Origin of the sequence: Actinomadura oligospora ATCC 43269, from assembly GCF_000518265.1 — a bacterium.
Taxonomy (GTDB): Bacteria; Actinomycetota; Actinomycetes; order Streptosporangiales; family Streptosporangiaceae; genus Spirillospora; species Spirillospora oligospora.
In genome coordinates this window covers 168,777-398,286 of the sequence record NZ_JADG01000008.1, presented here as the reverse complement: position 1 = coordinate 398,286, position 229,510 = coordinate 168,777, and the positions used below count along the sequence as shown (strand labels likewise).

Sequence of the window (229,510 nt, the reverse complement as noted above, 5' to 3'; positions counted from 1 at the left end):
GTGAGAGCGAGAGCTCCCGCCGGACTCGTCCGGTCACCCGGAGGCTCCAGCCCGGGTCGCGAGCGGTCTGCGTGACGCCGGCCGCGAGCGCGGTGCGGTTCACCGGGAGTCGCTGCGGGCCGACGCCCGGACGTCGCGGAGCGAGCAAGGCCAGGCGCGCCAAGGGCGAGACCGCCTCACCGACGGTGAACAGGGCCACCGCACCCGATGCGGCGAAGACCGAGAGGAGGAAGGAGCGGCGGTCGAGGCCGTCGTCGGGTTTGCGCATCACGGTTCGGCGCGCTTTGGTCCACTCGTTCACGATGTGGATGATCAGCGCGCCGATGACGACGTAGGCCGTCCAGTAGTGGGCGACCGTGAAGAAGAACGGGAAGGGGTACCAGTAGGCGATGTCCAGGACACCCGTGACCAGCTGGAACAGGGCTCCGCCGACCAGGAGGAGCACCAGGGCGCGTTCGAGCGCGTGGGCGGCCGACCGGAACGGCGGCCATTGGAGAAGCCTCGGGTAGACCGTCCAGAGCTTGGCCAGCAGAAGCGGCACCGTCGCCAGTCCGCCGATGACGTGGACGCCCTGGGTGACGCGGTACAGGTTGATCGGCCGGGGCGGCCAGTGCAGCCAGACCGGCGGATGCTGCATGAAGTGGCTGATCAGGCCGGTGATGAACGTCGTCCCGAACGAGACGCCGAGTGCCATGCCCAGCCACGCCGCGATCCGCTCGTCGTGGAACCGGCTGGTGAAGCGCGAACCGACCGCCGTGGCGAGATGGCCGACCTGTTCGTTCACCTGCCGGATCGAACCGACACGTGGTCGGTGGCCCCTTGCCCGGGCCGCGGACGACACGACCGCGGAGGACACGGCGGCGGACGACACGGCAGCCGACGACACGGCGGCCGAGGGCACGGCGGCGGAGGTGTGGCTCTCCGGTGCGCCGCCGGGCTTCCAGACGAAGCGCAGGCGCCCGGTCCGTGGTCCCGGGCCGTTGGGACCCGGGCGGGACGGACTCATGGAGTCAGGGCGACGAAACATCGGGTTGCCTCTTCCCAGTGTTCGGACACGACCAGGCCGCTTGGGGGGAGGTCGTCGGCGGCCACCTGGGCCCAGGGGAACCAGGGGCCGACGGTCGGGCCGCTGCGCAGGCGGACGCGTTCGCGCCGGGAGACGGATCCCGGGGCGTTCACTTCGGCGAGGATCCGGCCGCCGGGGGCGAGGAGCAGGACCAGGCGGCGGAGCAGTGTGGACGGATCGCCGCCGATGCCGATGTTGCCGTCCGCGAGCAGGATCGTCCGCCAGAGTCCCGCGCCGGGGATCTGCTCGAACACGTCCCCGACCAACGCGGGGCCTCCGGCGGCCACGGTCATCGCGACCGCGGTCGGCGCGTTGTCGATGCCGACGGCGAGCACGCCGCGTTCGGTGAGCGCGACGGTCAGCCTGCCCGGCCCTGAACCGACGTCCAGGACGGGCCCCTCGGAACGCGACAACAGGCCCTCGTCGCCCGGACGCAGCCGCAGCCAGTCGGTCACCGGCAGCGGACGCCGCGCGCCGGTCATGTCCTCGATGTGGACGGACGCGGCTCCCCGTTCGCCGAGCGCCTGCTCGTCCAGCGCCCTCTCGTACAACTCACCGATCACCGACGGCCACCGCCCCCGGCTCGCTCTGTTGAGGACGGGCGTTGGCTGCGGGGTTCGTGGCGGGCGCTTCGGAGTTCCCGGCGGGGGCTTCGGACGTGGGTTCGCTGGTCCGGCGGAGGGTGGTGAGGGTCCGGTAGGCGGTGGCGAAATGTGTTGCGGGAGCTCGCGCGGCCACCTGGGCGGCGTCGTCGTGGGTGTCCACGTCGGTGAGCTCGGGGAGGTGGGCGACGGTCAGGGCGGCCTCGGCCAGGCGGCACAGCTGGAAGTGGCCGGTGTCCGGACGGGACATGGGGACGCCTCGCAGGAGGGACGCGTTCGGGGTGCGGAGGCCGAGGAGCCAGAAGCCGCCGTCGGACGCCCGTCCGAAGACGGCGTCGTGCGTCGTCAGCGCGGCGGCGGCGCTGACCAGGAGGGACGGCGTCAGCTGGGGGGTGTCCATGCCGACCAGGAACGACGGGCGGCCTTGGTGGGCGTCGTCGAAGGCGTTGGCGAGGCGTTCGTCCAGGCCGTCGCCGCGTTGCGGGATGACGTCGAAGCCGTCCGGGAGCCATGGGCCGGGCGTTCCGGCGAGGGCCAGGACGCGGCGGACGACCGGGGTCGCGGCCACGGCTTCGAGGGTGTCCTTCAGGGCGGCCTCGGCCAGGGCGGCGGCCTGGTGCGGTGTGAACGGCGGGGTCAGGCGCGTCTTGACGCGGCCCGGCACCGGCTCCTTCGCGATGACGATCAGATCGGCGGCGAACGGGGTGGGGGTGGTCGTCATACGGCACCGACCGTGGTCAGGACGTCGCGCATGTCGTGGACGGCCCGGATCGTCCCGCGGAGGGTGCCGGTGACCTTGGAGCGGCCGGTCCTCGGCCGGTAGGGGACGTCCAGTTCGGTGATGTGCCAGTTCGCGCGGGCGGCCTTGAGGACCATCTCCAGGGGGTAGCCGAAGCGGCGGTCGGTCAGGGCGAGGTCGAGCAGGTCGGCTCGGCGGGCGGCGCGCATCGGGCCCAGGTCGTGGAGGGACGTGCGGGCGCGGCGGTTCAGCTCGCGGGCCAGGACCCGGTTGGCGACGCGGGCGTGCGGCGGCCAGGAGCGCCATCCGGTCGGGCGTCGCCGTCCCAGGACGAGTGCCGGCCGATCCGGGAAGTCGCCATGAAGCGGACCGGCCGGAGGAGCATCGGCAGTCGAAGGTGAGGGCTCGGGAGGGGCGAGGGCGGCGACCAGGAGGGGGAGGTCCTGGGGGTCCAGGGAGGCATCGGCGTCCATGAGGCAGACGGTGTCGGCCGTGGCGGCGAGGAGGCCGACGTGGCAGGCCTCGCCGAAGCCTCGGCGAGGGGCGTGCACGACCCGGGCGCCGTGGCGGGCGGCGACTTCCGCGGACGCGTCGGTGGAGGCGTTGTCCACCACGATCGGGACGTAGCCGGACGGCATGCGGTCCAGCACCCAGGGCAGGGCTTCGGCCTCGTTCAGGCACGGCAGGATCACGTCGACGGTCGTCATGCGGTCACCGCCGCGAACTCGGCCATGCCGTCCTCGAAGGCGACCTCGGCGGTGAAGCCGAGGTCGGCGGCGGCGCGGTGGGGGCTGGCGACGATGTGGCGGACGTCGCCCAGCCGGTACGCCCCGGTGACCACGGGCCGCGGGCCGCCGCACGCGGCCGACAGGGCCTGGGCCAGGTCGCCGATGCTGCGGGGTCGGCCGCTCGCGATGTTGTAGGCGGCGAAGGGCGCGTAGGACGGATGCTCCAGTGCCAGGACGTTCGCGCGGGCCACATCCCGGACGTGGACGAAGTCGCGCCGCTGGAGGCCGTCCTCGAAGACCTTGGGTGCCTCTCCGCGTAGCAGGGCCGAACGGAAGAGCGCCGCGACGCCCGCATAGGGAGTGTCGCGGGGCATCCGCGGGCCGTAGACGTTGTGGTAGCGGAGGGCGACGACCGAGCCGCCCGTCATGCGCGCCCACGAGGCGGCCAGGTGCTCCTGGGCGAGTTTGGTGTCGGCGTATACGTTGCGCGGATCGGCGGGCGCGCTTTCGTCGATCGTCCCGGGAGTCAACGGCTGGGCGCAGCGGGGGCAGGCCGGTTCGAAGGCTCCCGACGCCAAGGCCGATTCGGCTCGCGGGCGTGGCCGCACCGGGCCGTGCACCGCGCACGCGTACGAGCCCTCCCCATAGACGACCATGGACGACGCCAAAACCAGCTTCCGCACGCCCGCGCGAGCCATCTCCGCCAGCAGGACGGATGTCCCCAGAACGTTGACGGACGCGTAGTCGGGAAGGTCGTACACGTCCACGCCCAGTCCGACCATCGCGGCCTGGTGGCACACGGCGTCCACGCCCTGGAGCGCGCGGGCGACCGTCGCCGCGTCCCGCACATCGCCGGACGCGCCCCCGCCGCCGTCCGCCAACGTGGCCGTGTCCAAGGGCAGGACTTCGTGGCCGGACACTTCCAGCGCGTCGGCGATGTGCGAACCGATGAAGCCCGCCGAACCTGTGAGCAGCACTCGCATGACCCGAACGTAGATCGCGGCCGCAGCCGGCAGCTCGAATGCGCGCCGGACGTATGAACCTCGTAAGAACTTCTGAACCTCTGATAGAACTTCGCCCGGACGGGGGAAGCGTCTCGCTCGGGCGGGGGATCCTCCCAGCTCGCGGCATCAATACGTTTTCGGTCATGGCGTTCTGGATCGGACTCGTCGCAGGGTCCACGCTGATCATCGGGTTCCTGGCCTTCGGGGCCAGACGGTTGCTGAACACGCGGTTCTCGCTGGTCAGGACGGTGCTGGCCGCGATCGTCGGCGAGACCGTGGCGAGTCCCATCCTCAAGGCGCTGATGCGCGGGCTGGATCCGGACCGTCCGAACGTCGCGTCGGCGGCCTGGTTCGTCGTGCTCGGCTGGGCGTGCGCGCTGCTCATCGCGATGATCGTGCTGGTGGTGTGGGAGGCGTTCGTCCCGACCGGGACGATCCCGTCCCCGTTTCTGTGGGTGCGGTCCCTACGCGCACGAGCCGCACGCACGCGCCGCTACTGGCAGATCACCTGGATCTTCATCCGGGCAGGGCTCGGGCCGTATCTGCGTGGACGGACACGTCCGGAGGGTGAGTCCCGGTCGCGGCTGGCGCATTCGCTCGCCGCCGCGCTCGACCGTGGCGGGGTCACGTTCGTGAAGCTCGGGCAGGTGTTGTCGACACGCCGGGACGTCCTGCCGGAGGAGTTCGTCGCCGAGCTGGGACGCCTACGCGACCGGGCCGCGCCGGTCCCGTGGGAGCGCATCGAGCGGGTGCTGCGGGACGAACTGGGCGCGCCGGTCGAGGAGGTGTTCGCGGAGTTCGAGCGCGAGCCACTGGCCGCCGCGTCGGTCGCGCAGGTCCACACGGCCCGGTTGCGGACGGGTGAGGAGGTCGTGGTCAAGGTGCAGCGCCCAGGCGTCCGGACGGTCGTGGAGCGTGACCTCGACATCGTTAGGCGACTGGCCCGGACGCTCGACGCACGCGCCGGATGGGGACGCGCCCTCGGCATCGTCGAGCTGGCAGAAGGATTCGCGACCGCACTGCGCGAAGAACTCGATTTCCGCATCGAGACACGGAACATGGCCGCCGTCGCGTCCGCCCACCGAAACACCTCCGGCCAAGCCCATAACCCGCACACGAACAACGGCCGGGTGCGCATCCCGCGCCCGCACGAGGACCTGTGCAGTGCGCGCGTCCTCGTCATGGAACGCCTCCACGGCGTTCCCCTGAGCCAGGCGGGCCCGGCCCTCGCGGATCGCGGCCTCGACCAGGCGGAACTCGCCCGCGACCTGCTGGACGAGATGCTCCGCCAGATCATGCTCGACGGGGTGTTCCACGCCGATCCGCATCCCGGGAACCTCCTCCTGCTCGACGACGGCCGCCTCGGGATGATCGACTTCGGCTCGGTCGGACGGCTCGACTCCGGCCTGCGCGCCTCGCTCGGCCGGATCCTCCTCGCCGTGAACCGGGCGGACCCGATCGCGCTGACCGACGCGCTGCTGGAGGTGACGGCCCGTCCGGACGAGCTGGACGAGCAGGCCCTCGAGCGGGCCCTCGGCGCGTTCATGGCGCGGCACCTCGCCGCCGGGCAGACCCCGGACGCGGCGATGTTCACCGAGCTGTTCCGGGTGATGACGCGGTTCGCGCTGGCCGTCCCGGCGGAGTTCGCGGCGGTGTTCCGGGCGCTCGGCACGCTGGAGGGCGGGCTGACCGAGCTCGCGCCCGGCTTCGACATGGTCGGCGAGGCGCGCGCGTTCGGCGCCTCCCACCTGGGCGAACGGCTGCGCCCCGAGTCCCTGCGCGACGCCGCGGCGGGCGAGCTGGCGGCGATGCTGCCGACGCTGCGCCGCATCCCCCGCCGCCTCGACCGGATCACCTCGGCGATCGAGGGCGGACGGCTCACGGTGAACGTCCGGCTCTTCGCGGACGAGCGGGACCGCGCCACCGTCACCGGTCTCCTGCACCAGTTCCTGCTGACGTTGCTGGCGTCCACGGCCGGGGTCATGGCCGTCCTGCTGCTCGGCCTCAAGCACGGGCCGACCATGACCGATTCGGTCGGCCTGTACCAGTTCCTCGGCTACGGGATGCTCGTGGTCTGCTCAGTGCTCGCCCTGCGCGTCCTCGTCGGCGTCTTCCGTCCCGGAACACGCCACCGGTGAACCGGGCACCTCAGAGCGCGTCGATGCGGCGAAGGCGTCGCGCGGCGAAGAACCCGAACGGCACCGGCGCCCAGAACGTGACGGCCCGGAACAGCAGGACGCCCTGCACGGCGGCGGCCCCGGCGACTCCGGTGGCCACCAGCGCGCCGATCAGGGCGGCCTCGTTCGCGCCCGTCCCGGCGGGCAGCGGCACCGCGGTTCCCGCGGCCGAGCCGACGAGGTAGACGAGCAGCAGCGTCCCGGCGTGCCGGAACCCGGGACCGCCCGGCGACGCGATCACGCTGACCGTGAAGGCAGTCCCGAGCGCGAGCGGGGTGCCGAGCGTCGCGAGGAGCAGCGCCGCGCAGGCCCTTGGCCGGTGGCGGAGCTCGGTGGCCTGGTGGACGGCGTCCGCGACGGCCCGCCGGGCACGTCGCCGCAGGCGCGCGAGGCGTCCGTCCGGGGCGGAGCGGCGGCGCACGTAGAACGTCGCGGTCGTCGCGCCGAGCACCGCGACGGCGAGGCCCGTGGGCGCGCCGTCCGGCATCCGGACGTGCCGCAGCTGCGAGCCGAGCGCGGACGGGTTCGGCAGGTGGCCCGCGCCGAGCGCGAAGAACAGGCCGAGGCTGGAGATCCCGCCCGCGAGCCGGGTGAGGCCGACGACCGCGACCGCCTCCGCGCCGGAATGGCCGCGCCGCGTGAGGTAGCGGCTGAGGACGGCGAGGCTGCCGAGCCCGGCCGGGACGAGCCGGCTCGCCGCCGCCGCAGCGATCTGCACGGCGAACGTCTCGCCCTTGGCCAGCGGACGCCCGGACGCGGACCGCAGCGCCTTCGCCGTGCACGCGTAGTGCGTGACGGTGAGGAACACCAGCAGCGGGACGACGGCCCACGGCACTCCGTCCAGGCCGCCGAGCGCGTCGCGCCCCCAGCCTCCGAGGAGGTCGAGGGCGTCGTCGTCGGCGTAGGGCGCGTCGGCGGAGACCGCGGCGACCGCGCACGCGGCGGCCGTCGCGAGCAGCAGGCACCAGGGCCACATCCAGAGCGCGGCCGTCCGGACGCCCGAACGCCGCCACTCGTCGATGTCGATGTCGATCTCCGCACCGGCGGCCAGGCCGACGCCGGCGGGAACCTCGGCTCTCGTCATGAGGCCGATGGTAAGCACACGACGGTTATGGGTGCGTTATGCGCGAGTCACTCCTGAGCGTCCTGTTTTGTTCGCCTTGAGGTCAGCGCCCCGAACAGACACCCCGCCGCGGCCACGAGAAGCCACCCGCCCAGCACGTCCGTGGGCCAGTGAACGCCCAGGTAGATCCGGGTGAGTCCCACCAGAACGGCCCACACGGCGGCGACCGTCACGACCACGGCGCGCGCCGTCCCGCGCATCACCGACAGCGCCGCGCCCACGAGCAGCAACGCCGCCGCCGCCGAAGTCGTCGTATGCCCGGACGGAAACGACATCCCGGTCGGATGCCCGACCCAGTCCCCCATCGGCGGCCGGGGTCGTCCGACCCAGTTCATCACTCCCGCCCGGACGAGCTGCAACGCCACGAGCAGCAGCAATGCCGCCAGAGCCCCCCAGATCCGCCGCACCACCTCCACCGCCCCCGACGCGATCCCGGGAAACGCCCGCGCGCCCACCAGCGCCCCCGCCACCAACGCCACCAGATACGGAACGGTTCCGGACCCGGTGTCGGTGATCGCCACCGCGATCGTCCGCGCGACGTCCGGCCGATGCCCCACCGACCAGTCATGCAACCCGAGGTCACCGGGCAGCGGGCGTCCGTCGCGCATCGCGACCAGCATCGCGAGCACGGCGAACAGGACCGCCGCCACGCCCCCCGCCACCGCCCACCGCATCCACCCCGAAGTCGAGCGTCCGCGAACATCGTGCGCATCTGCCATGACTCCGGAGTAGCCGACGAAAGCGCCGTCCCGCACCTCCAACACGCGGGGACGGCGCAGGGCGTCGCGGAGATCAGTAGCTCTTCAGGACCAGAGAGTTGACGATCTCGCCGAAGTCCTGGAAGTCGATGACCTCGTCGGCGTCGCCGGAGTCGGCGGCCTGCTGGGCCTCGACGCGGGCCTTGTTGGTGAGGGCGAGCTCCTGGTTGGCCGTGACGTAGCCGCGGAGCTCCCGCTCGTACGCCGTGAAGGCCGCCTCGTGGTCGCCGCGGGCCTCCTTCAGCTCACCGGCCAGGACGTACGCGCCGACCATCGCCATGGACGTGCCCTGCCCCGACAGCGGCGAGCCGCAGTACCCCGCGTCCCCGAGCAGGACGACCCGCCCGGACGACCACGAGTCCATGTGGACCTGCGCCATCGCGTCGAAGTGGAAGTCCGGGGCGTCCCTCATCGTCTCCAGCAGGCGCGGCAGCTCCCAGCCGCCGCCCTCGAGCCGCTCGGCGAGCAGCCGCTGCTGCGCGGCGGTGTCGCGGTAGTCGTAGGCGATCGGCTCGGCCGCCTCGAAGCCCAGGTAGACGCGGACCTCCCGGTTGTCGCGGACGCTCATCACGCCGCCGCCCCACGAGCTGCCCGGGACCTGGTGGAAGACCTGCCACTCGTCCAGCCCGAGGAGGTTCGGCGCCGTCCAGACGCCGAGGTAGGTGCCGAGGTGGGTGATGAACCGGTCCTCCGGCCCGAAGACCAGCCGCCGGGTGTTGGAGTGCAGGCCGTCCGCGCCGACGACCAGGTCGAAGTCGCGCTGGACGCCGGACGCGAAGTACACGCGCACCCCGTCCGCGCCCTGCTCCAGGCCCGCGATCGAGTCGCCGTACAGGTACTCGACCGAGTCCCCGGCGGCCCCGCTCAGGATCTGGGACAGGTCGTCACGCAGGATCTCGACGTCCGGACTGTCCAGGTCGCCGCCGGTGATGGTGCGCTCCTCGCTGCGGAACAGCTCCTTGCCGTCGGCGTCCACCATCGACATCCCGCGCATCGCCACCCGCGCCGCGCGGATCTCGTCCAGCACGCCCATCCGGTTCGCGACCTCCAGCGCGGGGCCGCGCACGTCGATCGCCTGCCCGCCCGGACGCGGACCGTCCGAGATCTCCACGACGGTGACGTCGAAGCCGTGCCGGGTCAGCCAGTAGGCCAGGGCCGGGCCGCCGACGCTCGCACCCGAGATCAGTACGGTGGTGTTCTCCATGGTCCCGCTCCATCCGCTCGTTTCGCTTGCGTGACCACACGGTCGCCGGGCGCGCTGACCGGACGCTGACCGATCGCGCACCGTCCGGCCACAACGCCCCATCGGCGGCGGGACCGGCCGGGCGGCGGACGTGACACGCCCGGACCTCCGACGAATCGTCGGTGCGGACGGAGTTTTTTCGCGTTCTTCAGCACCCCGCGATGACCCACCGAACGCGGTGTTCACGCACGTCACAGGCGTCGACGCGGATCCCCGGCGGGGAGGTTCCGGGGCGTTGTGCTGCGCGGCGTTCCGAATCCGGCCTATCGTGGATCGGTCTCCGCCGGTGCCTCGCACCGAGGGTCCGGCACCGGCCCGGCGCGCTTACCCAGCGCCCGTGGCCGCCTCCGGAGACAGGCGGGACCACGCTCTCAACAGGTCAGGACGAAGGTCTCGCGGCGCGTTGCCCGGTCACGCACCGGAGGTGAACGATCGCGATGCGTCTCCGCTCTCACAGTGTGGTGATCCAGTGACACTCGGCACAACGGCATCCGCTCCCCGCCCATCCGGCGCTCGCCCAACGACTCCGCGTCCAATGAGTTTCCGCCGACCGGTTCCTCGTCCACCGGTTCCTCGTCCATCGGCTGTGCGCCGATTCGCCCGCGTCCGTCCCGGCTGCGGGTCGTGACCGGCGTGATGCAGCTCCTCGGCGACGAGCTCGTCCTCACCGGCGGACGGCCCGAGGGGCAGGCCGTGCGGCGCACGGTCCGCGAGCGCGCGGCGAAGCTGATCGACGACGAGACGCTGCTCGACGACGTCGAGCTGATGGGCGCCGAGGCCATCGCGAACGCCGTGCTGCACGGCACCGGGCCGATCCGGGTCCGGATCACGTCCGACGGGCGGCGGCTGCGGGTCGCGGTCCGCGACGGCGGCCCCGCGCGGCAGGACGACCCGCACGGCACCGACCGCATCGACCACGGCCGCGGCCTCACGGTCATCGACGTGCTCGCCTCCGAATGGGGCCTGGAGCAGTCGTCCACGGGCACGCATCTATGGTTCGACGTCGACCTCCCCGGCCCGCGCTGACCCCACTTTCGGCCTGCGTGCCGCGGACCGGCTGACGCCCGTCCGTCCCGGGTGGCCGAGGCTCAGGGGCGGGGGATGTTGCGGAGGTTGCTGCGCGCGAGGTCGAGCATCTTGCCGACGCCGCCGTTGAGGACGGTCCGTCCCGCGGCGAGCGCGAAGCCCTTGACCTGGGCGCCGGTGATCCGGGGCGGGATGGACAGCGCGTTCGGGTCGGTGAGCAGATGCACCAGGAACGGCCCGTCGGTGGCGAACGCGTCCGTCAGGGCCGCCCGGACGCGTCCAGGGTCCTCGACGCGTTCCGCCTCGATGCCTACCGCGCGCGCGATACCCGCGTAGTCGACCTCGCCGTTGTCGGTGCCGTGCGCGGGCAGGCCGTCCACGAGCATCTCAAGCTCGACCATGCTGAGCGACCCGTTGTCGAACAGGACGATCTTCACCGGCAGCCGGTGCTGCCGGATCGTGATCAGGTCGCCGAGCAGCATGCTCAGCCCGCCGTCCCCGGACACCGAGATCACCTGCCGGCCCGGGTAGGCGAACTGCGCGCCGATCGCGTGCGGCATCGCGTTCGCCATCGAACCGTGCAGGAACGACCCGATGATGCGGCGGCGCCCGTTCGGGGTGAGGTAGCGCGCGGCCCACACGTTGCACATGCCGGTGTCCACGGTGAAGACCGCGTCCTCGGCGGCGACGTCGTCCAGCACGGACGCGGCGTACTCGGGATGGATCGGGGTGTGGTGCTCGATGTCGCGGGTGTAGGCGTCGACGACCTTCTCCAGCGAACGGGTGTGTTTGCGCAGCATCCCGTCCAGGTACGACACATCGGTCTTCTGCCTGACCTTGCCGCTGAGCTGCCGCAACGTCTCCCCGACGTCCCCGTGGACGGCCAGCTCCAGCGGTGTCCGGCGGCCGAGCCGCGACGCGTCGACGTCGATCTGGACGGTCCGCTTCCCCGGCAGGAACTGGTCGTACGGGAAGTCCGTGCCGAGCAGCAGGACCAGGTCGGCCTCGCGCATCGCGTCGTAGCAGGCGCCGTAGCCGAGCAGCCCGCTCATCCCCACGTCGAACGGGTTGTCGTACTGGATCCACTCCTTGCCGCGCAGCGAGTGCCCGATCGGCGACAGCACCTTCCGGGCCAGGCCCATCACCTCGTCGTGCGCGCCCCGCACGCCGTCCCCGCAGAACAGCATCACCCTCTCCGCGCGGTTCAGCAGGCTCGCGAGCTGGTCGACCTGGTCGGCGGGCGGATGCAGGACGCCCTGCTGGACGAGCAGGTCCGATTGCCCGACCGGGGCCGCGACGACCCGGTCGGCGACGTCGCCGGGCAGCGCGAGCACGGAGACGCCGCCGAGCCCGACCGCGTGCTGGACCGCCGTCCGGACGATCCGGGGCATCTGCTCGGGACCGCTCACCAGCTCCCGGTAGACGCTGCACTCGGCGAACACGCGCTCCGGATGGGTCTCCTGGAAGAACCCCATCCCGATCTGCGCGCTCGGGATCTGGGAGGCGATCGCGAGCACGGGCGCTCCCGTGCGCTGCGCGTCGTACAGGCCGTTGATCAGGTGCGTGTTGCCCGGTCCGCAGCTGCCCGCGCAGACCGCGAGACGCCCGGTGAGCTGCGCCTCGGCGGCTGCCGCGAACGCCCCGGCCTCCTCGTTGCGGACGTGCGCCCACTCGATCCCGTCCGCCCGCCGGACGGCGTCCACGACCGGGTTCAGGCTGTCCCCGACCACTCCGTAGACGCGCCGGACGCCCACCTGCCGCAGGATCTCGATGAGCTGCTCGGCGACCGTCGCCATGTCCGCGCCTCCCCCGAAACGAAACGATCATCTTTGGCCAGGATCCCCGGACACCGGCAGAGCCAACCCTCACAACCTCCCCGAACGCGAACGGGCCGGCCCTCGCATCGCGGGTAGGAGGGTCTCCATGGGGGAATTCCGGATGCGGCGCGCGTACGACGCGCCCGAGGCGGCGGACGGCGCGCGCGTGCTGGTGGACCGGCTGTGGCCGCGTGGCCTGTCCAAGGAGCACGCCGAGCTGACCGAGTGGGACAAGCAGGTCGCCCCGTCGGACGAACTGCGCAAGTGGTACGGCCACGACCCGGCGAAGAAGGCCGAGTTCGCCGACCGCTACCGCGCCGAACTGGACGACCCGGAACGCGTCGAGATCGTCCACCACCTGCGCGAACTCGCCGAGAGCGGGCCGGTCACGCTGCTCACCGCGACGAAGGAGATCGAGGAGAGCCACCTCCCCGTCCTCCGCCGCCGCCTCCTCGGCTGAGGCCGCGCCCCCACTCCTTGTCGGCCTCCGCCTCGTGTCGTGCCGATCAACTGGCACAGCATGGGCGGTTCAGGGCGAGAGGTGGTTCAAAACCTAGGAGTACGGTTTTGAACCACCTCTCGCCCTGAACCGTCATAGTCGTGACTTCGGGGCTGAGCACGACATGGGAGACACCTTGACCAGGCCGAACGACTCTTCCGCGCCCGGCTGCCTTCTCTGGCCCGCCGTGGTCATCGCGCTGCCGTTCCGGCTTGCCTGGGAGCTGCTCAACCTGCTCGGGCGCGGGATCGGATGGGTGCTGGTCCAGTTCGGCCGGTATGTCCTGCGCCCGATCGGCATCGCGCTCCACTTCCTGCTGGTCAAGCCCCTGATCTGGCTGTGGAAGACGCTGCTGCTCCCCCCGCTGCGGCTACTCGGCGCGTTCCTCGCCTGGATCGGACGCGGCCTCTGGGCGGGTCTGGCCTGGTTCGGCCGGTACGTACTGCTCCCGATCGCGACCGCGATCGCGTGGGTGCTGAACATCCTGATCGTCGTGCCGCTGACGTTCCTGTGGCGCCACGTGCTCGCCCCGATCGGACGCGGCCTGGCCTGGATCTGGGAGAACGCCCTGTTCCCGGTGCTGAGCCGGGCCTGGTGGATCGCCGGACGGGTGCTGTACTACACGCTGGTCGTCCCGCTGAAGTACCTCGTCGCGCTGCCCGTCCGGTGGGTCTGGGTGAACGTGGCGCGCCCGGTCGGACGCGGGATCCGCGCGGTCTGGGACGCGACGCTCGGCCCGGTCTTCCGCTGGCTGAACCAGATCTTCTCCACCCCGGGACGCTGACCACCCAGCCGGATCTGAGTAGGAGAGCGGATACGCGGCCCCCGGACGACCCGCGAGGATCGATCACGGCGCGGAAACCACGGGGGCATCCGCGCCACACTTCTGTCACCGGCTCAACAGGCGTTTGGTGACCTCGCGTGCGGCGGTCTCCTCATCCCCGTCCCTGACCGGAACCCACAGCCGCCGGACGGTCCCGTCGGCCAGTTCGCCCCGCCACCACCCCTCCTTCTCGGCCCAGAACTCCGCGAGCAGCCGCATCTGGTCGTCCCTGACCGCATAGGTGCCGTCACGAGTGCGCCACAGAGTGACCACCCTCATGCGCCCTCCTGTCAGCACCCGGAGCCGGACTCCCCAAGCATGCGCCGCGACACCCTCCGTGCGGGCGGGAATTCAGTGACCTCCCGTTCCCACCGCCTGACCACCCCGCCATTCCCCGCCGCCCGGCCGCCCCGGCCGGGTCGGGATCATCGGACCATCATCGTTCACCGACCGGGGCAAGGCCGGTCAAAATGGCGGTGAGGGCTCGCTCGAATCGGGCCTCGTGATCGGACGGGGTGCCGAGGCCGTCCGCCACCGCCTGCGCGACGCGCGGGTGTTTCCCCAGGTCAGGAAGCTCGGGCTCGTCGCCGGTGGGCACCTCGGCGAGGACGTGGCCGACCGTGAACGTGGCGACCGTGTTGAGCAGCCCGAGGGATTCGAGGGGCGTCAGGCCGATATCGGCCAGCGCCGCGAGCGCCTCCTCGAGGAGGTCGAGACCACCCGGCGTGCTCATCGGCCGTGACGCCAGCAGCGGGACGACGCGCGGGTGCGCGAGCAGCTCGCGACGCAACGAGCGGGCGAAGTCGACGATCCAGTCGAGGCTGCCGGGCACGGGGCGTGGACGCGCCCCGGCGATCACGCGTTCGACGAGCCCATCCAGCAGAGCGTCCTTGTTCGGGACGTAGTGGTACAGCGTCATCGCCTCGACGCCCAGCTCGGCGCCCAGGCGGCGCATGGACAGCTTGGCCGGGCCATCGCGGTCGACCAGGGCCAGCGCGGCGTCCAGGACCCGGTCCCGGGTGAGGCCGACGGGTTTACCCACAGAGTCTCCTTCCGACTTGACTCTCTTACGGCGTAAGACGCATCATAGACGCGTCCGAACGTCTTACACCGTAAGAGAGAGGGTGGACATGTCCGCCACCGATGTCGTCACCGGGTTCTTCGCCGCCGTCAACGAGCGCCGCCTCGCCGACCTGTGCCACCACATGGCCGCCGACGTGGTCGACCACAACAAGATCATCCACGGCGAGCCGGACGAGCCCGGCGCCGCGTTCGACGCGATCGCCATGCAGCTGCAGGCGTTCGGCGACTACCACTGCCGGGTCCAGCAGCTCGTCGTCTCCGGCGACACCGTCGTCGCCCGCTGCACGCACACCGGCACCCACACGGGCACGCACCCGCGCATGCCCGTCCCCACCGGCCGCTCGTTCGAGACCGAGATGATCCTCATCTTCACGCTGCGGGAGGGCCTGATCAGTGAGATCCGCGCCGTCTCCGACCGCCTCGGCCTCTTCGCCCAGCTCGGCTGGGACTGGCCCACCGTCGCATGACCTCCGCCCACACCCGCCGACCGCCGCCTCCGGGCCGCCCCGCCTCCTCGGGCACTGCGCCCCCGCTCATGGGCGGAGGGCTCCGGCTCCGCAGGTCAGCCGCGGCGGACGCGATAGCGAAGGTGCGTGACGTCCTTGCCCTGGACGGTCCTGATCGGGCCCTCCAGGTCGAGCGGGCCGTTCTCGAGCGGGCCGAAGTAGGGCACGCCGCCGCCCAGCATCACCGGGACGAGCGCCATGCCCACCTCGTCCAGCAGCCCCGCGTCGAGGCACTGCGTGGCGATCGTCCCGCCGTTCACCCCGACGTTCCCGCCGTTCGCGACCTCCTTCGCCGTCGCGACCGCCGCCTCCACGCCGCCCTCGGTGACGAACGTGAACGGCGCGGTGTCGAGGTGCGGCCAGTCCTTGGGCACCTCGTGGGTCAGCACCACCACCGGGATGTCGAACGGATGCCGCCCCTCCCACCCGTTGGTGAGGTCGAACAGCCTGCGTCCGACGACGAACGCGCCCGTCTTGGCGATCTCCTCCCGAACCACGCGCGTGCTCTCCTCGGTCATCCGGAAGGTGAGGCCCGGCAGCGCCGTCTCCCAGACGATGTCGCCGTTCTCGTACCAGCGGAACAACCGGTCGAAGCCCGTCTCGCCGGGTCCCGCGATGTATCCGTCCAGCGAGACCGACATTTCGGTGTAGACGATGCCCATCACTCGCTCCTTTCGTCGCTCGACAGGTGGACCGCCAGACCACGCCGAAGTCGTCGCCGTCCACCACGCGACACGCCCCCGATCACGTGCGGCACGTCCCCCTCAGCGCTGCCCGCCTCCGGCCCCATCCGAAACATCGAGCCCACCGGTCCGCGCAGACGGCGACGCCGTCCCGGTCACTCCGGAGATCGCCGCGGGCAGGTCCCGGACCACCGCGGGCACGTCCTGAAGAGCCTTGGGCACGTCCCGCACCACATGCGGGACGTCCTGAACCACATGAGGGACGTCCTGAAGTGTCTTCGGAACGTCCTCCACCACCTTCGAGACGTCCCGAAGCGTCCCGGGAACGTCCGCGATCGTCCGCGGAACGTCCCGCACGATCTCCGGAACGTCCTGGACCACACGCGGCAGGGTCTGCACCACCTGCGGCAGGGCCTGCACGACGTCGCGCACGACCTGCGGCACGGCGGGAGAGAGATCCGGCGGCGCGAACGGCACGGGAAGCGGCTCGGATCCTGGCGGCGTCGAAGGCCGGTCGGGCAGCACGATCCCGCTCGGCACACCCCCGGAGATCGCCGGGGCGTCCGGATACTTCGGCGTCCCACTGATCACCGCGGTGCTGTCCCCCTCCGGGGAGGACAGCGGCACGGCAGGCAACCCGTCCGTCGGGAACGGAACGTCGACACCCGAGTCGTGCGCCGGCCTGTCCGGGAGCGGCTCGGGGAGGTCGCCGTTCAGCGGGCTCGCAATGCTGTGCCCGCCGTGCCCACCCGGCGCGAGCCCGAGCCCGGTGGTCGGCGTGGACGCGGGCACCAGGAACAGCGGAACGAGCGCGGTCCCGACGGTCGCGGTGGCCGCGGCGGACGTACGCACCCCGGTGACGGCCGCCGCTCCGGTCAGCGTCGTGCGCAGGCTGGCGCGACGAGTCCGACGGGCGACCGGCGACGTCGCGTCCGGCTGCCGGGGCAGCCCCTCCGGAGTGAGCCGTCCACCGCGCGCGCGGATCTCCGCCCGGTAGGGCGCGAGCTCGGGGTCGGCGAGCGTGTGCAACACCCGCATCCGCATCCGCAACCGCTGCGGCGGAGGCGGCACGACAGGCGCCACCAGCAACGCCTCCACCCGCAACACCGGCCCACCGACGCCACCGCCCGCCACGCCCCCCGGCAACCCCCTCTCCCCCTCACCACGCCACCCACCCGCCCGCTGCCCCGAACCGAAGCCCCGCTCACGGGCGCCCTCCGCCCGGGGCCGACTGCGCCCCGCATCCGCCCACGACTCCGGCTGGTCATCCCCACCACGCTGCGGGTCCGACCACGCCCCCGACCTGACGGCCTCGTTCTGCCGCTCACCCGGCCACGGCCCACCAGAACCATCGCGTCGCGCGTCCAACCGCGACGTCAGATCCGCGGCGACGTCCTGCTTCGCACGCCGCCACACCACCGAATCGGCGGGCCCGCCCTGCTGTCCTCCTGCCCGCTGCGCCGGGTCGGCGATGCCGTCCTGCTCTTCGCCCCGCCACGCAGGGGCGACAGGGCCACCGCTCTGCGCCTCGTACTCGAGCCCCAGACCAGGCGGCGTCTCATACAGTCCGGCCGGGAATCCTCCGGTCGGAAGCGGCACGAACAGCACCCCGTCCAACTCCTGCGAAGAGTGGCGAGACGGCCCAGGCGACACGAAGGGCCGCTCATCCGCTGGCGTCCCGTAAGCCGGATAGATGGCCTGACGCACTGGATCAGCCGCCGTGTACGGAAGGCCGTTCGGCGGTGTAGCGCCGCTCACCTTGAATGGGGACGGCGGCGAAGACGGGCTCAGACCGGCGTCCAGTCCGGCCGAAGCGGCGGTATGGGCGGCGACGATCTCGGCGGCGTGACGCCAGGCGAGCGCGCAGCGGCGACGGAGCCCACGGGCCGGACGGCCGAGAACACCCTCCAGGTCGTCCGTGGTGAGGCCGTGCCGTCCGGTGAGCAGGAGCAGTTCCCGCTCGGTCGGGCCCGTGACCGCCATCAGATGGTCGAGGGCGTCGCGCACCTGCACGGGGACGGCCGGGCGCGTCCCACCGGGTGCGGCCGACCAGTCCCAGCGCGGGCGCGGGAAGGTGCGGCGACGGATCCGGGCACGGGTCGCGGCGTACAACCACGCGCCGAGCCGCTCCCGGTCACGAACGCGCGCGGCCCGCCGCGCCGCGTCCACCAGCACGTCGTGGACGATGTCGGCGGCAGGCCCTTCGCGCAGCACGGACGCGGCATAGTCGTGAAGGCGGGCGGCGTACGCGTCGTAGAGCCTGGCCTCCGCCCCTGCCCGGCGGGACGCCAGGTCGAGCAGGATCTCGCGGTCACGAACCGGGTCGGGCGCGGGCCAGAGCGGCTCGGCGGGCCACGGTTCGGCGCGCCCCCGCCGCCGGACCCGGGCGTGCCGGCCCGCCGCGTCGTCGGTTCCGCCGCCGCTGGAAAAGGTCAACTTCACAACGCCCCCCAGTGGTTGTCAGATCCACCAACGACTCCACCGTGACGTATTCCCCTTACTGATCGTGATGGTTTTCTTGTAACAGGTGGCGAATAAACCCGAAATCTGACCCAACGTATCGGCTCGACTACATAACGAAACCGGCGTCCGCGCCCCGCAGGGCACGAACGCCGGTCCAGTTCACACTCCGACCAGCCGCCAGAACGCGCAAAAGGTGCCTACGAAGCCGATGCCGCGAACTTCCGCCGCCGATCTGGCCCAGCATCCGATGCCCTGGCTCGCGCCTGGGCACCGCCCCGAAACACTCCGGAACGCCGCCCTCGACAACCTCTCGAACCCATCGGCATCATCCGGACGAGGCCACCACCGGCAACCACCCAGTTCCATCAACGGCCACTCGGCAACGCCGCCATCGGCGACCGCCCGGATCCGTCAGCGGCCACCCGGCAGGCTGCCACCGGCAGGCCCGCAAACCGTCGACCGTCGCTCGGCGATGCGGCCCCAGGTGGCCCGGGCCGAGGGACCGTGGCCCCGGGCGGCCCCGGGCCGAGGGACCGTCGGGACGGTCCCTCGGCGGGATCAACCATCGGCAGCGTCCAGATCCGTCAACGCTTATCCGGCGAGACCGCTACCGGCAGGCTTCGCAGAACCTCCGAGGTCATCCGGCGGTGCCGCCCAACGGTGACTGCCTAGACCGGTCAACCGTCATTGGGCGAGGCCGTCGTCGGCGGTCCCACCAGGGGCGTTGACGTCACTCGGCGTTGGGCGACGCGGGCGACCTCTCGGGTCCGTCGATGGTCACTCGGCGGTGTTGTTCTCGCTGGTGTCGTCCTCGCTGGTCTCCTGCTCGGCGGTACGACGCTGGGCGTCGAGGCGCTCGCGCATCGACTCGGCCAGCGTGCGCTTGGCGTCCGCGCCGTCGTTGGCCGGGCCGCGTCCGCCGCCCGGCCCTCCGCGCAGGCCTGCGCGTGAGACCTTGCGCCGCTGTCCGCCGACGCCGAGCATGTTGTTCCTGTTCTTGGCCATGGTGAGCCGCTCCCGTGATGGCAGGCGATGACTGTCCGGTCGTCGTCCGGCCCGGGCGGGAGTTCCGCAGGGGGCCGTCCGTCAGACGGCGACGCGGTGGCGGATGATCCGCTGCGGCACGGCCACGCACACGGTGGCCAGCAGGTTCTCGATCATGTCCACCAGGGTAGGCGGCGCCCTCGGACGCCCTCAAACCGTTTTCGCTCGGGCCGCCTGGGATACTCGTGGTGATGCTGTACTCACTGCTGTTCCGCCACGTCATCGCCCGGTTCATGGACGCCGAGGACATCCACCATCTGACGATGCGCGCGCTGCGGACCATCCAGGCGACGCCCGGCGTCGCGCCGCTGCTGCGCCGCACGCTCGCGCCGCGCGACCCGGCGCTGCGCGTCGCGGCGCTCGGCCTGGAGTTCCCCGGCCCGCTCGGCCTCGCCGCGGGCTTCGACAAGGACGCGGTCGCCTACGAGGCGCTCGGCGCGTTCGGCTTCGGGCATGTGGAGATCGGCACGCTGACCGGGCACGCGCAGCCGGGCAACCCGCGCCCCCGCCTGTTCCGGCTGCTCCCGGACCGGGCGGTCGTCAACCGCATGGGCTTCAACAACCTGGGCTCCGCGGACGCCGCGCGTCGCCTGCGCAGCCGCCGCAGGACGCCGGACAGCACGATCGTCGGCGTCAACATCGGCAAGACCAAGGTGGTGCCGGAGGCCGAGGCCGCCGCCGACTACGTCGTGAGCGCCGAGCGGCTCGCCCCGCTCGCCGACTACCTCGTGGTCAACGTCAGCTCGCCGAACACCCCCGGCCTGCGGAACCTCCAGGCCGTCGAGGTGCTGCGTCCGCTGCTGACCGCCGTCCGCGAGGCCGCCGACCGCGCCGCCCCGGACCGCCACGTCCCGCTCCTGGTCAAGATCGCCCCCGACCTCGCCGACGAGGACGTGGACGCCGTCGCCGACCTCGCGCTCGACCTCGGCCTGGACGGCATCATCGCCACCAACACCACGATCTCCCGCGACGGCCTCGCCAGCCCGTCCTCGCTGACCAAGGAGACCGGCGGACTGTCCGGCGCGCCGCTCAAGGCCCGGTCGCTGGAGGTCCTGCGGCGGCTGCGCGCCCGCACCGGCGACCGCCTCGTCCTGATCTCCGTCGGCGGCATCGAGACCGCCGACGACGTGTGGGAACGCATCCGCGCCGGCGCCACCCTCGTCCAGGGCTTCACCGGAATGATCTACGGCGGCCCCCTGTGGGCCTGGCGCATCCACCGCGACCTCTCCCGCCGCCTCCGCGCCAGCACCTTCCGCACCCTCACCGAAGCCCGCACCCCCAAAACCACCTGACCCAGACACGAACACCCGGCCACGGGGCCCCCAGCCGCCCCTTGCCCGGACAAAAGGCGAGGATCTCGCCGCCGACGCAACAGGGCGCCGGTGCGGTCGCGGGCCCGACCCGGCGCATCGCCGAACTGGCCGAGACGCAAACACGAGCGCACCCCATCGCCCGACACCCACATCCCGGCTCCCGCCCGCCACCGGTGACCACCTCCGCCGCCGGACTGCGTCGTTGCTCAGCTGCGTGGCGGCGCGCGCCGGACGGTTCACGGTTCGCGATGCGGGGTGGCCTAGGCGGCCGCTTGGGGGCGAATCGGCTGGTGAGGTGGCGGTTCCGGGCGGAGTGTTCTTTGCCGGGGGGTGGACGTAGCTCGACCTGGACGGCGGGAGGGTTCGGGGTATGTCGGCTCTGACGCCGTTGTCGGACAGGACGATCGCGGCACGGATGGCGGGTGTCGTCGTGCTGGCGGCGCCGGCGGTCGTGCTGCGGCTGTCGGGAACGCATCCCTCGCCGGTGCCCAGCATGATCTTCTTCGGGGCCGGGGTGCTGGGCGCGGCCATCCTGCTGATGTGGGCGTCGGAGACGGCGCGCCGGGACATGTCCGGGGCGCTCGCGCTGGCGCTGCTCGCCCTGATCGCGGTGCTTCCCGAGTACGCCGTCGACCTCTACTACGCCTACGCCGCGGGCACGAAGCCGGAGTACACGGCGTACGCGGCGGCGAACATGACGGGCGCGAACCGGCTGCTCGTGGGCGTCGGCTGGGCCCTGGTCGTCCTCGCCTTCACGCTGGGCAGCCGCCGCCTCGTCCGGAAGCGCGGCGGCTCGGCTCGGGAGGAGATCCGGCCCGTCCGGCTGCGCGGGCATCACCGGATCGAGCTCGGGTTCCTGGCGATCGCCGCGGTGGTCGCGTTCGTGCCCGCGCTGGCCGGGGAGATCGGGTGGTACGTCGCGATCGTCCTTATATACCTCTACGTCCTGTATGTCGTCCGGATCGCGCGGATCGGCACCGAGGACGAGGAGGAGCCCGTCGGCGTCCCGGCCGTCCTCGCCGCGCTGCCCACCGAGGCCCGTCGCGTGACGACCGCGGTGTTGTTCCTGCTCGGCGCGGTGGTGATCTTCGCGTGCGCGGAGCCGTTCGCCGAGTCGCTGGTGAACGCCGGGTCGACGCTCGGGATCGACCGGTTCCTGCTGGTGCAGTGGCTCGCCCCGCTGGCGTCGGAGGCGCCGGAGCTCATCGTCGCGGTGGTGTTCGCGTGGCGGCTGCGGGACTCCGACGCGATCGGGACGCTGCTGTCCAGCAAGGTCAACCAGTGGACGCTGCTGATCGGGACGCTCCCGATCGCGTTCCGGCTGGGCGGCGGCGACTGGTCGCTCCCGCTGGACGCGCGGCAGACCGAGGAGGTGCTGCTGACCGCCGCGCAGACCGTCCTCGGCCTCGCGCTACTGGTGGACCTGGAGTTCCGGCGCCGCGAGGCCGCCCTGCTGTTCGCCCTGTTCGCGGCCCAGTTCGTCCTGCCGTGGCACGGCGTGCGCCTGTTCCTGTCCGGCGTCTACCTGGCGGCCGGCTTCACCATCCTGACCCTGAAGAAGGACGACATGGTCGCGGCGCTGCGCGCGGTCGCCCGGCCGGCGGACGAGGGCCGCGGGTCAGCCGAGTGAGGCGACCTCGAAGAACCCGTCCGCGATCAACTCGGGCAGGACGGCCGCCGCGTGCGCCCGGATCTGGTCGCCGTCCATGTCCATGAGCTGCGCGATCGCGTCGAGCAGCGGGGCCAGCGGCAGCGACCCGTCGCAAACGCCGGCGAGGCCCGCCTCGGCCGTGCCGACCCCGGCGGCACGCCGCAGCCCGCCCGTCTGCCGGAGCAGGATCCGCTCGGGATGCTCGTCGCCGGGCGGCCCGATCTGCTCCTGGACTAGACCGGCCGCGGACCGCAACCGGATCTGCTCCAGGCCGTCTACTCGTCCACAGGCTGTGGAAAACTCCCGGGCGGCGACGAGGCCGTCCAGGACGGCGTTCGCGTACGCCCCGACGGGCTGGTCGACGGTGTGCCGCAGTTCCTCGATCCGGACGGCGGGACGGTTACTTCCGGCCATCCGCAACGTGATCCAGCCGAAGCCGACCGCCTCGACCTTCCGGGCGTCGAAGTAGTCCAGCCACTCCTTGTAGCGGCGGCCGTGCTCGGGCGTTCCCGCCTCCGCCGAGTCGCGCAGCCACAGTTCGGCGTACTCGGCCGGATCCTGGACGTCCCGCTGCACGACCCAGGCGTCGCAACCGGCCGCCCCGACCCACGCGCCGACCCGCTCCTGCCACGGTTCGCCCTGGATATGCAGCCAGTTCGCGAGCAGCTGGACCGTCCCGCCCTCGGTCAGCAGCGCGGGCGCCTCGGCGACCAGGCGGCTGCAGAACTCGTCGCCGTGCATGCCCGACTCGCGGTAGGTGAAGCCACTTTCGGGCGGTCCGACCACGAACGGCGGGTTGGACACGATGAGGTCGAAACGGCGGTCGCGGACGGGCTCCAGCAGCGACCCCTCGAGCAGTTCGACGCCGTCCAGCCGGGACAGCGCGAAGCTCTTCTCGGCCAGTTTCAGGGCCCGCGGATTGATGTCGGTGGCCGTGATCCGGCCGGGTTTCGGACGGACCGCGGGGTCGGCGAGATGCAAGACCTGCACCCCGCATCCGGTCCCCAGATCAAGGACGTTATCCACAGGCTTGTGGATAACGAGCCGGGCCAGACTGGTCGCCGCGCCGCCCGTGCCGACGACGTGGTCCGGCCGCGGCAGCCGCCCCTCACCGGGACGCACCTTCAGATCGGAGACCACGTACCCGAGATGCCCCGACCCCAGAACCGACTCGACCGGCTCGACGTGGAACACGGGAAACAGCTCGTCCGCCGACTCCCCGTCCAGCGTGGCGAGCCCCGCCTCCACCAGATCCCCGGCGAGGCCGGGCAGCCTGGACGCGGCGACCGGCACCTGCAGCCAGAACAGCCGGATCAGCTCGGCGAGCGTCGACCCGTCGGTGGTCGCCCGCAGCGCCGGGACGATCTCGTCCCGCGCCAGCGCCCCGCCCGCGACCGGGCCGAGCGTCTCCCGGACGCCCTCGACGGTGTATCCGGCCTCTTCGAAACGGGCTCCGAGACGCCCGAGCAGTTCACGCACCCGTCCATCCTGCCGCCCGCGCCCCCGGCGCGCCGGACCGCCCCGCCGATCATGACGGCGAGCGGCGGCGAGGACGGGTCAGCGGCCGCTGAGGAAGGCGGTGATCCCCTGGTCCAGCGCCACCGCGGCGCGCTGCCGGAAGGACGCGTCGGACAACTTGGCCGCGTCGCCCGGGTTCTGCATGTTGCCGCACTCGATGAAGATCTTCGGGACCGTGGACAGGTTGAGTCCGCCCAGGTCGTCCCGCTTGTCGATCGCCTTCTTGCCGAGGTAGGTGGAGTAGGGGATGCCCGTCCCGGAGTGGTAGGCGTCACGGACCGCCTCGCCCAGCCGCGCCGACGGCTCGACGATCTTGGTGTTGCCGCCCGCCGGGACCGGCAGCGGCTCGATGATGTGGAAGCCGTGCCCGGACCTGGCCGCGCCGTCCCCGTGGATCGAGATCGCCGCGTCCGCGTGCGCCTTGTTCCCAGTCGCCGCGCGCTCGGTCACGCACGGCCCGACGCCCGTGTCGTTCTTCCTGGTCATCACGACCTTGGCGCCCTGGGCCTGGAGCAGCTTGCGTAGCCGCTTCGACACGTCCCAGGTGAAGGCGTGCTCGGTGTACCCGGACGCGGTCTGCGTCCCGGTGGTGTCGCACTCCTTACGGCCGTTGCCGACGTCCACCTGCTTGTTGATCGCGGACGGCGCGTTGTCGTTCCCGCCGTTGTGCCCGGGGTCGATCGCGATGGTCTTGCCGCGCAGCGAACCCGTGGGAGCGGCGGGCTCCTTGCCCGGCGACGTCGCGCCCGGAGCGGCGGCCTCGCCGGACGCCTCCGGAGGCGCCGCCCGCTCCGCTCCGGCCGCCTGATCACCTGACGACCCGCTCCCGCAGGCGGTCAGCGCCCCGAGACACAGGGCCAGTCCGACCGCCACCGGGCCGCGCGCTGAATGAATGCGCACCGAGTCGTCCTCTCGTGATGCTTCCGTGACAAACGCCCCTGCCAGTTTGCACACCAGGAGGCGTTCGTCAAACGGACTCCACGAAATCGGTGTCCGTGCTCGGCCCTCCAGAACCGGCCCATGCCAAGCTGGGAAGGCATATCCGTCCACACGGACACAGAACCAAAACCTCGACGCCACGCGTCCCTTCCGGCACACGAATCACGCGCCGCCCAGGCCGCCCGAGGGCCGTCAGAAGCCGCGCGGGGTGCTCAGGAGCGCCGCGAGCGCCCGGGCCTCGTCGGCGTCCAGGCCGAGGACCACGCGCGGACGGCCCCACGGATGATCGATCGAGTGGGCCACGTAGCTGGCGACCGACTCCGACACCTGCTCGGCGAGCCCCCGCTGGTTGCGCCATTCCGACCAGGCGCGCTCGAGCTCGTTCGCCGCCCGCTGCGCACACGACACCAATTCCGGATCCCGCACGGAACTCGCCCCCCTGGGTGAACCCGATCTTTCCCGTGTCCGTTCCACGAGGCCCGCCCGGACCGTCCTCCCCTGGGGATTCGGCCCGCTTCGGCGAGGGCCCCGAATCCGCCGAACGGTCCACCCATTAACCACCGGACGGCTCGGTCCGGTCGACCGATCGCGTCAGGCTTGGCGAGCCCCTTACCCGGGGGCCACCACTTCGGGACGATGATCGACCCATCCGCTACCCACCGCTGAACGACCCACTCCGACGCCGGACGCCAAGCCCGTCACCAGCCGGAACTCCCCTCAGCGCGGGCGCGTCACACCCGGGTCTCCACCGCGCCGGATCACAGCGCCGGGACAGGCCCGGTGGACGACCGGACGACCAGGTGCGGAACGACGAGATTCTGCCGCGCGGCCCGCGCCGGATCCCCGATCCGGGTGGTGAGCAGCTCGGCGGCCACCCGGCCCATGTCGCGGCGCGGCTGGTTCACGCTGGTCAGCGAGATGTGCCGGATCGCGGCGAGATGGGTGTTGTCGTACCCGACGATCGACACCTTCTCCGGGACCGGCAGGTCCAGCTCGTCCGCCGCCGACAGCGCGCCCGTCGCGACCAGGTCGTTCGGCGCGAAGATCGCGGTGGGACGGTCGGGCCGGGCGAGCAGCGTGCGCGCCGCGCGGTACCCGCCCTCCTCGGTGAAGTCGCCGGGCTCGACGACGATCTCGTCCGCCAGGCCGTGTCGCCGCATCGCCTTCTCGTAGCCCGCGCGCCGGTACCGGGCAGTGGTGGAGCGCGCCCCCTCGATATGCGCGATCCGCCGGTGGCCGAGGTCCACCAGGTGGTCCACGGCGAGGGACGCGCCGAGTTCGTCGTCGTCCACCACGATGTCCACGCCCTGCACGTCGCGTTCGCCGACGACCACGACCGGCACCGACGACGCCGCCTCCTTCAGCGACTCCGGGACGACGCTGAGCAGCACCAGGCCGTCCACCCGCATCTCCAGGAACGCCTCGACGGCCTCGGCCTCGAACAGCGGGTCCCAGCGCCCGGAGCCGACCAGCATCCGCAGGCCCGCGCCGTGCAGCGACTCCTGGAGACCGTCCAGGAACTCGGCGAAGAACGGGTTGTGCAGGTCCGCGACGATCGCGCCGATCAGCCGGGTGCGGCCCTCGACCAGGCTCCGCGCGACCGCGTTCGGCCGGTAGCCGAGCTCCCGCGCCGCCTGGAGGACCGCCGCCCGTCTGCGTTCGCTCACGTGCGGGGAGCCGCGCATCACCAGCGACACCAGCGACTTGGACACCCCGGCGCGTTCGGCCACGTTCCGGATCGTCGGCTTGGGCGCGGGCAGGGGCAGCGTGCCCGCGCGAGGTCGCGGGACCTGCGAGCGCGGGATCTCCCTGCGCAGCGTCTCGGCGCCGCGTGGCGGGGTCGTTTCTCCGTCTGACATGGCACTCCGTCCGGGGGCCTTGCGGGTCATGCCACTCGCGGTGTTCCGGACGCACGGGCCGCCCGAACACCGTCCTCGCTCGGGAGGAGATGCCATGATGCCTCGGCTTCGCCCGAAATCGGCGCAACAGTGAGTAACGGGCAGCCGCCAATCGGAGTTCGGGGCACGCGGCCCGGGAACGTTCCCGCCGTTTCCGCCCGTCACCGGGGGGACGGCTTCCCGGGAGGCCCGGAGAAAGGGACAGGCCCGCGTGGCGGCGCGGCCGTGCCCGGACGCGGCCTCGGATACCCTTCCCGAGTGGCAGATCGTGCAGTGACCGGCGGCGGTCGGCGAGCGAACACCCGCGACCGGCGGGCCGGCGGCGCCCGTCAGGCCAGGCGCCGCCTCAGCGTGGACGAGCGCCGCGACGAACTGATCGAGGCCGCGCTCCAGCTGTTCAGCACCCGCCCGCCCGAGGACGTCTCCATCGACGACGTCGCCGCCGCGGCGGGCGCGTCCCGCGCGCTGGTCTACCACTACTTCGGCGGCAAGTACGAGCTCTACCTCGCCGCCCTCGGCAACGCCGCCCACAAGCTGTCGGTGCTGCTCGAGCCGCCCACCGAGGGCTCCCCGATCGACCGGCTCCGGGTGTCGCTGGAGCGCTACTTCGACTTCGTGGAGAGCCACGCCGCGGGCTTCACCGCCCTGCTGCGCGGCGGCCCGGCCGACCGCTCCGGCGAGGTCGGCGAGATCGTGGACGGCATCCGGCAGCTGCTGCTCGGCCGCATCCTCACCGCGATGGACGTCGAGATCCCGACGCCGATCCTGCGCATCACGCTGCGTTCCTGGATGGCCTCGGTCGAGACCGCGGGCCTCGACTGGCTGGAGAACCGGGACGTCGCCCGGTCCGAGCTCGAACGCCTCCTGGTCGACCAGCTGATCGTCCTGCTGCATGTCGCTGGCCAGCACACCGCCGACATCTCCGACCTGTACGACCGGCTCGCCGAAGCCGAGCTCGGCCCCGCCGCGGGCTGACCCCCGCCGCGCCGGACGTGCCCGGCGGGCCCAGTGCGATGAGCGTGTGCGCGTGGTGACTCTGTGGAGTCAGAGGCCGGGCATGGCGGATGTCCCGGTCGCGGGGCGAACGGGACATCCGATGATTACGGTGAGTGGCCCGGGACCGCGGTTCTCGGATGACCGTGGTGCCGGACCGTCGGCCAGGAAGCGGCTGAACTCCCGCCCGCTGCGGACGGTTCCGTTCAGCGGCCTCCTGGCCGCCCCCCTTGTTGCGCTGTACACGACCGTCCGTGCCGAGGGTTCGGCGGGACGGCGCGTCTCACTCCGAACGCTGCTGCGGGATACCCGCGAGCAGTGCTCGCACCTCCGCCTCGCGGTAGCGGCGGTGCCCCCCCAGGGTGCGGATGGACGTCAGCTTGCCGGCCTTCGCCCACCGCGTCACCGTCTTGGGGTCGACACGGAACATCGTCGCCACCTCCGCCGGCGTGAGCAGCGGCTCGGCCTCGGGTGTACGTGCTGACATGTGTGCGGCCTCTCCTCCGTGGACCGAATGACAGCGATCCTGCGATTTTGATCTCGCGCGGTCACTGATGTCCCCTATGGCCCGAAAGAGCCACTATGACATCACAACGTGTAACCTTGCCACCACTCATCGCAACAAGCAAGTACCTTTGCCACCCTGCGTAGGGATTCGTGTCGCATCAGCGTGGTCACTGGGTCACGCTCAGTGATTCTAGCGACACGTATAGTCGTATCGCGCAGGGATTCAGGAAATTTGTTCAGTTCGCCGTGCGGCGCGCCCGCACCGGCCGCCAGCGGGCGAGCAGGCGCTGGTACATCGCGACGGTCAGCTCGACCTCACCGCGCGCCATCGCGGCGAGCGCGACGCCCGTCTCGCCGACCGAGTCGTCGGCGCGGAGCGCGGCGTCGTCCAGCAGGTGGACGAGCCCGCCGTAGTCGAGCTCCACCAGCGAGCGCGGATGGAAGACGTCCAGGTGGGAGCCCAGCGCCTCCAGCCGTCCGGCGGCCGGCGCCACCGGGTCGCGCGCGTCCGCGCCGAGGCCGGCCCGGCCGACGTCGCGCTGGAGGACGGGGAGCGCGGCGACGATCCTGCGGCGCGCCTCCGCCATCGACGTGACGTAGATCAGCGTACGCGTGGCGGACGCCGTCGTCGGGCCACGTCGGGCGTGTTCACCCCGTTCGTCCGGTGAATCCCCTCCGGCGGGCGCGTCCGGTTCCGTCCCCACGGCCGGTCCGGCGCTCGCCGCGGCCCCTCCCCCGGTGCCGCGCGAGGCTAGCCCGGGTTCCCCCAGGTGGCCGTTCCCCGTCGTCCGGCCGAGCAGCAGGCAGCGCTCCGCGCGATCGAACAGGACGAACCAGGCGAGCGGAACGTGCCAGGTGGCGGTCTGAATGTGCGGACGCAGCGTCCGGCCGTTGTCCCGCCAGTGCGCGAAGGCCCGTTCGGCCCGTTCCGCCTCGTCCGGCGGGACGAACGCGGGGAGCACCGAGGTCGGCGTCTCGGCGCGGAACCGCTCGAACGCCTGCCAGGACCGCAGCCGCGTCTGCCAGGGACATATGTAGATCATGTCGTCCGTCCGCCGCACGTAGGCGTCCTGGCACTCCAGGCGGGGCGCGACCTCCGGCGGGTAACCGGCCAGCCGCCGCGCCGCGCGCCGGTGCTCGACCTCGAGGGCGTGGACCCGGCGGGGCCGCCGACGCGACTCGGCGTAGGCCGTCCACAGGGTTCGGGCCGGTTCCGGGAAGGCGGTAACCGGCTCATATACCCGTAGGTACGCGGCGTACGGAAACACCACCGCATCGTTACATGAGTCCGACCGAAATGCGGGCTCCTTGGGCCTCGCGAGACGCGCGCGTTACCTCGTTCCCGATGTTCAAGGTCCTGGTCGCGGGTCCGAAACCGCCTCGCAGGGGCCCGTGACCTTCCGCGAACACCGGCGCGCCGGAATGCCGGACGGCCCGTAGCGGGGTTCTGCCAGCGGGGTGACATCCACCACCTTTAGGCTGATCTCAAGACAGAGAGGAGGGCACTACCGTGCCTAATGTCTTCGGGTCGCCCCACAAGGGCACCGAACCCCGACACGAGCAGGTCGTCTTCTGCCAGGACGAGGCCAGCGGCCTGCGCGCGATCATCGCCATCCACTCCACGGCGCTCGGCCCGTCCCTCGGCGGGACACGCTTCTACCCCTACGCGTCGGAGGAGGCGGCCCTCACCGACGTGCTCAACCTGTCGCGCGGCATGTCCTACAAGAACGCGCTGGCGGGCCTGGACCTCGGCGGCGGCAAGGCCGTGATCATCGGTGACCCCGACACCGACAAGAACGAGGCGATGCTGCGCGCCTACGGACGTTTCGTCCAGTCGCTGCACGGCCGCTACATCACCGCCTGCGACGTGGGCACCTACAGCCCCGACATGGACATCGTCGCCCGCGAGTCCGAGTACGTCACCGGACGCACCGTCGAGCACGGCGGCGCGGGCGACTCCTCGATCCTGACCGCGTTCGGCGTGTTCCAGGGCATGCGGGCCGCGGCGCAACACGTGTGGAGCGGGCCGACCCTGCGCGGGAGGAGGGTGGGCGTGGAGGGCGTCGGCAAGGTCGGCCACCGGCTCGTCGAGCACCTCCTCGAGGACGGCGCGGAGGTCGTGATCAGCGACGTCGACGAGGCGGCCGTCGAGCGCGTGCGCGAGCGGCACCCCCAGGTCGCGGTGGCCGCCGACGGCGCCGCGCTCGTCCGCGAGCAGCTGGACGTCTACGCCCCCTGCGCCCTCGGCGGGTCCCTGTCGGACGAGACCGTCGCGGTCCTCAGCGCCAAGGTCGTCTGCGGCGCGGCCAACAACCAGCTCGCCCACCCCGGCATCGAGAAGCAGCTGGCCGACCGCGGCGTCCTCTACGCCCCCGACTACGTCGTGAACTCCGGCGGTGTGATCCAGGTCGCGGACGAGATCGGCGGCTTCGACTTCGAGCGCGCCAAGTCCCGCGCGACGAAGATCTTCGACACCACCGAGAAGATCTTCGTGCTGGCCGCCGAGGAGGGCGTGCCGCCCGCGGTGGCCGCCGACCGGCTCGCCGAGCGCAGGATGTCCGAGATCGGCCGCCTGCGCGGCATCCTGCTCTGACGCCCGTCCGCCGGGGGTTCGGCCGCCTTCGCCGGCGTCCTCCCCGGCGGCCGGAGAGCGGCTTCCGCCCCGGCGCCGCGGGCCTTCCGGGCCGCTGCGCCGGGGGCGTGTCGAGGCCTGGCCGCGGCCTCCCGACCACCGGATACACTGATGTCCTCCGCAACGAGCGTCGCCGCCACGGACTGACGATGTACCGAGCCGGGCGCAAAACGGGTACGGTTGTATCCGTGACTGACGCATGGCTCATCAGGCATCGGTTCGTGTGGTACACGCGCGCGTTGATGGGCCCACGAAAGCCCTGACCATCGAGGGGGTCGAGCCAATGGGTCGCGGCCGAGCCAAGGCCAAGCAGGTAAAGGTTGCCAGGCAGCTCAAGTACAGCAGCGGCGGCACAGACCTCGATCGCCTGCAGAAAGAGTTGGGTGTTCCGGACGACTCTCCGGCCGACGACGCCTATGACGAGCTCGCGGAGAAGTACGCCGACTACGCCGACGACTACGAGGACCAGCGCAAGAACGGCACCTCGGGTCACTGATCGGCCCTTTTGGCGAAACGCCACCGCAGGGACTTCGGTCCCGCGCGGTGGCGTTCGCGCTTCTCAGGGGCGGAGCGGCGACCGACAGGTCCGCTGGGCGGTCCGTCCTGGCGAAGGGCCGTCCTGGGGACGGGCTTTCCGGAGCAGGGCTTCCTCTCAGCGGCTCGTTCGGCGAGCGGACGGCTCGCGGGGCGGGCCGTTCTGGTGAGAAGACGACGCGCTGACAGGCCGTTCTGGTGAGCGGACGGCTCGCTGAGCGGGTCGTCCGGGAGCGACAAGCGTCACATTTTCAGTGGCCGGACGACGGCGGCGGGGCGAGGGCGGCGTACACGCCGGGCTCGGCCTCCCCGCCGATCCTGGGGCCGGGCTTCAGCGTCATGCTGCCGACGGCCTTGATCGTCGCGAGCGGCTCCCGCAGGTACCCGTTGATCGTCGCGTCGGTGCGTCCGCCGCCCATGCTCTGGTCGCCGACGCCGTACGCCTCGATCCCGGCCGCCCGGCACAGCGCGACGGCGCGCGGCAGGTGGAACAGCTGCGTCACGACGGTCGCCCGCCGCACTCCGAAGATCTTCTTGGCGCGGACGCACGAATCCCACGTGTCCAGCCCGGCGAAGTCGCGCACGATCTGGTTCTTGGGCACCCCCGCGCGCACGAGATAGTCGCGCATGGTCGTGGGCTCGTCATAGTCCTTGACCCGGTTGTCGCCGGAGACCAGCAGCACCTTCACCTTGCCCCGCCGGTACAGGTCGACCGCGAGATCGAGACGCCGCGCGAGCAGCGGCGAGGGCTGCCCGTTGGCGATCCCGGCACCGAGCACCAGGGCCACCGGTGTCTCCGGCACGTCCGCCGGGGTGTGCCGGTAGCGGGCCGTGTCGGCGTACGCCCACCCGGTGGGCAGCAGGACCGCGAACAGCCCCAGACCGCCCAGGACCAGCAGCGGCCCGGCCCGATACCGCAGCCGGGCCCTCACCTCCGCCAGAACCCGCCGACCCACCCGCACAGTCTTCCCAATGCCGGTCACACCGGGTTGGACGCCCGAAAGATCGGCAAAGTTCGCCTTTCCCGGCACCGGACGGCGGCGCGGCCGGAGGCGGCTCTCATGGCCTGCCCCCGGCGGCCCGTGTGCGGGGTGCCCCTCGGTCCCCTCGGCGTCCTGGGAGCAGGTCCCTGGCCGGGGCGGGGCGGGGGTCGGCGTCCGCCTCGATGGCCGCGATGATCTCCTCGATGTAGGCGGGCGTCCGCTCGGCCGGAAGCGCGAGGCCCCGGAGCCTCTCGAAGGCGGCCCGGTGGTCGGACGCGCGGGCGTCGCGGTCCAGGGTGGTGAGCATGGCGCCGCCGACGGCCTCGCTGGTCAGGATCGCGCGCTGGACGACCGGTCCCGGTCCCTGTCCCGAAGCGTTCGGCATTCCCACCCCTCGCTCGGTGGCCGGTGGCCGTGGAAGCACCGGAGCGCGTCGCGGCCCCCGTCCTCCCGCCCCTCTCCTGGTTCGAGTAAAACAGCGACCCGGCGGTCTGCCAAGTGGCAACCTGCGTCGTTCCTTTCTGACGACTTTCGAATTGATGACAGCCGAATGCGTGGCGGCGTTCGACGTTGTCGCGATGTGCGGTCGGAGTGCTTCTCCGGCGGGAGAGGGAGCCTCTCCGGCATCCGGAAGCACTGTGCTCACAGGCTTCCCGAGGGATCGCGTGGTCGCCGCCACTCTGCCAGGTGTCCTGTGGACAGCAAGCAGGACGCGGGCGGGCCGAACGCCACGTCTCCGCGTGGGACCAGCCAATCGGCGACCCCGCCGTTCTCCTGACGACAGATTCCTTCACGGCAATCAGCCGAAATCAGAAGCCATTACCGAACGGGGGCACAATTGCATTCGGGGGGAGATCATGTTCCCGAGCGAGAAAGGCGTCGTGACGAACATGAGCATGCAGCCCGTCGACCGGAAGGCCGGTCCGCCGCAGGTCTCCGCTCGGGCGTCGACTCCGATGCCGGCTCCCGAGGCGGCGCTGGACTCGGCCTCGAGGACCCTGTTTCCGCCGCCCGCGCCCGCCCCGCACCTCGTCCCCACTCCCGTCGCGCCTCGTCCGGTCTGGGACGGGTCGTCCGCTGCGAACCCGACTGGCGGGCCGTTCCACGCGGCGGCGCCCCGCGTCTACACCACGATGGTCGCCGGCGACATCGTCGCGTTCACCGACGCGCGCCGGGACGAGGAGATCCGGCGGCACCTGCGGCACCGCCTGTACGAAGACCTGCGGGAGGCGTTCACCATGACGCTGCTGCCCTGGGACGCCTGCTATCGGGAGGACCGGGGCGACGGGGCCCTCATCGTCGTTCCGCCGGACGCGCCGCCGCACCTCCTGCTGGACCCGCTCGCGCACCACCTCCAGGCGATGCTCCGGCGGGGCAACCGGTTCGCCAGCGACCCGGCCCGCATGAGGGTCCGGATGGCGGTCCATTCAGGGCATGTGGAGAAGGACGACCACGGCGTGGTCGGACGCGCCGTGAACCATCTGTTCCGGCTGGTGGACGCGCCCCGGTTCCGCGAGGCGGCCGCCGGGTCCGGGGCGGAGCTCAGCATGATCGCGTCGGACCTGCTGTACGACGAGGTGCTGTCCAGCCGCGGTGTCCTGTTCCCCGAGCTGTACCGGCAGGTCGAGGTCAGCTGCAAGGAGACGACGGCCCGGGGATGGATCTGGCTCTCCCCGGGAGGATGTTTCCCTGACCCGGCGGCTACCCCCGATCAGGCGTAGTCGCACGTCCCGGTGCCGGGGGTGGTCTCACCGAGGAGCCAGGACGGAACGCCGCGGTCGTTGAGGAGCCGGATCGCGGCGTCGGCGGCGTCGGCGGCGACGATCGCGACCATGCCGACGCCGAGGTTGAAGGTCTTGTCCATCTCGGACTGCGGGACGTCGCCGTGGGCGCGGAGGATCTCGAAGAGCGGCGGGACCGTCCAGGAGTCGCGGCGCAGGACGGCGTCGACGGTTCCGGGGAGGGAACGGGCCAGGTTGTTCGCCAGGCCGCCGCCGGTGATGTGGGCGAACGCGTGGACGCCGCCGTCCGTCCCGTCGATCAGGGCGAGCATGTCCCGGGCGTAGATGCGGGTGGGGGTCAGCAGCTCCTCGCCGAGGCTGCGGCCGAGCTCGTCCGGACGGGAGTCCAGCGTCAGGTCGCTGTGCGCGAGGATGTGCCTGACCAGCGAGTATCCGTTGGAGTGGATGCCGGACGAGGCCATCGCGATCACCGCGTCGCCGGGGCGGACACGGTCCGGGCCGAGCAGTTCGCCCGCCTCGACGACGCCGGTGCCGGCGCCCGCGACGTCGAACTCGTCCTCGCCCAGGAGACCCGGGTGCTCGGCGGTCTCGCCGCCGACCAGGGCCGCTCCGGCGAGCGCGCAGCCCTCGGCGATGCCGCCCACGATGTCGGCGATCCGCTCCGGGACGACCTTGCCGCAGGCGATGTAGTCGGTCATGAACAGCGGCTCGGCGCCGCAGACCGCCAGGTCGTCCAGGACCATCCCGACCAGGTCGTGCCCGATCGTGTCGTAGATCCCCAGGCGGCGCGCCAGGTCGACCTTGGTGCCGACGCCGTCGGTCGAGGTCGCCAGCAGCGGGCGGCGGTACTTCAGGAACGCCGAGGCGTCGAACAGGCCCGCGAAACCGCTCGCGTCGTCCACGACCTCCGGACGGCGCGACCGGGCCACGCGCGCCTTCATCAGCTCCACGGCGCGCTCGCCCGCCGCGATGTCGACTCCGGCCGCCTCGTACGAGGTGCTCATGATCCCCCCGGCCCGCCGCGCGGCGGGTCGTCTCCTCGGCCCGCCCTCACGCGAGCCTCCTCCACCGCCCGCAGGGATCTGCGGGCTGTCCTTGTGTCCCCGCGGCCGTCAGGTGCGGGTCGGTTCCAGCAGGTGCTTGCCTCGGGCGGCCTCCTCGACCGGGACCGGGTAGACGCCGTCGAAGCAGGCCCGGCAGAGCCGGTCCTTCTGGATCTGGGAGGCGGCGATCAGCTCATCCAGCGAGATGAAGCCGAGGGAGTCGGCGCCGATGGAGTCGCGGATGCCCTCGACGTCGAGGTTCCCGGCGATCAGCTCGGCGCGGGTGGCGAAGTCGATGCCGTAGAAGCAGGGCCAGGAGACCGGCGGGCTGGAGATCCGGACGTGGACCTCGGCGGCGCCGGCGTCGCGCAGCAGCGCCACGACCTGCCGCTGGGTGTTGCCGCGCACGATCGAGTCGTCCACGACGACCAGGCGCTTGCCCTCGATGGCCTCGCGGAGCGGGTTCAGCTTCAGCCGGATGCCGAGCTGCCGGATCGTCTGGGACGGCTGGATGAACGTCCGGCCGACGTAGGAGTTCTTGACCAGGCCCTGGCCGTAGGGGATGCCGGACGCCTCGGCGTAGCCGATCGCGGCGGGGGTGCCGGACTCGGGCGTCGGGATGACCATGTCGGCCTCGACCGGGTGCTCGGCGGCGAGGCGGCGGCCGACCTCGACCCGCGTCGCCTGGACGGACCGTCCGGCGATCGTGGTGTCGGGACGGGCCAGGTAGACGTACTCGAACAGGCAGCCCTTGGGGTTGGCCTCGGCGAACCGCTCCGTGCGGACGCCGTCCGCGTCGATCGCGATCATCTCGCCCGGCTCGATCTCGCGGACGAAACGGGCGCCGACGATGTCGAGCGCGGCCGTCTCGGACGCCACGACCCAGCCGCCGTTCCCCTCCATGGCGCCCAGGACCAGCGGGCGGATGCCCTCCGGGTCGCGGGCGGCGTACAGGGTGTGCTCGTCCATGAAGACCAGCGAGTACGCGCCCCGGGTGGCCGGGAGGATCTCGCGCGCCGCCGCCATCGGGCCGCCCTCGCGGGTCGCCAGCAGCGCGGTGAGCACCTCGGTGTCGGAGGTGGCGGTGAGCACGTCCCCGTCCAGCCGGGCGGCCAGCTCGGGGGTGTTGATCAGGTTGCCGTTGTGCGTGAGAGCCAGCCCGCCGTGCCCGGTGGAACGGAAGGTGGGCTGGGCGTTCTCCCAGGTCGGCGAGCCGGTGGTGGAGTACCGGCAGTGTCCGACCGCGATGTGTCCGCGCAGGGTGTTCAGGACGGACTCGTCGAAGACCTGGGCGACCAGGCCCATGTCCTTGAACACCACGATCCGCGAGCCGTCGCTGACCGCGATGCCCGCCGACTCCTGTCCGCGGTGTTGGAGCGCGTACAGGCCGTAGTAGGTGAGTTTGCTGACCTCCGCCCTGGCGGCCTGGTCCTGTGGGACCCAGACGCCGAACACACCGCAGGCGTCCTGCGGCGGGCGGTCGGAGGGGTCGATGTCATGGCTCAGTCGTCCATCACCGAGAGGCACGCCGGCCAGTCTAAAGGCCCGTCCGTTCTGCTCCGTTCGGTGGAGTCCTTAATCGACCTTTACCCGCCCGTCCCCTGGCCGGAGGGCCGGGCGCGCGAGTGTGGGGAGGCGACTTCAGGGGATTCAGGGGGCCGAGCCGATGACCATGCCGGGATACCAGACGCGGACGCCGCCGCGGGGCGTGCCGGAGCGGCGTGGGCTCGCGACGGCGTCCCTGGCGCTCGGGCTGGCCGGACTGCCCGGTCTGCTGCTGTGCGGGGCCGGTCTCCCGGCCGCTCTGATCGGCCTGGTTCTGGGCGTCATCGCGCTGTCGCGGGGGACGGGACGGGGTCTGGCGATCGCGGGGATCGTCTGCTCGGCGGTGACACTCGCGGTCGGGACGGTGTCGATCATCTGGCTGCTCAGCAAGGCTGCGGAATGCGCCGATACCCACCGCTATCCGGACGACTTCGCGCGTCGGCAGTGCATCGATCGCACGTTCCCGTTCGCCGAGGAGTCGCACGCCCCCTGAGGGTGATTTGTGAGATCGCCTACAGGGTGGGTGTGGGGGCGGGCAAGCGTGATGTCCGTCTCGTGTCGTGTTGTGTCGATCACTCGGCGGCCAGGGTTCGGATGGTGTGCTCGTCCAGGGCCGCGGAGTAGACGCGGACGTCGGCCATGAGTCCTGAGATGCCGGGCTTGCCGGGTTCCGCGCCCAGGGACAGCGTGCCGCCCGGTGTCACCACGGGATGTTCCAGCGGGACGGCCACGTCCAGCTTGCCGTCGAGGTAGAGGGCCATGCCCTGGGCGTGGACGACGAACGCCAGATGAGACCACGTCCCGGCGGTCAGGCGTGCGTGGCTGTCCATGTACTCCGGGCCCTTGATCGTGAAGAGCTGGACGCGGAGGCGGTCGGCGTCCGGGTGCAGCCACACGCCGAGGGCGCGGGCGTCGGCGTCCGCGACCCGTTTGAAGAGGAGCGCGCGCCACTCCCCCGTCGGGCCCTCGGTGACGCAGGCGTGGAACGCGACGGTGAAGCCGAAGACCTGGCTGAGGGCCAGTTCCGGGACGGCGGGAACGGTCGCGCGACTCCCCGTCCCGTCGAAGGCGAGTGCCTCGCCGTCGCGTCCGGGGACGATCCGGACCCCCTCGTCCAGGGTCATCGCGGGACCGCCGCCGCCCGTGGCGTCGGCCACCCGGCGTCCGTTGATGTCCTCGACCTCGAAACTCCAGCGCGCGACGAGCACGGCGCCCACCTCCACGGCGTCGGGGCAGGGCGTCCGGGCGCGGCGTCGAAGCCTCGCGTCCGGGCGTGATCGGTGCCCTCCACCGTCGCAGCGACCCGCGCCGCGGGCAAGACCCAACGATCCGACCCCAACGTTTCGACGGCGTCACTCGTTGAGGTAGGTGGGAGGGGAGTTGCTCACCTGCGTCGTGGGGAGGGGGATTTGCTGGTCGAAGTCACTGGAAGGGGAGTTGCTGGCCAAGCCGCTGGGGGCGCTGGTCTAGGTCGGCGGGGGCTGGCCTGGGTCGATGGGGGGCTGGGTCTAGGTCGGCGGGAGGGGGAGTTGGGCGGAGAGGTCGGCGCGTGACCCGCTGGCCTTGACGCGCCGGTCGCGGACGGCGTCGTCCCAGGTCAGGTCTCCCAGGGCGAGGGCGATCCAGGTGTCGGCGTCCATCTCGACCACGTTGGGCGGGGTGCCGCGGGTGTGCCGCGTGCCCTCGATCGCCTGGACGGCGGCATGCGGGGGGACGCGGATCTCGACCGACCGTCCGGGGGCGAGTTCGGCGAGCCGGTCGAGCAGCAACCGGACGGCCCCGGTCACGATCGGCCGGGCGGGCTCGATTCCCGCCGACCGGGCGGCGAGCAGTGTGTCGAGCGCTGCGCGGCGCAACGCGGGCGCCTCGTCCGGGCCGGTGTAGCCGGGCAGGCCGAGCACGGCACGCTGCTCGTCGAGCAGCTCACGGGTGAGAGGTTTGCGCGCCATGACCGCCGACGCTATCCGAAACCCCGCACGGGCCGGGTGCGGGCGACTCAGCCGCGTCATCGGTCGCCAACCGGTAGAAAGGGAGCGGTGCCGACGCGGGGGACGAATCAGGTTTCGCGGAAGTACGGGGGATTTCGCCCCCGATGGCAGAACACGGAGGGTGCGTAGATGGCGGAGGCTCTGCCCCTGCAGCCCGGCGACCCGGAACGACTCGGCGACTTCCCGATCACCGGCCGGATCGGTGTCGGCGAGCAGGGCGCGGTCTTCGTCGGCCGCGACGCTTCCGGACGGTCCGTCGCGGTGAAGCTGCTGCATGTGCGGCTGAGCGGGGAGCCCGAGGTGCGCGCCCGGTTCGTCGACGCGTTCACCGACGCCCGCCGTGTCACCGGGTTCTGCACCGCCGAGCTCCTCGCCGCGGACGTCGAGGGTGACCGTCCTTACGTGGTGTCCGATCTCGTGGACGGGCCGTCGCTGGCCGAGTTGGTCGCGGCCGAGGGACCGCGCGGGCAGGTCGTGGTCGAACGCCTCGCCGTTGGTCTCGCCGTGTCGCTGGCCGCCGCACATCGCGCGGGGGCCGTCCACCACGATCTGAAGCCGGCGAACGTCCTGCTCGCGCAGGTGGGGCCGCGCGTGACCGACCTCGGCGTGTTCACGGCCCTGGAGGCCGTGAACGCGGCCCCGGCGGCCCGGGCCGAGGACGGCCCGTCCTTCCTGGCCCCCGAGCAGCTCAGCGGGCACGGCATCGGCCCGGCCGCCGACGTGTTCGCCTGGGCGACGACCCTGCTGTTCGCGGCGACCGGCGAGCTCCCGTTCGGGGACGGCTCCCCCGCCGAGATCATGCAGCGCATCGTCTACGACGACCCGGTGACCGACGCCCTGCCCGAGTCCGTCCGCGACGTGGTCGCGGACGCGCTGGACAAGTCCCCGTCCGAACGCCCCACGGCCGCCGACCTGCTGCGCCGCATGCTGGACGGCCCTCTCGCCCCCCGCATGCCCGCCCCCCTCCGCGCCGAAGCCGAGGCCCTCGCCACAGGCGCCCCGGAATCCACGTCCGGCCCCGCCGCGTCCCTGAGCTCCAGCACCCCCGGAACCACCACACCACCCACGCCAAGCACGCCGGGCCCAAGTACAGCAAGCACACCGGCCGAACCTGCAACAGAAACACCAGACGCAGTCACACCGGGCACACCAGGCACCAGCACGCCCGGCATGCCGGGCGGAAGCACGCCAGGCCCAGGCACGCCAGGTGGGGCTGCCACATGGACGCCGGGCGGAGGAACAGCGGGTATGCCAGGCACAGGCCCGACGGGCACGCCGGGCGCAGGCACGGCAGGCACAAGCACGGGCACGGGCACGGCAGGCGTGAGCGCGCCAGGCGCACCCCGCACACCTGGCGCAGGCATGCCAGGCGGAAGCACGCCGGGCATGCTGGACGGAACTGCCGCAGGGACGCCAGGCACGAGCACGGCGGGTGCGCCGGGCACGGCAGGCGCAGGCACGGCGGGCGTGAGCGCGCCAGGCGGAGTTTCGGCGGGTACGCCAGGAAGCGCGGCGGGCACGCCGGGCGCAGGCATGCCAGGCGCAGGCATGCCGGGCGCAGGCATGCCGGGCGCAGGCATGCCGGGCGCAGGCATGCCGGGCGGAGCTGCCGCAGGGATGCCAGGCACAGGCACGGCGGGTGCGCTGGGCAGGGCGGGCGCAGGCATGCCGGGTGCGCTGGGCGGAGCTGCCGCAGGGGTGTCGGGTGGAGGCACGGCTGGCGCGGCGGGTGTGGGGGCGGCGGGTGGGGTTTCGGCGTTGGATTCGGGGGCCTGGACGCCGGCGTCTGGTGGCGGCTCAGGGGGGAGCGGGGGCGCGGCGGCGTCTGGGCATGCTTCGTCGGCCGCGCTGGGTGGCGGTTCTGCTGGTGGAGGGTTTGCGGGCTCGGCGTCCGCCCAGGGCGGAGGCTCGGGCGCTTCGCTTGACGGGGTTGCGGCGTCCTTGCCAGGTACGCGGCCTTCGGAGTCGGGGGCGGCGGGTGACGATGGGCCGAGCACGATGCTCGACCTGCCCAAGCCCTTCGCGCCTCCTGCGGACTTTGGCACAGGCCAGGGCGCGGGAAGTGGGACCTCGGACGACGGGCCCAGCACCGTCCTCGATGTGAACTCTGTTCCTGGGGCAAGCCGGGCCTCGGCGGACGATGACGGCCTTGCTGGCACTGTGCTCGACATGCGGCTCGGCGCTCCGGGCGGAACGGCGCAGCCTGCCGCCGGCGGGCCGCCGGTGCCCAGTACACCTCGTCCTGACGGGGGGTGGCAGAGCAGCCGTGCCACCGCGCGGGACCTTCCGGTGACGGGTCCATCGGCGGGTTCGGGTGGAGCGGCCTCGTCTGGAGCGCTCGTCCCAGGCGGAGGAGCATCTGGAGCGCTCGCCCCAGATGGGGGCGTGCCTGGGGCACCTCTCGCCGGTGGTGTCGGCCCCGGCACGGGCCTGCCCAATGATGCTGCGGCTGGAACGAGCATGCCGGGGACCACCGGACTGCCCGGAGCAGGGGCAGCGGGTGTGCCCGGAGCAGGTGTGCCGGGCGCGGGTCAGCCGGGTGCGGGTCTGCCTAGCACGGGCCTGCCGGGTGCGGGCATGGCTGGTGCGGACGTGGCTGGCGCGAGCGGGCCAGGAGTAGGCGCGCCGGGCGCGGGAGCGGGTGGGCCGGGTGCTGGTGGGGCTGGGGTGGGCTTGCCGGTGGGGGAGCCTTTGATTCCTGGGTTGCGGGTGGACAAGGGGTCGGAGACGGCTGTTCTGTCGTTGCCGGGGCTTCGGGCTGCCACGCCTCGGTGGCGGCGGCCGGGGAACCATGTGGTCGGGGTCGGGGTGTCGCTGGCCATCGGGGTCCTGGTGGGGGTCGCGATCATCGCGCTGGTGCTCTGGCCGCAGCTGCGTGGGGACGATGGCGGTGGTTCCGGGCAGCACGGCGCAACGGACAAGAAGCCGGTGAGCACGATTCCCGACGCGTTCGCCGGGACCTGGAAGGGGACGGCCGTGAACTCGCAGCGCGGTGAGACGTTCCCGCTGCAGGTCACGTTGCAGGCGGGGGCGAAGACGGGGACGGCGGTGTATCCGAGGGAGGGGTGCACCGGGACGCTGAACCTGACGAAGGGCACCGGATCGGAGCTCCAGCTGGCGCTGTCGGTCAGCCGTCCGTGCACGAGCGGGGACGTGAAGATCAGCCGTCAGCCGGACGGGTCGCTGAAGTACGACTGGTCCAAGCCGGGGACGGCCCTCGCCTACCGGGCCGGCCTCACCAAGGGCTGAGTGACCTGCTCAAGATCACTCAGGGGAGTTGATGTTCACCTGATTGATATGTCCTTTATGAGGCCCCTGAGGTGGAAGGTGCATTAGGGTTCCGGGGTTCGGTGACCTCGATCTTGGCCGCGGCTCATCCGACTCGCGGCAGAAGGAGCTCTCTTGCGGCCCGTCTCCCGAAGGCTGCTGCTGGCCGGCGCGATCGCGTCCTCTGTGGGCGCGGCGGCGGCGATCCCCGCGCTGGCCTCCGCCGATTCCACGCCCAAGGCTGTCCAGGTGACCGCCGCCGAGGGCTCGCCCATCGCGGGGCAGTACATCGTCACGCTCAAGGCCGGCACCTCCCCCGCCACCGCGGCGGGGCAGGTCGGCGCGTCCTCCGCCCAGGGCTTCGGCGACGCCCTCAACGGGTTCGTCGCCCGCCTCAACACCCAGCAGCTGGACAAGCTGCGTCACGACAAGCGCGTCGCGGCGATCGAGCAGGACCAGCTCGTGCACGCGACCACCACCCAGAGGTCCCCGCTCCCGTGGGGCCTGGACCGGATCGACCAGCGGAAGATGCCGCTGTCGAAGTCCTACTCCTACAAGGCGACCGGCAAGGGCGTCACCGCGTACGTCATCGACAGCGGCATCGCCTGGACCCACTCGCAGTTCGGCGGGCGCGCCAAGGTCGCGTGGGCCGCGCCGCGCTTCAAGGGCAACGGCTGGGACTACAACGGCCACGGCACGCACGTCGCGGGCATCCTCGGCTCCGCCAGGTACGGCGCGGCCAAGGGCGTGCAGCTGCGCGCGGTCCGGATCCTGGACCAGAACGGCAGCGCGCCGGTGTCCGACGTGGTCGCGGCCGTGAACTGGCTGCGCACCCACGCCGCCAAGCCCGCGGTGGCGAACATGTCGATCGGCGGCGGAAAGTCGTCGGCGCTCGACACCGCCGTCGCGAACCTGTCCAAGTCGGGGGTCTTCGTGACCGTCGCCGCGGGCAACGACAACAAGGACGCCTGCAAGTTCTCGCCGTCGGGCGCGGGCTGGGTCGAGGCCGTCGGCGCGACGACCTCGCACGACAACCGCGCGGGCTTCTCCAACTACGGCAAGTGCGTGGACATCATGGCCCCCGGCTATGGCATCACCTCCACGTGGCCGGGCGGCGGCACGCAGGTCGAGAGCGGCACGTCGATGGCGTCGCCGTACGTCGCCGGTGTCGCGGCGCTCTACCTGCAGACCCACCCGAAGGCGACCTTCCCGACCGTTCAGAAGTGGCTGTACGACAACTCCACCAAGAACGTCCTGAAGAACCTGGGGAGCGGCACGGGCAACCGGCTGGTCTACAAGGGCTCGCTGTAAGGCGCGGATCGCCGTGGACGCGGCGCCGTCCGGCGTGACCCGCCGTACGACGTGACGCGCTCACGCACGGTCATCATGGCCCGGTCCCGTTCCACGGGGCCGGGTCATCGCTCATCTCGCGGATCCGCGTGTCACGTTGCCCGCCCGGGGTCGTCCCAGCAGTCCCAGGGGTCTAATCTTTGGCGAGGCAACACCCAGTTCCTTGCAGTTTGTTGGTGTCCGGTCGGTGACTGTCCGTAATTGACGCGGCAGTCTGGCCGGACGTGCCGAGTCCCGGACGTCCTCGTCCCGGGAGCCGGGGAACCACCGCCGGACGCCCCGTCCGGCCGGGGTGAATTCGCCGGCGCCGCAGGGCGCCGCGATAGGGCGGACTCCCGCGCCCGAACCCGTCAGCTAACCCGGTAGGCCGACCAGAGGAGAGGAGAGGACGTGGAGCGCCCCACCTCCACCCGCCGCGAGCGCCGCTTCGCCCCGTCCGCCCCCCGGGCCCGGAAGGGACGCCGCGGACGGCGTGCGGCCCTCGCCGCCGCCGCGTTCGCGGTCGTCCTGCCGATGCTGTCCGGCACCGTCCCGGCGGGCGCCGCCCCCGGCGACAGCGACCGGATGGACAAGCTGAACAAGCAGATCAACCAGCTCGACAAGGAGTACGGCGGCGACCTGGCGCAGCTGAAGGACGCCCAGTGGGCGGCCAAGCAGGCCATCAAGAAGGCCGACGACCTGCGCGGGCAGCTCGAGGCGTCGCGGACGCTGGTCGCGCGGCTCGCCGCGAACCAGTACATGAGCGGCGGGCAGGACCCGGGCATCACCGTCGTCGCGGCGGGCGACCCGTCCGAGCTGCTGAACACGATGAGCCTGGCCAGCCATGTCGCGCAGAACCAGTCGGCGCGCGTCCAGCAGATCACCAAGCTGGTCGCCGACCAGGAGAAGGCGCGGCAGCAGGCGCAGGCGAAGATCACCGATCTGCAGAAGAACCTGACGGACCTGAGGTCCCGCAAGGCCCAGATCAAGAAGCTGGTCAAGAAGTACAAGCCCGAGTCGCCGAGCGTCGGCATGGGCGGCGTGACCCCGCGCATGATGCACGTCAAGCAGGTCATCGACACCGAGTTCGGCCCGTTCCCGACGATCGGCTGCTACCGCGGCGGCGCGGACGCGCAGGACCACGCCACCGGCACCGCGTGCGACTTCATGGAGTCGTCCGGCGGGTCCATGCCCACCTCCGCCCGCGTCGCCAACGGCAACGAGGTCGCCCAGTACGCCATCTCCCACGCGTCCGAGCTGGGGATCAAGTACATCATCTGGCGGCAGCGGATCTACGACATGCGCAGCCCCGGCTGGCGTGGCATGAGCAACCGCGGCGGCATCACCGCGAACCACTTCGACCACGTCCACATTTCCGTCTTCTAGGACGGATCCCCCCGGTCACACCACTGCCCCGGGGGGAGACATGTCCGGTTGCGGCCGATAGGCTCGCCGTTCGTGGCAATTTCTACTGCTCTGTGGTCTTTCGCCGTGGTCGCCGGGCTGATGACGCTCACGCCCGGCCTCGACACCGCGCTGATCCTCCGGACCGCCGCGCTCGGCCAGCGCCGCCGCGCCTGGGGCGTCGTCCTCGGCATCCAGACCGGGACGCTCGTCTGGGGCGCGTTCGCGTCGCTCGGCATCACGGCCCTCCTCACCGCCTCCCACGTCGCCTACACGACGTTGCGCTGGGTCGGCGCGGCCTACCTGCTGTGGATGGGCCTGCGCATGCTCTGGACGAGCTGGCGGCGCGTTCCGGGGGCTCTGGCCGCCGAGGAGGAGCCCGAGCCCGACCGGCTGCGGGACGGCTGGCGGCGCGGCGCGTTCACCAACCTGCTCAACCCGAAGGTCGGCGCGCTCTACATGGCGCTGCTGCCGCAGTTCATCCCGGCGGACGTCCCGCACTTCGCGTTCGGAATGGCGCTGGCGAGCATCCACGTCGCGTTCGGGATCGTCTGGTCGGCGGTGCTCGTCACGTTCGCGCACGCGCTGCGCTCCTGGCTCTCCAAGCCGTCCGCCCGCAAGGTCATGGACCGCATCACCGGCGGCGTCATCGCCGCCTTCGGCCTCCGCCTGGCCTTCGGCGAATAAGCCAAAAAGAGAAGCCCCGGACCATGGGTCCGGGGCTTCTGCATATGCGACGACCGCAACCACCGCGAGCGCGCTACCAACCGTGCGGGGGCAACGCCGAAGGCGAGCCCCCGCGCGGTTGATCGCGAAGCGATGCCGCGCTCGCACGAATTGCCGGGCCGCGCCCGAGCCGCCAGGCGAGGGCGCGGAGCCGGAAATTCAATCAACTCGCGTAGCTGGGCAGGGTGCGCTCGTGGGCCTCGCGGAGGTCGGCCAGGGAGATCGAGAAGACCTCCTGCTGGTCGCCGCCGTTGACGGTGAGCGCGTCGCCGCCGACGATGCCGAGCTGGCTCACCGGGACGCCCGCCTGCTCGCACAGCGCGGCGACGCGGGCCTCCGCGCCCGGACGGATCGCCACGACGGCCCGCGCGACCGACTCGCTGAACAGCTGGACGAACGGGTCGCCGTGCAGCGTGATCTGCGCGCCGAGGCCGCCGCGCAGGCAGGACTCGACGAGCGCCTGGGACAGGCCGCCGTCCGACAGGTCGTGCGCCGCGACGAGCAGGCCGTCGCGGGCGGCGGCGACCAGCACGGACGCCAGGGCGGCCTCGGCGGCCAGGTCCACCTTCGGCGGGAGACCGCCCAGGTGGCCGTAGACGACGTGCGCCCATTCGGACCCGCCGAACTCCTCGCGGGTCTCGCCGAGCAGGGCGAGCGTCGCGCCCTCGGTGACGAACGCCATGTTCACCCGGCGGCGGACGTCGTCGTGGACGCCGAGGACGCCGATTACCGGGGTCGGGTTGATCGCCTGGTCGCCGGTCTGGTTGTAGAACGAGACGTTCCCGCCGGTGACCGGGGTGCCGAGGTAGCGGCAGCCGTCCGCGAGGCCCGTGACGGCCTGCGCGAACTGCCACATGACGCCCGGGTCCTCCGGAGAGCCGAAGTTCAGGCAGTTGGTCACCGCGAGCGGGCGGGCGCCCGTCGCGGCCACGTTCCGGTACGCCTCGGACAGCGCGAGCTGCGCGCCCGCGTACGGGTCGAGCCGGGTGTAGCGGCCGTTGCCGTCCAGCGACAGCGCGATGCCGAGCCCGGACGCGTCGTCGATGCGGACGACGCCCGCGTCCTCCGGCATCGCCAGGACCGTGTTCCCGAGCACGTACCGGTCGTACTGCGAGGTCACCCAGGTCTTGCTGGCCAGGTTCGGGGACCCGGCGAGCCACAGCACCGTCCGGCGGATCTCGTCGCCGTTGGACGGCCGGGTCAGACGGCCCGGCGTGTCCGACTGGATCGCGGCGAGGTCGGCGGGCGGCGCGATCGGCCGCTCGTAGACCGGGCCCTCGTCGGCGGCGGTGACCGGCGGGATGTCCACGATCGTCTCGCCGCGCCAGGTCATGACGAGGCGTCCGGTGTCGGTGACCTCGCCGATGACCGTGGCGGGGATCTCGTACTTGGCGCAGATCGCGAGGAAGGCGTCGACCTTGGCGGGCTCGACGACCGCCATCATCCGCTCCTGCGACTCCGACATGAGGATCTCTTCGGCGCGCAGGCTCTGGTCGCGCAGCGGGACGGCGTCCAGGTCGACGGTCATGCCGCCGGTTCCGGCGGCGGCGAGCTCGGTCGTCGCGCAGGACACGCCCGCGGCGCCGAGGTCCTGGATGCCGACGACCAGGTCCGCCCGGAACAGCTCCAGGCAGCACTCGATCAGCAGCTTCTCCATGAAGGGGTCGCCGACCTGCACGCTCGGCCGCTTGGCCTGGGACGCGTCGTCGAAGCTCGCCGAGGCGAGCACGGACGCGCCGCCGATGCCGTCCGGGCCGGTCATGGCACCGAAGAGGATCACCTGGTTGCCGGGGCCGGGGGCCGCGGCGAGCTTGATGTCCTCGTGCTTCATCACGCCCACGCAGAGCGCGTTGACCAGCGGGTTCGCGGCGTAGCAGGCGTCGAAGACGGTCTCGCCGCCGATGTTGGGCAGGCCGAGCGAGTTGCCGTAGCCGCCGACTCCCGCGACCACGCCCGGCAGGACGCGGTGGGTGTCGGGGGCGTCGGCCGGGCCGAACCGCAGGGCGTCCATGACGGCGACGGGACGCGCGCCCATCGACATGATGTCGCGGACGATGCCGCCGACGCCGGTCGCGGCGCCCTGGTACGGCTCGACGTAGGACGGGTGGTTGTGCGACTCGACCTTGAAGGTCACCGCCCAGCCCTGGCCGACGTCGACGACACCGGCGTTCTCGCCCATGCCGACGAGCAGCGCGTCGGTCTGCGGGGCCTTCTCGCCGAACTGGCGCAGGTGCACCTTGGACGACTTGTAGGAGCAGTGCTCCGACCACATCACCGAGTAGATCGCCAGCTCGGCGGAGGTCGGGCGGCGGCCGAGGATGTCCCGGACGCGCCGGTACTCGTCCTCGGCCATGCCGAGCTCGGCCCACGGCTGCGGCTTGTCCGGCGTCCGGACCGCGATCTCGACGGTGTCGGTGCCCTGCTCGGGCTCGAACCGGCGGACCGGCGCGGGCGCGGCCTTCGGCGCCTCCGGCTGCCCCGGGCCCTGGTGGGCCTGGCCCTGCGCCATCGCGACGAGCGCGGCGGTCGGGCTGGCGGACGGGTCGTCCGAGACAGCGGGCTGCGGGCCCGTGTTCGAGCCGACGGCGGGCTGCGGGCCGGTGTTGGAACCGATCGCAGGCTGCGGCCCGGTGTTGGAGCCGATGAAGTGCTGCGGGCCCGTGTTCGGACCGACGGCGGCCTGCGGGCCGGTGTTCGAGCCGATCGCGGGCTGCGGGCCGGTGCCGGACGCGGCGAGGGGCGCGCCGGGGCCGAAGCCCGGCTGCGGGCCGGAGCCCAGGCCGCCGGTCAGCGGCGACGCGTCCAGCGCGGTGGCGGGCAGCGGGCCGGTGTTGGAGCCCGGGGCGGGCGCCGGAACGTCCTGCGGGCCGAAGCCCTGGCCGAGGGCCTGCGCGCCCGAGTCGAGACCGGAGCCGAAGGTCGGCTGCTGCGGGACGGCCTGGCCACCGGTGTTCCCGGCGGCGGCCGTGACGAACTGCGCGGCGGCCTGCGGGTCCGGGAAGATCACTGCCTGCGGGCTCGCGCCGGGGACGGGGGAGACCCGCGGGGACGCGGCCTGCGAGCCGGAGTCGGCGTGCCCCGCCGCGCCCGGCCCGGACGCGGCGGACCGAGGCCCGGACGCGCCGTGCGAAGCGGCGGCGGGCGGCTCGTCCAGACCGGGGACGGGCACGTCGGCGGCCTCGTCCAGCATCGCGCGGACGAGGTCGGGGTCCGGGGTGGCGGGGGGCGGGGGCAGCGGGGTGTCGTCCGAGGGCTCGTCCGGGACGCCGACCTGGCGGACGGCCTGCTCGGCGGGCACCCCGACGGGCAGGCCGGGGGCCTGCTCGTCGCTCGGGACGCCCGGGATCGGGCCGGTCTGCGGCGCGGCGTCGGCCTCGTCCACAACCGCCTTGAACGCCTGCGTCACCGACGGGTCGACGGGCTGGAGCTCGGGGTCGTCGGAGTCGTCCTTGAGGTCGGCGAACCACTCGAGGGTCGCCTCGTCGTGGCTCGCGCCGGACTTGTCGGGGCGCTGCTCGCTCATGCGTTGACCAGTCTCTTGACGATCGAGGTGAAGAAACCGAGGCCGTCGGCGGACGGCCCGGTGAGGGACTCCACGGCGTGTTCGGGGTGCGGCATGAGGCCGACCACGTTGCCCGCCTCGTTGGTGATGCCCGCGATGTCGTTCTGCGAGCCGTTCGGGTTGACGTCGAGGTAACGCGCCACGATCCGGCCGGAGGACTCCAGCTCGGTGATCGTGTCGTCGTCGGCGACGTACCGCCCGTCCGCGTTCTTGATCGGGATCACGACCTCCTGGCCGGAGCGGTACTCCGAGGTCCAGGCGGTGTCGGCGTTGTCCACGCGGAGCCGCTGGTCGCGGCAGACGAAGTGCAGACCGGCGTTGGGCAGCAGCGCGCCCGGCAGCAGGTGCGACTCGCACAGCACCTGGAAGCCGTTGCAGATGCCGAGCACCGGCAGGCCCGCACGCGCGGCCCCGACCAGTTCGGTCATGATCGGCGCGAACCGGGCGATGGCGCCCGCGCGCAGGTAGTCCCCGTAGGAGAATCCTCCCGGCAGCACCACCGCGTCGACCCCCTGGAGGTCGTGGTCGGCGTGCCACAGTGCGACCGGTTCGGCTCCCGCGAGCCGCACGGCCCGAGCGGCGTCACGGTCGTCGAGAGAACCTGGGAAGGTGATGACCCCAACCCGGGCAGCGTCCATCTCTTGTCATTCCTCCGAAATGAGGGCGGCCGGGACGGGCGGTTCCAGCCCTGGGCTGCAGCTCTTCGCCGCCGTTCGCTCCCGCGCGCGCGTCACAATCCCCCCGCGCGTGTCCCAATCTACCCGGCGCTGCGTGCGAGGCGGTGCTCCAGTCGTCGGATCAGCGCCTCGTCTCGCCAGGTCAGCCGCTTGTGCATCTGGACGACGGTCCCCCGGTCGGGAGCGGATTCGATGCTCAATTCGTCGACCAGGGCCCGCATGATCCTAAGTCCGCGTCCTGACTCACGCAAAGTTCCGGGGTCGAACGGACCGCCCGACGCGTCGAACGGCGCGGGCGCGTCAAAGGGCCCGGAAGCGTCGAACGGACCCGGTTCGCCGAACGGCCCGGGGCCCTCGAACGGGCCGTTCTCGTCGCGCCGTCCGGCGCCGTCGAAGAGGCTGGAGGAACCGAAGGAACTGGACGCCTCGGAGGAGGCTCCGCCGCCCGCGGACGGCTCGGGGGCCTGCCGGGAGCCGCGTCCCCAGTCGAGGATCCGCAGCAGGCAGACCCCGCCCGCGACGTGCCCGGCCACCTCGTAGTCGGTGCTGTTGCGGGCGTGCTGGACGACGTTGGTGCAGGCTTCGGACGTCGCGACGAGGATGTCGGACACGCAGTCCTCGGAGACGCCGAGCCCACGCAGCGCGTCGCCGACGACCCGTCTGACGACGGGGATGCTCAGGGCTTCGCGGGGCAACGCGAGGGAGAACTTCATGTCCACCGGGCACCTCGGTCCGTCCCCCGGGCCGTGCGCGGACTCGGCCCGGAGCGCGCTCGCTGACAACGTCTCAACTCATGTAAGGCTTCCCTGGCGAAAAGCACCGTAATCGCCAGGGTGTCAGGTCTTTACGTGACGTAAGCGTGAGACGAAGGAAAAGTCTGATCGACTAATCGGCGTCGGACGTTTGTGGAACGCGCCACATTCTCGTCCGACCCCGCTCCGGCAGTGACCGACCCCTCGCAGGCCACCGTCCGGGTGAACCGCTCCGGCCGGGCCCTCCGCGGCTTCCGGCGGAGCCGGACGGACGCGTCGGGCCCGTCCGGCCGCCGTTCAGAGACTCCAGGTCCTGCGGACGCGCGTCAGAGCGCGTGGACCTCGAAGGTCTCGATGACCGGGTTCGCCAGCATGGTCTCGGCGATCTTGCGGACCTCGTCCAGCGCGGCCTCGTCGGCCGGGCCGTCCAGTTCCAGCTCGAACCGCTTGCCCTGGCGGACGGCCGCCACGCCCTCGAAGCCCAGTTGCGGGAGCTTGCGGGCGATCGCCTGGCCCTGCGGGTCCAGGATTTCCGGCTTCAGCATGACGTCGACGACGACGCGCGCCACGACCGCCCCCCTCATTGATCTGCGCCTACCTACGAAAGTGAAGCGTACGGCACCATGGCAGGGCACATGCCGCAAGCCCCGCCCCCTGACCGCCCCCTGCCCCAGGAGCGCCCATGAACATCGAGGACTTGTCCCCGGCGGAGCTCAAGCTGTGGGAGGCGTTCCCGCGCGGTGAGGCGGTGGACCTGAGCGGCGGCGACCCGACGGTCAGCGACCAGGTCGCGCACTGGGGCCCGGACCGGACCGTCCGGGCGGAGGTGCTGGTGGCGCTGCTGCTCGGGGCGGTCGAGCCGTCCCCGGGTCAGGTGCCGGGGGTGCGGCTGTCGGGCGCGCGGATCACCGGTTCGCTGAACCTCGGGCACGCGCACGTGTCGGTCCCGCTGGCACTGACCGGATGCGTGTTCGACGAGGCGCCGCACCTGTACTGGGCGCAGATGAACAGCGTCCACCTGATGCGCTGCCGCCTGCCGGGGCTGGTCGCGTCCGGGACGCGGATCGACGGGCACCTGTGGCTGGAGGGCAGCCGCGTCCACGGCGGGCTGTGGCTGGACGGGGCGCACATCAGCGGCATCCTCAACATGTCCGGGGTGTACCTGACCAACCCGCAGGGCGACGCGCTGCTCGCCGACCGGATGCTGGTGGACGCCAACGTCTACTGCGACCGGGGGTTCACCGCGCAGGGCGAGGTGCGGCTGCCGGGCGCGCGGGTCGGCGGCCAGCTGATCTTCCGGGAGGCGCGGCTGCACAACCCGGGCGGCGTCGCGCTCTACGCGTCCCGGCTGGACGTCGCGGCGAACGTGTTCTGCGACGGCGGCTTCTCCGCGCAGGGCGAGCTGCGGATGCGCGGCGCGCGCGTCGGCGGCTACCTGTCGTTCGTCGGCGCCGAGCTGTCCCACCCCGCCGGAACGGCCCTGAACGCCGACGACCTCGGCGTCGAGACCGACGTGTACTGCTCGGACGGCTTCGCCGCGGACGGGACGGTCTCGTTCGCCGGAGCCCGCATCACCGGCCAGCTCAGCCTGCGCGGCGCGCGCCTCGGCGTGAAGGAGGGGACGGCGCTCAGCCTCCAGCGCCTCCAGGCCGAGGAGGTGCTGCTGCGCCCGACCGAGCCCATCCACGGCACCGTCGACTTCTCCTACGCCAAGATCAGCCTGTTCCGCGACGACCCGCGGACCTGGCCCGAACGCCTCCAGCTGGACGGCTTCCAGTACGACAACCTCGACCCCGCCCTCAACGCGCGGCAGCGCCTGAACTGGCTGCACCGCGACAGCGACGGGTACGCCCCGCAGCCCTACGAGCGCCTCGCCGCCGCCTACCGGACGCTCGGCCTCGACGCCGACGGACGCTCGGTCCTGCTCGCCAAGTCCCGCGACCGCCGCGCCTCCCAGGGACCGGCGCGCAAGGCGATCGGCCTGCTCCAGGAGGCCCTGGTCGGCTACGGCTACCTGCCGTTCCGCGCCGCGTCCTGGCTGATCGGGCTGATCATCTTCGGGTCGGCCTACTTCCACTTCCGGCACCCGCACGCCCTGGACACCGGCCAGAAGCCGCACTTCAACTCGTTCTGGTACACCGTCGACCTCATCCTCCCGATCGGGAACGTCGGCCTGACCACGCAGTACGCCCCGAAGGGCGTCGACCAGTGGATCGCCTACACGATCTCGATGCTCGGCCTCGTCCTCGGCTTCACCGCCGCCGCCGGCATCACCCGCGCCCTCTCCCGCGAGTGACGCCCGTCCCCCGGCGTGACCGGATTCGGACAACCTCGGACAGACGGGAACTCCGTTCGGCACCATCCACCCCAATCGTGCGTGTCGTCACGGGCGGTGATCCGTTCGTTCGTCCCTGGGGAGCGGCCTGATGCGGGATTTCAACGTGGTGACGCTCGGCGAGCCGGACTCCGGCAAGACGGTCTTCATGGCCGCCATGCACGAGATGCTGGGCACGAGGGCCGTGGACGACGCGCACCACCGGGTGTTCGTCCGGGCGCCGATGGGGACGCGGTCCAGCCTCGTCCGGACCTACGCGCGGATCGTGAACCCCGACATCGACTGGGATCCCGGCACCGACCGCAAGGTCTACCAGGAGGTCCCGTTCACCGTCGTCGCGCGCGGGCTCGACCAGACCCTCGCCGACCTGTTCCGCGTCCGGTACGTCGACTACTCGGGCGAGCGGATCACCACCGAGTGGATGGACGAGAAGCAGGAGCGTTTCGAACGGCACCTGCGGGAGGCGCACGGCGTGCTCGTCGCGCTCGACGGCGCCAAGGTCCTCTCCCTCCTCGAACGCCAGGAGCTCGGACGCCGCTACCTGCACGAGGACCTGAAGATGGTGCTCGGCGCGGTCCGCGAGACCACGGCCCGCGCGCCCGTCCACTTCATGATCACCAAGTGGGACCTGTTCGAGCGGCGCCGGATCGGGCTCGGCTTCGTCAAGGGCGAGCTGCTCAAGGCCAGCGACGACCTGGCCGGGGTGGTCGGCAGCAGGCTCCGGTCCGCCAGCCCGACCGCCACGATGCGCCTCGTCCCGGTCAGCTCCCTCGGCCGCGACTTCGTCCGCCCCGAGCAGTCCGAGGACGGCTACCTGCGGATGTTCAAGACCGGCGGCCGCGTCCGCCAGCTGAACGTGGACGTCCCGCTGCTGTCCCTGCTCCCCGACTTCTACGCCACCTACATGGACGAACTCGGCGCGGGCGGACGGAGCGGCTTCAAACGGGTGCTGCGCCGCTGGCACAAGCGCGCGGGCGAGGTGTTCCCCACGGTCGGCAGGGCCGCGGGCGACGTGACCGCCGAGCGGGTCACCGAGGGCAAGGAACTGGAGTCCTACGTCGAGCGCATCCTGCTGAAGTCCCTGGTGGACGGCCTGATGTCCCGCTTCGGCAGGCGTCCGGACCCGCAGGACGTCCGGAACGAGGTCGTCCGCGGCCTCCCGAACAACGTCCAGCTCGCCGTGCAGGCCGCCGTCCAGCACATGGCGCTGCGCCTGGAGGCGTTCGAGCAGGCCTACCCGGAGTCCGAACTCACCCTGGAGGACCTGGACGACCTCGCCCGAACCATGGAGCCCGAGTGACCGGCGGCACCGGCTGGCCCGTCCTGGTCGCCCGCGGCGTCCACACCGGCATCTCGCCGCTGCTCATGCCGCATCCGGTCATCGAGGCCGAGCAGATCGGACGCGCCATGGAGGCCGTCCAGGGCGGCACGCCCGACGGCACGACCCGCGTCGCCCGAATCTCCTGGCTCCCCGGCGACTGGACGCTCCTGTCCCGAACGTCCCCGGCCCTCGACCGGCACGGCCGCCAAGTCCGCGACCGCGGCTCAAGACCCGTCCTCGTCTCCGAGGGCCTCCTGGTCTCCGGCGTCACCAACCCCTGCACCCTGGCCCCGGACGCCCAAGCCGCCCTGGCGGACACGACGCGCCGCGCCTACCTGCAGTTCCTAAGCGACGAACGCCGCTACCCCGCGCCCGCCCCGTCCGAGCCGCTCCCCCTGCACGCAACCCGCTTCGACCACGAAACCGCCCCCGCCGAACCCGACACCCCGTGGTTCCTCCCATCCCGCTGGTTCAGGCCCTCCGCCCAGCCCTACCCAGAACCAACAACCATCCTCCTCCTAACCCTCCAAGGCACCCCCAAGCCCTGACACCGAGAAGACGGAGGACGGTCAGCTCAACGAGCCCTCACCTGACCAACCAGGTCCCGAAACGAGGACGCGTCAACGGGTAGCACAGGCCCGTCCGGATCCTTCGAATCCCGCACGGCCAGCCCCTGCGAGGCACACGGCACCGCCACCTCCACGCAGTTCGGCCCATCCGCCGAGTAGGAGCTACGTCGCCAGCCACTCCGGGCTACTTCGACGCAGTTCATCCCCTCGCCTGAGCGAGAACTCCGCCGCCAAAGAACAGCCTGGTCATCGTCCATGCCACCTGGATATCTCGCCCATTAGGCGTTGACCAGCCGACGACCAGGTGTCAGCGCAGTCAGCGGGCCCTTACCTGAACGACGATGTCCCGGAACGACGACACATCAACGGGCAGCACAGGCCCGTCCGGATTCTTGGAGTCCCGCACGGCCAGCGCCTGCGAGGCACTGGGCACAGCAACCTCGACGCAGTTCGCCCCCTCAGCCGAGTGAGAACTTCGCCGCCAGGCGCTCCGAGCCACCTCGATGCAGTTCAAGGAGTCCCCCGAGTAGGAACTGCGCTTCCAGCCAGAAATGATCACACGTCCCATATATGGCAATACTGTCATCCTGCTGAGGCTCCAGCCAGGTCCGCGATGAACTCCAGCGACTCGTCCACCCCGATCGCGCTCATGGCCAGTTGATTGAAAGCCAGCGAGTAGCGGTAGACGTGTCGGTCGTTCTCTTCGTACAGCGCGCTGGTCAGTCCGTCGAGATAGACCACGTCAGGCATGTGAGCGTCCGCGAAATCCATGATCGCGAACGTGCCGGTGACCGCCGCGTGCGCTCCCGCCTCGAAAGGAAGGACCTGGAGCATGACATTGGGCAGATTCGCCACCTCCAGCAGGGCCTCGTATTGCCTGTGCATCACCTCAGGGCCCCCGACCTGTCGACGGAGTGCCCCTTCATCGAGGATCGACCACAGCCTCAACGGTTCAGGTTCGCGATCATCCAGCACACGCTGACGAACTCGCCGAACGTCGATCCGCCGTTCGATCGCCGTCTGCGTCCCGAACTGCATCATGCCCACACGGCAGACCTCACCCGTGTACTCGTCCGTCTGCAGGAGACCGTTGATCGCGAGGCCGTCGAAACAGCGAAGCGATCGCGCCTCCGCCTCCAAGCGGATGTAGGTCGTGTAGTCGCTGTGAATCGTGTCGGCATAGGCATCCCACCAGCCGCGTTGGCGCGCGCCGCGCGCCAACGCCTGGAGCCCTTCGCGGCGTTCCGGAGGTACCTCGTAGAGGTCCAGCAGCTGTTCCAGGTCCTGTGACTTGATGCGCTGCGCGGCTCGTTCGATGCGGGACAGCTTCGCGACCGACCAGCGTCCTCCACCGCTCGAATGGAGCGCGGTCACCACCTCATCGAGATTCAGCGTCGCGCGCTCGCGAAGAAGCCGCAATTCGGACGCCAGCCGCCGGGTCCGGATCGTTGGGCGATCGGTCATGCACTCAGTGTGCACAGTCCTCCAGCAGCCGCGCAGGCAATCCATCAGACAAGCGCCCGCTCGACATGAGAATTCTCGGTTCTGATTACACGAGAACAGTCCAAGGGGCATCATGCAGGAGACATAGCTGTCCGTAGTCAAACGATCACGAAGGCGATGCCATGTGGGGTTCTGAGGGGCGGGCTGGTGCGCGGCGGACGGCGGCCGACGCGGTGGCTGGGGGCAGGTGCGTGGTGTGGGTTCTGCCGCCGGACGAGTCGTGCGCTGGACAGGCGCGGCGGCACGTCCGGGAGGTCATGTCCGAACTCGGAGTCCCGGACGGGGTGGTCGACGACGCCTGCACGGCCGTCTCGGAGATCGCGACGAACGTGTTCGTCCACGCTTACGACCGGCGGGCTCCCGCCGTCGTCAGCGCCGTCGGCCTGCCGGAGATCTACTTCTACCTCCGCAACGGTCGCAGCGAGCTGGTGACCAAGATCTTCGACACGTCCCCGTGGCGGGGGTCGCTGCTCAAGGAGTCCTGCTTCTCCGATCTCGAAGCCGAGTGCGGGCGGGGGCTCGGGATCGTGGACGCGCTCGCCCAGGAACACTGCGGCGCTTGGGGCGTCCACCGGTCGACGGCCCGGCTCGGCGGCGTCGCCGTCCCCGGCAAGGCCGTCTACTTCGCGCTGCCCTTCGCACCCGGCGTCCCCGCGCCCTTCATTCCGGAGAAGCCGATCGACTGCCGCGAAGCCGCTCGCTCACTGGAGACCGAGTTGCTTGCCCGAGGCGTCGGGCCCATCCACCGCTGCGAGGGGTGGAACATGGCCGTCCTGTCCATCCGCCCGGAGATCACCTTGTGGGCGCGGGCCGGTGGCCTGCTCCTGACGACTCCCCGCACCGGCACCGTCCGCTACCCGCTGGAGGACGTCGCCGAACTGGTCGAGGTCATCGTCCAGTGCAAGGAGGACCTCAACGCGCGATGACGTCCAGGAACACGCGCAAGCCCACCAACCGGAACCAGTGTGACGGGTAGCGTACAGAGCGTGAAATTTTTCAACGTCGCGGGCCCTTGCCTTCCCGACCAGCACTACATGCTGCCACCGGAGCCGCGCCTTCCCGAGGCCCGCGAGTTGATCGAGGAGGGCTTGTACTTCGTCCTGCACGCGCCTCGGCAGACCGGAAAGACCACGACGCTCTCCACTCTCGCCCGCCAACTGACCACCGAGGGCCGATACCTGGCCATCCACTTCTCTTGCGAGGAGGCCAGGATCACCGGGGACAACTATGCGGCTGCCGAAAGGCTCGTGCTTACGGCGATCCGCGAGGCGTGCGCCGCAAAGGATCTTCCGGCGGACTGTCTGCCACCCACGAGTTGGCCGGAGACGGAGCCCGGCTCGCGACTCCGCACCGGGTTGACCGCTTGGGCGCGGCGTTCGCCTCGGCCGCTGGTCCTGTTCTTTGACGAGATCGACGGGCTCACCGGGGCGAGTCTGGTCAGTGTTCTCAGTCAGCTTCGCAGCGGGTACACGACGAACAAGGCGGAGTTCCCGCGTTCGGTGGCGCTTTGTGGGCTGCGGGACGTCCGTGACTACAAGATGGCCTCGGGTGGAGACCCCGAAAGGACGCGGAGTACGAGCCCGTTCAACATCAAGGCCGCGTCGCTGCTACTCAGCGATTTCACTTTCGGCGAGGTCGCCGAGCTTTACGGTCAGCACAGCGAGGAGACCGGGCAGAAGTTCGAGGACGCGGCCGTCCAGCGCGCTTTCGAAGCCAGTCAGGGGCAGCCCTGGTTGGTGAACGCCTTGGCCCGGCACATCACGCGTCACATGCGGGTGCCTGTGTCCGAACCGATCACCGACGCCCACATGGACGAGGCGGTCGAGCGGCTCATCCTTGAGCGGGCCACCCACCTGGACTCGCTGGTCGATCGACTCGACGAGCCTCGGGTGCACCGGGTGATCGAGCCCATCCTGGCCGGAACGAGCCTTCCCCTGGACGAGCGGTACGACGACGACCTCTCCTTCGTCCGCGATCTCGGACTTGTGACTCGGGGGCGGCCGGTCCAGATCGCCAACCCTATTTACCAGGAGGTCGTCGTCCGGGTGCTGTCACAACGGGTGGAGGCTTCGATCAACGCCGACCCGCGTGCTTTTCTCCTCCCGGACGGACGGCTCGACATCCCCCGTCTCCTCACGGAGTTCGTCGCGTTCTGGAAGGTCAACGGGGAGATCCTGGACAAGCGCGAGACCTACCACGAGTTCGCCTGCCAGCTGGTTTTCATGGCCTTCCTCCAGCGGGTGGTGAACGGCGGCGGCTTCATCGACCGCGAGTACGCCGTCGGACGCGACCGTGTGGACATCGCCGTCCGGAAGCCGCATCTCGATGAAGACGGACGTCGGGCCGTCCAGCTCTCGGCTTTCGAACTCAAGGTCCGGACAGACAAGTCCGGTGATCAGGTCGCCAAGGGCCTCGTCCAGCTGGACGGCTACCTCGACGACCTCGGTCTCGACACCGGCACGCTCATCGTCTTCGACCGCCGCCGGAAGGCCCCGGCCATCGCGGACCGCACCGCGATCAGCCAGTCCACCACGCCGTCCGGTCGGGCCGTCACCCTCGTTCACGCCTGATCGATCGCACCGGCGCTTGACCGCTGTCCCGCCGGACGCACCTTCCCGATCTTTGCTTGATCGCCGTCCCACGGGACGGCCACTCGCCCATGCCTGATCGCCGGGCCGTGCCGGCGGTGGGGGTGGGGTTTCGGCACGTTGGGGGGTGGGGGTGTCACCTGGGGTGATTGTCGGGTGGAGGACGGCCGGGTGGGGGTATGGAAACCCGTAAGCAGGGTCTTGCGTTCTTAGGTGTGATGTCTGCCACGATGGCATGAGCGGCATTCGTCCCCTTTTACCCGGGGGATGAAGGCCACTGAGGTCGGTCGGTTCGCGGCGATCCCGGGGACCGGCCCCGAACGAGGAGTGTCATCAATGACGATCGACTCCGTGCGCGGCGCGCCGGGCACCGGCGGGCTCGCCGACTCCGAACTCGTGCAGTTGCTCACCCCGGAGGGTGAGCGCGTCGACCATCCCGACTACCCGCTGGACATCACGGTCGAGCAGGTCCGCGGGCTGTACCGCGACCTGGTCACCGTCCGGCGGATCGACCTGGAGGCCGTGGCACTCACCCGGCAGGGCGAACTCGGCATCTGGGCGTCGCTGCTCGGCCAGGAGGCCGCGCAGATCGGGTCCGGGCGGGCGCTGACCGACACCGACATGGTGTTCCCCACCTACCGGGAGCACGCCGTCGCTTACTGCCGGAACGTGCCGCCGCTCAACCTGCTGGGCCTGTTCCGGGGCGTCAACCACGGCGGTTGGGATCCCAAGGACCACGGCTTCCACCTGTACACCATCGTGATCGGCTCGCAGACGCTGCACGCGACCGGCTACGCGATGGGCATCCAGCGGGACGGCGTGCTGGGCAGCGACAAGGCCGGAGCGACCATCGCCTACTTCGGCGACGGCGCGACGTCCCAGGGTGACGTGAACGAGTCGTTCGTGTTCGCCAGCGTGTTCAACGCGCCGATCGTGTTCTTCTGCCAGAACAACCAGTGGGCGATCTCCGAGCCGCTGGAGAAGCAGTCCCGAATCCCGCTTTACAAGCGCGCGCAGGGCTTCGGGTTCCCCGGCGTCCGGGTGGACGGCAACGACGTGTTCGCCTGTCTCGCCGTCACGCAGAAGTCCCTCGCGCACGCGCGCGAAGGGCAGGGCCCGACGCTGATCGAGGCCTACACCTACCGGATGGGCGCCCACACCACGACGGACGACCCGACCCGCTACCGCCTCAAGGCCGAAGAGGAAGCCTGGAAGGCCAAGGACCCGATCGAGCGCGTCAAGAAGTACCTGGTCAAGGAGGGCGCGGCCGACGAGGCGTTCTTCGACGAGGTCGAGGCCGAGGCCAAGCGGATGGCCACCGAACTGCGCAAGGCGTGCCTCGCGCTGCCCGACCCGGAGCCCTCGGCGATCTTCGAGCACGCGTACGCCGAGCCGCACCCGATGCTGACCGAGGAGCAGGAGCAGTTCGCCGCCTACCTGGCGTCGTTCGAGGAAGAGGGGACGGCCCGATGACCGCGGAGACCATCACCCTGGCCAAGGGCATCAACGAGGGCCTGCGCAAGGCCATGGAGAACGACCCCAAGGTCGTCGTCATGGGCGAGGACGTGGGCAAGCTCGGCGGCGTGTTCCGCGTGACCGACGGCCTGCAGAAGGACTTCGGCGAGGAGCGGGTGATCGACACGCCGCTCGCCGAGTCCGGCATCGTCGGCACCGCGATCGGCCTGGCGCTGCGCGGCTACCGTCCCGTCGTGGAGATCCAGTTCGACGGGTTCGTGTTCCCGGCCGCCGACCAGATCATCACGCAGCTGTCGAAGATGCACCTGCGGTCGCTCGGCACGACACAGGTGCCGGTCGTGATCCGGATTCCGTGTGGCGGCGGCATCGGCGCGGTCGAGCACCACTCGGAGTCCCCCGAGGTGTACTTCACCCACACGGCCGGGCTGCGGGTCGTGGCGTGCTCGAACCCCGGCGACGCGTTCACGATGATCCAGCAGGCGATCTCCTCCCCCGACCCGGTGATCTTCTTCGAGCCGAAGCGGCGGTACTGGGAGAAGGCCGCGGTGGACGTCGAGTCCGCCTCGTCCGACTGGGCCCCGCTGTACGACGCCCGTGTCGTCGCCCCGGGCGAGCACGTGACCGTCCTCGCGTGGGGGCCGTCCGTGAAGACGTGCGTGGAGGCCGCCGCGGCGGCGGCCGAGGAGGGGCGCTCCCTGGAGGTCATCGACCTGCGCTCCCTGAACCCCCTCGACATCGACACGATCACCTCGTCGGTGAACCGGACGGGGCGGTGCGTGGTCGTCCACGAGGCCCCGGTGTTCAGCGGCTTCGGCGCGGAGCTCGCGGCGCGGATCACCGAGCGCTGCTTCTACCGGCTGGAGGCCCCGGTGCTGCGCGTCGGCGGGATGTCCACGCCGTACCCGCCGTCCCGGCTGGAGGACCACTACCTGCCCGACCTCGACCGCGTCCTCGACGCCGTCGACCGGACCTTCGGCTGGTGACGCTGATGACCGAGCGCAAGCAGTTCAAGCTGCCCGACGTGGGCGAGGGCCTCACCGAGGCCGAGATCGTCAGGTGGCACGTCAAGCCGGGCGACCACGTCGAGGTCAACCAGACCATCGTCGAGATCGAGACCGCCAAGGCCGTCGTCGAGCTCCCGTGCCCGTTCGAGGGGACGGTCGCGGAGCTGATGGCCGAGGAGGGCGCCACGGTCGACGTCGGCGTCCCGATCATCTCCGTCGACGTCGCCCCCGACGGCTCGGAGCCCGCTGCCGGGGCCCCCACCCCCACCCCCTCCGCCAGTGCCGCGGCGTCCGCGTCCGAGGACCTGGTGCCGCAGGCGGACGAGCCGGGCGTCGTTCAGCCGGAGCAGCCGAAGCGGCAGCCTGTCCTCGTTGGCTACGGGGTCAAGCCGGGCGCGACCAAGCGCCGTGCGCGCAAGCAGGCCTCGCCGCCGCCTCCTTCGTCCTCTCCTTCCGTTCAGGCGGCGCCCGCGGCTCCGGCCGCCCCTCCGGCGACCCGTCCGACTTCAACGGTAGGCGGCACGGGCCCGGCGACCGGAAGTTACCCACAGGTTGTGGATAACGGATTGCCGCTGGCCAAGCCGCCCGTCCGGAAGATGGCCAAGGATCTCGGCGTCGACCTCGCCACGATCACCGGGACGGGTCCGCGCGGCTCCATCACCCGCGAGGACGTCCAGCAGGCGCTGGCGGGGCCCGCGGCCGCGGCTTCCGGCGTCCAGGCGGGCGCGCCCGCTGCCGCGACCGGCGTCCGTGAGGAGCGGATCCCGGTCCGGGGCGTGCGCAAGGCCACCGCGAACGCGATGGTCGCGTCGGCGTTCAGCGCGCCGCACGTCACCGAGTTCGTGCAGGTGGACGTGACCCGGACGGTCGAGGCCGTCCGCCGGTTGCGCGAGCTTCCCGAGTTCGCGGACGTGAAAATCTCGCCCCTGCTGCTCGTCGCGAAGGCGCTGCTCACGGCGGTGGCGCGCTACCCGGTGGTCAACTCGACCTGGGTGGACGCCCCCGACGCGTCCGGTGCCCGGAACGGAACGGGCGGCGGCAGCAGCGGCGGCGGCGCGGAGATCGTCGTCAAGCACTACGTGAACCTCGGGATCGCGGCGGCCACCGAGCGCGGACTGATCGTCCCGAACGTGAAGGACGCGCACACGCTCTCACTGCCCGACCTGGCACGGGCGCTGGCGGAGCTGACGGCCACGGCCCGGGCGGGGAAGGCCACTCCGGCCGACCTGACCGGCGGGACGATCAGCATCACCAACGTGGGCGTGTTCGGCGTGGACACCGGGACGCCGATCCTCACGCCCGGCGAGTCCGCGATCCTCTGCATCGGGCAGATCCGCGACATGCCGTGGGTGCACGAGGGTGAGCTGGCCATCCGCAAGGTGACGACGCTGGCGCTGTCGTTCGACCACCGCGTCATCGACGGCGAGCTCGGCTCCAAGGTGCTCAGGGACGTCGGCGCGATGCTGGAGGACCCGCTGCACTTCCTCGCCTGGACATAACCGGCACCGACAGGAAAAACCGCGACGGCCGGGCCGGGCACCAGCCCCGACCCGGCCGTCTCGCATTCCAAGCGCCGAGCCCAGCCGCCGCCGTACCGGCCCCGATCCGTTCACCACCGCCGGACCGGCGTTGGACCGGCGGCGGGTTCCTCTGCGGCCTCTCGCGTACGCACTCACACCGGCCGTGCCCTGGCGGTGGACAACCCGCCTCGCCGGGCCAATGATCAACGAGGAGGATCGAGGGGGAGGCCGCCATCGCTCTCACACACTTCACGACAGGGGTCCTGGAACCACGCGACCGGCTCGACGCGTGGCACGAGATGTCGCAGCGCGTCCACGAAATACGCGCGCTGATCACCAGCCCGCACCGGGACGACTTCCACGCCTCGGTCTCGGCGGCATCGCTCGGGGACGTCCAGGTCTCGCGGCTCACGCACTCGCCGCTGACCACCACGCGGACGAGCAGGCTGATCCGGCAACACGACCCCGAACGCTTCATCCTCAGCCTGGTCGAACGCGGCGACGTCGCCGTGGACCACCAGGCGCGGTACGCCTTCGCCACCTCCGGCCAGCTGATCCTCATGGACAGCCACCGCCGATGGAGCGGAACCCTGACGCCCACCGGCCCGGCCGGGCCGCACGGACGACCGTCACTCATCCGGCACCTCGTCGTGGACTTCCCGCGTGGGGCGCTGCCGCTGCCGTCCAGCGTCGCGGACGACCTGGTCGCGTCGCCCTTCAACGTCCAGACGGGGATGGGCGTGATCCTGCACCACCACCTCCGGCAGGTCCTGCGCCAGGCCGACGCCTGCGGCCAGGCCGACCTGGACGTCCTGCGGGGCGTCACCCTCGACCTGGTCGGGGCCCTGCTCGCCCACCGCGTCGACGACGAGTCCGTGCTGTCCCCATCGGCCAGACGGCGGGCCCTGACCGCGCGGATCCACCGCTACATCGACGACAACCTCGCCGACCCGGACCTGTCACCACGGCGCATCGCCGACGCCCACCGGATCTCGCTGCGCTATCTGCACAAACTGTTCCAGACCCAGGAGACCACGGTCTCGGCGCACATCCGGGCGCGCCGCCTGGAGTCCTGCCGCCGCGAGCTCGCCGATCCCCGGCTGGCCCACCGGTCCGTCCAGCGCATCGCGGCACGCTGGGGTTTCCACGATCCGTCCTACTTCAGCAAGCTGTTCCGCAGGACGCACGGCCTCTCTCCCGCCGACTACCGCAACACGGTCCTGCACGCGTCCGCGTGCGCGGATCTCCCCCCACCGTGCGCTCCCGTGCCTGTCCGCACCACCGCCGATCCGCGACGGTAGTCACGTCCACAGGCCATCGGGTGGCCGAAGGCGACCACCTGTCACCGGAGAGAAGCGCCCATGCTGAAGCACGTCACGGCCGTCGCCGCCACGGCGATCGTCACGATGTCCCTCGCCGTCGGGACCGCCGACGCCCATTCCAAGATCAAGTGCAACAAGGGGGAGATCTGCACCTGGACGAAGTATGACTTCAAGGGGTCGCCGGGGTTCAGCGGCGCCCACAAGGGCGTCTGCTACCACGGTCACCCGTTCAGGTCGATGAGGAACCGCAGCAGCAAGTCGGTGCGCGTGTACTTCGACATGAGCTGCAAGGGCTCATACCAGACCGTGAAGCCCGGAGCCTTGGTCGGGAAGTTCCACCGGGGCGGCAACAGGTGGAGTTACAAGGTGCGCTGAGCCCGGTGCGGGCATCCGCAGGGTGCCCGCACCGGCGAGCGGGAAGCCGCGGGACGGGACGGGGGCGCTGGCGCGACCGGACGGGCGGACCGGGACTCGCCCGGCCGCACGAGAGGCGGCGCCGGCCCTCGGCCGGTGGGGTCAGGGCGGCGGCTGCCATTGAGGTCAGGGCGGCGGGCGGGCGGTTCGGTCAGGGCGGGGGCGGCCGGTGGTCGTCCCGGTAGATGCGGTCGCGGTCGGACGGGTCGTCGCGGCGGCGTGTCTGGACGCCGCTCATCATCAGCAGCTGCAAAGCGAAGGTGACGCCGCCGACGATGATGAGGATCACGCCGACGATGTGGATGTCGACCGGGTCCTGCATGGCGTTCGGCTGGATCGCGAACTTGAGGATCAGCCCGAGGGTGATGGTGAAGACGCTGACGCCGAGACCCATGGATGACCTCCGCCGTGCGATCCGCGGTCGTGCTCCTGCGGTATCCGTTCCCGGGGGTCATCCCACCTACTCGGAACGGTAACGAAACACCCACCGGCGGGTTCCGGGGAGCATCGTCCCGCAGACATGCGGACGGCCCCCGTCCGGATAGGCGGGTTCGAGGGGTCGTTGCAACACTGGTGATCAGTTGACTGGTGTCAGGAGCTTAGCGAGGCGCTCGGCTGGGGTTTCCCAGCCGAGTGTTTTGCGTGGGCGGGAGTTGAGTTCGGCGGCGACGGCGTCCAGGTTCTCGCGGGTGTGGACTGACAGGTCGGTGCCTTTGGGGAAGTACTGGCGGAGTAGGCCGTTGGTGTTCTCGTTCGAGCCGCGCTGCCAGGGGCTGGCGGGGTCACAGAAGTAGACGGGGATGCCGGTGGCCAGGGTGAACGCGCCGTGGGAGGCCATCTCGGCGCCCTGATCCCAGGTCAGCGACCGCGTCAGGTGGGTGGGCAGGGACTGGACCGTCTCGACCAGGGCGTCACGAACGTGTTCGGCGGTGCGGCCGTGCGGCAGGTGCAGCAGCATCACATATCGGGTGGCCCGCTCGACCAGGGTGCCGATGGCTGAGGCACTGTCCTTGCCGATGACCAGGTCGCCTTCCCAGTGCCCTGGGACGGCCCGGTCGGCGGCCTCGGCCGGGCGTTCGCTGATCATCACCATCGGGGTGGCGAACCGTGGGGTGCGTTGCTGTGTCTGGCGGCGTGGTCTGCGGCGGGCACGTCCGGTGCGCAGTGCCTGGGTCAGTTCGCGGCGCAGCTCGCCGCGGCCTTGAAGGTAGAGGGCTTGGTAGATCGTCTCGTGGACCACATGCATCTCCGGCCGGTCGGGGAAGCGGGTCCGCAGAGCCTGGCAGATCTGTTCCGGGCTCCACCGCAGGTCAAGGTGGTGCTGGATGAAGTCTCGCAGCTCAGGGCATTGCCTGATCTTGCCGGGCTTGGGGCGGGGCCGGCGGGTGTCAGCGCGGGCCTGGGCCGCGTGCGGACGATACTGCCCACCGGTCGGGTGCCGGTTGCGGCGGACTTCCCGGCTGACGGTGGACGGGCTGCGGCCCAGTTCGGCCGCGATCTGACGAAGCGAGGCGCCCTCACGCAGCCGGTCGGCGATATGGATCCGATCGTCCTCACGCAGATACCGGCAGGGACCGGTCAGGGACGCCACCTTGATGGGCGGCGCCCCCGTAGTCGTGCCGGACGGGGCGCGCCCGTTGCGCCACCGCTTCCCCGTCCGGTAGTTGATCCCGACGATCCGACAGGCTTCCCGATTGCTCACACCCTGCTGCACGAGCTGAAGGTAGACCCGCCGTTCCTCGACCAGCCTCCGACCTCCCCGGTTGATCGACCGGTCCCGGACCTCGAAATCCATCACAACCCCCGGCTAGGGCGTTGCGACGACCACTAGAACCCAAGACGTGGCGGGGGCCGTCGCTACCGGTTCCGCGGGAGGGCGGAGCGGGTCTCTACCTCATACGAGGATCAGAACGCCTCTTCGGCGAGCTCCATCACGTCGAGGTTGGTGGCCTCGGTGGCGGCGCGGTCGGAGGCGATGCGCGGCAGGACGGTCTGCGCGAAGAACTGCGCGGCCGCGACCTTGCCGGTGTAGAAGGACTTGTCGGCGTCCGAGACGTTCTCGCCGCCGAGCTTGGCGAGGGCGACCTCGGCCTGGCGGAGCAGCAGCCAGGCGATGACGACGTCGCCGGCGGCCAGCAGGAACCGGGACGAGGACAGGCCGATCTTGTAGAGCTCCTTCGGGTTCTCCATGGAGGAGATGGCCCACCCGATCATCGGGTTCAGGATGCCCTGCAGGTCGTCCAGGGCCTTGAGCAGCGCGGCGCGCTCGTTCTTGAGCCGGCCGTTGCCCGCCTCGGACTCGGCGAACGTCTTGATCTCGTCCGCGAGGACCTTCAGCGTGGCGCCCTGGTCGCGCAGGATCTTGCGGAAGAAGAAGTCCTGGCCCTGGATCGCGGTGGTGCCCTCGTAGAGGGTGTCGATCTTGGAGTCCCGGATGTACTGCTCGATCGGGTACTCCTGCAGGAAGCCCGATCCGCCGAGGGTCTGCAGCGACTCGGCGCCGAGCAGGGCGTAGGCGCGCTCGGAGCCGAAGCCCTTGACGATCGGCAGCAGCAGGTCGTTGATCTTCTCGGCGAGCTCGTCGCGCTCGCCGTTGTGCTCGGCGACCTGGACGGCGTCCTGGTAGGTCGCGGTGAGCAGGACCAGCGCGCGCATGCCCTCGGCGTACGCCTTCTGCGTGAGCAGGGAGCGGCGGACGTCCGGGTGGTGGGTGATGGTGACGCGCGGCGCGGTCTTGTCGGTCATCTGGGTGAGGTCGGCGCCCTGCACGCGCTCCTTGGCGTACTCGAGCGCGTTCAGGTACCCGGTGGAGAGCGTCGCGATGGCCTTGGTGCCGACCATCATGCGGGCGTTCTCGATGACGAGGAACATCTGCTTGATGCCCTCGTGGACGTCGCCGACCAGGGTGCCGACGGCGGGGTGCTTCTCGCCGAAGGTGAGCTCGCAGGTCGTGGAGACCTTGAGGCCCATCTTCTTCTCGACGTTGGTGACGTAGGCGCCGTTGCGCTCGCCGAGCTCACCGGTCTCCAGGTCCACGTCGTACTTGGACACAAGGAACATCGACAGGCCCTTGGTGCCGGGGCCGGCGCCCTCGGGGCGGGCGAGCACCAGGTGGAAGATGTTCTCGGCCATGTCGTGCTCGGCCGAGGTGATGAAGCGCTTGACGCCCTCGATGTGCCAGGTGCCGTCGGGCTGCTGGATCGCCTTGGTGCGGCCGGCGCCGACGTCGGATCCGGCGTCCGGCTCGGTGAGGACCATGGTGGCGCCCCAGCCGCGCTCGATCGCCATCTCGGCGAACTTCTTCTGCTCGTCGGTGCCGATCGACCAGAGGAGCTTGGCGAAGGACGGGCCGCAGCCGAACATGTGGACGGCGGGGTTGGAGCCCAGCACCATCTCGGCGACCGACCAGCAGACCGAACGCGGGGCGTTGGTGCCGCCGAGCGCCTCGGGCAGCTCCAGGCGCCACCACTCGGCGTCCATCCAGGTCTTGTAGGACTTCTTGAACGACTCCGGCATCGTCACCGTGCTGGTGGCCGGGTCGAACTTCGGCGGGTTGCGGTCGGCGTCGGTGAACGACTCGGCCAGGGGGCCCTCGGCGAGGCGGTTCACCTCGTCCAGGACGCTGCGGACGGTGTCCTCGTCCAGCTCGGCGTACGGGCCGCTGCCGAGCAGGTCCTGGCGGCCGAACACCTCGAAGAGGTTGAACTCCAGGTCCCGGAGGTTGCTCTTGTAGTGCCCCATCGACCACTCCGTGGGTTTCTCGGCGGCGGCTGGGAGGGCCCCGCAATGCGTACTGGTCAGTAACTCCACATCATGCTACCCGCTGGTAACCAGGCGCAACCCGTCCCCGCTGGGCGATTTCCTCCAACTCACCGGCGAAAGTGACTCACCTCACAGCGGAGGGCCACCGCTCCGTCACTCATCCGTGCCACGCAGCGCGCCGCGGCCCCCTGCAGGCTTCCGCACGGCCCGTCCGTGCGCGCCGACAACCCCGGAACCGGTTCTTCACAACCCCTCGGACACCCGCGGACACTCAGACGCCCGCAGACACTCGGACACCCCCAGACACTCGGACGCCCGCAGACACAAGAAATCCCCGGCCGGAAGAGGCCATGCTCCGGCCGGGGGTCCCCGCTGCGTCCGCCTACCCGGTCACGGGTACCGGTACGGCGGCACGCTGGGCAGCTTGAACTTGCCGGGGTCGTACTTGCCCGCCTGCTTGCGCGGGTCGTATGCCCCCGTAGGCGGCGTCGTCGGAAGCTGGAACGACGACCGCGGCTGCGGATTCGTCGCGGTCTCCGTATCTCCCCCGACCGTGGACGGGCCGCCGGACGCCGGGGTCTTCTTCCCGGGCGCCTTGCCGGACGGCCCGGAATTCGTGGACCCGTTCCCGGAAGCCCCCGGCCCGCCTTGTCCGGGGGTCGGATTACCGAGGCCCGGCGCTTTCCCGGACTCCCCGGAATTCCCCGCAGCGGAACCGCCCGACGGCGAAACAGCCGCCCCAGCGGGTGATTCCGAGCGCGTTCCGCCATTCACATGCGACGGCATGAGCCCCCAGACAGTGGCCGCACCGACCGCCACACCGAGAAGCGCCGTGACGATCGGCACAGGACGAGTCCTGGCCCAATGCTTCTGTGTTCTCCGCGACCTTCGCAGTCCGGGACGCTTCCTTTCACCGGACGCCGGTTCCGACGATTCATGCGGGGCCGACACGATCGTCCGCGCCGACGGAACTTCCGAAACCCCATCAGCGGCGAGACCGTCCGCGACGCGCCTCTCCGGGTCCGCCGTGCCTGTTGCGGCCCGTCCGGCCCCGAACACCGACGCATCCGGATCAACACCAGAACCCGACGGCCGACCGGGCACCGTCGACTTGGCCCCAGGCCGTCCCGCATCCGAACCTCGGCCAGACGCCCCCGAATCGGAGGCGACCTCGCGCGAGATCGCGACGGGCGTGGCGCTGGACAGCCCTGCTTCCCGTGCGGCCGGCTGCCCTGGGGCGTCCTCGCGCGAGATCGCGGCGGGCGTGGGGCTGGGCGGCGCTGCTTCCCGTGCGGCGGGGTGTTCTGGGCCGTCCTCGCCCGGCGCGGGCGGGGTGGAGAGGGTCTCGAGGGCTTCGGTCCAGCGGGACAGTTCGGCGGCGATGTCGGGTGCGGCGTCGCCGTGGGCGCGGAGGCAGGCGGTGACGAAGGCGACCACGAAAGCGTGGCGGGGCGGGTTGGGGAGGCGCTTGCCGTTGAGGTTGTCCGAGAGGGTGCTGACGGGCAGCGCGTCGGCGGGTGGACGGCCCGGGACCTCGACGGTTCCGGCGAGCCGGGTCAGGGTTCGCAGGGACGGCCGGCCCGCCCAGGCGCGGAGGCGCTGGAGCGCGTGCAGGAACTCGGCCGGGGTGGTCGCCGACCGGGGGTCGGGCCGCCTTTCGGTATCGGCGTCCAATCTGGGTCTCCTCCCGAAGTCCATCGCTCTCGGGTGATCCGTCCCGCGAGGGACAGCACATCGCATGGATCGACTTCGGACAAGGGCCTGACGCGCGAGTCGGGTGCGTCCGGATTCGTCCGGACGTGCCGGAAGTGTTGCCGGACACTCGACCGGACAGATCTGGTGAACTCATGATCCAAATCGTCCGAGTGGGCCTCACCCTGGTCGGGGCCCTGTTCCTCACCGTGCTCGGCGGTCTGGCCTACGACACGATGACGGCCCACGCGGCGCACGCCGAGGCGAGCACGCACCGCGTGCCGCCGATCTGCGTCGTCCGGCCGGGATTCGTCCAGGCGCAGAACTGCCGTCCCCCGACCTCCGTGTGGCGGCTCACCCTGCCGAGGCCCGACCGGCCGCGCTTCCAGCTCCCGAAGCCGTCGCGTGTCGTGCCGACGCCGATGCCCGCGCCCGGCCGGACGACTCCGGACGGCCACCGCACACCCTCCGCCGGACGGCCGAGGACGCTGCCCGCGCCGACAGCGAACCCGGGTCCGGTCCGTCCGGTCTCGCCGGACGGACGCGGCGTGGTCGGCGCCGACTCTTCAGGGCTTCCGCAGTCCTCTCCGTCCGGGACGCCGCAGTCCTCCTCGTCCGGGACGCCCAACTCCCCGGCTCCGGTCGCCGCGGCCGGTCCGGTCGGCGGAACCAGACGGTCAGGAGCATCCGGACGGCGCGGAAGGGGCAACCGGGGCTCGTCGTCCAACCCGCCCGCGCCGCGGCAGCCGTCCGGCGGCGAGCCGGAGAAGAAGCCGTCGGCCTTCAAGCGTGCCCGGGGCGCGAACACCCGCTTCTGGTGGGAGACCACGCTGTGGGACAACGCCCCCGCTCCCGGTTCGGGGCTCAGCCTGGACGACCCGTTCTACCGGGAGAAGGTGATCGCGCAGATCCTCGCCCAGCGTCTCCAGAAACTCAACGAAGGGGGAACGGATCTCGGGCACCCGCGCGGGATCAGCATGAGCACCCTCTTCAAGGCCCTCGTGGAAGACGGCACCGCCTACCGGAAGGCGATGCTGCGCAAGAACTACCAGAAGCTTTTGAAGAAGGCCAAGCTGAACGTCCACGACCGGCGGGTGGACTACAACCGGGCCCAGCGTTCCGGTGACCAGAAGGCCATAGAACAGGCCCGTAAAGCGCTCACCGACGCCGAGGACCACTTGAGGGCACTGGAGAGGATCGAGCGCGAATGGCTCCGGCACAACCGGGACGAGCGCAAGGCGAACAGGGGAAAGAAACCCGCGCCCAAGCCCGGCAAGCACACCAAGGGCCCCAACAAGAAGGGGAATTCCGGCAAGGGTAAGAAGGGCGGCTCGTCTCCCAAGGGGAACAGCGGCAACCCGACGAACAAGCTTCCCGGAATTCCCGGACTGCCCAACGCGCCGTTCATGCCGGGCGATCCGTTCAAGCAAGCTCCGCAGACTCCCGGACGCAAGGGACCGAACCGGCGTCCCCCGGCGCAGACCCCACCCACGCCCAACCAGCCGGGCCAGCCGGACTGGAAGCCCGCGCCGAACGCTCCGGGCCAGAAGCCAGGACAACCCAACCAGGACCCGGGGACGCACCCGGACCACTCCAAGCCCGTCCAGCCGAATCCGGCCCCGCAACCAACCCCGGCCCCTGCCCCGGCGCCCGCGCCCTCACCGGCTCCGGTACCGGACGCGCCCGCTCCCACCCCCGTGCCTCCCGTGCCGACCGACCCGGCCCCGGTGACGCCGGGCGACCCGCCCCCCGGGCAGGTCAACCCGCCGAGCCCCTACGCGCCCCCGGCCAGGCCCACGCCTTGGGAGGACACTCCGCCGCCCGGAGCGACCCCGCAGCGTCCGAAGTACCCGGACCAGCCCAACCAGCCCGCACCCGCACCCGAGCCCGAGAAGAAGCCGAAGCCGAAGAAGGGGATGCCCCGGGACTGGTGGAAGTTCTGGAAGCACCCACCGACGATTCCGTTCACACGCATCCCGCTCCCCTACATCCCCGGGTTGCCGATCCCGATTCCCGTCCCCGTCCCGGTGGCGGACGGTCAGCCCCCTCACCGCGAGCCGTCCCAGGCCCGGCCCGCTCCGCGCACGCCGAAGCCGTCACCCGCGCGGCCGGCGCCCGCGCCCGCGCCCGCGCCGAGTCAGCGGTACCACGCCAGTCCGCCCAGCAGCGGCAACAGCGTCAACCCTGACCACGACAACAGTTCGCCGAAGCCGGACGGCAACGACGGCAACCGGCTCGGCGAAGGCAGCCACCCCGGCGACAGCAGCGGCCCTCCGGACAGCGGCCCGCCGTCCACGGGCGGAGGCGGCGGCAGCCCGAGCACCGGAGGAGGAGGCGGCGGATCCGGAGACGGCTCCGGAGGGGGCGGCGGAACGGGCGGCGGCTCGCCCGACAGCAGCAGCCCCGACCCCGGCCCCGACTCCCCCGGACATCTGGACAAGCTCGACCCCGGCCCCAGCCCGTCCGGAAACGCCCCTGACCCGAGCACGAGGGTCTAGGCCCCGCCGGACGGGAGGCCCGTGCCATCCAGGCGCGGGCCTCCCGCGCGTTCCCGGGCATCGGCCCGCAACAGCCGCATGCCGGGAACAACGCCCTCACCTCGGACGTTTCGGAGAACGAGGGCTGGAATACGTCCTCCCGGACGAGGAGCGCGCCGTACCCGGCAGGCAAAGACGACGCGTCGCGAATGCCGTCGTCCACGTCCGGGAGTTTCGATCATGGCTTGGGTGCTCATCGTCGTCGCGGGTCTGCTCGAGGTCGCCATGGCCTCCTGCCTGAAGCTGAGCAAGGGCTTCAGCCAGTTCTGGCCGTCCGCCGGGTTCCTCTTCTTCGCCGTCGCGAGCTTCGGGCTGCTCAGCCTCGCCCTCAGGTCGCTCGACGTCGGCACCGCCTACGCCGTCTGGACGGGCATCGGCGCGGTCGGCACCGCGACCGTCGGCATCGTCGCGATGGGCGACAGCGCGTCCCCGATGCGTCTCGGCGCGCTCGCCCTCATCGTCATCGGCATCATCGGCCTGAACCTCGCGGGCTCCAACGCCCACTGACCTGCCGGTTCCGCGTCCCGCCGAGGATCCGCCGGGCCAGGGCCACGGAACGTCCGGACGCGGGGACAGAGTGAAGCGGGAACCTCCGGGTCGGTTCGGGCGTCGTACTCGTCGCGATGAGTGAACCCCCCGGCCTCACGCCCGCGGAGCGGCGGGTCTGGCACGCGTTCCCGACCGGCGCCGAGATCGTGTTCGGGGACGAGCGTCCCACCGGCCCCGACCCGGACCGGACCGTCCGCGCCCACGTGATCAACCAGCTGCTGCTCGGCGGCGGCGAGACGCGCGACGGGTTCGTCTCCGCCGTCCGGATCCGCGGGGCCTACGTGATCGGGCACATCGACCTGTCCGGCGGGTCCGTCCGGCACGAGCTACGCCTCAGGTTCTGCCGCCTGGTCGAGAAGCCGCTCCTCATCAACTGCCGTACCAGCGCGGTCCGGATGACCGACTGCCTGCTGCCCGGTCTCGACGCGGGTGGCCTCCATGCCGACGGCACCCTCAGCCTGTCCCGTTCGGTTCTCGAGGGCGGGATCCAGATGCCGCGCGCGCAACTGCTCGGCGGGTTCGGAATGAATGACGCGGTGGTCACCGAATCCGAGCCGGAGCGGTGGGCGGTGTTCAGCGGCGGGATGACCGTCGAGAACGGGTTCTTCGCGCGGAACGCCACGCTCACGGGCGGGGTCCGGCTGGTCGGGGCGCGGATGAACGGCGGGCTGTTCATGGAGGGCTCGACCCTCAGCAACCCAGGCCGCATCGCGCTGGACGGCGAGAACATGGTCGTCCAGGACGCCGCGGAGCTCTCCAAGGGATTCCACTCGCAGGGGACGGTCCGGCTCCGCAACGCGCGGATCAACGGGACGCTCTCGTTCGACTCGGCCGTCCTCGACTCGACCGACCCGGACCGGATGGCGCTGCACGGCAGCCACATGGTCGTGGACGAGCTGCTCATGAACCTCGCCGAGCCGATCAAGGGCAGGCTGTCGCTGTCGTACTCGCGGATCGACGTCCTGATGGACCGGCCGCGGATCTGGCCGGAGGAGATCTACCTCGACGGGCTCGTGTACCAGACGCTGCGCGGCCCGGCCACGCCGAAGGACCGGCTGCGCTGGGTGTCCCGCGACCCGCAGTTCCACCTGCAGCCGTACGAGCAGCTCGCGTCCTGGTACCACGGCATCGGCCACGACGACGTGGCGCGCCGGGTGCAGCTGGCGAAGCTGCGGGCGCGGCGGCGACGGCTCGGCCCGGTCGAGCGGGCGTGGAGCGTCGTCCTCGACTGGACGGTCGGGTTCGGGTACCGGCCGTGGCTGGCGTTCGCGTGGTTCGCGGCGCTCGTCGGCGTCGGCACCGGGGTCTTCTCGGCCGACCACCCGCATCCGATCAAGGAGAACGTGGAACTGCCGCACTTCCACGCGCTCGTCTACAGCCTCGACCTGCTCATCCCGCTGGACTCGTTCGGGCTGCAGAACTCCTACGACCCGACCGGCTGGACGCGGTGGGTGGCGTACGCGCTGATCTCGTCCGGCTGGGTGCTCGCGACCGCGCTCATCGCCGGGGTGACGCGCGTCCTGCGCCCCGAGTGAGGTGCTCTGTGTCCCGAGCGAGGCGCTCTGCCGGTCCGCGCGCACGAGTCGCGCGGACCGCGCCGATCATGTTGAGTGGGACGCGAGGGGAGAGTCCATGGGCACTTATCTGATCACCGGCGCGACCGGGGGCATCGGCGGCGCGGTCGCCGATCTGCTGCGCGACCGGGGGCACGAACTGATCCTGACCGGGCGGTCACCTGAGCGGCTGGCGGCCGTCCAGGCACGGCTGTCGGGGGGCGCGCACGCGCGCACGCAGGAGATCCGCCAGGTCAACGCGGAACGGCACGGCGCGTCCGACCCGCGTGTGGCGGGCGGCACGGGCACGGCGACCGACACGCGCGTGACGACGCTGCCGCTCGACCTCGCCGCGCCGCGCCGCCTGGAGGCCGCGCTCGCCGCCGCCGGGCTGCCCGCCCGGCTGGACGGCCTGGTCTACGCGGCCGGGGTCGCGCACCTGGACACGGTCGCCGACACCGAGACCGACGAGTGGATCGAGCACCTGTCGGTGAACCTGGTGTCGGCGGCGGAGCTGACCCGGCTGCTGCTGCCCGCGCTGCGCGCCGCCCGTGGCCACGTCGTCTACGTGAACTCCACGGCCGGGCTGCGCGCGAACCCGCGCTGGGGCGCGTACGCGGCGAGCAAGTGGGGCCTGCGCGCGCTCGCCGACTCGGTGCGCGCCGAGGAGCCGGACATCCGCGTGACCTCGTTCTTCCCGGGACGGACGGCCACGGAGATGCAGCGCCGCGTCCGCGCCCAGGAGGGCGGGGCCTACGACCCGTCCGAGTTCGCGTCGCCGGAGACGATGGCCCGCACGGTCGTCGCCGCCCTGGAGACACCCCGCGACGCCGAGATCACCGAACTCGTCGCCCGCCCCAAACGCTGACCGCTCCGTCCGGCAGGGGCCACCCGCGGGTTCACTCGCTGCGCGGCCTCCGCAGCATCCATGCTGCGAGGACGCCGCCTATGAGGCCGAAGAGGTGGCCCTGCCAGGAGATGGACGGGTCGCTCGGCAGGACGCCGACGAGCATCGTGCCGTACACGGCGACGACGCCGACGGCGAGGGCGATGTCGAGCAGGCGGCGTTCGAACAGGCCGCGGCCGATGAGGTAGCCGAAGAACCCGAAGATCAGGATGCTGGAGCCGAGGGTCAGGGCAGAGCTGGTGAACCAGACGCCGAGGCCGCCGACCACGATGATGACCAGGGACGCCGCCAGGAACTTGGCGATGCCGCGGATGGCCGCGAGGAAGCCGAGGATCAGGAACGGCACGGTGTTGGCCATCAGGTGCCCGAAGCCGACATGCAGGAACGGCGCGGTGAAGATGTCGGGCAGGTCGCCGACGTCGTGCGGGTGGATGCCGTACTGGTCGAGGCGTCCGTTCGCGACGTAGTCGACGCCCTCCAGGACCCACATGCCCGCCGTGACGAGCAGGATGAGGGTCGCCGCCGCCAGGGCTCTGGTGCCCTGCGTGGCGAGGCCCTCGTTCCGACTCTCCCGCTGGACCGGGGAGTAGCTCATGTTCCCACCCCGTCGCTCGACTGCCACCGTCCTGTCAACGATCGTCCCCCGCCCGGACGTTCCCGTCCAGGGCGGACGGCGATGTGGCGGACGTCGCGTCCGGGGCTTCCGCCGGACGTCGCGTCCGGGCGTCCGGCGGGCGGCGGGGTCGGGGCGTGGGTCAGGCGGCGGCTTCGGTGATGTCGCCGCGGACGGTGATCACGGGCAGGTGGTGCTTGACGGGGGCGTCGGCGCGGCGGCGGAGGAGGCGGCGCTCCTCGGGGGTCGTCCCGCCCCAGACGCCGTCGGGCTCGCCGACGCGCAGGGCCCACCGGAGGCAGTCGGCGACGACCGGGCAGTTGGCGCAGATGGCCTTGGCCTGGCGTTCCTGCTCGCGCAGGACGGGGGCCGCGTACCCGATGGGGAAGAACAGGTCGGGATCGGCGCCACGGCAGATGGCGTGGTCGCTCCAGTGCTCTTCTGCGGCGTTGGGGTTCGGCATGAGACTGTGCTCCCTGCGACGGCCCGGCAGGTCGCGCCGGGCGGTTCGGGATGGGGTGGTTGTCCACCCAACGTAGTACTACGAACCGTAGTACTACAAGTCGCGGCGCCGGGTTGCCTGAACCGGCCGGTAGGGCGTCCGGATAATCTGTCCGCGTGCGCCCGGCTCGAGATGTGACCTTCCGCGTTGCCACCCGCGATGACCTGCCCGAAATCGTCCGGCTGCTGGCCAACGACCCGATCGCCGCGAACCGCGAGCAGGTCGGGGGCGCAGGCGTGCCCGAGGCGTACTTCACCGCCTTCGCCGCGATCGAGCGGGACCCGAACAACTCGGTGATCGTCGCCGAGCTCGACGGCGAGATCGCGGGCTGCCTCCAGCTCACCTACATCCCCGGCCTCACCTACACCGGCGGCGAACGCGCCCAGGTCGAGGGCGTGCGGGTGGCCGCCGAGCAGCGCGGGCGGGGCATCGGCCAGCTGATGGTCGGGTGGGCGATCGAGCAGGCCCGGACGCGCGGGTGCCGGCTGGTCCAGCTGACGACCGACCGGCAGCGGCCCGAGTCCATCCGCTTCTACCAGAAAATCGGCTTTCGTCCGTCCCATATGGGGATGAAGTACCACCTGGACGCGTCCGAAACCTCCGAACCCGGCTGAGTTCGGCCGGACCCGGGTCCACCAGGGCTTTTTTCGTGATGTTCGCCATGAAAAGCTGACTAAACGGACAGTGGTACGACACCGGAGGCCCTGCCGTGACCGAGAGCCATCTGGAGATCGAGCACAAGTACGACGCCGCCGACGACTTCGCGCTGCCGGACCTGTCCGGCCTGCCCGGCGTCGCCGGCGTCCGGGACGCCGCGCCCGTCCGGCTGCACGCGGCCTACTTCGACACCGCCGACCTGCGGCTGGCCGCGCGCGGGATCACCCTGCGACGGCGGCGCGGCGGCGCGGACGCGGGCTGGCACCTCAAACTCCCCGTCCCGGCCGGACGGCTGGAGGTGCGCGCCCCGCTCGGCCGCGCCCGCTCGGTCCCCGGACGGCTCGCCGCCCTCGTCGCCGCCCACACGCGCGGCGAGCCCCTGCGGCAGGTCGCGACCCTCGACACCGACCGCCACGTGACCCTCCTCCTGGACGCGGACGGGACCCGGCTCGCCGAGGTCGCCGACGACGCGGTCGTCGGGACCGTCCTGGACGCCGGGGCCGACGCCCACGCCGCCACGAGCCGGTGGCGGGAGGTCGAGGTCGAGCTGGTGGACGGCCCGCCGAAGCTGCTGAAGGCCGCGGGCAAGCGGCTCCGCAAGGCCGGGGCGCGCGAGTCGGCGGCGACGTCCAAGCTGGCCCGCCTTCTGGGCGGCAGGATCAAGCGCCGGGGCTCCGCCTCCAGAACCCCCTCCGGGAAGGCGCAGAGCGTGGGGGACGTCGTCGTCGCGCGCCTGTCCACGCAGGTGGACGCGCTGCTCCGGCACGATCCGGCCGCGCGGCGAGGCGAGGAGGACGCGGTCCATCAGATGCGCGTCGCGGCACGCCGGGCCCGAGCCGTCCTGCGCGCTTACGCGCCGCTCTTCGACCGCGAACGCGTCCGGCCGGTCGGGGACGAGCTCCGGTGGCTCGGCGGCGTCCTCGGTGAGGTCCGCGACCTGGAGGTCCTGCGGGCCCGGCTGACCCGGCGCTTCGAGGAACTCACCGAAACGGAACCTCCGGAACGGCCGCCCGCCTCACACGGCCCCGGCGCTTTCGTCCGCGTGGAAGATCCTGTGGACCCTGGGGACACTGTGGACGAGCCGGTGGAGCCTGTGCCGTCCTGGCTGGACGATCTCGCTCGGCAGGAGCGGGCCGCGTACCGGCGGATGAACGCGACGCTGAGCGAGTCCCGGTACTTCGCGCTGCTCGACGCGCTGGAGGCGTTGGTCGCCGAGCCTCCGCTGACGGCCCGCGCGCGGCGTCCGGCGGCCGAGGAGATGCCCGGGTTGCTCGACCGGGCGCGGCGGCGGCTCGTCCGGAAGCACGATGTCCTGGCGGACGGCCCGGAGGACGTCGAGATCGCGCGGCACGACGTGCGGAAGGCCGCCAAGCGCGTCCGGTACGCGGCGGAGACGGCGACGCCGGTCCTCGGCGCGGACGCCGAGCGGACGAGGCGGGACGCGAAGGCCGTGCAGACCGCGCTCGGCGAGCACATGGACGCGCTGATCACGATGCGCCGGATCGAGGCGATCGCCGCGGGCGTCCGCGACCCCGCCGAGGCGTTCACCCTCGGCCGGATCCACGGCGTCGAGCAGCGCGCCGCGGATGAGTCGCTCGCCCGGTTCACCTCCGCCTGGAACGCCTGACCAGGCCCTATCTCACGTCGTGGCGTTCCAGCGCGGCCAGGGAGTCGCCGGTGAGGTGCGCGACCCAGAACGCGCCCTTGCGCAGGGACGGGTCCTCCGGTGGTTTCTCGCCGAAGCGGCGGCACAGGCCGTTGACCAGCTCGCTGACGATCTCGCCGTGCGTGCAGACGATGAGCGGGCCGTCCGTGGAGAGCTCCAGCAGCCGGTCCAGGGCGCGGTCGGGGGCGGTCTCCCCCACCGTGAACGCGGGGTCGGTGGTCACGTCGGTCCGCGTCCGGCGCGCGCAGGGCAGGACGGTCGCGACACAGCGCGCGGTCGCCGAACTGGCCACGCGCGCGGATCCGAACGTGGGGAGCACGTCCGCCAGGGCGCGGGCCTCGGCGCGTCCGCGCTGGTCGAGGGGCCGTAGCTCGTCCGGTTCGTGCCAGTGGCGTTTCTCACCCGCCGAGCCGTGCCGGATGACGATCACCGGGCGGGTGCGGCGCGGCCCGGCGGTGAAGGCGCGCAGCAGGTCCCGGTCGAGCGAGTAGCTGAGCCGTCGTCCCGCCTCGTCCGGGGGGAGCCACTCCAGCGCGTCCACCTCGTGGTTCGGGACGAACGCGGGCCCGGTGGACGCGACGGGCGACGCCGCCCACCAGTCGACCCGCTTCGGACGGCCGCCCACGACGTAGTCCGCGGACGGGAGGCGGCGGCCGAGCTCCGCGACGATCCCGGTCTCCTCGACGATCTCCCGGACGGCCGCGCGCAGCACGTGCTCGCCCGGCTCGACATGCCCCTTGGGGAACGTCCAGTCGTCGTGCCGCGGCCGGTGGATCACCCCGACCTCGAGCCCGCCGTCCGCGTCCTCGCGCCACAGCAGTCCACCGGCGGCGCGGACGGCGTCCGGCTCCGGCGGGACGTGCGAGAGGAGCGCGCCGCCGCCGTCCTCCGAAGCGGAACCCCCGGCGTCCGCCGCGGATCCGGGTTCAGGCATCGACCGTCCTCCAGCGGCGCGACCGGACCAGGTGGGTCTGGATGTCGAGGAGCTTCTCACCGGACGCGGCGGCGCGGCGGGCCCAGTCGCCGTCGCCGTCCAGCCACCAGGCGTGGGTGTCGTCGTCCATCGCGAGGTCCATCAGGTCGACGAGCTGGTCGCTCTGCTCCCGGTCGGCGACGCGGACGAGCGCCTCGACCCTCCGGTCCAGGTTGCGGTGCATGAGGTCGGCGCTGCCGATCCACACCTCGGGGTCGCCGCCGTTCTCGAACACGTACACGCGGGAGTGCTCCAGGAACCGGCCGAGGACGCTGCGCACCCGGATCGTCTCCGACAGGCCGGGCACGCCGGGACGCAGCGCGCAGATCCCGCGCACCCACACGTCCACCGGGACGCCCGCGCGGGACGCCTCGTACAGCGCGTCGATGGTGACCTCGTCCACCAGCGAGTTGCACTTGATCCGGATGCGCGCGGGACGGCCCGCGCGCCGCGCCTCGGTCTCCCGCTCGATCCGCTCGACCAGGCCGGGCCGCAGGGACCGCGGCGCGACCAGCAGCCGCCGGTAGCCGTCGTTGCGGGAGTAGCCGGTGAGGTGGTTGAACAGCGCCGACACGTCCTCGCCGACGGCCGGGTCGCTGGTCAGCAGGCCGAAGTCCTCGTACAGCCGGGCGGTCTTGGAGTGGTAGTTGCCGGTGCCGATGTGGCAGTAGCGGCGCAGCACCCCGTCGGCGTCCTGCCGGACGACCAGGGCGAGCTTGCAGTGCGTCTTCAGCCCGACGAACCCGTACACGACGTGGCAGCCCGCCTGCTCCAGCTTGCGCGCCCAGGCGATGTTCGCGCGCTCGTCGAACCGGGCCTTCAGCTCGACCACGACCACGACCTGCTTGCCCGCCTCGGCGGCGTCGATCAGCGCGTCCACGATCGGGGAGTCGCCGGACGTCCGGTAGAGCGTCTGCTTGATCGCCAGGACGCGCGGGTCGGTCGCGGCGTCCTCGATCAGGCGCTGGACGGTCGTGGTGAACGAGTCGTACGGGTGGTGGACGAGGATGTCGCGCTCGCGGATCGCGCCGAAGATCCCGGCGTCCTGCGCGATGGCCTCCTTCGACGGCACGAACGGCGGATAGCGCAGCTCGGGACGGTCCAGGTCGGCGATCGCGGACATCCCGGCGAGGTCGAGCGGGCCGGGCACGCGGTAGATCTGGTCGTCGTCGATGCTCAGCTCGGTGGTGAGCAGCTCCAGCACGGCCGCGGAGATCGACTCCTCGACCTCCAGCCGGACGACCGGGCCGAAGCGGCGGCGCAGCAGTTCGCGCTCGAGCGCCTGGAGCAGGCCCTCACTGATGTCGTCGTCGATCTCCAGGTCCTGGTTGCGGGTGACGCGGAACGCGTGGTGCTCCAGCACCTCCATGCCGGTGAACAGCTGCCCGAGGTGCGCGGCGATCACGTCCTCGAGCGGGGTGAACCGGTCCGGGGACGCCTCGATGAACCGCGGCAGCACCGGCGGGACCTTCACCCGCGCGAACATCGACTTCCCGGTCTCCGGATCCCGGACGATCACCGCGAGGTTCAGCGACAGGCCGGAGATGTAGGGGAAGGGGTGCGCCGAGTCGACGACGAGCGGGGTGAGGACGGGGTAGATGCGGTCCCGGAACAGCCGCCGCATCCGCTCCTGCTCGGTCTCGGCGAGCTCGTCCCAGCGCAGGATCTCGATGCCCTCCTTGGCGAGCCCGGGGAGCAGCTCGCCGCGGAAGCACGCGGCGTGCCGCAGCATCAGCTCGTGCGCGACCTCCGAGGTCCGCGCCAGCACCTCGCGCGGGCGGCGGCCGGACGCGGACTTGACCGCCAGGCCCGTCGCCATCCGCCGGGTCAGCCCCGCGACCCGCACCATGAAGAACTCGTCCAGGTTGGACGCGAAGATCGCCAGGAACCGGACCCGCTCGAGCAGCGGCAGCTCGGGGTCCTCCGCCAGCTCCAGGACGCGCTGGTTGAACCGCAGCCAGCTCTCCTCCCGGTCGAGGTAGCGCTCGTCGGGCAGCGCACCCGGCCCGGAGGTATGGGGGATATGTCCTGGATTGACGGTCATGCGGCACATGCTCCCCGGTCAAGGTGAACGGTGATGAAACGGCTGTGTCTCGTCCCCCGTTTGCGGCTCTTGTGGCGGTTACTCCCGATCATGCCCGCCGAACGGCGTGATCACTCGGGGACGGGGCCTCCTCGAACCACGAATCCGCACGTGCCACCGCACGTCCCGAGGACTGCGCGCAGGTGGCGGGGCCGCGACGGGGGCCGACGGCGGGGAGTAACGACCTGTCCACAGAGAGAGATTGGGACGGGAACCTACCGTGGGTACAACAGGAGCGTGGCCCCTCAGAAACTCAGCACCGCAGCGCCCACCCCCGCCAGCCCCACCGCGGCGCCCGCCCTTCCACCCGACGCGACCTCCGCCACCCCAGGCGCGCCGCCCGCGGGCGCGGCATCCGCAAGCGCGGCGTCCGCAAGCGCGTCGTCCGCAAGCGCGTCGTCCGCAAGCGCGTCGTCCGCCGTCGCGGGCGCGTCGTCCGCGGGCGCGGGCGCGTCGTCCGCCGTCGCGGGGGCGTCGTCCGCAGGCGCGGCGGCGTCCGCTGTCCCAGGCGCGGCGTCGGTCGTCGCCGGGGCGGCATCGGTCGTCGCCGGGGCGGCGTCCGTGGGCGCGACCGTCCCGTGGGCGCGCTGCCGCGCGGTCTTCGGCTGCTCCGGACGCGTCGTCGAACCGTTCCGCGGCTGTCCCGCGCACCTGCGCCCCGGTGAACGGGCGCTGTTCGTCGGACGCCTGCGCCCCGGCGGCGATCTGGACCTGCGCGGCGTGACCGTCCCGGCCGACCTGCTGTCGGACGTCCTCGACGCGCTCACCGGCCCGGACCGGCGCCCGCACCTCGGCCGCACCCGCCTGGACGGCGCGGTCCTGCCGTCGGCGGCGGCGCTGCGCGGCGCGTGCTTCGAGGGCGACAGCTCCTTCGACGGCGCGGCGTTCGTCGGCGGCGCGTCCTTCTACGACGCCCGGTTCTTCGGGAACGTGTCGTTCCGGGGCGCGCGGTTCGGCGGCAACGCGTCCTTCCACCAGGCCCGCTTCCACCGGCACGCCGCGTTCACCGAGACCGTGTTCGCCGGGGACGCCCTGTTCGGCGAGGCGTCCTGGCTCGCCGACGCCGACTTCACCCGCGCGGTGTTCATCGGCGCCGCAGCGTTCGACCGCGCCCGGTTCGGCCGCGACGCCGGGATGCAGGCGGCCTGCTTCGGCGGCGCGCTGTCCTGCCGCCGCGTCCGCGTCGGACGGCACGCCCGGTTCGACCGCGCCCGGTTCCGGCGCGGGCTGTGGCTCGGCCCGCTCGCCGCCGGGGAACGGCTCGTCCTCACGGGCGTGTCCGCGCACGGCGGCGTCCAGGTGCAGGCCAGCGCGGGCCGGATCGAGGCGGACGGGCTGACCGTCCGCGGCGACGCCGACCTGCGCGTCCGCGGCGCCGACCTCGACCTCACCGGCGCGGTCTGCTTCGGGCGGCTGCGCGTCCGGGCCCAGCAGCGGCCGTTCTGCGGCATCCCCGAGAGCGCGGGCACCGCACCGGACGTCCGGGTGCTGTCGGTCAGCGGCGTCAGCGCCCCGCGCCTCGACCTCACCGACGTCGACCTCAGCCGCTGCCGGTTCCTCGGCCTCCAGCACCCCGACGACCTGCACATCCGGGGACGCTGCGCGTTCGCGACCCGGCCAGGCCCCCGAGCGCTGGCCGGACGCGCCCGCGCCGTCCTCAGCGAGGACTCCGGCTCCGAACCCCCGTCCCGGCTGGCCGTCCTCTACCGGCAACTGGCCCACGCGACGGCCGACGCCGACGGCGGCCCGGCCCGCGACTTCCGCTACCGCGCGCTGGAGCTCCGCCGCCACAGCGACCCCGACCAGTGGCGCCGCTGGGCCCTCCACCTGCTCTGGATCACCTGCGGCTACGGACTCCGCGCCGGCCGGACGATCGCGTGGATCGCCGTCCTGGCCGCGCTCGTCGTCGGCGGCGCGACCCTCGCGGAACACTCCCACCGGCACGCCGCCGCCCATCAACACGGAACGACCGCCCACCGGATCTGAAGCGTCCGCCGGGGCGAATCGCCACCGGCTCCGAGCACCTCCGAGCGGCCCCGACGCCCGAGCGGCGCCGACTCTGAACCGGCCCCTGTGTCGGTTCAGAATCGACCTGATCGCTCTCGCGTTCGGAGTCACCGCCCTTGCGGAACAAGGACCATCCGGGGCTCTCGCCTAACCTCCCCGGACCGTCTGCCTAACCTCGCCGGACCGCCCGCCTTACCTCCCCTGGATCCGGCTCCTTTACCGCCGGACCGCGACCTGACACACGGCGTTCACTGGACCGAACGCGTCAAATGTCAGACCCCTGGGTAATGATGCGGAACATGAGCAGGGAAACCCACAACGGGTTGCGGTGCCCGCACTGCGAAACGCCCCTCACTCTCGTCGCCGCGACCGATCATGACCACTCGCCCGCGACGCCGGGCGCATTCCCGACCCCCACTCCCACCCCCGCGGAGACGGCCGCTCCGACCACGATCGGCATCGGCCCGCCCCTTCGGGTACGCGACGAAACACCGCCGCCGGTCTCCGAAGTCCTCGCCGAATACGCCGGACGTCCGAAAGACCCGCTCATCAACGCCCGTGGAATGGCACGCGTCCGTGAAAGCCTCGAACGCGGCCGTTCCGCCGCCGCCCAACGCCGCCTCGCCCAACGAGCCGCCCGCCGCACCGCCCGCTCCGCCTAGAAATGCCTTACCACTAAAGCCCCGCCCCATCCTGAAGCACCACCCGAACACGCGCCAGGTGCGCCTCGAGTGAACCTGAACCACGCGGGGCAAGGGCACCACGCGAGGTGTAGCGGCCCCACAGGGTGAAGCGCCGCGCGGGAGTGGCGCGCGGCGCTTGGTCCGTCGCCCTTCCGGAAGGGCGGGTCATGGAAAGGACGGTCAGCTCGGGGCCGAGGCCGTCCATTCGTGCGAGTTGATCAGGATCGAGAACAGCACTGAGCCCGCCCGAACGCCCGGGTAGCGGTCGCTCTGCTTGACCAGGACGTCCTGAGAGCCGAGCGCGCGTCCCTCCGACGGGTTGATGATCAGGCGGCTCTGCAGCGCGGCGCCGGCCTGCCCCGGACGCGTCATCGCGATCGCCACACCGGTCCGCCCCCGGTCGTCGGTGACCTTTCCGAGCGAGGCGACCGACGGAAGCCCCGCGAGCATCCGGAACGCCGCCGCGCGCACCTTCGGGCTCACGGCCATGTCGGTGACCAGGCCGCGCGCGACGTCGAACAGCCATTCGTCGGCGGTGCTCTTTTGATCCACCGCCTCCGTGCCGTGGCCCTGGTACCAGCGCAGCAGCTCGGCCTTCAGCGTCTTCGGGTCAGACGGAAGAGCCTTGACCTGCTTCATCGTCACGTTCCGGCCGAGCCAGTACACCGCGCCCTTGGGCAGTCCCTGCCGGGTGATCCTGACCTTGCCGGGGGTCGTCGACAGCGAAAGCGGCTTGTACTTCCCGTTCCCTGCCGGGATCTTCACCTGCCAGGACGTCGGGGAACCGGCCTTCCGCCACATCGCCTTGTCCGCGTCGGTGACCGGGTGCGCGCCCAGCTGCTGGGCCCGCGCCACCATGAGACCGGTCGGCGAGTTCGGCGTCCAGCTCTCATCACGCTGCTCGTCGACCACGGTGTAGGACATCGCGCCGGACCCGACTCGCATGTACTGGCGGTTCAGGCGCGTCACGTGCCAGAAGGCGCCGGACGCGGCGGGCTGCCGGTCGGCGGTCTCGGCGGCGGTCAGCAGGACCGTCCGCCCGTCGAGCGACTGCGACCCGTCGTGCTTCTTCGCGGCCGGGGTGCCGCCGCCTCCGTCGCCACTCATCGGCACGAGCACCGCCGCCGCCACCGCAGCCGCCGCGACACCGGCCAGCCCAAGGCCCCACACCGGCCGGACGCGTCGCCGCGCGGGCGCCGTCACGGTCGTCGTTCCATGTGCGCCGTGCTTGGCCCGCGCCATCTCCCGCTCCCGGGTCTCGGCGTCGACCGGCGCGTTCGGGTCCAGCTCGTCAGGACGTGCGTTCATCAGCATCTCCATCGCGTCACGCTTCACGTTCTTGCCTCCTCGCGCGTCAGGCCGCATGGCCGACCCGCTTCACTCCCTGGTCACGTTCCGTCTCCGACACACCGGCTCTCTTCGAGGTCCCAACACCGTCCGGGGCGTGGCGGGTGGCGGTGGCGCGCTTCGGCTCGTCCTGCTCGACCGCCTGCTGGAGGCGGCGGCGGGCCCGGTGGAGCCGGACGCGGAAGGCCGCCTTCGAACAGCCGAGGACGCGGGACGCGTCGCGGGGCGTGAGCCCCTGCCACGCGGTGAGGATCAAGATCTCCCGGTCGTCCTCCGACAGCGTGGCGAGCGCGCGCAGCACGCCCATCCGCTCGGCGACCTCCACCGCGACGTCCCCGGCCGGGCCGGGCGCGTACTGCCACATCTCCTGGGCGGCCTCCGCGCGCCGGACCTCCGCGCGGTGCCCGTCGCGCAGCACGTTCCGCGCCACGCCGAGCAGCCACGGCAGCGCGGGCTCCGGCACGTCCCGGATGCGCCGCCAGGCGATCGCGAAGGTCTCGCTCACCACCTCGTCGGCGATCTGCCTCCCGGCGCGCGCGGTGGCGTACGCCCACACGCGCTGCCGGCAGGCGTCGTAGATCGCGGTGAACCGCTCTTCATCGGCCGTCACCTGCTTCTCCGTCCGTCCCGGTGTGTTCCGTCACCAGGTAGTGGTGCGCCGGAGGCCAGTGTTACCGGCGTGATCGCGAAATCTCGCAGCACGCCCGGCCTCCCGCCCCGGCCGAAGGGCTCCCGGGCCGGACGACGGGCCCGTTCGGAGGGCTTCTGAGCCGGGGTCCTGTGGCGGGGGTCCTGTGGCGGGGGTCCGTGCCAGGGGTTCCGTCGTGACGTCCGGTCCGGGATGACTTCACTCTCTTTTGGCTGAATTCGCGACTTTAAGAGAATTGTTCGGCGCCCGCCGGTCGCCGCGGAAGTGTTTCCCCGTTTCCCGACACGGCACGCCTTCCTCACCGCTAGCATCCCGCGAGTTGGCGATCGTCAATGCCTTTCCCCATTTCATCAAGGAATGGAAAAGGCTCTTCCTGGAGGGCATCAATGAACAGACGCGCCGTCCGATCTGGGGCCCTGCCGCTGGCGGCGGCGCTGCTGCTCGGCGCATGCGGCGGGCATGACGGGGGCCACGCGGACGCGGCGGCCAGGCCGGGTCAGGGGAAGGCGGACACGCCGGAGGCGACGACCTTCGCGACGATCCTCGGCGTCCCGGCCGACCCCGCCCCGGACGCGGGCACCTCCGGCCTGGTCGTCCACCCCGAGGGCGCCCGGCCCGTCCTGGACCGTCCGGGTGGGAGGACCGTCGCGGTCCTGCCGTCCACCGAGCTCGGCGGGCCCACCTGGGTCCCCGCGGTGCAGGAGGACGGCGAGTGGCTGCGCGTCCTGCTGCCGAGCCGCCCGAACGGCACGACCGGCTGGATCACGACCCGGGGCGGAGGGATCCGCACGGCGCACACGCCGTACGTGATCAGGGTGGACGTCACGCACCGCGCGCTGACCCTCCTCAAGGACGGTCACCAGGTCGGCCGCTGGACGGTCGCGGTCGGAGGTCCGAGCACCCCGACGCCGCCCGGCCGGACCTTCGTCATGGCGTCGCTGTCCCCGGCGAAGCGGACGCCGAGCCCGCTGGTGCTGCCGCTGGGCACGCACTCGGCGACCCTCGACAGCTTCGGCGGCGGGCCGGGCACGGTGGCGCTGCACGGCTGGCCGGACGCCTCGGTGTTCGGCAAGCCGGTCACGCACGGCTGCGTCCGGGTCCCCCCGGCCGCGCTGCGCCGGCTGTCGGGGATTCCGCTCGGCACCCTCGTCCACCTGACCTGACCTTTCACGGACGGGCCTCCCCGGCCGCGCTCCCGCGAGCCCGTCCCGACCTCTTCCTCTCGAACGGAGAACACATCATGCGTTTCGGAACGGCCACCGCACGCCTGACCAGGGTCGTCGCGCTCGCCACGGCGGGCGGCCTCCTCGCCGCGACGCCGTCCTTCGCCGCCACCCACGGCGACGCGGCCGGTGGCGCGGGCAGCGCGCCCGGCGCGGAAGGCAGCGCCTTCGGTCTGGCCCTGACCGGCCCGATCCCGCTCGACCCCAAGCCCGCCGTCGCGTCGGCGAAGGGCGTCCAGCGCGCGTCCATGCTGAACGAGGAGCGCCTCAAGGTCGTGAAGGCCGCCGCTCTGGACGTCGCCGCGTCCCCCGCGAAGTCGCAGGCCAGGGTCGCCAAGCTGCGGGTCCCGGAGATCCAGTTCGCCGCCGACGCCGTCCGGGCGCGCTGCACGGGCGGGACGGGCACGTCCGACCTGGTCGGCGCCACGATCGGCGGGAAGCAGCTGCCCGTCGCGCCCGCGCCCAACACGACCATCCCGGTGGACCTGCCGAAGCTGGGCCGCGTCGCGCTGACCCTCAACAAGCAGGAGCGCACGCCGACCGGCACGCGCGTCACCGCGGTGGACCTGACCGCGCCGCTGGCGCACCTCGGCCCCGAGAACGTGCGCGTCTCGTCCGTGACCTGCAACGCCGCCGGTCAGACCGCGCCCGGCGGTCAGGCCGCACCGGGCGGGCCGGGCGGTCAGGGCGCGCCCGGCGGGCCGGGACGGCCGGAGAGCCGCCCGGGCACCCTGCCCGGAGGCAAGGGCGCACCCGCGATGAAGCCCCCGTCCACCACCGGGGTGGGCGATGCTCCGCGTCCGAACCCCGTCCGGCACGAACTCGCCGTCACCGGCTGACACCACGCGAAAGCCCCGCGTCCCGGATTCCGGGATGCGGGGCCTTTTCCATTTATGACGAATTCGAACGCCGCCCGGCCCGCTCTATCGGACGGTCAGCCGAAGGACTTCTCGAAATGGACGACCGAACCCTCCTTGTCGGCACGTCCGCTGATCTCCAGGTCGTCGGTGAACGCGTGCATCAGCGTGAGGCCGCGGCCGTTCTCGTCGTGGACGGGATCGTGCGTCCCCGTCCAGCTCTGCGGGACGTCACCCCCGCCGCCGTCGATCACGTCCACGACGCAGCGGCCCGGATCGAGCTGGGCACGGATCTCATAGGCGGTGCTGGACACGGCGTGCTGAATGACGTTCGCGCAGGCCTCGCCCAGTGCGAGCGCGATGTCGGCCCGGACGTCCGAGGCGACCCCGAGCCCGCGGAGCGAGGCGTCCAGCGTGTGCCGTGCGAGGGGCGCGCTCTCCGCGTCCCTCGGCAAGGTCATTTCGATGACGACCTCCATGGAACCGCCTCCGTTCCCTCGATGGGACCAGAATTCCCGGCAGGCACCACGGGAAACGCCAGGTACCGGCAATGTGACCGTGACCGTGCGCAATGTGAGCGCTGACCGGCGTCACCCCGAACGGCCGCCTTCGCGGCGATCCGTCCGCGTGTGCTGGGGATATCCGCGCAGCGTGACGTCGCGCGCACTACGCTCCAGGCTTCCGGGCCTCGATGAGCGTTCGCGCAGAATGCGCTACGAACGAACCATCCCGCCGGATCCGCTCGTCCATCTCCCTGAGCCGCTCCGGATACTTCTCGGCGGTGAACCCGGGCACGATCCAGATGACCTTGCGCAGGAAGTAGACGACGGCCCCGATGTCGAGGAACTCCATCCGCAGCCGCTCAGTCCGCAGGTCGACGATCTCCAGCCCGGCCGCCCGCGCCGCCGCGGCCTCCGCCTCCGGATCCCGCGCGCGCCGCGCCTCCGGCTGCGGACCGAGGAAGTGCTCCACCACCTCGAACACGCTCGCCGGGCCGACGTGCTGCGCGAAGTACGTCCCGCCGGGCTCGAGGACCCGCGCGATCTCGTCCCACCACACGGTCGCCGGATGCCTGCACGTGACCAGCTCGAACGCCCCGTCCGCGAACGGCAGCGGCGGCTCATCCGGCGTCGCGACCACCACCACCCCGCGCGGCCCGAGCAACCGCGTCGCCCTGGCCGCGTTCGGCGGCCACGACTCGGTCGCCGCCATCGTCACCGGCAGGCTCGCGGCCCGCGCGAGCACCTCGCCGCCCCCGGTCTGGACGTCCAGCGCCGACCGGACGCCCGCCAGCCGCGAGGCCATCGACCGCGCGTACCCCCAGGACGGCCGCTCCTCCGTGGCCCGCCCGTCCAGCCAGGAGAAGTCCCACCCCTCGACCGGAACCTCGGACGCCTCGTCCACCAGCTCTTCGAAGCCCCTCACCGTCACTCCCTCCGCAGCACAAGCGCCTGAGCCACGATGACCCGGTCCCCGTTGAACGTCACCGACGGCGGCCCGTGCAACTCGTAACCCAGGTCCAGCGCCTCACTGACCCGCCAGCAGAACGCGGCGTCGTCCGGCCCCGTCAGCACCCGATACCGCGGCAGTTCACGCTCATCAGTCATACCGCGATCTTACGAACCAACCGTCACACCCTTCTGCGATGCTGCGCCCATGACCCCACTCAAACTGATCGAAACCAGCCCCGGCTCGTTCTCCCTGCTCCTGAACGCGGGAACCACCCAGGTGGACGCCCTGGTCGAGCAACACGGCCACGAACCGAACGGCTACTTCTGGGAAGGCGTCGCCCGCTTCCTCGTCACCACCGAAGCCCCGTCCCTGGAGGGCCGCTTCTCCTACGACCCCGAAGCGGGCATGTTCTGCGCCTACGGCCGCGACCGCCCCGCCCTCGAAGAACTGGCCACCCTCCTCGCCCCCACCACCACAACCCCCACCCGCATGACCACCCTCCTCAAGGCAGCCCAAGCCGCCAACCACGACTTCGACGACTGACCTGCTTCCTGCGGGAGTCCTGGAACCTGGGACTGCCCGACGACGGGTGTTACTCGCCGGGTTCGCCTGTGGACGGTGTCCTTCTCAGGGGCTCGCTGGCGACGCCGAGTTCTTGGCGGGCCGCCTCCATGAAGGCGAAGCGGAGTTCGCGCTTGGGCGGTGATCCGTCCGCGACGGTTCGTCCCCTGAGCAACGCGTCGAGGGCGAGCGTGTAGTCGTGGGCCGCCTGCGCGACGGCAGGCGAGCACACCAACTCGGGCACCTTCTTGGCCAGCCAGAGCAGGTGCAGTCGCTTCCACACCTCGGACTCGTCCACTCGCTCGCCCATGGACCGCCGGTCCAGGCACATCTCCACCTGCTGGGCCGCGGACAGGAACTCCATGAGCGCCTCCTTGCGCTCCGAACGCTCCGCACTGGCCTGCTCGAACCGCGTCCGCCGCGCCTCGACACGCGTCGAGAGGTACTGGCCGACCAGGGTCCCGGCGGACCCGAGCACCACGCCCGCCAGAGGCAGAACCGTCGCCGTCACGCTCATGTCGCTCGGACGTCCGACTCCAGCCACCGGTTCCCGTCCGGAAATGTCCGGGCCCCCCGCCACAATCGGGCTCATGGTGGAGCTGACGGCCCGGACGATCGCGAACCGGCTGGTGGAACTCGACATGGTCACCCGGACGCGTGCGGACGCCGCGCTGGCGGCGATCGCCGAGTACTCGGCGGATCACGACGAGGAACTCGATCCCGAGGACGTCCTCGACGTCATGTACGAGTTCGGCGTGACCGTGGTCGTCCACGGTGAGGACGTCTGCGACCTCGAAGAGAGCTACCGGGAGATCTTGGAACGCGCGGCGGCCTGCTCGGGCGAGTTCACCGTCTCCGACGTCGCGCTCGTCGAGGAGGACGACGAGGAGTTCCTGCGGTTCCGCCTCAACGGCGAGCCCGCGTCCTGGCCCGTCGAGCACCTGGCGGACGACTACCTCGACCAGCTCGGCGTGTGGCAGGCCATCGACGAGCTCGCACCGGGCGGGGACGACCCGCGCGTCTTCCACGCGATCACCGACGACGACAGCTGCACCGACGACATCTACGTCCTGGCCACCCCCGACCAGGCCCGCGCCCTCCGCGACGACCTCGGCCTCAACCTGGACATCCGCGCGACGCCATAGGAATTCCGTGCCTTGCATGGTTCCTGGAGTCCAGCGATGACGAGTCCCTAGACCCGGACACCGCCGTTCAGCAACTGGAGTGGATCGCCCACGTCCTCGGCAAACAGTCCGGTGACGACCTGGCTCTGATCCTCGACGTCGTCAACCAGATGGCCTCCGACGCCACCACACCCGAGATGCAGGAATTCCTGGCGACCTTCCCGGAGAACATGGGGCTGCTCGACGAGAAGTAGCCGCCAACGACCGATACCGCTGCCCCGTGATCTCAAACGACCACATTCGGCAGGACGACCGCATCTCCACGATGCGGATCGATTCGCTGGCCGAGCTTCCGAGTCGGATCGCTGAGTTCAACGCCGCAGCGAGCCGACCGCCGCAGAAGCCGGTCGTCCCGGGGAGCGGACGGCTTCGATGGAGTGAACCGGATTCGGCTGTGGCGCGTCCCATCGGCATCACACCCACCGCCCAGGAGCCGCCATGACCGTGCGCATCGCCGCCGCCTTCACCGTCCTCGGCCTCGCCCTCACCGCCTGTTCCAACCCGCTCGCGCCGAAGGCCGAGCCCAGCCCGCCCAAACCTCAGGAAACCGCGACGACGCCCGCCCCGCCGAGCACCCCCGCCGCGCTCCAGCTCGGCACCCCGGGAACTGCCGCGACGCCATATATCGCGGCGTCCGTCACCGCGCTCACCTACCGGCAGCCGCTGCCAGGCAGGCACCTTCCGCGCATGGGCTTCGAATGGGCGGGGGCGGAGGTGGAGACATGCGTGAAGCGGTCCACGGCGACGCGCGCGACCGTGGCCGTCCAGTCGTGGAGCCTGCGGCTGCCCGACGGATCCACCGTCCAGCCAGAGGAGCCGTTGGCCACGAACTACGAGGTCCCCCTGTACCCGATCACCCCGCGCGACGTCCGGGCGGGAGACTGCGTGCGCGGGTGGGCCGTCTTCGAGGTGCCCGGCAAGGCCCGGGCCACCGCCATCGTCTTCAAGGCGACCAACCCCGACAGCCCGATCGCACCGATCACCTGGGCGTTCACCTAAGTCGGCGCAGGTAGTCAACGACGACGACTCGGCACCCTTCACCCCAGCTACTTCACGCGCGGCCAGCACTCCTCGCTGAGGCTGAGGCGCGACGCCCGTTCACCGCAAGGCCAGCGGTTACATCACCGACGCGCGTCCGGGGGCGAATGAGGCCAGCGACCGACGCTCACACCGCGTGCTCCAGCGGCGAGCCCGGCCAGCAACGCGGACGGCCGTGAACCCGGAGCCCTACAACCACCGGGCGCGCCGCACGCAGCACGCCCCGGGACGATGACCAGGGAGAAGGCACGTGGCCGCACTTCACGCCCACACCGCTTTGACCACTGCCTGGCCCGCCGAAGCCGCCCGCCCGTAGAACCTTCGGAGGTGCCCATGATGTTCGAAGAACTCTTGCCTGGCCTGCCCCTCGCCCTTGCCCTCGCCGAAGCCACCGATCTTGGAACCGGCGACGTTCCACAAGGCGTCGAAGGAAACCGCCGCGAGGAACACCGCGGCCTGCGACACCCCGGTCGGCTCCAGAACCATCAAAGGTGGGTTGGTGGGGTCAGCGTCAACACCGTGCGCCACAGGGCGACCACCATAAATCGGCAGCGTCCAAGGCTTGCCGGCGTCCGCATCGAAGAGATCGGCTGCAGCGTAGAGGTCGTTGACGGAGTTCCAGACCTTGTCGATCGAGTAGGCGATACCCGCTGCGTACTCGTCGGGATGGTTGTTCCAAGCCTCGGACATGAACGCCCGAAGCCACGTGTGGTCGTCCCGGATCTCGAACGCCGCAACCGCACGAAGATGCAGGTGAATGCTCACTCCGACGTGTCCCCAAGGTCGGCGGCCCGCCTGTCGGACCAAGCGGCCCGAACCTACTGGACGGCACGACGCCCAGCCGCTCATCTCCCTAACCCCGATCAACCAGCCGGACGGACACCTCCAGCACCACCAACCCTCGCAAGCCGACGTGAGCCTGTGGCCCCGGAACCTCATGGCCGCAACAACATGCGCGGCGCCGCCCCGCCCGCACAAGTCAGCCAAGGGGATCGCGCCATCGCCGACGGACTCGCGCCGCATTCGTACAGCCCGAGCAGAGCCGGGACGAGGATGACGACGGGACGGCTGGGGCGCTCGTCCCCGTGAGCCAATCGCACGCGGCCCACGGATACCTCCATCACGCCATACTGAGCCCGATTACGTGATCAAATATTTGTGGGCTGGGACGGCCGCACAAGGCTGGGGCCTTACCTGGATCTGGTCCGGCACACGCTGGCGACGCCGGCAACCGGCCTCAGCGGGACGCCTGGCGCCGAGGGAGCACCCACCATGGGAATGATCACGTACCTGCAGCCGGTCCATGGCGAGGAGCCGGCCGGTGTCGAGGTCGACATCGACAAGAGCGCCTACGAACTCATCGAGGGCCTCGACGCACTCGGCCTCAACGGCAACGTCATCGTGATGGGGTACCTCGGTTCGGGCGAAGACCCGGACGACGACAACGGCGCCGTCTCCGATACGCACCTGGACCCCGAGCAAGTCCAGTGGAACTGGCAACATCTGCAGGCCGTGACCTCCGAACGGTTCCTGGCCGCCTTCAAGGCGACAAACCTGGGGGCGAGTTTTGACGACCAGGACAACGACTACTTTCAGGCTCATTTCATGACCCTCAGGGACGTGTACCGCACGGCCGCCGACGCGGGCGCGGGCATCAAGATCACGACCTGTTAGGAGCCTTGAGCCTGGTCAGATGGCCGCGTGGAGCCCATGGCCTGATGGTGAGATCCCTGTCAGGTCCAGGCGTCGATCGGTGCGTAGCTGAATCTCTGAGGGGCCTCGCGTTCTCCGGACAGCTTCTTGATGGTCGTCCTACGCGACCGCACGCGAGCTGCCCACAGAGCAGTCAACGCCGCAGCCCTACCGGCCGGCACCACCTCGTGCTACTTCCGCGCCCGTGAGCGCGCTGCTCAAAGAGGTCATCGAGCGGGTCACCCACCGGCTCGGCGAGCGTGTGGACGCCTCTACCGGCCGGTCTCGCTCGCCGATCTGGAGGAGGCGCTGGTCGCCGTCCTGATCTCGATGCTGACCGGCGGCTGGCACGATCCGCTGGCCTTGTTCGAGTTGCACCTGGAGAGCACCAGGAATCCCCCGCCTGCGACACATGCGGACGGACGCCCTGCACGGACTCCATCGCCTTAGCGAACTCGGGATCGTGGAGTCGCAGATGCACCTCTTCCTCGGTCGGCCCCGCCATGCGCTGGTGTACCCACCACCGGTGGCCGAACGGGTCGCGGAAGCGGCTGACCCGATCGCCCCGCGGACCTCCATGCGACCCAGTTCGGTGGCGTCGAAGACGCCCACGATGAAGTCGATCAACTGGGCCGCGTCTCCCGGAGAGATCACCCACGGGGTCATGATCGCGCAGGCGACTGCGAGCGCGCTGATCGTGTGTGCGGGATGGGCCGACGCACATAGCCCGCTTCGGTCCGCTACGCGGCTGAGGCGACCCGGTTCGCGGTCGAGATGGCGGGAGAGGGTCCGCAGCGCCGGGAGGACGGATCCAGGTGGACGCCGGGGTGGTGTTCGTTCGCCAATCGCCCGTGGCGCTCGACCCGAGGGCGGGGACGACGAAGGCCCAGGGTGGGGAGGTTGTCCCTGGCCTGGGCCTTTGTGTGTGGAGCGGGTGACGGGAATCGAACCCGCGCTGTCAGCTTGGGAATCAGACCGATCACCCCCGCTCCCCCACCTGACCAGCCCAACCACCTACCCTCCACTGCCCCCTACACCCCCTTGATCACCGCCCCTAATTGCACGCTAATTGCACGCCGCTGCCGCTGCTGGCCTGCGCGGACGTGAAGTGCATGTATCCCGGGGCGCACACTCACGGCTCCGGAAGGCGCTGACCCACACCGGTGTCGGCTGGCGGCCGACGTGCGCGCGAGTGGCCTCGTCCGTGCGGCGCGTTCGGCGGCGTTCCGTGCATGTTCCGGATCTTGAAATTCGAGCTCTGACGCGTCCAATCTTGACATCATGATCAGATGACGAGCTCATGGGCGATCCGGCACTTCAGTCAGGCGAACCCGAAGGGGCCTGGCCAAGAGGATGTTCCTGCCCTTCTGCGGACGGTTGCGGACTCGCTTGAAGCGCTGGGCCCGGTGGAGGTTCAAGACCTCATCCTGCACACGGAAGTCACAGAGGATGGGCCGTGGGTGAGCGTGACCGTCTACTTCCATCCCATGGACTCTGCTCCGGCCTCTTGACCTGGCAGGACGCCGAACGTTCATGACAGCCTGCTGCTCGTCATCGAACCGCTGTCCCACCGTCACGGACGCAGCGACCGTTCCGGAGTGCTCATTCGCGCGGACGGTCATCACCCCGTGACAGACAGATGCGCGCGAATGAGTGCTCCGGTTCGCGGGGGTCCAGGGGGCTGCGAAGCCCCTTGGTTCGCGCACGCCCAGAAGTGCTACGCAACGTAGCACTTTCACAAGCGGGCAATCTAAAGTGCTACGTACCGTGCCTTCTCAACCATCGCGTGTTGAGCCAGTGTCTGGCGCATGGAACTTCTTGAAGACGCGCCAGCTGTCGCAGTGCTTTGGGTGACGCTTCTGCTCCTCGTAGCCGCAGGCGTGGTCCTTCCTGCGGTGTGGTCGCGGAAAGCGTTCCGGAGACGGGCTGCACTTCAGGTTCTAGATCGTCTCTTCCGGCAGGAGACGCGCTAGGACGGCGGCGCGGCCCGACGACGGCCGTTGGCCGAACAGCGGCCGGGGCCATCGCCGATGCGCGGCCGGGCGCGCGGGGCCGGTGACCGGCGCCCACGCCGCACGCTCCGGCCGCGCTGGCGGCGGGCCGCGCCAACGGCGCGAGCGCCGCCGCCCTTGATCTCAAACGGCCAAATTCGGCAAGCCGTCTGACCCACAGCGAGATCGGCTCTGCCAGGGCCGTCCAGCTGGCCTCCTCCCCGGTCGCCCCCACCCATGATGAGGCGACCCCGACTGCGAAGCAGTTAGTAAGTGCCTTGTTCGGAGGAGCCCGACGTTCGGTGGCAAGCGAACCCGGAGCGCAGGGTCAGCTACAGCTCTAGCCCCCGGAAGCGGCGCGGCAGCGATCACCCCAACCACCTGGTAGAGCGAGCCCTAGCGGCGATCGTCTTGGACCTTAAGGCGGGACAGAGGCCGTCCGAAATCAATTTGGTACGTCCTGAGTCGATAGCCAGACCAGCGCCTCTGGTCGCAGCACCCGGCAACCGGTCACTCGCCCCGCCCCGCCTCTGCGGCACTTGACATGGTGACAAGCCAGCCCGAACCACCCCCTTGGTGCCATCCTGCGGCAGGAGCTATGCGTCTTAATGACGGCTGAGAGACGAGCGCGCTGCGATTCGGCTGTCCGAAATATCGCTACGCGCTGTCCAATACTGACCAGTGGACTAGCTGCCTATCATTCCATACGATATATGTACTTTAGTTGGCGTCGTGATAGTCAATTTTTAGACGACATCAAATGACCGAGGTGAATTATCGAATGAGCGCGGTGGAAGATTGGCTTGGAGATGACTGGGAAGCTTACTGTCTTCTCCTCCTAAGCCGCCACTACGGCGCTGATAACTTGCAAACAGTCCCCGCTCGACATGACGGCGACCTTGGTATCGAGGCGTTCACGCACAATGGTTGCGCAGTTCAGTGTTATGCAGCCAAAGAGCCCCTTGGAACCCAAGAATTGTATATAGCGCAGCGAGACAAGCTAACAACAGATCTCGGGAAGCTGGAGAAGTATCAGAGCGACTTGCTTAACCTTCTCGGTCCCGTGAAGATCGAAAAATATCTTTTCATGGTTCCACGTCATGATTCACGAAAGATAGTCCAGCACGCCACCGCGAAGGCGACTGAATATCGCGCAAAGAATCTGCCACATCTTCATGCAGACTTTCGAATCATTGTCGTAACGGCCGACTCGTTCGCGGAGGAGCGTGAGCAGGTCCTAAAGCGACCGCGAAGACTGATCGAAGTAGAGACGTCTTCCTCGGATCAGATCCAGGCCTGGATTAGTTTCAATGATGCACTAGTTAGTAACATCGATCGTAAACTTAAGAAAGTTGTCCCGCTATCCGCCCAAAGAGGAAAATATATCGAGGGTCTAATAACGCAGTATATTGATGGCAACAACGCTCTCGATACGATGCGCCGGAAGCATCCAGATCAGTGGGAATACACAGAAAGATACAAAAATTTTAAAGAGAGCCTTCTCGTTCTGGAGCATTCTGATGTCAATCCGGCTCCTGGCTCGATTGCCGCGATCGCACGTGACGTAGAGAAGGAACTCGCCCATGATGTGCCGGCGTTGGACCCAAATCTCTGTCGGGTGTTGTCCTGGTCATCTATTGCAGACTGGCTAATGCGTTGCCCGCTGGACTTCTACACCCCGGAACAGGAGTCGCGGTGAATCTTGATGACCTTGAGCGCATGTTCGCACAGATCGATGAGCCTCTAACCTTCGTGCGTCGTCCCGATCCTGTCCCCGGAGACCTTCGATTCGGATGGCGGTTTTCCGTACTCACGCTCATCTTGAACCACTGCTATAGGCGCACCGCAAATCTACAACAAGTACATTTCCTGAGCTGGGCGATAAAATCCCGGGAATCGCGGGATCTTGTGGCGCGAGTTCTCTCAGGTAAGCGAAGGCCGGAGGACATAATTGTCCGCTATGACCCCTCTCTGTCGCGGACACTGGGGCTCGCACAGAAGTTTTCACTCGTGCACCGCAACAACAACCAGACCATTTCGCTCGCGCAGCAAGGGCTTATTCTGGCATCCGAGATATTGAGGCAAAGTGAGCTGCTTGTCGCAGAGAAGGATTTTCTCAATAGGTTTCCCGCTAAAATTACGCAATCATACGTCCGAGATTTGGTGGGGTGACTGATGCTCCGTATCCGAGCGCTTAGACTCCGCGCTCAGACCACTGGCCCGATATGCGGCGTGGACCTACGTTTTACTAGCGGACTGAATGTATTGCGCGCCGATAATTCAAGTGGGAAATCGACGTGCATGCAGGCGATAGTATACGCACTTGGGCTAGAAGGCATGTTGAGCGCGCGGCGCGATATCCCACTTGCGCACGTGATGACGGACTCGATAAAGATAGACGGTCGCGACCTTCCCGTCCGCGAGTCCTGGGTAATGCTTGAACTGGAGAACGCTCAGAACGAGATATTGACCGTGCGGCGGGCGGTAAAGAGCGGAAATGTGGATCGCACGCTAATACAGACTTGGCGGCAGCCGATCCTCTCCGAGCGAATAAGTCCAGCTGAATCCCGTGACTATTTCGTGCGCAGAAAAGGAGCTGCACAGCGGGAAGCCGGATTTCATCATATGCTCGCGAAGTTTATGGGTTGGGATTTGCCCAGAGTATCACGCATGGACGGGAGCGAGGGCCCTCTCTACCTAGAGTGCCTCTTCCCCTTCTTTTATGTCGAACAAAAGCATGGCTGGTCAGGCGTGCAAGCACGAATCCCTACCTATTTGGGCATTCGAGACGTTGCACGGCGAACTGCAGAATTCATCCTCTCGCTAGATGAATACCAGGCAGTGCTACAGCGTCACCGTCTGGAATCAGCGGCGTCGACCATTGAAGCTGAGTGGTCCGAAACATTTCAACGATTGCGTGCGGTGGCGGATTCTGCCGCAATCGTAGTTAGCGGAATCGCCCCGAAGCCGACGATTGATGCCCAGAGCATCTCTGCGCAATTGTCTGTTCTCTCCCACGCTGAATGGGTTCCGTTGGCTATTGAGTTGCAGCATCTAAGGACACGCCTAAATCAACTAACCCAGGTGCCCGTCAGCAAAGTAGGAGAGACAGCAGCGCAGCTTGAGGTCGAGCTGACATATCTTCAAACCTCGCTGGTAGCAACTAATTCCGCGTTGGTCGAGGCAACGGCTGCAAGAGAAGAGACGAGGGCTCGCCTCAATAGCGTTGAACTCCGGGTCGCGGCTCTCAAAGAGGACTTGCAGCGCCACAGGGACGTAGCTCTTCTCCAAAGGTTGGGCTCGACGCACTCGGCCCTGCCAAGTGATGATTTGTTTTGCCCAACCTGTGATCAAAGTGTGCCCGATGGATTTGAAATAACCGATAATCCTATGACCGTCGAGCAGAGTATCGATTACATCGAGCAAGAACTCCGCACCTTCCGCTCGATGCATCGAGACTTTATGGAACTCTTGAAGGTTGAAGACACAAAGGTCCGAACGCTCCGACAAGATGCCGATGAGATTCGGCGTCAAGTGCGGTCTATTAAAGATTCCCTCATGTCTCCTTCCGCAACGCCCTCGGTTGCTGAACTTACGGAGCGTCTTCGCCTAGAGGAGCAGATAACCGGGCTGGGCAAGGCGCACAAGGAGATATCCGATGGCCTTCAAGGTCTACTAGCACTTGTCGAACCTTGGCATCGCAACCGAGAAGCTATCGCAGCACTGAAGGCGAGATCGCGCACTCCACTCGATGAGCGCAAGATCGACCACTTGCAGAGGAGCGTGGTCCAGCAGCTCAGGATGTACCATTTTAGCTCGCTAGAGCCAGACAGTGTCGAAATATCTACAGAGACATATCGTCCGACCCACGAGGGGTTCGATCTAGGTTTCGATATTTCGGCGAGCGACATGGTGAGGGTTATCTGGGCCTATCTTCTCGGCATCTTGGAAACAGCCACCGCATTTGATTCAAACCACCCCCGCTTCCTCATGTTCGACGAACCTAGGCAACAGGAGACGAAAGAGATAAGCTTTGCAGCGCTTTTGGAGCGGGCTGCGAGGAACGGCACCTCCGGGGCACAGATCATCTTTGCAACGAGCTGGCCGGAGAAACCTCTTCGCGAGATGCTTGCAGACCTGCCTCATCGACTAATTTCAATCCCGCCAGAGACCAAGCTTCTAGGTCCTGTGCAGGAGTAATGCATCGTGCAGGCGGCGGAAGGCGGGAGATGCCCCCGTAGGCTGGGCGCATGATCCGAGCTGTGGTGTTTGATGTCGGCGAGTGCCTGGTGAACGAGACGACCGAGTATGGGACGTGGGCTGACTGGCTAGGCGTGCCGCGTCATGCGTTCTCGGCAACGTTCGGGGCGGTCATCGCTCGGGGGTTGGACTACCGGGAGACGTTTCAGGTGTTCGCGCCGGGGTTCGATCTGACCGCGGAGCGGGAGAAGCGGGCTGCGGCGGGGAAGCCGGAGACGTTCGGGGAGTCTGATCTCTACCCGGATGTGCGGCCGTCGTTGGCGAAGCTGCGGGATGACGGGCTGTGGGTGGGGATTGCGGGGAACCAGACAGTTCGGGCTGGGGGGATCCTGCGCTCGTTGGATCTACCTTCGGATCTGATCGCCACGTCGGATGACTGGGGTGTGTCCAAGCCTGACACGGGGTTCTTCCGGTGTGTGGTGGACGCTGCGCCGTGTGAGGCGGACGAGATCTTGTATGTGGGTGACCGGCTGGACAACGACATTCGTCCGGCTGCTGAGGTCGGGGTGCTGACGGCGCTGATCCGGCGGGGGCCTTGGGGGATCATTCAGCAGGACGACCCGGAAGCCGACCGCATCGCGACGATGCGTATTGATTCGCTGGCCGAGCTTCCGGGCCGGATCGCTGAGTTCAACGCTGCAACGAACTGACCGTCGTCTGCCAGTCGTAGAGGCGGTCGTCCAGGTGGCGGACGGCGTCGCTGTCGGACCACTTTTGGAGGGCTCGGCGGACCTGGTTCACGCGATCCATGCCGGTGGCGTACCAGGTGGCCGAGAGCTGGTCGAGGGCCTGTTCGGCGTACGCGGCTGCGCCCTCGGGGTTGTTCAGCGCGATCTCGACGGCGGCCAGGTCGCCGAGGATGACCGAGCGCTGCTTGGCGTTGGTGTCCTCCAGAATGGCTAGGAGTGTGGCCTTGGCCTGGGCGGGCTGCCCGGCCTTGAGCTGGGTGTCTCCCTTGAAGGACTGCAAGCTGACCGGCGAGAACCAGTTGAACCACTCGGGGGCCGGTGTTTCGCTTCCTTCGGTCAGGACGAGTTCGGCGTTGTTGATCAGCCGCAGCGCCTCGCGCGGGTAGCCGCATCTGGTCTCGCACTCGGCTTCGACGGCGTCCAGCCATGCCCAGAACTCGGCCGGGGCCGGGGAACGGCGGGCGTAGGTGCGGGCAGCGCGCATCCGCTCGGCTGACTCCTCGCGGCGGCCGTCCCAACCGGGGATGAACGCGGCATGTGCCAGGATCGCCGCTCCCAACAGGGAGTCATTGGCCTCGCCTGCGGCCTGGAGCGCTCGGACGTAGGTCGCGTCCGCCTCGTCGGGCTGGCGCAGGTCGAAGAACTCGATCCGGCCGACCAGTAGGAGCGCCTCGGCCAACGCGGTCGCCAGGATGCGGCGGGGTACACCGGTGGTCTCAGCGAGTAGCTGGGTTCCCAGCTTGGTGTGTTCCAGCACGGCCGGGTGGAGCTGGGTGGGCTGCACGCTGAAGTAGAGGCGGCGAAGTGCCGCATTGATCGCGGCGAAGTCGGCCCCGACGGTTGGCGGCTGGAGGGCGGCCGAGGCGTTCGGCAAGGGCAACGCCGTGCCCAGCGCCTGCGGGGCTGCGCTGGCACGAGGTGCTGGGACGGCGTTGTTCGCGGCCGGACCGCTGGCTTCCCAGGGCGGCGTGAAGCCGAGCTGATCGATCGGCAGTTGCAGGACCTGAGTCAGAAGCCGCTGGTGATCGGCTCGGGGCCATGGCGGGTTGGCCGACTCCCAACGACGGATCTGACGGGCGCTCACCTGGATATGTCCCAGATCAAGAAGCGGCGCGGCTCTCGTCATCGCATCCGCCAACGCTTGCTGTGAGGCATACCCGGCGTGCTGCCGAGCGGCCTTGAGACGGGTGTTCCCGGCTGGTCGCGTCACCTGATCCCACCTCCTACGTGGTGTCCTCTTCGCCTCTGACGGTACCTACAAACGGTCCTTGAGCGGACACTGGGGCTCATCTCACCGTCTGAACGGCCTATAAGAGTCCTCTAGAGGACCCATTGAGGACCTTCAAGAGGACGTTCCGCGAGAGGACTCTTGTCGGCATGCGAGATGAGCGGGAAGCCAACTCTTGCGAGAGCTGCCGGGGACGTGGCTGGAAGTGGGTCTCGGTTCGGCGCTTCGTTCTCGTCTGGGGCTCGGCTAAGGGGACACCGCCGACTCGGGAGCGGGAGCCGTGTGCTTCGTGCTCCGCAGAGCGACGGGCCAAGGCGGCCTGATGAGCTGCGGGGCCGGTGATCTGGTGTGAGTGGCAGAGGTACCCCGCGTGTCCCTTGCGGCACTTCACCTCTCAGTCATGTCCCCAGGTCACCGGTCCCGCTCCCGAAACGGAGGGGCAGGCGGTGACTGAACCGGTGGTGAATGAGCGGCCGTTGAGCGAGCAGCCTTTGAGTGAGGCTGAGGCGGCGGTGTGGGCTCCGGCGGCGCGTGCGTTGGTGGTGGCGTTGGCCGCGCGTGGCCTGGTCGCGAGCGTGCACGGGCATGGCGCGGTGTTGGCACGGAACCCGGCCGGAGAGCCTGCGCCGGATGACCTGGTGGGTGCGGCGTTGTCGCCGGGGCTGAACCAGGAGGTGTGGTGCCGTCCGGACTGGCCGGGCCGCGAACTGTGGTGGTTCTGGGCCTGGTCGGGGCCGAACCGCAACGACCCGCCGGAGTTGGAGCCCCTGTGCCCGGCGTCCGAGACGGTGTTGGCGGCGGACGCTATCGCGCGGGTGCTGGCGGTCCCTTTCGCTGACGTGCGGGTGTCGTGATGCGTGGCGAGTTCCCCCGCGATCTGTCCGGCCGCGCGGCGGGCGCCGGTGGTCGCCCTGGTGGGGGTGTTCCCGGGCCGGTGGCCGGTTCCGCTGGTGAATCCGCGGGACGTCTGACGGATTCAGGGCTGGTCACGCGGGCGCTCCGGGAGGAGTACGGCGGTCGTGTGGAGTCGGCGTGGTTCGGCGAACACACGCGTTCATGGTGGGCGGTGGTCCGGGGCTACCGGGGTGTGCGCCTGGTGGAAGCTTCGAGTCCGAGGGAGTTGCGTGATGCGGTGGTTCATGCGGAACGGTGGCCCTGGCCAAGCACGGGACCACGAGCCACGGGACCGCAGGCCACTGGAGCCGGGCAAGCCGTTCGCCGCTCCGGCCGCCTGTGAGCCGCTGCCCGGTCAGGATCCGATAGCCGCTCTGTGTGGCTTGGTCGGGCAGCTGGCCGATGTGGAGAACCCGTCTGCGCGGTTGCTGCCGTTGGCCGAGGCGGTGCGCTCGGCGGCGTGGGGGCTTCGTGAGGCGGTCGGGGCCGGGCTGCGGGCGGAATCTGCGGGGCTGGTGGAGTCGGCCGGGCGGGTGCTGGACCTGGTGTTCTGGACCTGGGACGAGTTCCTCGGGGTCCTGCATGAGGTCGAGTCCGAGCTGAACACCCTCCATGACGCGATCGTCTCGGAGTCCATGGCGTCGCGTTCGGCTGGCGCGGTCTGGGACCACGAGGAGGCGGCCCAGGTGCGCGAGCGGCTGCGGGTGCTGGATGAGGTGCTCGTGAACCTCTCCTCGTGCCGGAACAGCCTCGGTGGCTCACACATGCTCCTCAGCCACACCACTTCTGCCCTTGACCTTCTAGACGCCCTCACCCCACCGCGGACGGCGAACGACCCGGCGGGCTCCCCCGCCGGTACCGGCATCGACGAAGACACGGAGGACAAGACCGATGAGTGACGTTCTGAGGATCACGACGTGGAACCTGAACAACGGCGGCACGGATGGGGCGGACGATTCCCGCTTGTGGGGGATCCTCGACCGGATCTCGGCGAGCGGCCCGCATGACGTGGTGTTCCTTCAGGAGTGCAAGTGGGGTGACTCGGCCTCCCGGCGACTGCATCAGGTGGCCCAGCATCTGAACATGCCCGGTGGTCGGTACCTGGTGCCCGCGCCCCGGTACGGGTGTGACCTGGTCGCGCTGGTCCGGGAGACCTCGACTCTCCGCGTCGTCCAGGAGCGCCACGAGACCGGCCTGACGCCCTGGTTTCACGCCCTGCTGCGCCTCGAGGTCGCGGTTGGGGCGGCCACCGGAACGCCCCGCCGTGTCGACCTGTGCGGGGTGCATCTCGCGCCCAGCTCTCCCCGCATCCGCGCGACCGAGGCCGACATGTTCAACCTGATCAGCAAGGTCGAAGCGATCGCGGCGGGCGACTTCAACGCCCGTGCTCTCAGTGAGCGCGACCTGCCCGAGGACACCGACCTTTCCAACGCCAAGATCTTGCGCAAGCTCGACACCACCCCCGCCCAGGTCATCGCCGCTGCGGGGTTCGCCGACCTGGGCGAGATGGCGGGCGACCTCACCCCGACCGTGGGCTTCGGCATCGGGCCCGTGCCGCATCGCGCGGACCGCATCTACACCAACATCAAGGGTGTCCAGGTGCTCGAACACGCGGTACTGTCCGCCGACGACGGCGACCGTCGGCTGTCCGACCACGACGGCGTCACCACCCTGATCAGGATTCCGGTATGAGGTGGCCGTGCACTGTGGCTGCCTGGTTTCGGCGGGAGGGTTCAGACCCGGATCTGGGTTGGATGCTCGAAGCTGACGGCCAAGAGGACGCGGTCTACGCGCGGCGAGTGCATGAGGCGCTGGCTGCGTCCCCGGTCACGGCGGCCTGGATTCTCAACGTTCAGCCGCATCGCGTGGGCGGCTACATGGGCGTGGCGCTCTGGATGCCCATGCTCAGTCTCGGGGGCCGGGTGGTCGGACGTCGGATCTGGATCGAGGCATCCGGCGTACAGGATCTGCTGGACGTGGCCGACGCGATCCGTTCGCCGGAGTTTCGCGAGGCCATGGGCGACTTCGGGGACTCCTACACCTAGGGTGTGCTGACCCGATGGTGTGGCCGGATCGCGCCACGCTGGGGGCACGAGTCGAGGTGTGACAGGGAGAAATGACCCTGGGTACCCTTGGACTACTCGTGTTATCGACAAGTAGGCGGGTCCAGATGTCGGATGATTGGCGCTACCTCCCGAAGTACCAGCAGATCATCGAGACGCTGCGGCGTCGGATCGCTGAGGGCGTGTACCAGGTCGGGGACAAGCTGCCGTCCGAAACCGAACTGCTCAAGGAGTTCGGGACGTCCCGCCCGACGGTCGTCCGGGCGCTGAACAACATGCAGCTCGGCGGAGAAGTCGAGCGTGTCCACGGGCGTGGGAGCTTCGTCAAGGCTCCGCGTACCCCTGACGGTCCGGGCCGGAGTCTGCCGGGCCTCGCCGTGCTGGATCGTCACGAGACAGCCGAGACGGTCAAGATGATCGAGGTGGGACGCCGTCCGGTCCCTGCCCCGGTAGCCGAGCTTCTGGGCCTGGCTGCCGGGGCTCCGGCGTTCCTGCGGCGTTACGTCGGCGTCTTTGACCAGATCCCGAGTGAGCTGGTCTCGCTCTGGCTCCCCCTGGACATCGCCAAGACGATGGGCCTGCAAGCGGACGGGCCCCTGACGGTTCCGGTGCGTGAGCTGCTCGCGTCCGCGCATGACGAACGCCTGGTGCGCATTGATGAGCGCCTGTCGGCACGGCCCGCCACCGAGCAGGAAACCGAGGCTCTGAAGCTGGGCGCGCACGAACCGATCCTGGCTGTGCTCGGTGTCCTTCGAGACACGACCGGACGCGGCGTGCTGGCCGTTGACCTGGCACTTCCGGGCACTCTGCACGAGTTGTCCGACTCGTTCCCGCTCTGATGTGACCCACATCACTCAATAACTTAAGTCACCCTCGTTGCGATCGCCCCGTCCAGGGGTATGTTCGTACTTAGCAACTCGATAAGCCGAGTTGCTAAGTGCAGAAGTCAACGCATGGAGGTGTGACCATGGCGGTTCTGGGACGGATCCCGGTGAGCTTCGGTGAGGTGTTCCCTCACGGTGTGTTCGCCACGGCGGCGGCCGAGCCCTTGGAGAACTTCGAGACCAAGCGGCAGGAGACCGACAAGGAGAACGGTCTCCCGGTCTGGGTGGTGGATGTCTACGACGCCGACCCCGAGGCCAACCACAAGAACAGCGCGATCAAGGTGAAGATCTCCGCCGAGGTCTGCCCGATCGTGCCGGAAGCGGCGTACGGGCCGTTCCGCCCGTGCGAGTTCGAGGGGCTGACGGTCACGCCGTACGTGGACGACTCGGGGAAGCGTCCGCGGATCGCCTACTCGTTCCGGGCGCGTGGTGTCCGGGCTCCCGGCGGCGCGGCTGGCTCGGGTGCGGGCAGGTCCCGTCCGGCGGCTCAGGCTGCGGCGCAGCAGAAGGACGCGGCCTGATGGGGGCGGGCAAGGGGCGCATGTCGGCGCTCACGCTGCCGGTCGACACCGGGACGACCAGTGAGTTCAAGGCGTTCCGGGCTCGGACCCCGCTGTTCTCGATCGTCGCCGGGCGGGTGCTCGTCACCCTGACCTTGCCCGAGCGGCTCCGTCCCGAGGATGTGGAGTTCGCCCGAACCCTGGCCGAGCAGGCGCAGCGATACGCGATCGAGGTGGAGCGGCTCTACCGGTCTGGCGGCCAGGTCCGCAACGAGCGGAAGGGGCGGGCTGCCTGATGGGCGACTACTCGTACACCACGATCGTGGTCGAGCCGGGACGCTCCCCTCAGATCGGGGTCTCCCTGCATGGCGGTGAGTCGGTGACGGTCCTGGCCTCCACCAAGGGGGATGCGGCGCAGGTGTCGGTGATGCAGGGGGACGTGCACGTCACCTTCACCCCCGGCAACAAGACGGCGGTCACGCCGGAGGACGTGAAGTCCGCGCGGGAGCTGGCCGAGGCGTTCGCCGCCTACGCGGCCAAGGTGGAGCGGCTCCAGGAGCAGCACACCGCCTCCTCCACCTCGGGGCGTGCGGCGTGATCGCGCTGGTGCTGATGGGCCTGGTGCTGATGGCCGTGGCCGCGCTGGGTGGCCTGGCGCTGCTGGGGGAGTGGATGGATTCCCGGCGGGCGGTGCGCTGGTGCCATGCCATGGGCCGTCACTGCGGTCGGGCCTCTTGCGAGCCCTGCGAACTCGCCGCCACGTCGGCTGAAGCCGCCGCGGAGGTCGGGGCGAACCGGGTGCTGATCGTGCCGGTGATGATCCCGTGGCCGCCGCCGCTCCCGGGCGCGTTCACCCGGGTCATCTGACGGCACATGCAAGCGAGTTGAGGGCGGGGCGGCGTGAAGCTGCAACCTTCCCGCCGCCCCTTCCCCCTCGCTTCTGCTTCCTCTACCTGCGCAAAGTCCACGATCCCGAAGGGGTGAACTCATCATGGCATGGGAGTTCCGCAAGCTCGGTCCGGGCGAAAATGTCGCCGTCGAAGCCTCGACTGACCCGTTCGCGGGTCCGAAGTGGGCGCCGCCGGTCTGGCACATGCCTGAGGGCCTGGTGCTGCTCGTCAATCTGGTCCGGTTCCTCGTCCGTCTGACGGTCTTCGCCGTTCGCAACGCCGTCCCGCTCTCGGTCCTGGCCGGGCTCGGATGGCTCGGGTACCGGGTCGGCTGGGTCCTGCCCGTCGTCCTGGTGCTGCTCGCCGGTGCCGGTCTCGGGGCATGGGCTGTGGTCGATCGGCCGGGGTTCCTGCGGTGGGTCGGGTACCCCGCTCGCGCCAAGTGGCGGCACTTCCGGGTCTACCGGCGGGACTGGCAACCGGTGATCGTCATGGCTGGGCTGTCCCGGACCCACAAGGGGCGGGAGTACCTCCCGTCGATCAAGCGGGTCCGGTGCGGTCCGGCGTCGGACCGGGTGCTCGTCCAGATGCTCAAAGGACAGGCCCCGGACGTTTGGGAGCGGGCCACGCCGAATCTCGCGCACGGGTTCGGGGCGTCGCTGGCTCGGGTTCGCCATGGTGGGCGTCCGGGGCGGGTGTGGTTGGAGTTCGTCCGCAAAGACGTGCTCGCCACCCCCATCTCTGCCCTCCCGGTCCCCGCCGCGGCGGACGTCGACCTGTCGGCGCTGGTGATCGGGCGGTGTGAGGACGGTTCCCCGTGGCGGCTGCGTGTCCAGGGGACTCACGTCCTGGTCGCCGGGGCAACTGGGTCCGGCAAGGGCTCGATCATCTGGAGCACGGTGCGGGCCTTGCTCCCGCTCATGGTCGCCGGGCTGGTGGAGATCTGGGCGATCGATCCCAAGCGCATGGAGCTGTCGTTTGGGCGGGGGTTGTTCGAGCGGCACGGCCGGTACTCCGACGACCCGAAGGGCGGCATGGTCGAGCTGCTGGAGGCTGCGGCTGAGGACATGAACCGGCGGGCCGAGGAGTTCGGTGGTGTCACGCGGTCGTTCACTCCGAGCGGCCGGCACCCGTTCCGGCTGATCATCGTGGATGAGTTGGCGTTCCTCACGGCCTACTGCCCGGACCGGGACCTGCGTAAGCGCGCCGAAGCCGCCTTGGCCGTCCTGACTTCTCAGGGCCGGTCGGTCGGGTACTGCGTCCTCGGCGCGCAGCAGGACGCGCGCAAGGAGGTCAACAACCTCCGCAACCTGTTCCCCGACCGCATCGCGCTCCGCCTGGACGAATCGGACCAGGTCGACATGATCCTTGGCGACGGTGCCCGTGACCGCGGAGCCTACGCCGACCAGATCTCACCCATTCCGCAGATCGGCGCAGGGGTCGGGTTCGTCCGCCTGGAGACCGTCCCCGACCCGGTTCGGGTTCGCGCCGCCTACGTCTCCGATGACGACATCAGCGCGATGGTCGCCTACACCGACCACGGCGCGAACGACACCGATGACGACACGTTCGGGCCCACGCTGGGGGCGGCGTGAACGCCCCGTGCCACTGGCTGGACCCGGTGCGCTGCCCGACCTGCCGCCACCTGAACGCCTCCTGGCTGGCCTACCGGCCCGACCGAGACGGCGACCGGATCACCTGCGAGCACTGCGGCGGCCTGGTCCTGGTGCTCCTCGCCAACGGCCGCCTTCGCGAACTGCGGCCCCTCTCCATCACCGACACGACGGGAGGTGATCCCCGGTGACGTTCACTCAACCCACCCTCGACGCTCCTGATGCTCCGGCCGCTGAGTCGACCACGCAGGCCCGGCAGGTGAAGGTGCTGCCGCCGCTCGCGCGGGACCTCGTCAAAGCCGTCGCCCTGGACCACGGCGTGTGCGTCCGCCCGGTCCCGATGCGGCGGGTCGATCTCCACACCGGAACCTCACAGGTCGTGTACGTGCCGTGCGGGCACACGCTCGCCTCGGTCTGTCCGTCGTGTGCCGAGCGCAAACGCAAGCTCCGGACCGTCCAGTGCTCCCAGGGCTGGCACATGGACATCGAACCCGAGATCCGTCGTGGGAACCCCGCCGAGCATCAGCGGACTCTGATGGAGCTGCGGGCCCAAGCACAGGCCGAACGGGACTTGGCCGAAGCCGAGGGAACCGCACGCGGAGAACCGGTCGGGTTCTGGGATGGGCTGCTCTCGGAACTCGATGTCGAGATCGAGCGCGCCGGAGTCCGAGGCACCCTCAAGACCGGCGACCAGCCCGCCCGGCGCACCCGGTCCACGAGGCGGCGTCAGGGCGCCCCGGACCTTCCCCGCCGTCCCGTGGAGGCTCGGACGGTCGGCAGGACGTTCACCGCGCCGGGTGGGAAGACGTTCCGGCCCTCGATCTTCCTCACCCTCACCCTCGACTCCTACGGGCGCGTGCACTCCGACGGGACACCGGTCGACTCGGACGGCTACGACTACCGGCGGGCCGCACGCGACGCGATCCACTTCGGCAAGCTGGTCGATCGGTTCGTACAGAACCTGCGCCGGTTCGTCGGCTACGACGTCCAATACTTCGCCGCCGTCGAACCCCAACGCCGACTCGCCCCACACCTCCACATGGCCATCCGCGGCACCATCTCCCGCCGTGAACTGCGTCAGGTCGTCGCGGCCACCTACCACCAGGTGTGGTGGCCCTCCACCGACCACGTCATCTACCCCGATGACCGGCTCCCGGTCTGGGATGAGGCGGCCGGAGACGACGGGCAGGGCGGCTACCTCGCCCCGGACACGGGTGCGGCCCTGCCGACCTGGGATGAGGCTCTGGACCGGGTCGGTCTGGACGACGACGCCGAGCCCTTGCACGTGGTCCGGTTCGGACGCCAGGTCGACGCACAGGGCGTCCTGGCCGACACCCCGGACGCGCGGCGGTGCATCGGCTACCTCACCAAGTACCTCGTCAAGAGCGTCGCCGACTGCCACGAACCCGAAACCACCCGGCAGAAACAGCACGTCGAACGCCTCGCCGAGGCACTCCGGTACGAGCCGTGCTCGCCCACCTGCGCCAACTGGCTCCGATACGGCATCCAGCCCAAGAACCCGCGAAGCGGCATGGTCCCGGGGTTCTGCAAGGGCAAAGCCCACAAGCGCGAACACCTCGGCTACGGCGGACGCCGCGTCCTGGTCTCCCGCAAATGGTCCGGCAAAACCCTCGCCGACCACAAGAACGACCGCAAAACCTGGGTCCTCGCCCGCCTCGCCGAGGCCGGAATCACCGCGACCACCACCGACACCGGACCCGGCTACGCCTGGGAACGCGCCGGACCCGCAGACCCCGACGTCCGATCACTCGAACACCGACTCCTGCTGCTGATCAACGAACGCGTCAAGCGACGCGAACAGCTCGCACAGGCCACCACAGAACTTCCGGCAACGAGGGAGGCAGCATGACCACCAAGCGCACACTCACCCCGCCGCCGACGCTCCCCACCGGGGAACGGCTCCTCACCATCGCCGAAGCCGCCGAGGTCTTCAACACCTCCGAACGCTTCCCCCGCCGCCTCGTCGCCGAACGCCGCATCCGCTTCGTCAAGCTCGGACGCTTCGTCCGCATCCCCGAATCCGCGGCCCGCGAGTTCATCGCGAACGGCCTGGTCGAGCCTCTCACCGCCTCGGACGTCTGGAGGGCCGCGTAATGGCCAAGGGCAACAAGCCGGGTCATCGCCGTTTCGGCAACGTCCGCAAGCTGCCGTCCGGGCGCTACCAAGCGAGTTACATAGGGCCCGATGGACAACGCCACAACGCACCGGAGACCTTCGCGCGAAAGAGCGACGCCGAGCGCTGGTTGTCTCTGACCGAAGCGCAGATCTTCAACGGCGACTGGACCGACCCGGAGCGCGGCAAGATCCGGCTCAACGCCTACGCCGAACTGTGGATCGACCAGCGTCCGGGCCTGCGTCCTCGCACGAAAGAGCTGTACGCGTGGCTCTTGAACAAGTACATCGCGCCGCATCTCGGGTCCGTCCAGCTCGGCAAGCTCAGCACGTCGATGATTCGGGAGTGGCGTTCCAAGCTCCTGAACGCCGGGGTTTCGGCAACCATGGCCGCCAAGGCGTATCGGCTCCTCCGAGCAGTTCTCACGACGGCGGTGGAAGAGGACAAGATCCTCACCCGGAACCCCTGCAAGGTCCGGGGAGCGGGCACGGAGAACTCCGCCGAACGTCCGGTGCTATCCGTGGCACAGGTCTTCGAGCTGGCCGATCGGGTGTGCGTCCGGCCGGTCGGCAACTTCCGCAAGCTGGACACCGGCGAGTACCGGCTTCGGTATCGGGTCAAGGGCGGGAACATGCGGCGCTTCCCGCAGACCTTCCCCACCCGCGCCAAGGCCGAGCGGATGCTCTGGGAGCTGGCAGAGGGCGGGCACGCCGACACGGTTCGGGATGATCGGCTCCGCGCGTTCATCCTCCTCGCCGCGTTCGCGAGCCTGCGTTGGGGCGAGATCACCGCACTCCGACGGTGCGACCTGGACCTTGAGAGCCGGACGGTCAGGGTGCGCGCGGCCTATGTCGAGCAGGCCAACGGGAAGATGCTGCTCGGTCCGCCCAAGTCCCGTGCTGGCGTGCGGACGGTCACGATCCCCGACGCGATCATCCCCGACCTGACCAAGCACCTGGAGAAGTTCACCAAGGAACCCGCCGACGCTCTGATCTTCACCGGGGTCAAGGGCGGGCCGATGCGGCGTAGCGGCTTCAACAAGGTCACCCGCTGGCGTCATGTCGTCGAAGCGATGGGCGTCCCGGCCCTGCACTTCCACGACCTTCGCCACACCGGCAACACACTCGCCGCCGACCTCGGCGTATCCACCAAGACCCTGATGGCACGCATGGGGCACGACAACGAGCGCGCCGCCCTGCGCTACCAGCACACCAGCGCCAAGGCGGACCGGATCATCGCCGAGGGACTGGACGCGCTCCTCAAGGCCAGGCAGGCCGAGGACGACGACGATGACGACGGGGCGGCCGGGGTGCTCGTCCCTGTGGCCTAATTGCACGCTAATTGCACGCGGGCCGCTCGGGGCCCGGAACGACGAAGGCCCAGGTTCGGGATCATGTCCCTGACCTGGGCCTTTGGTGTGGAGCGGGTGACGGGAATCGAACCCGCGCTGTCAGCTTGGGAAGCTGAAGTTCTACCATTGAACTACACCCGCGTGGTTCGCCTTGTGGTGCGGGCGAACGGGGACATGCTACCGGACGGGTGGGGGTGCGTGCATGTCGGTCGTGCGCGCGGCGGGGTGGGGCGGGGAGAGGGTACCTTTCTGACGTGCTGCTTTCCGATGGCGATATCAGGTCAGAGATCGAGTCCGGGCGGGTGCGGATCGAGCCGTTCCAGGCGGAGATGGTCCAGCCGTCCAGTGTGGACGTCCGGCTGGACCGGTACTTCCGGGTGTTCGAGAACCACAGGTACCCGCACATCGACCCGGCGGAGGAGCAGCCGGACCTGACCCGGCTCGTCGAGGTGGAGCCGGACGAGGCGTTCGTGCTGCACCCCGGGGAGTTCGTGCTGGCCTCGACGTACGAGGTGTTCGGGCTGCCGGACGATCTGGCCGCGCGGCTGGAGGGGAAGTCGTCGCTGGGACGGCTCGGGCTGCTGACGCACTCGACGGCGGGGTGGATCGACCCCGGGTTCAGCGGGCACGTGACGCTGGAGCTGTCGAACGTGGCGACGCTGCCGATCAAGTTGTGGCCCGGGATGAAGATCGGGCAGATGTGCCTGTTCCGGACGAACTCGCCCGTCGAGCACCCGTACGGGTCGGAGCGGTACGGGTCGCGGTACCAGGACCAGCGGGGGCCGACGCCGTCGCGGTCCTATGTGAACTTCCACATCACGAAGGTCTGACCGAAGCACTCCGAAAAGCCGTCTACGCGCGCACGTAGGCGGCTTTTTTGCGTTCTAAACATCGAGAATGAATATGTGACCGAGGTCACTTGAAGATGAAACTTTCTCGATATGCCGGTAAATTCGCTCGACGCACAGCATCGCCGATTGGTTGACAGCCGGATCGCGTGACACCGATCGCACATCCCGATTGGCGGCGCCGTGCAGGGAGAGCCCCGCAAAAGCGCAAAGCACGGACAAGCGCAACTCGAGACGAGTTCCCCTGCCCGCGCTCAGGGTTCCGCACCGGGTATGTACCCAGCGCGGTGCCCTGAACGCGGGCCTCGGCATCCGGCCCCAACCGGCGCCCGTGGGAACGAGAGAGGAGAACGTGTCCACACTCCGCGCGGAAAGCGTCTACAAAGTGTTCGGCCGCAAGGCCGGGGAGGCCACGCGCCGGCTGAAGGCCGGCGCGACGGTGGAAGAGGTACGCGAGCTGGGGGTCACGCCCGCGGTCGTCGAGAACACCTTCGACGTCCGGGAGGGTGAGATCTTCGTGGTGATGGGCCTGTCCGGTTCGGGCAAGTCCACGCTGATCAGAATGCTGAACGGGCTACTGGTGCCCACGTCGGGGCAGGTGCTGATCGACGGCACCGACCTCACGCAGCTCTCCGCCAAGGAGCTGCGCGAGGTGCGCCAGCGCAAGGTCAGCATGGTGTTCCAGCACTTCGCCCTCTTCCCCCACCGCACCGTTCTGGAGAACGCTGCGTACGCCCTGGAAGTTCAGGGCGTCTCGAAGGAGGAACGGCACAAGAAGGCTGAGAAGTTCCTGGAGACCGTCGGGCTCGGCGGGTGGGAGGACAAGTTCCCGCACGAGTTGTCCGGCGGTATGCAGCAGCGTGTCGGTATCGCGCGGGCGCTCACGTCCGGGACCGACATCCTGCTGATGGACGAGGCGTTCAGCGCCCTCGACCCGCTCATTCGGCGGGAGATGCAGGAACTGCTGCTGGAGCTTCAGAACGAGCTCGGCAAGACCATTGTGTTCATCACCCACGACCTCAACGAGGCCATGCGCCTCGGCGATCGCATCGCGATGATGCGGGGCGGCCGGATCATGCAGATCGGCACCGCCGAGGAGATTCTGATGGACCCGGCGAACGACTATGTCGCGCAGTTCGTCGCCGATGTGGACCGTTCCCGGGTGCTGACGGCGAGCTCGGTCATGGAGAAGCCGGTCGCCGTGGTGAACCCGGCCGCGGGGCCGCGCGCGGCCGTCCGGGCGATGCGCGAGGCCCAGGTGGCCGGCGCGTTCGTCGTGGGCCGCGACCGCAAGCTCATGGGCGCGGTGACCGCCGAGCGGACGGCCCAGGCCGTCCGGGACGGCGCGACCACGCTGGACGAGCTGATCGAGGGCGGCCTGGAGCCGGTCACGCCGGACACCCCGGTCGCCGAGCTGTTCAGCGCGTCCGCCGAGAACGCCCTGCCGCTGCCCGTCTGCGACGGCGCGGGGCGCCTGCTGGGCGTGATCCCGCGCGTGACGCTGCTCGCGGCGCTGGGCCAGGCGAGCGGCACCGGCGAGCACCGCGTCGTCGAGGACGAGGCGGAGGCGATGGCCCGTGCGTGAGATTCCCGTCGGCGACTGGGCCGACGACGCCGTCACCTGGCTGACCAAGCACGGTGAGCCGGTCTTCCACGCGATCAACGTGGTGATCGGCGGGTTCGTCAGCCATCTGGAAGCCGCCCTGCAGGCCCCGCCCGCGGTCGCGTTCGCGCTGGTCGTGGCGATGATCGGGCTCTGGTTGCGCGGTCCGCTGGCCGCCGTCCTGGCGTTCGTCGGGATGATGCTGATCGACAACCTGGGCGAGTGGGACGCGGCGATGTCCACGCTCGCGCAGGTGCTGGTGGCGTCGCTCGCGGCGCTGGTCATCGGCATCCCGGTCGGCATCCTGGCCGCCCGCAGCCCGCGGTTCGCCGCGTTCGTCCGGCCGGTGCTGGACTTCATGCAGACGATGCCCGCGTTCGTGTACCTGCTGCCCGCGGTGTTCTTCTTCGGGATCGGGCAGGTGCCGGGCATCATCGCGACGATGATCTTCTCGCTGCCGCCCGGCGTCCGGCTGACCCAGCTGGGCATCAGCCAGGTGGACAAGGAGATGGTCGAGGCCGCCGACGCGTTCGGCACCTCGCCCGCGCGGACGCTGCTGCGCGTGCAGCTTCCGCTCGCGCTCGGCACGATCATGGCCGGCGTGAACCAGGTGATCATGCTGTCGCTGTCCATGGTGGTCATCTCCGGCATGGTCGGCGCGCAGGGCCTCGGCACCGAGGTGTTCGGCGCGATCACGCAGCTGGACATCGCGGGCGGCGTGAACGCCGGTCTCGCGGTCGTCGTCCTGGCGATCACCCTGGACCGGCTGACCGGCGCGCTCGGCGAGCGGCTGAACCCCGTGACCCGGCGCAGGACGGCCGGGATCCACACGCGCGGCTGGGACATGGTCCTGCACTACCGGCCGCGTCCGGTGTTCGCGCTGTCCGGCCTGCTGGTGGTCGTCCTGCTCGCGACCGGCCTCGGCATCGCCGGGACGGACGGCGGCGGTGGCGGCGGCAAGGGCAAGACGATCACGATCGGCTACATCCCGTGGGACGAGGATGTGGCGATCAGCCACCTGTGGAAGAGGACGCTCGAGGACAAGGGCTACAAGGTCAGGCTGGAGCAGGTGGACGCCGGTCCGCTGTACGCCGGCATGGCCAACGGCAACGTGGACCTGTTCCTCGACTCGTGGCTGCCCGCCACGCACGCCGACTACTACAACAAGTACAAGGACAAGCTCGAGAACCTCGGGCCCTGGTACGACAACGCGTCGATGCAGCTGGCCGTCCTGAAGGACGACCCGGCGAACTCGGTCGCGGACCTGGCGAACGACCCGGCCCGGTACAAGAACCGGATCGTCGGCATCGAGCCCAGCGCGGGCGAGATGAGGATCGCCAAGAGCAAGGTGATGCCGCAATACGGGCTGGACGGCAAGTTCACGCTCGTGCAGAGCAGCACCCCGGCGATGCTGGCCGAGCTGACGCGCGCGTCGAACTCCAAGACGCCGATCGTGGTCACGCTGTGGAAGCCGCACTGGGCCTACAGCAAGTTCCCGATCAAGCCGCTGGCCGACCCGAAGGGCGCCTTCGGCACCGCCGAGAAGTCGTACATGCTGGCCCGCAAGGGCTTCAGCACCGACTTCCCGGAGGTCGCCGGCTGGCTGAAGAAGTTCAAGATGGCCGACCAGCAGCTGTTCCCGCTGGAGGACAACGTCATGAACAAGTACAAGGGCCGTGAGCAGCAGGGCGTCGAGGAGTGGCTGAAGTCCAACCCGGACTTCATGTCCAAGTTCACCTCCTGACCTGCGCGGATCCAGGCCGGTGCGGGGCCGTTCCTTCGGGGACGGCCCCGCTTGGCGTCCAGGGGCGGTCACTCGCCGAGGGTCATGATCCCCATGACGGCGAGCAGGCCCGCGCCCGTCGCGCACAGGGTGAGGACGCGCGGGTGGCGGCTGTGCGCCTCGGGCAGGATCTCCCCCGCCGCCAGGTACAGCAGGATCCCGGCGAAGAACCCCAGGTAGATGCCGAGGACCGACTTCGGGACGGTCACCAGCAGCGTCAGCGCCGCGCCCACGACCGGCGCGATCGCGTCCAGGGCGAGCAGGACGACCGCGGGACGCCGGTCGGCGCGGTTCAGGGACGCGGCGGTGAAGGTGTTGAAGCCGTCGGCGAAGTCGTGGGCGATGACGGCGAGGGCCACGAACAGGCCGACTTCGCCGCCCGACTGGTAGCCGAGGCCGATGCTCAGGCCGTCCACCATGCTGTGGCCGACCAGGGCGCACGCGGCGAGGATCCCGATGTGGCCGCCCCGTCCCGGGTGCCCGTGGCCGTGGGGGTGCCGGTGCGGCGCGTACTCGCCCTCGTGCGCCTGGTGGATCGCGGAGAGCTGCTCGACCACGTGCAGGACGAGGAACCCGGCGGCGAAGCCGACCATCGGCGCGTCCACCCGCAGGACGCGCAGGTGCGTGAGCCGGAGCGACTCGGGGACGAGGTCGAACGCGGCGACGCCGAGGATCAGGCCGCCCGCGAGGCCCAGGACGAGATGGCGGCGGTCGCGGACGCGCATCGCGACGACCCCGCCGAGCAGGGTCATCAGCAGGGAGACCAGCGCCATCACGATCGCCATGCGTCCGGTCCTACCAGGGCGGCCGGACGGGGCGGGCGGGAACCGCGTCCCCCGGCCCCCATGATCTCCCAGGGATCTCTTGACCTGCGGGATCAGCGTTCACAGCGCCGTTCCGGCGGTCGTCCCCGTATCGGCCCGAGGCGCGGACGGGCCGATACGGGTGACGTGTCCCACAGTACGACGCGGCCCCGAAACGCGAAGAAGTTTTCACAACGGTCCGGTTACAGGCGTCCGAAACGCGAAGCGGCCCCGACCCGGAATGATCCGGACCGGGGCCGCTCAGGCCGCTCCTACCGCGGGGTCGCGGTCAGGCCGTCACTCGGACGCGGCGGCGACGGGCTCGCCCTTGATGGAGCGGATGAGCAGCTGGGAGACGTCCACGACCTCCAGCGACTCCTTGGCCTCGCCCGAGTTCTTCTTCTCGTTGATGGCGTCGCCGAGCATCACGAGGCAGAACGGGCAGGCGGTGGAGACGGTGTCCGGGTCGGTGGTGAGGGCCTCGTCCACGCGCTCGGTGTTGATGCGCTTGCCGATCCGCTCCTCCATCCACATCCGCGCGCCGCCGGCGCCGCAGCAGAAGCCGCGGTCCTTGTGGCGGTGCATCTCCTGCGTCTGGACGCCGGGGACGGTCGCCATGATGTCGCGCGGCTGCTTGTAGACCTTGTTGTGGCGGCCCAGGAAGCAGGGGTCGTGGTAGGTGATCTTCTCCTCGATCGGGGTGACCGGGGTGAGCCTGCCCTCCTCCACCAGGTGCGCGAGCAGCTGTGTGTGGTGGACGACCTCGTAGTTCCCGCCGATCTGCGGGTACTCGTTGGCCAGGGTGTTGAAGCAGTGCGGGCAGGTCGCGACGATCTTCTTGACGCCCGCCTCGTTCAGCGTCTCGACGTTCTGCTGGCCGAGCATCTGGAAGACGAACTCCATGCCCAGGCGGCGCGCCGGGTCACCGGTGCACGCCTCCGCCGGGCCGAGGACGGCGAACTTGACGCCCGCGATGTGCAGCAGCTCGGCGACGGCCTTGGTGGTCTTCTTGGCCCGGTCCTCCAGGGCGCCGGCGCAGCCGACCCAGAAGAGGTACTCGGTGTCCTCGGGCATCTTGTCCTCGACGACCTGGACCTCGAAGTCCAGCTCCTCGACCCACTCGAGGCGCTTCATCTCGGACATGCCCCACGGGTTGCCCTTGTTCTCGAGGTTCTTGAGCATGACGCCCGCCTCGCTCGGGAACGAGGACTCGATCATGACCTGGAACCGGCGCATGTCCAGGATGTGGTCGATGTGCTCGATGTCCACCGGGCACTGCTCGACGCAGGCGCCGCAGTTGGTGCAGGCCCACAGGACGTCGGGGTGGATGACGCCGTCCTCGGCGACCAGCTCGCGGTCCACCTGCATGGCGAGCTTCTGCTCGTCGGTGAACTTCTCGCGCTCCTCCTCGGAGGCGAGCATGTAGGGGGCCTTGGCGAAGGCGTGGTCGCGCAGCTCGAGGATGACCATCTTCGGCGACAGCGGCTTGCCGGTGTTCCAGGCCGGGCACTGCGACTGGCAGCGACCGCACTCGGTGCAGGTCGCCATGTCGAGGTAGCCCTTCCAGGTGAAGTCCTCGATCTTGCCGCGGCCGAAGGTGTCCTCGTCCGGGTCGGCCTCCTCGAAGTCCAGGGGCTTGCCCTTGCTCATCATCGGCAGGACGGCGCCGAGGCCGTCCGGGCGGCGCTTGAACATGACGTTCAGCGGCGCGATGAAGATGTGCAGGTGCTTGCTGTTCACGACGATGACCAGGAAGACCAGCGCGACGCCGATGTGCAGCAGCAGGCCGACCGACTCCAGGACCTCCAGGGTGTCGTGCGACATGCCCTTGAACAGCTGGCCGACCGCGTAGGAGAAGTAGGCGCCCTTGCCGTAGTCGAGGTTGCCGCTGGCCCACTCGACGCCCCGGAAGAAGAACATCGTCCAGATCACGTTGAAGATCATGATCAGGATCAGCCACGCGCCACCGGTGTGCGAGCCCTTGAACCGGGACCCGCGGTCGAGCTTGGCGGGCGAGTTCCTCATCCGGATGAGCGCGAACACGCCGAGGCCGATGGCGCAGGCCAGGGCGATGGTGTCCTGGACGAAGCCGATCGGCCCCCAGGTCTGCAGGCCCGGGATGTGCTTGTCCAGCCCGAACAGCAGGGCGACGCCCGCCTCCAGGTAGACGGTGATCAGCAGGATGAAGGCCCACATGACGGCCGCGTGCGCGGCGCCGGCGACGGTCCACTTGAGCAGCTTGCGCTGGCCCATGACCTCGACGACCTGGCCCTCGACGTCGCCCTTGCGGTCGCGCTTGACGGTCAGGACGCGGTCGGGGTCGGGCTGGCCGCTCTTGAACCAGTTCCACAGGAACAGCACCCGGCGGCCGGCGAGCGCCAAGGCGACCGCCGTGCCGACGAGGCCGATTATCAACGTCGTGGCGTAGAGCACTTGTTCCGTCCTCCTGGGTACGGGCCGTTGGCTGTCAGCGTAAGGGCTCGCGACATACCGCACTTCATCCGGGTCCCGAATACTACTCGGCAGTAGCTTATGCGGGACAGCCGTCCCGGCCGGACACGGAACGTCACCGTTTCGCTGGAATATATTTTATAAGATCCACTCGCCGATGAGTTCGGGCGACGGGTCCGGTCGGCCTCTCCGGAACATCCCGAGAAGAGGAGCATCAGATGGCCGTCGAGTTCGACTTCGAGGCCGCGGCGCAGCGCCTCAACGGCGTGCTGGCCGCGATCCCCGACGACGCGATGGACGCCCCGACCCCCTGCGAGAACTTCACCGTCGCCACGCTGCTCGACCACGTGGTCGGCTTCACGTCCGCCTTCACCCTGGTCGCGCGGAAGGCCGTCGCGTCCGGGGCGTCCCGTCCGCCCGCGCCGGACGCCGAGCACCTGGCCGCCGACTGGCGCACCCGCGTCCCCGAGCAGCTCAAGGAGCTGGTCGAGGCGTGGCGCGAGCCGTCCGCGTGGGAGGGGATGAGCGAGGCGGGCGGCGTGCCGCTGCCGTCGGCCGTCCTCGCCCGGGTGGCGCTGGACGAGATGATCCTGCACGGCTGGGACCTCGCCCGCGCGACCGGTCAGTCCTACGACGTCCCGGCGGACGAGGCCGAGATCTGCGTCGAGCTGTTCGCCGGACCGCCCACCCCCGACGAGGACGCTCCGGCCCCGCCGGACGGCGCGTTCGGGTCGCCCGTCCCGGTCGCGGACGACGCCCCGGCGCTCGACCGCCTCGTCGCCCGCAGCGGCCGGAACCCCGCCTGGACGCCGTAAGCCGGGACCTGCGGCGGCCGTAGGCCGACGCTACACGCCGCAGGCGGCGCCTGTGGGTCCGTAGGGCCGGGGCCCGCGGGCCGTGGGCGGACACTGGACGCCGTGCGCGGCGCCTGCGGGTCGTGCGCCGGGGCCTGCGGGCGGGTCCGCGTCAGGAGGTGCGTTCGAAGACGGCGGCCAGGCCCTGGCCGCCGCCGATGCACATGGTCTCCAGGGCGTAGCGGGCCTCGCGGCGGTGCATCTCGCGCGCGAGCGTGGCGAGGATGCGGGCGCCGGTCGCGCCGACCGGGTGGCCGAGGGAGATGCCGGAGCCGTTGACGTTGGTGCGCTCCCAGTCGGCGTCCGTGAAGCCCCACTCGCGCGTGACGGCCAGGACCTGGGCCGCGAACGCCTCGTTCAGCTCGATCAGGTCCATGTCGGCGAGGGTGAGGTTCGCGCGTTCCAGGGCCTTGGCGGTCGCCGGGACGGGGCCGATGCCCATCGCCTGGGGCGGGACGCCCGCGCGCGCCCACGAGACGAGCCGGACGAGCGGACGCAGCCCCAGCTCGACGGCGCGCTCCGGGGTGGTGACGACGCACGCGGCGGCGGCGTCGTTCTGGCCGGACGCGTTGCCCGCGGTGACGGTCGCCTCCGGGTCGTTCTTGCCGAGGACGGGACGGAGCCTGGCGAGGCCCTCGACGGTGGTGTCGGGGCGGGGGTGCTCGTCGGTGTCCACGACGGTGTCGCCCTTGCGGGACGGGATGGTCACGGGGACGATCTCGTCCGCGAACCGGCCCTCGCGCTGGGCGGCGACGGCGCGCCGGTGGGAGCGGACGGCCAGCTCGTCCTGCTCCTCGCGGCCGATCTTGTACTCGCGGCGCAGGTTCTCGGCCGTCTCGAGCATCCCGCCGGGGACCGGGTGGTTCGCGCCGCCCGCGGTCGTCCGGCCCCGGGCGAGGGCGTCGTGGAGTTCGAGGGACGGCGTGCGCACGCCCCAGCGCGCGGACGTGGTGTAGAACGGCGCGTTGCTCATCGACTCGGTCCCGCCCGCGATGATCACGTCGGCGACGCCGGTCTGGATCTGCATCGCCGCGTCCAGGACGGCCTGGAGGCCCGAGCCGCAGCGGCGGTCGACCTGGCTGCCGCCGACCGTGACCGGCAGGCCCGCGTCGAGTGCGGCGACGCGTCCGATGGCGGGGGCGTCGGCGTTCGGGTTGCACCAGCCGAGGATCACCTCGTCGACGGCGTCGCCGGGCAGGCCGGTGCGGTCGAGCAGGGCGCGGATGACCGTGGTGGCGAGGTCGACCGGGGCGACCGCCCTGAGGGCGCCGCCGAAGCGGCCGATCGGGGTCCGCAGGGGTTCGCAGATCACGACTTCGCGCATGGACGGCTCCTCGAGAACACGGGGGTTGAGGCGGCGGGGACGAGACGAACACATCGGGCTCTTGGCAGGGTATGCCGCGTACGGGCGGAGCCGCCGGAGGCCGTTCCGCCTGACGGAGTCTAGAATTTCGTTCTAGAAAGAGCCGAGGAGGCCGTGGGTGGAGCACTGGGCGGAGCGGGCGACGACGGTCCGGGTGGTCGGCACCGGGATCATGGGACGCGGGATCGCGCAGGTCGCGGCGGCGGCGGGCTTGACCGTCGAGCTCGCCGACGCGCGTCCGGACGCCGTGGAGGCGGCCGTCGCGCACGTGGGCGGGATGTTCGACAAGCTCGTCGCCAAGGGCCGGATGAGCGCGGACGACGCGGCGGCGGCGAGGGCCCGGCTCGTCCCGCTGGACGATCCGCTCGCACCCGCCGAACGGCTTGATCTCGTCGTCGAGGCCGTCCGGGAGGAGCTGGCGACCAAGCGGCAGCTCTTCCAGGGGCTGGAGAAGGCGTGTCCGGAGACGACCGTCCTCGCGACCAACACCAGTTCGCTGTCGGTGACGGGGATCGGCGCGGGGATGTCCGATCCGTCCCGGCTGGTGGGGTTGCACTTCTTCAATCCCGTGCCGCTGATGAAGCTCGCCGAGGTGATCCCGGGCACGCGGACGGCCGCCTGGATCCCGGACGCGCTGACCGATCTCGTACGACGTTTCGGGCACACGCCCGTCCGGGCGCCCGACACTCCAGGATTCCTGGTCAACCACGCGGGGCGCGGGCTGTCGACGGAGGCGTTGCAGATCGTCGCGGAGGGGACGGCCCGTCCCGTGGACGTGGACCGCATCGCCCGCGACGTCCTCGGCCTCAAGATGGGCCCGTTCGAGCTGATGGACCTGACCGGGCTGGACGTCTCCCATCCCGTCCTGGAGACGATCTGGGAGGGATTCCACTATGACGAGCGGCTGCGGCCGTCCTACCTCACGCGCGCGCGGTACGACGCGGGCCTGTTCGGCCGGAAGGTCGGCGAAGGCTGGTACCGGTACGTGGACGGGGTGAAGGAGGAACCGGCGGAGGCGGCCCCGATGGCCGAGCCCGCCCCCGTCTGGGTGAAGGGGAGCGAGCGGCTGCGCACCATGCTGCGGGACGCCGGGATCGAGCTGAGCCTGTCCGGCGTCCTGCTGGACGTCCCGGGCGACAGCGACCCGGTGAACGCGGGCCGGGACGCGGCCCGGACGCTCCGCGTCGACCCGACCGGCGGGTTCGAGAAGCGGATCGTCCTGGCCGTCCACCCGGGCGCGTCCCGCGACGCCGCCCGCGGCGCGCTGGCGGCTCTGTCGGCGACGGGCCGTCCGGTGACGGTCGTCGCCGACGCCCCTGTGTCCGTCGCGCGTCGCCTGCGGGCCTCGGTCGTCAACGTGTCCTGCGAGATCGCGCAGCGCCGCCTCGCCTCCCCCGGCGACATCGACACCGCCGTCCGGCTCGGCCTCGGGTACCCGCGCGGGCCCCTGGAGTGGGGGGACGAGGCGGGCGCGGCGTCCGTGGCGTCCGACCTGCGGACACTCCACGAACGGACCGGCGACCCGCGCTACCGCGCGAGCCGCTGGCTGACCGACCGCGCCGCGCTCGGCCTGCCCCTGACCGAGCGCGGCACGTCACCTCAGGACGTCATCGGCGCCAGGTAGCCCCGCGCGGGCCGCCTCACCGCCCGTCCGGCGCCGGGGTGGCCCGGCGGGTCGCCTCGCCGCCCGCCCCGGCGCGGGGGTGGCAAGGCGCGGGCCGCCTCAGCGCCCGTTCGGCGCCGGGTAGTCCGGGACCGTGTTCGTCCAGCCGTAGGAGCGGATGGCGTCGTAGTCCACGATGTCGCCGACCTTGTGGCCCGCCGAGCCGGGCCCGCCGGGCCGGACGAGCACGGCCTGCGTGCCGAGCAGCCGCCCGGTGCGGGTGTCGACGACGATCTGCCCCTGGATGTTCCGGTAGGCCGGGTTGCCCGTCCTGTTGCGCAGGGCGAACGCCGTCCCGGTCCGGCCGAGCGCGTCCTTGACCGTGCCGACGACCCGCACGTTCGGGTCCTGGGCCAGCAGCCGGTACGCCGCTCCGCGCGTGCGCGGGCCGACGGGACCGGCGAGGATCAGCGCGGCGTTGGAGAACAGCAGCCCCGTCGCGTTCTCTCCCGTCCATTCCTTCGGCGTCAGCCGGTCGAGGGCGGCCTTCAACGCGCCCGGCTCGGACGGCAGGCTCCGCAGATCGGCCCGGAGCGGGGCGGAGCGCTTGTCCGGGGTGCCGAGGAGGGGGGTCTGGAACAGGGTGCCCGGCGCGAGCATCGCCTTCGACCACTTGAAGGAGTCCCACTCGGAGGAGCGTGCGCCCTGCGCCGTGCTGTTCCTGACGTACCGCTTGGACACCATGCGCTTGGTGATCCAGGCGTCCTTCTTCGGCCCCGCGTCGTAGTCGCCCTCCTGCTGCACGAAGGCGTACTCCTTGCCCGCCTCGACGAGCGTCCCTCCCCTCTGCCGCTGGACCTCCCAGTAGCGGCCGGACGGAAGGCTCGGCTCGCGGTCGGCGCTCTCGGCGGCGGCGAGCATCAGGCGGGAGCCGGACGCCTGGGACGAGTCGGGCGCGCGGGGCGTCGTCCCGGACGACAGCAGCACCGCGCCTGCGACGGCCGCCGCCGCTCCCGCCAGGCCGAACCCGCCGAACAGCGCGAAGCGCGGGCGGATCACCTCACGTCGCCGCCGCCTCGGCGACCCGGTCGCCTCGAAGACCAGCTTCCGGCGGCCGTCCTGCTCGCCGTGCGCGGACGGTTCCTCGTCCAGCAGGGCCACGATCATTCCGAGTTCGTCCATGGTCACTTTCCTTTCGTCGTGGAGATGGCGGCGCGGAGCTTTCCCCGCGCGCGATTGAGGCGGGAGTCGACCGTCCCGATCGGGACGCCGAGCGCGACGGCGATGTCGTCCCTGGTCAGGTCGCCGAAGGCGGCGAGGAGCAGCACGTCCCGCTCCTTCCGCGACAGCGTCCGCAGCGCGGCCGCCAGCCGGGGCTGGGCGAGCTTGGCGTCGACCGCGTCGGAGACCCGCTCCTCCGGACCGTCCTCGGGACGGCCCGGACCGAGCCGCGAGAGGGTCCGGTAGCGGCGCTCCTCGACCCGGCGGTGCTCCCCGACCAGCCGGGTCGCGATGCCGAACAGCCAGGCGCGCACCACGCCGCGCACCGGGTCGTAGTCGGCCCGGCGGCGGAACGCGGTCAGGAACGTCTCGGCCGCGACGTCGTCGGCGGCCTCCGGGCCGAGCCGCGCCGCGACGTACCGGCGGATCGCGGCGTAGTGCCGGTCGTAGACGCCGGTGAACCGCTCCGGGTCGTCACGGGACGCCGCGACGAGCTCCGCGTCGTCCACTATCGGTGGGGCGGACATTGGGGGGTCCCCTTCCGGTCGATGTCACAGGTACTCCGTCCGCCGCGGGGAGCCCTTCGGCGAGATTTCGGGATTTTCTCGTGCGCACGCGAAAACGCCTGCGCCCCCGGAGACAAGGGGCACAGGCGTTGCGCAGGTTCCGGCTTCAGCCGGACGGCGGTCAGAAGGGCAGCTTCACCGGGGGGTGCGGCTTTGTGTTCGTCCAGCCACCCGACCGGACGATCCAGTAGGAGAGCACCGAGCCGGCCTTGCGGGCGACGTAAGGCCCTCCCGGCTCCACCAGGACGTTCTGCTGGGACAGCAGTTCACCGGTCTTCTCGTTGAAGACCAGTTCTTCGCTCTCGCTGTAGGTGCCCTGCTCGTTCTTCGGGGTGCCGTACTCGCCGGTCACCGTCCGCTTCACGGGATCGGCCACCAAGGCGACGCCAGGACGGCCGAGCGGGTCCTGCGTGTTCTTGACGGTGCGGATGCCGGGCTGCGCCGCGAGCGCCCGCATCAGCGCCGCGCGGACCTTCGGCGGCAGCGGCGAGTCCTTGAGCGCGCTGCCCGCCTCGAAGATCTTCTCCCGGGGGGTCATGTCGCGCGGCGGAATGGAGGCGGTGTTCTCCAGGAGCTTCCTGAGCTGCTCCTGCGACATGGTGTCCAGGGCCAGCGGGTCGAGCGCGGCGCGACCGGTGAGCCTCGGGAACATGCGCTTGGCCAGGACGGACGGGTCGGTGGGGAGGGCCGCGAAGTCCGCCACGGTCATGGTCGTCTTCTCGCCGGCGGCCCGCTTCTCCCTGAAGCCGAAGCCGGTGAACTCCCCGCCCGCGCCCTGCCCTGCCTGATCGTTGACCCAGGGCGTGGCCTTGTCCCTGTAGACGTAGTAGTGGTCGTTCGACCAGACCCGGAAGGACGACGGCGAACCGGCGCGCCTCCAGGCCGCCTCGTCCTCGGGGGACGCCGGACGGCTCGGCAGGTCGCGTCCCCAGAAGCCCGAGCCGTCCTTCTTCTGCGCGCCCACGAACCGGTAGGTCTCGCTGTGCGCGCCGAAGATCGCGTACGGGCCGGTCTTCGGCCGCTGCATGTACGACTGGCCCTGGATCTGGTCGGAGTACCAGTAGCGGCCGGACGGCAGCAGGTCCGCCTTGGCCGCGACCTCCATGAACGTGCCGTCGGCGCCACTGGGCGTGCCGGGCGCCCGGGGCGTCGCCGTCCCGGACGCCATCATGACCGCGGCGGCGGCTCCCGCGCCCACGAGGGTCAGCCCGAAGCCGGTGAACAGGGTGAGACGGGGCATGGAGAAGGGCCGCCCCCGGCGGCGCGCGGGACCACGCGTCTCGGCTTCGAGCCGGACGCGTCCGGCGGCGACGCTCTCCTCGGTGGGGTCGGCGGCGAGCATTCTCAGGGCGTCGAGCTCGTCCATGGTCACTGTCCTTCCGTTGCAGTGGAGAGGGCGGCGCGGAGCTTCCCGCGCGCCCGGTTGAGGCGGGATCCGACCGTCCCGTAGGGGATGCCGAGTGCGGTGGCGATCTCCTCGTGGCCGAGGTCGGCGAGGGCGACCAGCAGCACGACGTCGCGTTCCTTGCTGGAGAGGCCCCGCAGCGCCGCGGCGAGCCGGGGCTGGACGGTCCGCGCGTCCACGGCGGCCACGACCCGGTCCTCGTCCCCTCCGTGCGGACGGTCGACGCCGACGCGGGCGAGCGCCCGGTAGTGGCGTTCCTCGGCGCGGTGGTGCTGGGCGACCAGGCGGGTCGCGATGCCGAACAGCCAGGCGCGGACGGCTCCGCGTCCCGGGTCGAAGTCGGCGCGGCGGCGGAACGCGATCAGGAACGTCTCGGCGGCGACGTCGTCGGCGGCCTGCTGACCGAGCCGTCCGGAGACGTATCTGTAGACCGCGGTGTAGTGGCGGTCGTAGACGCCGGTGAAGCGCTCGGGCTCTCCCAGAGAGGCCGCGACGATCCGGGCGTCGTCTTCCACGGCCGGTGGAGCACTCATGACATGGGGGTCCTTCCGGTCGGTGTCACTAGGTATCCGCCGGTGGACCGGGTCACTTTCGGCGCGATCGAGAACTTCTCATGCGCGCGCGAGAAAGAGGCAGGTGAAAGGACGTGCCCCGCGGCATCAGCACGCGGGGCACGGATCGGGGACGGTCGCTAGAAGGGCAGCGGCGTCAGGAGGGCAGCTGGGCCGGGGGCTTCGGCTTGGTGTCCGTCCAGCCGGCCTGGCGCAGGATCCAGTAGTTCAGGACCGCGCCCGGCTTGAGCTGGGCGTACGCGCCGCCGGGTGTCGTGAGGACGGTCTGCTCGGCGAGGAGCTCACCCGTCTTCGGGTCGAAGACGAGCTCGGTCCGCTCGCTGAAGGCGCCCTGCTCGGCCTTCGGCGTGCCGTACTCGGCCGTCCGGGTGATGCGTTCCGGTGCGATCGCGAGGGCGATGCCCTTGCGGCCGGCCGGATCCACGGCGCCCTTCACCGTCTGGATTCCCGGCTGGGCGGCGAGCGCGCGCATGAGCCCGGCGCGCACCTTGGGCGGCAGCGGCATGTTCCTGAGGGCGCGTCCTGTCTCCACCAGCTTCATCCGCGGGGTCATGTTCTTCATCCCCGGCTTCACCTTGAACTTCTCCTTGAGGAAGGGGGCCACCGGGTGCCCACCCCATCCCTCGTAGGAGAAGAACGCCTTCGCGAGGGCGGACGGGTCGGTCGGCAGCGTGGCGAAGTCGTCCTTCGTCAGCAGCGTTCCGCCGGGGCCGTAGAACTTCCCGTCCTTCACGGCGTCGGACTCCCCTTCACCCCAGGAGCCCGCCTTGGTGGTGTAGGTCCAGTAGTGGTCGTTCGACCAGACCTTGAAGGAGGACGGCGAACCCGCGCGCTTCCACGCCGCCGCGTCCTCCGGCGTCGCCGGGCGGGCGGGCAGGTCGCGGGTGTTGTAGGTCGTGCCGCCCTTCTCGCCTGTGGTGGTGGAGGTGTGGAACTCGGACTGCGCGCCGAAGATCGCGTAGGGGCCGCTCTTCGGCCGTATCACGTACAGCGCGCCGCTGATCTCGTCCGAGGCCCAGTACTTGCCGGTCGGCGCCAGTTCCGCCTTCGCGGCGACCTGCGTGAAGTCGCCCTCGCCCATCGCGACGGGCGGGGTGGTCCTGCCGGACGGGCCGTCGTCCTGGCCGGTCACGACGATGACGGCCGCGGCGGCCGTTCCGGCGGCGAGCAGGCCGACGCCGAGCTTGAGCCGCCAGCCGCCGAACAGGCGGCGGCGCGGCGCGGGGGCGGGGGCCGGGGCGGGCGCGGTGTCGGTCCGCTCGGCCGCGATCAGCGCCGCGAGTTGCATCCGGGCCGTGGCCGTCTCGTCCTTCGTCGGCGGACGGGGCGAACCGTAGCCGTCGCGGACCATCCGGATCTCATCCATGGTCTTCCTCCTGAGTGTGCATCGGATTGGTCCCGCCGAGCGCCTCGCGCAGTTTTCTTCGAGCCCGGTTCAGCCGTGAGCCGACGGTTCCGTACGGGATCTCCAGCGCCGCCGCGACCTCCTGGTGGCTGAGGTCGGCGAGCGCGACCAGCAGCAGCACGTCCCGGTCGCCGTCCGACAGGTCGGCGAGCGCCGCGGCCAGCGTGCCGCGCAGCCCGGCGGCGTCCACCGCGAGGTCGACGCGGTCGGCGTGCCCCTCGGCGTCCCGGTCGGGGCCGAGCCTCGCGCGGGCCCGCAGCGCGCGCACCTCGGAGCGGCGCTGCTTGCCCACCAGGTTGGTGGCGATGCCGTAGAGCCAGGTCCGGACGGTCGCCCGGGACGGGTCGTAGCGGTGCCGCACCCGGAACGCCTCCAGGAACGTCTGCGACGCGACGTCCGCGGCGGCGTCCGCGCCGAGGCGGCGGGCCGCGTAGCCGTGGATCTCCGCGTGGTAGGCGTCGAAGATCGCGCCGAAACGTTCCGGATGCGTCCTGGACGACGTCAGCAAGGCCGAGTCGTCGCCCCGGGGAGGGGCGACGAGGGACTCCCTTGTCATGTGGGGCCTTTCCGTGGCGCGGGTGGCGGTCGTCCTGTATCACCCGAAGCCCCGGGAGCCTTTCACGGCCGCTCCACCCCGGCCTTCTCCCCCGGCCCCGTCCTCCCGGGGCAGGGGATCCGCTCCTCCTCGAGGAGGGTTCGTCCCCGGGAAACCCTGAGTCTGGGAACGGGAATAGGGGGCTCAAGCGTCCTGTTCATTGAGACGTCAGCAAAGTTGAGTCTCCTCGACTCAAGTCATTTGACAAGAGATCCTCGGGGCGGCACTCTGACACACAGCGGAAGACTGACGCCGGACGCGAGGCCCCCCGGGCCCGCCGCTCCGGCGAACGGCTAGCAAGATCCACGGAGGACGAGACATGGGACGTGCGGTCGGCATCGACCTCGGGACGACCAACTCGGTCGTCGCGATTCTGGAGGGCGGCGAGCCCACGGTGATCGCCAACGCGGAGGGGTCGCGGACCACGCCGTCCGTCGTCGCCTTCGCCAAGAACGGCGAGGTCCTCGTCGGTGAGGTGGCCAAGCGCCAGGCCGTCACCAACGTTGACCGCACCATCCGGTCGGTCAAGCGTGAGATGGGCACCGACTGGAAGCAGAAGATCGACGACAAGGAGTTCACGCCGCAGCAGATCTCGGCGTTCGTGCTCCAGAAGCTCAAGCGGGACGCCGAGTCCTACCTCGGCGAGACGGTGACCGACGCGGTCATCACCGTGCCCGCCTACTTCTCCGACCACCAGCGCCAGGCCACCAAGGAGGCCGGCCAGATCGCGGGGCTGAACGTCCTGCGCATCATCAACGAGCCGACCTCGGCCGCGCTGGCCTACCACCTGGAGAAGGAGAACGAGGCCACCATCCTGGTCTTCGACCTCGGCGGCGGCACCTTCGACGTGTCCCTGCTGGAGGTCGGCGACGGCGTCGTCGAGGTCAAGGCGACCTCCGGCGACAACCACCTCGGCGGCGACGACTGGGACAACAAGGTCGTCGAGTGGCTGGTCGAGCGCTTCAAGAACGCCAACGGCGTCGACCTGTCCAAGGACAAGATGGCCCTGCAGCGGCTCCGCGAGGCCGGTGAGAAGGCCAAGATCGAGCTGTCCAGCTCGTCCGAGACGCAGATCAACCTGCCCTACATCACGGCCTCGTCCGAGGGTCCGCTGCACCTGGACGAGAAGCTCACCCGGGCCGAGTTCCAGCGCCTCACCAGCGACCTGCTCGAGCGCACCAAGGCGCCGTTCCAGCAGGTGCTGAAGGACGCGAACATCAGCGTCGACGGCATCGACCAGGTCGTCCTGGTCGGCGGCTCGACCCGCATGCCCGCCGTCAGCGAGACGGTGAAGGAGCTGACCGGCGGCAAGGAGCCCAACAAGGGCGTCAACCCCGACGAGGTCGTCGCCATCGGAGCCTCGCTCCAGGCCGGCGTCCTGAAGGGCGAGGTCAAGGACGTCCTCCTGCTGGACGTCACCCCGCTGTCGCTCGGCATCGAGACCAAGGGCGGCATCTTCACCAAGATCATCGAGCGCAACACCACGATCCCGACCAAGCGCTCGGAGACCTTCACCACGGCCGACGACAACCAGCCGTCCGTGGAGATCCAGGTCTACCAGGGCGAGCGCGAGATCGCGGCGTACAACAAGAAGCTCGGCACCTTCCAGCTGACCGGCCTGCCCCCGGCGCCCCGCGGCGTCCCGCAGATCGAGGTCACCTTCGACATCGACGCCAACGGCATCGTGAACGTCTCCGCGAAGGACCTCGGCACCGGCAAGGAGCAGTCGATGGTCATCACCGGCGGCTCGGCGCTGCCGAAGGACGACATCAGCCGGATGATGGACGAGGCCGAGAAGTACGCCGAGGAGGACCGCAAGCGCAAGGAGGAGGCCGAGGTCCGCAACCAGGCCGACACCCTCGCGTACTCGACCGAGAAGTTCCTCCGCGAGAACGGCGACAAGGTCCCGGACGAGCTGAAGACCGAGGTCGAGGCGGGCGTCGCCGAGGTCAAGAAGGCCCTGGAGGGCACCGACGTCGAGGCGATCAAGTCCTCGGCCGAGAAGCTCGCCCAGACCAGCCAGAAGATGGGCGCCGCCATGTACGCCCAGAACCCGGAGGGCGCCGCCCAGCCGGGTGGCGAGCAGGCGGGCGCGGCGGGCGACCAGCCGCAGGACGACGAGGTCGTCGACGCCGAGATCGTGGACGACGACAAGCCGAAGGGTGACGCCAAGTGACCTCACCCCGTGAGGAACACGACGGCCCGGTGATCCGCGACCGGCGGCGCATCGACCCGGAGACGGGCAAGGTCCGGAAGGCGGGGGCGGACGAGACGTCCGCCCCCGCCCCCGGGGCCCCCGCCGAGGCGGAGAGCGGAGAGGCCGCCGCGTTCAAGCAGCAGCTGGCCGAGCGCACCGCCGACCTGCAGCGGCTGAAGGCCGAGTACGACAACTACCGCAAGCGCGTCGAGCGCGACCGCGTCGCGGTCCGCGAGCAGGCGCTCGCGAGCGTGCTCGCCGAGCTGCTGCCGGTGCTGGACGACATCGGCCGGGCTCGCGAACACAACGAGCTGAACGGTGGGTTCAAGTCGGTCGCCGAGGCGCTGGAGGGGGCGACGGGCAAGCTCGGCCTGGAGCGCTTCGGCGAGAAGGGCGAGCCGTTCGACCCGACGGTGCACGAGGCGCTGATGCACGCCTACTCGGCCGAGGTCACCGAGACCAGCGTCGCGGACGTCCTCCAGCCGGGCTACCGGATCGGCGAGCGCGTGCTGCGTCCCGCACGGGTCGCGGTCGCCGAGCCGCAGGACGGCGACGAGGCCGCCGAGGCGGAGAACGACCGCCCCGAGTAGCGGTCCCCGCGGGCCGATCGGCAAGATCCGTTCCGGGCCGTCCTCCCCCAGCGCGGGGCGCGGGACGGCCCGGGGCACCACCGGCAGCAGACAGAGGAAGACGCGGAAGGCGAGGATCTGTGAGCACCAAGGACTACCTCGAGAAGGACTACTACAAGGTCCTCGGTGTCTCGAAGACAGCCTCGCAGGACGAGATCAAGAAGGCGTACCGCAAGCTCGCCCAGCAGTACCACCCGGACCGCAACAAGGGCGACGCCGACGCCGAGGACCGCTTCAAGGAGGTCTCCGAGGCGAACAGCGTCCTGTCGGACGAGCAGCGCCGCAAGGAGTACGACCAGGTCCGCTCGATGCCGAGCGGGTTCCGGGGCGCCGGCGGCGGGCAGGGCGGCGGCTTCGGTTTCGACCTGGGGGACCTCTTCGGGCAGGGCGGCCCGACGCCGGGCGGCGCCGGGACGCACGGCGCCGGCGAGCGCATAGGCGACCTGTTCGGCGGCCTGTTCAACCGCGGCGGCACCCGCACCGGCACGTCCGCACGGCGGGCCCGGCGCGGCGCCGACGTCGAGACCGAGGTGACGCTGCCGTTCGGCCGCGCCATGAACGGCGTGACCGTGCCGCTGAAGCTGACCAGCGAGGCGGCCTGTCCCACCTGCCACGGCACCGGCGCGAAGGCCGGCACCGTCCCGCGGGTGTGCCCCAACTGCGAGGGCACCGGGCAGGAGACCCGCAACCTCGGCAACTTCGGGTTCAGCGAGCCCTGCCACATCTGCCGCGGACGCGGCCTGGTCGTCGACGACCCGTGCCCGACCTGCAGCGGCAGCGGACGCGCGACCGGCACCCGCACCATCCAGGCCCGCATCCCGGCGGGCGTCGCCGACGGGCAGAAGATCCGCCTCAAGGGCAAGGGCGCGCCCGGCGAGAACGGCGGCCCCGCGGGCGACCTGTACGTGAACATCAAGGTCACGCCGCACAAGGTGTTCGGCCGCAGCGGCGACAACCTCACCCTGACCGTCCCGGTGACCTTCCCCGAGGCCGCGCTCGGCGCGGAGATCAGGGTGCCGACCTTCCAGGGACAGCCGGTCACCCTGCGCGTCCCGGAGGGCACGCCCAACGGGCGGACGTTCCGGGTGCGCGGACGCGGCGCGGCACGGCGCGACGGCACCAAGGGCGACCTGCTGGTCACGGTGGACGTCCAGGTGCCGGGCAAGCTCGACGACCAGACCCGCACGGCGCTGGAGTCGCTGCGGTCGTCCGGTGAGGGCGACGACCTGCGCGGCGGACTGCTCCAGCAGGCCGGGGAGGAGTAGGTGCACCATGGACCCCTTCGGCGATGACACGCCGGTCTATGTGATCTCGGTGGCGGCGCAGCTGTCCGGACTGCACCCGCAGACGCTGCGCACCTACGACCGACTGGGCCTGGTGTCCCCCGGCCGCACCCAGGGCCGGGGACGCCGCTACTCCATGCGCGACATCGTCGCGCTCCGCGAGATCCAGCGGCTCTCGCAGGAGGAGGGCGTCAACCTCTCCGGCATCAAGCACATCCTGGAACTGCAGCGCGAGAACGCGCGGCTCGGCGACGAGCTCCAGCGCGCCCGCGACACCCTGCAGGACCTCGCCAACGAACTCGAATCGACCCGCGCGGTCGCGGCGCGCCTCGCGCAGCAGCGCCGACGCGGTGAATCCGGTGACGCTCCCGGGGGAGACCTCGTGCCCATCCGCGCGACGGGCGTGGTCGTCTGGCACGAGCGGGGCCGGGAGCACTGAGGGGACAGCCGAACATGGACTACAAGCTCACCCAGAAGTCCCAGGAGGCGGTGTCGCTCGCGGTGCGCCGCGCGGCCGCCGAGGGGAACCCGCAGGTCGAACCGCCGCACCTGCTCGTCGCGCTGATCCAGCTGACCGACGGCACGGCCGTCCCGCTGCTGGAGGCCGTCGGCGCGGACTGGAAGGCCGTCCGCAGCCGGGCCGAGGAGCAGCTCGCGGCGCTGCCGAAGGCGGCCGGTTCGACCGTGTCGTCCCCGCAGATGTCGCGGCAGCTGATCGTCGCGGTGAACACCGCCGCCAACCGCGCCCGCCAGCTCGAGGACGAGTACGTCTCCACCGAGCACCTGCTGGTCGGCCTCGCCGCCGACGGCGGGCCGGTCGCGGGGCTGCTGAAGGAGTACGGCGCGACCCCGAACGCGCTGCTGGAGGCGTTCGAGAAGGTCCGCGGGCACGCCCGCGTCACCTCCGAGAACCCCGAGGACACCTTCCAGGCGCTGGAGAAGTACGGCGTCGACCTGACCGCCGCCGCGCGCGAGGGCGACCTCGACCCGGTGATCGGCCGCGACGCCGAGATCCGGCGCGTCGTGCAGGTGCTCTCCCGGCGGACCAAGAACAACCCGGTGCTGATCGGCGAGCCCGGCGTCGGCAAGACCGCCGTCGTCGAGGGCCTCGCCCAGCGGATCGTGGCCGGTGACGTGCCCGAGTCGCTGCGCGGCAAGACGCTGGTCTCGCTCGACCTCGGCGCGATGGTCGCGGGCGCCAAGTACCGCGGCGAGTTCGAGGAGCGGCTCAAGGCCGTCCTGAACGAGATCAAGGAGTCCGAGGGGCGGGTCGTCACGTTCATCGACGAGCTGCACACGGTCGTCGGCGCGGGCGCGAGCGAGGGCTCGATGGACGCCGGCAACATGCTGAAGCCGATGCTGGCCCGCGGCGAGCTGCGCATGATCGGCGCGACCACCTTGGACGAGTACCGCGAGCGGATCGAGAAGGACCCGGCCCTCGAACGCCGGTTCCAGCAGGTCTTCGTGGGCGAGCCGTCCGTCGAGGACACCGTCGCGATCCTGCGCGGGCTGAAGGGCCGGTACGAGGCGCACCACAAGGTGCAGATCAACGACTCGGCGCTGGTCGCCGCCGCGACGCTGTCCGACCGGTACATCACCTCCCGGTTCCTGCCGGACAAGGCGATCGACCTGGTGGACGAGGCGGCATCCCGGCTGCGCATGGAGATCGACTCCCGGCCGGTCGAGATCGACGAGCTGCAGCGCTCGGTCGACCGGCTGAAGATGGAGGAGATGGCGCTCGCGAAGGAGACCGACGCGGCGTCCGTCCAGCGCCTGGAGCGCCTCCGCAAGGACCTGGCCGACAAGCAGGAGCACCTGAACGTCCTGAACTCCCGCTGGGAGAAGGAGAAGGCCGGGCTGAACCGGGTCGGCGAGGTCAAGGAGCGCATCGACGCGATGCGCGGCGAGGCCGAGCGGGCGCAGCGCGAGGGCGACTACGAGACCGCGTCCCGGCTCACCTACGCCGAGATCCCGCAGCTCGAGAAGGAGCTGGCCGAGGCGTCCGCCGAGCAGGACGACCAGGCGCACGCCATGGTGAAGGAGGAGGTCGGCCCGGACGACGTCGCCGACGTCGTCGCGTCCTGGACGGGCATCCCCGCCGGCCGCCTGATGGAGGGCGAGACCGCCAAGCTGCTCCGCATGGAGGACGAGCTGGGCCGCCGCCTCATCGGCCAGCGCACCGCCGTGACGGCCGTGTCGGACGCCGTCCGCCGCGCCCGCGCGGGCATCTCCGACCCGGACCGTCCGACCGGTTCGTTCCTGTTCCTCGGCCCGACCGGCGTCGGCAAGACCGAGCTGGCGAAGGCCCTCGCGGAGTTCCTGTTCGACGACGAGCGGGCGATGACCCGCATCGACATGTCGGAGTACTCCGAGAAGCACGCGGTGGCCCGCCTGGTCGGCGCGCCTCCCGGCTACGTCGGCTACGAGGAGGGCGGCCAGCTCACCGAGGCCGTCCGGCGGCGCCCGTACTCGGTCGTCCTGCTGGACGAGGTGGAGAAGGCGCACCCCGAGGTCTTCGACATCCTGCTCCAGGTCCTCGACGACGGCCGCCTCACCGACGGCCAGGGCCGCACGGTGGACTTCCGGAACACGATCCTGATCCTGACGTCCAACATCGGCTCCCAGTTCCTCGTCGACCCGGCCCTGGAGAACGGCGCCAAGCGCGAGGCGGTCATGGCGGCCGTCCGGAACTCCTTCAAGCCCGAGTTCCTGAACCGCCTGGACGACGTGATCGTCTTCGACGCCCTGTCCACTGACGAGCTCACCAGCATCGTCGACCTCCAGATCGCCCGCCTGGCCCGCCGCCTGGCCGACCGCCGCCTGCGCCTCACGGTGACCGACGCCGCCGGCGAGTGGCTGGCCCTGACCGGCTACGACCCGCTCTACGGCGCCCGTCCCCTCCGCCGCCTCGTCCAGACCGCCATCGGCGACCGCCTGGCCAAGGAACTCCTCTCCGGCACCATCCAGGACGGCGACGAGGTCCGAGTCGACCTCGACGAACTCGCCGACACCCTCACCGTCACCCCATCCCGAACCCCCGCTGCCACAGCCTGACACCAAGAAAGGGGGCGCCCCAAGCGCCCCCTTTCCCATACCCACGACGAGAACCTCGCCGTCACCGGCAGCAACGCGCCCGGGCCACGCGTGGCGCGCTCCCTGGTCTACGCGCCCGGGCCACGCGCGGGGTCAGCGCTTGGCGCGGAGCTCCTCGGTGGCTTCCTGGAACGCGTCGGCGGCGCGGTCGAAGTAGTCGAACAGCAGCGCCCGCTGCTCCGGCGTGTAGTCCTGGATGATCGCGCCGATCCGCTGCCGCACCGGCGCGAGCGCCTCGTCCAGCCCGGACGGCTGCGCGACCAGCTCGACGATGACCTTCCGCCGGTCCTCCGCGTCCGGCACCCGCCGCACGTACCCGGCCTGCTCCAGCCGATCGACCAGCCGCGTCGTCGGCCCGGTCGTCAGCCCGGCCCGGCGTCCCAGCTCCCCGGGCGTCAAAGCCCCGAACAACTTGAGGATGTTCAGGGCATAGAGATCCGTGGCCCCCAGATCAACGGCCTTCGCACTCGCCTGCCCATGCAGCATCAGCGCACTCAAGTACCGCTGATAAACCGCCGACGGATCCCCACCAGCCACCAGCCCCACCCCTCCCACCCAGAAAAGCTTCCCAAAAGCAGCAACTTCACCAAGGAAGCTACCACTCCCCCTCCCAAGGTGAGGCGCCCCCGCGACCGCAGCCAACCAAGAACACCAAGCCCAAGGAGGCCGGGCAAGGCACCCGAAGGCGGGGCCTCCCGGAGCTGGGCCGGGGCGAAGGGGCACCCGGGCGGAGCGGCCAAGGTGGGAGTGGTCGGGCAGGCACGCCCACGAGGCCCCCGGGCAAAGCGCACTGGCCGAAGGCACACCGCGCACAGGCACCTGGGCCCCGAGGTGGAGGCCCGGACGGAAGGCCGGAGTTGGGCGGAGTTGGGCGGGGCGGAGTGGGTTAGGGGTGGGTGGGGTTTGTGCCGGCCAGGAAGCGGTCCAGGCCGTAGTCGAACTCGTCCTGGGGGATGTTGAGGTTGGGGCGGGCTTCGCGCTGGGCCTTGTAGAGCCTGGCCAGGCGGGGGTGGGCCTCCATGGCATGTTCCATGGCGGGGCGGATCTGGTCCAGCCACTCCTCCTCGGTCTGGCCGCTGCGGGCGAGGGCCAGGAGCCAGGCGGCCTCGGACGTCGTCCAGCCGATGACGTAGGCGAACAGCGCCTTCACGACGCCGTTGCCCTCCTCCAGCGCGAAGCCGGCGTCCTCGAACAGGCCGAGCATCTCGTCGGTCAGGCGCGTGACGTTGGGGCCGAGGTAGGACGAGCCGACCAGGCCGAGGATGGGCGCGATCCACGGATGGCGCAGGATCATCTGCCGCATCTCGTGCGCGAGGGCCCTGACGGCCTGCCGCCATTCGGCGGGGTCGTCGAGGGCGGGGACGCGCAGCTCGCCGTAGATCTCGTCCACCACGAGCTCGAGCAGCTGGTCCTTGTTGGCGACGTGCCGGTAGAGGGACGTCGCACCCGCGTTCAGGGCCTGGCCGAGCTTGCGCATGCTCAGCGCGTCCACCCCCTCGGCGTCCAGAAGCCCGATCGCCTCGGCGACGATCTGCTCCCGGCTCAGCGCCGGACGGGCGTTCCGGCTCTTCTCCGGACGTGCCCAGACCGAGGAGATCACCTGGTCGTCGGCCATCTGCGGCCTCCTTTCGGATCGAGTCCAGTCTAGCGCACGCCGTACCCACTTGCGCACACCGTTCCGGCATGCGTACAGTGTTCCCAACGACGCGAACACTGTACGCACCCCCCGGGAGACGAGATGAACCGCAGTCCACGACGCTGGTGGATCCTTCTGGTGCTCTGCCTGAGCACCCTGGTCCTGGTCGTCGACAACATGGCGCTGAACGTGGCGATCCCGCCGCTCACCGAGGACCTCGGGGCCGGCGCGCAGGACATCCAGTGGATCCTGGACTCCTACATCCTGGTCTTCGCCGGGCTCCTCCTCACCGCGGGCAGCCTGTCCGACCGCTTCGGCCGGCGCCGGGTGATGATCATCGGGTTGGCGCTGTTCGGGATCGCCTCGCTGGCGGGCACGCTCGCCGAGTCCCCGGGGATGCTGATCGCGGCGCGGGCGGTGATGGGCGTCGGCGGCGCGCTGATCCTGCCCAGCACCCTGTCCATCCTGATCACGGTGTTCGACGAGGACGAGCGGCCGAAGGCGATGGCGGCCTGGGGCGTCGTCTCCATGGTCGGCCTGGTCGGCGGACCGATCCTCGGCGGTGTCCTGATCGCGCACTTCTGGTGGGGCGCGGTCTTCCTGATCAACGTTCCGATCGCCGCCGTCTCCATCGTCGCCGCCGCCACGCTGATGCCGGAGTCCCGGGGCCCGTGGCGCAGGCCCGACCCGCTGGGCATGGTCCTGTCGGCCACCGGGATGGTCGCCCTGGTCTGGACGATCATCGAGTTCCCGAAGAACGGCATGGACGCGCACACCCTGGTCGGCGGCGCCCTCGCCGTGGCCGCCCTCGTCGGCTTCGTGGTCTGGGAGACCAAGGTCGAGTCGCCGATGGTCCCGCTGGGCCTGTTCCGCGACCGCGACTTCGCCGGCGGCAGCCTCTCGCTCACCCTGGTCGAGATCGGCAACGGCGGGCTGCTGCTCGCGCTCACCCAGTACCTGCAGTTCGTCCTCGGTTACTCGCCCATGAAGACCGGCCTCTCCTTCATCCCCATCGCGGTCGCGGCCCTGCTGTTCAACGGCCTCGGCGCGAGCATGGTCGGCAAGCTCGGCAACCGGATCACCGCCGTCACCGGCCTGCTGGTCGTCGCCGCCGGGTTCGGGACCCTCTCCACCGTCTCCCCCGGCGACGGCTACTGGACGGTCGCGGTCGGCCTGTTCCTCATGGGCGCCGGCAGCGGCCTGGCGATGCCCGCGACCATCGGCGCGCTGATGGGCGCGGTTCCCGAGGAGCACGCCGGAGTCGGCTCGGCCCTGAACGACACCATCCAGCAGGCGGGCGCGGCCCTCGGCGTCGCGCTGCTCGGCACCGTCCTCACCAGCGCCTACGGCGCGGCAATGCCCGACGGCACGCCGGAGCAGGCCCGCAAGTCCATCGGCGACGCCCTCGCCGTCGCCGCCCGGACCGGCGACGCCTCCCTGATCCACGAAGCCCGGGACGCCTTCACCACGGCCATGGCCACCACGTTCCTCGCCAGCCTGGCCGGGGTCGTCTCCGCGACCGTCCTCGCCCTCTTCGTCATGCGGTCCCGCACCGCCCCCGCAGCCGACACCACGGCCACCACCGACACCATCGCCGCCAACGACACCGTGGCGGCCAACGACGACACGACCGCCGGCGCCGCTGCCGCCACCGACGCCAGGTCGGCCGATGACACCGTTGCGACCGACCACACCGACGTGGCCGAGATGACCAACGCGGTCAGCGAGGCAGCCAGCACCATCGCCCGACCGACCGGTGTCATCCCGGTCGCCGACGACGCCGCGGCCACCGCGAAGGCGACCGCCATCGCCGGGAACGTGACGGCGGGCGCGACCGACGCCGCCGGGATCGCGACCTTCGAAATCCCCACCGAGAACCCCTCCCCCATCCGGAAGTCCTGAGCCTCGGCCCGTCCCCCCGGACGGGCCGCTCGGGATCCAGCCTGGCCGGACGGAGCCCCCGTTCGAAAGCCGGTCCCCAACCTGTGGATAACTCCCGCTGAGCCGCCGATCCGCCTGAGGACGGCGGCTCAGGGCTGTGCGTGGCGCGCGACGGCCTGCCGCGCGATCGTCTGGACGGGGTTAGGCGGAGGCGGTAGCACGCCCGCCGCCAGGACCGCCCCGACCAGTGCACCGATCAGGACGATGCGACGCGGACGGACCTCGGTGCGGCTGTTCTCCCTCATGCCACCGAATCTAGGGATGCGCGCATGCTGGAGACATGGGACCAGCACCCCAAATCCATGGTGGGGCCTGCCCCACCATGGGCGAGTACAAGTACCTAGGTGGCACCCACCCGACACATAGCCCTTTCCCGATAGAAATAGACACGTGCCTGCATTGATCGCTCCGAACGCACGGGTCCGGCTCTCGTTTCTCGCCGCGATGGCGGAGTTCCGCGCGGAGGGCCGTGGGGCGCCCGAGGACGACAGCTGGCTCGGGCGGGACATCCGCGTCTACGGGGGCGAATGGGACGAGCCGGAGCCGTTCGGCCGGTTCGTCCGGCACGTCCGCTCGCTGGCCTTGGACGAGACGCCGCGCCCGCCCGAGCACGTCCCCACGACGATCCTGTGGTGGGTGGACGGGGACGAGTTCGTCGGGCGGCTGACCCTCAGGCATCGGCTGAACCCCTGGTTGCTCGAGTCGAACGGGCACGTAGGCTACGACGTCCGGCCGTCGGCCCGCCGTCGCGGGCACGCGAGCGCGATGCTCGGGGCGGCTCTACCCATCGCGCGCGGGCTCGGCATCGAGCAGCTGCTCGTCACCTGTGACACTGACAACACCGCGTCACGTTCCGTCATCGAGCGGAACGGCGGTGTTCTGGAGGACCGTCGTGGGATCAAGCTGCGCTATTGGGTCCCCTGCTCCCCCACGTCCTGACGGATTCATCCGTTTTCCCTGCTCTCACCATGGTGGACGGGCCCGATAGTCGAACGTGCCAACCCATGGACGGGGACGGCTCGCATCCAGTAGAGAGGCGAGTTATGACCGCATTGGTACTTGGACCTCTCCTCCGGCATGTCGGCGAAAGCACCGCGACCGTGTGGGTGGAGACCGACCGTCCATGCCGGGTGCTCGTGCGCGCGGGGGACGTGGAGGCGGGGGCGGAGACGTTCACCATCCACGGACATCACTTCGCGCTCGTCGAGGTCGGCGGTCTCGCTCCCGGCGCGCGTGTTCCGTACCAGGTGGAACTGAACGGCGCCCGCGTCTGGCCCGAAGAGGGTTCCACGTTCCCCGACAGTCAGCTGCGCACGCTCGATCCGTCCGGCACATTGCGCGTCTCGTTCGGCTCATGCCGCCGCTCTCCGGACCGTGAGGGCAAGGCCGGTTTCGACACTCTCGCCGCTCTCGCGCACCACCTCGTACGTGGGGACACGGCGTGGCCCGACATCCTGCTCATGGTCGGCGACCAGGTGTACGCGGACGAACTCGATCCGGCGATGCGCGAGATCGTGCGCGCGCGACGCGACGGACGCCAAACCGGCACCGCCGAGCCCAGCACACCAGCGAACCGTGGCGGTACATCTGGAACCGGCGAGGTTGCGGAGCCAAAGCCACCCGCCGAGGCGTGTCCGGATGATGAGATCGCCGACTTCGAGGAGTACACGCAGCTCTACCGTCTCGCTTGGCGCGAGGATCCGGCCGTGCGTTGGCTGCTGTCCACGGTGCCCTCGCTCACGGTGTTCGACGACCACGACATCCGCGACGACTGGAACACCTCGTACACGTGGCGGCAGCAGATGTGGGCGCTGCCGTGGTGGCGGGACCGCATCGTCGGCGGCATCAGCTCGTATTGGGTTTATCAGCACCTGGGGAACCTCTCGCCTGAAGAACGCATGGCGAACGAGGTGTTCACGGCCGTCCGGGAGGCGTCCGCCAGCAGCGGCGACAGCGGCAAGGTTCTGGACGAGTTCGCTGAGCGCGCCGACCGGGAGCCCGCGACGGCGCGTTGGAGCTACGCGCACGAGTGGGGACGGACGCGCCTGGTCGTCGTCGACAGCCGATGCTCGCGGCTGCTGACGCCGGAACGACGCGGCATGCTCGACGACGAGGAGTTCGACTGGCTGGACAGGCAGTTCCAGGGCGACGTGGACCATCTGCTGGTCGCGTCGTCCCTGCCGTACCTGCTCGCGCCCGCCATTCACCACGCGGAGTCGTGGAACGAGGCCGTCGCGGAGGGCGCGTGGGGCACCCGCGCCGCGGGCGCGGGGGAGAAGATCCGGCAGGCCGCCGACCTGGAGCACTGGGCCGCGTTCGAACGTTCCTTCAGAGAGGTCGCGAACGACGTCATCGCCGTGGCACGCGGCGAGCGGGGTACCGCGCCCGCCACAGTCGCCTTTCTCTCCGGTGACGTCCACTACTCCTACCTGGCCCGTGTGACCTCCCCCGACATGGCTTCCGACGTCGTGCAGGTCGTGTGCTCACCGCTGCGCAACCCGCTCCCCGGCAAGTACCAGTGGGCGAACCGCTTCGCGTGCGCACGAGGCGTGGGAATGCCGTTCCGTTGGCTCGCCCGCATGGCGCGTGTTCCGCGCCCGCCGCTGCGGTGGCGCATCACGGACGGCCCCTGGTTCGACAACGCGATCGCGACGGTCGAGCTGACCGGGCGCGACAGCCGCGTCCAATGGCAGTCGCCCACCACGCCCACGGAGTTGACGCAGATTTCCACGATCTCGATAACCCGGTGAGGTGTGTCCGTTCCGCCCCCTCCTGAATCGGAACGGACACCCCCATCGGGGCCATCGGCGCCAGCCCCGCCCCCTCGCCGGGGCTGGCGACACCGATGGCCTCCGTCGGCCGGAATTGCCTGGGTCCGGCCGCTCAACGAGGCTGCGGGTCGAGCAGGGAAAGTGCGTCCTCACGCGCGCACGGGAGGCACTCCACCCACATCAGGAATCGTCCGGCGAGAGCGTCGCGGCCCATCGTCCGGACGATCCGACCGTGCAGGATTCTCAGGCGGCGAGACAGGTGCGGCGAAAGCGGCGCAAGAACAGCCGCACGCCCGGGGCCAATCTGCGCGAGGGTTTCTCCGTGGCGGAACACAGCGCGTAGCTCGTAGGCGACGACAATGGCGTGAGCCAGCTTCCGCCACGGTTCGCAGTCGTCGGCGAGGTCGAGCATGACCAGGCAGTGAGTTTCGGACGGCCGCCGCCCGTCCAGGTCTCCCGCCGCGTACAGCTCGGTCAGGCGCGCGCGGGCCGCACACGCCATCTCCTCCACGGCAGGGGCCCACCAGTCGTCCGGCGCCCCCCATCCCGCCTCCGCGCTTCGCCGCCTCCATGTCTCCACGAGGAGACTCGCCGGATTGTCGCCGGTAGCTCCCGCCACTTCCGCCGCGTTCCGGAGTCCGGTCCTACGCACACGCACTCACCTGCCCGTTCGTAGGTCGTGTCGGTGGGCGGACTGTCCGTTCGGTGCGTCCTCCCAGACCTATGACGCGGAAGCGGTTTAGTCATGACGCGGTTTGCGGAATCATTCCCGGCGACGTTTCGTGGTCAAGCCATCACTCACAGCTCCCTCGGGAGGGACGGCCGCGCGGCGTTCCGTCCCCGGCTTCTTCGGTGGACGCTCCCTGCCCTTGCCACGACCTGGAGGACCCGTGAGCGAAACCGCGTTCGAGGCTGCTCCGGCCGGTGACGGTACCGAGGCCAGCGACGCGGCGCTCATCTCACGGATCCGCGAAGGCGACCTCACGGCGTACGGCGAACTGTACGAACGGCACGTGGGCACCGCGCGTGGGCTGGCGCACCACCTGGTCGGTGGGGACGCGGCGGAGGATGCGGTTCAGGACGCGTTCGCAAAGATCCTGGACGCGCTGCAACGCGGCGGCGGTCCGCAGGCGGGGTTCCGGCCGTACCTGCTGACGTCGGTCCGGCGGACCGTGTACGACCGCTACCGGGGCGAGAAGCGACTGCACAGCACCGACCAGATCGAGCAGTTCGACCCCGGCGCGCCCTTCGTGGATCCGGCGGTGGAGGGCCTGGAGCGCTCGATGATCGTGCGCGCGTTCCGAACGCTGCCGGAACGCTGGCAGGCCGTCCTGTGGCACACCGAAGTGGAAGGCGCGAAGCCCGCCGAGGTGGCGCCCTTCCTCGGGCTAACGGCCAACGGAGTCGCGGCGCTCGCCTACCGCGCACGTGAAGGACTACGTCAGGCCTACCTGCAAATGCACTTGGCGACCTCGTACGGCGCGGCAGCAGATCCGGAGGCCGAAGAGGCCGCTGCGGTTCCTCCGGCCGATGCGAGTTCCGCCGAGGAGTCGGCTCCTGCGCGCGCGAAGCCTCGAAGCGGTGTCGCCTTCACAGGCGGTGTCCCGTCCCCGCCCTCTGCCGCGCTACCTGCGGCAGCGACCATGGCGTTCGCGAACACACCAGTCGTTGTCGACGAGAAGTGCCGTCCCGTCTTGGAGATGTTGGGCGCGCACGTGCGCGGGGGGCTCGCCAAGCGGGACAGCCAGCGCGTCAAAGCACACCTGGACGACTGCGAACCATGCAAAGCGCTTTACGCCGAACTTGCCGACATCAACACCGCACTACGCGAGGCCCTCGGTCCGCTCGTGCTCGGCGGCGCTGTCACCGCATACCTGGCAGCGGCCAAGGGCGGTGCTGTCGGAGGCGGTCTCTGGACGTGGTTCCGCCATCTGCCCAAGCGGCAGCAGCAAGCGCTGAGTGCGGGCGGCACCGCTGCGGTCATAGCGGCGGCGGTCGCGCTCGCTATGAACCTGGCGTCGAACAATCAGCCTCTTACGCACCCGCACAAGCCGCCGTTGGCCGTCCCGCATGCCGTTCCAGCTCCCGCCCAACCGAAACCACCTGCCGCAAAGCCGAAGCCCAAGCTCCCGCCGCAGGCGCCCAAGCCCGTCCCCAAGGCGAAGCCCAAGAAGAAGCAGCAGTCCAAGCCGAAAGCTCCCGTGCCCGCTATGCCAGCGGTGCCAGCGAAGCTGGACGTCAACATCGGCCCAGTAGGCGCACTCTTGCACAACCAGCCCGGCATCGTCGGAATGACCGTGCACAACGCCGGCGGTCAGACGGATGACCTGCTCGCGGACGTCAAGCTTCCCCCTGACGTCTCCTATGCGGGTGCGGCCAGCGGACGACACGGTGTCCTGTTCAAGCCGCTCGTGCCCGCAGGGGACGACTGGTCGTGCCGCCCCATTCAGGCCCCGGCCGCCAGCGTTCGCTGCACGCACGCTGCGCTGCCCAACGGTCAGAGCACCTCGGCCTATCTACGCGTCCAAGTCGGGGAGTCGGCGCCTGTTGGACGGCCTCCGACGGTCACTCTCCACTCGGGAAAGCAGAAGGTCGCGGCACAGGCGTCCTGGGGCGTGGTCAAGGGCGGCCTGCCGGCACGGTTCGCGACGGACGGCAAAGCCAGCGTCATGTCCATAGGCAACTCCCTAATGAGTTGCGACGAGACCCAGCAGAGCTGCAAGCAGGCACTCGGCCGCCAAGGCGAGGAGCAGGACGACGACTTCTGGAACATGCAGCCAGTGGATCGGGATAACGACCCATCCACCAAGGCGTCCAGCGCAGCACGCCTGGCCCTTCCCAAGGCCTCATCCGTTCTGTGGGCCGGCTTGTACTGGTCAGGGGTGGCGAAGGGCGCGGACACGGGGGCTGTCACCGCGCGCGTCCGCCCGCCAAGCGGCAAGTACGAGCCGGTGCGTCCGAGTGATGTGCAGAATGGCCGCCTCCCCGACTTCACCGCCTACCAGGCGTTCGCGGACGTCACGAACCTCGTGCGCGCGCACGGGAGCGGCGAGTGGTGGGGAGCGGACGTCCCGACCGTTCCCGGAGTCTCGCATTACGCCGGTTGGAGTCTGGTCGTCGTTGTTAGGGATCCGGCTGCTCCGCTTCAGCAGGTCGCCGTTCTGGACGGCCCGCGCGCGCTGAGTCCCCAGGGCGACCGCAGCACGACCATCCCGCTTAGCGGACTCATCCCCGCAGCGCGTCCCGCGCACATCGGGCTTGTCGGCTGGGAGGGCGACTCCGGGCTTAAAGGCGATCGACTTCTCCTGGACGGACGTCCACTCACACCCATCACAGGCACCCGCTCAACGGACAACGTGTTCGACAACTCCTCCCTAGGTGCGGTCGGGCGGCAGCTGACGTTCGGCACGGACGTGGATGACTTCACCGCCGTCCTCGGGCGACGCTCCACGCTCTCTATGGAGACTCAGGACGACGCCTTGCTCCTTGGTGTCGTCACAGTGAACGCGCCGATGCGGAGCTGAACAGTGAACGCGTCTATGCGGAGCTGAGTTCCGGCCCGACAACAAGCCTTCACCTAGGCTTCTGACGTGCTCAAACCACGGACGCACCATGCGCTGGTCATGAGCCCAGAGGACGACTCGCCCGCATTGAACCGTGCGCCGGGAGTTTCCGTAAAGATCATGGACGAAGCATTAGGGACCGACCGGAACGGCTGGTAGCGTCCGCGCAGGAGTTGCCCGTCCGACGGACGGGCCGCGCGCCGGAGCACGGGCGTCAGGGGGCTCGCGCACGGCGTACTGTCGTGAAAGAGTGTCGAATCGCCGTATTGGCCTACCGGTCTTACGGGCTTCACTACGCTAAGAACGCCCGGGGTCTTCGACCGGCCCACGTCCGAGAGCCAGGAGGGCGGGCCCGATGAGGGTGACCCTTGCCGACCTCGCCGCCGGGTGGGAGCCGCATGAGGTCCCGTGTTGACGAAAGGCGGAGCCGCATGGATCGCTGTGCGCTGTTCGTAGACGCCGGCTACCTGCTGGCGGACGGCGCCATGGCGGTGCACGGCACACGCCATCGCGAGGCCGTCTCCTGGGACTTCGGCGGCCTGCTGCAACTGCTTGGCAACCTCGCGCGCGAGCGCACGAGCCTGCCCATGCTGCGCTGCTACTGGTACGAGGCGACGGTCGAGGGGCGCCGCGCGCCCGAGCACGAGGCGCTCGCCGACCTGCCCGGCCTCAAGCTGCGGCTCGGCCGCATCCGTCCGGGCCGCCGCGAGGGCGTCGACACCGAGATCCATCGCGACCTGATGGCGCTCGCGCGCAACGGCGCGCTCGCCGACGCCGTCGTCGTGAGCGGCGACGAGGATCTCGCCCAGGTCGTCGCGGACGCGCAGGACCTCGGCGTACGCGTGACCGTGGTGCACGTCGCCGTCGACGGCAACTGGACGATCTCGCGCGTGCTCAGGCAGGAGTGCGACGACCTCATCGAGATCGGCTCCGGCCACCTGCGCCCGTACGTGAACCTGCTGACCGGCGTGGACGGCGCGAGCGGCACAGGCACCTCCACGACCACGCCCGGTCCTCTGTCGAACGGGCACGGCAACGGTAACGGCGGCGTCGGCACCGGAACACTCAGCCCGCTCCAGTCCAGCACGCACAGCAGTCCGCCGCCGTCGTCCCCGATCACCCCCGCGCCCGCGAGTGCATCCGGTTCGACCGGGCTCGGCAGCAGCTTCGGGTCCGGGACGCCGAGCCTCGGCGCCGGCACTCCCCCGCCGCTCAGCGCGGGGGGCCTCGGCGCGGGCGGTCTCGGTTCGGCCGGGCTCGGCTCGTCCGTGCCCGGGCTCGGTTCGTCCGCCTCCGGGCTCGGTTCGCCCCCGTCCGGCATCAGCGCGCTGGAAGCCCTCGGGACGAGCGGCATCGGCTTGTCCGGCACCTCGGGCTCGCCGACCGGCACCCCCTCGCCCCTGCACGCGGCGCCCACGCCCGGGCCGTCCGCGACCAAGTCACCCTCGTCGACGCCGCCGCCGTCCACCGGCCCGCACTACAGCTCCTCGCCCATGTCGCCGCCCTCGACGCCGCCGCCGTCCATGCCGTCCCAGCCGCACGGCCCGTACACCGGTCCGCAGCAGATCGCGCCGCTGCCCGTCCCCGCGCAGAGCGCGCCGAGCCTCTCGGACGCGGTGAAGGCCGCCCATCAGGAGGGCCAGGACTTCGGCGAGTCCGTCGCCCGCGACGCGCCCGCGCTGTGGCTCGAGGCCGTCCTCGCGCGTAAGCCGCGCATGCCCTCCGACCTGGAGGCCCGCCTACTCCAGGGCTCGTCGCTCCCCATCGACTTCCTGCTACACGACGAGGTCAGGCACGCCCTCCGCCGCGGTTTCTGGGACGCGCTGGAGCGCTCACGCCGCTGATCGGCGAAACGCCCGTTCCGGACACCGCCCGGGTGCTCTTACCGCCCGTGGGGGTGACCGTCACCGCGCGGGTTCGACCCGCCTTGCCCGCGTTCACACCGCCGATGACCTGCGGGAAACGCGAATTCATCAGCGATCATCCGAGATTCGCCCGCTTCGGGCGTGCGGCGCCGGGTAGCGTTGAGGCGTGACGCATGTGACGGAAGACGATCTCGACGATCTGGAGTTCGACACGCTGCGCACGGGCGATCACATCGCGGCGGCGCGGCGGCTGGCCGAGCTCGCCGACGCCGTGTCGGGCGGGGTGTCGCGCGCCAACGTGCTGCTGCGCGCGGGCGAGCAGTGGCAGCACGCCGGCGAGCACGACCGCGCCGCCCAGTTCTACCGCCGCGCGGTGGAGGACGGCGGCGAGACCTACGGCGACCCGCGCGCGTATCTGGCCGACGCCCTGTTCGAGCTGGGACACGTCGCCGAGGCGCGCGCCCTGGTGAGCGACATCCGTGCGGACGAGCCGCGTGACCCCGAGGTGTACCGCGCCGTCTCCGAGACGCTCTACGCGCACGGCGACGTCCTGGGCGCGCACGAGTGGTCGACGAACGGCGTGGACATCGTGCTCGTGCTGCGTGACCGTGCCGCGGGGAGGATCCCTGTGAGGCCCGGCGGTGAGGCGGTCGATCCCGACGACGCCGCCCTCGCCGAGGACAGCCTGGAGGCGTTGCTCCGGCTCCGCTATCGCGCGCGCATGGACCTCGGCCGCCCCGAGGACGACTACGACGCGATGCTCGACGACCTGCTCAAGAACGCCGACACCTGACCTTCATCTCTCCTCATCAACCCATCTGATCTGCGAAAACAGGGCCGCACGGCACAGTCGTGCGGTTCTGTCGGCGGTTCTGTCAGAGGGTGGCGATAAGTTCACTGAGGGTTTGGGCGACGGCTGCGGGCGGCTCGTGCTGGACGACCGTCCAGCCGCGCAGCGACGCCTCGCGGACGGCCTGGTCGCGCGAGTCCGCGCCGTCCTGGGGTGGGGTGGCGGTGCGGTCGGCGTGGGTGCGCAGGTAGCCGCACGGCGCGTCGGGCCAGTCGGCGGGCACCGGTGCCGGTGGCCCGGCCACGGGCACCCGTGCCGGTGGCTCGGCCTGCCCGGGCGGCGCGCTGTTCCTGTGGGGCGCGTGGCCGTTCATGTGGACGTGCGGGTGCGCTTCCCCGGGCCCGTGCGCGTTGACGGGGGCGCCGGCCTGTGCGGACGGCAGGGCGGGTTCCGTGGCGTGTGAGTGGTCCTGGAAGGCCCGGGCGGCGCGAGGAAGGGAGGCGTCCACGAAGACGTAGCCACCGACTGGACGGTGCGCCGCGCGCTGTGCCGTGGCGATGGCCGGGAGGAGCGGTCCCGCCGAGCCGTGGCCCACGAGGACGAGCGGGACGTCCGGGGCGGTCGCGGCGATGATGAGGGAGGCGCGGGCGACGTAGCGCACGCCGTCGAGATCGGGGATGTCCGGGGTCACGACGTCGAGGCCGTACGAACGCAGCATCTCCGGCAGGTCGCCCCAGGCGTCGGCGCCGGTGTGCGGAGTGTGCAGCAGGACGAGGGTTCCGGGCGTCACGTCTGCCTCATCCTGACTCCGTGTGAACCGTGCCTGACCTGGTGCGCCATGCACCCGGCCGCGCGTCACGCGCCTGGCTCCGAGTGGACCGTGAAAGCGATCGGGCCGCGTTTCCGTCCTCGGGTTCGGCGAGCGGTGCGCGGCGGCCGTCGGCTGCCCACCGTACACGCCCGGGCCGTCCGCGCGCCGCGCGCAACGGCGCTCCCTCCGCGATCTTCCAACCACCCGAATCCGCTCGGCTCGGGCTCGGTGCGCGGCCCGGTGCGGTGCGGTGCCCAGGGCGGTGCGCGGTGCGGGGCCCAGGGCGCGGTGTGGGGCCCAGGGCGCGGTGCGGGGCCCGGGCGCGGGGCCGACGCTTGGCGCTTGGCGATGTGGCGCGGCGTCGCTGGTCTGGGGCGCGTCCTGGAAGCCGTGGATCCGTCGAGCGCTTGGGATGGAGCTTCCGTGATGTTCCGGTCAGGTCGCGAAGCGGTCTGCGAGGGCGTGGGCGTGGCCGCGTTTCACGACCAGTTCGGCGGTGTGCAGGTTGCGGATGTCGCGGAGCGGGTCGTCCGCCAGGACGAGCAGGTTGGCGAGCTTTCCGGGCTCCACAGTGCCCATCTCGTGTTCGGCGGCCAGGGCACGCGCGCCCACGAGGGTCGCCGAACGGATCGCTTCCAGAGGCGTGAATCCACAACGTTCGACTAGGAAGGCCACCTCGTCCAGGACGGGCGGGTACGCGCGCTCAGGATCGGGGTCGCTGTCAGTGCCCGTCGACACGTCCACGCCTGCGCGATGCGCCTGTGCCGTGAGGACGGCGGCAAGCTTCCCTGAGGGAGACTCCGCGTCCCACATGCTGCCGGTCGCGTCCAGGACGGTTCCTCGTGCGCGCATGTCGGCGAACACCGCCGCCACGGCCGGATGGGAGCCCTCAAGAAAGCGCGTGTGGTCGATCGGGGGTTTGTCGGCGTAGGTCGTGAGCGGTCGCGACGGCTCCTGGAACGCCATCATCGTGACGTGCGAGACCGTGTCGACGCCCGCGCGGACGACCTGGGCGGGCGTGGCCGGGAAGACGGCCGCGTGCGCCCAGACCCGCAGGCCCTGCCGGTGCGCCTCGGCGGTCAGCGCCGCGACGGTCCCGCCCGGCAGGTCGGCGTAGATCTTGATCGCGGTGGCGTGGGTGCCGCGCGCCAGCGCGACCGCGAGCCGCAGGTCGGTGTCCGGCGTGATCGCCTGCATCCAGGGCACGGCTCCCGGCGTCTCACCCTGGCTGACCTGCGCCGTCCGGGGATCGTCGAAGAAGGACGGCCCGGCCGTCAGCGCCGCGTACCGGACGTCCGGCGCGGCGACCTCGCCGACGCGGGCGGCGCGCGCGAGGTCGGCGATCTGGCGCAGATCGTCGGCCATGATCCGGATCGCGGTGACCCCGCCGCGCAGGTCGCGGCGCAGCGTCGCCTCGGCGAGCGGCCGGTCCGGCGGCGTCGCGAGGTGCTGGTGGGTGTCGACCAGGCCGGGCAGGACGAACCGTCCGCCGAGGTCGACGACCCGCGCACCGTCCGCGACCCGCTGGGACGCGTCCGGAGCCACCTCGGTGATCTGCTCGCCGGACACCACCACGCTCGTCCCCGGACGGGCCGGTGACCCCGTCCCGTCCACAAGGACTCCGCCTCGGTACACGACGGTCTCGGCCGGGGGCGGCGGGGCGTGCGGCGTCGGGGCGCCGGGCGGGGTGACACTCACCTCACCATCATGGACTGGCAGGTCGAGAACCGGCTTCGGAGCCCCGACGGGCCGTCCGGTGCGTCCGGGGCAATAAAGTGCTCACCGTGAGCGATCGTGATGACCTGCTGGAAGAGATCAAGGCCAAGGCCGTCGTGCACGGCGACTTCGTGCTGTCGTCCGGACGGCGCGCGTCCTGGTACGTGGACCTGCGCCGGGTCACCCTGGACGGCGCCGTCGCGCCGCTGGTCGGCCGGGTGATGCTGGACGCCACGTCCGACCTGGACTACGACGCCGTCGGCGGGCTCACGCTGGGCGCCGACCCGGTCGCGGCCGCGATGCTGCACGCCGCCGCCGCGCGGGGCCGCAAGCTGGACGCCTTCGTCGTCCGGAAGGCCGACAAGCAGCACGGGCTGCAGCGCCGCATCGAGGGCCCGGACGTCGCCGGACGCCGCGTCCTGGCGGTCGAGGACACCTCCACCACCGGCGGCTCGGTCATGACCGCGGTCGAGGCCCTGCGTGCGGCGGGAGCGGAGGTCGTCGCCGTCGCCACGATCCTGGAGCGCGGCGCGGCCGACCGGATCGCCGCCGAGGGCCTGGAGTACCGCCACCCCTACGCCGTCCCCGACCTCGGCCTCGACTGACCCGACGGAAGTGGTGGCGGGTGATCGGCGGGCGGCCGGTCACCCGTCCGTCAGCACTTGTCGACGAACCAGGTGCCCCGCTGGCCGCTCGGCTTCCGCGGCTGGACCTTGCCGCAGATGGTGACCTGGACGGCGCCGCCGTCCGAGGCGACCACGTTCAGCGGCGCGTCCTCGATCCTGCGGCCCTCGCCGGGATTGAGCTGGCCCTGGGCCAGCACATGGTTGGAGCCCGCGACCGTCACCAGGACGTTGGTCGCGGAGGACCCGACCACCTTGATCACCAGCGGGGTCGAGGCGCTCGCCTTCTGCCCGCCCGAATGTTGCCTGCCGCCGGACGCCGAGGCACGGGCGGACTGCTGGGGTTTGGTGTCGTCCCCCGTGTTCACCGCGTTGAACAGCGCGATGCCGCCGACGACGAGCAGCGCGACGACGGCCACCACGGCCAAGGCCGCGAGGGCAATGCGCGCTAGACCACGAGGGTCCGACCGATGACGTCCCACATGCGGAGGTTAGCGATAACTGTCGCCGCTGAGCGACGGGCGTGACTGTTCAGGGCCATTCTTGTTCGGACCGTTGCCCGGGCCGCCGCGGTGCTTACCCTTCTGAGGGCGCCCGCCGCCCGGCTGTTCGGCCGGTGCGCCACCGCCGTGACCAGCGCCATAGCCGCCCACGCCGTAACCGGCGTCCTGGCCGCCGCCGTAACCGGCCCCCTGGGCGCCGCCATAGCCGCCGCCCTGATTTCCATAGCCGGCCTGACCAGGAACCTGGTTTCCGTAGCCGCCCTGACCGGGAGCCTGGTTCTCATAGCCAGCCTGGCCGGGGGTCTGGTTTCCGTAGCCGCCGCCCTGCGGACCGGCCTGGCCGCCGTAACCGCCTTGGCCGCCCTGACCGCCCTGGCCGTCGTAGCCGCCCTGCTGGCCGCCGTAACCGCCACCGCCCTGGTAGCCGCCGCCCTGACCGCCCTGGTAGCCGCCATAACCGCCCGGCTGGCCCGAACCCTGGCCATAGCCCCCGCCGGCCTGGGGAGCGCCCTGGGGAGCTCCGTAGCCGCCGCCCTGGCCACCGCCGCCGAAGCCGCCGTCGTGGCCTCCGCCGTAGCCGAAGCCGCCGTTCCCGCCGTCCTGGTCGCCGCCGCTACCGGCGTCGCCGCTCTCGGTCTTGGCCTTGCCACGGCCCCTGATGACCTCGCGGGCGACCGGGACCATCGACACGATGACGGCCAGCAACACCACCGGCAGGACGTACTTGTCGATGCCCTTGACCCGCGAGCCCAGGAAGTGGCCCGCGACGATGATCGACTCGGTCCACAGCACCGCGCCGACGGCGTTCCACAGGAAGAACGTGCGGGCGGGCATCTCCAGCGTCCCGGCGAGCGGGTTCAGGAACGTCCGGACGACCGGGATGAAGCGGGCCAGGACGACCGCCTTGGCCGGGCCGAACTTGTTGAAGTAGTACTCGGCCTTCTCCACGTGCTCCGGACGGATGATCCGGGAGTTCGGCCGGTCGAACAGCTTGCGGCCGTACCGCGCGCCGAGCCAGTGCCCGACCTGCGCGCCCGCGATCGCGCACAGCGGCGCGCCGACCATGAGCATCGGCAGGGACATCCGCGGGATGCCCGCGCCGTGCGCGGCGGTCGCCGTGCTGAAGAGCCCCGCCGCGAACAGCAGCGTGTCGCCGGGCAGGAAGAATCCCACCAGCAGGCCCGTCTCGGCGAAGATGACGGCGAAGATCCCGAACACCCCGAAGGTGGAGATCAGGGAGTTGGGATCGAGAGGATTCAGGGCGAGGTCCACGCGGCGAGCCTACCCGGACACCCCTGTAGGGCCGATGTAAAGCGAAATGCCGATCTTGACCGATTTGCCCTTGGGCTCCCCGGTCCGGCCCCCGGAGTGGCCCGATCGCCGGAATCCGAGATACTGGCCAGGTGGCGCCACCCCCGCGGGTCGGGCCAGGACCGAACACACGACAGCACACGGTGCCGCCGGGATCCGGCCGGAAAGGACGCTGAACCATGCCCATCGCCAGCCCCGAGGTCTACGCGGAGATGCTCGACCGCGCCAAGCGCGACGGCTTCGCCTACCCCGCGATCAACGTGACGTCCAGCCAGACGCTGAACGCCGCGCTGCGCGGTTTCGCGGAGGCCGAGAGCGACGGGATCGTCCAGGTCTCGACCGGTGGCGCGGAGTACCTGTCCGGTTCGACCGTGAAGGACATGGTGGTTGGCGCGACCGCGCTCGCCGAGTACGCGCGCGTGGTGGCCGACAAGTACCCGGTCAACATCGCGCTGCACACCGACCACTGCCCGAAGGACAAGCTGGACGGGTTCATGCGTCCGCTGGTCAAGATCTCCCAGGAGCGGGTGGCGCGCGGCCAGGAGCCGCTGTTCCAGTCGCACATGTGGGACGGCTCGGCCGTCCCGCTGGCCGAGAACCTCGAGATCGCGCAGGACCTGCTCGAGCAGTGCCGCCAGGCCCGCATCATCATGGAGATGGAGATCGGCGTGGTCGGCGGCGAGGAGGACGGCGTCGCCAACGAGATCAACGAGAAGCTGTACACCACGACCGACGACGCCATCGCGACCGCCGAGGCCGTCGGCCTGGGCGAGCAGGGCCGCTACATCCTCGCCGCGACCTTCGGCAACGTGCACGGCGTGTACAAGCCGGGCTCGGTGAAGCTGCGTCCCGAGGTGCTCAAGGAGATCCAGGACGCGGTCGGCGCCAAGTACGGCAAGCCGAGCCCGTTCGACCTGGTCTTCCACGGCGGCTCGGGCTCGTCGCTGGAGGAGATCCGCGAGGCGGTGTCCTACGGCGTGGTGAAGATGAACATCGACACCGACACCCAGTACGCGTTCACCCGTCCGGTGGCCGCGCACATGTTCAACCACTACGACGGCGTCCTGAAGGTGGACGGCGAGGTCGGCAACAAGAAGCAGTACGACCCGCGCTCCTGGGGCAAGGCCGCCGAGACGAACATGGCCGCCCGCGTCGTCACCGCCTGCGAGGACCTCCTCGCCGCAGGCAAGAAGATCAAGTAACACACACGCGTTCCCACAGACGGGGTCCGGCCGCTCCAAGCACCGGACCCCGTCCACGTTCCGGGCAGGCCCGTTCGACTTGTGGACGATCCGCTCGGCGGACAGGAGGGGCCGCTCGACTTTTCGGACGGTCCGCCCGGCGCATTCGTGCGGATCCGCCGGTTCGGGACCGTTCGGGTGACGGCGGGCCCGGATAGGCTCGGTTCGTGGCTCTCCCCCGCACGTACGAGGACCAGAACTGCTCGATCGCCCGCGCTCTGGAGATCGTCGGCGACCGGTGGACGCTGCTGGTGATCCGCAGCGCGTTCGAGGGCGTGCGCCGGTTCGACGACTTCCAGGAGGCCCTGGGAGTGGCGCGGAACGTCCTCACCGACCGGCTGTCCCGGTTGTGCGAGGAGGGACTGCTCCGACGCGTCCGCTACCAGGAGCGGCCGGAGCGGTACGAATACCGGCTGACCCGCAAGGGCGTCGAGCTCTGGCCCGCGATGATGACGCTGCTGCTGTGGGGCGACCGGCACTACGCACCGGACGGCCCACCCGCGCTGATCCTGCACGCAGGCTGCGGCGGGGCCCTGACCCCCCGAATGACCTGCGACACCTGCGGCAAGCCCCTGGACCCAACCGACATCGAATCCCGCCCCGGCCCCGGCGCCCCCTCCACCTGACCCCCTCCCAACCCGCACCCCCTCCGCCCCCACGCACCCAGTCGCCGCGCACACCACACCCGGCGTCCTCGCCCACTCGCGCAAGTCAGCCACCCCGCGCGCCTTGCCTGGTCCCCGCGCGTACCGGGCACCCGGCCAACACCCGCCCACCCGCGCGAGTCGGCCACCCCGCGCGCCCTCGCCTGGCCCACGCGCCCCGACTCGCCTTGCCCCACCCACGCACGTGGCCACCCACGCGAGTCGACTACCTCGCGTGCTCAGCCTGGCCCACGTGACCCGCTTGGCCCGCGCGGCCCGGCCCCATCCACGCACGTCGGCCGCCCCACGCGGCCCGCCTGGGCACCGCGTGCCCCAAGCACCCCCACCCGTGCGTGTCGGCCACCCGTCCGATCCGCCGGGCGCCGCGTGCGCCAGCGCGTCCCGGCCGACCTGCGCGAGTCAGCTGCCTCGTGCGGGCCGGCTGGTGTGGGCGGCTCGGCGGGCCTTGTCTGGACTGTGTGTTGTGCGGGCGGCGATCTGAGGGTTGCTTCACACAACTTTGTGTTGTGCAATGGGTTTTGTGACGCTACTCAATGAGGAGAGCCTCGCGGAGGTCCGGATTCGTCCCTTCGGGAGTGGTGATGAGGCGCGGCTGCATCGCATGTCCGGCGCGCTGTCCCAGGGGAGCCTGTACATGCGCTTCTTCTCAGGGACGCCGCGCGTTCCCGAGACGTACGTGGCGACGCTCGGACGGCTCGACCACTGGGACCGGGACGCACTGGTCGCGCTCTGCGGCGACACGATGGTCGGGATCGCCGAGTACGCGCGCCTGACGTCTCGTCCGGACGAGGCGGAGGTGGCCGTCCTGGTCGCGGACGCGTGGCAGCGGCACGGCCTCGGGGGCCTGCTCATGCGCCTGCTGTTGCCGCTGGCGGCCCGGCGCGGGGTGACCACGTTCCGCGCGGACGTCTACAGCACCAATGCGGGCGCGGTCGCGCTGATCCGGAACGCCTGGCCGACGGCCCGGGCCGTCCGGAGCGGGGAGACCTCCACCTTCCACCTGCCCGCAGCGTCACCGCATCCGCCCGCCGCCCTGCACCTGCCCACCAGCAGCCGTGCGCCCGCCGCCTTGCACTAGCCCCCCGCCAGCGGCCGCTCCTCCGCCGCCCCACACCCACCCCACCTGTAGCCGTTCGCCAGTCCCGCATCGCTCGCCAGCAACCGTTCCCTAGCCGCCTCACATCCGTCCACCAGCGGCCGTTCCCCTGCGACCTTGCATCGGCCCCGCCAGACCTCCGTCCGTTCGCGGCTTTGTATCTGCCTGGCAGCGGCTGCTCGCCCGCTGCCCTGCACCCGCCTATCAGCGGCTGTGCGCCTGTCGACTTGCCATCCGCCTGTCAGCAGCCGTTCGCCCGCCGCTTGTGTCTGCCCGGCAGCGGTCGTTCGCTCGCTGCCCTGTGCCTGCCTGTCAGCGGCGGTGCGTCTGTCGACTTGCGGCTGCCCGCAAGCAGCCGTTCGGCTGTCGTTTTGCGTCCGACCGTCAGGAGGTGCTCGTCCGTTGCCTGGTGGGGGTTCGGTGGGCGGGTTGCGGGTGGTTGGCGGTGGGGGTTCGTAGGTGGTGGGGTTGGGATCGGTGGGCGCGGGGTCACTTGCGTTTCGGGGGTGGTGGTTCCGGGCTCGACCGGAACCTCGACGGGAGGGTGACCCGGGTTGTTGGAGCGCGGGCGTTCCCACCTACGATGACCGGCATGACCCAGAACCTGCTCGGCGGGCCGCCACCGACCGAACTCCCGGACGTCCCCGAGGCGCGTGAGGCCCTGGAGAACGGCGTCGATCCGTTCGAGGTGGCCGCGCGCCACCCCGAGTACCCCGGCGCGTGGGCCGAGCTGGCCGACCGCGCGTTCGCGCGGGGCGGGGTGATCGACTCGTACGCGTTCGCGCGCACCGGGTACCATCGCGGCCTCGACGCGCTGCGCCGGGCGGGCTGGAAGGGCCAGGGCCCGATCCCCTGGGAGCACGTGCCGAACCGCGGGTTCCTGCGTTCCCTGCACGCTCTGGGCCGTGCCGCCGCCGCGATCGGCGAGGACGCCGAGGCGGAGCGCTGCCGTTCTTTCCTCCGCGACAGCAGCGAAACCGCCGCCCAGGCGCTCGCGGAGAACGCAAAGTAAATCCCGGTCAACCCCGTCCCACTGGGCTTTTCGGCCCCCTGGGACACGACGTGCGGTTTCTTCGACTCCCCGCTGCGGGTACGATTTGATCGCAAGAGGCCCCTTCGCGCTTGCGATCAGGGGCCTTCGTCGTGGGAAGGATAAGTGGCATGCCGGCCATCGTTCTTGTCGGAGCCCAGTGGGGAGATGAGGGCAAGGGCAAGGCCACCGACCTGCTGGGTGGCGACGTCGACTACGTCGTCCGCTACCAGGGTGGCAACAACGCCGGCCACACGGTGGTCATCGGCGACAAGAGCTACGCCCTGCACCTGCTCCCGTCCGGAATCCTGTCGGACGACGTGGTGCCCGTCATCGGCAACGGCGTGGTGATCGACCCGGCCGTGCTGCTCCAGGAGATCGACGGACTCGCCGACCGCGGCGTCTCCGCCGACCGGCTGCTGATCTCGGCGAACGCGCACCTGATCATGCCCCACCACCGGGCCCTCGACAAGGTCACCGAGCGGTACCTCGGCAAGGCCCGGATCGGCACCACGGGCCGCGGCATCGGCCCGGCCTACGCCGACAAGATCAACCGGATGGGCATCCGGGTCCAGGACCTGTTCGACCCGAACATCCTCACCCAGAAGCTCGACCTGTCGCTGCGCGAGAAGAACCAGGTCCTCACCAAGGTCTACAACCGGCGGCGGATCGAGACCGGCCCGATCGTCCAGGAGTACCTGGCCTACGGCGAGCGGCTGCGCCCGTACGTCACCGACACCACGCTGGTGCTGAACAAGGCGCTGGACGACGGCAAGGTCGTGCTGCTCGAGGGCGCGCAGGGCACACTGCTCGACATCGACCACGGCACCTACCCGTTCGTCACGTCCTCCAGCCCGACGGCGGGCGGCGCGTGCGCGGGCTCCGGGATCGGCCCCACGAAGATCACCAAGGTGATCGGCATCCTCAAGGCGTACACCACGCGCGTCGGCTCGGGCCCGTTCCCGACCGAGCTGCTGGACGAGTGGGGCGAGTTCCTCCGCACGACCGGCGGCGAGTACGGCGTGACCACCGGGCGCGACCGCCGCTGCGGCTGGTTCGACGCGGTGATCGCCCGCTACGCGACCCGGGTGAACGGCATCACCGACTACTTCCTCACCAAGCTGGACGTGCTGTCCGGCCTGGAGCGGATCCCGGTCTGCGTCGCCTACGAGATCGACGGCGAGCGCGTGGACGAGCTGCCCGCGAACCAGACCGACTTCCACCACGCCAAGCCCGTCCTGGAGTACTTCGAGGGCTGGCAGGAGGACATCACCGGCGCCACGTCCTTCGACGACCTGCCGAAGAACGCCCAGGCGTACGTCCGGGCGCTGGAGGAGATGTCCGGGGCGCAGATCTCCGCGATCGGCGTCGGCCCGGGCCGCGACCAGACCCTCCAGCTCCGCTCCCTGGTCTCCTGAGGCCGGGCGGCGCGAGCCTAAGGGCTTGGTGTCCCTAAACCCTTTCCGGGCGTCTCCGCGTGAGCGGGGGCGCCCGGGTGCGTTTCCGGCGACCCGGGACGCTCCTGGCGGCCCCAAGCCGTTCAACGGCATCTCACCGATCGTCCATCGCGGGATAGGGCCCGCCCGGTAGGTTTCGGGCGTGACGTATTTCGGCGGGACCGTGGAGATCCACGGTCACCGGGGCGCGCGCGGTCTGCGCCCGGAGAACACGCTGCCAGGGTTCGCGCACGCGCTGGAACTCGGCGTCCACGCGATCGAGTTCGACGTCGGCCTCACGTCCGACGGGGTGGTCGTCTGCAACCACGACCAGATGCTGTCGCCCGGCAACCTCGCCGACACCGCTCCGGCCCGGCCGGGCGACCCGCTGTTCCCCTACGTCGGCCGCGGGCTGCGTGAGCTGACGCTGGAGCAGGTCAGGACGGTCGACGCGGGCGTCCGCACCCCGCTGGCGTTCACCGCGACGCAGCGCGCCGTGCCCGGCACGCCGCTGCCGACGCTGGACGAGGCGTGCACGCTCCTCGGCGCCGTCCCGGACGTCGGGCTCGCGGTCGAGCTGAAGACCGACCCCGGCTGGACGGCCCGGGCGGTCGACCGCCTCACGGCCGCCGTGGCCGAGGTCCTGGACGCGCACGGCCTGACGTCCCGGTCGCGGCTGCTGGGGTTCGACTGGCGGGTGCTCGCCTCGGCCGCCCGGTTCGCCCCGGGCGCGGGACGGGTGGCGCTGGTCGAGCGGAAGACGCTGCTCCCCGGCACCGACTGGCTGGCGGGCCTGCCGCCGGAGGACCCGGTCGGCGTCGCCCTCGCCGCGGGCGCGACCGTCCTCTCCCCCGAGTACGACCTGGTCACTTCCGCGCTGGTCGAGGACGCGCAGGCGCTCGGCCTCCAGGTCACGACCTGGACCGTGAACGACCCGATCGACATGGGCCGCCTCACCGACCTCGGCGTGGACGCGATCGTCACCGACCACCCGGACCGGCTCCGCGCCGTCCTGCGCGCGCGGGGGCTTCCCGTCCCCGCGCCCGCGCTCCTGCCCGCCTGAACCGGTCCGCCTGAACCGGTCCTCCGCGGCGGGGCCGGTCAGAGCCAGCCGTTGCGGCGGAAGCCGCGGTACAGGCTGAGGCAGATCGAGGCGATCAGGCCGATGATCATGAAGTAGCCGTACCGCCACTCCAGCTCCGGCATGAACTTGAAGTTCATGCCGTAGATCCCGGCGATCGCGGTCGGCACCATGAAGATCGCGCCCCAGGCGGAGATCTTCCGCATGTCCTGGTTGTCGGCGACGGTGACCTGGGTCATGTGCGCCTGGAGGATCGGGTTCAGCAGCTCGTCGAAGGACTCCACCTGCTCGCGGACGCGGGTGAGGTGGTCCTCCACGTCGCGCAGGTACTCCTTGATCTCGGTCGGCACGAACCGGCGTCCCGACAGGCTGCGGACCGGGCCCGCGAGCGGCCCGACGGCCCGCTTGAGCTGGATGACCTCGCGCTTGAGCCGGTAGATGCGGCGCGACTCGTCGGTGCGCTCGGGGGAGAACACCGCCTCCTCGACCTCGTCCACGTCCTCCTGGATGGCGTCGGCGACGGCGGCGTAGCCGTCCACGACGTGGTCGGTGACGGCGTGCACGACGGCCGCCGGGCCCTGCGCGAGCCGCTCGGCGTTGGCCTCCAGGCCGCGGCGCACCGGGCCGAGCCCGCCGTGCTCCCCGTGCCGGACGGTCACCACGAAGTCCGCGCCGACGAAGACCATGATCTCCCCGGTCTCGACGACCTCGCCGCCCTCGGGGTCGCGCTCGACGTACCCGACGGTCTTCATCACCAGGAAGTGGACGTCGTCGTACCGCTCCAGCTTGGGCCGCTGGTGGGCGTGGATCGCGTCCTCGACGGCGAGCGGGTGCAGCCCGAAGACCTCGGCGATCTCCTGGAGTTCGGCGGCCGACGGTTCGTGCAGCCCGACCCAGACGAACCCGGCGCTGTCCTCGCCGGCCTCGGCGGGTTCGAGCCGTCCGTCCCGGACGAGGCGGACGGCGTCGCCGACCGAGTCGGTGCACACGCGGTGCCCGTCGATGTAGGCGGCCCAGTCGATGACCGCGCTGTCGCGGACGCAGGACGGGCCGGTGGGCGCCTGGACGCGTCCACGAGGCTTGAAGAGGGACATCGTCGCCCGCGTGGGGCGGACCCGGGTCATGGCCATGAGGTGCTCCTAACCCCCGGCCACAGCGCGCAGGCGCGCTCGACCCGCTTTGTCAGAGCGGGGAGCGCGTGGAGGGCGTGGCCGGACGCCTTGAAGAGGCGGTCGGACGGTCAGTCCGGCTCGGACTGTGAGGGTTCTCCGACGTACTGCACGTATCGCCAGGAATCATCCCGACCACCTCCTTCCGGACCACGAGGCCACAACCCCTGAAGGCTACCAGCGACAATTAAGACGCGGCGGACAACCGTCAGGTTGACGCACCGGTATGTCAGGCTCGTCACAGCAAGCGCCCGCACGCCCCGGATGCCCGCACAGTGTCCGGCCGTGCTCCGGCGGGGGTTCGGGGCCTCGGAGGGACGGGTGGGTTGCGGACGCGAGGACGGGCGGACCGTTAAGCTCCCCGACGTGCGAGTACTCGTCCTTGGAACGGGGGGCCGCGAGCACGCGCTCGCCCGCGCCCTGCATCGCGACCCTTCCGTGACCGCCCTGCACTGCGCCCCCGGCAACCCCGGGACGGCGGAGGTCGCGGTGAACCACGCGATCGACATGCTGAACCCGACCGGCGTGGTCGAGCTGGCTCAGCGGCTGGCCGTCGACCTGGTGGTCGTCGGCCCGGAGGCCCCGCTCGTCGCGGGCGTCGGCGACGCTCTGCGCGAGGCCGGTCTCGCCTGCTTCGGGCCGGACAAGGCCGCCGCCCGGATCGAGGGCTCCAAGGCGTTCGCCAAGGAGATCATGGAGGCGGCGGGGGTGCCGACCGCGCGCGCCCACGTGTGCGAAACGCTCAGCCAGGCCGAGGCCGCGCTCGCCGAGTTCAGCGCGCCCTACGTGGTCAAGGACGACGGCCTCGCCGCGGGCAAGGGCGTCGTGGTGACCAACGACCTCGGCGAGGCGCTGAAGCACGCCGAGGCCTGCGACCGCGTCGTCATCGAGGAGTACCTGGACGGCCCGGAGGTCTCGCTCTTCGCGCTCTGCGACGGGCAGGACGCCGTCCCGCTCGTCCCGGCGCAGGACTTCAAGCGCGCCTACGACGGCGGCGCCGGGCCCAACACCGGCGGCATGGGCGCCTACACCCCGCTCCCCTGGGCCCCGCCCGGCCTGGTGGAGGAGGTCATGGACACCGTCGTCCGGCCGACGGTGAACGAGCTGCGCCGCCGCGAGACGCCGTACGTCGGCGTCCTGTACGCGGGCCTGGCGCTGACCTCGCGCGGCGTCCGGGTGATCGAGTTCAACGCGCGGTTCGGCGACCCGGAGACCCAGGTCGTCCTGGACCGGCTGGCCACCCCGCTCGGCGGGCTGCTCCAGGCGTGCGCGCTCGGCGGGCTGCCCGCGGACCTCGAGCTCGCCTGGCGTCCCGGCGCGGCCGTCACGGTCGTCGTCGCGGCCGAGAACTACCCGGCGTCCCCGGCGAAGGGCGACGTGATCAGCGGCCTGGACGCGGCGAACGCCGTCCCGGACGCCTACGTCCTGCACGCGGGCACCGCGCTGAACGCCGAGGGAGAGCTGGTCTCGGCGGGCGGACGCGTCCTCAACGTCGTCGGCAGCGGGCCGGACGTGGCGTCCGCGCGCGCCGCCGCGTACGAGGCCGCGAGCAAGGTCGAGCTCCGGGGATCCCACCACCGCTCGGACATCGCCCTGCTGGACTGAGCCTCCGGCTCCGGGGCCGTTGGGGGTTACGTGTCGGTAGGCGACGCGGCAGAATGCACGCTTACTTGATTACACCCTCGACGAGAGGCCGCTCATGGCGGTGGTGGAGCCGGACGGCGCGTCCGAGCCGGAGCAGTACCCGGTCACGACGCTGGAGCTCTTCTTCGACCTGGTGTTCGTCTTCGCGATCACCCAGCTGACCGGCGTGCTCGCGCACGACATGACCCTGCGCGGGCTGGCCGAGGTCGTGCTCATGTTCGGCGTCCTGTGGTGGATGTACGCGGGGTACGCCTGGCTGACGAACATGACCGCGCCGACGACGGTCGGACGGCGGCTGCTCGTCCTCACCGGGATGGGCGGGTTCTTCATGATCGCGCTCGCCACGCCCGGAGGGTTCGGCTCCGGCGGCGTCGTGTGGGGGCTCGGGTACCTGATCCTCGTGCTCGCGCACGTGGTGCTGTTCGCGCAGGCCAACACGCACATCCTGCGGGTGCTCCCGGCGAACCTGACCGCCGCCGCGCTGATCATCGCGGCCGGGACGCTCGGGCACGGCGCGCCCGTCTACGTGCTGTGGACGCTGGCCCTGGTCGTCCCGGTCGTGCAGCCCTACATCGTCCCGCCGGGCGGGCGGTTCGACATCCGTCCCGGGCACATCGTGGAACGGCACGGCCTGCTCGTCATGATCACCATCGGCGAGTCGGTGGTCGCGATCGGCGTCGGCGCGGGCCACCAGAAGCTGACCGCCGGGCTGATCGCGACCGTCCTGCTCGGCCTCGCCCTCGCCGCCGCGATCTGGTGGACGTACTTCTCCCGGGACGACACGCACGCCGAGCACGCGCTGACCGCGGCGGACCCGGCGGAACGGGCGAACATGACGATGTCCGGATACTTCTACGCGCACATCCCGCTCATCGTCGGGATCATCGTCCTGGCCGCGGGCGTGAAGAGCACCGTCGCGGAGTCGTGGGACCCGCTGCCGTACGCGCCGTCGTTCGCGCTGGCCGGAGGAACCGCGCTGTTCCTGCTCGGCGACGCCTGGTTCCGGCGGATCGTGCGGATCGGGCCGTCCCGGATCCGGATCGCGGCGGCCTTCGCCTGCGTGGTCGGCGTGCCGCTGGCGCACTGGTCAGCGGCGGCCGGACTGGCCGCGCTCACCGGCGTCCTCGCGGCGGCCCAGCTCGCCGAGCACACCGTCCGCGCGCGGCGCGCGGAACCCGCCGGAGTCTGAGCGAGGGCGCCGGCGGGTGGGTCCGGGCCCGGGGCATGGGCGGCGAGCTGCCAGAATGGCAGGGTGATCGAACGCTACACCCTCCCCGAGATGGGGCGCGTCTGGAGCGACGCGCACAAGTACGAGCTCTGGTGCAGGGTCGAGACCCTCGTGGTCGAGGCGCACGCCGAGGCCGGGACGATCCCGGCGGAGGTGGTGGAGCCGATCCGCAAGGCCGCACCGCCCACGCCCGACGCCGTCCACGCGATCGAGGCCGTCACACAGCACGACGTGATCGCCTTCCTGTCCGCGTGGGCCGACAACACCGAACCGCGCGAGGCCGCCCGGTTCGTCCACTTCGGCATGACCTCGTCCGACCTGCTGGACACCGCGCTCGCGCTCCAGCTCGTCGAGGCCACCGACATCCTGCTCGCCAAGGCCGACACGCTCGTCGCGACCCTGCGCGACCACGCCCTCGCGCACCGGGACACCCTGCGCGTCGGCCGGACGCACGGCATCCACGGCGAGCCGGACGTGTGGGGCCACCGCGTCGCCGACTTCGCCCTCGCCACGGCCCGGTCCCGCGACCGGCTGCGCCGCGCCCGCGAGGCGGTCGGCGTGATGGCGATCTCCGGCGCCGTCGGCACCTACTCCAACATCGACCCGGCCATCGAGCGGTCGGTCGCGGAGAAGCTGGGCCTCCGGCCCGCGGACGTGTCGACGCAGGTCGTCATCCGGGACGGCATGTCCGAGTGGACGTCCGCGCTGGCGATCATGGCGACGGTGCTCGAGGCCATCGCGCTGGAGGTCCGGCACGGGCAGCGCACCGAGGTCCGCGAGCTGTGGGAGCCGTTCGGCAAGGGGCAGAAGGGCTCCTCGGCCATGCCCCACAAGAAGAACCCGATCATGTCGGAGCGGCTGGCGGGCATGGCGCGGATCGTCCGGGCCCAGGTCGTCCCGGTGATGGAGGGCATCCCGCTCTGGCACGAGCGCGACATCTCCCACTCCTCCACCGAGCGGATCTCCCTGCCGGACGCGTCGACCGCGCTCGACTACATGCTGAACCTGACCAACCGGCTGATGTCCGGGCTGGTCGTGGACGCCGACCGGATGCGCGCCAACCTCGACTCGACCGGCGGCCTCATCTACACCTCGACCGTCCTGCTCGAACTGGTCGAGGCGGGCATGTCGCGCGACGACGAGGCGTACCCGCTCGTCCAGAAGGCCGCCATGGAGACGTGGCGGACCGGCGTCCCGTTCCGCGAGACGCTGCGGACGCACGCCGCCGAGGCCGGGCTCACGCTGGACGAGGCGCGCCTGGACGAGGTGTGCCGTCCCGAGCGGTTCGTGGAGCGGCTGGCCCCGATGTTCGAGCGCCTCGAGGCGCTGAAGTAGCGCGGGAGCCCCGGCGGCCAGGGCGGCGGATCAGCCGATGGTCTGGTCGGTGGGGTTGCCGTACTGGTCGCGGATGACGGTCTGGACGACCTCGATCACCAGGTCGTCCAGGCCGGGGACGGCGCGGACGCCCGCCTCCGGGCGGAGCGTCTCGATCAGGGCGTCCAGCGCGGTCGCGGGGACGCCGAGCGCGACGTTCCCCTCGTCCAGTTCCTGGACCATGAGCGCGTCGCCGTCCGCCGGGACGAGGACGACCATCCTGTCGTCGCCCTGGAGCAGCAGGTCACGGCCGTGGCCGAGGCGTCCGGGCAGGGTCTCGGCGACGCCCTCGGCCTGGAGCGCGCCGATCCGCAGCCGGATCCGGTCGCCGTCGCGGGACCAGCCGATCTCGGGCACGAACAGCGCGCCGCTGCTCGATCCGTCCGCCTCGATCCCGGCGCGGACGGCCTCGGCGACCTCGGGGTCGTCGAGCAGCGACGGGCGGGTGATGTCGGAGACCAGGAGCGGCAGCCGGGCCGCGAGGATCTCGGTGAGCGCCTGCGAGTTCCACTTCCGGGAGACCTCGTACTCGTCCTCCGTCAGGCCCACGACCTGGAGGAACTGGACGCGGCCGTTCGGGGTGCCGATCTCGCCGAGCTCCGGGTCCTCGGCGAAGATCAGCGCGCTGAGCGTGCAGTCGTCGCGGTCGGCGGCGATCGGGCCGTTGGCGTTCATGTGGTGTCCGGGCGCGAACCAGTTGCCGGACGAGTAGACGTACCGGGCGAGGTTCTGCAGCAGGTTGACGACCCAGACGGGCGGTTCGTCCTCGCCGTCCGGACGGGCGAGCCGGAACGTGAACTCGAAGCCCCAGCCCGACTCGTCCGGGTTGTCGGAGTGCTTCCCGTACAGCTCCGACATGCCGTAGGAGATGTAGTGCCAGTGGCCGTCGCGCGGGTAGGCGCTGACGCCGTCCAGCGGGTCGGGGCCGCCCAGGCGGTACGACAGGACCGTGCCCCAGTGCCGCGGTTCGACGTCCCCGTAGAGCGGATGGAGGGCTTCGTCGATCGCGGTCCAGCCGTGGCTCTCGTCCATGGATGATCACTTTACGCAGATCCTCGTGAACCTTGGCGGAAGATCCGGGGTCTCAATGATCAAGGCATCGCGACGGGCGGCGAGGCGGACGCGACACACCCGCCTCGGTGGTTTACTGGGGCTGCGTCCACGAGGGGGCACGACCTCCCCCAGACCTCGTGTCCCGCTCGCCCGGAACAGGCGACCGGACGGGACGGGCCGACCCGCTCCCGCGTCCGACAGGCACCGAAACCCGCAGTTAAGGAGTCAGACGGCATGAGCATGGGCCACGAGGTCCGCTACCGCGTGCGCGGCGGTCGGCGGTTGCAGGGCACCGTCTTCGTCCAGGGCGCGAAGAACGCCGTCCTGCCGATGATCGGCGCCTCGCTGATGGCCGGCGAGGGCCGCACGGTGCTGCGCAACGTCCCGATCATCGAGGACGTCCGCCGCGCCGTGGAACTGGCCCGCGCCATCGGCGCCAAGGCGGAGCTGCACGAGGCCGAGCGGACGCTGGTCATCGACGCGTCCTCGCTGGACAATCCAGTCCTTCCCGCCGAGATCGCGTCCCGGTTCCGTGGCTCGTTCCTGTTCGTCCCGGCGCTGCTGCACCGGCTGGGCGAGGCCGTGATCGAGGGCGTCGGCGGATGCAACCTGGGCAGCCGCAACCTCGACTTCCACTACAACGGCTTCAAGCGCATGGGCGCGACCGTCACCGAGCAGGTGGACGACAACGGCGACGGCGTCATCCACATCAAGGCCGGCGACATGCGCGGCGCCACGCTGTACTGCGACACCCCGTCGCACACCGGCACCGAGAACCTGATCATGGCCGCGGCGCTGGCCCGGGGCACCACGCTGATCAAGAACGCGGCGCTGGAGCCGGAGGTGCTGGACAACATCGAGATCCTGCGCGCCATGGGCGCCAAGATCACCGGTGACGGCACCGGCTTCATCACCGTCGAGGGCGTCGAGAGCCTGACCGCGGTCGAGCACACCGTCATGCCGGACCGCATCGACGCGGGCGTCTTCGTGATGGCCGCCGCGATCACCGGCGGCGAGCTCTCGCTGGTCGGCGCGAACCTCGAGCACCTCGGCGTCGCCGCCGACAAGCTGGAGCAGATGGGCGTCGAGTTCCACCAGGAGGGCGCGGTCCTCCAGGTCCGGCGCGAGCGGACGCTGCGTCCGATCAACGTGATCACCGACGAGTACCCCGGCTTCGCCACCGACCTGCAGTCGCCGATCATGGCGCTGTCCTGCCTGGCGGACGGCCCGTCCTACATCTACGAGCGGATCTTCGACGGCCGCTTCAAGCTGGCCGGCGAGCTCGCCCGGATGGGCGCGAACATCGAGGTCGACGGCAACCGCGCCAAGGTGAACGGCGTGACCCCGCTGCGCGGCGCCGAGGTCGAGGCGCACGACCTGCGCTGCGGCTCCGCGCTCGTCCTCGCCGGGCTCGCCGCCGAGGGCGAGACCACGATCACCTCCGCCTACTACCTCGACCGCGGGCACGCGCACACCGCCGACCGCCTCTCGCAGCTGGGCGCCGACATCGTCCGCGAGACCGCCTGACCCTCCCCCCCCGTCCGCCGGGCCGCCGGCCTGGCCGATTTGTCGGATTTGTTCGGCATCGGCCAGCCCGCCGGAAGCACCGGCCCGGTTCGCCCTCCGAAGGCCGCGTCGCACCATCTGCGACGCGGCCTTCGCGTTACAGGAAAACCACCGCCGATCTCCGCGCGAACGCCCCGGCACGGCATTCCGTGACCGCCGGGAAGGGTGACGCCGCGGAGGGAACCGGGCGCGGGGGACGTCCTGACTCGCTCCCCTGACTGCCACGTCCACTTTCGGCCGCGCCGAAGAAAATTGACGAACAGACGCCGTGGCCGGGCCACCTGGGCCCCCGCGGACGACTTTCCAGAGGTCGGGACGCCGACTTGAGCGGATTTCGGCTCGGAGGTAAACCAAACGAACGCCGCAGGGGTCTCCTCAGTACGCGAGAGCGTCTGGGGAGGCCCCTTGCGGCCTTTTCGGGTCTTGTTTTTCTACTTCGGACATCCGAAGATGCAGGATCAAGACTGGCCGTATGGTGACAAGTTACTGACCAGGGGGTCCCGTAGGTTACTTTTTCGCCGCACTCTTGATTCGATTTCGCGTCTGGGCGTCACGCAGCGTCGCCCTGACCCGATCTGCCCACTGAGGAACGAATCGCACGGGAACTGCGGTGCAGGGTCAGAAGGCAGGGGCGACAAGCCATGAGTCAACCGTTGGGCGGAGCGTGCGCGAACGCATGGCCGGGACAGGGCCCCCGTCGAAAGCTTGGACGGGAAGCGAGCGGCCGATGACGGCCGCGCGGACAGGGTCGGTGGCACCCGACCTCACTATCGGTGTCGTGGGACCGCATGACCTGGTCGAACGGGTCATGCTGATGGGCCATGGCCCCACGCCGGTGCCGAGCCGGCTGGTGGCGGCGGCCTACCGGGACGAACAGGAAGCGGCCGACAAGGTCGTCCGGCTCGGGTCTGGGGTGGACGTGTGTCTGTTCGCCAGTCCGGTGCCGTACGACTTCGCCCGCAAGGCGGGCGTGCTCACCATGCCGGCCACCTACGTCCCACTGAACGGCGCGGCGCTCCAGGGGGCGCTCCTGCGCGCCTCGCTGGACGAGCGCTTCGACCCCGCGCGCGTGAGCATCGACGTGCTCGGGCGCGCGGAGGTCGAGGAGGCGTACGCGGAGATCAACCTGGCCACCGACCAGGTCCATCTGCGGGAGGAGGCCGCGGGTCCGGGGACCCTCGCCGCCTTCCACGAACGGCTGTGGCGGCGCGGCGCCACCACGGTCGCGATGACCTGCGTCCACGCGACGGCCGAACGGCTGGAGCTGGCCGGTGTGCCGACCATCCGGGTGCGCCCGACCGGCGCGGCGATCCGCAGCTCGCTGCAGACCGCGGCGCTGCTCGGCGCGCACCACCGGCTGGAGGAGTCGCAGCTGGTGGTCGTCCTGGTGGACGTCCCGACGCTGCGGGAGACCCCGCGCAGGGTCACGCCGCGCTACTGGCGGGACGAGCTGAAACTCGCCCTGCACCGCGTGCTCCTCCAGGAGGCGCACCGGATGAACGCGTCGGTGTGGCCGCTGGACGACCACTCCTACCTGGTCATCGCGACGCGGGGTTCGGTCACCGCGTCCACCGAGGGGTTCCGGACGCCGCCGTTCGTCGAGCGCGTGCGCGAGGAGCTGGGCCTGGCGATCGAGGTCGGCATCGGCATGGGACGCACCGCCCACGAGGCGGAGAACCACGCCAGGGCCGCGCTCGCGCGTTCGCAGAGTTCGCAGCGCACCCAGGGCTTCACCCTGGACCGGGACGGCCGGGCGCTCGTCCCCGCGCCGCGCACGCCGCCGCGCAGCCAGCCCCAGGCCAAGCCGAAGGGCCTGGAGATCCTGGCGCGCCTGGCGGACAAGCTCGGCGACCAGGAGCAACCCCTCATCGTGGACGCGGAGAACGCGGGCAAGATGCTGGGCGTCACCCCCCGGACGGCGCGCCGCCTGCTGCGCACGCTGGTCGAGGAGGGTCTCGCCTGGCCCCTGCCCCCGAACCGCACCCCACAGCCGGGACGGCCACGCCAGCTCTACCGCCTGATCGTGGAGAAGCTGGGTCCCAAGGCCAGCAACTGACCCGGCCGACGTGACGGGAGAAGCCCGGTCGTCGAACGACCGGGCTTCTCCGTCATGCGGATGGGGTGGTGGCGGTCAGCGCACCGTGTAGGCGTGGGTGAGCGTCTCGTCCACGGTGTTGCCGGAACCGTCGCGGGCGAAGGCGCGGAGCGTGACCGCGCCCTTGGCCGGGTTGTGGACGCGCACGACCCAGTGGTCGCCCTCCCGGACCACCGGCAGCGTGCGCCAGTGAGCGCCGTCGTCGTCGGACGCCTTGGCGGTGAAAGAGACCACCGGGCCGGTCGAAGACGCCCCCGCCTGGTGCTCGACGCGGACCGGGATGGACACCTCGCTTCCGGCAGGGCCCTGGTTGAGGTCGTTCAGCGACGGTGAGAACCGGACGGCCATCAGGGGCAGCGTCGTGGTGGAGCCGTCCCCCTTGGAATTGAAGGTCCAGGACGTGCGGACGCCGGTCGTGGCCTGCCACTGCGGATCGCCAACCTTGGCCTCGACGTCGAGACGGTACGCGCCCGCCTCGGCGGGAACCTTGAAGGCGCCCGTGCCCGGTTCGGTGGTCTCACCGAGGAGGGCTCCGTTCCGGTAGAGCCGGGTCGCTCCGGCGGATTGCTCGGTGTAGGCGTAGTTGGCTCCGTAGTGACCGGGCCCGTCGTCAGTGAACGTCGGGACCTTCACGTCGATGGTGTCTCCCTTGCGGAAGACCCACGCCGGGCGGGTGGTTCCCTTCATCGGCTCGGGCGCGGAGCTGAGCCAGGGGCCCAGCACGCCCTTGAACATGGTGTCGGTGAACCGTTCTCCCGGCTGGTACCCCTGGCTCCCGGAGAACTCTTCGGGTGTGCCGTCTCCGTCGCCGATCAGGACGCGGCTGAAGGTGAGGCCGGGAGCCGCCGAGACGTACTCGGTGCGAACGCTCGGGATGCGGATCTGCTCCGCGAAGTTGCCGAACTCCAGGTCGCCGAGGTCGGCCCCGCCCGAGAGGATCGCCGTTCTGGCGGCGCCCGCACCGCGATAGGTGATGTGGCCGGTCGCCAGGTCCTCGTCCCGGTCCTGGTAGACGGGGTTGTCCGGCATGCCGCCGATCGTCGGGTGGACGACGTTGTAGTTGTACGGGCTGGCCTCGATCCCGTGCGTCGTGACCGGGACCGGGGCGGTCTCGGTCAGGCGTCGCAGCCGTTCGCCCGCTTCTCCCGACGCCACCATGGTCGGCAGCGCCAGCTCACCGCTGTAGGACGGCACCTTGCCCGTTCCCGCCAGCAGGACCGCTCGCCCACCGGCCTTCGCGGCGTTCTGGACGCGTTCGGGGAGAGGCGTGTCCCCGGTGGACGGGTCGAGCACGACGAGGGCGCCTGTCACGTCCTTGAGGTCGTCCGGTGCGCCCGCGCCGCCGTCCACAGCCTTGAGGCCGAGGACACCGAGCAATGGAGGTGAGCTCTGGCCGTCCTCGTCCCGGGCGTAGGAGACGTCCACGGGGAACGGGGAGTCGCCCTCGACGTCGACCCGGATGAGCGGCTCCTGGAAGGTGCCTCGGGCGGTGAAGACGAAGTCGGAGGGCGGGGCGATGACGTCCGCGTAGACCTCGGCGCCCTCGGGCAGGATCGCCGTGCTGCCGCTGTAGGGGTATCCCGCGCCGGGCGGGGCCTTGACGTTCATCTGGACCTCCCAGAGCGTCGCCCTCGCGGTGGGGCGGGCGACGCCCACCTTGACCCGGCGGGCGCGGCGGCCGTCGAGCGTCACCGTCATGTCCTTGTCGACCCGCACCTCCGGTGCCGCGAGGACGAGGTAGGGCCCTTCCCGCCCGTGCTCGCCGACCGTGACGTGTACGGCGTACCTTCCGTCGGGCACGCGCAGTTCCTCACCCGGGCCGACACCCCACATCCCGAACTCGGGATCGTCACGACTGGTCACGGTCGCCATGGCCGGGAGGGGGTTGCCCTGCCGGTCGAGGACTTCGACCTTCAGGCCGTGGTCGGCCGCCGCCGCGCGCCGCACCGGCGCGGGGGCTCCGCCGATCCTGAACAGGTTCGGGTCGAGTTTGCGCTGGGCGGCGTCCGAGGGCAGGACGGTCAGGTCGCGGCCACGGCCGACCTGCTGGAAGGCGATGTGGTCGCGGCCCGGCCCGGGGTCGATGCCGACGACCGTGCCGTCCTGGACGCGGACCCGGTCGCCGGTGGGCAGCTTGACGGTCCTGACGGCGGTGTGGACGCCGGGCGCGACGGCCGCCTTCGGTGCGTTCGGAGCCGGGGGCGGCTTCGGCGCGGCCTGGGCCTGGGGCGCGAGGGGGACGGTGAGTCCGGCCGTCAGCAGGACGGCCTGGGAGAGGCGCTTCACGGAATCCTCGGGCTTTCGTCGGTCCAGCCGGCGGCCAGGTAGAGGCGCGTCGAAGGGGGGGCGGACATCCTCTTCATGGCCCCTGTCCTGTCCCGCACCATCTTGGAGCCGGAGATCGTCGTCGCCAGCACCTGCGAGGTGCGGGTGTCGATGATGAGCTGCGTCTTGACCTGCCCGCCGGCGGGCGTCGAGGCCAGGTGGACCAGAGCCTTGCCCTTGCGTCCGCGAGGGTCGGTCGCCGGGCCGAGCAACCGCACCCCGGGCACGTCGGCCAGGGCCCGGAACGCCGCGGCGCGGACCTTCGGAGGGGCGGGCTGGTCGGTCAGCAGGCCGATCAGCACTTCCACCAGGCTGTACGGCATGTCGGGCTTGGCGACGTTGCGGACGGCGAGCGCGCGCAACGCTTTCGGGTCGGTCGGCAGCTTCTGCAGCGCGGAGAGGGGAGGGTTGAGGCCGAGCACCGTCCCCATCAGCGGCACGCCCTTCTTCTCCTTGAGGAGTTCACTGCCCTTCTCGCCCGGCCCTGGCTTGGGGTTGCGGTAGGCGGTCCAGTACTGCCCGTCGAGGGTCATCCATTGGGCGTCCACGGACGCTCCGGGACGGACGTAGGTGGTCACGACGTGCCAGTACCTGCCGGTGGGGCGGGTCTCGGCGTGTTCGGCGGCGGTGAGCAGGACGGTCCGCGCCGAGTCGCCGGGGGACGTGGTGACGTGGGCGGGGCCGTTGGTGGCCGGGGCGTCGTTGAGCTCGCCCGCGACCAGCGTGGCGGCGAGCGCCGCGGCGGTGGCGGCACCGGCGAAGGCCAGCCCCCACGCGGGACGGATCCGGTGACGTCTCGTGGACGCGACGGCCTTGGACCGCGCGGCCTCGGGCTCCGCGTCCGAGGCGGCGATGTGCTCGTTCAGGCGGGCGCGCATCCTGTCGACTCCCTCTGGCGTGGGGCCGGGCTGGGCGTCGTGGTGGTGGTGGAGCGGGTGCAGGTCATTCATCGTTCGCGGCCTCCAGGGCGGCGCGGAGCTTGCGGCGCGCGCGGTTGACACGGGAGCCGACGGTGCCGGGCGGGACGCCCAGGGCGAGGGCGGCCTCGGCGTAGGTGAGCCGGGCGAAGGCGATCAGCGTCAGCGCGGCGCGGTCGTCCTTGGACAGCTTGGCCAGGCCCCGGGCGAGCCGGGGATGCAGCTGGCCCGCGGTCATCCGGTCGATCACCTGGTCGGCGTGGCCGGGCTCGACGTCGTTCAGGCCCGAGCGCTCCAGCGCCCGGTAGAACCGGGTCTCGGCGCGCCGGTGCCGCCTGATCAGGTGGGTCGCGATCCCGTAGAGCCAGGGACGGGCCTCGGAGTGCGCGAGGTCGTAGCGGTGCCGCTGGTCGAAGGCCGCCAGGAACGTGTCGGCGGTGACGTCCTCGGCGGCGGACGCGCCGAGCCGGGCGGCGGCGTAGCGGAAGATCCGCTCGTGGTACCGGTCGAAGATCAGCGAGAACAGTTCGGGGTCGGCGCGGGATCGTTCGATCACCGTCGCGTCGGACGGCTCGCTCTCCTCGCCCACGCCGGTCGCGCCGGTCGAAGGGGTCGGGACGATCGCGTCACCGGCCTGCCGGGCGGGCGGCGGATGGGTCACGTGCATGCTCGGGCGCCTTCCTCCGGGGAAAGATCACCGCTGATTGCCCGTCGCTTCCGCCCTTTTCACGCCCAGGCACCCTTGATCAAGTGACCTGCGTCACATATGCGGGTGGGGCCGTCCGGCGAGGGACGGCCCCACGAGGCGCGTCAGTTGCGGTGGGGGTAGGCGTGGGCGACCGTGAGGAAGGCGTCGTTCTCCTCGGGGGAGCCGATGGAGACCCGCGCGCCCTCGCCGGGGAAGGGGCGGACGCTGACGCCCGCGGCGTCGCAGGAGTCGGAGAAGTCCATGGTGCGGTCGCCGAGGCGAAGCCAGACGAAGTTGGCCTCGGTCGGGGGGACGGTCCAGCCGTCGGCGAGGAGGGTGTCGCGGACGCGGTGGCGTTCCTTGACGGTCTCGTCCACGCGGGCGAGGAGCTCCTCGGTGGCGGCGAGGGAGGCGACCCCGGCGGTCTGGGCGATGGAGTTCACGCTGAACGGGAGGTAGGTCTTCCGGATGGCCGTGGCGACGACCGGGTGCGCGACCATGAAGCCGATGCGGAGGCCCGCGAGCCCGTACGCCTTGGAGAAGGTGCGCAGGACGGCAACGTTCGGGCGGTCCAGCTCGCGGAAGAGGTCCATGCCGTCGGGGACGTCGTCGTCGCGGACGTACTCGCGGTACGCCTCGTCCAGGACGACCAGGACGTGCGGGGGCACGCGGTCGAGGAAGCGGAGCAGCTCGGCGCGGCCGACGACCGTGCCGGTCGGGTTGTTGGGGTTGCAGACGAAGACCAGGCGGGTGCGATCGGTGATCGCGTCGGCCATGGCGTCGAGGTCGTGCGTCTCGTCCACCAGGGGGACCTGCACGCCGGTCGCGCCGGACAGGCCCACGAGCAGCGGGTAGGCCTCGAACGAACGCCACGCGTAGACGATCTCGACGCCCGGCTCGGCGACGGCCTCGATCAACATCTGCGACACGCCGACCGAGCCGCAGCCGACGGCGATGTGCTCGGGCGTCACGCCGAAACGCCGGGCGATCGCCTCGACGAGGGCGGTCGCGTTGTTGTCCGGGTAGCGGTTGACGTCGCGGGCCGCGCGCTCGATGGCCTCCTGGACGGAGGGCAGGGGCCCCTGCGGCGACTCGTTCGACGAGAGCTTGAAGGACCGGCCCTCGGGCGAGACCACGACCTTGCCGGGCTTGTAGGCCACGAAATGATCGAGCACGGAACGGAAACGTGGGGTGGTTGCCTCGGACACCGGAGTCCTCCTTAGGAGTGCTTGGTGCCCAGCTTATGAAGTGCCCGGCCACGCCCGAAGGGCGAGAATCGACGAAACCGGCGCGTCCCGCGGCGTCGGACGATCATGTGGACCGGCGCGGACCCCGTCAGACCGGGGCCTGCCGCATCATCCAGCAGACGGCGACGATCCGGACGAACTCCCAGTCGCGGGTGTCGCCCGGCCACCAGCCGCGCCGGAAGGCGTCCTCGGCGAAGCCGGACAGGTAGTCCATGAGCGCGGGCTGGGACGACTCCGGGACCAGGCCGCGCACCTCGGCGACGTGCTGGTCCACGGCCGCCGCGAGGCCCGGGGTCTCTGACATCCGTTCGACGCCCGCGTCCCCGATGTCGCGGACGAGCACGCCGAGTTCCTCGAAAACTTCCCCATCCATTCGTCCGAAGCTAGCAATCGACCGGCAATGCTCACGTCAGAGAGAACGCTTTTAACCAGGTAAAACTTCTCGGCCGCCCCATGCCCGTCCCCCTCGATCCCCGACCCCGCCGGACGAGCGGAGCGTCCGGCGGGATCGGGGGGCGCGGGGGAGGCGCACGTCACGTTCGGGCTGGTCAGGAGGTCATCGGGCGGGTGGTGAAGTGGTAGTCGTAGCGGATGAGGTCGTCGTCGCCGACGATCAGGAAAACGCGGGCGGACCAGGCGATCTCGTCGTTCTTGACGAGGTGGACGGTGAAGGTGACGGCGTCGTGGTGGGCCATCGGGTCCTCCGCGATGACGGTGTAACCGGCGTCCGCCACCAGGGACTGATGGGCCCCGGCCACGCGATCCTCCAGTTCGGAGACGCCGTGCCATTCGGTTTCCTCGACCCGTTCGACGGCGTCCTCGGCCCAGAGGGAAGCGACGGCCTCACGGCGGCGGCCGGGGTCGGGTTCGTTCCAGACGGCGACGTAGCGGGTGACGAGGTCCTTCATGTCGAATTCCATGACGCGGACGGTAGGGACGGTTCACTGACACCTTCTGTCAGTGGATCCGGCGAAACTTACCGCCATGCGTGCTAGCCGGTTGCTGTCGATCCTGTTGATGCTCCAGACGCGCGGACGGGTGACCGCGGAGGAGGTCGCGAACGCGCTGGAGGTGTCGGTCCGGACGGTCTACCGGGACATGGAGGCACTCGGCGCGGCGGGCGTTCCGCTGTACGGGGAGCCCGGCCACCAGGGCGGATACCGGCTGCTCGACGGGTTCCGGACGCGGCTGAACGGGCTGACGGAGGACGAGGCCGAATCGCTGTTCCTGACCGGGCTGCCGGGGCCCGCCGCCGAACTGGGACTCGGCGCCATCGTCGCGGCGGCGCAACTCAAGTTGATGTCGGCGCTGCCCGATGAGCTGCGCGATCGGGCAGCGCGTGTGAGCGAGCGTTTCCATCTGGACGCGCCCTCCTGGTATCGCGCTCCTGACGACACGCCGCACCTGGCGGCGGTCGCTGACGCCGTGTGGAACGTCCGGCGCGTCCGGCTGCGGTACTTCCGCTGGCAGGAGCCGAACGAGGTGGTGCGGGACGTGGACCCGCTTGGACTGGTCCTGAAGAGCGGGCATTGGTACCTGGTCGGACGGACCAGGGGCGGCATGCGGACATACCGGGTCTCCCGCGTCCTCGGCGTGGAGGTGGGCGAGGAGCGGTTCGAGCGTCCGGAAGGGTTCGACCTGGCGGCGCACTGGGCCTCCTACCTGCGGGATTTCGAGGAACGCCGGTTGGCGGGGACGGCGACCGTCCGGCTGTCGCCGGGGCTTCTGCCGCACCTGGGCGAGTGCCTGGACGGCGCGGCGCTGCGGGCGGTGCGCGAGGCGTCCGGGACGGCCCGTCCGGACGGGGACGGGTGGATCGAGGTGGTCCTGCCGATCGAGTCGCCGGAGCGGGCCGTCCATGACCTGCTGCGGCTCGGGGACGACGTCGAGGTGGTCGGCCCGCCGGAGCTGCGCGCCCGGATGGCGAACATGATCGCGGGGCTGGCGCGGAGGTACTCGCCGGAGAGATAACCTACGCACAGACTAAATCGGAGAGTTCCCGAATCCCGAACGTCCCGCCCGCCTCCGTTTCTCGTCGGGAACACGAGGGGGCGAGCGGACATCAGGTGGGCATGAACCCGCACACCCCCACGGACGACGAGCTGTGGAACCGCGCGCGGGACGGTGACGAGCGAGCCTTCGGGGAGCTCTTCGACCGGCACGCGACAACGGTCTACAACTACTGCTTCCGGCGGACGGCGAGCTGGTCGGAGGCCCAGGACGCCACATCGGTGGTGTTCCTGGAGACCTGGCGGCAGCGCGGACGCGTCCAGCCGCAGTCCGGCTCGCTCCTGCCCTGGTTGTACGGCGTCGCGACGAACGTCCTGCACAACCAGCGGCGCGGCATGCGCAGGCACCGGGACGCGCTGTCCCGGATGCCCCGGCCCGTCCCGCCCCCGGACGACGCGGACGAGGTGTCCGCGCGCCTCGACGCCGAACAGCGGATGCGGCGCGTCCTCGACGCGGTGCGGAAACTGCCGCGCCGCGACCGCGAGGTCCTGATCCTCAGCGTCTGGGAGGAACTGGACCACAACCAGATCGCCGAGGCGCTCGGCATCGCCCCGGGCACCGTCCGGTCCCGCCTCAGCCGGGCCCGCGCCCGCCTCCGCGACCTCTCCACCGAGCCGCCGTCCGCCGAGCCGCCGTCCGCCGCGCTTCCGTCGACCGGACGCGCGGCGGGGGCCGCGCCCTTTCGGGCCGCCAAGGGAACGCCGCCCGACACCGTCCGCCGTCCTGTGAACGCCTATCTCCCCGAGGAGAGCCGATGAACGACATGTTGCCTCCGCCTCGGCGGGACCTCGTTGACCACGATGCCGTCCGTGACCAGCTGCTTCGGGAGACACGTCAGATGCCCACGCGTACCAGGTCGCCTCGCCTCATCCTCGGCGGACTGGCCGTCACACTGGCCGCCGGTGCCGCCGCAGCCGCGGTCGTCATCGTCCCTTCGGGCGGGAAAGGCGGGAACGGCGGCGACGAGCCGACGATCACGCCCGTCGCCGCGACGGAGGTCCTGGACCGCGCGTCCAAGGCCGCCGGTGAGCTGCCGGACGTCACGCCCAGGGGCGACCAGTACCTCTACATGGCGTCCAAGTCCCGGCAGTACGTGAGCTTCATCAATGGGAAGCAGGAGGTGGATCGCAGGTCACGCATGGAGGGCCGCGTCGAATGGCGGTCCATCGACGGCAGGCACGCGGGCCTCATGAGCCAGACCGGCATGGGCGACACGTGGATGTGCGACAACTCGTCCGACTACGAGGCGATGTCGGCCAAGGCGAAGGCCGCCGGGACCGGCCGGCCGAAGGTGAACGCCGCGAAGCCGCCCAAGGGCTGCCACGACACGCCCGCGATGGTCACCGGGCTGCCGACGACCCAGCAGGCGATGCGGTCCTGGCTGTACGAGCACAGCCAGGGCGGGAATCCGGCCGACGTGCAGGCGTTCATCACAATGGGCGACACGGTGCGGGACCGGTACCTGCGTCCGTCCTCGCTGGCGCTGATGTTCAAGGCCGCGGGCACGATCCCCGGCGTCACCGTGACGCGCGACGTCACCGACCTGGCCGGACGCAAGGGCATCGCGATCGGGCAGACCTTCAACGGCACCCGCCGCGAACTCGTCTTCGACCCGAAGACCTACCGCTACCTCGGCGACCGCGAGTACGTGTCCCACAAGGACTCGCACAAGTTCCCGAGGCCGTCCGAAAGCCCGTCGACGCAGGCCACCGCGTCCACCGAGGCCGCACTCCCGGAAGGCACGCTGCTCTACTCTTACGCCCTGCTCAAGGTCGCCGTCACCGACAAGGTGAAGCAGACCCCGCGCTGAGCCCGCTCCCGGCGTCCCGTCCGCCCGGACGGGACGCCGTCACGCGTCAGGCGTTGGCCCGCGCGTGGGCGACGAGGGCGTTCGCGTGGCCGTGCCCGAGGCCGTGCTCGGACTTCAGCCAGGTGACGAGCTCCATGTGCTTCGTCAGCGGCGAGGACGCGATGAGGTCGAGCCACTCCTGGACGGGACGCCCGTACTTCGCCTCGATCGACGGGAAGTAGCTGGACGGGTCACCCTTGCCCTGCGCTGCCATGAAGCCCTCCTGAGCTGCTAAAACAAAATGTGGACGGCATCCACATCGCGGCACGGCAGGATCCTGTCACACTCATGTGGACGTTGTCCACATGCTCGAACGCGGCCTCCACTGAAGCTGCTTCGTGCCCTATGTACCATGCTCTCCCGCATGACGAATCCGCAGACCGGGTGGACGGAATGGCTCGCCACGCTGCCTCAGGAGCAGCGCGCCACAGCCGACGGCTTGCTGGAAGCCTTCACCCGCCTCGGTGCCGACGCGCCCGGCGAATGGGCGCGGTCGGAGGTTGCCGAGGGCCTGCCGCAACTGGCTCGTTTCCTGCTACTGCGTCAACTCTGGACGGAAGCCATCAACGGCCGGGAGAACCCGGGCGCGCTGGAGAACGTCCCGGCTGCCGCTCGCCTGGTCAGCGCAGGAGCCGATCGCGGTGACGTCGTCCTCGCCATGCGTGCCGCGGCGTTCGAAGCGGTCTTCGCCACGCTGCTCGCGCTCGACGAAGGGGGCTCGCCAGCCGGCGCGGACGAAATGCCGCTGCCAGGCTGGAGGCTTCACGAGACCGACTCCGGAGGTCGCCTCACCGGTCGTTGCCTCAACGGCCTCCAAGAAAGCCTCCGCGAGACGGACCCGTCGGGCCATGACGCCCAGGACATCTGGACCTGACGGAGGCGGAGGTTAGAGGGTGTGGGTGGGGTCTTGGCGGGAGACGATTCTGTCGTCTTTGAGGGTTGCCGCCGTCAGGAGCTCGTCTTCGCAGTGGCGGAGGTAGAAGGCTAGTTCGCTGGTTCCCCAGGGGCTGGTTTTGCGTTGGTCCAGCCAATGGATCAGGTCGTACAGCATGTCCCAGTGGGTCGGGCCGTGGAGTGCCTGGCGGGTCGTGAGGACCCAGGCGGGGAAGCGGTCCTCGCGGAGCGCCAGTTCGGAGAACTCGACGCCGCCGATGCGCGCGTCGGCCGGGCCCCGGTTCGCGAGCAGCGGGGTCGGGTAGATCTCCCAGCTGTCCTCGGAGTCGTCCTGACCTGGGTCGCCGTCGCCGACGTAGTCGATCGGCCAGTCGGTCACGATGGTGAACTCGGTGGGCTGGGGAGCGGTTCCGAGGTGCCAGCGGAGTTCGGCGAGTTCGTTATCGGGGAGGTCTGCGGGGAGCTCGGCGGTGAGCAGCAACTCGTAGAGATCTGCCATGCCGCGTCACCCTACGGGGTGAAGATCGTCCTTGCGAGGTCGTCCGGGGCGGTGCTCGCCTCGGCGAGGAGTTCGCCGGTCGCCGACCAGATGGCCGAGCGGCCGGACGTGCGGTCGAAGCCGCCGCCGGTCGGGCCCGCGAAGGCCGCCGTGGCGGCCCACACTCCGTGCTCGGCGGCGGTGCGGCGGGCGCGTTCGCCGTGCACGCCGGCCTCGTGGTCGTGGTGGACGACCCCGGCGACGTAACCGTCCATGCCGAGGGCGGCGGTCTTGGCGGCGTGCTCGGGGATCCCGGTGTCGCGGCAGATGGCGAGGCCGAGTCGCCAGCCGTCCACCTCGATCACCGTGGGTTCGCCCGGCGTGAAGCGGTCGATCTCCTCGCCGTGCAGGTACGCCTTCGTGTAGGCGACGCGCGCGCCGGTGCCGTCCACGGCCAGGAAGCCGATGCCGGGGCCGGGCACGGGCGCGCCGACGAGGGCGAGTGTTCCGGTCTCGGCGCATGCGGCGACGATCGGGGCCAGCCGCTCGTCGTCGGGGGCGATCGGCGTCGCGTCCAGTTCGTAGCCGGTCAGCGACAGCTCCGGGAAGACCACCACGCGCGCGTCCGCCGCCCGGACGGCCTCCGCGTGGGCCTCCGCGTTGGACGCCACGTCGTGAGCGACGCACCTCGGCTGAGCCACCGCGATGCTCAACGCCTGCCGCATGCCGACCTCCCAGTCGTCCGAGCTCGGGGGCATCCTATTCAGGGCGATTCCGGACGCGCGTCAGCGGGGCGTGGTCCACGTCCGGAGGGTCGGGAAGGGCCAGGCAGAGGGCGTCGAGGGCGGCGGCGTAGGCGTGCTCGGACGGCGTGCCGTAGCCGATCACCAGGCCGTCGCGCGGAGGAGCGGTGCTGCCCGGGTGGCGGTACGCGCCCAGCCCGTCCAGGGCCAGGCCCTGGCGGCGGGCGCCGTGGAGGGCCGCCGCTTCGGCTCCGTCCGGGAGTTCGAGGACGGCGTGCAGCCCGGCGGCGATGCCGCTGACGTTGATGTGCGGGGCGCGCTCGGCGAGGACGGCGATCAGCCGGTCGCGGCGGCGGCGGTAGATCCCGCGCATGCGGCGCACGTGCCGGTCGTACGCGCCGGACGCGACGAGGTCGGCGAACGCGAGCTGGTCGACGACGCCCGTGACCAGTTCGCGCGCGCCCTTGGCCTCGGCCACGCGGCCGGCGAGGCCGCCGGGCAGGACCATCCAGCCGACACGCAGCGCGGGCGACAGGCTCTTGCTGGTCGAGCCCATGTAGACGACGCGGTCGGGATCGAGTCCCTGGACGGCGCCGACAGGCTCGCGGTCGTACCGGAACACCCCGTCGTAGTCGTCCTCGATGACGAGTCCGCCGGTCGCGCGCGCCCAGTCGACGACCGCCGCGCGCCGCTCGGGACGCAGCGGCCCGCCGGTCGGGTACTGGTGCGCCGGGGTGAGCAGGACGGCGTCCGCGCCCGTCGCGGGAAGGTCCTCGACGCGCGCTCCCCCGGTGTCCACTTCGAGCGGGATCGTGGCGTGACCTGCGCGTTCGATGATGGAGCGGTGGAAGGACAGCCCGTACGCCTCCACGGCGACGGGCCCGTCGAGGATCGAGCACAGCAGTTCCAGGCCGTGCGCGAAGCCCGAGCAGATCACGATGTCGTCGGCCCGCGCCCGGACGCCCCGGGCGCGCGCCAGGTACTCCACGAGCGCTTCGCGCAGCTCGCGCCTGCCCTGCGGATCGCCGACCCCGAACGCCTCGTTCGGCGCGGCGGCGAGCGCGCGCCGCACCGAGGCCGTCCAGTCGCCTCGCGGGAACGCGGCGGCGTCCGGCGAGCTGGGCTGGAGGTCGTGGACGGTCCGGAGGCGTCCCCTGGGCGCGAGCGGGCGAGCCTGCGGCAGGGGTTCGGCCCGGCGCGCGACCCGCGTCCCGGAACCCTGCCGCGCCGTCAGCCATCCCTCTTCGACGAGTTCGGCGTACGCGTCGGCGACCGTGTTGCGCGCGATGCCCAGGTCCTTCGCGAGCGCCCGGTACGGCGGCAGCCTGCTCCCGGGGACGAGCCGTCCGGACCGGATGGCCTCGCGCAACGCGTCCATCAACCGGGCACGCAGCCCACCGCCCGTCCCGGTGAGGTCGAGATGCAGGTCACTGCCCGTCCCCTCCAGTTCGTCGCCTGTTCCCGCCGGTTCGTCGCCCTGGCCGGACGGGGCGTCGCTGACGGTCTGAAGGCGTCGGTCGGCCACGGCTCCCCCGAGAATTGACCCAAGATCCTCGCGCCAGAATGCACCATATGGAGGGGCCGAAGCGAACCTAGGTTCAAGGGCATGACAGCGGTGCAGATCCCCGAACGCATGAACTTCTCCAAGGTCGCCCCCAAGGTCTTCAAGGCCGTCCTCGCCCTGGACGCCGCCGCCCGGGACGGTCTCGACCCGGTCGTCGTCGAACTCGTCCAGATCCGGGCCTCGCAGCTCAACGGGTGCGCGTACTGCATCGACTACCACACGGGCGACGCGCGCAAGGCGGGCGAGACCGAGGAGCGGATCCACCAGCTCAGCGCCTGGCGCGAGTCCAGCCTCTACACGGCCGCGGAGCGCGCCGCGCTCGCCCTCACCGAGGCCGTCACCCTCCTCCCGCAGGGCGTCTCGGACAAGGTCTACGCGGACGCCGAGGAGCGGTTCGGCGAGAACGGGCTAGCCCAGCTCATCGCCCTGATCTTCACGGTCAACGCCTGGAACCGGATGAACGTCACCACCCGCAAGACCCCCGGAACCCTCTGACCGACCCCACCCGCTCACTCGGGCGGCGGCCGGATCCCCCGGCCGCCGCCCGTCCCCTTCCTCTCGGGGGTCCCCCCGGTCGAGCCGGTCCCTGTTCTGCGACTGCGACGAACCGAGCGGTTCGTAGGAATGTCCGGCACCGCACCCCGCATTCGGACAGGCAGCCGAGCGGTTCCGACGCCATGCCCGGTCGGGTGAAATGCCCTGGGTCGACCGGACATGTTCGGGGTGACGACCTGACCGAGAGGAGAGGGTTTGCAACCCCCCGAGGGCAGACGAAGATTCGAGGAGATCTACGCGGCCTGCCACGATCCCGTGCTGGCCTACCTGATGCGCCGCACGGACCACGGCGAGGACGCCGCGGACGTCCTCGCGGAGACGTTCCTCGTCGCATGGCGCAGGCTGGACGAGATCCCGTCCGGCGAGGCCGCGCGGCCCTGGCTGTACGGGGTCGCCCGCCGCGCGCTGGCCAACCACCATCGCGGCGCGCGACGGCGCAGCGCGCTCAGCGAGCGGCTGCGCGCCGAACTCCGCCCCCACGACCGGACGGCCGAACCGCACCTCGCGGACGACGCCGTCGCGGACGCGTTCCGCGGCCTGTCCGACGACGACCGCGAACTGCTGTCCCTGGTCGGCTGGGAGGGCCTGGACGCCGGGCAGATCGCGGTCGTCCTCGGTTGCTCCCGCAACGCCGTACGCATCCGGCTGCACCGGGCGCGTCGCCGCTTCGCCCGCGCGCTGGAGGCCCGACAGACCCGACCGGCCCACCCGCGCGGGGCGCGCGTGGGCGAGAAGGAACACGCATGAACGACGACACGCTGATCAGGCGACTCAACCCCATGACCGACGAGGAGGTCGCCCGGATGGTGAGCCCGCGGACCAAGGCCGAGCTGGGCGAGGGCATCATGGCGACCGCGACCGACGCCACACCGGACGCCGCGCCCGCCCGCTCCCGTCCGCGCCGCAAGCGCATGGTGCTGTTCGGCGGCCTGCCGCTGGCGGTCGCGACGGCCGGTGCGGTGGCGCTCACCATCGCGACGGCCGGGACTCCCGGGACCCACCGAACACCCGGAGCCGCCGGGACGTCCGGCTCGCCCGCCGGCTCCCCCACGTACAACCCGGCCAAGGCGCAGCCCGCCGCGCTGACCTTCAGGACCGAGGGCAAGGACCTGGTCGTCCGGATCAAGGACCCGCTCGCCGACCCCGCGCGGTTCCGCAGGGAGTTCGCCGCGCACGGCATGAAGATCACGCTGCGGCTCGTCCCGGTGTCCCCGTCCCTGGTCGGCGGGATCGTGATGAGCGAGCTGCCGTCCGATGTCGGGATCATCAGCGCCAAGGGGCGCTGCGACAACGGTGGCGGGGCCTGCCCGGTCGGCTTGAGGATCCCCACCGGTTTCCGAGGCTCGGGCGCCGTCACGTTCGGACGAGCCGCGCGGCCCGGTGAGCAGTACACAAGCAGCAAGAGCGCGTTCGCGGCGGGCGAGGCGCTGCACTGCGTGCCGGTCCGCGGCCTCACCGTCGACCAGGCGCTTCCCGTCCTGCGCCGCCACAACGTCCAGGCCGGACAGTGGCACTACGACGAGAAGCGCGCGGGCGGCGAGGACTTCGGCGTCACCACGGCCGACCGCTCCAAGATCCCCGGAAACTGGATCGTCACGGACGCCGACCCGTGGGCCCCCGGGCAGGTCATGCTGTGGGCCCAGCCGCCCGGCAAGCCTCTCCCCAGCGAGTCGAACGGCCAGTACAAGCGCCTGATGGAGGGATGCCCGCGCTAGCTCCGGCCAGATGAAGCCCCAGGGCACACCGGACGTCGCGCAGGCTACGCCTTGAGCCGGACGAGCAATTCCGCGAACCCCGGACGGGTCACATGCAAATGCGGCCCGTCCGGATCCTTCGAGTCCCGAAGCCCAACCTCCGGAGCCAACACAGCGACTTCCACGCACTGCCCTCCCTCGGCCCCGGAGTAGCTCGACTTCTGCCAAAGAGCGGCCACTTCAACACACTGGCCCCCCTCGGCGGTCGAGTAGCTGGACCTGCGCCACTGGGGTGTGGATCGACTCACATCGCCTCCAAGATCGCCCGAATCAGGCGCACGGACTCGAACACCGACAACGCTTCCCTGCGAGACAAGTCGAACGCTACCCGCATCTCGTGAAGAGTGGCCGAGTCCTGAACGAGATGCCCGTGGCCAAAGGCCGCCTCAGTCCAGCCGACGGGAGCGCCCTCGGCGAACTGGAGCATCGCGAACCCACTGGCCAGCACGATGCCCGATCCATTGGGGATGACCTCGATGGACACGTGAGGCAACTCGGCCACTTCCAAGAGCTTGGCCAACTGCCCACGCAGAACGTCGCGCCCGCCGATCACCTCCCGCAGCGCGGCCTCCTTCACGAGGCAAACGATCAGCGGATAGGGGTCCCGATCCAGGATCTCCTGACGCCTCATGCGCGCGGCGACCATCTGGTCGAGCTGCTCTGGCCGCTGAATCCGGCGCATGATCGCGCGAGTGTAATCCTCGGTCTGGAGAATCCCGGGGATGGCGAGCGGGTCGTAGGAGTGGATGATGCCCGCCTGCGTCTCCTGCTTCTCGTACTCGTCGAAGCCGCAGGGGAGCTTCAACTCGCGGTTGATCTGGTGGTACTGGTCCTCGAAGAAGTCGAGGTCGAACCGCACGTCCAGGCGTTTGCTGAAGTCCTCGCCCGGGAGGCGACGCAGGGTCTCGATGGCCGAGACCAGTTTTCCGGACACGAGACAGGCGCGACCGATCTCCGGCTGGCTGAGTCCCGCCTGCTCCCGCATTTTCCTGAGCTTGTACGCGTAGAGCGCCCAGGCGCTCTTGTGGGGGTCGATCACGGGCTGAATGCGCTGCTTGTCGGGCATGTCGAGGCTCCCGTCGCTACATCGGTCGTGTGGACGCTCTCCCTCTTCCCGTCGACACTCCGTGTCGGGAGAGTGGTGATGAGATCACGCACAGTTCCCACTCCCCCGACCTTGGAGGGTGCCGATGTGTAACGACACGACTCGCATCTGTGACCGTAGCCTCGATTCTCCGGTCGAGATAGCACGTTTGGCGAAAAGGACCAGGCTTCTCGCTCTCGCCGGTGGGCTGGACGACATCGGGCTGCGGGCGCGGCTCGTCGAGAACGTCCTGAAACCGACCGTCCTGCGCTGCTGGAATCCGGACACGATGGGCCGGACGATCAGCGTGACGTGCGAGAAGACCACGGACGGCAAGTGGACGTTCTGGCTCTATCCCGGTGGAACGTCGATCGGCGACGCCCAGCACGTCCGCGACCCGGACGACACCCTCGCGACCGCCCACGCCGTAGCGGCGGAGCTGGCCCGATGGGCCTGACCCGCCCGCGCGGCCGGGCGCACCCGCGCCGTCTGGCACGCCTGGGCTGGCCGAAGGCTCGGAGGAGTCCTGCGGCCCCGCGCGGACCGAGGAGTCTGGCGCGTTCGCGCGGGGTGGTCGTCCGGGCGTCGGACCTGGACGCGTGGCGGGCTCGGCGGCTGCTCTGCCGTCTGGCGCGTGACCTGCGGGAACGCGGGTGGAGGGCCGATCCGCGGACGCTTGAGTTCCCGCCGATGCTGCGCGTCCGGTCACCGGACGTGACGTCGATCGGCGAGACGGTCACGGCCGTCCGGCACGTGGACGGGTGGTGGTTCCGGACGTCCGCCGGACGGAGCATCGAGCACGCGTCCGACACCGCGTCCGCCGCCCGGACGATCGACGCGATGCTGCGGCCGTGGCTCGACGCCGTCGAACGGCGGCGCTGACGTCAGCCGGTGTGCTTGGCGACGAAGTCGGCGACGGTCTCCTGCATCTGCGTCAGGCCGGGCTCTTCGAGCGGGTAGTGGCCCGCGTTGTCGAGCATGACCGTCTCGACCGGAACCTTGTCGATGCGGGACAGGAAGGGCGTGCTCAGGTAGAGCGGCGTCCAGCGGTCCACGACGGGCTGGGTCAGCAGGACCGGGCAGGCGTCGAAGTTCTCGGGCTCGACGGCGGGCGCGTGGTTCATGTACGTGTCCAGGAACCGGACGCTGACCCAGTTCGCGGCGGACGCCCTGTCCTGCATGAAGACCTTCATGGCGGCCGGGTCGTTGGCCAGCGCGGACATCTTGGACGCCAGGCTCATCGGGTACTTCAGCCCGGCGAGCGGCGTCCTGGCCAGCAGCGACATGAGCGGCAGGCCCACCCGAGCGGTGATCTTGTCGTGCGCCGTCTCGTCCCGGACGGCCTGGTCACGCTGGTCGAGGAACGTCATGCCGACGACGCCCTTCACCGTGCCGCGCGGGGCCTTCGCGGCGACGTGGTACGCCAGCATGCCGCCCGCGCCGAGCCCGTAGAGGACGATCGGCCGGTCGTCCCGCGCACGCTCGCGCAGCAGAAAATCAACGACCAGGTCGACCCAGTCGCCATAGGACGGATTGCTACCGGCCTTGACCTGTGTGAGCCCGTAACCGAGGTTGTCGATGGCGATCGTCTCGTAGCCCTTCTGGGCGAGCGGCGCGCCCAGGACGAGCGTCATCTGGCGTCCGTTCGTGCCGATGCCGTGCAACAGGACGACCTTGGCCCTCGCGTCCGGCTTCGGGTAGCGATCAAGGTGGACGCGATGCCCGCGCCACTCCCAGAAGCTCTCCTCGGGCACGGTCTCGTCCGTCAGGCGCAGCCGCTCGGGCAGATGTCTCTGCAGGTCACGCCATGCGCGCTGGTCTCGGTAGAACGCGGGCCTCCCGCCCATGGTGATCCTTTCGTCCGCCCCTGAGTGTGCCCGCCGCCGCGTCCTCCTTCTCGGATGTACCCGCCGCGTCCGCCCCCACCCACGACGCGTCCGGCCCGGCGGACCTTCTCGTCCACCTCCGTATCGGGTCAGCGTCCGGCAAAGCCTCGCGCGAACGCGACGATCTCGTCCATACCCGGCCGGTACCCATCGGACGTGTCGACGTCCAGCGTCGGGACGTCCATCTCCACGCGCTGGAACCCGTCCTGGAAGGTCAGCGAGTGATCGGCGTGCGCCCGGCGGTGCCCGTCCGCCTCCAGCCGCCGCGCGACCCGCTCCCTGCGCACCTCCTGCGGCGCGTCACACCGGATGATCCGCACGTCGGCCAGCTCACTGAGCGCCGTCAGCCGCGGATTCCACACCCGATCCTGGAACGCCGCCTCGGCGACGACCGCGCACCCGGCGTCCAACATCACCCGCAGCACGTCGAAGAAGACCTCCGTCGCGTGCCGCGTCATCGCGTCCCCGGGCTCCGCCCGATACCCGTCGTCCGCGAGCACCAGCCCCTGCTTGATCTCGTCCCGAACCACCACCGGACACCCAAGCCGCCGAGCCACCCCACGCGCCAACGAAGTCTTCCCAACCCCCGCCGCCCCACTCACCACCACAAGAACCGCTCGCCCCATCCCTGCAGGCTAACCCTCCGGGATCAGGCGCGGACGAGGGTGATCTTCCGTCCTGCGGGTGATTCGACCGGCTCCACTTTGGTGCGGTCGGCGACGGGCGGGGCGTTCTTGCGACGGTCGAAGACGATGAGGGTTCCGGTGTCCAGGCCGAGGCTGTCAAGGTAGCGGTCCAACTGCTCCAAGCCGCCCGGGATCGGGTTCTTCTCACCAGTGTTGTGGACCTTGAGTTCGTACGCCGCCCACTGCATTGCGCGACATCCGTTCTCGTCCGTGTACGGCTTGCGGATGGTGAGGTCCAAGCGCTTGCGGCCGAGCGCGTACTCGCGGTCGATGAAGCCCCCGCCGTTCACCACACGCTGCAGGTACGCCATGAACGCCAGGTGGCAGGCGGCCTCGTGGTAGGTGTGCTGGTTGTCGACGATCTCCGCGTTCGCCTTCCAGAACGCGATGAACTCCTCGAGCAGCTTGTCGGTGTCGAGGCGTCCGTCCGGGAGCAGGAAGGCGCGCGGCTCGACCTCGACGCGATCCTGAAGGCGCTGGGACAGGACGCGGATGATCACTTCCTGGTAGATCGGGTTGGAGATCTGCAGCGGCGGTGCCTGGGTGACCAGGCCGAGATCCCGCACGTACGCGAGGTCGTCGTCGTAGGTCACGTCGTCGGAACGCACGTCCACGCCCGTGATCATCGGCTCGATGATGCGTTGGATGCGCGGCTCGTGCAGGCGGGCGACCAAGGAGTCCAGGTGCGTGGCGCGCTGGTAGATGAGCCGCTCGACCGCCTGGTCCATCAGGTCGTCGGTGATCGGCTCGGACACTGGGACGGCCATGACCTCGATGACGTCCCTGGCCAGGGCGTTGACCAGCCAGGGCTGTCCCTGGCTCGCCTCGAACGCCCGCTGAACGGCCCGCGGCTCGAAGATCTGTCCCGTCGCCTCGGTGTGCTGGTCGTACAGCTCGACGACCTCGTCCATGCTGAAGTCACCGATGCGCAGCGACGCGACGCTGATGTTGAACGGGCTGGACGATCCCAGACGATTCGGGTCGCCGCCTGAGGCCGCCTTGTAGTCCCGCACGTTCCGCATCCCGCAGAGAACCACCGAGTGCGGAAACGGGGTCATGGAGGAGGTTGCGCCGTCGCGGAGCTGGCTGAGCACCTCGACGAGTGCGGAGCCGGTCAACGCGTCGATCTCGTCGACGAGCAGCACCAGCGGCAACGGGCTGCGCTTCGCCCAAGCCTTGAGCGCCCTGAAGACCGCGCGACCACCCGGCGACGCAGGCCAGGGATCAGGGGGCATGCATTCCTCGGGGAGCCCGAAGTCTTCGGCGGCGTCCCACAAGGCCGCGAGGAGACGTTCTTCGGCCACGCGTATGTCCTCGACGGTCTTGGCGGTCTCGCACGAGAAGCGGACGGCTGCGTATCTGCCTGTGGCGTTGAGGGCTTGGGCCAGAAGTGTCAGCGTGGTCGTCTTGCCGGTTTGGCGGGGAGCGTGGATGACGAAGTACTTGCCCTGTTCGGCGAGTCTTCGGGCTTCGGGCAGGCGGGCTAGGGGCTCGAGCATGTAGTGCTCGCCTGGGATGCAGGGGCCTGCGGTGTTGAAGTCCTTCACTCTTCGTACGGTATCGGTCACGCAGAGCCCCTGCGGGTGGTTCAGGGGGTCACGGGCGAGTGTGCCATTCGGTGGCCAGGAGGCCGTAGAGCTCGTCGTTGTGGAAGGCGCCGTTGGCGTAGAAGGACTTGCGGAGGGTGCCTTCGTGGGTGAAGCCGATGCGTTCGGCGGCGGTGCGCATGGCGATGTTGTCGGTGAGGGTTTCGAGGGCGACGCGGTTGAGGCCGCGGGTGACGAAGGCGTAGTGGCAGAGGGTGCGGACGACGTCGGTCGACAGGCCCTTGCCTCGGGACGACGGGCGGAGGGTCATGCCGATGTGCGCCGAGCGGCTGTGCAGGTCGATGCCCCAGAGGACGGCCGCGCCCGCGAGTTCGCCGGACGCCAGGTCGACGACGGAGAAGTCGGCGGCGGTCAGGTCGGACGGGTCCCTGATGGCGAAGGGCGATGCCTCCAGGCCCAGGGGGCACCAGGGGCGTGTGTCCGCGCGTGAGCGGGTTTCGACGTCGTTGTGCAGTTCCTCGTGGAGGACGGGGACGTCGGCTTCGTGGCGGGCGCGGAGCCCGATCTTCTCTCCTCGGATCATGCTCCTTGGTATCGGAGGAGCATGATGATGATCAAGAGACGGTGCTCACGCGGGTGAGGAGGACGCCGACGACGCGGTCCTTCCCCACGTGGCCGAAGTGCCGGGAGTCCCAGCTCTTCGGGCGGTTGTCGCCCACGACGACGATCGCGTCCGGCGGGACGGTCGTGTCGGCGATGCGCTGGACGTCGACGTCCGCCCACTCCTTGGCGAGGTGGTCGCCGGGGACGGCCACGGCGCGCTTCAGGAGCAGCAGGTCATGGGAGTCCGAGCGCAGGAGGGTGACCTGACCTCGGCGGACGCGCCGGGTGCGGCGGATCAGGACGCGGTCGCCGGAGCGCAGCGCCGGTTCCATGCTGTCGCCGTCCACGGTGGTGAGGATCAGCGTCCGGCGGACGGCCACGGCCGAGGCCGCGAGGGCGGCCAGGGCTCCGAGGGCCAGGATCGGCCGGGTCATGGGGTCGTCGCCTCCTGGTAGCCGCTGGCCTGGAGGCGGAAGAGGCGGGCGTAGCCGCCGTCCGCCGCCAGGAGGGTGTCGTGGGTGCCCTGTTCGGTGACGCGTCCGTCCTCCAGGACGACGACCCGGTCGGCGTCGCGGACGGCGCTGAGGCGGTGGGAGATGAGCAGGCTGGTGCCGCCGCGGCGGTGTTCGCGCATGAGGGCGTGGACCTCGTGTTCGGCCTCGGGGTCGAGGCCGGAGCTCGGTTCGTCCAGGATCATCAGGTCGCGGTTCTCGCGGACGAGGGCGCGCGCGAGGGCGAGGCGCTGCCACTGGCCGCCGGACAGGACGACCCCGGAGGCCGAGTCGTCGCCGAGGGCGAACATCCTGGTCAGGGACGTGTCGTAGCCGTTCGGCAGGGCGGCGAGGCGGTCGTGGACACCGGCGCGTCCCGCGGCGCGTTCCAGGCGGGACGGGTCGTCCAGGGCGGTGAGGTCGCCGACCGCGATGTTGTCGCGGGCGGACATCTCGTAGTTCATGTGGTCCTGGAAGACGGCGCTGATGCGGTCGCGCAGCTTCTCGGGCGGGATGTCGCGGATGTCCTCGCCGTCCCAGAGGATCCGGCCCCGGGACGGGTCGTACATCCGGCAGAGGAGCTTGACCAGGGTGCTCTTTCCCGCGCCGTTCAGGCCGACGAGCGCGACGGCCTCGCCGTGCGGGATCGTCAGGTTGAGATCGCGGAACACCCACGGCAGGTCGTCCCCGTACCGGAACCAGACGTCGCGGAGCTCGATGCCGCGGCGCAGCGGCGGCGCTTCGCCGGTGAGCGCGCGGGGCAGGTCGGACGGGGCGCGGACGACGGCGACGTAGTGCGTGAACGCGAGCAGGCGGGCCTGGCCGCCGGAGATCGCGGACGTCAGGGAGCCGAGCGCGGCCTGGACGCCCGCGACGGCGGCGAGGAACATCGCGACGTCGCCGACGCTGAGCGTGCCGTGGCGCGCGGCGTTCGCCGCCCACCAGAGGCCGACTCCGGCGACGGCCGCGCCGAGGGCGGTGAGGCCGCCCTGCGTGCGGAGTTCCCGCAGGTCCATGCGGCGTTCGGCGGTGTTGGCGGCACGCCGTTCGGACATCATCCGTCCGCGCAGGAACGCGCCGATCCCGAACAGGCGGATCTCGGTCGCGGGCGATGTCCCGGTGAGGAGCTGGCCGTAGAAGAACTCGCGGCGGTGGTGGTGCTCGATGTCCCACTCCATGGACGTCCGCCGCCGGGTCAGCAGGATCTCGGCGACGAGCGCGGGCAGCGCGGCGGCGAGGACGAGGCCGGTCATCGCCGGGCTGAGCACGAGCAGCGAGCCGAGGAACCCGGTCAGGGACAGGACGCCGCCGAGCGCGCCGCCGAGACCGTCCACGAGTTCGGGGACGCGCCGGACGCCGTCCTGGGCGAGCCGCAGCCGGTCCTGGTAGGCGGGGTTCTCGAACGACCGCAGTCCGACCTGGCTTTCGGCGGCGGCGAACAGCCGGTCGGTGCCCGCGAGGCTCGCGGCGCGTCCGATCTGGCCGCGGGCGAACCGGGCGACGGCGGGCAGCACGGCCGTGGCGAACCCGGCGGCGGCCAGGCCTAGCGCGAGGGCTCCGACCGGGCCGTTCCCGCCGGTCAGCCGGTCGATGACCAGCTTGGTCAGCCAGGCCGTCGCGATCGGCGCGGCGGCCGCGGCGATCGTCACGGCCAGGAAGACCGGCACCTCGACGGGCGCGGCCCGCGCGATGAGCGCAACCGCCTCGACGACGGACGTCCGCAACGCCCGCGCGCCGAACCGCCGCTCCTTCTGATGATCGCCTTGGTCGGTGTTCGGGCTGGTCATCGCCCGTTTCCGGCAGCGGGGACGGAGAGGGTGTGCAGCGGGAGTTCGTCCATGCGGGCGCCGGTTCCGGTGAGGCGTCCGTCCTCGCCGAGGAGGTAGAGCGCGGGCGTCCACTCGTTCTGGAACGCGCGGGAGACGGGACCGCCCGCGCGGTCGGCCTGGACGACGCGCGCGACCTGCTCCAGCTGGGCGACCATCTCGGGCTCGTTCCCGCCGAAGACGGCGAGGACGTTGCCGCGGCCGAGGGGCCGGGCGCGCTCGAGGAAGCTCGGCAGGAGGTCGTGGCAGCCGTCGCAGTTCTCGGAGAAGAACGCGACCACTCCGGCGGCCGTCTCGCGCGTGACCTGCTCGCCGTCGGTGGTCGTGGCGCTGAACTCGGGGACGGCCGAACCTGGCTTGAGCTTGAACAGGTCCATCCCGCCCGGGGCCGTCCGGCCTCCGGCGGCGGCGTCCGCCCGCATCCGGCGAATAATGCCGAAGGTAAGCATCAGATTAAGCACGGAAAGGAAACCGAAGAGAATGACAGCAGCCGCCAGATAAGGCATTGTCGGTTCCTCGCGAAGGGATTGAGATTTTCATCGAACAGGACGATCGGCCGCGGCGGCCACGGCCACGGCGCACACCGGGCGGGACGCGGCGCCGCGTCCCGCCCGGCAGAGCTCAAGCTGAGATCACTTCAGGATCAGCAGCCGCGGATGTAGGTCCAGTCGCAACCGCTGTCCACGCAGCAGAAGCGGAACCAGTAGCCGGGGTGACCAGCCGCGTTGCAGAAGTAGTTACCGCTGCAGGCGGAGGCGTCGGCCTTGGGGACGAAGCGGTCCAGGACGCGGTCGACGAGACGGCTCATGGCTTCTCTCCTTTCGGGGTGGTTCCCCGGGAATTGATGGTTGAAGTAAACAGGCGTCGACCTTCCGCGCGCGAGGTGTTCGATCGACGCCCACTTTCTCCGGTAACTCCCGGGGTTTTGGGGCACTTCAAAGTAAGGCGTGTCCGCGTCCCTTTTTCAAGCCCCAAGATCATCGGGCGGCCCCGCTTTGTGAGGTCATGCCGAACGGCCCGCGCGAAGGTGATCAAGTTTGCTAGTTTGCGCAACCCCCGTCATGGTTTCGGACACCGCGAGCGCAACCGGGAAGCGACAGTCGGTGACAGTCGCTGCGGGCCCTCCATCAGGACGGATCCGAGGTCAGGCCGAACAGCGGAAGGCAGGCGGCGAGACCGTCGACCTCGACCGGGACGGTCAGTCGGGGCAGGGGCGCTGGCGGAGCATCGGGGGGCGCAGTTGTTCGGCGTCGCCGCGCGTGTAGAGCTGCGCGGGACGGCCGCCGTCGCGGGTCGTGGTGCGGCCCGTCGGGATGAGGAAGCGGTCGGCGCCGGTGACCTTGCGGTGGAAGTTGCGCGGGTCGAGCGGCGTGCCCCAGACGATCTCGTAGACCCGGCGCAGCTCGGCGACGGTGAACTCGGGCGGCGCGAACGCGGCGGCGAGCGAGGTGTACTCCAGCTTCGCGCGGGCGCGCTCCACACCGTCCAGCAGGATGCGGCGGTGGTCGAACGCGGCGCGCTCGACGTGCACCAGGTCGTCCACCGGCTTCCAGAGCACCTGGGCGCGGCTGGAGGCGGGCAGGTCCGGGGCGAGGCCGAGGTAGGCGACGCTGACGACGCGCTGGCGGGGGTCGCGGTCGGGGTAGCCGTAGGTGGCGAGCTGCTCCAGGTGGATGCGGACGTCGGCGAGCCCGGCGCGCTCGGCCATCAGCCGGGACGCGGCGGCCGGAAGGTCCTCGTCGAGCTGGATGAACCCGCCGGGCAGCGACCACGCCCCGTCGTACGGATCCCGGTCACGCCGCCACGTCAGCGCGCTCAGCCGCTGTTCCCGGACGGTGAGGACGACGAGATCGACAGAGACGGCGAGCCGGGGCACGGACATGCCCCTGACGTTATCCGGGTCACGCGCCCCGTGGGACCCGGTCGGCACGGAGCGCGATCACCCCTCGTCCCCACCCGCCCCGGCTCCACGCCCCACCCCGGCCTCACGCCCGCGCTCGCCCCCTGGCTCAGCCCCTGGCTCTGGCTCGGGCTCTGGGGGGAGTTTGGTCAGGATGGTGTCCAGCAGCTCCCAGCCGTCCAGGGACAGGACGGACCGGGTGTCCCAGCCGTGCTCGATCGCCGCGTCCAGGATCGCCCGGACGACGGACGGGAGGTGCAGGTTCAGGGTCACGTCGTCCGCGGCGCGGCAGATCAGGCCGTCGTGCATCGGGTAGCCGTCGTTGACGAGCAGGCCGGGGCCCGTCCGGAAGGTGACCTGGAGGCCGCGGTTGCGCTGGTCCGCGCGGGCGATGCGCACGACCTCGCGGCAGCTGTCCGGATCGCCCTGCGTGTGGGCGTGCCCGGTCGAGCGCCGGTAGATGTCCGCGCCGACCTTCAGCGGACGCACTTTGCGACTGCTCAGAAGGATTCACCACCTGGGAAAAGGGCCGGGGCCCGGACGCGTCGCGCGTCCGGGCCCCGGCTCGGGGAAAGGGAACGGTCAGGCTTCCGGAGTGCCGGAAGGGCCGTCGGCGGCGGGCAGGCTGGGAGCCGTGCCGTCCACCGGCTTCTGGCCGTTCGCCGACGGCACCCCGGCGGTGCCCGCCAGCAGGTTCCGGGCGAGGCCGAGGCCCGCGCCGCCGAGGGTGAGCGCCTTGGCGAGCATCTCCTCGATGCCCTCCGCGCCGTTCAGCACGACCATGTTGTCGACGTTGCCGAACACGCCCGCGCCCGCCTCGACGATCTCCGGCCAGCGCTCGGCGAGCTGCTGGGCGATGACCGCCTCGGTGTTCTCCGACAGGGCCTGCGCGCGCGCCTTGATGGCGTCCGCCTCGGCGAGACCCTTGTTGCGGATCGCCCCGGCCTGCGCCTCACCGAGGATGCGGGTGGCCTCCGCCTCCCGCTGAGCCTTCAGCTGCGTCTCGGTCGCGGCGGCCTGCGCGTGCGCGACGCGCTCCTCGCGCTCGGCCTCGGCCAGCTTGACCCGCTCGTACGCGCGCGCGTCGGCGGGCTTGCGGATCTGGCTCTCCAGCAGCTTCTCGGTGCGCTCGGCCTCCAGCTCGGCGTTGCGGGTCTCCTTCTCGATGACCTCCTGCTTCGCCTGCTGCTCGGCCTGCTGCACCTGGCCCTGGTACTCGGCCTTCTTGATCTCGGTGTCGCGGATGACGGCCGCGTTCTGCCGGGCGGCCTCCTGCTCGCGCTCGGTGGCCTCGCGGTCCCGCTCGGCCTCGGCGATGCGGGCGGCGGACGCGACGGCGGCGGCGTGCGGACGGCCGAGGTTGGTGATGTAGCCGGTGGCGTCCTCGATCTCCTGGATCTGGAGCGAGTCGACGACCAGGCCGAGCTTGCTCATCTCGTCGGCGGCGCTCAGCCGGGTCTCGCTGGTGAGGCGCTCGCGGTTGAGGATGAGGTCCTCGACGGTGAGGCCGCCGATGATGGAGCGCAGGTGGCCGGTGAACAGCTCGTGGATCGCGCCGTCCATCGACTTCTGCTGGTCCAGGAAGCGCCGGGACGCGTTGGCGATCGAGACCAGGTCGTCCCCGACCTTGTAGATCACCACGCCCTTGACCTGCACCGGGATGCCCTGCTGCGTCACGCAGTGCACCTCGAGGGTGGTGTTGTGGATGTCCAGCCGGAGCCTGCGGGCGACCTGGAAGCCGGGCATCACCATGGTGCCCTTGCCCGTGACGACCTTGAACCCGAGACTGTCCAGCCCGTTGACCGGCTTGGACCGCGCGCCCAGGCCGGAGATGATCAGCGCCTCGTTGGGTTCCGCGACGCGCCAGATCATCTTGAACACGACGATCAGGAAGATGACGGCGACGACGACCGCTACCGCCACGATGACCACTGGCATCCGCCCCTCCAACCGACCCGGCCGGGGCCGGGACAACGGCACCGCCGGGGAGCCTGTTCGTCCGGTTTCCGGAGCCGTTGGTCACTAGACGGTAGGCCGTGGTGATCGGTTCCCTCCCCCGGGACACATCCTCCTCGCCCCGTCCGAATCCGGACGCCGGCGCCAGGGCCGTGCCGAGGACGGCCGGACGCGGTATCGGACGAGCGCGGACCGGGCCGGGGCGTCAGACGAGGGCGCGGGCGACGTAGACGGTGCGCGGCGGGTGGTACTCGACGACGACCACGATCTCGCCGACGCCGATCTCCTCCTTCGGGTCGACCGGATGCGCGTAGAACGCCTCCGAGCCTCCCCGGACCGGGATCATCACCTCGCCGACGAGCCGCGGCCCGATCCGGCCGATGACCCGTCCCTCTTTCCCGATCACGCGCCGCTCCCCGATCCGCCCGTCCCGCGCGGTCGCCCCTCGACGTCCGCCCGCCTGCACGGTATCCGCCGGACCCTCACAGGAGGTAGTGCCCATTCCAGGCACGCCTCCCAGGGGGCGTACGTCCGCCGGACGGTCACGGGATGCCTGAGGCGAACGCGCCCTGGTCGTGGCCCCTCGCCGGATGGTCAGGGGAGGTAGTGCTCGCTGCGGTCGTAGGCCTGGCGGGCGAGTTGCTCGACCTCCGCGCGGGTGGCGTTCGGGCCGAAGAGGCTGACGGTGGCGACGCTGTGCCGCCCGCGCAGGACGACGTACCAGGCGCGGGTGTGGGAGGTTCCGCTGATGGTGCTGACGCCGACGGTGCGCGAGCCCCGGCCGATCGTCCCGCCGGGGAACTCGGAGACGCGGTGCTCGGCCCAGCGCGTCCCGACGCGGGTCCGGAAGGCCAGGCAGCCGGACGTGACGCGTCGCTGGATCTGGCGCTGGGCCGCCTCGTCCGGCATGCCCATGAGGGTCTCGGTGACGACCTGCCCGTCACCGCGGTTGAAGCTGGTCAGCGCGGCCGGGGCGGCCCGGTCGACGTCGGGCTGGCCTGCGGCGGCGTCGGCGCAGCGCGGCTTGTCCAAGGTGACCTGCCGCTGGAGCTGCGCGAAGTTCTGGATGCCCTTGAGCGAGCCGTACTCCCCCGAGTCCGGCTCCCCGGCGCGCTGGTAGCCGGTGATGTCGGTGAGCAGCGCGAGCTTGAGCTGGTCGGACGTGTAGCCGGTCAGCGCGAGCGCGGCGCGCCGTCCTCCGCCGGTGCCGTGCGACCCGCCGCCACCGCATCCCGCGAGCCCGACCGTCGCCGCGGTGACCAGCGCCAGGCTCGTCGCGAGCGGGCGGAGCGGCGTGCGGGTCGCGGGCGGAAACGGCGCTCGGGAGGACATGTCCGCGACCTTACGGGGCGTCCGGGCCGGAACCGCTCGGACGACACGCCATCGGACGAGCCGGACCGCCCCGCGCTTTCAGTTCACCGGGCCCCGGGTAGAAGTGCTACCGACCGTGACCCTTCGGTCACCACATGTGGAGGATGATGACGATGTCGCGCAGACTCCTTGTGCTGCCCGTCCTGCTGGCGCTGGCGCTCCTCGGTTCGGGGGCGTGCGGGAGCAAGGCCCACCACGCGACGGGAACGTCCGGGCCCGCGATGCCCAGCGCGTCCGGCACCGGGGGCGCGTCGCCCGGGACGTGCCCGTCCGAGGCCACCAAGAAGTTCGCCAAGACCCGGTTCGCCGGGGACGCGGGGCTGGCGTTCGGCGCCTTCCACCGCTGGATCTACAAGCCCTGGAAGGCCGGGACGTTCAAGTCCGGCGCGCAGGACCGGAAGAAGGCGATCGTGAAGGGCGCCGCCGCCGGCGCGTTCGCGCTGAACCGGCTGAACGCGGCCCGCAAGCTCGTGGACGCCGACCCGACGCTGTGCACCAAGCTCAAGCAGCCGCTCGAATCCCTCAAGAACAACCTGTCCGGCCTGACCGACAAGCTGAAGTCGGGCGACGCCGACCCGTCCCAGATCGGCTCGGCGGGCGGCGCCATAGAGAGCTTCCGCCAACAGGCGAGCCAGAACGGCGCGACCATCAAGGACAAGACCCCGCCGAACGTCTAGCACGAGCCGCAACCGGCGCGAGTGCGTTACCAACCGCGCGGGACGAAGCCGAAGGCGAGTCCCGTGCGGTTGATCGCGAAGCGATGCCGCACTCGCACGAGCTTCCGGGCCGCGCCCGAGCCGCTAGGCGAGGGCGTGGAGCCGGAGGCTCAACTCAATTCCGCGTGGTCGTTGTAGCCGCCTGCGAAGTCCTGGCCGGAGAGCTTCTGGATGTGCTGGACGATCTCGTCGGTGATGAGGCGGCGGGCCTTGGCGGGCGGCAGGTCGCGGTAGTGCGAGAAGTCGAGGGGCTCGCCGATGCGGATGGTCGGGCGGGGGCCGAGGAAGCGGGGCATCGAGGCGCCGATCGGCTGGATCTCCTCGGTGCCCGCGAGACCGACCGGGAGGACGCGCGCGCCGGACTCCAGCACCAGCCAGCCGACGCCCGTGCGGCCCCGGTAGAGCCGTCCGTCGCGGGAGCGGGTGCCCTCGGGGTAGATCGCGAACGCGCCGCTGTTGCCGAGGATCTCGACGGCCTGCTCGAGCGCGCCCATCGCGGCGCGCTGCGCGCCGCGGCGCACCGGGACGTGGCCGAGGGTGGTGAGGAACCACCGCACGAACCGGCCCTTGAGCCCGGCGCCCTCGAAGTAGTCGGCCTTGGCGATGTAGGTGACGGGGCGCGGGACGGCCAGCGGGATGATGAAGCTGTCGATGAACGACAGGTGGTTGCTGGCCACGATGAGCGGCCCGTACTTGGGCACGTTCTCCAGGCCCTCGATCCGGGGGCGGAAGAGCAGACGCAGGATCGGAGCGACGATTCGCGTCATGAACGTGTAGAACACCCGGCCTCCCGAATTCGGCACCCGCAACTGTAACGCCGGAGCCGTTACCGGCACGCCGCCGAGCAGTTCCCGTGAGCCGGTCCAGAGCCCGGACGGCTGCCCCCGCGCAGGTCAGCGTACCGAGGATGGCCGAATTCCGGTAATTTGCCCGAGCGCCGAGGCTACTTTTCAGTAGGTTCCTGGTGAGTAGGTTTCATCTTCCCGATAACGCGAATAGCGGCGATACCACAGGATGGACCCGCGTCCCACGGCACCCCCATTCGGGCCCCCGATCCCGCCGTGCGCCGCGGCGGCACGCCCCCGGAAGCGGACACGCAGGGAAGGCGGCTCAGGCACGTCCGTAACGACGGTGAACCCACCCCCCACGCGAGCGCCCCCCTCCACGCACGGGACGCCCCTCCCGTGCTGAGGGGTTCCGCGCGGGCCGGGGCGGGCGGGAACGTGAACGGACCCGGCCGGTCCCGGGTGCGCGGGATCGGACGGGTCCGTGGGAGCGGTGGTGCCTAGTGACGGAGGCCCAGCGCGCGGTTGATGGTGCCGAACAGGTCGGTCTGGTTGGTCACGCCGACCACGTTCGCGGCCTGCGGGCCCTGGGCGGCGATGCGCACCTGGGTGCCGGTGTGCTCCTGCGACTGGCCGGCCGGGTTGGTGGCGTAGTTGATCTTCATCTGGGCGCCCTCGTCGGTGACCAGGGTCGCGGTCTGGCCGGGGCTCTGGGCGTCCAGCGGGATGATCTGGCTGGTGTGGCCGTGGTCGGCGGTCGTCACCACGAGCGTGTCGGGGTGCTGCCGGGCGTAGTCCCTGGCCAGCTTGACGGCCTTGTCGAACTCGACGGTCTCGCCGATCTGGCCGCACGGGTCGGCCGCGTGGTCGCGCTTGTCGATCGACGCGCCCTCGACCTGGAGGAAGAAGCCCTTCTTCCCGTGCCGGGTCTGGTCGTCCAGGACGTTCAGGGCCTTGGACGTCATCTGGGTCAGGTGCGGGCCGCTGAACTTGTCGTTCGGGGCGCAGCGGGACGGGTCGGTGCCGCCGGTCTTGGCGAGCGGACCGGTCCACTCCTGCGGCATGTTGCCGTCGGAGAACAGGCCGAGCAGGCGGCCGTTCTTGCCCGGACGCGCCGACTGGAGGCCGTTCACGTCGGTGACGACGTCGTAGCCCGCGGCCTTGGCCTGGTCGACGACCGTCTTGCCCTGGAACCGCCCGGCCTTGACGGTCTGCGCGAAGCGGGCCTTGCCGCCGCCCAGGTAGACGTCGGCGCCGGTCTGCACCTCCTGCTCCGCGATCGAGCCCGCGCCGCCGTTCTCCTTGGCGTTGGTCGGGCAGTTCTTCATGTCCGCCGGGCCCTGGCAGCCGCGGTCGACCACGTGCGAGGCGAGGACGGCCGGGGTGGCGTCGGTCAGCTCGGCGGTCGTGACGTCGCCGGTCCGGTAGCCGGCGCGCTTGGCCAGCTCCAGGATCGTCTGCTGCGGCTTGCCGTCCGGGGTGACCGAGATGGCGCCGTTGTAGGACTTGCGGCCCGTCGCCCAGCCCGTCCCGGAAGCGGCCGAGTCGGTGACGTAGTCGGGCAGGTTCGGGTTGGCCTTCTGCAGCGCGTAGGTGGTGTACGCGCCGGTCAGCGGCAGCCGGTCCATGTTGAGGCGTCCGGCGGCGCCCTGCGAGTAGTTGCGGGCGATGGTGATCTCCGAGTCGCCCATGCCGTCGCCGATCAGCAGGATGACGTTGCGGGCCTTGCCGCCCTGGACGGCGTGCCGCACGTCGCTGGTGCGGTCGCCGTTCCAGGCGTTCGCCGCACCCGAGGCGACGACGGTGGTGGCGGCGCCGGCCGCGAGCGTGATGGCGGCGAGCCGCCGCACCTTTCCAGCCGAAGACATCGGCTGACCTCCCCTTTGTTTCGTGCAGTCGAAGCGGGGTAACTGCACCAGCCGCAGATGACCGTTATGACCGTTTCGGATGGACGACGCGTGAACGATCCCGGACCCGACGTGCCCGTTACGGGCACGGGACCGCCCCCGGCCCGACCGGACCCATTCCCGCGATCCGCTTGGAATGACTCCGGCGGTGCGGGATTCTGGGAGGTCCGGCCTCGCTCGACCGGTACCGGACAGGGGAAGAGTCCGGTGCGGGCGAGCCGGCCGGGATGGCCGCTGCTCTCGGGAGGGGTGGGGGGACGAGCATGGACTTCGACGTGAACCTGATGCGCCATGACCGCTGCACCCTGGTGCGCGTTCAGGGCGAGATCGACGTGGTGACCCGTCCGGCCTTGGAGAAGACGCTGACCGACGTCATCGACATCGGCCAGCCGCTGGTCGTCGACATGCGGCACGTGACGTTCTGCGACTCCAGCGGGCTGAACGCGGTCGTCGGCGCGAACCGCCGGGCCTCCGAGCGGGAGGTCGGCTTCGCCCTGGTGGCGCTGCCGCCGCGCGTCAGGCGGGTCTTCCGGATCACCGGGATCGACCAGTACATCCCGATCTACGACACCCTGCGGGAGGCCACCGACGCCGTCGGCGCCTGACCACGGCGGCACCTGACCAGGCCACCGCCTGACCAGGCCACCGCCTGACCACGCCGGACGTCAGGAGCAGCCCTCGAACTGGGGGACGCTCTTGGTGAGTTTCGCGCCGGTGTTGGCGAACCAGCGGTCCAGGAAGCGGCCCGCCGAGCCGTCCTGGTACATGCCGGTGAGGATGCGGTTGACGGTCTCGCAGCCCGCCAGGTCGCCCTTGCGCAGGCCGATGCCGTACTTCTCGTCGGTGAACGGCGCGCCGATGAGGTGGACGTCCGGATGGCCCGCGGCAAAGCCCGCGAGGATCAGGTCGTCGGTCGAGAACGCGTCGATCTTCCCGCTGGTCAGGAGCGGCATGCAGCCGCTGTAGGTCGCGACGTCCACCGGTATGGCCGGGATGCTCCGCTCGTCGGTGATGCGCCGCCACGAGTTCGAGCCGGTGACCGCGCAGATCTTCTTCCGCGCGAGGTCGTGGACGCTGGTGATGGAGCGGTCGCTCGTGCGCACGAGGGTGTCCTGGTGCGCGACGTAATACGGGCCCGCGAAGGTGATCCGGCTCTTGCGGGCGGGCGTGATCGAGTACGTCGCGACGACCATGTCGACCGTGCCGTCCTCGATGGCCTTCTCGCGGACCGACGACGGCGTGGTCTTGAACGTGATCCGCGACGCCGGGACGCCGAGCTTGTTGGCGATGTACGTCGCGACGTCCACGTCGAAGCCCTGGTAGTGGCCGTTCACGTTCATGCCGAGGCCGGGCTGGTCGCCCTTCACGCCGATGACCAGCGAGTGCCGGTGCAGGATCGAGTGCTGGTCCGACGAGGACAGCGCGCACCCGGCGAGCGCCACCGGACCGCACGCGGTCACCAGCGCCACCGCTGCGGCGCGCAGCCTCCGTACGGGCCGCTGGGAGTGCCGGGAGTGGGGCGGCATCGTCAGATCCTTCCGAACTCGGCGAGCCGGGGGCGGACGCCCACCAGCACCAGGGCGGCGATCACGGCGGCGGAGACCGGCGGGATGACCTTCCAGCCGGACAGCCCGCCGTCCGCCTGGCGGATCGCGCGGTCGAACGCGCCGCTGTGCGTGGCGGCCAGGGAGCGCAGCGCCGCGTCGTAGGCGTCGAAGTCGCGGATGGCCGACGAACCGCGTCCCATCCGGAAGTCGATCGCGCCGCGCCGGTCGCCGGACGCGACGAGCGCCCGCATGCGCTGGTCGTTGGACAGCACGGTCGCGTAGGCGGTGAGCGCGCGGGCGAGCGCGTCGCTCTCCGGCCCCTTGCGGACCTGGCGCGCCTCGTCCCCGAGCAGGCCGAGGAACGCCGACCGGTTCTCCGGTCGGTACTCCGTCGCGGCCTTCACCGCGAGCTTGTAGTACGTCGCGAGGTTCGCCGGGGTGCCCTTCGGCGGCTCGACGAACAGGATCGTCGACGCCTTGTCCAGGTAGTTCTGCTCGTAGGTGTCGGCGCGTCCGGGGTCGAGGAGGAAGCGGGACTCGTCCGCGAACGCGCTGTGGCTGATCGCGCGCGCACGAGACATCGTCAGGACGGAGTCGAACCCGTCCCGCTTGGCGCGCAGGAGGTGCCCGGCCTGCGAGTCCAGCATCCCGACGCCCACCGAGACCAGGACGATCGTGCCGACGGTCGCGAGCGCGAGACCGGGGTTCAGCAGCCGCCGGAACTCGCGCGTCATCGCCAGCTGGCCCACCACCAGGACGAGCAGCGCGCCCCCGCCCGCCGCGAGCACCCAGTACCGGCCGTCCAGGACGCTCGTCCGCTTCTCCTGGTAGGACTGCCGGACGGTCGCACCGCTGTCCAGCGTCAGGTTGTACGCCTTCGGCAGCAGCTCCAGCTTCATCAGGTCGGACGCCACCTGGTAGGTGCCGACGACCGATTTGGGGGCCTCCCCGACCGGGTGCTCGGACTGGTCGTTCAGCGTCAGCGCCTGCCCGACGAGCCGCTGGTACTGGCCGAGCCCGTCGATGACCTCCTGAACGGTCTGCTTACGGTCGGTGTCCTTCCCGGCGAGCTGCGCGGCCTGGATCGCGGCGCGGCTGGCGTCCGAGCGGGCCTGCTCGTAGCGGCGCATCGACTCGGTCCGGCCGATGCCGAGCGTCTGGTCACGGCCGATCAGCAGGATGTCGGCGACCTGCGCGTCCATGTCGCTGAGCGCGAAGTACAGGTTGCCGGTCGCGACGACCTGCGGGCCCGCGTCGTGGCCGATGGTCTGCACGCCCTGCCGCGCGTCCTGGACCCCGAGCATGAGGGCCAGCGCGAGCGCGGCGATCGTGACCACGGCGAGGGCCGTCCAGCCGCGGATCCGGCCCGGAACGGTCTTCAGCCACCGCCCGCGCACGAGCGTGACCAGGGCGCCGCGCTGCCGTTCCAGCGTCCGTCCGGCGCGCCGGACGGGGGTCGTGGTCGGGACCGCGGGCTGCTTGGTCGGGACGGCCGGTTGCCGTGTCGGCGTGGTCATTCCGGGCTCCTGAGGGTGTCCGGGCTCTTCAGGGTGATGGTCGTCCAAGCCCCTACATGGACGCGGTCGCCGTCCTTCACCGGCACCGGGACGTTCACCGGGATCGGGTCGAGGTCGTCGTTGAGCGTCGTGCCGTTGGCGGAGCCGAGGTCCACCAGCGTCCACGAGCCGTCCGGCTGGGCGAGCAGGACCGCGTGCTGCCGGGAGACGCCGGGGTCCTCGGGACGGACGGACAGGTCGATCTCCGGCTCGATCCCCCGGGACGCGCTGCGCCGCCCGATCCGCACGCGCTCGCCGTCCATCGGAACGCGTCGTTCGAGGTAGTACGCGGGGAACGCGATCGCCGCCGCCTCCGAGCCGCCCTGCGCGAGGACGTCGTCGAAGTAGAGGGGGTCGGCCGCGACCACGGCCGTCCAGACCCGCGGCCGGGGCTCCTCCCGGGGCCTCGGCGGCGTGAGGCCGTCCAGCTCGGTGAAGGCGGCGGGACGCTCGGCCTGCCTGCCGGTGTCGAAGTCGTAGCCGTCCACCTCGCAGAACCGGCCGGACTTGCCCGCACCGCAGACCGGGCAGGTCACGACCGCGCCCCCGGCCGCGGGCGCGGGCGCGCCCGCTCCGCCACCGTCCTCGCGGGCGAACTCCAGGCGCGGCGCGGACTCCACGCGCGACCCGCACGCGTCGCAGAACTCGTCGCCGGGGTGCAGTTCCGACGCGCACACGCTGCACTTGCCCACGGGCTCGGACACCTCGGTCAGCCCTCCGTCCCTGGTCTCTCGTCGTCCTGCCTGGTCCGCACCGTCCGTACGGAGCGGGTGTCGAGCGACATCTCGTCGGCGACGTCCACGTCCTTCTTCAGCCGGACGGTCCCGGACTCGCGGTCGACCTCCACCATCCGGTCGAGCAGCCCGGAGATCTCGTCGTTGCCGACCTGGCGGGCGAGCGCCACGGCCCGTCCGAGCCGGGTCGTCGCGCGCTCCTCGTCGCCGTCGCGGCGCGCGGCCAGGCCCTCCTGGATCGCGTCGGCCAGCTCCGACTGGCCCGTGTGGTGCGCGACGCGCGCGTTGATCCGGGTCGACAGGCCCTCGTCGTCGGTCCACTCGACCAGGACGTTCGCGTGCGCCAGCTCCTCCTCGGCGTCCGGGACGACCAGCTTGATCCAGGCGGCGCGTCCCTGCCGTCCGACGTCGCCCGGCGGGACCTCCACGCACAGGTGGTACTCGCGGCTCTCCGTACCCCACGCGCCGAGCGGGTAGTCGCCGATCTGGCCCTTGTCGGCGCGGCGGTCGGTGAGGTCCTCGACCGTCGGGACCATCTGCTTCACGAACCGCAGGCGGCCGTTCTGCGGCGTCCAGACGCGCAGGGCGAGGTCGGCGACGCGCTTGCCCATCGCGTCCTTCATCATCTGCCGGAAGTCGCCCTCCAGGCTCGCCGGGTCGGGGACGTCGAGGAACCCGCCGAGCAGCACGGAGGTGATCTTCCGCAGCTCCGCGACGTCCCAGTCGGTGCCGACGCCGCGCGCGTCGCAGCCGAAGTGGCCCTCGCACGCGCGGAGCGCCGCGTCCAGCTCCTCGGCGCTCTCGTGCTGGTTCTTGCCGTCGGTCAGCAGGATCGCGTGCCGCACCGCGCCGTCCTGGTCGGCGAGGAGCTGGCCCGCGAGCCGCAGCCACGACCCGATCGCCGTCCCGCCGGACGCCTCCAGCCGGGACACCGCCTGGACGGCCTCCGTCCGCCTGCGCGCGTTCATCGCGACGAGCCGCTGCCCCTGCGGGTAGATCATGCGCGGGCTGTTCGCCCCGGCGACGACGGCGAACCGCACCCCGTCCCGGACGACCCGCAGCGCCGCCTCGGCGGCCCGCTTCGCCGCGGCCATCTTCCCCGCGTACGACATCGACCCGGACGCGTCGATGATGATCACTTCTGCGGCCCCGGCGGACGGTCCGGCGGGGGCCGTCCCGGACGCCTCGACCGTGACGATGGCGTGCATCTCCTGCCCGCCCGCGCCGAGGTACGGGTTCTGGTCGACCTTGATCGTGAAGGGCGGACGGTCGGTCATCGCCGGCTCTCCCTGCTTGTCGCTGGCCGCGTCGCTGGAACGGCCCTCGTCGTCGGCTCGTACGGCATCGGCGCGCACGCCGAGCCGCTCTCATCGGACGCCCCGGCGCCCGGACCCGCCCCCGGCGCCCGCTTTTCGGACGCCCGCCGCCCCACTTCCGACCCGGCGGAACCCCGGCCGGGCCCGGTGGCGTCGGGGCCGGACACCGCGTCCGGCGGCGGGAAGGGGATCAGGACGGCGGTGACGTTGTCCCGTCCACCCGCCTCGAGGGCCGCGTCCAGCAGCTCCCGGACGCCCCGGACCGGATCGGCCGCGCGTCCCAGCACGGCCGCGAGGTCGGCGGCGGCGGGCAGGTAGTTCCACAGGCCGTCGCTGCACACCAGCACCGCTCCGGGACCGTCCGGCGCGAACGCGGCCACGCTGGCCTCCGCGCCTCCCGCGTCCGCGCCCAGCCACCCCGTCAGCAGGTGCGCCCGCCGGTCCGCGTGGGCCGCCTCCGGCGTCATCGCCCCCGACCGCACCATCTCCTCCGCCCACGAGTCGTCCCTGGTCAGCGCCTGCCCGCCCACGACCACCCGAGGCGCGAACTCCACCGTCGCCACCCGCCCCCCGTCCACACGTCCCAGCCCGCCCGGCCCCGCATACGCGGCCGGGCCTGCATGCGCGGCCGGGCCTGCATGCGCGGCCGGGCCTGCATGCGCGGCCGGGCCTGCATGCGCGGGCAGGCCCGCGTGTGCGCTTGGGGGCGCGGGTGGGGTCGGGTGGGCGGGGATGTCGGTGCGGGTTTGGGGGGTTTGGGGTGGGGTTGGGATCCAGTAGGCGCGGCTGTCGCCGACCCAGCCGACCGTGATGGAGGTGGCGTCCACCAGGGCGGAGACGTAGGTGCAGGCGGGTGAGCCGGACGGGCCGGGGACGCCGAGCGCGGCGACCTCGGCGGCGGCGTGGTCGATCGCGGCGCGGGTCGCGGACAGGCGGCCGTCGCCCGCCGCGAGGCGCTGGGCGAGGACGGTGGCGCCGGTCTCGGCGGCGACCCGGGACGCCTCGTCCGAGCCGGGCGCGGTGGCGACGCCGTCGCAGACCACGGCGCACACGGCCGCCGGGAGGAGGGACAGCGCGAACGCGTCCTCGTTGCGCCTGCGCCGCCGTCCGACGTCGCTGACGCCCGCCGCGGCGACGCGTCCGTCCGGGCCGCAGAGCGCGGTCTCCATGTGCTCGCGTCCGGTCGGCTGGCGCAGGCCGCAGCGTCCGCAGTAGCCGTCCGCGTCGATGGCCACGGCCCCGCAGTCCACGCACCGCGCCGGACACGGCGGATGGTCCGCCCGGTGCCCGGCGGGCGGCCCCACGGGCACCGGGCCGGTTGGAGCGGGTCCGGCGGCGGCCGGGCGCTCCCGGCCGCAGTGTTCGCAGAACTGGTCGGTGGGCTGGACGGGGTCGCCGCACGTCGGGCAGAGGCGCGCGGGGGCCGTCACAGCAGGGTCCTCGGGCGGACGGCGTTCGCGCGGCGGACCATCGCGTGCCGGACGTCCGGACGGTCGGCGAGCTTGGCCAGGTGACGGTAGACGGTCTCCAGCTTGCGGCGCAGGTCGCGCTCGGTCAGCGGCGTGCCGAGCAGGTGGCCCGGCTGTCTGCCCCCGCCGTCCGGGCGCGCGCCGGAGCGGAGCCAGCCGAGGGCGGCCTCCAGCACCTCGGCGGTGAACCGGTCGCGGCGCTCGGTGTCCAGGTGCATGCCGGTCAGGCGGCGGCCCGTGGAGATCAGGGTCCGCGGGTCCAGCTCGTCCGGCGGAGTGCCCCGGACGGTCATCGCGACGGCCGCCAGCTGCGCCGACACGTAGTAGCTGGACACCCGGGGAACCGAGTCGAGGACGGCCTGCGCGCCGCGCCGGTCGCCGCCCGCCAGGCGCGTCCTGGCCAGGCCGAACGCCGCGCTGACGTAGGTCGGGTCGGTGCGCCAGACGGTCTCGTAGTGCGCGGCGGCCGTGGCCGTGTCGCCCTGGAGCTCGGCGCAGAACGCCAGCCCGAGCTTCGGCGCGAGCTCGCCCGGCATGAGGTCGTACAGGTCGTCGAACGCGGCGGCGGCCATGCCGGGACGGTCGTTCGCCAGGTCCCGGACGGCCCGGTACCAGTCGGCGCGCCAGTCGTCCTCGTGGTCCGCGCCGAACGCGGTGATGATCTCGTCGGCGGCGGCCAGGTCGCCCAGCTCGATCGAGACGCGGGCGAGCGCGAGCCGCACCTCCGGCGACGTGGACGGCGCGCCGGACAGGGCCGCCGCGAGGTCCTCGGTGTCGCGGGCGGTCAGCCCGGCGAGGAACCCGGCGGCCGGGTCGTCGGTCGCGACCAGCGGGACGGGCAGCGCCGCCGCCGCGACTCCCGGTGTGAGCGGCTGCAGGATCGGCGCGCCGCCGTCCAGCCCGTCCTCGATGTCGGCGACCTCGGCGCCCGCCGCGTTCTGCTCCGGCCCGAACAGCGGGGACGGCGCGGACGGCACCCGCGCGCCCTCCGCCGACAGCACCTCGCGCAGGACCCCGGTGAGCTGCTCGGCCATCTCGGCGGCGCTCTGGAACCGGCGGGCCGGGTCGCCGTGGCAGGCGCGCCGCAGCAGCCGGTAGTACGACTCGTTCTTCCGGAACAACGCGACCTCGTCGCGCGGCGGCAGGCTGCGAAGGTGGCGCTTGGTGTAGCCGCGGAACGGGAAGCTCAGCACCGCCAGCGTCCGGCCGACGGTGTACAGGTCGGACGGCACCGACGGGCCGCGCGCGGCGATCTCCGGGGCCTGGTAGCCGGGCGTCCCGAAGATCGGGCTGCCCGAGTCGAACGCGCGCCGCACCCCGCCGAGGTCGATCAGCTTGAGCTGCTCCTCGCTCTGGATCGCGTTGTCCGGCTTGAAGTCGCAGTACAGCAGCCCGACGTTGTGCAGGTAGCCGAGCGCGCTCAGCACCTCCAGCCCGTAGGCGATCACCTGCGGGAGCGGCAGCGCGGAGTCGTCGCCGAGCTGGTGGCGGCGGCTGAGCAGGATGTCCTTCAGCGACCGCCCGCCGACGTACTCCATGACGATGTAGCCGGACCCGCCGTGCCGGACGAAGTTGAAGATCTTGACGATGTTGGGGTGCTCGACCTCGGCGAGGAACGCCCGCTCGGCCGTCGCCGCCGCCATCGCGTCGGTGTCCCCGACGTCCAGCAGGCCCTTCAGGACGACCCAGCGCCCGGACACGTTGTGGTCGCGGGCCAGGTAGATCCAGCCGAGGCCGCCGTGCGCGAGGCAGCCGAGCACCTCGTACTGGTCGCCGAGGGTGTCGCCGGGCTTGAGCTTGGGCGTGAACGAGAACGGGTGCCCGCAGTTGCGGCAGAACCCCTCGGTGCGTCCCGGTTTGCCCTCGCGGGAGCGGCCGACCGGCTCGTCGCACTGGCTGCAGAACCGCCGGTTCTCCGGGACCTCCGGGTTCTCCATGATCGCGTCGGCCGGGTCCCGGTAGGGCACCGGCGGGACCTCGACCAGGCCCGCGCCGAGCCCGCCGCGCTGCCCCGGGCCGCGCGACCCGCCGGAGCCGCTGCCGCGCGTGGCCGTCCGCCCGGTGCCCCGCGTCCCGCCCGACCCCGATCCGCCGCTGTCGCCGGACCCGCCGCTGCCCGAGCCGGAACCGCCGCCCGAACCGCCGCCGCCGCCCGAACCGCCGCCGCCCGTCCCGGACGCCGCGTTCCCGGCGCCCGCCGCCGCCCCAGGCGGGCCCTCGACGCGCCGTCCGGCCATCACCGACCAGCCTGGGCCCCGCTCCTGCGGCGCCTGACCGCCGGGCATCGTCGGCAGCGCCCCCACGTCCGGCCCGGACGCCTCCGAAGCCTCCGGGGCGGGCGCCGAGACGGGCGGGGTCAGGCCGCAAAGGTCGCAGAAGCCGTCCGGCTGGACGGTCCCGGCGCAGTCGGGCTGGGCGCAGGGGGACGGTTGGCGTGGCGGCCGTTCAGAGGTCATCCGCGGGTTCCCGTCTCGGTCTCGCACGCCCGGATGGCGCGCTGGTACTCGGCGACCGCGGCGGTGGACGCCCGCAGGTCGCAGGGGGCCGTCCAGAGCAGGTCGCGCGCCCGGTCATGGAGTTCGGACAGCACGGCGTCCTCGGCGAGGCCGAGCCGTCCGGCCTTGGCCTGGTACGCCTGGAGACGGCCGCGCAGCTCGGAGCGGCGGTCGAGCAGCCCCGAGCTGAGCGCGTGGTCGTCCCGGACGCGGTCCAGCGCCGTCGCGACCGCCCGGTCCAGCTCCGCCGCGCGGACGGCCAGCTCACGCCACCGGCCCTCCGCGCACAGCGTGGCCAGCGCGGCGAGCCGGTCGCGCAGCCCGGCGGACGGCTCGACCGGGTCCGGCAGGCCCGGCGAGTCGATCTTGACCATCGCGGTCTCCCGGGACGCGCGGGCGGCGCGCTCGGCCTCGGCGACCCCGTCGATCGCGGCGGTCAGCCGGTCGACGAGCGCGGTGTGCCCGTCCCGCGCCGCCGCCGCCTCGGCCAGCTCGGCGCGGACCTTCTCCAGCGCCTCGCGCAGCGCGTCCAGCCGCGAGGTGTCCGGTTTCGCCTCGCTTCCCGAGCCCGTGACCAGCGACAACGGGTCGGTCCGGACGATCCGTCCGAGCGCGGTCAGCTCCCGTCCGATGCGGTCGAGCTCCGGATGCCGGACGCCGTCCAGCTCGTGGGCGACCCGCGCGGCGTCCCGCCAGCCGTCCTCCACGTCGTCCAGCGGGAGGAGCAGGGCCGACCAGGCGTTGTCGGCCGCGACCACCACGGCCGCGGACTCCTCGTAGGCGTCCGACATCAGCTGGACGGCCTCGTCGAGCGACACGCGCCTGCGGTCCGGGCCGAGCAGGGTCCGCTGGTCGAGCGGGACCTCGCCGTCCGGGAGATCCACCGACGTCCCGGTCAGCATCCCGGTGAGGATCATCAGCGTGTCGGCGTCCGGACGGCCGGACCCGGCGCGCAGCGCGGTCGCCTGGTCGAGGACGCGGCTGTAGGCGTCGAACAGCTTCCACAGCGTCGCGACCTTGCGCTGCGTCTCGTCCCAGCGCCGCCAGGTCTCCCCGGTGAGCCGCGCGCCCTTGAGAAGCCGCGACCCCGCGTGCGCGTCGAGATCGAGCAGCGCCGACGAGATCCGTTCCGCGTCGGCGCGCAGCTGGGTGAGGGCGTGGTCGACGCCCTCGCGGCTCATGGGCGCCGCCCCGGTTCCGCTCTCGTTCACCTCGGCCCCGTGTTCCTGCCCCGTCCCTGCACCGTCACCGTCACCGACACCGCCCGCACCGATCCGAACCGACGCCGACCCGCACCCGGGCCGACCTGCACCGACGCCGGCCCGTGCCGTCGCCGACCGCACCGGCACCCACTTCGATTCGCATCGCGGCCCGCGGGTTCCCGGTCACGCGCCGACCGCCGTCCGTCCAGGATCGGGCCTCCGTCTTCCGTTCAGTGTGATCCGGGGCACTTTTCGACACAAGCGCGTTCCCGTTCACCGACATTCCGGGAGGTTCGCGACCCCGTCCGCGCATCATGCAGAACGCGGTGGCGCGTCCGCCGCCCCAGAACGTCCGGGGACGCCCACTGGCCGCCTTCGGCCACCTCGCGAAGATCGTGACCGTTAGCAAAAACACACAGAGTCACGGCAGCACGACTTGTGTCAAGGGAACGTCGTGGTGTGAAGTGACGTTCTGTAGATGACGTTCCCCCGTGGGACGTGGCTGAGCGGTCGATCGAGAGGAGTTGAGAGTCCGCAGTGTCGGACCCCAGTCATAGACCCGGTGCGCCGTGCTGACCGCCGCACTGGGCCTGTTCGCCGTCATCCTGCTCACCGCCGCGACGGGCTACTTCGTCGCCCAGGAGTTCGCGTTCGTCGCCGTCGACCGGGCCCGGCTCTCCGCCGCCGCCGACAACGGCGACGCCGCCGCGCGCCGCGCCCTGCGGGTCGTCGGCCGGCTCTCCTTCATGCTGTCGGGCGCCCAGCTCGGGATCACCATGACCACCCTGGTGGTCGGGTTCATCGCCAAGCCCGCCCTGGCCGGGCTGATCGAACCGCTGCTCCCGCCCGCGGGCGTCCCGTCCGGCGCGGTCGACGCGGTCGCGCTCGCCGCCGGTTTCGTCCTCGCCACGCTGATCCAGATGCTGCTGGGCGAGCTGTTCCCCAAGAACCTCGCGCTCGCGCGGGCCGAGGGCCTGGCCCGCGCGCTCGCCGCGTCCACGCTGGTCTACCTGACCGTCGCGGGGCCACTGATCAGGCTGTTCGACCGGGCCGCCGAGCGGCTGCTGCGCGCCGTCGGCGTCGAGCCCGTCGAGGAGCTGCACAGCGGCGCCACCCTGGAGGAGCTCGGCGACATCATCGACCGCTCCGCCGGGGCCGGGCACCTGCCCGCCGACCTGTCCCGCCTGCTCGACCGCGCGCTGTCGTTCGGCGACCGGACGGCCGACGAGGTCATGGTGCCGCGCCCGCAGGTCCGGTCCCTCGCCTCGGACGCCACGGTCGCCGAGCTGGTCACCCTGATCCGCGAGAACGGCAACTCCAACTACCCGGTCTACGGCCAGGACATGGACGACGTCATCGGCGTCGTCGGCGCGCGGGAGGCCGCGGCCGACCGGCTCGCGCCGTCCACGCCGGTCTCGGCGATCGCCCGGCCCGCGCTCATGGTCCCCGGCAGCCAGCCGCTGTACGGGGTGATCGACCGGATGCGCGAGGCGGGCGAGGAGTTCGCCTGCGTCGTGGACGAGTACGGCGGCCTCGCCGGGATCCTCACCTTCGAGGACGTCGCCGAGGAACTCGTCGGCGAGATCACCGACGAGAACGACGCCCGCGAGGAGGCCCCGGTCGGCTCCGCCGACGGCTCCTGGCTGCTGGACGCCGGGCTCCGCGTCGACGAGATCGAGCTGACCACCGGCCTCGCCCTCCCCGAGGGCGACTCCTACGACACCGTCGGCGGCCTGGTCATGGCCGAGCTCCGCCGCCTCCCCCGCCCCGGCGACCGCCTGGTCGTCCCGCTGGGCGAGGACCGCGCCGAGCCGGACGGCCACGCCGAGATCGAGGTCGTCTCCGTCGCCCGCCGCGTAGCCCGCCAGGTCCGCGTCCGCGCCCTGACCACGGCCGACTCACCGCCCGCCCTCGACCTCACCGCCGAAGGCGCGGCTCCGGAAACGGCCGTACACGTCCCGGCCCAGAGCCGGACACCCCGCCTCACACCCGATCCGACAGCCAGCTCCCCAAGCGGCCCGGCGGGCGGAAATGATGACGAGGGCGCGATGGCGGCGTCCGGGGAGGGACCTTGGACCCGCTGACCTCGCTTCTGATCACGGTGCTGCTGCTGGTCGGGAACGGGTTCTTCGTCGCGGCCGAGTTCGCGCTCGTCGCCGCGCCGCGTTCGCAGCTGGAGCGCGCCGCCGCCCGTGGCAGCCGTCCGGCCGCGGCGGCCCTCGCGGGCACGCGCGAGCTGTCCCTGATGCTCGCCGGAGCCCAGTTCGGCATCACGATGTGCTCGCTGGGCCTCGCGATCGTCACCGAACCGGCGTTCGAGCACGTCCTGGAGCCGCCGCTGCACGCGATCGGCGCTCCCGAGGCGGTCGCCAAGACCATCGCGCTCGGCTGCGCGCTCGGCGTCGTGACGTTCCTGCACATGGTCATCGGCGAGATGGCCCCGAAGTCGTGGGCGATCGCGCATCCGCGCAGGTCGGCACTGCTGCTGGCGGTGCCGTTCCGGGCGTTCGCGAAGGTGTCGCGGCCGGTGCTCGCGGCGCTCAACGCGCTGACCAACGGCCTGCTGCGGCTCTGCCGGATCACCCCCCGGGACGAGCTGGACACCCCGGCCGACGTCCGCTCGCTGGGCCACCTGGTCGGCGAGTCCCGGCGGCTCGGCCTGATCGGACGGCACGACCACGAGCTGCTCCGGCGGGCGATCTCGGCGCGGGAGGTCACGGTCGCGCACCTGGTCGTCCCGGCCGCGAGGGTCGCCATGGTGCCGTCCGACGCGACCGCCGCCGACGTCCGGCGGGTCGCGACGGCGAGCGGGCACAACCGCCTGGTCGTCCTCGGCGCGGACGGCGCGGGCCCCGGGATCGTGCACGTCCGGGCCGCCGTCACCGAGCCGGACGCGGGCCGCCACGCCACCGAGCTGGCGCACCCGGCGCCCGTCCTGACCAACGCGACGACCGTCCTGTCGGCGGTCTCGCTGATGCGCCGCTCGCGCGCCCAGCTCGCCGTCGTCTGCGGGGCCGGGGAGGGCGGCGAGATCGCCGGGATCGTGACCCTGGACGACCTGCTCGCCGAGCTCCTGGCCGCGAACCCGCACTAACGGCCACGCATCCGCAGCCGCAACCGGTTCGCGGCTGCGGATGGTGCGTTCCTGTCGAGGTGCTGCAACGGATTCCGTGGTCCATGGTGGGGTCATGAGCACCCAATTCGGGCACGGTCATGGCCACGGACACGATCATGACCACGGGGACGGCCACACGCACGCCAACGGCCACGGGGACGGGCACGCGCACGGGAACGGGCACGCGCACGCGGGCGGGCAGGGCCACGGCCATGCGGCCGAGCTTGGACATGCGGACGAGCACGGACATGCGCGCGGGCGCGGGCAGGGCCACGGGCATGCGGGCGGGCATGGACACGGGCATGCGCATGCGGGTGGGCGTGGGTTGTGGGGGCGGGTGGGGCATGTCGTCCGGCCGCATTCGCACGAGGCGGCGGACAAGGTGGACGCGGCGCTGGAGGCGAGCGCCGACGGGATGCGGGCGCTGTGGATCTCGCTGCTCGTCCTGGCGGCCACGGCCGTGCTGCAAGCCGTCGTCGTGGTGATCAGCGGGTCGGTCGCGCTGCTCGGCGACACCCTGCACAACGGCGCGGACGCGCTGACGGCCGTCCCGCTGGGGATCGCGTTCCTGCTCGGCCGCCGTCCGCCCACGCGGCGCTACACCTACGGGTACGGGCGGGCCGAGGACCTCGCGGGCGTGTTCGTCGTCCTGGCGATCGCGGCGTCCTCGGCGGTGGCCGGGTACGAGGCGTTCCAGCGGCTCGCCCATCCACAGCCCGTGACGCACCTGTGGACGGTCGCGGCGGCGGCGCTGATCGGCTTCGCGGGGAACGAGCTGGTCGCGCGGTACCGGATCCGGGTCGGCCGCCGGATCGGGTCGGCCGCCCTCGTCGCGGACGGCCTGCACGCGCGCACCGACGGGTTCACGTCCCTGGCCGTCCTGCTGGGCGCGGCGGGCGTGGGCCTCGGCTGGACGTGGGCGGACCCGGTGGTCGGGCTGCTGATCACCGCCGCGATCCTGGTCGTCCTGTGGCAGGCGGCGCGCGAGGTGTGGCGGCGGCTCATGGACGCCGTCGACCCCGAGCTCGTCGCGACCGCCGAGCACGCGTTGCGGCACGTCCCGGGCGTGCTGGCGGTCGGGGACGTCCGGCTGCGGTGGATCGGGCACCGGCTGCGCGCCGAGTGCGACGTGGTCGTCGACCCGGGCTCCACGCTCGTCGAGGCGCACGACGCGGCCGTCCGCGCCGAGCACGCCCTGCTGCACGCCCTGCCGCGGCTGACCGGGGCCCTCGTCCACCCCGATCCGCAGCCCCGGGACGGTGTTGATCATCACGCGGCGCTCGCGGGGCACCGGAGCGCTCCCGGCCTGTGAGACGTTAGACGCGGACGGAGAGGGATAAATCCGGAGGGGATCCGGCGGGATCCCCTCGCGGAACCCGGATACCGGGATGGCACAACGGTGGAGCACGCTGTGGACGAGACGGAGCGGCTGCGGGAACGGGTCGCCGAGCTGTGCGCGACGCTGACCGAGCGTTACGAGCGCCTGGAGGCCGAGCTGCTTGAGGCGGTGCCGCCGGAGGGCGAGCAGCCGCTCGGCTGGTCCGGGCGGATCGCGGCCCTGCGCGTGTTCGCGATGCGCGAGCCCACCGACGACTGGACGGACCTCGCCCGCCTCATGGTCGAGCCGGAGACGCTCGACGAGCGGGTCGCGACCACGATCGACCTGTCCGGAGAGGACGTGGGGGACGCCGTCCGGCGGATCACCGACGCGCTGGACGGCCGCATCCTGCTGCTCGCGCCGTCCAGGGACGAGGCCGCCGCGCTCCTCGACGCGCTGGCCGACCGGGAGCTCCCGCTGATGCTGGAGGAGGTCGTCCCACCGCCTCCGTTCCGGCGCCGCGAGCACAACGGGACGGTCGAGTTCCGGTCGCTGGCGGAGGGCCGGGCGGGCACGCGGCCGCCGTCCCCGCCCCTTCCTCCTTCCGACCCGGAGGCCACGGTCAGCGACCTGGGCACTCTGCGCATGGAGACGATCCCGGACGAGATCGCGGAGAAGACCCGTCCCAACAGGATCGTCACCGACGAGGTGCTCGCCTCGCGCGCTCCGGCCGTGGAGGAGGAACCGGACGAACCGGATGATCGTCCGGCGGAGGAGGTCGTCCGGCGGATCGTGGTCCGGCCGGTCGGAGGCGTGTGGCAGGAGGACTGGGAGCGGGAGCTGCGCGGGCTCCAGCTCGGCCTCATGTGGCTGGAGCAGTGGCCCCGGGACGTCGCGACGGTCGAGCGGCTCCAGGTGGAGGGCGTCCAGCGGCGGGAGGAGCGGCGCGCCGACATCGAGGCGCTGGAGGCCGCGATCGTCGAACGCCGGGCCGAGCTCGTGACCGCCCAGGAGAGCGTGACCACGGCCGAGGCGGAGCGCGAGCGGACGCTGGGCGAGGAGGAGCAGGTCGCCGCGGAGGCCGTGGAGCCCCGGCAGGAGGCCGAGCGGCTCCAGGCCGAGGCGGACGGGATCGGGGCGAAGGCGGCCGAGGCGGCGCGCATCGCGGACGAGGCGTACGCGCGTGTCACGGCCATCGACGAGCGGTCGTCCCAGGCCCATTACGAGCGGAACATGGCCAGGGAGCAGGAGCAGCAGCTCGTCGCCGACCTCGCGCGGGCGCGTGAGGAACTGCCTGCGGCCAAGGCCGAGACCGAGCGGCTGGTGGCGGAGGACAGCACCGCCATGGCGGAGGGGCACGCGTCCTACTACCGCGTGCGCGCGGCGGAGTCGGCGGTCGCGGCGGCCCGTCAGAGGATGACGATGACGCAGCGGCTGCATGTCGCGCCGTCCCCGCCCGAGCTGAAGAAGGCGCGCGCCGACCTGAAGGAGAAGGTGCGGCAGGCGGACGACGCCGTGAAGCGCGCGCACGAGACGAAGGAGGCGGCCGAGCGCGCCGCCCACCACCAGGGGAGCCTGGAGCACTTCCTGGAGAACGGGGCCGAGCGGCTCGCGGCGGCCAAGCACGCGCAGGAACGCCTCACCGACGAGCTGACCCGGCTCGCCGAGGAGCGCGAAGGGGCCATCGAGACGCACCGCGAGCAGGCGCGGACCGCCGCCGAGGCCGCCGACAGGGCGACGCAGGCGGGCGCGTCCGCCCGGTACGCCGAGCAGACGGCGCGCGCCGCCGAGGAGCGCCTCGCCGTCGCCCGCACCGCGCGCGAGATCGCCGAGGCCGCCCTGGAACGGGCCGAGGCCGACGTCGAGGCGTCCGCGAACCGGATCGCGCAGGCCGAGAACGCGCTGGCCGAGCGCCGCTCGAACGCCGAGATCGAGAACGCCGAGGACGAGGCCGACCTCACCGTCGCCGTCGAGGCCGAGGCCCGCTCCCGCGACCAGGTGGCGGTGATCTGCGGCGACGACGAACCGGACATGGACGGGCTGCCCGCCGTCCAGGAGCGCGCGATGTCCCGGGTCGAGGAGCTGACCGGGCTGCTCGCCGCGCTCGCCGACAGCCCGCACGACACCGAGTCCGACTTCGCCCGGACGCTCCTCGACCGGGCCAGCGTCGTGGGCGGCTCGCCGTTCGCGATCTCGTCCGGCAACCCCGGCCAGTTCGACGAGCTGATGGTCACCGGCGCCGAGCGCCTCGGCCCGGACGACCTGCTCATCGGCGGCACCCGCGCCCGCCACTGGACCCTGCTCACCCTGCCCGCCGCCGTCCCGGAGCCGGAGCCGACGCCTGCGCCCGCGGACGAGCCGGTCGCCGGACCCGCCGCGCACCCGGTCGAGGAGACCGTCCCGGACCCGGTCGCGGAGACCATCGCACACCCTGTCGTGGAGTCGGTCGAGGAGACCGTGATCGACGCCCCCGAACCCGAACCGACTGCCGAGGACACGGCGAAGCGTCCGTCCACGAACGAAACGGCCTGACCCGGCGGCAAAAGGAACACCCGCGCGGCCCTGCCAGGCAGGACCGCGCGGGTGTTCTCGTTCTCGGGGGGTGGGGTCAGTCGTCCTCGTCGTCGTCACCGGGGATCAGGACGTGCAGGATCCAGCCGACGACACCGACGACGATGGCGCCCCAGAAGGCGGGCCAGAAGCCGTCGACGTGGAACGGAAGGTCGAGTTTGCCCGCCAGGAAGCTGGTCAGCAGGAGCAGCAGGGCGTTCACGACCAGGCCGATGAGGCCGAGGGTGAGGATGTAGAAGGCGCACCCGAAGGTCTTGATGATGGGCTTGAGGACGGCGTTCACCACGCCGAAGATCACCGCGACGCCGAGCAGCGTCAGCACGCGCCTCCCGGCGGTGTCGCCGGTGACGGTGATCCCGTGGACGAGCAGCTTCGCCACCCACAGCGCTGCCGCCGTGATCGCGACCTTGATGATGATTCGCACGCTTATGATCCTCCGTCCCCGGACACCCCGCGGTCATCCCTCCGCACGGCGATATCCGGAACGCCCGGCTCGTCTTCCAGGACGACCCGCGCCTCCATCAGTCCGCCCGGTCGAAGAACGGGGACGAGGCGTCGATGCGCGGACCGGCGGGGCGGGGCGGGGCGCCGCGTCCGGCCACCGCGGGGTCGCCGACCGGGCGGGGCGGGGCTCCGCCACCGCGCGCGGGCGAGGGAACCGGGGTCGGACCGCCGGCCGAGGCGGGGGCAGGAGCGGAACGACGACGCCGGCGCGTGGGGGCCGAACCGGGGCCGTCCGGCCCGACGGGACCGCCAGGGCCTTGCGGGGGGACGGCGCCGCTACGGGCGGGACCGGCCCCTGCGGGCACGGGGGTGGTGACATCAGGACGGCGCGGCCCGTCACCGCGAACCGGGGGATCGTCACCACGAACGGGACCGTCGCCGCGAACCGGGGGGCCGCCGCCGGGGGCGGGACGATCAGCGCCGCGGGGCTCGCCACGGCCGCGGCCACGGCCCGGACGGCCTGGGGCCCCACCGCGGCGGGCGCGGTCGAGCTGGTCCTGGAGCTGCTTCTTCTCCATCTCCAGGGTGGTCAGCGAGTCGCGCAGGTCGCGGCGGTTCGCCAGCATCCGGCCGAAGCCGATCCACAGCATGATCATGGCGACGACGAACAGCGCGGCGGTGACCGCGCCCGCGAGGAAGACCTGCCAGAGCGAGGTGATCCCGGGGACACGCTGGTCGAACAGGGTCAGTTGCGCGGGGCCCGTGTCGAAGATGACGACCGCTGCGCCGAGCGCGACGGCTGCGGCGGCGAGGATCAGTCCGAGGAACAACATCAGGGCGTTCTCCTCTCCTGTTTGCGGGGTGCCCCACCATGCCAGAGTCGCCTGATTTATGCCTGTTTTCGACCATCAGTGCTGGTCAGCGGATTCGCCGGGGTCCGCGGCGGGTAATGATCGTCCGCACACGCCCGTTCGCGTCCGGCCGTCCCGGCCGGGGAGGAGGAACTCCCTGATGACACCCCCGCTGGCCGTCGTCTTCGACCTGGACGGAGTGCTGGTCGACTCCGAGCCCGTCTGGGAGGAGGTCCGCCGCGGCTACGTCGCCGACAAGGGCGGCGTCTGGCGGCCCGACACGCAGAACCGGCTCATGGGCATGAGCACCGACGAGTGGGCCGCCTACCTCGCCGACGACCTGATCGGCGGCGACGTCACGACCGACCAGGTCGCCTACGAGGTCGTCGACCGGATGTCCCGGCGCTACGAGGAGGAGATCCCGCTGATGCCGGGCGCGGTCGAGGCCGTCCGGCGGATGGCGGACCTCCGGCCGCTCGGCCTCGCCAGCTCGTCGCCGCGCGCCCTGATCGACATCGTGCTCGCCCACCTCGGCGTCGCCGGGCTCTTCCGCGCCACGGTCTCCACCGAGGAGGTCGACCTGGGCAAACCGGCCCCGGACGGCTATCTCGCCGCCGCCGCGCGGCTGGAGGTCCCGGCCGGGGCGTGCGTGGCGGTCGAGGACTCCAGCAACGGCCTGCGCTCGGCGCACGCGGCCGGGATGCGGGTCGTGGCCGTCCCGCACCCCCGGTATCCCCCGGCCCCGGACGCGGCGGCGCTCGCGTCCCTGACGATCAAGACGCTGGACGAGCTGACACCGGACGTGCTGGCGCGTCTGGAGGATTCCGCCTAGGTCTGGAGGGTTCCGCCTAGAGGAGTGTGGGGGTTATCCACAGGAGTGCCGGAAGGGCCCCGGCTGTCGGCGGGCGCTCATAGTATGAGCCGGTGGCTTCTCCCGAGGACGACGGGTTCCCGCCCCCGTACGACGACCAGCTGAGCGAGGCCGACCTCGCCTCCGCCGACGCCTATGACGGCGAGGGCTTCGTCCCCGCCGACCCCGAGGCCGACGGCGGATACGGCGCGGACGGCGGCTACGGCCCCGCCGACCTCGGCGAGGTCCCGCCGCCGCGCCCGGAGTACGGCACGCCGATCGAGGTGCTGAACCGCGTCTTCGGCTACGACGCGTTCCGCGACGGCCAGCGCGAGATCATCGAGCACGTCGCGGACGGCGGCGACGCCCTGGTCCTGATGCCGACCGGCGGCGGCAAGTCGCTGTGCTACCAGATCCCCGCGATGGTCCGTAAGGGCGTCGGCGTGGTGATCTCCCCCCTGATCGCCCTCATGCAGGACCAGGTCGACGCCCTCCGCGCGGCGGGCGTCCGGGCCGGGTTCCTCAACTCCACCCAGGATTTCGAGGAGCGCCGCCTCGTCGAGGCGCAGTTCCTCCAGGGTGAGCTCGACCTGCTGTACCTGGCGCCCGAGCGGCTGCGCGTCCCGGCGACGGTCGAGCTGCTCGACCGGGGCACGGTCTCGCTGTTCGCGATCGACGAGGCGCACTGCGTGTCGCAGTGGGGGCACGACTTCCGCCCCGACTACCTCATGCTGTCCCACCTGCACGAACGCTGGCCCGACGTGCCGCGCATCGCGCTCACCGCGACCGCCACCCCGGCCACCCGGCAGGAGATCGCGACCCGGCTGAAGCTGGACGACGCCCGGCAGTTCGTCTCCTCGTTCGACCGGCCGAACATCCAGTACCGGATCGTCCCGAAGAGCGACCCGAAGCGGCAGCTGCTCCACCTGCTGAAGACCGAGCACGCCGGTGACGCGGGCATCGTCTACTGCATGTCCCGCGCGTCGGTGGAGAAGACGGCCGAGTTCCTCACCGCGAACGGCATCGAGGCGGTCCCCTACCACGCGGGGCTCGACGCGCCCGTCCGCGCCGCCAACCAGTCCCGCTTCCTGCGCGAGGACGGCCTGGTCGTGTGCGCGACGATCGCGTTCGGCATGGGCATCGACAAGCCGGACGTCCGGTTCGTCGCCCACCTCGACCTGCCGAAGTCCGTCGAGGGCTACTACCAGGAGACCGGGCGCGCCGGGCGTGACGGCCTGCCGTCCACCGCCTGGCTCGCCTACGGCCTCCAGGACGTCGTCAGCCAGCGCAAGTTCATCGACTCGTCCGAGGGCGACCAGGAGCACAGGCGTCGCCTGGCCCTGCACCTCGACTCGATGCTCGCGCTGTGCGAGACCGTCGAGTGCCGGCGCGTCCAGCTGCTGAACTACTTCGGCCAGCCGTCCGAGCCGTGCGGCAACTGCGACACCTGCATGTCGCCGCCCGAGTCCTGGGACGGGACGATCCCGGCGCAGAAGGTGCTGTCCGCGGTCTTCCGGCTCGACCGCGAGCGGCGCCAGAAGTTCGGCGCGAGCCACATCGTCGACATCCTCGTCGGCAAGAAGAACGCCAAGGTCATCCAGTTCGACCACGACGCGCTGTCGGTGTTCGGCGTCGGCTCCGACCTGCGCGACGTGGAGTGGCGCGGGGTGATCCGGCAGCTGCTCGCGCAGGGCCTGCTGGCCGTCGAGAGCAACCACGGCACGCTCGTCCTGACCGAGCGGAGCTCGGCGGTGCTCCGCGGTGACCACCGGGTCATGATGCGCCGCGAGCCGGAGCGCGCCCCCGCGAAGGCCGCGGGCTCCCGGTCGTCCAAGGAACGCAAGGCCGTGGTCGAGCTGTCCGCCGAGGCCACGCCGGTCTTCGAACGGTTGCGCGCCTGGCGCGGGGCGACCGCGAAGGAGCAGGGCGTCCCCGCCTACGTGATCTTCCACGACGCCACGCTGCGCGAGATCGCCACCGCGGCCCCCGGCTCCCTCGCCGAGCTCAGCGCCATCAGCGGCGTCGGCGAGAACAAGCTCGCCAAGTTCGGCGACCAGGTCCTCGACGTCCTCTCCGGCGAAGACTGACCACCCCCTGACCCGATCGGGAGCACCCCTCCCGATCGGTGCGGAGGTCAGTTTGAGGTGGCGTAGGCGTCGAGTTCGGCGAGGTAGGCGTCCTTGGTGGCGCGGGGCAGCCAGGCGATCTCGAAGGCGTTCCGCTGGAACTGCAGCAGCTCGTCGCGGCTCAGGCCCAGCTTCTCCTGGACGGCCTGGAGGTTCTCGGACACGTAGGCGAGGAAGTACGCCGGGTCGTCGGAGTTGATGGTGACCTTCAGCCCGAGGTCGAGCATCCGGCGGATCTCGGCGGCCTTCATGTCGGACGTCACGAAGCCGTTGGACACCGGGCAGACGGTGAACCCGAGCCCGCGCCGCGCGATCTCCGCTGTGAGCGCCTCGTCCTCGATGGCGTTGGAGCCGTGGTCGATGCGGTCGACGCCGATCACCTCCAGGCACTGCCGGATGTGCTCGTGCGTGTTGGGCTGGTCGATGTCGCAGTGCGCGGTGATGAGGTAGCCCTCCTCGCGCGCCCGCGCGAAGACCTTCGCGAATTTCGCGGGCGGATTGTCGCGTTCGTCCGAGTCAAGGCCGACGCCGACGATCCACTCGCGGTACGGCAGCGACTCCATGAGCGTCGCCATCGCGAACCCGGCGGAGAAGTCGCGCAGGAAGCACATGATGAGCTGGGCGCGGATGCCCAGCAGCCGCTCCGCGTCCAGGATCGCCCGGCGCAGCCCGCGGATCACCAGGTCGAACGGCACGCCGCGCGAGGTGTGCGCCTGCGGGTCGAAGAAGATCTCCACATACCGGACGTTCTGGGACGCGGCCTTGGTGAGGTAGGCGGTGGCGAGGTCGTAGAAGTCCGGCTCGGTCAGCAGGACGTTCATGCTCTCGTAGTAGCCGACCAGGAAGGACGTGAGGCTGTCGAACCGGTAGGCGTTGCGCGCCTCCTCGACCGTCCGGTACGGCATCCGCACGCGGTTGCGCTCGGCGAGCATCATCTTCAGCTCGGGTTCGAGGGTGCCCTCGATGTGCAGGTGGAGTTCGCACTTCGGCATTCCGGCGATGAACGCGTCCACAGCCATCCTCCTCGCGGGTCCGCCCGTCGCGGTTCGTCCCGTCCTGAGAATAACCCGGCAGGTCAGGACGGTTCCGGGGCGGCCCCGCCAGGGCTTCCAGGGCCAGGCTTGGACACCTTTCCGGGCATTCTCAGCTTTCTCTCAGGTAGCTCAGGGCCGAACTCCCAGGCGATTCCGGTTGGCTGTCGGTCATGAGAGCCAACAAGAAGACGATGGCGGCCGGTGTCGCCGCCGCCGGTTTGCTCGGTGTTGGGCTGTACACCGCCGTCCCCGCGTTCGCGGCGAGCCCGTCGCCGTCCGCCCATCCGTCCGCGCCCGGCAAGGGACACGACGGGAAGGGCCACGACGGCAGGTGGCGCAACGGCGGCAAGGACGGCATGCACGGCCACCGCGCCGGTTTCGGTGGCGGGATGCGCGGCGTCCACGGCGAGGCGACCGTCAAGGCCAAGGACAACACGTTCAAGGTCGTCGGCTGGCAGCGCGGCCAGGTCACCGCCAAGACCGGCACGACACTGACCGTGAAGAGCGCGGACGGCGTGACCTGGACATGGACGGTCGACGCCAAGACCCGCGTCGTGAAGGCCCGCGCCAAGTCCACCCTGAACGCCGTCGCGAACGGCGACGAGGTCGTCGTGTTCGGCGACCGCAGCGGCGAGACCCGCACCGCCAAGGCCGTCCGCGACCCGCAGAAGAAGGCCGGCTGAACCGGCGCGGCCGCCGGTTCCCGTCCCGCCGCCGTCCCCTTCCCGGAGGGGGCGGCGCGCGGTACGGACGGCCCGCAGTACGGTCGTTGAGGACGCTGCGGCTGGCGTGCGGAGGCCGGTGAACCGGAACGGCGGCGGACGCGCGGGAGCCGGGGAACGAGAACGGCGCGTGACCTGCGGGGGCCGATGAACGAGGAGCGGCGGGTGCTCGTCGTCGACGACGAGGCGAACATCCGGGACCTGATCGACACCGCGCTGACCTTCCACGGCTTCGCGGTGACGACGGCGGACGACGGCGAGGGCGCCCTGCGCTCCGCCCGCGCCGAGCGCCCGGACCTCGTCCTCCTCGACGTCCTGCTCCCCGACCTGGACGGGTTCGAGGTGTGCCGGCGGTTGCGCGCGTCCGGCGACATGGTGCCGATCATCTTCCTGACGGCCCGCGACACCCCGTCCGACACGGTCACAGGGCTCACGCTCGGCGGTGACGACTATGTGACCAAGCCGTTCTCGATCGACGCGCTGGTGGCGCGGGTCCGCGCGGTGCTCCGCCGCACGACCCCGGCCGCCGCGCCCGCCGAGGACGACCTGATGCGCGTCGCCGACCTCGAACTGTCGGAGTCCCGCTGGACGGTCCGCCGCGCGGGCGCCGACATCGACCTGTCCCCGACCGAGTTCCGGCTGCTCGCGTGCCTGATGCGCAACGAGGGCCGCGTCCTGTCCCGCGCCCAGCTGCTCGAGTCGGTCTGGGGCTGGGACGGCAATCCGCAGGTCGTCGAGACCTACATCAGCTACCTCCGCCGCAAGCTCGACCCGCTCGGCCCGCCGCTGATCCACACCCGCCGCGGCGTCGGCTACACCCTCCGCGCATGAGGCGCGTGGCACAACACGTGATCCCGGTGTTCGGATGAGCCTGAACGCGCGGCTGCTGACCGGACTGCTCGCGGTCACCTGCGCGGGCCTGCTCGTGATGGGCCTGGTCAGCGCGCTCGTCCTGCGCGACTACCTGATGCACCGCGTGGACGGTCAGCTCGCCGCCACACGTGACCGGGCGGTCACCCGGCTCAAGCCGGGCCTGCCGGACGACGGCATGGCCCCCGCCCGGTTCGTGGTGATCAGCGTCGCGCCGTCCGGGCGGATGAAGGTGCTCAGCGGTGACGACCCCGACCCGGGCGCGGCCGAGGACGAGCTCCAGCGGCTCGGCCCGGACGAGCTGGCCCGGCGCGCCGCCGACCGCAGGCCGTTCTCGCTGCCCGGAATGCGGGCCGTCGCCCGGATCCGTCCGCCGCGGACCGACGTCGTGAGCCTCCCGCCCCGCCCGTCCCGCGGAAGCGACGTCGTGGTGGTCGCCGCGCCGCTGGCGGAGATCCGCGCGGCGACGCTCGGCCTGGTCGTCACCGAGCTGGCGACGACCGTCCTGCTCCTGGTGGTGCTCGCGCTCGTCGGCCGCTGGCTGATCCGGCGCGGCCTGCGCCCGCTGCACCAGATGGCGACGACCGCGCAGGTCATCACGCGCGGCGGCACCCTGGACGAGCGGATGCCCGGCGCCGACCCCCGCACCGAGACCGGACGGCTCGCCGGGGCGATCAACGTGATGCTCGGCCGGATCGAGCAGGCGTTCGCGGCGCGCGCCCGGTCCGAGGCGCGGGTCCGCGAGTTCGCCGCGGACGCGTCGCACGAGCTGCGCACCCCGCTGACCACGATCCAGGGCTACGCCGAGCTGTACCGGCAGGGCGCGCTCGGCCCGGACCGGCTGCCCGACGCGATGCGGCGCATCGAGGAGGAGGCCCGCCGGATGAGTGATCTGGTCGGTGACCTGCTGGAACTCGCCCGGCTGGACCGCGGGGCGTCGCTCGAGCCCGTCCCGGTGGACCTCTCCGCGCTGGCCCGCGACGCCGTCGCCGACGCGCAGGCCGCCGATCCGGACCGTCCGGTGCGGCTGACCGCGCCGTCCGGCCTCGTCGCGACCGTGGACGAGGGCCGCGTCCGGCAGGTGTTCGCGAACCTGCTGGCCAACGTGCGCGTCCACACCCCGTCCGGCACGGCGGCGACCGTCCGGGTCACGCAGGCGCAGAACGGCGAGATCGTGCTGGAGGTCGCGGACGAGGGCCCCGGCATGTCACCGGAGGACGCCGCCCGCGCCTTCGAACGCTTCCACAGCGGCGGCACGTCCGGCGCGGGCCTGGGCCTCCCCATCGTCGCCGCGATCGCCGCCGGCCACGGCGGACGCGCCGAACTCTTCTCCGCCCCGGGCTCGGGCACGACCGTCCGCGTGACCCTTCCCGCAGGTCAGCCGACGTCGTAGACGGTCACCGGAACACCCGGGCCGACCAGGTGGCGCTCCACGAGCGGCTCGACCTCCGACCACCGCCCACCCGCCAGCCCGCACCCGATACGCGGCATATGAACCGACGCGTCCAACTCCAGGGCCCGCCGACCGACCCGCTGCAGGCACTCGCCCAGCGCGTCATACCGGATCGGGACGCCTTTGCTCCCGCGCTTGATGCCCCGCTGCGCGACCATGTTCGCGATGTGCACATACGGCTCGACCTGGACGAACTGCACCGCGCCGAGCCCGAAGTCGTTGGTCGCGCGCTTCCGGTGCCACTCGCGGTAGGCGCGTTCGGGCGCGTCCCAGCGCCGGGACACCGCGAGCACGAACCCCTTCCCCCAGCCGCCGAGGTCGTTGCAGACGTGCGCGATCACCTTCACGCCCTTGGCCTGCGGGGACGTCGCGTCCCCCCGTACGTATCGGATCTCACCCACGAACAGGACGATAAGCAACAGCACCGACATTCCTCACGCCCTTTTCGCC

212 protein-coding genes, 1 tRNA gene, 1 pseudogene and 2 riboswitches (2 of these 216 only partly in view) are annotated in these 229,510 nt (G+C 71.1%); of the genes and pseudogenes, 107 read left to right on the top strand and 107 right to left on the bottom strand.

Annotation, left to right across the window (positions count from 1 at the left end):
• The 5 genes from P696_RS45230 to P696_RS0113665 form a co-directional block, all read right to left on the bottom strand.
• Positions 1-784 carry the 5' portion of a molybdopterin-dependent oxidoreductase gene (locus tag P696_RS45230; protein ID WP_245627648.1) on the bottom strand. It extends 347 nt beyond the left edge of the window, so only the first 784 of its 1,131 coding nucleotides appear in the window; the start codon lies at positions 782-784; the stop codon falls past the left edge of the window.
• Between the two features lie 218 nt (positions 785-1,002).
• Positions 1,003-1,629, bottom strand: a complete 627-nt coding sequence (locus tag P696_RS0113680; RefSeq protein ID WP_026412798.1) for a class I SAM-dependent methyltransferase — start codon at positions 1,627-1,629, stop codon at positions 1,003-1,005.
• A complete protein-coding gene (locus P696_RS45225; protein ID WP_064744011.1) occupies positions 1,619-2,389 on the bottom strand; it encodes a TIGR04282 family arsenosugar biosynthesis glycosyltransferase in 771 nt (256 codons plus the stop codon). Before P696_RS45225 ends, P696_RS0113680 begins: the two co-directional genes overlap by 11 nt.
• The gene (locus tag P696_RS0113670; protein WP_026412797.1) at positions 2,386-3,114 is read right to left on the bottom strand and encodes a glycosyltransferase family 2 protein; all 729 of its coding nucleotides are present in this window, start codon (positions 3,112-3,114) and stop codon (positions 2,386-2,388) included. Before P696_RS0113670 ends, P696_RS45225 begins: the two co-directional genes overlap by 4 nt.
• On the bottom strand, positions 3,111-4,118 hold the full coding sequence (locus tag P696_RS0113665; RefSeq protein WP_026412796.1) for an NAD-dependent epimerase/dehydratase family protein: 1,008 nt from the start codon (positions 4,116-4,118) through the stop codon (positions 3,111-3,113). The genes P696_RS0113670 and P696_RS0113665 overlap by 4 nt, the downstream gene beginning before the upstream one ends.
• Before the next feature lie 164 nt (positions 4,119-4,282).
• Here P696_RS0113665 and P696_RS0113660 point away from each other — a divergent pair, with 164 nt between their 5' ends.
• On the top strand, positions 4,283-6,277 hold the full coding sequence (locus P696_RS0113660) for an ABC1 kinase family protein (protein ID WP_026412795.1): 1,995 nt from the start codon (positions 4,283-4,285) through the stop codon (positions 6,275-6,277).
• A gap of 10 nt (positions 6,278-6,287) precedes the next feature.
• Here P696_RS0113660 and P696_RS45220 read toward each other — a convergent pair whose 3' ends face one another.
• From P696_RS45220 to P696_RS0113645, 3 genes are all read right to left on the bottom strand, one after another.
• Positions 6,288-7,400 (bottom strand): lysylphosphatidylglycerol synthase transmembrane domain-containing protein, encoded by a 1,113-nt coding sequence (locus P696_RS45220; protein ID WP_034484607.1) that lies wholly within the window; start codon positions 7,398-7,400, stop codon positions 6,288-6,290.
• A gap of 47 nt (positions 7,401-7,447) precedes the next feature.
• Positions 7,448-8,101, bottom strand: coding sequence for a phosphatase PAP2 family protein (locus P696_RS45215; protein ID WP_157429679.1), 654 nt, complete (start codon positions 8,099-8,101; stop codon positions 7,448-7,450).
• 130 nt (positions 8,102-8,231) lie between these two features.
• Positions 8,232-9,401: an FAD-dependent monooxygenase gene (locus P696_RS0113645; RefSeq protein WP_026412794.1), complete on the bottom strand. Its 1,170-nt coding sequence runs from the start codon at positions 9,399-9,401 to the stop codon at positions 8,232-8,234.
• A 663-nt stretch (positions 9,402-10,064) separates the two neighbouring features.
• On the opposite strand from P696_RS0113645, the gene P696_RS0113640 reads away from it, so the two are divergent.
• Positions 10,065-10,466 carry an ATP-binding protein gene (locus P696_RS0113640; protein ID WP_245627647.1) on the top strand — a complete coding sequence of 134 codons (402 nt, stop codon included), beginning with the start codon at positions 10,065-10,067 and terminating at the stop codon, positions 10,464-10,466.
• A gap of 62 nt (positions 10,467-10,528) precedes the next feature.
• On the opposite strand, the gene P696_RS0113635 is transcribed toward P696_RS0113640, so the two are convergent.
• Positions 10,529-12,262, bottom strand: a complete 1,734-nt coding sequence (locus tag P696_RS0113635; RefSeq protein ID WP_026412792.1) for a pyruvate dehydrogenase — start codon at positions 12,260-12,262, stop codon at positions 10,529-10,531.
• Positions 12,263-12,389: 127 nt separating this feature from the next.
• On the opposite strand from P696_RS0113635, the gene P696_RS0113630 reads away from it, so the two are divergent.
• Positions 12,390-12,743 (top strand): DUF488 domain-containing protein, encoded by a 354-nt coding sequence (locus tag P696_RS0113630; protein ID WP_034484604.1) that lies wholly within the window; start codon positions 12,390-12,392, stop codon positions 12,741-12,743.
• A 175-nt stretch (positions 12,744-12,918) separates the two neighbouring features.
• Positions 12,919-13,566: a hypothetical protein gene (locus tag P696_RS0113625; protein WP_157429678.1), complete on the top strand. Its 648-nt coding sequence runs from the start codon at positions 12,919-12,921 to the stop codon at positions 13,564-13,566.
• 105 nt (positions 13,567-13,671) lie between these two features.
• On the opposite strand, the gene P696_RS0113620 is transcribed toward P696_RS0113625, so the two are convergent.
• Positions 13,672-13,884 (bottom strand): hypothetical protein, encoded by a 213-nt coding sequence (locus P696_RS0113620; RefSeq protein ID WP_026412789.1) that lies wholly within the window; start codon positions 13,882-13,884, stop codon positions 13,672-13,674.
• Positions 13,885-14,041: 157 nt separating this feature from the next.
• On the bottom strand, positions 14,042-14,647 hold the full coding sequence (locus P696_RS45210; protein WP_034484601.1) for a TetR/AcrR family transcriptional regulator: 606 nt from the start codon (positions 14,645-14,647) through the stop codon (positions 14,042-14,044).
• 88 nt (positions 14,648-14,735) lie between these two features.
• Between P696_RS45210 and P696_RS0113610 the strand changes: the two genes are divergently transcribed.
• The gene (locus P696_RS0113610; RefSeq protein WP_034484828.1) at positions 14,736-15,155 is read left to right on the top strand and encodes an ester cyclase; all 420 of its coding nucleotides are present in this window, start codon (positions 14,736-14,738) and stop codon (positions 15,153-15,155) included.
• 95 nt (positions 15,156-15,250) lie between these two features.
• Here P696_RS0113610 and P696_RS0113605 read toward each other — a convergent pair whose 3' ends face one another.
• The 3 genes from P696_RS0113605 to P696_RS0113595 all read right to left on the bottom strand — a co-directional run bounded on the left by P696_RS0113605 (position 15,251) and on the right by P696_RS0113595 (position 19,345).
• Entirely contained in the window at positions 15,251-15,856 is a 606-nt protein-coding gene (locus P696_RS0113605; RefSeq protein ID WP_026412787.1) for a dihydrofolate reductase family protein, read from the bottom strand.
• A 102-nt stretch (positions 15,857-15,958) separates the two neighbouring features.
• The gene (locus P696_RS58740) at positions 15,959-18,319 is read right to left on the bottom strand and encodes an RNA polymerase sigma factor (protein ID WP_026412786.1); all 2,361 of its coding nucleotides are present in this window, start codon (positions 18,317-18,319) and stop codon (positions 15,959-15,961) included.
• 798 nt (positions 18,320-19,117) lie between these two features.
• Positions 19,118-19,345 (bottom strand): DUF6243 family protein, encoded by a 228-nt coding sequence (locus P696_RS0113595; RefSeq protein WP_026412785.1) that lies wholly within the window; start codon positions 19,343-19,345, stop codon positions 19,118-19,120.
• 230 nt (positions 19,346-19,575) lie between these two features.
• Here P696_RS0113595 and P696_RS0113585 point away from each other — a divergent pair, with 230 nt between their 5' ends.
• Complete coding sequence (locus P696_RS0113585) at positions 19,576-20,676, top strand: quinone-dependent dihydroorotate dehydrogenase (RefSeq protein ID WP_211245729.1); 1,101 nt, start codon at positions 19,576-19,578, stop codon at positions 20,674-20,676.
• Between the two features lie 391 nt (positions 20,677-21,067).
• Positions 21,068-22,327, top strand: a complete 1,260-nt coding sequence (locus tag P696_RS45205) for a sodium:proton exchanger (RefSeq protein WP_051467479.1) — start codon at positions 21,068-21,070, stop codon at positions 22,325-22,327.
• Here the strand turns inward: P696_RS45205 and P696_RS0113575 are convergent.
• From P696_RS0113575 to P696_RS0113560, 4 genes are all read right to left on the bottom strand, one after another.
• Positions 22,316-23,827: a DUF7059 domain-containing protein gene (locus P696_RS0113575; protein WP_051467477.1), complete on the bottom strand. Its 1,512-nt coding sequence runs from the start codon at positions 23,825-23,827 to the stop codon at positions 22,316-22,318. The genes P696_RS45205 and P696_RS0113575 overlap by 12 nt on opposite strands.
• Before the next feature lie 78 nt (positions 23,828-23,905).
• A complete protein-coding gene (locus P696_RS0113570) occupies positions 23,906-24,766 on the bottom strand; it encodes an N-acetylmuramoyl-L-alanine amidase (protein WP_342669013.1) in 861 nt (286 codons plus the stop codon).
• Positions 24,767-24,997: 231 nt separating this feature from the next.
• On the bottom strand, positions 24,998-25,231 hold the full coding sequence (locus tag P696_RS0113565) for a hypothetical protein (protein WP_026412781.1): 234 nt from the start codon (positions 25,229-25,231) through the stop codon (positions 24,998-25,000).
• 332 nt (positions 25,232-25,563) lie between these two features.
• The gene (locus P696_RS0113560) at positions 25,564-26,535 is read right to left on the bottom strand and encodes a LacI family DNA-binding transcriptional regulator (protein ID WP_425394149.1); all 972 of its coding nucleotides are present in this window, start codon (positions 26,533-26,535) and stop codon (positions 25,564-25,566) included.
• Between the two features lie 426 nt (positions 26,536-26,961).
• Between P696_RS0113560 and P696_RS0113555 the strand changes: the two genes are divergently transcribed.
• Complete coding sequence (locus P696_RS0113555; protein WP_034484599.1) at positions 26,962-27,678, top strand: TetR family transcriptional regulator; 717 nt, start codon at positions 26,962-26,964, stop codon at positions 27,676-27,678.
• A 301-nt stretch (positions 27,679-27,979) separates the two neighbouring features.
• On the opposite strand, the gene bldC is transcribed toward P696_RS0113555, so the two are convergent.
• The gene (gene bldC, locus P696_RS0113550; protein WP_012850682.1) at positions 27,980-28,183 is read right to left on the bottom strand and encodes a developmental transcriptional regulator BldC; all 204 of its coding nucleotides are present in this window, start codon (positions 28,181-28,183) and stop codon (positions 27,980-27,982) included.
• A 256-nt stretch (positions 28,184-28,439) separates the two neighbouring features.
• Positions 28,440-29,474, bottom strand: a complete 1,035-nt coding sequence (locus P696_RS0113545) for a DUF8083 family protein (protein ID WP_245627645.1) — start codon at positions 29,472-29,474, stop codon at positions 28,440-28,442.
• A gap of 239 nt (positions 29,475-29,713) precedes the next feature.
• Here P696_RS0113545 and P696_RS0113540 point away from each other — a divergent pair, with 239 nt between their 5' ends.
• Together P696_RS0113540 and P696_RS0113535 are read left to right on the top strand one after the other, a co-directional pair.
• Positions 29,714-30,796, top strand: a complete 1,083-nt coding sequence (locus P696_RS0113540) for a Glu/Leu/Phe/Val family dehydrogenase (protein WP_026412777.1) — start codon at positions 29,714-29,716, stop codon at positions 30,794-30,796.
• Positions 30,797-31,118: 322 nt separating this feature from the next.
• Complete coding sequence (locus P696_RS0113535) at positions 31,119-31,331, top strand: DUF3073 domain-containing protein (RefSeq protein WP_026412776.1); 213 nt, start codon at positions 31,119-31,121, stop codon at positions 31,329-31,331.
• Between the two features lie 289 nt (positions 31,332-31,620).
• Here P696_RS0113535 and P696_RS0113530 read toward each other — a convergent pair whose 3' ends face one another.
• Together P696_RS0113530 and P696_RS0113525 are read right to left on the bottom strand one after the other, a co-directional pair.
• Positions 31,621-32,325 (bottom strand): SanA/YdcF family protein, encoded by a 705-nt coding sequence (locus tag P696_RS0113530; protein WP_245627644.1) that lies wholly within the window; start codon positions 32,323-32,325, stop codon positions 31,621-31,623.
• 103 nt (positions 32,326-32,428) lie between these two features.
• On the bottom strand, positions 32,429-32,737 hold the full coding sequence (locus P696_RS0113525; protein ID WP_026412774.1) for a hypothetical protein: 309 nt from the start codon (positions 32,735-32,737) through the stop codon (positions 32,429-32,431).
• Between the two features lie 505 nt (positions 32,738-33,242).
• On the opposite strand from P696_RS0113525, the gene P696_RS52405 reads away from it, so the two are divergent.
• Positions 33,243-34,073, top strand: a complete 831-nt coding sequence (locus P696_RS52405) for a nucleotidyl cyclase domain-containing protein (RefSeq protein ID WP_157429677.1) — start codon at positions 33,243-33,245, stop codon at positions 34,071-34,073.
• Here P696_RS52405 and purM read toward each other — a convergent pair.
• Together purM and purF are read right to left on the bottom strand one after the other, a co-directional pair.
• Positions 34,064-35,098, bottom strand: a complete 1,035-nt coding sequence (gene purM / locus P696_RS0113515; RefSeq protein WP_026412773.1) for a phosphoribosylformylglycinamidine cyclo-ligase — start codon at positions 35,096-35,098, stop codon at positions 34,064-34,066. The two genes, P696_RS52405 and purM, sit on opposite strands and share 10 nt — an antisense overlap.
• Before the next feature lie 108 nt (positions 35,099-35,206).
• Entirely contained in the window at positions 35,207-36,664 is a 1,458-nt protein-coding gene (gene purF / locus P696_RS0113510) for an amidophosphoribosyltransferase (protein ID WP_026412772.1), read from the bottom strand.
• A gap of 139 nt (positions 36,665-36,803) precedes the next feature.
• On the opposite strand from purF, the gene P696_RS0113505 reads away from it, so the two are divergent.
• Positions 36,804-37,175, top strand: a complete 372-nt coding sequence (locus tag P696_RS0113505; protein WP_026412771.1) for a DUF4190 domain-containing protein — start codon at positions 36,804-36,806, stop codon at positions 37,173-37,175.
• Positions 37,176-37,254: 79 nt separating this feature from the next.
• On the opposite strand, the gene P696_RS0113500 is transcribed toward P696_RS0113505, so the two are convergent.
• Both P696_RS0113500 and P696_RS0113495 read right to left on the bottom strand, forming a co-directional pair.
• Positions 37,255-37,890, bottom strand: a complete 636-nt coding sequence (locus tag P696_RS0113500) for a LamG domain-containing protein (RefSeq protein ID WP_157429676.1) — start codon at positions 37,888-37,890, stop codon at positions 37,255-37,257.
• A 300-nt stretch (positions 37,891-38,190) separates the two neighbouring features.
• Positions 38,191-38,631, bottom strand: coding sequence for a sterol carrier family protein (locus P696_RS0113495; RefSeq protein ID WP_026412769.1), 441 nt, complete (start codon positions 38,629-38,631; stop codon positions 38,191-38,193).
• Between the two features lie 168 nt (positions 38,632-38,799).
• On the opposite strand from P696_RS0113495, the pseudogene P696_RS59265 reads away from it, so the two are divergent.
• The 5 genes and pseudogenes from P696_RS59265 to P696_RS0113470 all read left to right on the top strand — a co-directional run.
• Positions 38,800-39,534: pseudogene (locus P696_RS59265) on the top strand (serine/threonine-protein kinase); the annotation flags it as partial.
• Between the two features lie 1,929 nt (positions 39,535-41,463).
• On the top strand, positions 41,464-41,919 hold the full coding sequence (locus P696_RS58060) for a hypothetical protein (RefSeq protein WP_051467472.1): 456 nt from the start codon (positions 41,464-41,466) through the stop codon (positions 41,917-41,919).
• Between the two features lie 153 nt (positions 41,920-42,072).
• Positions 42,073-43,248 (top strand): S8 family peptidase, encoded by a 1,176-nt coding sequence (locus P696_RS0113480; protein ID WP_026412768.1) that lies wholly within the window; start codon positions 42,073-42,075, stop codon positions 43,246-43,248.
• Between the two features lie 254 nt (positions 43,249-43,502).
• Positions 43,503-43,671: riboswitch (cyclic di-AMP (ydaO/yuaA leader) on the top strand.
• A gap of 6 nt (positions 43,672-43,677) precedes the next feature.
• Positions 43,678-44,652, top strand: a complete 975-nt coding sequence (locus P696_RS0113475; RefSeq protein WP_051467470.1) for a coiled-coil domain-containing protein — start codon at positions 43,678-43,680, stop codon at positions 44,650-44,652.
• Between the two features lie 72 nt (positions 44,653-44,724).
• On the top strand, positions 44,725-45,357 hold the full coding sequence (locus P696_RS0113470) for a LysE family translocator (RefSeq protein WP_026412766.1): 633 nt from the start codon (positions 44,725-44,727) through the stop codon (positions 45,355-45,357).
• Between the two features lie 202 nt (positions 45,358-45,559).
• Here P696_RS0113470 and purL read toward each other — a convergent pair whose 3' ends face one another.
• The 4 genes from purL to purS form a co-directional block, all read right to left on the bottom strand.
• Entirely contained in the window at positions 45,560-47,749 is a 2,190-nt protein-coding gene (gene purL, locus P696_RS0113465; RefSeq protein ID WP_245627661.1) for a phosphoribosylformylglycinamidine synthase subunit PurL, read from the bottom strand.
• A 1,166-nt stretch (positions 47,750-48,915) separates the two neighbouring features.
• On the bottom strand, positions 48,916-49,596 hold the full coding sequence (gene purQ, locus P696_RS0113460; RefSeq protein ID WP_026412764.1) for a phosphoribosylformylglycinamidine synthase subunit PurQ: 681 nt from the start codon (positions 49,594-49,596) through the stop codon (positions 48,916-48,918).
• A 119-nt stretch (positions 49,597-49,715) separates the two neighbouring features.
• A complete protein-coding gene (locus P696_RS54360; protein WP_157429675.1) occupies positions 49,716-50,348 on the bottom strand; it encodes an ATP-binding protein in 633 nt (210 codons plus the stop codon).
• 365 nt (positions 50,349-50,713) lie between these two features.
• Positions 50,714-50,956, bottom strand: coding sequence for a phosphoribosylformylglycinamidine synthase subunit PurS (gene purS / locus P696_RS0113450; protein ID WP_026412762.1), 243 nt, complete (start codon positions 50,954-50,956; stop codon positions 50,714-50,716).
• A gap of 113 nt (positions 50,957-51,069) precedes the next feature.
• Between purS and P696_RS0113445 the strand changes: the two genes are divergently transcribed.
• From P696_RS0113445 to P696_RS0113435, 3 genes are all read left to right on the top strand, one after another.
• Positions 51,070-52,683, top strand: coding sequence for a hypothetical protein (locus P696_RS0113445; protein WP_026412761.1), 1,614 nt, complete (start codon positions 51,070-51,072; stop codon positions 52,681-52,683).
• A gap of 130 nt (positions 52,684-52,813) precedes the next feature.
• Positions 52,814-54,022 carry a TRAFAC clade GTPase domain-containing protein gene (locus P696_RS0113440; RefSeq protein WP_026412760.1) on the top strand — a complete coding sequence of 403 codons (1,209 nt, stop codon included), beginning with the start codon at positions 52,814-52,816 and terminating at the stop codon, positions 54,020-54,022.
• Entirely contained in the window at positions 54,019-54,591 is a 573-nt protein-coding gene (locus P696_RS0113435; protein WP_026412759.1) for a hypothetical protein, read from the top strand. The genes P696_RS0113440 and P696_RS0113435 overlap by 4 nt, the downstream gene beginning before the upstream one ends.
• Before the next feature lie 26 nt (positions 54,592-54,617).
• On the opposite strand, the gene P696_RS54355 is transcribed toward P696_RS0113435, so the two are convergent.
• From P696_RS54355 to P696_RS0113430, 3 genes are read right to left on the bottom strand one after another with little or no spacing between them, the layout of a single operon-like run.
• Complete coding sequence (locus P696_RS54355) at positions 54,618-54,869, bottom strand: DUF397 domain-containing protein (protein WP_084337399.1); 252 nt, start codon at positions 54,867-54,869, stop codon at positions 54,618-54,620.
• A 59-nt stretch (positions 54,870-54,928) separates the two neighbouring features.
• Positions 54,929-55,180, bottom strand: a complete 252-nt coding sequence (locus P696_RS54350; RefSeq protein ID WP_211245728.1) for a DUF397 domain-containing protein — start codon at positions 55,178-55,180, stop codon at positions 54,929-54,931.
• 14 nt (positions 55,181-55,194) lie between these two features.
• Positions 55,195-56,076: a helix-turn-helix domain-containing protein gene (locus P696_RS0113430; RefSeq protein ID WP_026412758.1), complete on the bottom strand. Its 882-nt coding sequence runs from the start codon at positions 56,074-56,076 to the stop codon at positions 55,195-55,197.
• Positions 56,077-56,237: 161 nt separating this feature from the next.
• Between P696_RS0113430 and P696_RS45190 the strand changes: the two genes are divergently transcribed.
• From P696_RS45190 to P696_RS0113395, 7 genes are all read left to right on the top strand, one after another.
• Positions 56,238-57,041, top strand: coding sequence for an ATP-binding protein (locus P696_RS45190; RefSeq protein ID WP_084337395.1), 804 nt, complete (start codon positions 56,238-56,240; stop codon positions 57,039-57,041).
• A gap of 39 nt (positions 57,042-57,080) precedes the next feature.
• Entirely contained in the window at positions 57,081-58,685 is a 1,605-nt protein-coding gene (locus tag P696_RS0113420) for an ATP-binding protein (RefSeq protein ID WP_211245727.1), read from the top strand.
• A gap of 354 nt (positions 58,686-59,039) precedes the next feature.
• Entirely contained in the window at positions 59,040-60,176 is a 1,137-nt protein-coding gene (gene pdhA / locus P696_RS0113415) for a pyruvate dehydrogenase (acetyl-transferring) E1 component subunit alpha (protein WP_051467466.1), read from the top strand.
• The gene (locus tag P696_RS0113410) at positions 60,173-61,162 is read left to right on the top strand and encodes an alpha-ketoacid dehydrogenase subunit beta (protein WP_026412755.1); all 990 of its coding nucleotides are present in this window, start codon (positions 60,173-60,175) and stop codon (positions 61,160-61,162) included. Before pdhA ends, P696_RS0113410 begins: the two co-directional genes overlap by 4 nt.
• Before the next feature lie 5 nt (positions 61,163-61,167).
• Positions 61,168-62,682 (top strand): dihydrolipoamide acetyltransferase family protein, encoded by a 1,515-nt coding sequence (locus P696_RS0113405; RefSeq protein ID WP_034484810.1) that lies wholly within the window; start codon positions 61,168-61,170, stop codon positions 62,680-62,682.
• 320 nt (positions 62,683-63,002) lie between these two features.
• Positions 63,003-64,004 carry a helix-turn-helix domain-containing protein gene (locus tag P696_RS45185; RefSeq protein ID WP_051467464.1) on the top strand — a complete coding sequence of 334 codons (1,002 nt, stop codon included), beginning with the start codon at positions 63,003-63,005 and terminating at the stop codon, positions 64,002-64,004.
• Positions 64,005-64,064: 60 nt separating this feature from the next.
• Positions 64,065-64,400, top strand: a complete 336-nt coding sequence (locus tag P696_RS0113395) for a peptidase inhibitor family I36 protein (RefSeq protein WP_026412753.1) — start codon at positions 64,065-64,067, stop codon at positions 64,398-64,400.
• A 190-nt stretch (positions 64,401-64,590) separates the two neighbouring features.
• Here P696_RS0113395 and P696_RS0113390 read toward each other — a convergent pair whose 3' ends face one another.
• The 3 genes from P696_RS0113390 to P696_RS0113380 all read right to left on the bottom strand — a co-directional run bounded on the left by P696_RS0113390 (position 64,591) and on the right by P696_RS0113380 (position 68,180).
• Positions 64,591-64,833 carry a DUF6458 family protein gene (locus P696_RS0113390; RefSeq protein WP_026412752.1) on the bottom strand — a complete coding sequence of 81 codons (243 nt, stop codon included), beginning with the start codon at positions 64,831-64,833 and terminating at the stop codon, positions 64,591-64,593.
• 183 nt (positions 64,834-65,016) lie between these two features.
• Positions 65,017-66,141 (bottom strand): IS30 family transposase, encoded by a 1,125-nt coding sequence (locus P696_RS0113385; protein WP_425394148.1) that lies wholly within the window; start codon positions 66,139-66,141, stop codon positions 65,017-65,019.
• A 203-nt stretch (positions 66,142-66,344) separates the two neighbouring features.
• Positions 66,345-68,180, bottom strand: coding sequence for an acyl-CoA dehydrogenase (locus tag P696_RS0113380; protein ID WP_026412750.1), 1,836 nt, complete (start codon positions 68,178-68,180; stop codon positions 66,345-66,347).
• A gap of 1,868 nt (positions 68,181-70,048) precedes the next feature.
• On the opposite strand from P696_RS0113380, the gene P696_RS57425 reads away from it, so the two are divergent.
• The 4 genes from P696_RS57425 to P696_RS0113355 all read left to right on the top strand — a co-directional run bounded on the left by P696_RS57425 (position 70,049) and on the right by P696_RS0113355 (position 75,400).
• The gene (locus P696_RS57425; protein WP_211245725.1) at positions 70,049-72,391 is read left to right on the top strand and encodes a hypothetical protein; all 2,343 of its coding nucleotides are present in this window, start codon (positions 70,049-70,051) and stop codon (positions 72,389-72,391) included.
• A 117-nt stretch (positions 72,392-72,508) separates the two neighbouring features.
• A riboswitch (guanidine-III (ykkC-III) riboswitch) is annotated at positions 72,509-72,575 on the top strand.
• A gap of 35 nt (positions 72,576-72,610) precedes the next feature.
• On the top strand, positions 72,611-72,937 hold the full coding sequence (locus P696_RS0113365) for a DMT family transporter (protein ID WP_026412747.1): 327 nt from the start codon (positions 72,611-72,613) through the stop codon (positions 72,935-72,937).
• Positions 72,938-73,053: 116 nt separating this feature from the next.
• Entirely contained in the window at positions 73,054-74,514 is a 1,461-nt protein-coding gene (locus P696_RS0113360; RefSeq protein ID WP_026412746.1) for a hypothetical protein, read from the top strand.
• A 97-nt stretch (positions 74,515-74,611) separates the two neighbouring features.
• Positions 74,612-75,400 carry an SDR family oxidoreductase gene (locus P696_RS0113355; protein WP_026412745.1) on the top strand — a complete coding sequence of 263 codons (789 nt, stop codon included), beginning with the start codon at positions 74,612-74,614 and terminating at the stop codon, positions 75,398-75,400.
• A gap of 31 nt (positions 75,401-75,431) precedes the next feature.
• Here the strand turns inward: P696_RS0113355 and P696_RS0113350 are convergent, their stop codons facing one another.
• Both P696_RS0113350 and P696_RS0113345 read right to left on the bottom strand, forming a co-directional pair.
• Positions 75,432-76,034 carry a rhomboid family intramembrane serine protease gene (locus P696_RS0113350; RefSeq protein ID WP_026412744.1) on the bottom strand — a complete coding sequence of 201 codons (603 nt, stop codon included), beginning with the start codon at positions 76,032-76,034 and terminating at the stop codon, positions 75,432-75,434.
• Positions 76,035-76,194: 160 nt separating this feature from the next.
• Positions 76,195-76,515: a WhiB family transcriptional regulator gene (locus tag P696_RS0113345; RefSeq protein WP_026412743.1), complete on the bottom strand. Its 321-nt coding sequence runs from the start codon at positions 76,513-76,515 to the stop codon at positions 76,195-76,197.
• Between the two features lie 173 nt (positions 76,516-76,688).
• Between P696_RS0113345 and P696_RS0113340 the strand changes: the two genes are divergently transcribed.
• Positions 76,689-77,168, top strand: coding sequence for a GNAT family N-acetyltransferase (locus P696_RS0113340; RefSeq protein ID WP_026412742.1), 480 nt, complete (start codon positions 76,689-76,691; stop codon positions 77,166-77,168).
• A 95-nt stretch (positions 77,169-77,263) separates the two neighbouring features.
• A complete protein-coding gene (locus P696_RS0113335; protein ID WP_026412741.1) occupies positions 77,264-78,838 on the top strand; it encodes a CYTH and CHAD domain-containing protein in 1,575 nt (524 codons plus the stop codon).
• A 7-nt stretch (positions 78,839-78,845) separates the two neighbouring features.
• Here the strand turns inward: P696_RS0113335 and P696_RS45180 are convergent, their stop codons facing one another.
• Together P696_RS45180 and P696_RS0113325 are read right to left on the bottom strand one after the other, a co-directional pair.
• Positions 78,846-79,811 (bottom strand): NUDIX hydrolase, encoded by a 966-nt coding sequence (locus tag P696_RS45180; RefSeq protein WP_084337385.1) that lies wholly within the window; start codon positions 79,809-79,811, stop codon positions 78,846-78,848.
• Positions 79,804-81,894: an RNA degradosome polyphosphate kinase gene (locus P696_RS0113325; protein WP_026412740.1), complete on the bottom strand. Its 2,091-nt coding sequence runs from the start codon at positions 81,892-81,894 to the stop codon at positions 79,804-79,806. Before P696_RS0113325 ends, P696_RS45180 begins: the two co-directional genes overlap by 8 nt.
• Positions 81,895-82,170: 276 nt before the next feature.
• On the opposite strand from P696_RS0113325, the gene P696_RS0113320 reads away from it, so the two are divergent.
• Both P696_RS0113320 and P696_RS54325 read left to right on the top strand, forming a co-directional pair.
• On the top strand, positions 82,171-83,919 hold the full coding sequence (locus tag P696_RS0113320; RefSeq protein ID WP_157429673.1) for a pentapeptide repeat-containing protein: 1,749 nt from the start codon (positions 82,171-82,173) through the stop codon (positions 83,917-83,919).
• Positions 83,920-84,239: 320 nt separating this feature from the next.
• Positions 84,240-84,602 carry a hypothetical protein gene (locus P696_RS54325; RefSeq protein WP_084337467.1) on the top strand — a complete coding sequence of 121 codons (363 nt, stop codon included), beginning with the start codon at positions 84,240-84,242 and terminating at the stop codon, positions 84,600-84,602.
• 201 nt (positions 84,603-84,803) lie between these two features.
• Here the strand turns inward: P696_RS54325 and P696_RS52385 are convergent, their stop codons facing one another.
• Positions 84,804-85,958, bottom strand: coding sequence for a CU044_5270 family protein (locus P696_RS52385; protein ID WP_157429672.1), 1,155 nt, complete (start codon positions 85,956-85,958; stop codon positions 84,804-84,806).
• A gap of 19 nt (positions 85,959-85,977) precedes the next feature.
• Entirely contained in the window at positions 85,978-86,580 is a 603-nt protein-coding gene (locus P696_RS45165; protein ID WP_245627643.1) for an RNA polymerase sigma factor, read from the bottom strand.
• 425 nt (positions 86,581-87,005) lie between these two features.
• Here P696_RS45165 and P696_RS0113305 point away from each other — a divergent pair, with 425 nt between their 5' ends.
• The gene (locus tag P696_RS0113305; protein ID WP_034484582.1) at positions 87,006-87,782 is read left to right on the top strand and encodes a L,D-transpeptidase; all 777 of its coding nucleotides are present in this window, start codon (positions 87,006-87,008) and stop codon (positions 87,780-87,782) included.
• A 77-nt stretch (positions 87,783-87,859) separates the two neighbouring features.
• Entirely contained in the window at positions 87,860-88,681 is an 822-nt protein-coding gene (locus P696_RS52380) for a choice-of-anchor P family protein (protein WP_051467462.1), read from the top strand.
• A 95-nt stretch (positions 88,682-88,776) separates the two neighbouring features.
• On the opposite strand, the gene P696_RS0113295 is transcribed toward P696_RS52380, so the two are convergent.
• The 3 genes from P696_RS0113295 to P696_RS0113285 all read right to left on the bottom strand — a co-directional run bounded on the left by P696_RS0113295 (position 88,777) and on the right by P696_RS0113285 (position 90,306).
• A complete protein-coding gene (locus tag P696_RS0113295) occupies positions 88,777-89,178 on the bottom strand; it encodes an ATP-binding protein (protein ID WP_026412736.1) in 402 nt (133 codons plus the stop codon).
• 187 nt (positions 89,179-89,365) lie between these two features.
• Positions 89,366-90,124 (bottom strand): methyltransferase domain-containing protein, encoded by a 759-nt coding sequence (locus P696_RS0113290; RefSeq protein WP_211245724.1) that lies wholly within the window; start codon positions 90,122-90,124, stop codon positions 89,366-89,368.
• A gap of 2 nt (positions 90,125-90,126) precedes the next feature.
• Entirely contained in the window at positions 90,127-90,306 is a 180-nt protein-coding gene (locus tag P696_RS0113285) for a DUF1737 domain-containing protein (protein ID WP_026412734.1), read from the bottom strand.
• Positions 90,307-90,355: 49 nt separating this feature from the next.
• Between P696_RS0113285 and P696_RS0113280 the strand changes: the two genes are divergently transcribed.
• Positions 90,356-90,694: an Imm51 family immunity protein gene (locus P696_RS0113280; protein WP_026412733.1), complete on the top strand. Its 339-nt coding sequence runs from the start codon at positions 90,356-90,358 to the stop codon at positions 90,692-90,694.
• A 49-nt stretch (positions 90,695-90,743) separates the two neighbouring features.
• Here P696_RS0113280 and P696_RS0113275 read toward each other — a convergent pair whose 3' ends face one another.
• The gene (locus tag P696_RS0113275; protein ID WP_157429671.1) at positions 90,744-91,223 is read right to left on the bottom strand and encodes a hypothetical protein; all 480 of its coding nucleotides are present in this window, start codon (positions 91,221-91,223) and stop codon (positions 90,744-90,746) included.
• Between the two features lie 79 nt (positions 91,224-91,302).
• Here P696_RS0113275 and P696_RS0113270 point away from each other — a divergent pair, with 79 nt between their 5' ends.
• Complete coding sequence (locus P696_RS0113270) at positions 91,303-91,857, top strand: hypothetical protein (protein ID WP_026412731.1); 555 nt, start codon at positions 91,303-91,305, stop codon at positions 91,855-91,857.
• A gap of 477 nt (positions 91,858-92,334) precedes the next feature.
• Positions 92,335-92,895, top strand: coding sequence for a hypothetical protein (locus tag P696_RS52375; protein WP_026412730.1), 561 nt, complete (start codon positions 92,335-92,337; stop codon positions 92,893-92,895).
• Between the two features lie 300 nt (positions 92,896-93,195).
• Here P696_RS52375 and P696_RS0113250 read toward each other — a convergent pair whose 3' ends face one another.
• Positions 93,196-93,699 (bottom strand): DUF1877 family protein, encoded by a 504-nt coding sequence (locus tag P696_RS0113250; RefSeq protein WP_026412729.1) that lies wholly within the window; start codon positions 93,697-93,699, stop codon positions 93,196-93,198.
• A 507-nt stretch (positions 93,700-94,206) separates the two neighbouring features.
• On the opposite strand from P696_RS0113250, the gene P696_RS0113245 reads away from it, so the two are divergent.
• From P696_RS0113245 to P696_RS0113230, 5 genes are all read left to right on the top strand, one after another.
• A complete protein-coding gene (locus tag P696_RS0113245) occupies positions 94,207-94,608 on the top strand; it encodes a DUF1877 family protein (protein WP_157429670.1) in 402 nt (133 codons plus the stop codon).
• Positions 94,609-97,377: 2,769 nt separating this feature from the next.
• Positions 97,378-98,316, top strand: a complete 939-nt coding sequence (locus P696_RS55865) for a hypothetical protein (RefSeq protein WP_157429669.1) — start codon at positions 97,378-97,380, stop codon at positions 98,314-98,316.
• Complete coding sequence (locus tag P696_RS55860) at positions 98,313-98,789, top strand: hypothetical protein (RefSeq protein ID WP_157429668.1); 477 nt, start codon at positions 98,313-98,315, stop codon at positions 98,787-98,789. Before P696_RS55865 ends, P696_RS55860 begins: the two co-directional genes overlap by 4 nt.
• 165 nt (positions 98,790-98,954) lie before the next feature.
• Positions 98,955-100,817: a hypothetical protein gene (locus P696_RS55855; protein WP_157429667.1), complete on the top strand. Its 1,863-nt coding sequence runs from the start codon at positions 98,955-98,957 to the stop codon at positions 100,815-100,817.
• 50 nt (positions 100,818-100,867) lie between these two features.
• On the top strand, positions 100,868-101,527 hold the full coding sequence (locus P696_RS0113230; protein WP_026412726.1) for an HAD family hydrolase: 660 nt from the start codon (positions 100,868-100,870) through the stop codon (positions 101,525-101,527).
• Here the strand turns inward: P696_RS0113230 and P696_RS0113225 are convergent.
• A complete protein-coding gene (locus P696_RS0113225) occupies positions 101,508-102,776 on the bottom strand; it encodes an NsdA family TPR-like regulatory protein (protein ID WP_026412725.1) in 1,269 nt (422 codons plus the stop codon). The genes P696_RS0113230 and P696_RS0113225 overlap by 20 nt on opposite strands.
• A gap of 464 nt (positions 102,777-103,240) precedes the next feature.
• Here P696_RS0113225 and P696_RS0113220 point away from each other — a divergent pair, with 464 nt between their 5' ends.
• From P696_RS0113220 to P696_RS0113155, 14 genes are all read left to right on the top strand, one after another.
• Entirely contained in the window at positions 103,241-103,648 is a 408-nt protein-coding gene (locus P696_RS0113220) for a hypothetical protein (RefSeq protein WP_157429666.1), read from the top strand.
• 444 nt (positions 103,649-104,092) lie between these two features.
• Positions 104,093-104,587 (top strand): hypothetical protein, encoded by a 495-nt coding sequence (locus P696_RS0113215; RefSeq protein WP_157429665.1) that lies wholly within the window; start codon positions 104,093-104,095, stop codon positions 104,585-104,587.
• Positions 104,580-105,380 carry an endonuclease/exonuclease/phosphatase family protein gene (locus P696_RS0113210; RefSeq protein WP_026412722.1) on the top strand — a complete coding sequence of 267 codons (801 nt, stop codon included), beginning with the start codon at positions 104,580-104,582 and terminating at the stop codon, positions 105,378-105,380. The genes P696_RS0113215 and P696_RS0113210 overlap by 8 nt, the downstream gene beginning before the upstream one ends.
• A gap of 62 nt (positions 105,381-105,442) precedes the next feature.
• Positions 105,443-105,733 carry a hypothetical protein gene (locus tag P696_RS0113205; RefSeq protein ID WP_026412721.1) on the top strand — a complete coding sequence of 97 codons (291 nt, stop codon included), beginning with the start codon at positions 105,443-105,445 and terminating at the stop codon, positions 105,731-105,733.
• Between the two features lie 125 nt (positions 105,734-105,858).
• On the top strand, positions 105,859-106,590 hold the full coding sequence (locus P696_RS0113200) for a GntR family transcriptional regulator (RefSeq protein WP_026412720.1): 732 nt from the start codon (positions 105,859-105,861) through the stop codon (positions 106,588-106,590).
• Positions 106,591-106,718: 128 nt separating this feature from the next.
• Positions 106,719-107,156 carry a hypothetical protein gene (locus P696_RS0113195; protein ID WP_026412719.1) on the top strand — a complete coding sequence of 146 codons (438 nt, stop codon included), beginning with the start codon at positions 106,719-106,721 and terminating at the stop codon, positions 107,154-107,156.
• On the top strand, positions 107,156-107,431 hold the full coding sequence (locus P696_RS0113190) for a hypothetical protein (RefSeq protein WP_026412718.1): 276 nt from the start codon (positions 107,156-107,158) through the stop codon (positions 107,429-107,431). Before P696_RS0113195 ends, P696_RS0113190 begins: the two co-directional genes overlap by 1 nt.
• Complete coding sequence (locus P696_RS0113185) at positions 107,431-107,733, top strand: hypothetical protein (RefSeq protein ID WP_026412717.1); 303 nt, start codon at positions 107,431-107,433, stop codon at positions 107,731-107,733. Before P696_RS0113190 ends, P696_RS0113185 begins: the two co-directional genes overlap by 1 nt.
• Positions 107,730-108,002 carry a hypothetical protein gene (locus P696_RS0113180; protein WP_026412716.1) on the top strand — a complete coding sequence of 91 codons (273 nt, stop codon included), beginning with the start codon at positions 107,730-107,732 and terminating at the stop codon, positions 108,000-108,002. Before P696_RS0113185 ends, P696_RS0113180 begins: the two co-directional genes overlap by 4 nt.
• 124 nt (positions 108,003-108,126) lie before the next feature.
• The gene (locus tag P696_RS45150) at positions 108,127-109,620 is read left to right on the top strand and encodes an FtsK/SpoIIIE domain-containing protein (protein ID WP_245627641.1); all 1,494 of its coding nucleotides are present in this window, start codon (positions 108,127-108,129) and stop codon (positions 109,618-109,620) included.
• Entirely contained in the window at positions 109,617-109,829 is a 213-nt protein-coding gene (locus tag P696_RS0113170) for a hypothetical protein (RefSeq protein ID WP_026412715.1), read from the top strand. The genes P696_RS45150 and P696_RS0113170 overlap by 4 nt, the downstream gene beginning before the upstream one ends.
• Positions 109,826-111,508 carry a replication initiator gene (locus P696_RS0113165; RefSeq protein WP_342669012.1) on the top strand — a complete coding sequence of 561 codons (1,683 nt, stop codon included), beginning with the start codon at positions 109,826-109,828 and terminating at the stop codon, positions 111,506-111,508. Before P696_RS0113170 ends, P696_RS0113165 begins: the two co-directional genes overlap by 4 nt.
• Complete coding sequence (locus P696_RS0113160) at positions 111,505-111,753, top strand: excisionase family DNA-binding protein (RefSeq protein WP_026412713.1); 249 nt, start codon at positions 111,505-111,507, stop codon at positions 111,751-111,753. Before P696_RS0113165 ends, P696_RS0113160 begins: the two co-directional genes overlap by 4 nt.
• Positions 111,753-113,102, top strand: a complete 1,350-nt coding sequence (locus P696_RS0113155; RefSeq protein WP_026412712.1) for a tyrosine-type recombinase/integrase — start codon at positions 111,753-111,755, stop codon at positions 113,100-113,102. The genes P696_RS0113160 and P696_RS0113155 overlap by 1 nt, the downstream gene beginning before the upstream one ends.
• Positions 113,103-113,190: 88 nt before the next feature.
• On the opposite strand, the gene P696_RS0113150 is transcribed toward P696_RS0113155, so the two are convergent.
• Positions 113,191-113,264, bottom strand: a tRNA-Gly gene (locus P696_RS0113150).
• Positions 113,265-113,377: 113 nt separating this feature from the next.
• Between P696_RS0113150 and dcd the strand changes: the two genes are divergently transcribed.
• The 3 genes from dcd to P696_RS58055 all read left to right on the top strand — a co-directional run bounded on the left by dcd (position 113,378) and on the right by P696_RS58055 (position 117,318).
• On the top strand, positions 113,378-113,953 hold the full coding sequence (dcd, locus tag P696_RS0113145; RefSeq protein ID WP_026412711.1) for a dCTP deaminase: 576 nt from the start codon (positions 113,378-113,380) through the stop codon (positions 113,951-113,953).
• Between the two features lie 370 nt (positions 113,954-114,323).
• Positions 114,324-115,556, top strand: a complete 1,233-nt coding sequence (locus P696_RS0113140; RefSeq protein WP_034484574.1) for a quaternary amine ABC transporter ATP-binding protein — start codon at positions 114,324-114,326, stop codon at positions 115,554-115,556.
• Positions 115,549-117,318, top strand: a complete 1,770-nt coding sequence (locus P696_RS58055) for an ABC transporter permease/substrate binding protein (protein ID WP_026412709.1) — start codon at positions 115,549-115,551, stop codon at positions 117,316-117,318. Before P696_RS0113140 ends, P696_RS58055 begins: the two co-directional genes overlap by 8 nt.
• A gap of 68 nt (positions 117,319-117,386) precedes the next feature.
• Here P696_RS58055 and P696_RS0113130 read toward each other — a convergent pair whose 3' ends face one another.
• Both P696_RS0113130 and P696_RS0113125 read right to left on the bottom strand, forming a co-directional pair.
• A complete protein-coding gene (locus tag P696_RS0113130) occupies positions 117,387-118,142 on the bottom strand; it encodes a ZIP family metal transporter (RefSeq protein WP_026412708.1) in 756 nt (251 codons plus the stop codon).
• A gap of 315 nt (positions 118,143-118,457) precedes the next feature.
• Entirely contained in the window at positions 118,458-120,593 is a 2,136-nt protein-coding gene (locus P696_RS0113125; RefSeq protein WP_245627640.1) for a (Fe-S)-binding protein, read from the bottom strand.
• 236 nt (positions 120,594-120,829) lie between these two features.
• On the opposite strand from P696_RS0113125, the gene P696_RS0113120 reads away from it, so the two are divergent.
• Positions 120,830-121,426: a TIGR03086 family metal-binding protein gene (locus P696_RS0113120; RefSeq protein WP_026412706.1), complete on the top strand. Its 597-nt coding sequence runs from the start codon at positions 120,830-120,832 to the stop codon at positions 121,424-121,426.
• A 151-nt stretch (positions 121,427-121,577) separates the two neighbouring features.
• On the opposite strand, the gene P696_RS0113115 is transcribed toward P696_RS0113120, so the two are convergent.
• Complete coding sequence (locus tag P696_RS0113115) at positions 121,578-122,789, bottom strand: acetyl-CoA C-acetyltransferase (RefSeq protein WP_026412705.1); 1,212 nt, start codon at positions 122,787-122,789, stop codon at positions 121,578-121,580.
• A 157-nt stretch (positions 122,790-122,946) separates the two neighbouring features.
• Here P696_RS0113115 and P696_RS0113110 point away from each other — a divergent pair, with 157 nt between their 5' ends.
• The gene (locus P696_RS0113110) at positions 122,947-124,452 is read left to right on the top strand and encodes a 3-hydroxyacyl-CoA dehydrogenase (protein ID WP_026412704.1); all 1,506 of its coding nucleotides are present in this window, start codon (positions 122,947-122,949) and stop codon (positions 124,450-124,452) included.
• A 99-nt stretch (positions 124,453-124,551) separates the two neighbouring features.
• On the opposite strand, the gene P696_RS0113105 is transcribed toward P696_RS0113110, so the two are convergent.
• From P696_RS0113105 to P696_RS0113080, 6 genes are all read right to left on the bottom strand, one after another.
• Positions 124,552-125,613: a CU044_5270 family protein gene (locus P696_RS0113105; RefSeq protein ID WP_034484572.1), complete on the bottom strand. Its 1,062-nt coding sequence runs from the start codon at positions 125,611-125,613 to the stop codon at positions 124,552-124,554.
• 2 nt (positions 125,614-125,615) lie between these two features.
• Positions 125,616-126,179: an RNA polymerase sigma factor gene (locus P696_RS0113100; RefSeq protein WP_026412702.1), complete on the bottom strand. Its 564-nt coding sequence runs from the start codon at positions 126,177-126,179 to the stop codon at positions 125,616-125,618.
• A 160-nt stretch (positions 126,180-126,339) separates the two neighbouring features.
• On the bottom strand, positions 126,340-127,584 hold the full coding sequence (locus tag P696_RS0113095) for a hypothetical protein (RefSeq protein WP_034484569.1): 1,245 nt from the start codon (positions 127,582-127,584) through the stop codon (positions 126,340-126,342).
• A gap of 2 nt (positions 127,585-127,586) precedes the next feature.
• Entirely contained in the window at positions 127,587-128,156 is a 570-nt protein-coding gene (locus P696_RS0113090) for an RNA polymerase sigma factor (protein ID WP_026412700.1), read from the bottom strand.
• A 175-nt stretch (positions 128,157-128,331) separates the two neighbouring features.
• Entirely contained in the window at positions 128,332-129,561 is a 1,230-nt protein-coding gene (locus P696_RS0113085) for a hypothetical protein (protein ID WP_026412699.1), read from the bottom strand.
• On the bottom strand, positions 129,554-130,156 hold the full coding sequence (locus P696_RS0113080; RefSeq protein WP_026412698.1) for an RNA polymerase sigma factor: 603 nt from the start codon (positions 130,154-130,156) through the stop codon (positions 129,554-129,556). The genes P696_RS0113085 and P696_RS0113080 overlap by 8 nt, the downstream gene beginning before the upstream one ends.
• Before the next feature lie 358 nt (positions 130,157-130,514).
• Here P696_RS0113080 and dnaK point away from each other — a divergent pair, with 358 nt between their 5' ends.
• The 5 genes from dnaK to clpB all read left to right on the top strand — a co-directional run bounded on the left by dnaK (position 130,515) and on the right by clpB (position 137,358).
• Positions 130,515-132,371 carry a molecular chaperone DnaK gene (dnaK, locus tag P696_RS0113075; protein ID WP_026412697.1) on the top strand — a complete coding sequence of 619 codons (1,857 nt, stop codon included), beginning with the start codon at positions 130,515-130,517 and terminating at the stop codon, positions 132,369-132,371.
• Entirely contained in the window at positions 132,368-132,982 is a 615-nt protein-coding gene (grpE, locus tag P696_RS0113070; RefSeq protein WP_026412696.1) for a nucleotide exchange factor GrpE, read from the top strand. The genes dnaK and grpE overlap by 4 nt, the downstream gene beginning before the upstream one ends.
• Positions 132,983-133,101: 119 nt before the next feature.
• The gene (gene dnaJ, locus P696_RS0113065) at positions 133,102-134,286 is read left to right on the top strand and encodes a molecular chaperone DnaJ (RefSeq protein ID WP_026412695.1); all 1,185 of its coding nucleotides are present in this window, start codon (positions 133,102-133,104) and stop codon (positions 134,284-134,286) included.
• A 7-nt stretch (positions 134,287-134,293) separates the two neighbouring features.
• Positions 134,294-134,743 carry a heat shock protein transcriptional repressor HspR gene (locus P696_RS0113060; protein WP_026412694.1) on the top strand — a complete coding sequence of 150 codons (450 nt, stop codon included), beginning with the start codon at positions 134,294-134,296 and terminating at the stop codon, positions 134,741-134,743.
• 14 nt (positions 134,744-134,757) lie between these two features.
• A complete protein-coding gene (gene clpB / locus P696_RS0113055) occupies positions 134,758-137,358 on the top strand; it encodes an ATP-dependent chaperone ClpB (protein ID WP_026412693.1) in 2,601 nt (866 codons plus the stop codon).
• Positions 137,359-137,490: 132 nt separating this feature from the next.
• On the opposite strand, the gene P696_RS0113050 is transcribed toward clpB, so the two are convergent.
• Together P696_RS0113050 and P696_RS0113045 are read right to left on the bottom strand one after the other, a co-directional pair.
• Positions 137,491-137,883 carry a MarR family winged helix-turn-helix transcriptional regulator gene (locus P696_RS0113050; RefSeq protein WP_084337381.1) on the bottom strand — a complete coding sequence of 131 codons (393 nt, stop codon included), beginning with the start codon at positions 137,881-137,883 and terminating at the stop codon, positions 137,491-137,493.
• Between the two features lie 400 nt (positions 137,884-138,283).
• Positions 138,284-139,012, bottom strand: a complete 729-nt coding sequence (locus P696_RS0113045; protein ID WP_026412691.1) for a TetR/AcrR family transcriptional regulator — start codon at positions 139,010-139,012, stop codon at positions 138,284-138,286.
• Positions 139,013-139,135: 123 nt separating this feature from the next.
• On the opposite strand from P696_RS0113045, the gene P696_RS45145 reads away from it, so the two are divergent.
• On the top strand, positions 139,136-140,935 hold the full coding sequence (locus P696_RS45145) for an MFS transporter (RefSeq protein WP_084337379.1): 1,800 nt from the start codon (positions 139,136-139,138) through the stop codon (positions 140,933-140,935).
• 128 nt (positions 140,936-141,063) lie between these two features.
• Here P696_RS45145 and P696_RS55850 read toward each other — a convergent pair whose 3' ends face one another.
• Positions 141,064-141,219 carry a hypothetical protein gene (locus P696_RS55850; protein WP_157429664.1) on the bottom strand — a complete coding sequence of 52 codons (156 nt, stop codon included), beginning with the start codon at positions 141,217-141,219 and terminating at the stop codon, positions 141,064-141,066.
• Between the two features lie 145 nt (positions 141,220-141,364).
• Between P696_RS55850 and P696_RS0113035 the strand changes: the two genes are divergently transcribed.
• Positions 141,365-141,913: a GNAT family N-acetyltransferase gene (locus tag P696_RS0113035; RefSeq protein WP_026412690.1), complete on the top strand. Its 549-nt coding sequence runs from the start codon at positions 141,365-141,367 to the stop codon at positions 141,911-141,913.
• Positions 141,914-141,978: 65 nt separating this feature from the next.
• A complete protein-coding gene (locus P696_RS0113030) occupies positions 141,979-143,724 on the top strand; it encodes an alkaline phosphatase D family protein (protein WP_483756976.1) in 1,746 nt (581 codons plus the stop codon).
• A gap of 133 nt (positions 143,725-143,857) precedes the next feature.
• On the opposite strand, the gene P696_RS0113025 is transcribed toward P696_RS0113030, so the two are convergent.
• Complete coding sequence (locus P696_RS0113025; RefSeq protein ID WP_026412688.1) at positions 143,858-144,256, bottom strand: hypothetical protein; 399 nt, start codon at positions 144,254-144,256, stop codon at positions 143,858-143,860.
• 379 nt (positions 144,257-144,635) lie between these two features.
• On the opposite strand from P696_RS0113025, the gene P696_RS52370 reads away from it, so the two are divergent.
• The 3 genes from P696_RS52370 (at position 144,636) to P696_RS0113010 (ending at position 149,966) form a co-directional block, all read left to right on the top strand.
• Positions 144,636-147,269 (top strand): sigma-70 family RNA polymerase sigma factor, encoded by a 2,634-nt coding sequence (locus tag P696_RS52370; protein WP_051467461.1) that lies wholly within the window; start codon positions 144,636-144,638, stop codon positions 147,267-147,269.
• 470 nt (positions 147,270-147,739) lie between these two features.
• Positions 147,740-149,152, top strand: a complete 1,413-nt coding sequence (locus P696_RS0113015) for an NYN domain-containing protein (RefSeq protein ID WP_026412687.1) — start codon at positions 147,740-147,742, stop codon at positions 149,150-149,152.
• 187 nt (positions 149,153-149,339) lie between these two features.
• Complete coding sequence (locus tag P696_RS0113010; protein ID WP_026412686.1) at positions 149,340-149,966, top strand: tetratricopeptide repeat protein; 627 nt, start codon at positions 149,340-149,342, stop codon at positions 149,964-149,966.
• 82 nt (positions 149,967-150,048) lie between these two features.
• Here P696_RS0113010 and P696_RS0113005 read toward each other — a convergent pair whose 3' ends face one another.
• Positions 150,049-150,753, bottom strand: a complete 705-nt coding sequence (locus P696_RS0113005) for a hypothetical protein (protein ID WP_026412685.1) — start codon at positions 150,751-150,753, stop codon at positions 150,049-150,051.
• 456 nt (positions 150,754-151,209) lie between these two features.
• Complete coding sequence (locus tag P696_RS45135) at positions 151,210-152,472, bottom strand: amidohydrolase family protein (RefSeq protein WP_051467457.1); 1,263 nt, start codon at positions 152,470-152,472, stop codon at positions 151,210-151,212.
• Positions 152,473-152,558: 86 nt separating this feature from the next.
• On the opposite strand from P696_RS45135, the gene pyrE reads away from it, so the two are divergent.
• A complete protein-coding gene (gene pyrE, locus P696_RS0112995; RefSeq protein WP_026412684.1) occupies positions 152,559-153,095 on the top strand; it encodes an orotate phosphoribosyltransferase in 537 nt (178 codons plus the stop codon).
• Positions 153,096-153,145: 50 nt separating this feature from the next.
• Here pyrE and P696_RS0112990 read toward each other — a convergent pair whose 3' ends face one another.
• Positions 153,146-153,535 (bottom strand): hypothetical protein, encoded by a 390-nt coding sequence (locus P696_RS0112990; RefSeq protein ID WP_051467568.1) that lies wholly within the window; start codon positions 153,533-153,535, stop codon positions 153,146-153,148.
• A 69-nt stretch (positions 153,536-153,604) separates the two neighbouring features.
• Positions 153,605-154,888 (bottom strand): DedA family protein, encoded by a 1,284-nt coding sequence (locus P696_RS57410; RefSeq protein WP_064744009.1) that lies wholly within the window; start codon positions 154,886-154,888, stop codon positions 153,605-153,607.
• Between the two features lie 218 nt (positions 154,889-155,106).
• Here P696_RS57410 and fbaA point away from each other — a divergent pair, with 218 nt between their 5' ends.
• The 6 genes from fbaA (at position 155,107) to P696_RS0112955 (ending at position 161,458) form a co-directional block, all read left to right on the top strand.
• A complete protein-coding gene (fbaA, locus tag P696_RS0112980; protein ID WP_026412682.1) occupies positions 155,107-156,129 on the top strand; it encodes a class II fructose-bisphosphate aldolase in 1,023 nt (340 codons plus the stop codon).
• A 206-nt stretch (positions 156,130-156,335) separates the two neighbouring features.
• Positions 156,336-156,794 carry a winged helix-turn-helix transcriptional regulator gene (locus P696_RS0112975; RefSeq protein ID WP_026412681.1) on the top strand — a complete coding sequence of 153 codons (459 nt, stop codon included), beginning with the start codon at positions 156,336-156,338 and terminating at the stop codon, positions 156,792-156,794.
• 550 nt (positions 156,795-157,344) lie between these two features.
• Positions 157,345-157,911 (top strand): GNAT family N-acetyltransferase, encoded by a 567-nt coding sequence (locus tag P696_RS45125; RefSeq protein ID WP_084337375.1) that lies wholly within the window; start codon positions 157,345-157,347, stop codon positions 157,909-157,911.
• Between the two features lie 601 nt (positions 157,912-158,512).
• The gene (locus tag P696_RS0112965) at positions 158,513-158,941 is read left to right on the top strand and encodes a DUF3151 domain-containing protein (RefSeq protein ID WP_026412680.1); all 429 of its coding nucleotides are present in this window, start codon (positions 158,513-158,515) and stop codon (positions 158,939-158,941) included.
• Between the two features lie 149 nt (positions 158,942-159,090).
• A complete protein-coding gene (locus P696_RS0112960; RefSeq protein ID WP_026412679.1) occupies positions 159,091-160,377 on the top strand; it encodes an adenylosuccinate synthase in 1,287 nt (428 codons plus the stop codon).
• 181 nt (positions 160,378-160,558) lie between these two features.
• A complete protein-coding gene (locus P696_RS0112955) occupies positions 160,559-161,458 on the top strand; it encodes a glycerophosphodiester phosphodiesterase family protein (protein ID WP_026412678.1) in 900 nt (299 codons plus the stop codon).
• 38 nt (positions 161,459-161,496) lie between these two features.
• On the opposite strand, the gene corA is transcribed toward P696_RS0112955, so the two are convergent.
• Positions 161,497-162,606, bottom strand: a complete 1,110-nt coding sequence (gene corA / locus P696_RS0112950) for a magnesium/cobalt transporter CorA (protein ID WP_211245723.1) — start codon at positions 162,604-162,606, stop codon at positions 161,497-161,499.
• Between the two features lie 405 nt (positions 162,607-163,011).
• Between corA and purD the strand changes: the two genes are divergently transcribed.
• The 3 genes from purD (at position 163,012) to purB (ending at position 166,852) form a co-directional block, all read left to right on the top strand.
• Complete coding sequence (gene purD, locus P696_RS0112945; protein ID WP_026412676.1) at positions 163,012-164,250, top strand: phosphoribosylamine--glycine ligase; 1,239 nt, start codon at positions 163,012-163,014, stop codon at positions 164,248-164,250.
• Between the two features lie 94 nt (positions 164,251-164,344).
• On the top strand, positions 164,345-165,478 hold the full coding sequence (locus P696_RS0112940) for a low temperature requirement protein A (RefSeq protein ID WP_026412675.1): 1,134 nt from the start codon (positions 164,345-164,347) through the stop codon (positions 165,476-165,478).
• A gap of 63 nt (positions 165,479-165,541) precedes the next feature.
• Positions 165,542-166,852 (top strand): adenylosuccinate lyase, encoded by a 1,311-nt coding sequence (gene purB / locus P696_RS0112935; RefSeq protein ID WP_026412674.1) that lies wholly within the window; start codon positions 165,542-165,544, stop codon positions 166,850-166,852.
• Between the two features lie 30 nt (positions 166,853-166,882).
• Here the strand turns inward: purB and P696_RS0112930 are convergent, their stop codons facing one another.
• Positions 166,883-167,923: a suppressor of fused domain protein gene (locus P696_RS0112930; protein ID WP_026412673.1), complete on the bottom strand. Its 1,041-nt coding sequence runs from the start codon at positions 167,921-167,923 to the stop codon at positions 166,883-166,885.
• Between the two features lie 255 nt (positions 167,924-168,178).
• Between P696_RS0112930 and murA the strand changes: the two genes are divergently transcribed.
• Together murA and P696_RS0112920 are read left to right on the top strand one after the other, a co-directional pair.
• Positions 168,179-169,471 carry a UDP-N-acetylglucosamine 1-carboxyvinyltransferase gene (murA, locus tag P696_RS0112925; RefSeq protein ID WP_026412672.1) on the top strand — a complete coding sequence of 431 codons (1,293 nt, stop codon included), beginning with the start codon at positions 168,179-168,181 and terminating at the stop codon, positions 169,469-169,471.
• 832 nt (positions 169,472-170,303) lie between these two features.
• The gene (locus tag P696_RS0112920; RefSeq protein ID WP_026412671.1) at positions 170,304-171,566 is read left to right on the top strand and encodes a GTP cyclohydrolase IIa; all 1,263 of its coding nucleotides are present in this window, start codon (positions 170,304-170,306) and stop codon (positions 171,564-171,566) included.
• A 75-nt stretch (positions 171,567-171,641) separates the two neighbouring features.
• Here the strand turns inward: P696_RS0112920 and P696_RS0112915 are convergent, their stop codons facing one another.
• The 6 genes from P696_RS0112915 to P696_RS52360 all read right to left on the bottom strand — a co-directional run bounded on the left by P696_RS0112915 (position 171,642) and on the right by P696_RS52360 (position 177,702).
• Positions 171,642-173,891, bottom strand: a complete 2,250-nt coding sequence (locus tag P696_RS0112915) for a protease-associated domain-containing protein (protein WP_026412670.1) — start codon at positions 173,889-173,891, stop codon at positions 171,642-171,644.
• On the bottom strand, positions 173,888-174,880 hold the full coding sequence (locus tag P696_RS55835) for a CU044_5270 family protein (RefSeq protein WP_026412669.1): 993 nt from the start codon (positions 174,878-174,880) through the stop codon (positions 173,888-173,890). Before P696_RS55835 ends, P696_RS0112915 begins: the two co-directional genes overlap by 4 nt.
• Positions 174,873-175,514 (bottom strand): RNA polymerase sigma factor, encoded by a 642-nt coding sequence (locus tag P696_RS0112905; protein WP_084337367.1) that lies wholly within the window; start codon positions 175,512-175,514, stop codon positions 174,873-174,875. The genes P696_RS55835 and P696_RS0112905 overlap by 8 nt, the downstream gene beginning before the upstream one ends.
• A 143-nt stretch (positions 175,515-175,657) precedes the next feature.
• Positions 175,658-176,743 carry a histidinol-phosphate transaminase gene (gene hisC / locus P696_RS0112900; protein ID WP_026412667.1) on the bottom strand — a complete coding sequence of 362 codons (1,086 nt, stop codon included), beginning with the start codon at positions 176,741-176,743 and terminating at the stop codon, positions 175,658-175,660.
• Between the two features lie 127 nt (positions 176,744-176,870).
• A complete protein-coding gene (locus tag P696_RS0112895) occupies positions 176,871-177,155 on the bottom strand; it encodes a DUF6401 family natural product biosynthesis protein (protein ID WP_026412666.1) in 285 nt (94 codons plus the stop codon).
• Between the two features lie 175 nt (positions 177,156-177,330).
• Positions 177,331-177,702: a hypothetical protein gene (locus tag P696_RS52360; protein WP_051467455.1), complete on the bottom strand. Its 372-nt coding sequence runs from the start codon at positions 177,700-177,702 to the stop codon at positions 177,331-177,333.
• Positions 177,703-177,766: 64 nt separating this feature from the next.
• Between P696_RS52360 and P696_RS0112885 the strand changes: the two genes are divergently transcribed.
• The 3 genes from P696_RS0112885 (at position 177,767) to P696_RS0112875 (ending at position 180,602) form a co-directional block, all read left to right on the top strand.
• Positions 177,767-178,753, top strand: a complete 987-nt coding sequence (locus P696_RS0112885) for a helix-turn-helix transcriptional regulator (protein ID WP_026412665.1) — start codon at positions 177,767-177,769, stop codon at positions 178,751-178,753.
• A gap of 101 nt (positions 178,754-178,854) precedes the next feature.
• Positions 178,855-179,550 (top strand): RNA polymerase sigma factor, encoded by a 696-nt coding sequence (locus P696_RS45110; RefSeq protein WP_051467453.1) that lies wholly within the window; start codon positions 178,855-178,857, stop codon positions 179,548-179,550.
• Complete coding sequence (locus P696_RS0112875; protein WP_170026427.1) at positions 179,547-180,602, top strand: CU044_5270 family protein; 1,056 nt, start codon at positions 179,547-179,549, stop codon at positions 180,600-180,602. The genes P696_RS45110 and P696_RS0112875 overlap by 4 nt, the downstream gene beginning before the upstream one ends.
• 46 nt (positions 180,603-180,648) lie before the next feature.
• On the opposite strand, the gene P696_RS0112870 is transcribed toward P696_RS0112875, so the two are convergent.
• A complete protein-coding gene (locus P696_RS0112870; RefSeq protein WP_026412663.1) occupies positions 180,649-180,855 on the bottom strand; it encodes a DUF4287 domain-containing protein in 207 nt (68 codons plus the stop codon).
• 150 nt (positions 180,856-181,005) lie between these two features.
• Here P696_RS0112870 and P696_RS0112865 point away from each other — a divergent pair, with 150 nt between their 5' ends.
• A complete protein-coding gene (locus P696_RS0112865; RefSeq protein ID WP_211245722.1) occupies positions 181,006-181,515 on the top strand; it encodes a hypothetical protein in 510 nt (169 codons plus the stop codon).
• 12 nt (positions 181,516-181,527) lie between these two features.
• On the opposite strand, the gene P696_RS52355 is transcribed toward P696_RS0112865, so the two are convergent.
• From P696_RS52355 to pdxR, 3 genes are read right to left on the bottom strand one after another with little or no spacing between them, the layout of a single operon-like run.
• Entirely contained in the window at positions 181,528-182,034 is a 507-nt protein-coding gene (locus P696_RS52355) for a hypothetical protein (RefSeq protein WP_051467450.1), read from the bottom strand.
• Positions 182,035-182,045: 11 nt separating this feature from the next.
• Positions 182,046-182,771, bottom strand: a complete 726-nt coding sequence (locus tag P696_RS0112855; protein WP_245627638.1) for a carbon-nitrogen hydrolase family protein — start codon at positions 182,769-182,771, stop codon at positions 182,046-182,048.
• A 1-nt stretch (position 182,772) separates the two neighbouring features.
• Positions 182,773-184,281, bottom strand: a complete 1,509-nt coding sequence (gene pdxR, locus P696_RS45100) for a MocR-like pyridoxine biosynthesis transcription factor PdxR (RefSeq protein WP_342669011.1) — start codon at positions 184,279-184,281, stop codon at positions 182,773-182,775.
• Positions 184,282-184,362: 81 nt separating this feature from the next.
• Here pdxR and P696_RS0112845 point away from each other — a divergent pair, with 81 nt between their 5' ends.
• From P696_RS0112845 to P696_RS55830, 3 genes are all read left to right on the top strand, one after another.
• Positions 184,363-184,815 carry a carboxymuconolactone decarboxylase family protein gene (locus tag P696_RS0112845; protein ID WP_026412660.1) on the top strand — a complete coding sequence of 151 codons (453 nt, stop codon included), beginning with the start codon at positions 184,363-184,365 and terminating at the stop codon, positions 184,813-184,815.
• Positions 184,816-185,070: 255 nt separating this feature from the next.
• The gene (locus P696_RS0112840; RefSeq protein WP_026412659.1) at positions 185,071-185,622 is read left to right on the top strand and encodes an RNA polymerase sigma factor; all 552 of its coding nucleotides are present in this window, start codon (positions 185,071-185,073) and stop codon (positions 185,620-185,622) included.
• Entirely contained in the window at positions 185,619-186,590 is a 972-nt protein-coding gene (locus P696_RS55830; RefSeq protein ID WP_026412658.1) for a hypothetical protein, read from the top strand. Before P696_RS0112840 ends, P696_RS55830 begins: the two co-directional genes overlap by 4 nt.
• Before the next feature lie 44 nt (positions 186,591-186,634).
• Here P696_RS55830 and P696_RS54300 read toward each other — a convergent pair whose 3' ends face one another.
• Both P696_RS54300 and P696_RS0112830 read right to left on the bottom strand, forming a co-directional pair.
• Entirely contained in the window at positions 186,635-186,877 is a 243-nt protein-coding gene (locus P696_RS54300; protein ID WP_084337363.1) for a DUF397 domain-containing protein, read from the bottom strand.
• Complete coding sequence (locus P696_RS0112830; RefSeq protein WP_026412657.1) at positions 186,874-187,695, bottom strand: helix-turn-helix domain-containing protein; 822 nt, start codon at positions 187,693-187,695, stop codon at positions 186,874-186,876. The genes P696_RS54300 and P696_RS0112830 overlap by 4 nt, the downstream gene beginning before the upstream one ends.
• A gap of 187 nt (positions 187,696-187,882) precedes the next feature.
• Here P696_RS0112830 and P696_RS0112825 point away from each other — a divergent pair, with 187 nt between their 5' ends.
• Positions 187,883-188,170 (top strand): hypothetical protein, encoded by a 288-nt coding sequence (locus P696_RS0112825; protein ID WP_026412656.1) that lies wholly within the window; start codon positions 187,883-187,885, stop codon positions 188,168-188,170.
• Between the two features lie 233 nt (positions 188,171-188,403).
• On the top strand, positions 188,404-188,595 hold the full coding sequence (locus tag P696_RS55825) for a hypothetical protein (protein WP_157429663.1): 192 nt from the start codon (positions 188,404-188,406) through the stop codon (positions 188,593-188,595).
• Positions 188,596-188,597: 2 nt separating this feature from the next.
• Here P696_RS55825 and P696_RS0112815 read toward each other — a convergent pair whose 3' ends face one another.
• The 13 genes from P696_RS0112815 to P696_RS0112755 form a co-directional block, all read right to left on the bottom strand.
• On the bottom strand, positions 188,598-189,560 hold the full coding sequence (locus tag P696_RS0112815) for an alpha/beta hydrolase (protein WP_026412655.1): 963 nt from the start codon (positions 189,558-189,560) through the stop codon (positions 188,598-188,600).
• Between the two features lie 128 nt (positions 189,561-189,688).
• Positions 189,689-190,225 carry a P-loop nucleotide/nucleoside kinase family protein gene (locus P696_RS0112810; protein WP_026412654.1) on the bottom strand — a complete coding sequence of 179 codons (537 nt, stop codon included), beginning with the start codon at positions 190,223-190,225 and terminating at the stop codon, positions 189,689-189,691.
• Between the two features lie 23 nt (positions 190,226-190,248).
• Complete coding sequence (locus P696_RS0112805) at positions 190,249-191,832, bottom strand: AAA family ATPase (RefSeq protein WP_026412653.1); 1,584 nt, start codon at positions 191,830-191,832, stop codon at positions 190,249-190,251.
• 49 nt (positions 191,833-191,881) lie between these two features.
• Positions 191,882-192,415 (bottom strand): GNAT family N-acetyltransferase, encoded by a 534-nt coding sequence (locus P696_RS0112800; RefSeq protein ID WP_026412652.1) that lies wholly within the window; start codon positions 192,413-192,415, stop codon positions 191,882-191,884.
• Positions 192,416-192,446: 31 nt separating this feature from the next.
• Entirely contained in the window at positions 192,447-192,869 is a 423-nt protein-coding gene (locus P696_RS0112795; protein ID WP_026412651.1) for a S26 family signal peptidase, read from the bottom strand.
• Positions 192,866-194,713, bottom strand: a complete 1,848-nt coding sequence (locus tag P696_RS0112790; protein ID WP_026412650.1) for an ABC transporter ATP-binding protein — start codon at positions 194,711-194,713, stop codon at positions 192,866-192,868. Before P696_RS0112790 ends, P696_RS0112795 begins: the two co-directional genes overlap by 4 nt.
• A complete protein-coding gene (locus P696_RS45090) occupies positions 194,710-195,174 on the bottom strand; it encodes a peroxiredoxin family protein (RefSeq protein WP_211245721.1) in 465 nt (154 codons plus the stop codon). Before P696_RS45090 ends, P696_RS0112790 begins: the two co-directional genes overlap by 4 nt.
• A gap of 221 nt (positions 195,175-195,395) precedes the next feature.
• Positions 195,396-195,560 (bottom strand): hypothetical protein, encoded by a 165-nt coding sequence (locus P696_RS56895; RefSeq protein WP_170026426.1) that lies wholly within the window; start codon positions 195,558-195,560, stop codon positions 195,396-195,398.
• A gap of 390 nt (positions 195,561-195,950) precedes the next feature.
• Positions 195,951-196,634 carry an NUDIX hydrolase gene (locus P696_RS0112775; RefSeq protein ID WP_026412649.1) on the bottom strand — a complete coding sequence of 228 codons (684 nt, stop codon included), beginning with the start codon at positions 196,632-196,634 and terminating at the stop codon, positions 195,951-195,953.
• 57 nt (positions 196,635-196,691) lie between these two features.
• Positions 196,692-197,141 (bottom strand): hypothetical protein, encoded by a 450-nt coding sequence (locus tag P696_RS52350; RefSeq protein ID WP_051467444.1) that lies wholly within the window; start codon positions 197,139-197,141, stop codon positions 196,692-196,694.
• Positions 197,142-197,234: 93 nt separating this feature from the next.
• On the bottom strand, positions 197,235-198,590 hold the full coding sequence (locus tag P696_RS0112765; protein WP_026412648.1) for an SPFH domain-containing protein: 1,356 nt from the start codon (positions 198,588-198,590) through the stop codon (positions 197,235-197,237).
• Between the two features lie 223 nt (positions 198,591-198,813).
• Entirely contained in the window at positions 198,814-199,014 is a 201-nt protein-coding gene (locus P696_RS0112760) for a hypothetical protein (RefSeq protein ID WP_026412647.1), read from the bottom strand.
• A 188-nt stretch (positions 199,015-199,202) separates the two neighbouring features.
• The gene (locus P696_RS0112755; RefSeq protein WP_245627637.1) at positions 199,203-199,940 is read right to left on the bottom strand and encodes a hypothetical protein; all 738 of its coding nucleotides are present in this window, start codon (positions 199,938-199,940) and stop codon (positions 199,203-199,205) included.
• Positions 199,941-200,092: 152 nt separating this feature from the next.
• On the opposite strand from P696_RS0112755, the gene P696_RS0112750 reads away from it, so the two are divergent.
• On the top strand, positions 200,093-200,656 hold the full coding sequence (locus P696_RS0112750) for a hypothetical protein (RefSeq protein ID WP_157429662.1): 564 nt from the start codon (positions 200,093-200,095) through the stop codon (positions 200,654-200,656).
• Positions 200,657-200,805: 149 nt separating this feature from the next.
• Here the strand turns inward: P696_RS0112750 and P696_RS0112745 are convergent, their stop codons facing one another.
• Both P696_RS0112745 and phoA read right to left on the bottom strand, forming a co-directional pair.
• Positions 200,806-201,477, bottom strand: a complete 672-nt coding sequence (locus P696_RS0112745; RefSeq protein ID WP_026412644.1) for a lysophospholipid acyltransferase family protein — start codon at positions 201,475-201,477, stop codon at positions 200,806-200,808.
• Positions 201,478-201,980: 503 nt separating this feature from the next.
• Entirely contained in the window at positions 201,981-203,348 is a 1,368-nt protein-coding gene (phoA, locus tag P696_RS0112740; RefSeq protein WP_026412643.1) for an alkaline phosphatase, read from the bottom strand.
• Positions 203,349-203,650: 302 nt separating this feature from the next.
• On the opposite strand from phoA, the gene P696_RS0112735 reads away from it, so the two are divergent.
• Positions 203,651-203,992, top strand: a complete 342-nt coding sequence (locus P696_RS0112735) for an STAS domain-containing protein (RefSeq protein WP_026412642.1) — start codon at positions 203,651-203,653, stop codon at positions 203,990-203,992.
• A 60-nt stretch (positions 203,993-204,052) separates the two neighbouring features.
• On the opposite strand, the gene P696_RS0112730 is transcribed toward P696_RS0112735, so the two are convergent.
• The 7 genes from P696_RS0112730 to P696_RS0112700 are packed head-to-tail and all read right to left on the bottom strand — an operon-like array spanning position 204,053 to position 213,715.
• A complete protein-coding gene (locus P696_RS0112730) occupies positions 204,053-204,913 on the bottom strand; it encodes a glutamate ABC transporter substrate-binding protein (RefSeq protein ID WP_034484558.1) in 861 nt (286 codons plus the stop codon).
• A 2-nt stretch (positions 204,914-204,915) separates the two neighbouring features.
• Positions 204,916-206,451 carry a hypothetical protein gene (locus P696_RS0112725; protein WP_245627635.1) on the bottom strand — a complete coding sequence of 512 codons (1,536 nt, stop codon included), beginning with the start codon at positions 206,449-206,451 and terminating at the stop codon, positions 204,916-204,918.
• The gene (locus P696_RS0112720) at positions 206,448-207,194 is read right to left on the bottom strand and encodes an FHA domain-containing protein (RefSeq protein ID WP_245627634.1); all 747 of its coding nucleotides are present in this window, start codon (positions 207,192-207,194) and stop codon (positions 206,448-206,450) included. Before P696_RS0112720 ends, P696_RS0112725 begins: the two co-directional genes overlap by 4 nt.
• 5 nt (positions 207,195-207,199) lie before the next feature.
• On the bottom strand, positions 207,200-208,501 hold the full coding sequence (locus P696_RS0112715) for a VWA domain-containing protein (RefSeq protein ID WP_026412638.1): 1,302 nt from the start codon (positions 208,499-208,501) through the stop codon (positions 207,200-207,202).
• Positions 208,498-209,970: a PP2C family protein-serine/threonine phosphatase gene (locus P696_RS58735; RefSeq protein WP_051467439.1), complete on the bottom strand. Its 1,473-nt coding sequence runs from the start codon at positions 209,968-209,970 to the stop codon at positions 208,498-208,500. The genes P696_RS0112715 and P696_RS58735 overlap by 4 nt, the downstream gene beginning before the upstream one ends.
• Complete coding sequence (locus P696_RS0112705; protein ID WP_084337361.1) at positions 209,967-212,465, bottom strand: serine/threonine-protein kinase; 2,499 nt, start codon at positions 212,463-212,465, stop codon at positions 209,967-209,969. The genes P696_RS58735 and P696_RS0112705 overlap by 4 nt, the downstream gene beginning before the upstream one ends.
• Complete coding sequence (locus P696_RS0112700; protein WP_026412636.1) at positions 212,462-213,715, bottom strand: hypothetical protein; 1,254 nt, start codon at positions 213,713-213,715, stop codon at positions 212,462-212,464. Before P696_RS0112700 ends, P696_RS0112705 begins: the two co-directional genes overlap by 4 nt.
• A 560-nt stretch (positions 213,716-214,275) precedes the next feature.
• On the opposite strand from P696_RS0112700, the gene P696_RS45075 reads away from it, so the two are divergent.
• From P696_RS45075 to P696_RS0112680, 4 genes are all read left to right on the top strand, one after another.
• A complete protein-coding gene (locus P696_RS45075) occupies positions 214,276-215,790 on the top strand; it encodes a hemolysin family protein (RefSeq protein ID WP_157429661.1) in 1,515 nt (504 codons plus the stop codon).
• Entirely contained in the window at positions 215,778-216,800 is a 1,023-nt protein-coding gene (locus P696_RS0112690) for a hemolysin family protein (RefSeq protein WP_026412635.1), read from the top strand. Before P696_RS45075 ends, P696_RS0112690 begins: the two co-directional genes overlap by 13 nt.
• A 94-nt stretch (positions 216,801-216,894) precedes the next feature.
• Positions 216,895-218,133 carry a cation diffusion facilitator family transporter gene (locus tag P696_RS45070; RefSeq protein ID WP_084337359.1) on the top strand — a complete coding sequence of 413 codons (1,239 nt, stop codon included), beginning with the start codon at positions 216,895-216,897 and terminating at the stop codon, positions 218,131-218,133.
• 99 nt (positions 218,134-218,232) lie between these two features.
• Entirely contained in the window at positions 218,233-220,671 is a 2,439-nt protein-coding gene (locus P696_RS0112680; RefSeq protein ID WP_026412634.1) for a coiled-coil domain-containing protein, read from the top strand.
• 76 nt (positions 220,672-220,747) lie between these two features.
• On the opposite strand, the gene P696_RS0112675 is transcribed toward P696_RS0112680, so the two are convergent.
• The gene (locus P696_RS0112675; protein WP_026412633.1) at positions 220,748-221,134 is read right to left on the bottom strand and encodes a phage holin family protein; all 387 of its coding nucleotides are present in this window, start codon (positions 221,132-221,134) and stop codon (positions 220,748-220,750) included.
• 97 nt (positions 221,135-221,231) lie between these two features.
• On the bottom strand, positions 221,232-221,987 hold the full coding sequence (locus P696_RS52345) for a hypothetical protein (RefSeq protein WP_051467437.1): 756 nt from the start codon (positions 221,985-221,987) through the stop codon (positions 221,232-221,234).
• Positions 221,988-222,165: 178 nt separating this feature from the next.
• Between P696_RS52345 and P696_RS0112665 the strand changes: the two genes are divergently transcribed.
• Both P696_RS0112665 and recQ read left to right on the top strand, forming a co-directional pair.
• Positions 222,166-222,837, top strand: a complete 672-nt coding sequence (locus tag P696_RS0112665; protein WP_026412632.1) for an HAD family hydrolase — start codon at positions 222,166-222,168, stop codon at positions 222,835-222,837.
• Between the two features lie 92 nt (positions 222,838-222,929).
• Positions 222,930-224,942, top strand: a complete 2,013-nt coding sequence (gene recQ, locus P696_RS0112660; protein WP_170026425.1) for a DNA helicase RecQ — start codon at positions 222,930-222,932, stop codon at positions 224,940-224,942.
• A gap of 47 nt (positions 224,943-224,989) precedes the next feature.
• Here the strand turns inward: recQ and add are convergent, their stop codons facing one another.
• Positions 224,990-225,994 carry an adenosine deaminase gene (gene add / locus P696_RS0112655; protein WP_211245720.1) on the bottom strand — a complete coding sequence of 335 codons (1,005 nt, stop codon included), beginning with the start codon at positions 225,992-225,994 and terminating at the stop codon, positions 224,990-224,992.
• A 191-nt stretch (positions 225,995-226,185) separates the two neighbouring features.
• Here add and P696_RS52340 point away from each other — a divergent pair, with 191 nt between their 5' ends.
• The 3 genes from P696_RS52340 to P696_RS0112640 all read left to right on the top strand — a co-directional run bounded on the left by P696_RS52340 (position 226,186) and on the right by P696_RS0112640 (position 229,000).
• Entirely contained in the window at positions 226,186-226,698 is a 513-nt protein-coding gene (locus P696_RS52340) for a hypothetical protein (RefSeq protein WP_157429660.1), read from the top strand.
• Between the two features lie 186 nt (positions 226,699-226,884).
• Positions 226,885-227,568, top strand: a complete 684-nt coding sequence (locus tag P696_RS0112645) for a response regulator transcription factor (protein WP_026412629.1) — start codon at positions 226,885-226,887, stop codon at positions 227,566-227,568.
• A 34-nt stretch (positions 227,569-227,602) separates the two neighbouring features.
• The gene (locus tag P696_RS0112640; protein WP_026412628.1) at positions 227,603-229,000 is read left to right on the top strand and encodes a sensor histidine kinase; all 1,398 of its coding nucleotides are present in this window, start codon (positions 227,603-227,605) and stop codon (positions 228,998-229,000) included.
• Here P696_RS0112640 and P696_RS0112635 read toward each other — a convergent pair.
• Together P696_RS0112635 and P696_RS0112630 are read right to left on the bottom strand one after the other, a co-directional pair.
• Positions 228,985-229,461, bottom strand: coding sequence for a macro domain-containing protein (locus P696_RS0112635; RefSeq protein ID WP_026412627.1), 477 nt, complete (start codon positions 229,459-229,461; stop codon positions 228,985-228,987). The genes P696_RS0112640 and P696_RS0112635 overlap by 16 nt on opposite strands.
• Positions 229,462-229,494: 33 nt before the next feature.
• Positions 229,495-229,510, bottom strand: partial view of a DUF6923 family protein gene (locus P696_RS0112630; protein WP_026412626.1) — the 3' end only. The gene runs 824 nt beyond the window's last position; the window shows 16 of its 840 coding nt (coding positions 825-840); the start codon falls outside the window, past its right edge; the stop codon is at positions 229,495-229,497.

Excerpts from the sequence above, each read along its gene's own strand:
- P696_RS0113015 (WP_026412687.1), top strand. The coding sequence starts at position 147,740 with ATGGATCGCTGTGCGCTGTTCGTAGACGCCGGCTACCTGCTGGCGGAC.
- P696_RS0113130 (WP_026412708.1), bottom strand. The coding sequence starts at position 118,142 with ATGGCGATCGTGATGGCGCTGGTCTCCCTGCTGATGACCCTGCTCGGC.
- P696_RS0113100 (WP_026412702.1), bottom strand. The coding sequence starts at position 126,179 with ATGTCCGCCCCACCGATAGTGGACGACGCGGAGCTCGTCGCGGCGTCC.
- P696_RS0113355 (WP_026412745.1), top strand. The coding sequence starts at position 74,612 with ATGGGCACTTATCTGATCACCGGCGCGACCGGGGGCATCGGCGGCGCG.
- P696_RS45125 (WP_084337375.1), top strand. The coding sequence starts at position 157,345 with ATGGGTTTTGTGACGCTACTCAATGAGGAGAGCCTCGCGGAGGTCCGG.
- P696_RS0112965 (WP_026412680.1), top strand. The coding sequence starts at position 158,513 with ATGACCGGCATGACCCAGAACCTGCTCGGCGGGCCGCCACCGACCGAA.
- P696_RS0113195 (WP_026412719.1), top strand. The coding sequence starts at position 106,719 with ATGGCGGTTCTGGGACGGATCCCGGTGAGCTTCGGTGAGGTGTTCCCT.
- purM (WP_026412773.1), bottom strand. The coding sequence starts at position 35,098 with ATGAGCACCTCGTACGAGGCGGCCGGAGTCGACATCGCGGCGGGCGAG.
- P696_RS0113120 (WP_026412706.1), top strand. The coding sequence starts at position 120,830 with ATGGCCGTCGAGTTCGACTTCGAGGCCGCGGCGCAGCGCCTCAACGGC.
- P696_RS0113610 (WP_034484828.1), top strand. The coding sequence starts at position 14,736 with ATGTCCGCCACCGATGTCGTCACCGGGTTCTTCGCCGCCGTCAACGAG.
- P696_RS0112845 (WP_026412660.1), top strand. The coding sequence starts at position 184,363 with ATGACAGCGGTGCAGATCCCCGAACGCATGAACTTCTCCAAGGTCGCC.
- P696_RS0113390 (WP_026412752.1), bottom strand. The coding sequence starts at position 64,833 with ATGGGTCTCGGCGTCAGCGTCTTCACCATCACCCTCGGGCTGATCCTC.
- P696_RS0113325 (WP_026412740.1), bottom strand. The coding sequence starts at position 81,894 with ATGACCGTCAATCCAGGACATATCCCCCATACCTCCGGGCCGGGTGCG.
- P696_RS0113205 (WP_026412721.1), top strand. The coding sequence starts at position 105,443 with ATGCTCGAAGCTGACGGCCAAGAGGACGCGGTCTACGCGCGGCGAGTG.
- P696_RS0113635 (WP_026412792.1), bottom strand. The coding sequence starts at position 12,262 with ATGGCGACGGTCGCCGAGCAGCTCATCGAGATCCTGCGGCAGGTGGGC.
- P696_RS0112755 (WP_245627637.1), bottom strand. The coding sequence starts at position 199,940 with ATGTCCTCCCGAGCGCCGTTTCCGCCCGCGACCCGCACGCCGCTCCGC.
- P696_RS55835 (WP_026412669.1), bottom strand. The coding sequence starts at position 174,880 with ATGAATGACCTGCACCCGCTCCACCACCACCACGACGCCCAGCCCGGC.
- P696_RS0113595 (WP_026412785.1), bottom strand. The coding sequence starts at position 19,345 with ATGGCCAAGAACAGGAACAACATGCTCGGCGTCGGCGGACAGCGGCGC.
- P696_RS0113200 (WP_026412720.1), top strand. The coding sequence starts at position 105,859 with ATGTCGGATGATTGGCGCTACCTCCCGAAGTACCAGCAGATCATCGAG.
- P696_RS0113245 (WP_157429670.1), top strand. The coding sequence starts at position 94,207 with ATGGGAATGATCACGTACCTGCAGCCGGTCCATGGCGAGGAGCCGGCC.
- pdhA (WP_051467466.1), top strand. The coding sequence starts at position 59,040 with ATGACGATCGACTCCGTGCGCGGCGCGCCGGGCACCGGCGGGCTCGCC.
- phoA (WP_026412643.1), bottom strand. The coding sequence starts at position 203,348 with ATGTCTTCGGCTGGAAAGGTGCGGCGGCTCGCCGCCATCACGCTCGCG.
- P696_RS0113230 (WP_026412726.1), top strand. The coding sequence starts at position 100,868 with ATGATCCGAGCTGTGGTGTTTGATGTCGGCGAGTGCCTGGTGAACGAG.
- P696_RS0113305 (WP_034484582.1), top strand. The coding sequence starts at position 87,006 with ATGAACAGACGCGCCGTCCGATCTGGGGCCCTGCCGCTGGCGGCGGCG.
- P696_RS52345 (WP_051467437.1), bottom strand. The coding sequence starts at position 221,987 with ATGTTGTTCCTCGGACTGATCCTCGCCGCCGCAGCCGTCGCGCTCGGC.
- P696_RS52405 (WP_157429677.1), top strand. The coding sequence starts at position 33,243 with ATGAGCATGCAGCCCGTCGACCGGAAGGCCGGTCCGCCGCAGGTCTCC.
- P696_RS0112665 (WP_026412632.1), top strand. The coding sequence starts at position 222,166 with ATGACACCCCCGCTGGCCGTCGTCTTCGACCTGGACGGAGTGCTGGTC.
- P696_RS0113670 (WP_026412797.1), bottom strand. The coding sequence starts at position 3,114 with ATGACGACCGTCGACGTGATCCTGCCGTGCCTGAACGAGGCCGAAGCC.
- P696_RS56895 (WP_170026426.1), bottom strand. The coding sequence starts at position 195,560 with ATGAGCCGTCTCGTCGACCGCGTCCTGGACCGCTTCGTCCCCAAGGCC.
- P696_RS0113405 (WP_034484810.1), top strand. The coding sequence starts at position 61,168 with ATGACCGAGCGCAAGCAGTTCAAGCTGCCCGACGTGGGCGAGGGCCTC.
- P696_RS0113410 (WP_026412755.1), top strand. The coding sequence starts at position 60,173 with ATGACCGCGGAGACCATCACCCTGGCCAAGGGCATCAACGAGGGCCTG.
- P696_RS0112810 (WP_026412654.1), bottom strand. The coding sequence starts at position 190,225 with ATGGGGCGAGCGGTTCTTGTGGTGGTGAGTGGGGCGGCGGGGGTTGGG.
- P696_RS0113620 (WP_026412789.1), bottom strand. The coding sequence starts at position 13,884 with ATGAGGGTGGTCACTCTGTGGCGCACTCGTGACGGCACCTATGCGGTC.
- P696_RS45070 (WP_084337359.1), top strand. The coding sequence starts at position 216,895 with ATGAGCACCCAATTCGGGCACGGTCATGGCCACGGACACGATCATGAC.
- P696_RS0112750 (WP_157429662.1), top strand. The coding sequence starts at position 200,093 with ATGTCGCGCAGACTCCTTGTGCTGCCCGTCCTGCTGGCGCTGGCGCTC.
- P696_RS55855 (WP_157429667.1), top strand. The coding sequence starts at position 98,955 with ATGTTGAGCGCGCGGCGCGATATCCCACTTGCGCACGTGATGACGGAC.
- P696_RS0113445 (WP_026412761.1), top strand. The coding sequence starts at position 51,070 with ATGAACATCGAGGACTTGTCCCCGGCGGAGCTCAAGCTGTGGGAGGCG.
- P696_RS0112895 (WP_026412666.1), bottom strand. The coding sequence starts at position 177,155 with ATGGATGGGGAAGTTTTCGAGGAACTCGGCGTGCTCGTCCGCGACATC.
- P696_RS55825 (WP_157429663.1), top strand. The coding sequence starts at position 188,404 with ATGCTGCGCGTCCGGTCACCGGACGTGACGTCGATCGGCGAGACGGTC.
- P696_RS0112870 (WP_026412663.1), bottom strand. The coding sequence starts at position 180,855 with ATGGCAGCGCAGGGCAAGGGTGACCCGTCCAGCTACTTCCCGTCGATC.
- P696_RS0112645 (WP_026412629.1), top strand. The coding sequence starts at position 226,885 with ATGAACGAGGAGCGGCGGGTGCTCGTCGTCGACGACGAGGCGAACATC.
- P696_RS0112885 (WP_026412665.1), top strand. The coding sequence starts at position 177,767 with ATGCGTGCTAGCCGGTTGCTGTCGATCCTGTTGATGCTCCAGACGCGC.
- P696_RS45090 (WP_211245721.1), bottom strand. The coding sequence starts at position 195,174 with ATGCGGGCGGACGCCGCCGCCGGAGGCCGGACGGCCCCGGGCGGGATG.
- P696_RS0112855 (WP_245627638.1), bottom strand. The coding sequence starts at position 182,771 with ATGCCCCCGAGCTCGGACGACTGGGAGGTCGGCATGCGGCAGGCGTTG.
- P696_RS45180 (WP_084337385.1), bottom strand. The coding sequence starts at position 79,811 with ATGCCTGAACCCGGATCCGCGGCGGACGCCGGGGGTTCCGCTTCGGAG.
- P696_RS0113270 (WP_026412731.1), top strand. The coding sequence starts at position 91,303 with ATGGTGGAGCTGACGGCCCGGACGATCGCGAACCGGCTGGTGGAACTC.
- P696_RS0113630 (WP_034484604.1), top strand. The coding sequence starts at position 12,390 with ATGGGGGAATTCCGGATGCGGCGCGCGTACGACGCGCCCGAGGCGGCG.
- clpB (WP_026412693.1), top strand. The coding sequence starts at position 134,758 with ATGGACTACAAGCTCACCCAGAAGTCCCAGGAGGCGGTGTCGCTCGCG.
- P696_RS45145 (WP_084337379.1), top strand. The coding sequence starts at position 139,136 with ATGAACCGCAGTCCACGACGCTGGTGGATCCTTCTGGTGCTCTGCCTG.
- P696_RS0112800 (WP_026412652.1), bottom strand. The coding sequence starts at position 192,415 with ATGATCCGAGGAGAGAAGATCGGGCTCCGCGCCCGCCACGAAGCCGAC.
- P696_RS0113185 (WP_026412717.1), top strand. The coding sequence starts at position 107,431 with ATGGGCGACTACTCGTACACCACGATCGTGGTCGAGCCGGGACGCTCC.
- P696_RS0113050 (WP_084337381.1), bottom strand. The coding sequence starts at position 137,883 with ATGCTGCATGGGCAGGCGAGTGCGAAGGCCGTTGATCTGGGGGCCACG.
- P696_RS0113060 (WP_026412694.1), top strand. The coding sequence starts at position 134,294 with ATGGACCCCTTCGGCGATGACACGCCGGTCTATGTGATCTCGGTGGCG.
- purL (WP_245627661.1), bottom strand. The coding sequence starts at position 47,749 with ATGGCCGAGGACGAGTACCGGCGCGTCCGGGACATCCTCGGCCGCCGC.
- P696_RS0113585 (WP_211245729.1), top strand. The coding sequence starts at position 19,576 with ATGCTGTACTCACTGCTGTTCCGCCACGTCATCGCCCGGTTCATGGAC.
- P696_RS0113095 (WP_034484569.1), bottom strand. The coding sequence starts at position 127,584 with ATGGACGAGCTCGACGCCCTGAGAATGCTCGCCGCCGACCCCACCGAG.
- P696_RS54350 (WP_211245728.1), bottom strand. The coding sequence starts at position 55,180 with ATGGGACGTGTGATCATTTCTGGCTGGAAGCGCAGTTCCTACTCGGGG.
- P696_RS0112930 (WP_026412673.1), bottom strand. The coding sequence starts at position 167,923 with ATGGACGAGAGCCACGGCTGGACCGCGATCGACGAAGCCCTCCATCCG.
- P696_RS45150 (WP_245627641.1), top strand. The coding sequence starts at position 108,127 with ATGGCATGGGAGTTCCGCAAGCTCGGTCCGGGCGAAAATGTCGCCGTC.
- P696_RS0113155 (WP_026412712.1), top strand. The coding sequence starts at position 111,753 with ATGGCCAAGGGCAACAAGCCGGGTCATCGCCGTTTCGGCAACGTCCGC.
- P696_RS0113440 (WP_026412760.1), top strand. The coding sequence starts at position 52,814 with ATGCGGGATTTCAACGTGGTGACGCTCGGCGAGCCGGACTCCGGCAAG.
- P696_RS0113045 (WP_026412691.1), bottom strand. The coding sequence starts at position 139,012 with ATGGCCGACGACCAGGTGATCTCCTCGGTCTGGGCACGTCCGGAGAAG.
- P696_RS52355 (WP_051467450.1), bottom strand. The coding sequence starts at position 182,034 with ATGGCAGATCTCTACGAGTTGCTGCTCACCGCCGAGCTCCCCGCAGAC.
- P696_RS54325 (WP_084337467.1), top strand. The coding sequence starts at position 84,240 with ATGAGCAGGGAAACCCACAACGGGTTGCGGTGCCCGCACTGCGAAACG.
- murA (WP_026412672.1), top strand. The coding sequence starts at position 168,179 with ATGAGCATGGGCCACGAGGTCCGCTACCGCGTGCGCGGCGGTCGGCGG.
- P696_RS0112865 (WP_211245722.1), top strand. The coding sequence starts at position 181,006 with ATGACGAATCCGCAGACCGGGTGGACGGAATGGCTCGCCACGCTGCCT.
- P696_RS0113160 (WP_026412713.1), top strand. The coding sequence starts at position 111,505 with ATGACCACCAAGCGCACACTCACCCCGCCGCCGACGCTCCCCACCGGG.
- P696_RS0113605 (WP_026412787.1), bottom strand. The coding sequence starts at position 15,856 with ATGGGCATCGTCTACACCGAAATGTCGGTCTCGCTGGACGGATACATC.
- P696_RS0113085 (WP_026412699.1), bottom strand. The coding sequence starts at position 129,561 with ATGGATGAGATCCGGATGGTCCGCGACGGCTACGGTTCGCCCCGTCCG.
- P696_RS0112815 (WP_026412655.1), bottom strand. The coding sequence starts at position 189,560 with ATGGGCGGGAGGCCCGCGTTCTACCGAGACCAGCGCGCATGGCGTGAC.
- P696_RS0113350 (WP_026412744.1), bottom strand. The coding sequence starts at position 76,034 with ATGAGCTACTCCCCGGTCCAGCGGGAGAGTCGGAACGAGGGCCTCGCC.
- P696_RS0113380 (WP_026412750.1), bottom strand. The coding sequence starts at position 68,180 with ATGGGGCACTACAAGAGCAACCTCCGGGACCTGGAGTTCAACCTCTTC.
- P696_RS0113525 (WP_026412774.1), bottom strand. The coding sequence starts at position 32,737 with ATGCCGAACGCTTCGGGACAGGGACCGGGACCGGTCGTCCAGCGCGCG.
- P696_RS0112775 (WP_026412649.1), bottom strand. The coding sequence starts at position 196,634 with ATGTCCGTGCCCCGGCTCGCCGTCTCTGTCGATCTCGTCGTCCTCACC.
- P696_RS0113535 (WP_026412776.1), top strand. The coding sequence starts at position 31,119 with ATGGGTCGCGGCCGAGCCAAGGCCAAGCAGGTAAAGGTTGCCAGGCAG.
- P696_RS0113280 (WP_026412733.1), top strand. The coding sequence starts at position 90,356 with ATGACCCCACTCAAACTGATCGAAACCAGCCCCGGCTCGTTCTCCCTG.
- P696_RS52375 (WP_026412730.1), top strand. The coding sequence starts at position 92,335 with ATGACCGTGCGCATCGCCGCCGCCTTCACCGTCCTCGGCCTCGCCCTC.
- P696_RS57425 (WP_211245725.1), top strand. The coding sequence starts at position 70,049 with ATGATCCAAATCGTCCGAGTGGGCCTCACCCTGGTCGGGGCCCTGTTC.
- dnaK (WP_026412697.1), top strand. The coding sequence starts at position 130,515 with ATGGGACGTGCGGTCGGCATCGACCTCGGGACGACCAACTCGGTCGTC.
- P696_RS45185 (WP_051467464.1), top strand. The coding sequence starts at position 63,003 with ATGTCGCAGCGCGTCCACGAAATACGCGCGCTGATCACCAGCCCGCAC.
- fbaA (WP_026412682.1), top strand. The coding sequence starts at position 155,107 with ATGCCCATCGCCAGCCCCGAGGTCTACGCGGAGATGCTCGACCGCGCC.
- purQ (WP_026412764.1), bottom strand. The coding sequence starts at position 49,596 with ATGGACGCTGCCCGGGTTGGGGTCATCACCTTCCCAGGTTCTCTCGAC.
- P696_RS45220 (WP_034484607.1), bottom strand. The coding sequence starts at position 7,400 with ATGACGAGAGCCGAGGTTCCCGCCGGCGTCGGCCTGGCCGCCGGTGCG.
- P696_RS0113645 (WP_026412794.1), bottom strand. The coding sequence starts at position 9,401 with ATGGAGAACACCACCGTACTGATCTCGGGTGCGAGCGTCGGCGGCCCG.
- bldC (WP_012850682.1), bottom strand. The coding sequence starts at position 28,183 with ATGTCAGCACGTACACCCGAGGCCGAGCCGCTGCTCACGCCGGCGGAG.
- P696_RS45205 (WP_051467479.1), top strand. The coding sequence starts at position 21,068 with ATGTCGGCTCTGACGCCGTTGTCGGACAGGACGATCGCGGCACGGATG.
- P696_RS0113030 (WP_483756976.1), top strand. The coding sequence starts at position 141,979 with ATGGACGGGGACGGCTCGCATCCAGTAGAGAGGCGAGTTATGACCGCA.
- P696_RS0112735 (WP_026412642.1), top strand. The coding sequence starts at position 203,651 with ATGGACTTCGACGTGAACCTGATGCGCCATGACCGCTGCACCCTGGTG.
- P696_RS0113295 (WP_026412736.1), bottom strand. The coding sequence starts at position 89,178 with ATGGAGGTCGTCATCGAAATGACCTTGCCGAGGGACGCGGAGAGCGCG.
- P696_RS55850 (WP_157429664.1), bottom strand. The coding sequence starts at position 141,219 with ATGAGGGAGAACAGCCGCACCGAGGTCCGTCCGCGTCGCATCGTCCTG.
- P696_RS0113365 (WP_026412747.1), top strand. The coding sequence starts at position 72,611 with ATGGCTTGGGTGCTCATCGTCGTCGCGGGTCTGCTCGAGGTCGCCATG.
- P696_RS0112705 (WP_084337361.1), bottom strand. The coding sequence starts at position 212,465 with ATGACCTCTGAACGGCCGCCACGCCAACCGTCCCCCTGCGCCCAGCCC.
- P696_RS52340 (WP_157429660.1), top strand. The coding sequence starts at position 226,186 with ATGAGAGCCAACAAGAAGACGATGGCGGCCGGTGTCGCCGCCGCCGGT.
- P696_RS54355 (WP_084337399.1), bottom strand. The coding sequence starts at position 54,869 with ATGGACGATGACCAGGCTGTTCTTTGGCGGCGGAGTTCTCGCTCAGGC.
- P696_RS0113360 (WP_026412746.1), top strand. The coding sequence starts at position 73,054 with ATGAGTGAACCCCCCGGCCTCACGCCCGCGGAGCGGCGGGTCTGGCAC.
- P696_RS0113660 (WP_026412795.1), top strand. The coding sequence starts at position 4,283 with ATGGCGTTCTGGATCGGACTCGTCGCAGGGTCCACGCTGATCATCGGG.
- P696_RS0112715 (WP_026412638.1), bottom strand. The coding sequence starts at position 208,501 with ATGACCGACCGTCCGCCCTTCACGATCAAGGTCGACCAGAACCCGTAC.
- P696_RS54360 (WP_157429675.1), bottom strand. The coding sequence starts at position 50,348 with ATGAAGTTCTCCCTCGCGTTGCCCCGCGAAGCCCTGAGCATCCCCGTC.
- P696_RS0113190 (WP_026412718.1), top strand. The coding sequence starts at position 107,156 with ATGGGGGCGGGCAAGGGGCGCATGTCGGCGCTCACGCTGCCGGTCGAC.
- P696_RS0113090 (WP_026412700.1), bottom strand. The coding sequence starts at position 128,156 with ATGAGTGCTCCACCGGCCGTGGAAGACGACGCCCGGATCGTCGCGGCC.
- P696_RS0113345 (WP_026412743.1), bottom strand. The coding sequence starts at position 76,515 with ATGCCGAACCCCAACGCCGCAGAAGAGCACTGGAGCGACCACGCCATC.
- P696_RS45190 (WP_084337395.1), top strand. The coding sequence starts at position 56,238 with ATGTGGGGTTCTGAGGGGCGGGCTGGTGCGCGGCGGACGGCGGCCGAC.
- P696_RS0112875 (WP_170026427.1), top strand. The coding sequence starts at position 179,547 with ATGAACGACATGTTGCCTCCGCCTCGGCGGGACCTCGTTGACCACGAT.
- P696_RS52380 (WP_051467462.1), top strand. The coding sequence starts at position 87,860 with ATGCGTTTCGGAACGGCCACCGCACGCCTGACCAGGGTCGTCGCGCTC.
- P696_RS45225 (WP_064744011.1), bottom strand. The coding sequence starts at position 2,389 with ATGACGACCACCCCCACCCCGTTCGCCGCCGATCTGATCGTCATCGCG.
- P696_RS0112640 (WP_026412628.1), top strand. The coding sequence starts at position 227,603 with ATGAGCCTGAACGCGCGGCTGCTGACCGGACTGCTCGCGGTCACCTGC.
- P696_RS0112795 (WP_026412651.1), bottom strand. The coding sequence starts at position 192,869 with ATGACCCGGCCGATCCTGGCCCTCGGAGCCCTGGCCGCCCTCGCGGCC.
- P696_RS0112960 (WP_026412679.1), top strand. The coding sequence starts at position 159,091 with ATGCCGGCCATCGTTCTTGTCGGAGCCCAGTGGGGAGATGAGGGCAAG.
- P696_RS0113430 (WP_026412758.1), bottom strand. The coding sequence starts at position 56,076 with ATGACCGATCGCCCAACGATCCGGACCCGGCGGCTGGCGTCCGAATTG.
- P696_RS0112725 (WP_245627635.1), bottom strand. The coding sequence starts at position 206,451 with ATGACCACGCCGACACGGCAACCGGCCGTCCCGACCAAGCAGCCCGCG.
- P696_RS0113505 (WP_026412771.1), top strand. The coding sequence starts at position 36,804 with ATGACCATGCCGGGATACCAGACGCGGACGCCGCCGCGGGGCGTGCCG.
- P696_RS0112830 (WP_026412657.1), bottom strand. The coding sequence starts at position 187,695 with ATGCCCGACAAGCAGCGCATTCAGCCCGTGATCGACCCCCACAAGAGC.
- P696_RS55830 (WP_026412658.1), top strand. The coding sequence starts at position 185,619 with ATGAACGACGACACGCTGATCAGGCGACTCAACCCCATGACCGACGAG.
- P696_RS0113080 (WP_026412698.1), bottom strand. The coding sequence starts at position 130,156 with ATGACAAGGGAGTCCCTCGTCGCCCCTCCCCGGGGCGACGACTCGGCC.
- P696_RS0113395 (WP_026412753.1), top strand. The coding sequence starts at position 64,065 with ATGCTGAAGCACGTCACGGCCGTCGCCGCCACGGCGATCGTCACGATG.
- P696_RS52360 (WP_051467455.1), bottom strand. The coding sequence starts at position 177,702 with ATGGAATTCGACATGAAGGACCTCGTCACCCGCTACGTCGCCGTCTGG.
- P696_RS0112790 (WP_026412650.1), bottom strand. The coding sequence starts at position 194,713 with ATGACCAGCCCGAACACCGACCAAGGCGATCATCAGAAGGAGCGGCGG.
- P696_RS0113115 (WP_026412705.1), bottom strand. The coding sequence starts at position 122,789 with ATGCGCGAAGTCGTGATCTGCGAACCCCTGCGGACCCCGATCGGCCGC.
- P696_RS0113210 (WP_026412722.1), top strand. The coding sequence starts at position 104,580 with ATGAGTGACGTTCTGAGGATCACGACGTGGAACCTGAACAACGGCGGC.
- P696_RS45110 (WP_051467453.1), top strand. The coding sequence starts at position 178,855 with ATGAACCCGCACACCCCCACGGACGACGAGCTGTGGAACCGCGCGCGG.
- P696_RS0112765 (WP_026412648.1), bottom strand. The coding sequence starts at position 198,590 with ATGCCAGTGGTCATCGTGGCGGTAGCGGTCGTCGTCGCCGTCATCTTC.
- P696_RS0112905 (WP_084337367.1), bottom strand. The coding sequence starts at position 175,514 with ATGCACGTGACCCATCCGCCGCCCGCCCGGCAGGCCGGTGACGCGATC.
- P696_RS55865 (WP_157429669.1), top strand. The coding sequence starts at position 97,378 with ATGACCGAGGTGAATTATCGAATGAGCGCGGTGGAAGATTGGCTTGGA.
- P696_RS0113495 (WP_026412769.1), bottom strand. The coding sequence starts at position 38,631 with ATGGCGCGCAAACCTCTCACCCGTGAGCTGCTCGACGAGCAGCGTGCC.
- corA (WP_211245723.1), bottom strand. The coding sequence starts at position 162,606 with ATGGCCATGACCCGGGTCCGCCCCACGCGGGCGACGATGTCCCTCTTC.
- P696_RS0113285 (WP_026412734.1), bottom strand. The coding sequence starts at position 90,306 with ATGACTGATGAGCGTGAACTGCCGCGGTATCGGGTGCTGACGGGGCCG.
- P696_RS0112940 (WP_026412675.1), top strand. The coding sequence starts at position 164,345 with ATGGCGGTGGTGGAGCCGGACGGCGCGTCCGAGCCGGAGCAGTACCCG.
- P696_RS0112730 (WP_034484558.1), bottom strand. The coding sequence starts at position 204,913 with ATGCCGCCCCACTCCCGGCACTCCCAGCGGCCCGTACGGAGGCTGCGC.
- P696_RS0113665 (WP_026412796.1), bottom strand. The coding sequence starts at position 4,118 with ATGCGAGTGCTGCTCACAGGTTCGGCGGGCTTCATCGGTTCGCACATC.
- P696_RS0113105 (WP_034484572.1), bottom strand. The coding sequence starts at position 125,613 with ATGGACGAACTCGGAATGATCGTGGCCCTGCTGGACGAGGAACCGTCC.